This is a genomic window from Mesorhizobium sp. M1078 (assembly GCF_040318615.1).
In the GTDB taxonomy this organism is placed as follows: domain Bacteria; phylum Pseudomonadota; class Alphaproteobacteria; order Rhizobiales; family Rhizobiaceae; genus Mesorhizobium.
In genome coordinates this window covers 1-221,869 of the sequence record NZ_JAMYMP010000006.1, presented here as the reverse complement: position 1 = coordinate 221,869, position 221,869 = coordinate 1, and the positions used below count along the sequence as shown (strand labels likewise).

Genomic DNA, 221,869 nt, shown 5'->3' with positions numbered 1-221,869 from the left:
CTGTCGCAAATCGAGCGCGCCTTCGGCAAGGGCTCGATCATGCGGCTTGGCGCCAATGAGCAGGTCGTCGAGATCGAAACCGTGCCGACGGGATCGCTGGGCCTCGACATCGCGCTTGGCGTTGGCGGCCTGCCGCGCGGCCGCATTGTCGAGATCTACGGGCCGGAAAGCTCGGGCAAGACGACGCTGGCGCTGCATACGGTGGCGGAAGCCCAGAAGAAAGGCGGCATCTGCGCCTTCGTCGATGCCGAGCATGCGCTCGACCCGGTCTATGCCCGCAAGCTCGGCGTGGACCTCGAAAACCTGCTGATCTCGCAGCCCGACACCGGCGAGCAGGCGCTGGAAATCTGCGACACGCTGGTGCGTTCCGGCGCCATCGACGTTCTGGTGGTCGATTCGGTGGCGGCACTGACGCCGCGCGCTGAAATCGAGGGCGAGATGGGCGATTCTCTGCCCGGTCTTCAGGCGCGTCTGATGAGCCAGGCGCTGCGCAAGCTGACCGCCTCGATCTCGCGCTCCAACACCATGGTCATCTTCATCAACCAGATCCGCATGAAGATCGGCGTCATGTTCGGTTCGCCCGAAACCACGACCGGCGGCAACGCGCTGAAATTCTACGCTTCGGTGCGCCTCGACATCCGCCGCATCGGCTCGGTCAAGGACCGCGACGAGGTCGTCGGCAACCAGACCCGGGTCAAGGTGGTCAAGAACAAGCTGGCGCCGCCCTTCAAGGTGGTCGAGTTCGACATCATGTATGGCGAGGGCGTCTCCAAGACCGGCGAACTGGTCGATCTCGGCGTCAAGGCCGGCGTGGTCGAGAAGTCCGGCGCCTGGTTCTCCTACAATTCGCAGCGTCTCGGCCAAGGTCGCGAAAACGCCAAACTGTTCCTGCGCGACAATCCCGACACGGCGCGCGAGATCGAACTTGCGCTGCGGCAGAATGCCGGGCTGATCGCCGAGAAATTTCTTGAAAATGGCGGCCCCGAGCGCGGCGAAAGCGACGACGGCTTCGAGGAAGAATCCGGCGCCATGTAGGGCACGGCCATAAATCCGGTCTATTACCCGATGCTTAAGTAACCGAGTTCTTTAGTATTGCGTTTCAAACCGCCGGCCTTCGCGCCGGCGGTTTTCGTTTTTGGGCAGCGTGAAGCCGGCTTGGCAGTTGCCGGATTGGCCCAATTCCGTGTTTCTGGACAGGGTGGGGCGTGCCCGCTAAAAGGCCAAGTCGATCTTCTAAAAAGCAGAGACCAGTGTCCGCCGGCCGTGCCGGCGGTTTTCGCGAAAAGGCAGCAGTCATGAGTGGCGTGAACGAGATCCGGTCGACATTCCTCGACTATTTTCGCAAGGAGGGCCACGAGGTCGTGGCCTCGAGCCCGCTGGTGCCGCGCAACGACCCGACGCTGATGTTCACCAATGCCGGCATGGTGCAGTTCAAGAACGTCTTCACCGGCCTGGAGAAGCGGTCCTATTCGCGCGCCACCACCGCGCAGAAAAGCGTGCGGGCCGGCGGCAAGCACAACGACCTCGACAATGTCGGCTACACCGCGCGCCATCTGACCTTCTTCGAAATGCTCGGCAATTTCTCCTTCGGCGACTATTTCAAGGAGCGCGCCATCGAACTGGCCTGGAACCTGATCACCAAGGAGTTCGGGCTGAACAAGGACAAGCTGCTGGTCACTGTCTATCACACCGATGACGAGGCGGCCGGCTTCTGGAAGAAGATCGCCGGTTTCTCCGATGACCGCATCATCCGCATCCCGACCTCCGACAATTTCTGGGCTATGGGCGACACCGGACCGTGCGGGCCGTGCTCGGAAATCTTCATCGACCGTGGCGATCACATCTGGGGCGGCCCTCCCGGCAGCCCGGAGGAGGACGGCGACCGCTTCCTTGAATTCTGGAACCTGGTGTTCATGCAATATGAGCAGGTCACCAAGGATGAGCGCATCGACCTGCCGCGGCCGTCGATCGACACCGGCATGGGCCTGGAGCGCATGGCGTCCATCCTGCAAGGGGTGGAAAGCGTCTTCGAGACCGACCTGTTCCGCCACCTGATCGATGCGGCCTCGTCGGCGCTCGGGCAGGGACCCGACAAGGAGACGGTCGCCTCCTTCCGCGTCATTGCCGACCATCTGCGCTCGTCCTCTTTCCTGGTGGCCGATGGCGTGCTGCCGTCGAACGAAGGCCGCGGCTATGTGCTGCGCCGCATCATGCGCCGCGCCATGCGCCATGCGCAGTTGCTCGGCGCCAAGGAGCCGTTGATGTGGAAGCTGGTGCCGGCGCTGGTGCGTGAGATGGGCCAGGCCTATCCCGAACTGCCACGCGGCGAACAGCTGATCACCGAGACGCTGAAGCTCGAGGAGACCAGGTTCCGCAAGACGCTGGTGCGCGGCCTCGGCCTGCTCTCGGAGGCGACGGAGACGCTTCATGCCGGTGACATGCTGGACGGCGAGACTGCCTTCAAGCTCTATGACACGTACGGCTTCCCGCTCGATCTGACGCAGGATGCACTGCGCCAGCGCAGCATCTCGGTCGACCTTGCCGGCTTCACCCATGCGATGGAGCAGCAGAAGGCCGAAGCGCGCAAGCATTGGGCTGGCTCCGGCGACGCGGCCACCGAGACCATCTGGTTTTCTGTACGCGAGAAGGCCGGCGCCACCGAATTCCTCGGCTACGAGACCGAACAGGCGGAAGGCCTCATCCAGGCCCTGGTCAAGGACGGCAAGACAGTCGATAGCGCCGGCAAGGGCGACGTGGTGGCGGTGGTCGTCAACCAGACGCCGTTCTATGGCGAGTCGGGCGGCCAGATGGGCGACACCGGCATCATCTCCGGCGAAGGTTTCTCGATCGAGGTTTCCGACACGCAGAAAAAGGCCGACGGCCTGTTCGTGCATCTGGGCAAGGTGACGAACGGCACGGTCAAGCCAGGTGCAGCCGTCGAGCTGAAAGTTGACCATGCGCGCCGCACCCGGCTGCGTGCCAATCATTCGGCAACGCATCTGATCCATGAGGCGCTGCGCGAGGTGCTGGGCACCCATGTCGCGCAGAAAGGTTCGCTGGTCGCGCCCGAGCGCCTGCGCTTCGACATCTCGCACAACAAGCCGATCTCGGCCGAAGATCTCGAAGAGGTCGAGCGCATGGCCAACGAAATCGTCGTCCAGAACAGCCCGGTGACGACGCGGCTGATGTCGGTCGACGATGCCATCGCCGAAGGCGCCATGGCGCTGTTCGGCGAAAAATACGGCGACGAGGTGCGTGTCGTCTCGATGGGCACCGGCGTGCATGGCGCCAAGGCCAATAGACCCTATTCCGTCGAACTTTGTGGCGGCACCCATGTCCGGGCGACCGGCGATATTGGTCTGGTCCGTGTCGTCTCCGACAGCGCGGTCGCCGCCGGCGTGCGCCGCATCGAGGCGCTGACCGGCGAAGCCGCACGAAAATATCTCGACGAGCAGGACAGGCGCCTGAAGGCGACGGCGGCTGTGTTGAAGATTTCGCCGGCCGACGTGCCGGCGCGTGTCGAGGCGCTGCTCGAGGAACGCAAGAAGCTCGAGAAGGAACTGAGCGAAGCCCGCAAGAAACTCGCGCTGGGCGGTGGTGCCGCGGCCGATGCTCCGGCCACCACCGAAACCGTCGCCGGTATCGGCTTCCTCGGCAAAGCGGTTTCCGGCGTGTCGCCGAAGGATTTGAAGCCGCTGGCCGATGCCGGCAAGACTTCGCTCGGCTCAGGCGTCGTCGTCTTCGTCGGTGCGGGCGAAGACAACAAGGCAAGCGTCGTGGTCGCCGTGACGGACGATCTCGTCGGCCGCTTCAGCGCTGTCGATCTTGTGCGCGTTGCCTCGGCCGCATTGGGCGGGCAGGGCGGTGGCGGACGGCCCGACATGGCGCAAGCCGGCGGCCCGGACGCCTCGAAGGCCAATGATGCGATCGCCGCGGTGAGGGCGGCGCTGGAGGCAGCCTGAAAGCCACCCTATGTCGTATCTGGTTTGTGTGCGGCTTTCCGGCCTTCGCCGCCGTGCTTGCCATTCTGTGGCTGATAGTGGCAAGCCGGCAATCAGCTCTTAGACGGTCCGTCTAGCTAGTTCTTTTCGCCGCCTTCAGGGCGCGCGTCATTCTGCTGGAATCGCCCCAGGTGGACAGCCAGATCAGCACGTCCGTGGCGATCGAAATCAGCGACCGTAAAAAGTTCAGCGCCGGGCCGGGCGATTTCAGCTGCTCTTCGGCGTGATGGAGATGGGCGAGCTCTTCCTCGCGGATCGCCAGGATGATGCCGTGCAAGTCGTGGTCGCGATTGGCGAGGAAAAACAGCTGATCGTCCAGATGGCGATGCACCGCCGCTTCAACCGCCGCCGTGCAGGCCCAGATGCCTTGCGGACCGAGCAGGGCGGTGACAAAACCCAGCACCCAGCCACCCAGCTCCAGAACTGCATCACCCGGCACGGTCGCGACCGCCGCGCCGGCATGGCGGCGCGGAACGCAGCGCAATGCGTGCGCTCGTGCCCAAGCATCTCCGACAAGGATGGCACGCAATCCGGCCATAAGCGCCTGGCGACAAGAATCTGCGCCGAATAGATCCTGATCGCACCGAACTCACCGGCGTGGTTGACCCTGACAATTCTGGCGACGGTGAGCGCGTCCTGGCGAGATGGGTCAGCCATGGCCCGAACCCATATCAGCCCGCCGCCAGGCTCGGACGTTTTGCGATGCCCTCCCACCAGGCCTGGATGTCGGCGAACGCCGCAAGCAGCTTTTGCCCGTCGGCGACCTTGACGAAATAGGCGATGATGGATGCCGCATGCAGGTCGGCCAGCGTCAGCTGGTCCCCGAGCAGCCACGGCCCGGGAGGCTTGAGTGCGGTGAGCACCCGCAGCACCGTTTCCGCCTGGCGCAGCCCGTTGGCGACCAGTGCCTCGTCTGGCGCTTCCTTCTCAAGCCGCTCGACGGCGACGTCCCAGACCATCGATCTGTAGGCATAGGCGTCGAGCATGCCGATGATCTGGTTCATCGTTGCGCGGGTGCGGGCGTCTTTTGGCTGCAGTGCCGGGCCGTCGAACGCCTCGTCGACATAGCGGGCGATTGCGCTGGTTTCGAACAGGCGAAACCCGCCGTGCTCGAAGGCCGGAATGCGGCCGAAAGGGTGATGCTCGAAGTACCAGGCGGGAGTGCCCTCGGCGGCAAAGACATCGACCGGCACAAGGTCGTAGTCGATGCCTTTTTCCGCCAGCACGAGGCGGACGATGCGCACATAGACGCTGTAGTCCGCCCCGTAGACGACCGGCTTGGCCATGGCTGCCGGCTTACGCCATCGCCTTCTGCAAATTCTCGTCGATCTTGTCGAGGAAGCCGGTGGTCGACAGCCATGGTTGGTCGGGACCGATCAAGAGCGACAGGTCCTTGGTCATGAAGCCGCTCTCAACCGTCTGGATGCAGACCTTCTCCAGCGTGTCGGCAAATCGCTTCAACTCGGCATTATCGTCGAGCTTGGCGCGGTGGGCGAGGCCGCGCGTCCAGGCGAAGATCGAGGCGATCGAATTGGTCGAGGTTTCCTCGCCCTTCTGGTGCTGGCGATAGTGGCGCGTCACGGTGCCGTGCGCGGCCTCCGCTTCCACCGTCTTGCCGTCCGGCGTCATCAGCACGGAGGTCATCAGGCCAAGCGAGCCAAAACCTTGCGCCACCGTGTCGGACTGGACGTCGCCGTCATAATTCTTGCAGGCCCAGACGTAGCCGCCAGACCATTTCAGGGCGGAGGCCACCATGTCGTCGATCAGCCGGTGCTCGTACCACAGCTTCTTCGCCTTGAACTCGGCCTCGAATTCAGCCTCGTAGACCTCCTGGAAAATGTCCTTGAAGCGGCCATCATAGGCTTTGAGGATGGTGTTCTTGGTCGAGAGATAAACCGGATAGTTGCGCAGCAGGCCGTAATTCAGCGAGGCGCGGGCGAATTCCCGGATGGAGTCGTCGAGATTGTACATCGCCATGGCAACGCCGGCGCCGGGTGCGTCGTACACGTCATGCTCGATCACCTTGCCGTCCTCGCCGACGAACTTGATGGTCAGCTTGCCCTTGCCGGGGAAGCGGAAGTCGGTGGCGCGATACTGGTCGCCGAAGGCATGACGGCCGACGATGATGGGCTTGGTCCATCCCGGCACCAGACGCGGCACGTTCTTCATGATGATCGGTTCGCGGAAAATGGTGCCGCCGAGAATGTTACGGATGGTGCCGTTCGGCGACTTCCACATCTTCTTCAGCTTGAATTCCTCGACGCGCTGCTCGTCGGGCGTGATCGTCGCGCATTTCACACCGACGCCCCATTTCTTGATGGCATTGGCCGAATCGATGGTCACCTGGTCGTTGGTGGCGTCGCGGTGCTCGACGCCGAGGTCGTAATATTCGAGCTTCAGGTCGAGATAAGGGTGGATCAGCTTGTCCTTGATGAACTGCCAGATGATGCGGGTCATCTCGTCGCCGTCGAGCTCGACGACCGGGTTCGCCACCTTGATCTTCGCCATGAAAAGAATGCCTCGCTTTTGGGGAACAAAACGGCCTCGCCCGCATGGCTTCGGCCGGGAATGCGGAGCGTATATCAAAGCCTATTTGGCCGCGCAAACGACGATCCGTGCAGAATGGGTCGCCTGTGCCGCGACCGGTGTTTTGCAAAAGCTTCATTTTGCCAAGCGGATGTGGCAGGGGAACGCTGAAATGCCGCAAACAGCAGTTCATTGAGATCATGTCCGCCGTCGATCATCCTGAAAACGCATCCGCCGCCGGGCCGGCGATCATCCTGGTCGAGCCGCAGCTCGGCGAGAATATCGGCATGGTTGCGCGCGCCATGGCCAATTTCGGCCTTGCCGAACTGAGACTGGTCAACCCGCGTGACGGCTGGCCGAGCGAGAAGGCGCGCGCCGCCGCCAGCCGCGCCGACCATGTCATCGATGCCGTAACAGTGTTCGGCGATCTGGCGTCCGCCGTCGCCGACCTCAACTTCGTCTTCGCCACCACGGCGCGGGAGCGCGACGGCTTCAAACCCGTGCGTGGTCCGGTCGAGGCGGGCAGGGCGCTGAGGGCGCGTCAGATGGCCGGCCTGCGCACCGGCATCTTGTTCGGCCGCGAGCGTTTTGGGCTCTACAATGACGAGGTCGGGCTGGCCGACGAGATCGTCACCTTCCCGGTCGATCCCGGCTTTTCGTCGCTCAACATCGCCCAGGCCGTGCTGTTGATGTCCTATGAATGGATGAAATCCGGCCTGGAGGACGAGACGGCGACCAATTTCTCCAGTCCTGAAATGAAGCCGGCGAGCAAGGAAGAGTTGCACGGCCTGTTTGCCTATCTCGAAGGCGCGCTCGAAGCGCGCGGTTATTTCCGCCCGGCGCCCAAGAAACCCAAGATGGTCGACAATCTGCGCGCCGTCTTGACGCGCGCCGGTTTCGCCGAGCCGGAACTGAAAGTGCTGCGCGGCATCATCTCGTCGCTCGACCGGTTTTCGCCGGCCATGCCGCGCGGTGACGGCTCGCCGGGAGACGATCCAAGGCGTTTGCCGGCCGCTGCGCGAAAACCCCAGGCAGATAAAGAAGATTAGAAATCGCTAAGCTTCGAACGGCTGAAGTAACCGAATTTTATTTGCTTATCATCCATTGTTGTCAAAACGGTGGGGTGGCAGATGTTCACGTCCAAAATCGGCCGTATGCGCTTCTTCTTCTATTCCCTCGGCGTAGCCCTGCTCGAGGCCGTTCTTGCCGTGCTGTGCATCGTTGGCACGATCGGCTTTGAGGGGCTGGTCAACTCGGCGCCCGGTCCATCGCGGCAAGGGATGGCAGGCGCGGTTCTGATCGTTTCCCTCCTGGCTGTGGTCATGCGTGCCAACATCGCCTGGCGACGCAGCCGCGACGCCAACGGCAAAGCCTGGATCCTGTGGTCCTACATCGTGTTCTGCGCCATCTACGCCTTTCTGCAGGCAGGCACGCTGCTGGTCATCGATTTCAACAATCCGGAAAGCACGTCCAGCGGTTTGAACCTGCTTGCGCTGTCGATCTTTGGCCTTTGGTGCACGATTCTGGTGGCTAAGCCGGTGGCGGGCATCAATATCGACGAACTGACATCGGTTTTCGATTTCGATGGCGATACGCCCATGCCTGCGGCATCCAGCCGGATGGCCAGCAGCGCGGCACAGTCTTCTATGCGCAACGCCACACCGGCCACGCGCTCGGTGCCGTCCGCCCAGCCTCTGGGCCGTCCGCGGCCCGCCGGCTTCGGCAAGCGCGGGCTCTAGAGCAGCCGAGGCAAGGTCGTCTTCGCCGGCTTTGCGTGGAAGTTGCTAACATTCGCCACTTCAAGGCCATGATGGTTGCAGATAGAACGGCATTGGCCAATGACCGCCAAGCCTTCTGATCCAGCCTCTTTCATGGTCCGATATCAATGAGCCACCGTCCGATACTGATGTTCGATTCCGGCGTTGGCGGATTGACCGTGCTGCGCGAAGCGCGCGTGCTGATGCCCGACCGGCGCTTCGTCTACGTCGCCGATGACAAGGCCTTTCCCTACGGCGCCTGGGAAGAGCCGGCGCTGCAGGCCCATATAGTCGAGCTCTTCGCCAAGCTGCTCGACCGTTTTGATCCGGAAATTTCGGTCGTCGCCTGCAATACCGCTTCGACGCTGGTGATCGATGCGTTGCGGGAAAAATTCCCTGGCCATCCCTTTGTCGGCACGGTGCCGGCAATCAAGCCGGCTGCCGAGCGCACCCGGTCCGGGCTGGTCTCGGTGCTGGCGACGCCGGGCACGGTGAAGCGCCAGTACACGCGCGACCTGATCGGCAAATGGGCGCAGAAATGCCATGTCCGGCTGGTCGGCAGCAACAATCTGGCCGGACTGGCCGAGGCCTACATGCGCGAGGGCTTTGTCGACGAGGAGGCCGTGCGTGCCGAGATCGCACCGTGTTTCGTCCAGCATGACGATTTGCGCACGGACATCGTCGTGCTCGCCTGCACGCACTATCCGTTCCTGGCCAATCGCATGCGCAAGACCGCGCCCTGGCCGGTCGACTGGATCGACCCGGCCGAGGCGATTGCGCGGCGTGCTCTGTCGCTGCTTCCGGCTGTCGACGGGCCATTGCCGCAAAGCGAGCCCGACATCGCCGTCTTTACCTCGGGAAAGGCGGATTTCGCCATCAGCCGGCTGATGCAGGGTTTTGGATTGAGCGCGCGCTAATGCATGTCGCCCAAAAGTGCGCAGCGGTTTTGGGACAACGACATGCAAAAAACAAAAAAACCAAAGCGCGTCGCCGACGCGCTTTAGACAGGTTCGAAGACAATGACGCGCCGATCCGGATCGGCCGAAACAAGCCTTAGCGTCAGGCCATCGCCCTGCCTGAACCCTGAGGCCTTCACATTCGCAACGACAGGCATGTCCGAGAGCTGAACGCGCGCACGCTGATCACCGACGTCGGTGACGACGGCCTTGAATGTTTCACCCACGCGCCCCCTCAGCATCACCGCCTCGGCAAGGTCGATGGCCGCGTGGTTGATCTGCGAGGCGCGGGCGCCTGCGCGGCCCATCACCTTTGGCAGTCTGGAAAACGCCTCGGTAACGGCTTGCGGCACCGGCTGGCCGTTGACGATGGCCAGCACGCAGCGCACGACATAGCGATCGGCCAGCCGCCTCAGGGGTGCGGTGGCGTGGGCATAGGTCGCGGCCATCGCCTCGTGCCAGGGGACAACGCCTTCTTCATAGGGTTGGTAGGACGCACCGGAGCCGGCGCGGCGGATTTCCAGCATCAGCGCTGCCTGTTGCATGTTGGTCGGATCGAGGGTTCGCTGATAGTCGGACAGGCTGGTCGAAGGAGGCCAGGACAGGCCTAAGGCCCGTGCCGCGCTGCGCAGTCTTTGTACTTTGGAAGCATCGGGCGGCGCCATCACCCGGAACAACCCGGTCCGGTGTGCCAGCATGGCGTCGGCAATCGCCATGTTGGCGGCCAGCGAAAGTGCTGCGTTGTCTTGCTCGGATTGCAGCAGCGGTCTGAACGCAAGCTGGAATGTGCCATCGGCAAGCTGTTCCACCTCCTGCTCGGGCGGGTCGACGCGCGAAGCGCCGCGACGATCTTCGGCCGCCGCCATGCGCCGCGCGATTTCGGCGAAGCCGACTGGGACGTCGGCGGCCTGCACGCTGTCATAGGCGAGCTTGGCGCGGCTTTGAATGATTGCCCGCTCCGCGCCATCCAGCCTTACCGCTCCGTCGTCGGCGATCCGGACCGTGAAGATGACAGCCGGACGCGGACCGCCGGGCAGCAAGCTCGCGGCGCCCTCGGCAATGACCCGGGGATAGAGCCCGGCCTTCCCGTCCGGCAAATACAGGGTTTCGCCCCGCGCCCAGGCTTCGCGATCCACCGCGTCGCCGTCTGCGACGAACCAGGCTACGTCGGCAATGGCATAGTGCAACAGAAGGTCGCTACCGCTCGCTTCGATCGAAAACGCTTGGTCAAGATCGGTGGAAGCCGCGGGGTCGAGCGTCACGAAGGGCATCGCCGTGCGGTCGGCATGCTGGTCGGGCACGCGCCTGGCCGCCGTCTGTGCCATGGCCATTACATCAGGGGGAAATCCCTCCGGCACATGGAACTCGGTGCGGATTTTCGCGAGGCCGGTAGCGAGTGCCTGCGAGGGATCGTTCAACGATTTCATGGCGCCGTCCTACACCGGCGTTGCGGGCACGGGAAGGTGGTTTGCCGGCAGTGCCGGCCGACCATGGGCTGGCATGAGCGCGGAACGGAAGTTGACCGCCAGCGCTGGAACCGTAGCCGGAGCGCAACGTTTCTTCCCTTGGCAGCAAAGGAGGAGCCGATATGCCTGCAACCTCAAAAGCACAGCAAAAGGCCGCTGGCGCAGCCCTGTCGGCCAAGCGCGGCGAGACCAGGAAGAGCGAGCCTCAAGGCGCGTCGAAGTCGATGTACAATTCGATGAGCGAAAAACAGCTCGAGGAATTCGCAGAGACCAAGCGCAAAGGCCTGCCGGAGAAGAAATCGGCAGACTGAAATCTTGAACCGAGTTGATAAACAAAGCCCGTGGCCGAAACCACGGGCTTCTTCGATTCAGGCCAAGCCCGAAACTCCTGACGTCACCAGCAGCGCTTCACCTTGTAGCGGATGACCTTCTTGTGGCCATGCCGCCAGATGACCTTCTTCTTCACCACGACATGGCAGGTCTGACGATGCTTGTGGCCCTGCCAATGCTTGGCCATCGCTGGCTCGGGCACGGCGATCGACATCGTCCCGGCCAGGACGGCTGCACCGACCAACGAGAGGAAAAACTTCTTCATGCGACTTCGGGCTCCTTTGGCTCCAGTCCCTTCCTAAATGCCGTCGGCGCAACAACCTCCCGCCGCATCCGGCACGGCACTCAACGCCAAAGACGTGATATGGTTGCCGGGCCCAGCGCCAGCGACGCGCTTGACTCTGCTCAAATCTCCGTTTATCGAGCGCACCAACACCGGGCCGCAATGCCCGGTTGTTTCTTTTGCATGGCAAGCCCGGGAAAGCAGGTTTATCGTTTCCTGGGTTTTGTCTAGACTGACGTGTCCCGTGGGTTTTCCGCCGCGTTGCGTGGGAAAACCCTGTCAGGCCTCGAAAACGGAGGCCAGAGGAGGGCGCGTTTCCTTCACCCGGACCATGAGGTTCCGGGTGGTTTGTTTTGAAAGGGAATGCGATGAGCAAGCGCGAATCCGCGAAGTACAAGATCGACCGCCGTCTCGGCGAAAACATCTGGGGCCGCCCGAAGTCCCCGGTCAACAAGCGTGAATACGGCCCCGGCCAGCACGGCCAGCGCCGCAAGGGCAAGCTTTCCGATTTCGGCCTGCAGCTGCGCGCCAAGCAGAAGCTGAAGGGTCACTATGGTGATGTCTCCGAAAAGCAGTTCCGCAAAGTCTATGAAGAGGCTGATCGCCGCAAGGGCGACACCTCCGAGAACCTGATCGGCCTGCTCGAGTCGCGTCTCGACGCGGTCGTCTACCGCTCCAAGTTCGTGCCGACCATTTTCGCGGCTCGCCAGTTCGTCAACCACGGCCACGTCAACGTCAACGGCAAGCGCGTCAACATCGGCTCGTACCGTTGCAAGCCGGGCGACGTCGTCGAAGTGCGCGAAAAGTCGAAGCAGTTGGTCATCGTGCTGGAAGCGGTCGGCCTCGCCGAGCGCGACGTGCCGGACTATATCGAAGTCGATCACAACAAGATGGTCGCGACCTTCTCGCGCATCCCCGGCCTGGCCGACGTACCGTTCGCCGTGCAGATGGAGCCGAACCTGGTCGTCGAATTCTATTCGCGCTAAGCGATCGCTTTTCTGCGATACCGGAAAGGGCCGCCCGTCGAGGCGGCCTTTTCTTTGTCGGCCATGTCCGCTAATCCGGCACTCTCGGCTATGGAAAGCGACAAGCCATGAACATGCTGGCAGACATCGAAACAGTTGAACCGATTGCTGAAGGCGGCTTCCATCCGCTGTTTGCCGACGTGCCGTCTTCCGTCGAGTTCAACAAACTGCGTAAGCGGCTGTTGCGGTTGACCCGCCAGGCGGTCGAGGATTTCGCCATGACGAGGCCCGGCGACCGTTGGCTTGTCGCTTTGTCCGGCGGCAAGGATTCCTACGGCCTGCTGGCCGTGCTGCTCGATCTCAAATGGCGCGGGCTGCTGCCGGTCGAGCTGCTGGCCTGCAATCTCGACCAGGGCCAGCCGAATTTTCCGAAGCACATTTTGCCCGATTACCTCGATGCGCTTCGCATTCCCCATCGCATCGAGTATCAGGACACCTATTCGGTGGTCACCGACAAGCTGCCTCAGGGCAGCACCTATTGCTCGCTGTGCTCGCGGCTGCGGCGCGGCCATCTCTATCGCATCGCGCGCGAGGAGGGCTGTTCGGCGCTGGTCCTCGGCCACCACCGCGAGGACATTCTCGAAACCTTCTTCATGAATCTATTCCATGGCGGCCGCCTTGCCGCCATGCCGCCAAAGCTGCTCAATGACGACGGCGACGTCATGGTGCTGCGGCCGCTGAGCTACTGCGCCGAGGTCGATCTGGAGAAATTCGCCGCCGCGATGAAATTCCCGATCATTCCCTGCGATCTCTGCGGCAGCCAGGAAGGCCTGCAGCGCAACGCCATGAAGGCGATGCTGGACGATATGGAAAAGCGCATGCCGGGCCGCAAGGATACGATGCTGCGCGCGCTGTCCAACACCAGGCCCTCGCATCTGCTCGACAGAAAGCTGTTCGACTTTGCCGCCCTCAATGGCAGCCTCAGCACAGGACAAGACATTTCCGATGATATTTGACGACCAAGCGATCGACTGGCTGGCCGAGCTTCTCGCCGATGCAGCCAGGGCCGAAATCATGCCACGCTTTCGCCGGCTGGGCGAGGGCGACATCAGACAGAAGACCTCGGCTGCCGACCTGGTGACCGAGGCCGACATCAACGCCGAGCGGCTGATCACGGCCAGGCTGCGCGAGCGCTATCCCACGGCGATGATCGTCGGCGAGGAAGCCTGTTCCGACAATCCGGCCCTGCTCGAGGGGCTCGGGGATGCCGGCCTCGCCTTCGTCGTCGACCCGGTCGACGGCACCTTCAACTTCGCCTCCGGCGTGCCGCTCTTCGGCGTCATGCTGAGCGTCGTCGTCAAGGGCGAAACCGTCGCCGGTATCATCCATGACCCCGTAGGCCGGGACTGGCTAATCGGCGCCAAGGGCGCCGGCAGCCATATCCGCCATGCGCATGGCGCGCTGGAGACGGTGCATGTCGCCGATGCCGTGCCGATCTCGCAGATGACCGGCTCCGTCTCCTGGCAATATCTGGCGGAACCGCAACGCTCGCTCCTGGCGCGCAACCAGACCAAGACCCTGTCGCAGTTCGGCTATCGCTGCGCGGCACATGAATATCGTCTTCTGGCCAGCGGCCATGCCCATTTCGTCGTCTACAACAAACTGATGCCGTGGGACCATCTGGTCGGTGTGCTGATCCACGCCGAGGCCGGCGGCTACACCGCGCGGATCGACGGCAGCGCCTATCTGCCCTCGCATAGCGACGGCGGCATTCTTGTCGCCCCGGACAAGGAAAGCTGGCAGGAGTTGCGCAGGGAACTCTGGGCGCAATAATCGGTCCCCACTGCTGGTAGAGGCTTTCGTCAAGTATATTGGCTCTGTTATAGTGTCCAATCTCTCGCGAAGTCGGAAGCTGCGAAATGAAACATCGGTCCGCAATTGTTGCAACGGCGCTTGCACTTGCCTTGGCCGCCGCTGGCGCCACTGAGGCAAGATCGCAGGAACGCGCGTGCGGCAGTCGCGATCCCGTCGATACCATAGACGAGATGTCTTCCGCGATCTTTGCCTGTTGGCAGCCGCCGCCTGGAAGTGCTGGCATGACCCTGACGCTGAGTTTCTCAATTCGCAAAAACGGCACGCTGATGGGCAAACCGCGCGCCACTTTCTCCCATATGGGAGATGATGCCTCGCTCAACCGGGTCTTTGTGTCATCCGTGCTCGAAGCGCTCGACAGGGCTCTGCCGATGCCGCTGTCGGACAGCATGGGTGGCGCCATCGCAGGGCGCCCGCTGTTCCCTCGTTTCACGGCAGTGATTGGCGGCGCATCCTGAAACGCGTCGCATAAAGGTGGATGCGGTTTTGAGACCAACAATCTCAAGGCGCGTCGCTCAATGCAGGTCGGTGACGTGCCCTGAAATGGGTGGGTTGTGCGGCTGGAACATCTTGCCGCGCTCGGCGATCAGGATCATCAGGAGGGCCGCGACCGAGACGCTGCAGAAGCCGGCGGCAAGCGGCGTCACCGTGCCGTTGAAGGCCTGGCCGATCAGCGTGCCGAGGATGCCGCCGAGAAAAGTCTGCATGAAGCCCAGGATGGACGACGCGGTGCCCGCCAGTTGGCCGAGCGGCTCCATCGCGAGCGCGTTGAAATTGGCGCCGAGCGCGCCGAACGGGAGCATCGCGCTGGCGAAGAAGGTGATGAACAGCCAGAGTGGCATCTTCATTTGAAGCGAAACGGTGAGCCAGGCAAGGCTGATCACTAGGAACAACAGCAGTGCGCTCTGCGACAGGCGGCGCATGCCGATGCGGCCGACCAGGCGCGAGTTGAGGTAGTTCGAAAAAGCGAGAACGCCGGCGACACCCGCGAAGATGACAGGAAACAATTCGCCGACATGAAAAATGTCGACATAGATCTGCTGTGCGGAGGCGATGAAGCCGAACATGGCGGCGAAAATGAAGGTGCTGGCAAAGGCGTAGCAAAGCGCCATGCGGTTGGTGAGCACGATGCGGAAACCACCGACGACGGATGAGACTGTCAGCGGCCGGCGGTACTCCGGATGCAGCGTCTCCGGCAGCCGCAGCAGCGACCACGCCGACACGATCAGCGCTCCGACGGCCATGGTGACGAAGATCCAGTGCCATGTTGCGAACAGCATGATGAACTGGCCGATCCCAGGCGCGATCACCGGGATGGCCATGAACACCATGAAGATCAGAGACATCACCTCGGCCATGCGCCGACCGTCGAACGTGTCGCGCACGATCGAGACGGCGATGACGCGGGTCGCCGCCGCACCGATGCCTTGCACCAGCCGGCACAGCAGTAGGACGGCGAATGACGGGGCGATGGCGGCAGCTGCCGCCGCCACGACATAAATCGCCAGCCCGGCAACGAGCGGCGCGCGGCGCCCGAACCGGTCCGAGATCGGTCCGAAGAAAAGCTGTCCGCCACCGAAGCCCAATATATAGGCGGTGATCACATACTGGCGGTGGTTTTCATTCTCAACGCCAAGCGTGGCGCCGATTTGCTGCAGTGCCGGCAGCATGATGTCGATGGCCAGCGAGTTCAACGCCATCAGTGCCGCGCACAGCGCGATGAATTCCCAGCGCGGAATAGGCAATTTGCGTGCCTGTTGCGGCGCTTTTGCTGGCTGGTCCACGGTCCGATCTTCAAAACGAATATGCGCCGGCATGCCGGCATAACTTCGTCCTCACTCCGATAGGGGGAGGTAACATTTTGCCGGGGCGGGGCTGCCCCGTCTCAACTCAGAATCAGGCTGTCGCTTTGACGCTGACGCCCTTGTCGACGAGCAACGTCTGCAGCTCGCCCGCCTGGAACATTTCGCGGATGATGTCGCAGCCGCCGACGAATTCGCCCTTGACGTAAAGCTGCGGGATCGTCGGCCAGTTCGAATATTCCTTGATGCCTTGGCGCAGTTCGGCCGAGGTCAGCACGTCGACGCCCTTATAGTCGGCTCCGATGTAATCGAGGATCTGGACGACCTGGCCGGAAAAGCCGCACTGCGGAAAACCGGGCGTGCCCTTCATGAAAAGGACGACGTCGTTGCCCTTCACTTCGCTGTCGATGTAGTCGTTGATGCCGCTCATGAGATATCCTTTCACGCCTGTGGGAGTCAGGCTCGAAGCATAGCCATCAAATAAACCCATAGATGGGCCGAAACAAGATGTTTGCGCCGCCGTCGCGGAAATGGCGCAAAGGATCGCCTGTCTTGGGCCAAGCATCCGACCCGATTGCAGCCTTCGGAACATGATGAAAAGACGATATGGCGCCGCCCTTCCGATCGCCATCCTGCTGGCGGCGATTGCCGTTGTCTGGTGGCCGAGACGCCCGGAGCCGCCGCCGCTGGTCGTTGGCGGTGACCTGCCCGCGCCTTGCCGGAATGTCGCCTTCGAGGCGGTGACCTATGTCGTTTGCGAGATCGATCTTCGCGCCGACAGCATCGGTGTTTTCCACGCCGGCGCCGATGGCAAGCCTTTTGGTTCGCTCGAAGCCTTCGACAAGGCGGTTGCGGGCGAGGGGAGGCCGGTGCTGCTCGCCATGAATGGCGGCATGTATCACGAGGATTTGTCGCCGGTCGGCCTGCTGGTCGAGGACGGCAGCGAAAAGTCACGGCTCAATCTTGCCGACGGCGAAGGCAATTTCTTCCTGAAACCGAACGGCGTCTTTCTGGTGGGCAATGACGGCAAGGCGGCTGTCATGGAAAGCAACGCCTATGCGGTCACCAAACGCGATGTTGCCTTCGCCACGCAGTCCGGCCCGATGCTGGTGATCGATGGCAAGATTCACCCACTCTTCGAGCCGAACGGAACCTCGCGCTACATCCGCAACGGCGTCGGCGTGCGCGATGAAAACACCGTTTTGCTGGCGATCTCGCGGTCTGAGGTCAGTTTCGGCAGCTTTGCGCGGCTGTTTCGCGACGCGCTACAATGCCGCAACGCGCTGTTCCTCGACGGCGCGGTTTCCGCGCTGTCGGATGGGAAAAGAATGATCGTCGGCGGAAAATACCCGGCGGGCCCGATCATCTCAGTGTCGGCGAAGCCGATCACGTCAGTGTCGGCGAAGCAGCCGCAGAAACAGTAGGCCAGTCTGGCTTCAGTCCGGCACGCTGGTCTGCAGGGCCAGCGCGTGCAGCACGCCGCCCATATTGCCCTTCAGCGCATCATAGACCATCTGGTGCTGCTGGACGCGGCTCTTTCCGCGGAAGCTTTCGGCCACCACTTCGGCTGCATAGTGATCGCCGTCACCGGCGAGGTCGCGGATCGTCACCTTGGCGTCCGGAATGCCGTCCTTGATCAGTTTTTCGATGTCGTGGGCATTCATTGCCATGGCAAAATCCTGTTCTGGGCGGCTAGGCACGAGTGACTCGCACGGCAGCCTAAAGCCTTTCTGGTCCGGGTTGAAGCCGTTCTGTCGGCGACGCAGTGTCTAAGGGCCATCCTGCCGCGGGTGAACCACACCATCTTCGGTAATGTCGTCGCGGGTCGAGAACCCCCGGCCAAGGCTGAACACCAGGACATAGAGCGGGATGTTGAGCGCCAGGTTGATAATCGGGAGATAGCTGGTCATCTGCCACAAGGGCGAAAAGAATGGTTGGCCATAGCCGTCGCAGATCAGCGATGACCCGTATTCCCACAGCGCGCCGGTAATGACCGCAATGGCAAAGAGCTTGATGCAGGTGGCGACATGCCTTGCGCGCGCCGGGTTCGGCAAAAGGCGGCTCCACAGCACCAGGCAGACGATGGGGATCGCATAGATCAGACTTTGCAAGGCCAGCATCTGCAGTGTGCCATTGGCCGCCTCAATGAACTGGTCACGCCTTTCCAGCAGCGGACAGACCTCGCTCGAGGTCGTCGACAGCAGGAAAAAGACGAACGGCCCGAGGAACCAGAAGAAGAACAGCGACGGCCAGAAGACGACTGCGATCAGCGTCCGGGCTGCCAGGCTGGTCAAATGGACTTGTCCATGAAGTTCGGGAACCAGCCTTCGTGGGCGGCGGTCAATTCGCTGACCGGGATCGCCCTGGCATCGCCGAGCTTCAGTTCGTTTCCACCGGTCGAGCCGATCCATGGCGCAAAGATGCCGAGCTTGCTCTGTTCCTCGCGGATGGCGTCCCATTCCTTGCTCTGCGGATCGACGGACAGCGTCAGCAGGTAGCGGCCCTGGTCTTCGCCGAACCAGACCGGGATCGGGTCGGTGCCGGCGAGCCCCGGAATGGTGGCGCCGATGCCGGACGCCATCGCCATTTCGGCCAGGGCCACCGCAAGGCCGCCATCTGAAAGGTCATGCGCCGCGGTCACGACGCCCGACGCGATCAGCGCGCGCACATGGTCGCCGACGCGCTTTTCGTGCGCGAGGTCGACGGGTGGCGGCGGCCCGTCGGTCCGACCGTGAATGTCCCTGAAATAGGCGGACTGGCCGAGATGGCTGCCCCAGCTTGGGGGCGCGCCGACCAGCAGGATCATCTGGCCCTCGGCGGCAAAGCCGATACGGGTCATCTTCGACCAGTCGGCAATCAGCCCGACGCCGCCGATGGTCGGCGTCGGCAGGATGCCTTGGCCATTGGTTTCGTTGTAGAGCGAGACATTGCCCGACACGATTGGGAAGCCGAGCGCCCGGCAGGCATCGCCAATGCCTTTCACCGCGCCGACCAGTTGGCCCATGATCTCAGGCCGTTCCGGATTGCCGAAATTGAGGTTGTCGGTGGCCGCCAGCGGCAGCGCGCCGGTGGCGGTGAGGTTGCGCCAGCATTCGGCCACCGCCTGCTTGCCGCCTTCATACGGGTCGGCCTCGCAATAGCGCGGCGTTACGTCGGAGGAGAAGGCGAGCGCCTTGGTCGGATGGCCTTCGACGCGCACCACGCCGGCGTCGCCGCCCGGAAGCTGCAGCGAATTGCCCTGGATCAGCGTGTCGTATTGCTCCCATACCCATCGCCGCGACGACAGGTTCGGCCCGCCGAGCAGTTTCAACAGCGCATCGGCAACGTCGGCCTTCGGCGCATCGCCGGCTGCGAGCGCCGCCGGCTTCTTCGGCTCGACCCAGGGGCGGTCATATTCCGGCGCCTTGTCGCCAAGGTCCTTGATCGGCAGATTGGCGACCTCGTCGCCCTGATGGATGACGCGGAAACGCAGATCGTCGGTGGTCTTGCCGACGATAGCGAAGTCGAGGCCCCATTTGTGGAAGATCGCCTCGGCTTCCTTTTCCTTCTCGGGGCGCAGCACCATCAGCATGCGCTCCTGACTCTCCGACAGCATCATCTCATAGGCGCTCATGCGCTCTTCGCGCACCGGCACCTGGTCGAGGTGAAGCTCGATGCCGAGGTCGCCCTTGGCGCCCATCTCGACCGCCGAACAGGTGAGGCCGGCCGCCCCCATGTCCTGGATGGCGATAACGGCGCCAGACGCCATCAGCTCAAGACAGGCTTCGAGCAGGCATTTTTCGGTGAAGGGATCGCCGACCTGCACGGTCGGGCGCTTCTCGTCGATCTTGTCGTCGAACTCGGCCGAGGCCATCGTGGCGCCGCCGACGCCGTCGCGCCCGGTCTTGGCGCCGAGATAGACGACCGGCAGGCCGACGCCCTTGGCTTCCGACAGGAAGATCGCATCGGTCTTGGCGAGGCCCGCGGCAAAGGCGTTGACCAGGATGTTGCCATTGTAGCGGGCGTCGAAATTGACCTCGCCGCCGACCGTCGGCACGCCGAACGCATTGCCGTAGCCGCCGACGCCGGAAACCACGCCGCTGACAAGGTGCCTGGTCTTGGGATGGTCGGGTGCGCCGAAGCGCAGAGCGTTCATCGCCGCAATCGGCCGCGCGCCCATGGTGAAGACGTCGCGCAATATGCCGCCGACGCCGGTCGCCGCACCCTGGTAGGGCTCGATGTAGGAGGGATGGTTGTGGCTCTCCATCTTGAAGACGACGCAGTCGCCGTCGCGGATATCGACCACGCCGGCGTTCTCGCCCGGACCCTGGATGACCTGCGGCCCGGTGGTCGGCAGCGTGCGCAGCCATTTCTTCGAGGATTTGTAGGAGCAGTGCTCATTCCACATCGCCGAGAAGATGCCGAGTTCGGTAAAGCTCGGTTCGCGCCCGACCAGATCGAGGATGCGCTGGTATTCGTCGGGCTTCAGCCCATGCGCGGCTATGAGTTCCGGGGTGATCGGCACGGAATTGGAAATGGTCATGGGCGGCGATTGGTGTCCATGGGAGAGGGGAATTTGAGTCCCCTCATATCGCAAGCTTTGGCGTGATACACCCCATCGGATGACGAAAAACGCCGGAAAACACAAGGCGACGATGGTAGCGGGGCGCCGTTGGGGAACGCTATGGCATCCCGGCCGTTAGGCCTCAAACCAATCAGGAGATTTCGACATGGCCACCAAGCAAGGCAAGAAAGACAATCGCCTCTCCGAAAAGGAGGCCATGCATATTGCCGAGACCACCGACGTTTCGCCCAAGCAGGCCAAGGACCTGGCCGCGAAGCACGGCAAGGACAAGGGTGCAAAGGAAGCCAAAAACTTCAAGGCAGAGGGCTGAACCCGAAGATCGGGATACAGGAGGACCCAGTCAGGACGAACTGTCGTAGCCGGCGCGGCCTTCCTCCAGCAGCCGCCGGATCACCGCGACGCCGCCGGTGATGTCCTCGCGCCGCCTTGGTTGCGAGACGCCGAAACGCACGCCGTGAAAAACCTGCTCGGAACGCCCCGCCTTGAACTCGTCCTCGTCGTCGAGGAGCACGCCATTTTCGAGGCATGCGCTCCTGAACGTGCCGGACAGCCAGGGATCGGGCAGCGTCAGCCAGACGAAGGGCACGCTGCCGTGTGACTTGAAGGCGAAACCCGCCAGTGTCTCGCGCACGATGGCGATGCGGGCGGCAATTTCGGCAATGCTGCGTTTGCGGATATCGCCAGCCTGCCCAGACAGCACCAGCCGCGCATTCACCTCCGCCAGCAGGAACGGCATCCCGCCGGTCATCATCTTGTGGGCGACGCGGATGCGATGGCGATAGGCGGGCGGGCAGGAGAGCCAGCCGCCGCGAACACCTGCCGCGACCGATTTCGACAGACCGCCGGCGACAATGGTGCGCTCGGGTGCATATTCGGCGATGAGCGGCGTCGGATCTTCGGTCAGGCCGCCATAGAGATCGTCCTCGATGACGATGACATTGTACGCGCGCGCGACGCAAGCGATCGCCTCGCGGCGCGAAACCGACAGGATCGCCAGCGTCGGGTTCTGCACCGTCGGCATCAGGAAGATCATCTTCGGGTGCTTTTGCGCGCAGACGCGTTCGAAATCCTCGGGATCGAGACCTTCCTCGTCCGATGCGACAAGTGCAATGCGCCGCCCGATCAGCCCGGCGCTGCGGGCGATCTGCGAATAGGTGAGGTGCTCGAAGGCGACATAGTCGCCCGGTGTGGTCAGTGCCGCGATCGCCGCCATCACCGCGGCATGTGTGCCAAGCGTGGGAACGATGGTGTCGGCCGCCGGACGGAACGAATTGCGCGACAGCCAGCGGGCGCCGGCCTCGAACCAGCGCTCCGGAAAATCCCTGGTGTAGCTCGAAATCTCGTGCGGGTGATCCTGCACCGTGCGCGAGAGCATGTCAGCGACAATGGCGCCCTGGCCGATGTCGGGCGCGGCAGTGCTGTCGAAACGCAGCTTGCCGGGCGGTGCATCGACATAGCGCGTGCCTTGCACGGCCGGCTCGGCGAATTCGGGTGACGCCGCTTCCGATTGCTGCGCCAGCACATAGGTCCCGCGTCCGACTTCGCCGCTCACCAGCCCGCGTTCGCGCAGCAGCTGATAGGCCCGGCCGATCGTGCCGACCGTCGTGCCGATGTCATAGGCGAGATCGCGCTGCGGCGGCAATTTTGCCCCGGCATCGATAACGCCCTTGTCGATGTCCGACTCGATGCTGTCGGCAAGGCGCTGGTAAAGCGGGCCGGAACCGATGGTGAGGTCAGGGAGCCAATTTGTCATGGTGACAATTCTGTATATTGCACCAGATCGGGTGTCAATGCATATCAGAACCGTACCAAGATGGGTACAATTTGCAGGGTTGGCAGACAAACAATGGATACAATCGAGACAATCCGCTGCGCGGGCATTGAATTGGTCGGGCCGTCCAGCCGGCGAGGCTTTGTCGGCCGGATCGTGCATGTGGTCAGATCGCTGGCGCGATGGATCGAAGCGTTGATCGAGCGCCGTCGCGGCCGCCTGGCCTTGCTGGAAATGACCGACGAGCAGCTCAGGGATATCGGTGTTTCGCGTGGCGACGCCTACCGTGAAGGGATCCGACGGCTCTGGGACTGACCCGGAGCCGGTTCGTCAACGACGGGTGCGCGGAGCCCTGAGGCGTGAGACGCCCCTATCGGCAAGCACGGCGAGGATGCACAGCACCAGGAAAACACCGGTGACGGCCAGCGCCGCAAGGGCGACGTTGGCCGCGCCGTTTTTCGCAACGTCGAGGAACGGGTAGGGCACTTCGCCTGCGATCGGTGCGCGCGCCAGCGCATAGGCGAGATAGGCGATCGGATAGGCCATCCACCACGAAATGTCGCTCCAGCGTGTCCTGCCGTCAGCGCCTGCAACAAGCCACCACAGCACGAACAGCACCGGCGTCACATAGTGCAGCAGCACGTCACAGAGCAGGAACAGCCCCTGCGGCTGCCAGAGCTGCGCCAGAACTGTCGCGTAGACGATGAAGACCAGGGCGATGGAAGCCGCCACGCCCGCCCGCATCCGCGGCCCGGCAAAGGCCGGCAGCCAGGCGTAGCCCGAAGGCGACAGCAGCGAGACATGGACCAGCACTGCACCGATGTTGGTCAGGATGGTGAAGAAGCTGAACAGAAAGACGATGGAGCCGAGAAAACTGCGGCCGGCTTCCATCGATGCCGGGATGGTGATGCACGCTTGCAGGACAAGCCCGGCCAGACCGATGATCAATCCCGCAAACTGCAGGAAGCGGCCCATGGCGTCAGGCGGCCGCGTTGCAGGAGGGGTTACCCGTTTGCCAGCGCGCAATGTCGGATCCGATGCGCGCGCCGAGCGGATCGTCCATCAGCGGACCGAACACGTCGACGCGGCTGGAATTGCCTTGCGCCTGGACGACCAGCAGCGGCTTGCCGCCATAATGCTTGGCCGGCACCAGCAGGAAGCGGGGCGTGCCGCTGAACGAATTCAGCTCATTGGCCATCTGATAGGATTTGAAGGCGGGATCCTTGCTGGCGATCCAGCATTTGTGGGCCGATATCGCTACCTGTTCCATGGCCAGCAGCGAAGCGCTCTTGCCCGTGGGGACCGGCGCGCTCTTCGGGCTGGACTGGCAGGACGCCAACGCCAAGCCGGCAGCAGCCAGGGGACCTAGGCGAACAATCGTCAGTCTCATGGTCAACCGCCCCCGTGTTTTGAAAGGAATTCGAAGAGATATCAGGCGGCGATGCCGAGTGCGCCTTCGAACAGCGCCCGGCCGTCGCTGCCGCCATGCGCTGCCTCGATCAGGTTTTCGGGATGCGGCATCAGGCCGAGCACATTGCCCTTCTCGCTGACGATACCGGCAATGTCGTTCATCGAGCCATTGGGATTGCTGCCCTCGGCATAGCGAAACACCACCTGTCCTTCGCCTTCGAGGCGCGCAAGCGTGTCGGCATCGGCGAAATAATTGCCGTCATGATGCGCAACCGGCGTGCGGATGATTTGGCCCGGCTGATAGCGGCGGGTGAACATGGTGTTGGCGTTGGCGATTTCGAGCTTCACCTCTCGGCAGACGAATTTCAGCGAGGCATTGCGCATCAGCGCGCCAGGCAAAAGGCCGGCTTCCACCAGAATCTGGAACCCGTTGCAGACGCCGATGACCATGACGCCCTTGGCCGCCTTTTCCGCCACCGCCCGCATGACCGGCATGCGCGCGGCAATGGCGCCGCAACGCAGATAGTCGCCGAACGAGAAGCCGCCGGGAATGGCGATCAGGTCCACATCAGGGATTTCGGTGTCGGTCTGCCAGACGGTCGCCGGCGCCTGCCCGGAAATCTTGGTCAGCGCCGCAATCATGTCGCGGTCGCGGTTGAGGCCGGGGAGAAGAACGACAGCTGATTTCATATCAAGCGATCTCCACCGCGTAATTCTCGATCACTGTGTTCGCCAGCAGCTTGTCGCACATGGCTTTCAGATCGGCTTCGGCCTTGGCCTTGTCGGTCTCTGAGAGCTCGAGGTCGAAGACCTTGCCCTGCCGCACCTGGCCGACGCCGCCGAACCCCAGTCCGGACAGAGCGTGCTCTATGGCTTTTCCCTGCGGGTCGAGCACGCCGTTCTTGAGGGTGACGGTGATGCGGGCCTTGATCATGCTGGACAGGTTCCTGTTCGAAGACTTAGCAATTCCAGGAAAAGTCTGAAGCGGTTTTTCGTCCGGAATCGCGTCAAGAAATGAAGACTTAGTGCGGCTTGCCTTTGAGGCCATCGGTCGAGGCGACGAGCACCGGGCCGGTCGGGCGCGGCGGCTCGTTCTCGTTCATGATGCCGAGGCGGCGGGCAACTTCCTGATAGGCTTCGACGAGGCCGCCCATATCGCGGCGGAAACGGTCCTTGTCGAGCTTGTCCTGCGTTGCCACGTCCCACAGCCGGCACGAATCCGGCGAGATCTCGTCGGCAACGACGATGCGCATCATGTCGCCCTCGAACAGGCGGCCGCATTCGATCTTGAAATCGACGAGTTGGATGCCGACACCCATGAACAGGCCGGAGAGGAAGTCGTTGACGCGGATGGCCAGCGCCATGACGTCGTCGATCTCCTGCGGGCTTGCCCAGCCGAAAGCGGTGATGTGCTCTTCCGACACCATCGGATCGTCGAGCGCATCGGCCTTGTAATAGAATTCGATGATCGAGCGCGGCAGAACGGTGCCTTCCTCGATGCCGAGGCGCTTGGACAGCGAGCCGGCGGCGACATTGCGCACCACCACTTCGAGCGGAATGATCTCGACTTCCTTGATCAACTGCTCGCGCATGTTGAGCCGGCGGATGAAGTGGGTCGGAATGCCCATGCGGTTCAGATGGTTGAAGATGTACTCGGAAATGCGGTTGTTGAGCACACCCTTGCCGTCGATGACCTCATGCTTCTTCTTGTTGAATGCGGTCGCATCATCCTTGAAGAACTGGATAAGTGTGCCCGGTTCCGGTCCCTCATAGAGGATCTTGGCCTTGCCTTCATAAATGCGGCGGCGATTTTTCATCTGATTTTTCTCTGGATTTGCGGGCAGGCGGCAAGCGACCAGTTCCTGTCCGTCTGCCTAAATTGGTGCGGCGACGGGTGGGGTTCAATGCCGGGTCTATCCCAATCACAGCGTTTGCTCAATCGGCAAATCCTTTCCATCGACCGCTTTCAGGAATGAAATGCCGCAGCGCAGCAAGCGATGTAGCATATTGACCGGCCCGCGCCCTTTTGGTTTGTGCTGCGGCAGCACACATATCCATCACCAACGCGAATCGATTTCATCGGAGGGAAGCCATGAGCAGCATGAAAGACCGCGAAGAGGGTTTTGAGCGCAAATTCGCCTTCGACGAAGAACTTCGCTTCAAGGCTTCCGCACGCCGCAACAAGGCGCTCGGTCTATGGGCCGCCGAAAAGCTGGGCAAATCCGGCACTGACGCCGACGCCTATGCAAAGGAAGTTGTGGTTTCCGACATCGAGGAAGCCGGCGATCACGACGTATTCCGCAAGATCCGCAAGGATTTCGACGCCGCCGGCGTCGACCAGTCGGATCACCAGATCCGCCGCACCATGGACGAACTGATGGCGCAGGCGATCGAGCAGATCAAGAACACCTGATCGGACCGAAACAGGTTCCGCAAAAGCGTTCTGCGTTTGTGACAGAACCTGCGACAAACCTGGAATGACTGGACCAATCGACCGCACGGCTCAGCCGGGCGGTTTTTCTTTGCCCTTTCAGCCTTTTCCGGCTGAAACTGTGCGTAGGCCTGTTACAAGGCTCTACCCAACGAGGAAAGCACCCATGTCCCTGAAGTCACGCCTGGCGGCGGATGAAACGCTGTTCACCGCCTGGTCCGGCGTTCCGGACGCTTTGACGGTCGAAATCATCGCCAAGCAGGGTTTTGATGCCGTCACGCTCGACATGCAGCATGGCGGACACCACGAAGACTCGGTCTTGCGCGGCCTCGTACCGGTGCTCGCCGCCAACAAGCCGGCGCTGGTGCGCATTCCGGTCGGCCGCTTCGACATGGCCAGCCGCGCCCTCGATTTCGGTGCCGAGGCGGTGATTGCACCGATGGTGAATTCGGTGGCCGATGCAAAACTCTTTGCCGCGGCAATGAAATATCCGCCGATGGGCGAGCGCTCCTGGGGCCCGACCTATGCTTTTCCGCGCCATGGCAAAGGCGACCACGCCGAATGGCTGCGCGACACCAATCAACGCACGATGGCCTTTGCCATGGTCGAAACGCGCGCCGCACTCGATGCGCTGGACGGCATCCTCGACACGCCGGGCATTGACGGCATCTTTCTCGGCCCATCGGATTTCTCCATCGCCTGGTCGAATGGCGCCACCGTCAATTCGACGCTGGAAAGCATGATGGAAACCGTCGCCTCCATCGCCGAGCGGACGCGCAAGGCGGGCAAGCATGCGGCGATCTACGTCGTTGAGCCGGCGATTGCCGGCCGCGTCGTGGCGATGGGCTACCGGCTGCTGGCGATGGGCTCGGACCATGCGCTGATTTCGCTCGGCGCAAAGATACTCATCAAAAGCATGAACGATTCGATAAAGGGCTGAGGCGTGGTGCCTTGCCCGGTCAGGCCTTGAGGTCGGTCAGGAACTTGGCGAAGGTCATCGACCCTTCCGGCCACGGGCCGAAGCCGGCATCCTCATTGAGGTGACCGGTTTCGCCGGCATCGATGAACAGCGAACCCCAGGCAGCGGCAATGTCCTCGGCAACCTCGAAGGCGCAGAACGGATCGTTGCGGCTGGCGATGACGATGGACGGGAAGGGCAGCGGTTCGCGCGCATAGGGGCCAAAGGTCATCAGGTGACGCGGCCTTATCTCCGGGTTGGCGACGTCGGGCGGTGCGACAAAAAACGCGCCGGCGACCGGCTTCCTGAACTGCGGAATGGCCTGCACCGCAGCCGCCACACCGAGCGAATGGGCAACGATCACCACCGGACGCTCGGCCTCGTTGACAGCGTTCGCCACGCTCGCCGTCCAGTCCTCGCGCACCGGCTTCGACCACTCCGCCTGTTCGACCCGACGCGCTGTCGACAGTTTCGACTGCCAGCGTGTCTGCCAGTGTTCAGGGCCGGAATTGGTGTAGCCCGGCACGATCAGAATATCTGCGTCTTTGACTTTCATGGCGCTGAGATAGCGAGCGGCCGTGTCTCGTGCAACCCGCGCTGACGCATGCGGTGCATCACAATTGTGAACAACCTGTTCGGTTCTTTCCATCTTGTGTGAACGATCAGGATCGACGATTTGAGGCAGGAAGAGATGGACAACAGAATAGACTGGTGGCGCGGCCTGGGATAATGCGCTGAACGGAGAGTTTTATGAGCGAACTGCCTTTTGCCGCGACGACCCCCGTCAGCGTGTCACGCGTGGGCCTGAAGGCGCGCGACGCCGAAGGACTTGCCGATTACTACCGGGCTGTTGTCGGCCTGCAGGAATTGAGCCGCGCCGATGGCGCCATCACGCTGGGCGCTGCCGAGCGCCCGCTGCTGGTCATCGAGCCTGACGCAGCGGCCAAGCCCGACGATCCGCGCAGCGCCGGCCTTTTCCACACCGCTTTCCTTCTGCCCAGCCGCGCCGATCTCGGCCGTTGGATAAACCATGCCGCCGCCAACAAGATCCGCATCGAGGGCGCCTCCGACCATCTGGTCAGCGAGGCTTTGTACCTGACCGACCCCGAAGGCAACGGCATTGAAATCTATAGGGACCGTCTGCCGCAGGAGTGGAAGTGGAACGGCGACAAGATCGCCATGGCGACCGAGCGGCTGAATCTGGCCGCCGTGGTTGGCAGCGTGCCGGCCGGTGACGCCGGCTGGCAGGGCGCGCCGCAAAACAGCATTATCGGCCATGTCCATCTGCGCGTCGGCCGGCCGGAAGATGCCGAGGCCTGGTGGCACGACGAATTTGGCTTCGACACGGTCGCTAAGTATGGAGGGCAGGCGGTGTTCCTGTCGTCGGGAGGCTACCACCATCATATCGGTGGCAATTCGTGGCACAGCGCCGGCGCCGGGCGCCGCGATCCGTCCCGCTCAGGGCTGGCCTGGGTCGAGATGCGCTCGGACAGGACAACCGCTGAAACCACGCGGGAAGATCCGTGGGGCACGGTGATCCGCACCGTGCCGGGCGCCGCCGGCTGAGCGCCCGCTCGGTTCTTACAAGGAATTGGCGGCGTAGCCCGTCAGCAGCCCATGCGCCCAGCTGTCGAATCCGGTCGCTGTGGAACGGCCGGATGCTTCAGTCCAGTCATAATTGACCACGTGATGGCTGAACGACCATTGTCCGTCCTTGCGCGTCGCGATGGCGTAGCGGGCATGCGGACTGCCGGTCACGGTCAGGCCGGGGAATGCCTGGACGCCGACGCTGCCGGGATTGAGGATTGTCCGGTTGTCCGACAAGCGCACAAGGCGCGGCGTATGTGTATGGCCGCACAAGGTCAGCCCGGCGCCGGCGCTGCCCAGCTTGTGCCTGATCTGCTTTTCATTGGACGGGTGGAAGTGGCTGCCTCCATCTTCCTCGAGCAGGAACACGTTGTCGTCACTCGGGCTGCCGTGGCAAAGCAGGATGTCCGGGGCAGGCGACAGGGTGACCGGCAATGCCGAGAGCCAGGTCAATGACGCCTGGGACAGGCGTTGGTGGGTGAAAGCATCGACGTCTTCCAACCCGGAAGCAGGCGGCTCGATCAGCACACGGTCGTGATTGCCGCGCACGGTCGGCCAATTCTGCGCCATCAGATATTGCGCGGTTTCATCAGGCCATAGCGGCCCGGAGAGACAATCGCCCAGATTGACGATGAGGTCGGGAGAAGCGTCTTTGATCTGCGCATGAACCGCCTCAAGCGCGCGCAGATTCCCATGGATGTCGGAAAGGACGGCCAGCCGCATCGAAAAACCTATCCGAAAACCCGCTTGAAGATCGTGTCGACATGCTTGGTGTGATAGCCCAGGTCGAATTTCTCGCGGATCTCGGCTTCGGGCAGCGCTGCGGTGACTTCCTTGTCGGCCAACAGTTCTTCAAGAAAATCAGCGCCTTGTTCCCACACCTTCATGGCGTTGCGCTGCACCAGGCGGTAGGCGTCCTCGCGACTGACGCCGGCTTGGGTCAGCGCCAGCAACACGCGCTGCGAATGCACAAGGCCACGGAACTTGTTCATGTTCTTCAGCATGTTGTCGGGATAGACCAGCAATTTGTCGATGACGCCGGTCAACCGCGACAGCGCGAAATCGAGTGTTATCGTGGCGTCCGGGCCGATCATGCGCTCGACCGAGGAATGCGAAATGTCGCGCTCGTGCCAGAGCGCGACATTCTCCATCGCCGGCAAGGCCATGGAGCGCACCATGCGGGCAAGGCCGGTGAGGTTTTCGGTCAGCACCGGGTTGCGCTTGTGCGGCATTGCCGACGAGCCCTTCTGGCCCGGCGAAAAATACTCTTCCGCTTCCAGCACCTCGGTGCGCTGCAGATGGCGGATCTCGGTCGCCAGCCGCTCGACCGACGAGGCGATGACGCCGAGCGTGGCAAAGAACATGGCATGGCGGTCGCGAGGGATGACCTGCGTCGACACCGGCTCCGGCTTCAGCCCAAGCTTTTTCGCCACATGTTCTTCGACATAGGGATCGATGTTGGCGAAGGTGCCGATCGCGCCCGATATGGCGCAGGTGGCAATATCCTCTCGCGCGTGCACCAGCCGCTCGCGGCAGCGTGAGAACTCGGCATAGGCCTGCGCCAGCTTGACGCCGAACGTGGTCGGCTCGGCATGAATGCCGTGGCTGCGGCCGATGGTGACGGTGTCCTTGTGCTCGAAGGCCCGGCGCTTCAGCGCGGCGAGCAGGCCGTCGAGGTCGGCCAGCAGGATATCGCTGGCGCGGCCGAGCTGCACCGCAAGGCAGGTGTCGAGAACATCCGATGAGGTCATGCCCTGGTGGATGAAACGCGCATCCGGCCCGACGAATTCGGCGAGATGGGTGAGGAAGGCGATGACGTCGTGCTTGGTGACGGCCTCGATCTCGTCGATCTTGCCGACGTCGAATTGGGCGGCGCCGCCTTTTTCCCAGATGGTCTTGGCGGCTTCCCTGGGAATGACGCCGAGCTCGGCCAGCGCATCGCAGGCATGGGCCTCGATCTCGAACCAGATGCGGAAGCGGGTTTCCGGCGACCAGATGGCGACCATTTCCGGCCGGGAATAGCGAGGGATCATCCGTCAGTCCTGATATGTCGGTGGTTAAGTGCGCCTCCTATCAGAGGCGGACCGAATGCTCAACGCTGCTGGCGTGCAAACCACACGCTGGCGGCGGCAAGCGCGATGAATCCGAGCGGAAAATAGAGCCTGATACCCAGCACCACGAACTGGTAGAGCGCCGTCAGCGAGGTGAAGACCAGTTCGAACGCCCACCGGGCGGTGAAGGCCTCCGCGTGCCATTCGGCATAATAGGAGCGGTATTGCAGCGCAAACAACCCGCCGGTGAAGGCGAGCGTCGTCGCAAGCAGGCAGACGAAGGCGGCGGCGAACGCCACTTCCCAGTGCCGGTCGAGCGAGACCAGCCGCGCCGCGAACAACCCGACGGGAAAGGCCAATGCCGCGCCGGTCGCAAACAGCAGGGCGACGAAGCGGATCTTTTCCGGGGTCTCCCAATTGTCGAGCCAAAGACCGGTCAGCGCGCTGGCGCCCATGGCCATCGCCCACAGCAAGGCGCCGACAAGCGCCGCGCCCGTCGATGGTATGGCGCGGCTGACGTGATTTCCGGCGCGCTTGCGCCAGCTGGATTGATCGAGCGCTGTCACAGGCGTCCGGTCACGGCGATCCAGCGAAAATCCGGCCCTTCGAAGCCGTATTGGCGCACCGCGATCAGCACCGCATAGGCGCTGATGCTGTCCATCGAGAACGTCTGCACCGCGCCGATCCTGTAGCCGTTCGGGCAGCCACGGCTTTTCGGGATCGATTTATCCTCATGCAGCAGATGGGTCCGGCCGCCATCCCTGGCCTCGATCCGCAGCAAGCGAAAACCGTTGATCTCGCCCTGGCTCTGGCAGCTTTCGGTGTCATTCATGCCGATCTCGTCCAGCCGGAATTCCAGCGGCGGGTCGACCGGCGAAAAGATCGGCCGTGGGTTCACCACCATGCGGAACGGGTCGGCCGACAATTCGGTCACCGGGTTGAAGCCGGCGGTGATGCCGCGGTTTGCGGTGAGTTCGGCCTGCACAACGACGGCTTCGCCCTTCTGTCTGGTCTGCTGACGGGCCGTCTCGAGCGAGGCGGTCTCATCCTCTAGCCGGACCCGGATTGGCGTGCCCTTCAGGAACGTGTCGTCGGCGGTGTTGATGTAGTAGCGATTGGCATAGGGAAAGCCCGAACCGTCTGCCACACCATATTCCTCGAAGGCGAAGACGCTGCCATCCTTGCTGAAGCCGAGGATTTCAAGCTCGGCGACATCGCCCGCTCGGGCGGCCATGGCGGATGCCAGATGGACCAGCAGGCAAACGCCAATCAGGACGAGATTTCGCATCGGGGTTCCGCTCCGCCTGCCGTGGTTCGATCGTTCCCCATCACGAGACAGTCAAAACATCGTGCTATTCAAAAGGCGATGCATCCAATTTCGCATCTGTTTGTTATCGTCGATCGTTTTTCAAAAGGAGAACACCCCATGACTGAGGCCAGCAAGATTCGCGAGCATATGGAAGTGGTCGGCGCCGACGGCGTTCACATCGGCACCGTCGACAGGGTCGATGGCGAGCGGATCAAGTTGACCAAGGCCGACAGCGGCGAGGGCGCCCATCAGGGGCATCACCACTACATTCCCTTGAGCCTGCTTGCCGAGGTCGAGGGCCAGAAAGTCTGGCTGTCGGCGAATTCGGATGTCGCGGTCAGCTTCGAGGAAGAGGAGTCCGACCCGACCTGACTGAAAGTCAGCGCGACGACCACACCGGAAACAGATCGCCATCGGCCGGCGTCGCGGCATGGATGCCGCGGCTGATGGCGCGCGCCATGGTGGCGCCGGCAGCGGCAAAGAAATCGACGGCATCGTCGGCGCTGAGTTCTATGCCGCTCTTCCCCGTCGCCAGCGCGAACACCAGATCGCCGTCGGCCGGCGTGTGCACCGGCCAGATGGCGCGCACGAAGCCGTCATGCGCTGATATCGCCAGCCGCTTGGCTGCTGCCTTGGTCAGCACGGCGTCGGTGGCGATGACGGCGATGGTGGTGTTGCCACCGGCCTCGGCTTGTCCACCGACACGCTTGTCGCGGTATTTCAACAGGATCCGCCTGGCATCGCCCGGCATTGGCGAGGGATAGCCAAGCCCGCCGAACTCATCCCCGATCTCGAAGGGCGCCGCCCAGAAATAGCGGGTCCGCGCGATCGTTACCGAGCCGGTCGGGTTGGCGGCGGCGAGCGCGCCGATGGTGACGCCGCTGTCGAGCACAGTCGAGGCAGAGCCAAGGCCACCCTTCAGCCCGGAACTCAGCGCCCCGGTGCCGGCGCCGATTGTGCCGAGCGGAAAGTCGACTGTTGCCGCCTGGGCGGCTTCGTAGCCGAGGTCGCGGTAGGGAGGATAACGGCCCCAATCCTTGTCGCCGCCATTGCGCAGGTCGAACAGGATCGCCGCCGGCACGATCGGCACGCGAAAGCCGCCGACATCGACGCCAATGCCTTTTTCGCGCAGCGCTGCCTGAACGCCGGAGGCGGCGTCGAGGCCGAAGGCCGAGCCGCCCGACAGCACGACGGCATGAACCGCCTCGATGGAATTGTGCGGTTCGAGCAGGTCGGTTTCGCGCGTGCCCGGCGCGCCGCCGAGGATCTGCACGCCACCGACCGCCGGTTCATCGCACAGCACGGTCGTGACGCCCGATTTCAGCCTGGCATCCGACGCGTTGCCGACGCGCAAGCCGGCGACATCGGTGATCAGATTGCGCGGCCCGGTGCGAAACATCAATTCGTCTCCGCCGGCACGAAACGCGTCCCGTCGAAGCGGAAGGCGCGATAGAGGTTTTGGCTCAGATCGCCTTTGTCGTCGAACCGCAGCGGCCCGATCGCGGTGGTGAAATCATGCCCGGTTAGCGCGTCGGCCAGCCCCTTGCCCGAGGTCTCGGGCGCGGCCGAGGCCGCCTTGGCAATCTCCACCGCCGCATAGGCCGGCAAGGCATAGCCATCCGGCGCGATGTTTTTGGCCGTAAACGCCGCCAGCACCTTGGGATCGGCGACATCGGCCCATTCCGGCGGCGCGATCATCAGCGTGCCGACGGCGTAAGGCACATCGCCGGGTGGCGTGCGCAAATTCTCGCCGCCGGCAAAGACAATGCCGGCCTCGAGCTGGCCGGCGTCGCGGCCCATAATGGCGATGTCGTCGCCGTCGCCACCGGCAAAGACATGCGTCGCGCCCGCCTTCTTCAGCCGGCCGATCAGCCCGATCTGGTTGTCGAGCTGCGGCCGGAACGTGTCTGTGAAGACCGGCTTCAGCGCCGCCTGTTCGGCCGCTGCGCGCAGCGTCTCGGCGATTTCGCGGCCATAGATGGTCCCGTCATCGACGATGGCGAACAATTCGCTCTGCCACAGCCGGGTCAGGATGGCGGCCACCGCATTGCGCTCGTCATCGCCGCGCGGCCCCAGCCGATAGACCGGCCAGCCGGTTTTGGCGCGGCGATCGGTCAGGCTTTCGGTGCGCACGCCGACGGTGATGACCGGTATGTTGGCGTCCTTGAGGATCGGCAGCGCCGCCTGGATCGCCTCGGTGCAGAGGAAGCCGACGACGATATCGACCTTCGCAGCGGCGAATTCCGTGGCGGCGGCAGCCCCGCCATCGGCGGTGCAGGCATCGTCGACCGTCCTGATCTCGGCGCCGTTGGCTTCTGCTGCCAGGGCAGCGCCCGCCTCGATCTGCTTGCCCAGGATCGCCGACGGACCGGACAGGGGTGCGGCGACGCCGACAAGCAAAGTCTGCGCGCCGGCGCTTGCCGGCAGCAGCCAGAGCAGTGCCGCTATTACAGCTGTTGGGGGTCGCATTCTGACGACGAATTCCTCCGTGCCGGTCGCATGCTTCCAGCGTCTCTTCCGCCAAGACCTAAAGGCTGCCCGCCCCAGGCGCAACACGGGAATTTGCGGATTGGCGTCAACCACTTCGCTTGTGGCCTATTGTGTGCCGCCATATATAACGCTTGGATTCCCGCTTATGGAAAATCATCGGTGTTGAAGTTGAACGACATAGGGCCTCAGGCCTATCGCGACGCGATGGCGCATTTTGCCGGCCACGTCCATGTGGTGACCACCGACGGGCCCGCCGGCAAACGCGGCACGACGGTGATTGCGGCCTGTTCGGTGTCGGACACGCCGCCGACGGTTCTCGTCTGTCTCAACCGCGAGAATGCCAAGAACGAGCTCTTCGTGCAAAACGGCCGGTTTGCGCTGAACACGCTGGCTTCGCACCAGCAGCCCCTATCGGTGGCGTTTTCAGGCCTGACCGGGCTGTCTGCCGATGAGCGTTTCGCGCTTGGCGAGTGGGATGTCATATCGACGGGCGCGCCTAGCCTGAAGGGCGCTCTTGCGGTTTTTGACTGCGAATTGATGGACACCAAGGATCTCGCCACCCATCGTGTGCTTTTTGGCAAGGTGACAGGCCTGCGCATGGGCGATAATTTGCGGCCGCTGATCTACCACGCCCGCGACTACCACGTGCTGCAGAGCGGAGCAGAGGCGGCAACGGAGAAAGAATGACCGAGCTGAAACCGCGCCCCGCGCCGCGGACGATCGACGAAACGCTCGATCTCCTGACCGGCGCGGACTATGTCGCGGACCGCTCGCTCGCAACGGTGCTGTTCCTGTCCCTGCGCATGCAGCGGCCGCTGTTCCTTGAAGGGGAGGCCGGCGTCGGCAAGACCGAGATCGCCAAGGTGCTGGCGCAGGCGCTCGGCCGCCGGCTGATCCGCCTGCAATGCTATGAAGGGCTCGACGTCTCCTCCGCCGTCTACGAGTGGAACTACGCCGCGCAGATGATCGAGATCCGCATGGAGGAGGCGGCAGGCTCGGTCGACCGCTCCGCCATGGAGAGCAATGTCTTTTCCGAAAAATACCTGATCCGCCGGCCGGTGCTCGATGCGCTGACCGGCAAGGCGGGTGCGGCCCCGGTGTTCCTGATCGACGAGCTCGACCGCACCGACGAAGCCTTCGAGGCGTTCCTGCTCGAAATCCTGTCCGACTTCCAAGTGACGGTGCCCGAGCTTGGCACGATCAAGGCGGAGGAGCCGCCGATCGTCATCATCACCACCAACCGCACGCGGGAAATCCACGACGCGCTGAAGCGGCGCTGCCTCTATCACTGGGTCGACTATCCCAATGCCGAGCGCGAGCTGGAGATCGTGCGCCGCAAGGTGCCGCAGGCCAACAGCCGGCTTTCCGCGGAAGTGGTGTCGTTCATCCAGAAGCTGCGCCGGGTCGAGCTGTTCAAGGCGCCGGGCGTCGCCGAAACCATCGACTGGGCCGGCGCGCTGACCGAACTCGACAAGGTGGCGCTCGATCCCGAAACCGTCTCCGACACGATCGGCGTTTTGCTGAAATACCAGGACGACATTGCCCGCATCGGCGCGGGCGAGGGCCGGCGTATCCTCGACGAGGTCAAGGCCGAACTGGCGGCGGCGGAGTAGGGCAAGTGAAGGCGCCCGAACCCAGAGAGGCGACGGAAGACGGGCGCATCGCCGACAACATCGTCTATTTCGCCCGCACCTTGCGCAAATCCGGCATGCGGGTCGGGCCGGCTTCGGTCAAGGATGCGATCGAGGCGGTGCTGGCAGCCGGCATCGGTTCGCGCGACGATTTCTACTGGACGCTGCATGCCGTGCTGGTGTCGCGGCACGAGGATGACCCTGTTTTCGACGAAGCCTTCCGGCTGTTCTGGAAATCGCGCGAGCTGATCGAGAAACTTCTGGCGATGTTCTCGCCTGTGGCGCCCGACACCAAGGAGAAGCAAAAGCCGCGCGCGGCAGAAAACCGCGTCAGCCAGGCCATGTTCGAAGGCCACGAGAAGAATCGGCCGGTCAGGGAAATCCCGGAGATCGAAGTCGACGCCCGGCTAACCTTCTCCGGGAATGAAGTGCTGCGCGGCAAGGACTTTGCCCAGATGAATGCCGACGAGATGGCAGACGCCAAGAAGGCGATTGCCCGGCTGCGGCTGCCGTTCGACATGGTCCGTACCCGACGCTTCAAGGCAGACCTGCATGGCCGCCGTATCGATCCACGCGCCATGATGCGCTCGGCCGCGCGCACCGGCGGCGAACTGATCCTGCCGAAATTCCGCTCAGCCCGCGAAGTGCATCCGCCGCTGGTGGTTCTCGCCGATATCTCCGGTTCGATGAGCCAGTACACGCGCATCTTCCTGCACTTTCTGCATGCGCTGACCGAAAAACGGCGGCGCGTGCACACCTTCGTCTTCGGCACGCGACTGACCAATCTCACGCGGCAGATGCGCCATCGCGACCCCGATGCCGCCCTTGCCGACTGCTCGGCGGCGGTGAAGGACTGGTCGGGCGGCACCCGCATCGGCGATACGCTGGCGGAGTTCAACAAGCACTGGTCACGCCGCGTGCTCGGGCAGGGCGCGGTGGTGCTGCTGATCACCGACGGGCTGGAGCGCGACGATGTCGCCGGCCTGTCGGAGGAGATGGATCGCCTGCACAAATCCTGCCGGCGGCTGATCTGGCTCAACCCGCTTCTGCGCTTTGGCGGCTTCGAGGCGCGGGCCCGCGGCGTCAGAGCGATGCTGCCTCATGTCGACGAGTTCCGCTCGGTACACAATCTCGATGCGCTGGCCGACCTCTGCGCCTCGCTGGACAAGAAATCGGCCGCTTCGGTCGATCCGCGTCGCTGGCTGGACGCTGGTGTCAGGCGCGCCGCATAGCCATATTGGATTCCGAAAAACAGGCTCCCAGAGAAAACAGACTTTGAGGCAAGCGATCATGGACAACAGCATCTATCTCGATGAGGCCCGCGACCCCTTGATCATCGCGGAAGGCTGGATGAAGGACGGCAAGGATGTCGCCATCGCCACTGTGGTCGAGACCTGGGGTTCGGCGCCGAGGCCGGCCGGCAGTCATCTGGTCATTGACGCCGAAGGCAATTTTCACGGCTCGGTCTCGGGCGGCTGCGTTGAGGGTACCGTGGTGAGCGAGGCGATGGACGTCATCGACTCGGGGAAAGCGAAGATGCTGGAGTTCGGCGTTGCCGACGAAACCGCCTGGCAGGTCGGCCTGTCCTGCGGCGGCCGCATCAAGGTCTATGTGGAGCGGCTCGGTTAGGCATGGATCCCTACGCTCTCAAAGCCCTCAATGCCGAACGCCGTGCCCGCCGTGCGGCGATCCTGGTGACCGATCTCGGCGACGGCCGCGACCGTATCGTGCGTGAAGGCGATCCCGTCGCCGGCGATCTTGGAGCAGCGATCGCCAAGGCGTTTCGCACTGGCAATTCGGGTTCGGTCGAGGCGGAAGGGCGAACCTTCTTCCTCAACGCGCATTTGCCGCAACCGCGCCTGGTGGTGATCGGCGCCGTCCATATCAGTCAGGCGCTGGCGCCGATGGCCAGGATCGCCGGCTATCCCCTGGAGATCGTCGATCCGCGCACCGCCTTCGCCACCCCGGACCGTTTTCCCGATGTAGCACTCCATGCCGAATGGCCGGAGGATGTGCTGAAACGTCAGCCGCTCGACAGCTATACGGCGCTCGCCGCCGTAACCCATGATCCGAAGATCGACGATTTCGCACTGAAGGCCGCGCTCGACGCCAACTGTTTCTATGTCGGCGCACTCGGCAGCCGCAAAACACACGCCAGGCGCGTCGAGCGCCTGCTGGCGCTCGGCGCCAGCGCCGACCAGATCGCCCGCATCCACGCACCGATCGGTATCGACATTGGCGCGGCGAGCCCGGCCGAGATCGCCGTCGCCATCCTGGCGCAGACGATCCACGCCTTTCGCTCGCGCGGGCTGGAATCGAAAGGCGCTGCGGCGTGAGATTCGGTCCGGTTCCAATCGACAAGGCGCAAGGCGCGGTGCTGGCGCATGCCACGACGGCGGGCGAGCGGCGTTTCCGCAAGGCGCACAGGCTGAGCACGCAGGACGTGGCGGTGCTGAAGGCGGCCGGCATTACCGAGATCGTCGTGGCGGTGCTTGCCGCCGATGACCTCAGCGAGGATGCGGCGGCCGAAAAGATTGCTGCCAGCATGGCCCACCGCAACATAGAGGCAAAACCGGCCGCGACCGGCCGCGTCAACCTCCATGCCAAGGCCGCCGGTCTCTTCACCGTCGATGCCGCCATGATCGACGCCATCAATGCGGTCGACCCGACCATCACCATCGCCACGCTGGCGCAGCACGCGCCGGTTGAGCAGGGCCAGATGGTGGCGACGGTCAAGATCATCCCGTTCGCCGTTGCCTCGGCCCTTGTCGATGCGGTGACAAAGATCTGCGCCGGCGGCGAGATCTTCGCCGTCAACGCCTACCATCCGGTGCGCATCGGCGTGATCCAGACGGTGCTGCCCGGCATCAAGGCGAGCGTGCTCGACAAGACGCTACGCGTCACCGAAGCGCGGCTGGCACGCTCCGGCGGCCGGCTGACGACGGAGCGCCGCACGCCGCACGAAATTGCGCCCGTCGCCGATGCCGCCGCCGCGCTGGCGCGCGACAACGACATGGTGGTGATCTTCGGCGCCTCGGCGATGAGCGATTTCAACGATGTCGTTCCGGCGGCGATCGAGGCAGCAGGTGGCACGGTGATCCGCGCGGGCATGCCCGTCGATCCCGGCAATCTGCTGGTGCTGGGCACGCTCGACGGCAAGCGCGTCATCGGCGCGCCCGGTTGCGCCCGCAGCCCCAAGGAGAACGGTTTCGATTGGGTGCTCGACAGGCTGATCGCCGGTCTCGACGTCACCGCCAAGGACATCGCCGGCATGGGCGTTGGCGGCCTCTTGATGGAAATCCCGACCCGGCCGCAGCCGCGCGAGCCGCTGCCGGCGGGAGCCGGGCTGAAGGTCGAGATCGTGCTTCTGGCCGCCGGTCGCTCCAGCCGCATGGGCGGGCCGAACAAGCTTCTGGCGCTGTTCGACGGCAAACCGCTGGTGCGCCGGACAGTCGAGCGCGCACTGGCCTCGAAGGCAACCAGCACCGTTGTCGTCACCGGCCACCAGCGTGAGCGGGTGCACCAAGCCTTGACCGGCCTCGACGTGATCTTCGCCGACAATCCGGATTTTGCCGACGGCCTGTCCTCGTCTCTAAAAGCCGGCATTGCCCGCGTTGGAGCCGAGGCGGCCGGCGCCATGATCGTCCTCGGCGACATGCCGGGTATCTCATCGGCCGATCTCGACCGGTTGATCGAGGCCTTCCGTAGGGACGGCGGCCGCTCAGTGGTGCGTGCCGCCCATGACGGCCGCCGCGGCAATCCGGTGCTGCTGCCACGCGCGCTGTTTGGAGGCATCGCTCACCTCGAGGGCGACACCGGCGCTCGCCATCTGGTCGAGGCCGAGGGACTGGATGTCATCGACGTCGAGATCGGCGACGGCGCGTCGATCGATGTCGACACCCGCGAGGCGCTGGAAGACGCCGGCGGCGTGCTGCAGGATTGACAAAGCGAAGCCGAAAAACGCATGCCTTTAGCATGGCTCTCTCTTTACTTGCCTCAGCGCTTCTACCCCCCTCTGGCCTGCCGGCCATCTCCCCCTCAAGGGGGGAGATCAGCAGCCTCGATGGCGGCGTCTATCCTGCAGCTTTGAAGATTGGCGGAAGGCGGCGTGATATCCAATCTCCCCCCTTGAGGGGGAGATGGCCGGCAGGCCAGAGGGGGGCGGCCGCGCTCCATAGCCTTCTGATTTCGCTCTTTTTCCTGTTCTCTGCCGCCCACGCCGACGCGCTCGAACTAAAACCCTACAAGGATGACCTCTTCGCCTATCCGGCGACGCTCTCGTCCACGGACAAAGGCGCCTACACCGTCATCGACTATCGCGAGATGCGCGACATCAACGACCGCGACGAAGTGCCGGAAAAGCGCGTGCAGGCTAGGTATACCGACACCGGCGTGCGCAAGGTGCAGCGGGATTTGATGCTGAAAACCGATGCCGGCGATGTCAGGCATGTCGCCGTAGGCAAGACCGAAGGCGCCGGTATCATCGTGCTTTACCTGCACGGGCAGGGCGGCAGCCGCAAGCAGGGCGTCGACGACTTCACCTTCGGCGGCAACTTCAACCGAATCAAGAACCTGATGGCCGGCAATGGCGGCCTCTATCTCTCACCCGATTTCACCGATTTCGGCGACAAGGGCGCGGCCCAGGTCGCGGCGCTGATCGGCCACTATGCCGAGGCCTCGCCGGACGCGAAAATCTTCGTCGCCTGTGGCTCGATGGGCGGCGCGCTGTGCTGGAAGCTGGCCGGCCGCAGCGATACGGGACGGCGCATCAACGGGCTGCTGCTGCTCGGCTCGCTGTGGGATGACAGTTTCCTGTCGAGCCCGGCCTACAGGCGCCATGTGCCGGTGTTCTTCGGGCAGGGCAGCAAGGATCCGGTCTTTCCCGTGGAGAAGCAGGAAGCCTTCTTCCGCTCCATCACTGCGAACTCGAAAGCCTATCCGACCCGGTTCGTCCGGTTCGAGACCGGCACCCATGGCACGCCGATCCGCATGGTCGACTGGCGCCAAACGCTGAACTGGATGCTGTCGAAGGCGCCCTGAGGCATATCGCCCAGAGGTGCCCCTTGGTTTTGGCAATCATGGTTCGGCCGATATCCTCTTGGGTGTAGGCTGATATGATCCAACAGATCGGAAGCACAGCGATGGACGCCCACCCCTTCAAGATCCAAATTCCGAACGAACAACTTGAAGATCTCCAGCGCCGGCTTAGCGCAACACGATGGCCAATTCCGCTAAGCGAAGCGGGCTGGAGCGATGGGGCCGAGCTGCCGTTCATCAAGCGCCTTGCGGATTACTGGCGAGACCGCTTCGACTGGAGAGTGCAAGAGGCGCGGCTGAACCGGCTGCCGCAATATCTGACGAGGCTGAACAACCTAGATGTCCACTTTGTCCACCAGCCAGGCAACGGACCGGCGCCGCTGCCGCTGATCATAACGCATGGCTGGCCCGGCTCGTTCATCGAAATGGAACACGTCATTCCATTGCTGGCAGACCCAGCTGCCCATGGTGGTGACCCGGCCGACGCTTTCCACGTGGTAGTTCCCTCCTTGCCCGGATACGGCTTTTCCCAGGCGCCGACGGAACCAGGCTTCCATTCCGGCCGCATCGCGGAGTTATGGGTACAGTTGATGCGCGGGCTCGGCTACGACCGCTTCGCTTCCCAAGGAGGCGACATCGGCGCGGGCGTTTCCGCCTGGATGGCACGGCTCCATTCCGAAAGCGTGCTTGGCGTCCACGTCAATTACATTCCCGGGAGCTATCGGCCACCCTTGGGTGCAGGTCTGCCATCTGTCACCGTTGAGGAGCAGGCCTTTCTGGAAAAGGCCGCGGCCTGGACGGCAACGGAGGGCGCCTATGCCCATCTGCAGGGCACGAAGCCTCAGACGCTTGCTTATGCTCTGACAGACTCGCCGATCGGTCTCGCAGCCTGGATGATCGAGAAGTTCCGTAGCTGGAGCGATTGCGACGGTGACGTGGAGCGCACCTTCGGCATGGACACGCTCCTTACGGATGTTTCGCTCTATTGGTTCAGCAACGCGCTCACCTCGTCCTTGCGGCTCTACAAGGAGAATCGACTGTTCCCTCTTGCGTTCGAGACGCTGGAACGCGTTTCGCCGCCATTTGGGGTAGCGCTTTTCCCTCGCGAGTTGCCGATGCCGCCTCGATCCTGGGTGGCGCGGGTCTTTGACGTTCAGCGATGGACATCGATGCCGCGAGGGGGCCATTTCGCTGCGCTGGAGGAACCGAGTCTTCTGGTCGAGGACATTCGCGCCTTCTTCCGGCCGATGCGTTCCCGGCCTGAAACGAGAAGGCGAATGTGAAGGACTGCTTGAGCGCGGCGGTTCCTGATAAGATCCCTACGGCGCGGTGTTGTAGTCGACCACCGTCTGCGGGTTCTCCTCGCCATCGTAAGACGCGTCCACATCATATTGGACGAGGGAAAAATCGCCGTTACGGAACAGGTATATCCCCTTGTCCGAGGCGTCGCCGATGCCGCGCCATTTGTTGAACGTGGTCAGCGTCTTGGCGTCTTCGTCATATTCGGAATTGGCCGCCCAGCCGGATGTGCGGAAGCCGATGATATCCATGCCCAGCAGTTTGCCGTCGCTGTCATTGTTCTCGTAACGGATATCCATTTCGGGCTCGGTGAACTGCAACTGCCGCACGCCCGATACTTCGTCGGTCATGTAGTAGACCGAACTTGCGTTATAGGCTGCCGCTTGGCAGTAGAACTCGAAAAGCCGCGTTTCCTTGTCGGGATCGCTGGCAGCCGCGTCCTTTGCCTTGTATTTGATCGAAAAGATGTTCGGCTCCTCGCCGAGAAATTGCTTGTCACACTGATCGCCATAATCGGCGGCGAACAGTTTCTTCACCTGCTCGAGTGCGGTGTCCTTCTTCGGCGGCGGCGGCCCGTCACCACAGCTTGGCGGCAGCGCCTCCTCGAAATCGGCCTTGGACGGCTTCAGCGCGCCCTTGTCGATAAAGATCGGGCGGAATGGCGGGGCCTGGATCTGAGCGCTGACCTGGCGCAGCGTGTAACAGCCGGCGAAGACCGCCTCGTTGCCGTCCTTGCCGGTGGCGCGGATGGCGACCGGAACACTGTAGTAGATGCTGCCGGCCGCGCCCTCATCGGAAACGGCGCCGGTTTCGACATCGACCTTGTCGGTGCCGTCATAGCCCTTGACGAATGTGTCGAAATCCTTTGCCGGCTTTGTATCGCCGTAGTAAGCCCAGGCGCGGGCGAATTCGTGCCGGTTGATGGCGCTGTAGAGCGAGCGGATGACGGCTGCGGCATCCGACCTGTCATCGACGTAAGGGGCTTGGTCATCGGCTGCCGGTTCATCGTCGGCGAACACAACCTGGCCGGATGCGGCAAGGGAGCAAAAGGCGGCCGCTGCCAGAAAGACGCGTCTCATCGGAGAATCTCCACCACGGAAGGAGTCTATCATCGAGATTGCGGCGACGTGGTGACGCTTGAAAAATCCTCCGGGAAGGCGCTACGTCCCGCCGTCGGCGCTTCAGCCGCAATGGAGATTTGAACGTGACACTATCAATGTACGAGGCCTCGGTGCCGGTGTTTTCGGCCAGGCTGAAGGCGCTGTCCGGCGTGCTGTCGGCGGCCGAACAGAATGCAACTGAACGCAAGATCGATCCGCAAGTCTTTTTGACCGCAAGGTTGGCGCCCGACATGTACGCGCTGGTCCGGCAGGTGCAGGTCGCCACCGACCACGCCAAGGGCGCGCCGTCGCGGCTGGCCCGCCGCGAAGTGCCGAAATACGAAGACAATGAAGCCACCTTCGCCGACCTTCAGGCGCGCCTTGCCAAGACGCTCGAGCTTTTGGCGTCGTTCTCGGCCGCCGAATTCGATGGCTCGGATGACAGGGTGGTCGAACTGAAATTTGGCCAGCGCGAGGCTTCGATGCCCGGCATGCAGTATTTGCTGCATGTCGCCATGCCCAACTTCTATTTCCACGTGACCACGGCTTACGACATCCTGCGCCACAATGGCGTGCCGCTGACCAAGGGTGCCTATCTCGGGAATCGTTGACGAATTCGGCATTCCGAGGTTTCCCGGTCGCTGCCGGGAAACTTCGTTTGACGCTGGTTCGGCGCCAAGGCCTTGATCAACGCGGTGACATTTCGCGGGCTATGCGCGGGAAGTCGGCCGGCTTGATGCCGATGTCAGCACGGTCGGCATTGCTCATCGAGTGCAGCAAGGCCAGTGCCGAGCGGTAACGCTGATGCTCCTGCGGACGCGGACGAGCAAACATTTCAGTGAAGAACCCCATGATTCGGCCCCTTAGTTATCCTCCACAGCACCGAATATAGGGAAAATATGAAGATTGTGCAGTGCAGCATTTGCATGGCAGCCATGCCAGGCGATTTCTTTTCGGCACAATCAGCTCATTGGCTGAAACTTTTGGCTGATGCAGACCGTATGCATAGACGCTGGCACATGGCCGGCTTTTCCTCGCCACTCCTGGCGAATTTTCCGGGCTGCATGAAAATGCAGTCCGGCTTTTTGTTGAGCTTCCCCTACCATCAAGCGGCCCGCGCAAGGCTGGGGAACGCCTAAACTCGTTAAGATCGGTGGCATTCATTTTTAACGAGCCGGTTCTATGGTGCGAACGGCTCTATTCGCACGCTCATGGCTAAAACGAGGGGGAGGCTGACATCGGCGCCAAGCGGGATTTCGCTTCCTTGCTCGACGATCTGTTCGTCGGCTCCGACAAGGACGAGGGGGGCGACGTGAGTGGCGCGCGGCCGTCGATCCCGTTCGACTATCTGTCGGTGGCTGATGAACTTCATTCCGGCCGCATCAAGGTCTCCGGCGAAACCTTCGCCGCCGAATATCGCGAGGCGGGCGCCGATCTGGCCGCCGAATTCGCCGCCCTTCTCGATCATGCCAAGCTGGCGCTGGCGGGTGAGGAAACAAAGCCCGAAGAAAAGCTGCCGCCGATCGATCCTGACGCGATTGCCGTCGAACTCGGCCTCGATCATCCTGTCAAGAGCGGTGATCTCAGCCGCATGCGCCGCAGCTTCGCCTTCGCCAACCATCCCGACCGTGTCGCGCCGCATCTGCGCCAGCGCGCCATGATCCGCATGCAGGTGGCCAACATGCTGATCGACGAGGCCAAGCGGCGCGCTTTGGCTGGCGTCCGGCGCTGACTTTCCAGGGTTCACGCAAAAGTCGGTCCGCTGAGGGTTGGAGAGCGGCGCCGCTTTCCCTATAGATGCGGCTTCCTTCCCGCGTAGCCGCGCAATTCCCGCCGGAGAAAATTCGATGCATAAACGCCGTCTCGGTCGGACCGATCTTCTTGTGACCCAGATCTGCCTGGGGTCGATGACCTGGGGCGAGCAGAACACCGAGGCCGATGGCCATGCGCAGATGGATCTGGCTTTTGAGCGCGGCGTGAATTTCATCGACACCGCCGAGCTCTACCCGATCCCGCCCAAGGCCGAGACGCAGGGGCGGACGGAGAAGTTCATCGGCAGCTGGATGAAGGCCAAGGGCAACCGCGACAAGGTGATCCTGGCCTCGAAAGTGGTCGGCCGCACCGCCAACCGCTGGTTTCGTGGCGAGCGGCCGTCAAAACTGGTGCGCGCCGACATCTTTGACGCCATCGACAAATCGCTGGCCAAGCTCGGCACCGACTATCTCGACCTCTACCAGATCCACTGGCCGGAGCGCGACATCCCCTGGGGCGCCAACCCGACCCGCGTGGGTGCTGTGCCGCGCCGTGCCGATGCCGTTGGCGCGCCGCCCGGCGAGACGCCGATCGCCGAGACACTCGCAGTCTTCGAGGAGCTGGTGAAGGCGGGAAAGATCCGCCATCTCGGCCTGTCGAACGAAAGCTCCTGGGGCGTCATGCGCTTCATCGCCGAGGCCGACAAGGGCGTCGGCCCGCGCATCGTTTCGCTGCAGAACGCCTACAATCTGGTCAACCGTACGTTCGAGGTGAACCTGGCCGAAGTCTGCGGGCGCGAGGATGTCGGCTTTCTCGCCTATTCGCCGCTGGCGCAGGGCTATCTCACCGGCAAATACGACCATGGCGCACGGCCGCAGGGTTCGCGCTCGCAGCTGTTCAACCGCGGCCAGCGCTACGAGACGCCGAATGCGGCGGAGGCGCAGCTCGCATACAACGAACTGGCGCGTTCCTTCGGCCTTGAACCTGCGCTGTTTGCCAACGCCTATGTCGCCAGCCGGCCTTTCGTCACTTCCAGCATCATCGGCGCGACGACGATTGCCCAGCTTGAGATGGCGCTGTCGTCAGCCGACGTGACCTGGACCGACGAGATGCAGAAGGGCGTGGATGCGATCCACCAGCGCGTCGGCAATCCGTGCCCATAAGCAGACCGTTTGGCCGGGATTGCCGAGCAAAGACAAGGGGAAGGGGACAGCCATGGATTTTCCGATCGAGACCGTCAGGGGAAAATTTCCGGCGCTGGACCTGACCGACAAAGGCCGCCGGCGCATCTATCTCGACAATCCGGCCGGCACGCAGGTGCCGCAAGCGGTTGCCGACGCGGTGGCGCGCTGCCTCCTCACCACCAACGCCAATCTCGGCGGCTATTTCGAAACCACGCTTGCCGCGCAAAAGGTGTTCGACGACGCCCATGCGGCGATGGCCGATTTCCTGGGTGCGGCAAGCGCGGAGGAAATAATCATCGGCGCCAACATGACGACGCTGACCTATCACATGTCGCGCACGCTCGGCCGCGGCTTCAAGCCGGGCGACGAGATCATCGTCACCCGCATGGATCATGAGGGCAACGTCTCGCCCTGGCTGCAGCTGGCCGAAGATCTTGGCCTCGTCGTGCGCTTCCTGCCCTTCGACGAAAAGAGCTGGCAGGTCGAGGAGGCGGCGCTCAGCGCTCTGCTCACCGACAAGACTCGGCTCGTGGCGCTGAACTATGCCTCGAACCTCACCGGCTCGATCAACCGGGTCAAGGCGCTGACGCGAATTGCCAAACAGGCCGGGGCGCTGGTCTATGTCGATGCCGTCCAGTTCGCGCCGCACGGGCTGGTCGACGTGCAGGATCTCGGCTGCGACTTCCTGATCTGCTCGGCCTACAAATTCTTCGGCCCGCATATGGGCATATTGTGGGGACGCCGCGACATCATCGATGCGCTGCAACCCTACAAATGCCGTTGCTCTTCCAATGGCCTGCCGGAGCGCTTCGAACTCGGCACGCCGCAGATCGAACTGATGGCCGGGCTTACCGCGGCGGTCGATTACTTCGCCGAACTCGGTGCTGCGGCCGGCGAGGGCGGTTCGCGAAGGCAAAAGATCGCAAAGGCATACGAAGTGTCGATCGCCTACGAAAACCCGCTGGCGCTGAGGCTGATCGATGGGCTGTCCGCCATTGAGGGCCTGACCATCCGCGGCATCACCGATCAGAAGCGTGTCATTGAGCGCGTGCCGACCGTGTCCTTCACCGTCGACGGCATCGTGCCGGAGACGGTCGTGCGGCAGATGAATGCCGAGAACATTTTTCTATGGTCGGGTCACAACTACGCCTGGGAGATCGTCCACCATCTCGGCATTCCGGCGGAGCAGGGAGTCGTGCGCATCGGTATTGCGCACTACAACACGGCGGCAGAGATCGACGAGACGTTGGAAAGCGTGCACCGGGTGATCGCCATGCTGAGGCAGCAGCGCTAGTCAGCTATCGCTGTTTGCCGCCGAAACCGGTTAGGAACGCCGTGAGATTGTCGCCGAGCGCGTCGCAGAGATAGCCGCCTTCCTGGACGATAATCGTCGGCAGGCCAAGCTTGGCAATTGCCTCGCCGATCCGCGAGAAACCGGGCGTGGTCACCGAAAGCCCGCCGAACGGATCGCCCTCGAACGCATCGAGACCGAGCGCCACGACCAGCGCGTCCGGCGAAAAGGCGCGGATACGCTGGAACGCCACTTCGAGGGCCTCCAGAAACGCCGCGTCCGCTGATTTGCGCGGCAATGGCAGGTTGAAATTATAGCCGAGGCCCGGACCTTCGCCGCGCTCATCGGCATGGCCCCAGAAGAACGGATAGAAGCGCACCGGATCGGCGTGCAGCGACACCGTCAGGACGTCGGAACGCGTATAAAAGATGCCTTGCGTGCCGTTGCCGTGATGCAGGTCGACATCGAGGATCACCACCCGCGTTGCCTGCTTGCGCAACACCTGGGCCGCGACCGCTGAATTGTTGATGAAGCAGAAGCCGCCGGCGACATCGGCAAAGGCATGATGGCCGGGCGGCCGGCAGAGCGCATAAGCGGCAGGCGCGCCCGATATCACCGCTTCGGCTGCCTCGACTGCACTCCAGGCGCTCCACAGCGCGCTGTGCCAGGTTTCGGCCGAGATCGGGCAAGCGGTGTCGGCCATGTGGTAGCCGGCCTGGCCGACCGCCGAGGCCGGATAGGACCCTGTGCGGGCCAGTGGATGGATGTTGGGGATGACTTCCGCGGATGCGCCCTCGATGCGCTGCCAGCGCGCAAAAATGTGTTCGAGGAAGGCGAGATACTCCGGCGTATGCACGGCCGCCACCGGGCCTAGGTCATGTTCCCTGGGCCGCTCGATCATCAATCCGGCGGATTTTGCGCCGGCTAACAATGGCTCTACCCGCTCCGGCTGTTCGGGATTGGGCTGCGGCGCACCGCTGGACAGAAAGGCCTTCGGGTCGTGGCGTTTCTGCTCCTCGGCAAAGAAGGCTTTCATTCCGCGTCCCCGTCCTGCGCTGCATCGGCAAAGGCGAAAAAGGCATCACCGGCGATCTTCTGCGTCTGCTCGTAGCTCGACCAGGCGATACCCAGCCGCTCATAAAAAGCCTTGGCGCCGTCATTGTCGGTGTCGACGGACAGCCTGAGATAGGCGCCGCCATCCCGGCGGCAGTCGCGCGCGACCCGGCGCAGCAGTCTTTCGCCGATCTTGCGGCCGCGAAACCGGTCCTCGACATAGAGGTCCTGGATATAGACGCCGGGCCGCCCCATCCATGTCGAGAAGATCGGGAAATGCAGGCAGAGCCCCGCAAAATCGCCGCCGATCTCGGCGATCAGGGTGGAGAAGGCGGGTTTGTCGCCAAAGCCGTAGCGGCGGAGATCGTCGGCAGTGGACGTGATCTCCTGATGCGCGCCGATATGGGTGCCGAGCTTGAGCAGCGCGGCATGGATGGTGTCGACGTCGTCGATGGTGCCGGAGCGGAGGGTGACTGTACTCACGATAGGCAAGGCGCCCAGGCACCCCCCTCTGTCCTGCCGGACATCTCACCCTCAAGGGGGGAGATTGGCAGCTTTGGCGCTGCCATCCATTTTGCAACGATTGAGATTGGCGAAGGCCGCAGTGACATCCGATCTCCCCCCTTGAGGGGGAGATGGCCGGCAGGCCAGAGGGGGGTGTGCCGGAACGCCATCATCGCAGATCAATCATCTCAAAACGCCACCCTATCGCCACCCTTCAGCGCCAGCATATCGCGCGCCTCGGTCGGCGTTGCGACTTCCAGCGACAACCCGTCGAGAATGGCGCGTATCCTGCGCACCTGATCGGCATTGGATTTCGCCAATTGCCGTCCATCGTAGAGACTGTCCTCCAGCCCGACGCGGACATTGCCGCCCATCGCCGCCGCGATCGAGATCAGGGGCATCTGATGGCGGCCGGCGGCGAGCACCGAGAACTGGTAGCTGTCGCCGAACAGCTTGTCGGCGATGCGCTTCATATGGATGAGATTGTCGGGATCGGCGCCGATGCCGCCGAGAATGCCGAGCACGAACTGGATGAACAGCGGCCCCGACACCAGCCCGCGGTCGCGAAAATGCGCCAGCGAATAGAGATGGCCGACATCGTAGCATTCGAACTCAAAGCGCGTGCCGCAGCCCTTGCCGAGCTTTTCGAGCACGCCTTCCATATCGGCAAAGGTGTTCTTGAAGATGGTGTCGCGCGTGGCTTCGAGCAGCTTTGGTTCCCACTCGTGCTGCCACTCCCTTGGCTTGTCGAGCATCGGGAACAGCGCGAAATTCATCGAGCCCATGTTGAGCGAGCACATTTCCGGCTCGGCCCGCAGTGGTGCCGCCAGCCGCTGGTCGAGCGTCATCAGCGACGAACCGCCGGTGGTGATGTTGATCACCGCATCGGTCGCTTGCTTGATGCGCGGCAGGAACTGCATGAACACCTCAGGATCGGCGGTCGGCCGGCCGTCTTTGGGATCGCGGGCGTGGAGATGCAGGATTGAGGCGCCAGCCTCGGCCGCCGCGATGGCGTCGGTCGCGATCTGGTCCGGCGTCACCGGCAGATAGGGCGACATGGACGGGGTGTGCACCGAGCCAGTGACCGCGCAGGTGATGATGACTTTCCTCGGCGCCATTCTTTAGCCCTCAGCCTTCGACCGGCAGGTCGAGTTCGGCGGCCAGAACTTCCAGCGAATCGCCGATGATGGAAATGATCTCGCCGACCTCTTCAGCCGTGACGATCATCGGCGGCGCCACCATGAAATTGTCGCCGTCGACACCGCCCTTGACCCTGCGGCCGTAGATGATCAGCCCGCGCTCGTAGGCGAGGTCGAGCAGGCGCTGCGTGGCTTTCTTGCCCTGTTCGATCGGCCGTAGAGTTTCGGGATCGGCAACCATCTCGGCGCCGGTGAGCAGGCCTTTGCCTCGGACATCGGCGATGAACGGAAAACGCTTCGCCAGCCCTTTCAGCCCGTCCATCAGCACGTCGCCCATCGCGGCGGCATTGGCGATCAGGTCGAGGCGGTCCATCTCGCCGAGCACGGCGAGCCCGGCCGCGCAGGCGAGCGGATTGCCAGCATAGGTGTGGCCATGCTGGAAGCCGCCCGACGACAGCAGCGGCTCGACCAGCCGCATCGGGGCGGCCAGCGCGCCGAGCGGCGCATAGCCGGAGCCAAGCCCCTTCGACAGCGCGACGATGTCGGGCTTGCAGTTCCAATGGTCGCCGCCAAGGAATTTTCCGGTGCGGCCGGCGCCGCTCATCACTTCATCATGGATGAGCAGGATGCCGTAGCGGTCGCAGATCTCGCGTATACGCGGATAATAGCTGTCCGGTGCGACGAGGGCCGAAGTCGCCGCACCGCCGATCGGCTCCATGATGAAGGCGAGCACGCTGTCCGGGCCCTCGGCCTGGATCTTCTCCTCCAGCATGTCGGCATAGCGGACGCCGCGCTGCTCCATCGAAAGATTGTCGCGGTCGCGCCATGCCGTCGGCGCCGGCACGGTCGGCATCACCCGCATCATCGGTGTGAACGTTTCGGCCAGCGCATCGTCGCCGGTTATCGAAAGCGAACCCAGCGTGCCGCCATGATAGGAGGGAAAACGCGTGATAACCTTCCAGCGCTTCGGCTGGCCGGTCGCGACCGCCCATTGCCGCGCCAGCTTGATGCAGGATTCCGTCGCCTCCGAACCGCCGGAGACGAAGAAGATTCGGTCCATGCCCTCCGGCAGTTTGCCGGCGAGTTCCCGCGCCAGTTCTTCCGCCGGTTCGTTCTCGAAATGCAGCCGGTAGGCGAAGGTGGCGCGGTCCATCTGCCGCTTCATGGCGTCGAGCACGTTGCGGTTGGAATGGCCGATATTGGCGACCATCGGCCCGCTCGATCCGTCGATGAAGCGGCGGCCGTCCTGCGTCCACATATAAATGCCTTCGGCGCGGTCGATCAGCGGCCGCCGCAGGCTGGAGAGGTAGAACAGGTGCGATGGCGCGCGCACTTCTGAACCGGCGGAGGAGGGCTTCTGCATGTCAGGTCTTTCCGAGGTAGCGATCGATTACATTCCTGGTCACGCGCTCGACCATCGGATCCTGCCTGAGCAGGCCGGCCACCCATTCGCAGCTTCCGGCGTGGAAAACCTCGCCCTTGCCGCGCGCGAAATTGACGATCATGCCGTTGCCGCGTTTGACCTTTTCCAGATTGGCGTCGGTCGCTTCGCCAAACAGCGTTTCGGCCGTAAAGCGGCCATCCTCGTCGGTGAGAAACTGGTCCTCGATCGGGATGTCGGCGCTTTCCTCGACCTGGCTCGCCATGCCGACGGCCAGCACCTGCAGCCCGTCAGGCGCACCGCTGTCCGGTGTCGGATAGGGCAGGCCGCCGCGTATCTCGAAATCGAGCCCGTCGACCTCATAGCCATAGACATGGCTGTCGGCGCCGAGCAGGTCGCCATAATAGATGCCGGTGCCGGCAAAGGCCCAGTGCTCGGGTCGATAGACCGGAAAGCCGCGCACGCCGCGCGGTGCGCATCCGCCCCAGCCGGCATAGACGCCGCGCGTCGCGTTGAGGCCGAACGTCATTGCGCCGGGACGACCGATCTCAGGCGCTTCCCAGGAGTTGGTGGCGCGGGTGACGTCGCCGCCTCGGAAGTAGGCTGGGTCTTCGGCGCGCGCCCGGTATTTGTAGCAGACCTGCCGCCGGCCTTCGTCCTCGAGCCTTGTCTGCCACATGAAATTGCCGGCAAAGCGCGCCGCATGGCCGCCGCGCTCGACGTAGCTGTCGACGGCGTCCCGCATCTCCCAGGTCCAGTACTCGTCATGGCCGACGAAGACCACACAGTCATAACCATCGAGGATTTCGGGCGAGAAGTGCAAATCGTGCTGGCTGGCGAGATCGACGCCATAGCCGGCGCGCTCGGCAAAGCGGAAGAAGTGGCTGTCATAGCTCGCCCAGCCGGAGGAGGTGTATTTCTTCGAATGTCCCGTGGCGTACGCCCATTCCATGTGCGGATAGCGCGGCACTGTTTTCGGCGGCACGGCAACCTCCAGCGGCACGCGCGGCGCGTCCTTGGGCAACACCACGAAGCCACGGCACCAAGGCCGCTGCGTCGACACCATGCGCGCATACTGGTCGCGGCCCGCGCCGGTGATGCCCTGATAGGCGTTGGAGCCGCCCCATGTGTTGTAGGACAGCCAGGTGCCGGTCGCCGCCACCTGCAGCACGCGACCGGGTTTGCTGCCGGGCAGGAGCGCGACGATGATGAGGTGGTGGCAAAGGATAGCTTTGCCGTCGCGCCCGTCCGCCGTCAGCGTCAGCCGATAGGCGCCGGATGGCCAATCGTTGCCGATGCGAAATTCGAAAGACGCCTCCCAGCCGCAGCCTTCGACCGAGCACTGGTCGGGCGTATCCTGCCAGCGCGCCGAAAGCCCCGTTTGCTCGAAGACTTTTGTCTCGCTGCCGCCGTCGCGGACAATGACAATGCTGAAGCCCGGCACTGTCGAACTGACATGCAGCGTCACGGTCTCGCCGGCGCGGTAGGAAAAGCGGTTGGAATAACACCAGATCTCGCCGCGCTCGCCGTCCATTCCCGGCCATTCATAGTAATGGCCGCGCACTGCCTCGCGGCGCTGCTCGGGCGTCAGTCCGAAATCGGGAAATTCGGTCGGCAGTTGGGTCATGAACACCGGAAAAGTGACAGGCCGCCATTTCGGCCATCTGCCGGCCAAGCGTCAAATGGAAACGATCGGGCCAGCAATTGCATACGACACAATTGCTTGGCCGCTCTTGGCCGCACCCGGCAAACCGACTATCTCAGGCGAGGCGGCATTTTCCGCCTCGGGAGCCGGTATGCTGAGAGTGCAGAAGGTCAAGGTCGACGAAATCTACGTGCCGACGGCGCGCAAGAAGACGCTTCATCCCGAAACGGTCCGGCATCTGGCCGAAGACATACTGGAAAACGGCATGAAGACGCCGATCCAGGTTCGCCATGACGGCAAGCGCCACATCCTGGTCGAGGGCCTGCACCGGCTGGAAGCCGCCAAATGGCTCGGCGAGACCGAGATCGACGCCTATCTGGTGCAGGCCAAGCGCCACTGAGGCGCGCGACCCGATCGACAACAGCCAAACCGGTCATTCCTCGGCGGATTTTTTCGCAGGGCATGTCGGCACGCGGCGTGCTTGCTCGTCCTTAGGGCGGAACCCGAGGAGACCGACATGTCCAGACCAATCTATTTCGCCATTCTTGCCTCGGTCGCTGCCTTGTTCGTAGCGCCCGGCCCAGCCAATGCAGAGGAGACGAAGCCCGCCATGACCACCGAAGCAACAGCCATGCCGAAGCCGGAAAAGTCCGGCCTACTGCCGATCGACGGCCTGAATTACTATTATGCCGTCTACGGCAAGGGCGAACCGCTGCTTCTGCTGCATGGCGGCCTTGGCACGTCGGACATGTTCGCGCCGCTGCTGCCGAAGCTGGCGGAAAACCGCACCATCATTGCCGTTGACCTGCAGGGCCATGGCCGCACCGCGCTCGGCGAGCGACCCTTCAGCCTGGAGGGGATGGGCGACGACATGGCTGGTATCGTCAAGGCGCTCGGCTATGACAAGGTCGACGTGCTTGGCTATTCGCTGGGCGGCGGCGTCGCCTTCCGTATGGCCGTTCAGCATCCCGAGACGGTGCGCCGGCTGGTCCTGGTCTCGACCGGCTTCGCCGCCAATGGCTTCTATGACGAGATGCGCGGCCAGCAGGCGCAGGTGAGCGCGGCCGCCGCCGATTTCATGAAGGACACGCCGATGTACAAATCCTACGTCGCCGTCGCCCCACGTCCCGACGATTTCCCTAAACTGCTCGATGCGCTGGGCAATTTCATGCGCAAGGATTACGACTATTCCGCCGATGTGGCGAAGCTGAAGATGCCAGTTATGCTGGCCTATGGCGACAGCGACATGTACAAGCCCGAGCACGAGATCAAGTTCTACCAGATGCTCGGCGGCGGGCTGAAGGATGCCGGCTGGATGCGTGAGAACCTGTCGCAGAACCGGCTGGCCATCATTCCCAACCGCACCCACTACGACGTCTTCTTCGCACCGGAACTGACGGCCGCGGCACTGCCCTTCCTCAATGGCGAAACCAAGGTGAAGACCTGGGACGAAGTCCTCAGCGAAACGAAATAGCTTGCCTGAAATGCATGCCGGCCGTCTCGAAGAGGCGGCCGGCTTTTTTGGCCTGCGAAACCACGGAGCCTTGGCGCAGCGATTGGTCGTATCAGCGCAATCGATGGCGCCATCAGGGCTTTTCAATTGACCGAAAGGTACCTGTCGATATCTTTCAAGAGACCTTCAGTGCGATGGGTTCGAATGATGACGAAATACCAGGGCGGATGCCATTGCGGGGCAGTGCGCTACGGCACCGAGGCGGCGCCGCTCAACCAGCGCGTCTGCCATTGCCGGCGCTGCCAGAAGGTGATCGGCGCGGCCTTCAACGCCCGCCTTTTGTTTCGCATCGACGATGTCACCGTCGAGGGGCATGTGGCGACGGTCAACACCTCTCCGGACCTCAAGCGCGGCTTTTGCGCCGCTTGCGGCACCACGCTGTTTTCCCGACGCGACTCCGCCGGCATTGTCGGCATCACCACCGGCTCGCTCGACGATCCCTCGCTGTTCAAGCCGGAAATGCATATGTGGACCGCCTCGAAGCAGCCCTGGCTGCGGCTCGATGACGGTCTGCCGCACTATGAAGGCGCGCCGCCTCCGAACTGACGCTGCCCTACCGGAAATTAATCCCGAAACCACGACATAGCCGGCAAAGCGTCATTGGCGGGCCATGATTGGCTGCCTATCTATCGGCTGCGGGCCCGGTATTCGAGGAGACGACCGATGAGCGACAGAATCAACACCCTGGATGAGCTTTTGAGCGATCCGATGGTCCTCCTGGTGATGGAGCGTGACCGCGTGCGCCCCGAACAGGTTCGCCTGCTGCTCGAACGTGCCCGCCGCCCGGCCGCCGACGAACCGTCGGTGCCGCCGGCGCATGTGGTGGCCAAGACCTGTTTGCAGCAATGGCTGGGAAGGTAAGGCTATGATCCTTCGTCATCCTCGGGCTTGACCTGGCTTGACCCGAGGATCCACGCCGTGACGTCGGCCGAAGTATGTCGCGGTCGAGAATGGCTTCCTTGCTCGACCCGTTTCGCCCAAACTCAATCTTGAACCGTCTTCATGCCATGGATGTAACGGCATGGATTTCCAGGGTCTGCGCGACGTCGCTTCGCGACTGCTTCGCCCTAGAATGACGAAGGTAGGTTATGGCCGCCGAACATACCCCGGCCAATTCCTAACAACTTGATTCAAACTTTGTTGGTAATTTCTCGTTAGTAATCGAGGCCGGTTTGTCCGGCGGCGTCTGTTTGCCTTCGGTCTGTTGTGTTTTGCGTACAGGTCCAGATGCGGATTTCAGGCGTCGTCAGTTTCATGTTGGCATCGCTGTGGCTTGCCGGCTGTTCGTCCACAGCGGGCGTCGATGGCTTGCAGCCGTCGAACGAGACGACCAGTTCGGTCGTGCGTCCGAGCGCGCCGGTCACCGCGGCTCCGGCGGGGACCGCCGACCTCGCGCCGATGCGGTCCGACATGGTGGCCGACAACGCTGTGGCCGACAATGCGCCGCCCTTTTCCATGGTCGAGGAAGAAGAGGCCATCGTCGCGGGCACGCCGCAGGGGAGCACCAGACCACAGCTCGAGCCCGCCGCTCTGATGTCTGCGCCGAAGCGGTTGACGCGCGCGGCGCCGGCCATGCTGGCCTCGCCGGTCACCCGCTACGGTTTCCGCGACGCCAAGCCGATCAATTTCGGCAAGGCTTCGCCACGCTACCTTGCCGTCCACGGCGTCGACGTCTCGCGCTGGCAGGGCAATGTCAACTGGGGCAAGCTGCGTGCCCAGGGCGCCAACTTCGCCTATATCAAGGCGACCGATGGCGGCGACCATCTCGACCCGATGTTCATGAAGAACTGGCGCAATGCCGACGCCGCCGGGCTGAAGCGCGGCGCCTATCATTTCTTCTACTGGTGCCGCACCGCGGGCGAGCAGGCCGACTGGTTCATCCGCAATGTGCCGAGGGTCGAAGGCGCGCTGCCACCGGTAATCGATGTCGAGTGGAACGGCGAATCTTCCTGCAAGCGGCGGCCGTCGCGGGCCACCGTGCTGGAAAAGATGAAGGTGTTCATGGACAAGCTGGAGCGCCATTACGGCCAGCGGCCCATCATCTACACCGCACCGGATTTCTATCGCGACAATCTCAGGGGTGCGTTTCTCGATTATCCGTTCTGGCTGCGCGCCGTGGCGCGGCATCCCTCAAAAGTCTATCCCGGCCGCAAATGGCTGTTCTGGCAGTACTCCGGCTCCGGCCTGTCGCACGGCGTGACCGGCCGCATCGACCTCAACGTCTTCCATGGCGACGAGCGCGCCTGGCGGGCATGGGCAGGCGGGCAGACGACCGTCGCCGACGCCGACTGAACGTCAGGCCGGTGCCGGTGCGCCTGCGCTGCCTGCCGCTGCGCCTTGGGTTGAATTTTCAGCGTCTCGCTAACGATCCGCTCACTCTGTCCTTTAGCGGTATCGCAACAGCCTTCCGGTAACGTGCCCGTGATCGGGTTTCGGAGGGTCCATGCGCAACCCAGTTGTGGCTGTCGCTCTTGCCGCCGCCGTCGGCTACGGGTTTTTCAGCTCGCTCGGCCACATGCCGGGCGGAAGTGGCACTTCGCTGGCCGAGTCGAAGCAGAACGTCGTGTCCTATTCCACCGAGGACAAGGCGATGCAGGCCGCCAAGGACAGCGGCCGCTCGACCCTCAAGCGCTTCCACGAACTGATGGACGCCGGCACACCCGGCACCTACACGGTAAAATTCCCGCTGACCCAGAACGGCGCCACCGAGCATATCTGGCTGCAGCTGGTCGGCTACAGCGACGGCTCCTATATCGGCCTGCTCGCCGACGTCCCGGTCAATGGCAACAAGTACAAGATGGGCGACAGGATGACGGTGACCGAGGCCGACGTCGAGGACTGGATGATCAAGAACGGCAAGGTGATCTATGGCGGCTACACCACGCGCCAGGCGCTTGCGGATATGCCGAAGGAACAGGTTGCAAGATACGGGTTGACCTTCAAGGACTGAGGGTTGAGGCGGGGGCGAGTTTTATCGCGGTGCCTAGAGGGCTGTCGCGCTTTTCGCGTTCGCGTATCTCTGCCGTCTGCGCCAGCACCCAGTCGCGAAACACCTTGATTTTGGGCGCGTTGCGGCGGCTCTCCAGATGCACCAGCCAATAGCCGTCGCCGTCCGATCCAAGCACGCCGAATGGCTGTATCAACTGGCCCTTTTCCAACAGGGCGCTGTAAAGGTTTTTGGTCAGGATCGCGGCGCCCTTGTCGGTCAGCGCCGCCATCGCATCATAGGCCTGCGTACCCAGTTTCGGGCCAGCGATGACGCGATCGGGCTCGAACGGCACGCCGGCAGCCTTGAACCAGATTTCCCACCAGGGATCGTCGGCACAGCATAGCGGCAGTTGGTAGAGATCCTCGGGGCGGTGGATGCCGCCGACGCTTTCGGCGAGTCTCGGGCTGAGCATCGGCGTATAGTCCGCCTTGAACAGATAGTGAGCCGTCAGGCCCGGCCATTTTCCACTGCCGGTGCGAATGCCGACATCCATGTCGCCGCGCGTGAAATCGACCAGCCCGTGCGATGTATTCACCTTCACGGCAAGATCGGGATGCATCAGCTGGAATGTTCCAAGCCATACGGCCAGCCAGTTCGATGCGAAGGTTTCCATGGTCGTCACCGACAGCACGCCGGTCGCTCCACCCTTGGTGGCGACCCATGCGTCGGCCAGGGTCGAGAACGCGCCTGTTGCGTGCGGCGCCAGCTGCTGTCCGGCCTCGGTCAGCGCGATCTGCCTTGTTTTTCTTATGAAAAGCGGCGTTCCGGCACGTTCTTCCAGCACCTTTATCTGATAGCTGGCAGCTGATTGGGTCATGCCGAGTTCTTCGGCTGCCTTGGTGAAACTGCCCAGCCGGGCCGCGGCTTCAAAGACCCTGATGGCTCCTAATGGTGGTAGTTCCCAGCTCATGACGCATCAATCCTGCTGATGCATACTACGCGACGTTCGATTGGAAACCAAGCCCGGAAAACGGCATGCTGCATTCATCGGATCAAACCCTGAGGATACGGCAATGACCACCACCATCGCTCTCTACAACACGCTTCGCCGCCCGGTGCTCGACCTCTTCACCGCGCCGTTCAGGCCTCGCAAGCGCGGCCTGCTCGACCGCCGCTCGCTGTCGGATCATTTCCTCAGGGATATCGGTATGCTTGACGGACGCGTGCCTCCCGGCACCATTGGCTAAGCAAGCTCTTTGACCAGGGGAGGGAAAGATGACTGTGCCATCCGAGGATCTGGCGAAGAGCCGCCAAACGATCAACGCCTATGAGGACTATGCCGAACGCTACGACGCTCTGGTGCGGCACGTTCCGAACCAAAGAGAACAGAAATGGCTGAAGCGCCTGGTGAAGATCGCCGGCAAAGGTGGCCGGATTCTGGAAGTCGGTTCGGGGCCCGGATACGATGCGGACTTCGTCGAAGGGCTCGGTGTCCAGGTTCGGCGCACAGACGCAACGAAGCGGTTTCTCGAGTTGCAGGCCGCACGCGGCAAGCATGGTGAGTTTCTCGATCTCATCACCGACGATCTCGGCGGCCCCTACGACGCGGTGCTCGCATTGTGCGTCCTGATCCACGTGCCGCGCGAGCAGGCCGACCAGATGCTTGCCAAGATTGCCGGGTCGCTGCGGCCGGGCGGCGCCTTCCTCGTCTCGATGCGCATTGGCGATGGCGAGAAGAGCGGCGAATATCATACGGTCTACTGGCGCAGGGACGACTTCGCGGCCCGACTCGAAAACGCCGGGCTGGTTCTTGTCGGAGACGAATTCAACGTCGGCCGCGATCGCGAAGAGTGGACCACCTTTCTGGCTGTGAGGCCGTCATGACGCGCCGCGGACTGTTTTTGTTCGTGCTGCTCAGCCTCCTGTGGGGCATTCCCTATTTGTTGATCAAGCTGGCGGTTGCCGAGGTGTCGGTGCCCTTCCTGGTCTTTGCCCGAACAGCCGTCGGCGCCCTGGCGCTGCTACCCTTCGTCCTTGTCCAGCGCAGTTTCGGATGGCTGAAGACACATTGGCGGGCGGTCGCCGCATTCTGTCTGGTCGAGATGATCCTGCCATGGGGGCTGATCACCCATGGCGAAGTCAGCATCGACAGTTCCACCGCCGGACTGCTGATTGCCATGACGCCGGCCGTAACCGTCGCGCTCTCAAAGCTGATGGGCTCGGATGAGCGGCTGGGGATACGCCGCTGGACCGGCCTTTTCCTCGGTTTTGCCGGTGTTTTCGTGCTGGCGCTGCCGACCTTGGGTGGCGGATTTCTCGCGGTCGTCGAGATTCTCATGGCAGCGGCCTGCTATGCCTCGGGTTCGATCGTCGCGTCGCGCTGGCTGAACGATGTGCCGGCTACCTCGCTGACGGCAGTCTGTCTGGCAGGGGCCGCGCTGATCTACGCCGTGCCGGCGGCGTTGGCCTGGCCGGCGGCCATGCCGTCGACAACGGTGGTTGGCGCAATCCTCGGTCTTGGCGTGTTTTGCACGGCGATTGCCTTCGCCACCTACTTCTTGCTGGTGCGGGAGATCGGCCCCGAACGGGCGGTCGTCATCACCTATGTGGCGCCCGCCGTCTCCGTGGCAGCCGGCGTGCTCGTCCTTTCGGAGCCGCTCGATATCGGCATTGTCGCGGCCTTCGCGCTCATCCTGTGCGGATCATATCTCGGCACGTGGCGCGCTCCGCCAGAACCGTCCGCGTCCGCGACCTCGGCAAGTTGACCGGCGGCCGCCAGCCGCCGTCAGAAATAAGGTCGCAGGTTCTCGCGAATGCGGTCCAGCACCGTCTTTCCCGAGATATCGGCGGTGAAGGTCTTGCCGGTGATGGTCTCAAAGGCCTGCGTATAGACACGCGATGTCTGCTCGATGAGCTCGGCGGGGATTTTCGGAATACGATCCTTGTAGGGATCGCAGCGCGCGGTCACCCAGGCGCGAATAAAGTCCTTGTCGAAGCTTTGCGGCCGCTCGCCCGCCTTGAAGCGCTCTTCATAGCTTGCCGCAAGCCAGTAGCGGCTGCTATCGGGCGTATGGATTTCATCGGCAAGGACGATGGCGCCATCCTTGTCCGTGCCGAACTCGTATTTGGTGTCGACCAGGATCAGGCCGCGCTTGGCGGCCAACGCCTTGCCGCGCGCAAACAGCGCCAGCGCATAGCGCGAGACTGTGTCCCATTGCTCTTCCGACAGCAGGCCGCGCGTCAGGATCTCGTCGCGCGTCAAGGGCTCGTCATGGCCGCCATCGAGCGCCTTGCTGGTCGGCGTGATGATGGCCTGCGGCAGCTTCTCATTGTCGCGCAGTCCGTCCGGCAGGCGGATGCCGTACATATCGCGTTCGCCGTTCTTGTATTTCGTCAGCACCGAAGTGCTGGTGGTGCCGGCGAGATAGTCGCGAACGACGATTTCCACCGGCAGAATGTCGAGCCTGGTGCCGACGACGACATTGGGGTCGGGATAATCGAGCACATGGTTGGGGCAGATGTCCGCCGTTTCCTCGAACCAGTAGCGCGCCGTCTGCGTCAGCAGCTCTCCCTTGAGCGGTATTGCGGTCAGGATCACATCGAAGGCGCTCAGCCGGTCGGTGGCGATGATGATGCGGCGGCCATCCGGCAGATCGTAATTCTCGCGGACCTTGCCTTTGTAGTGGTTCGGGAGTTCCGGAATGAAGGCATCCGAGAGAACGCGCAGTGCTGTCATCCTGGTCTCATGGCTCCTAACAGTTTGGGCGACTCTTAACAAAGTTGAGGGGGCTTCGATACCCGAGGAAGGGCGGTTCGTCCTTTGCGAATAATCAAGACATTGCCTTCGCCGTGCTATCTATTTGCAGCTTCCGGCACTCCTGGGGGACGCGGTGGACGTAGAGCTCAAATTTCTGATTGTCGGATTTGCCTGCGCGATCGCGGGCGGTCTGTCGTTCATCACCTTCGTCAAATGGCGCGAGGTGCAGGCGATGAGCCACTGGCTGCCGGCGCCGGGCAAGATCATCTCGTCGCGCGTCGAGGCGCGCGAAGTCAGAAGGTCGGGCGTCGGCTCGGACAGCAGCGACACCACCGAGATGCGCAATTTTCCGGCGATCACCTTCGAATACAAGGTCGGTAAAAAGAAATTTCAAAGCTCGCGCTACAGCGTGAAGGAGAATCTGGGGAATTTCGAAGTCACCGAAACCCTGGCGCAGTTTCCCACCGGCGCTGAAGTGACCGTCTTCTACAATCCGGCCGATCCGGGCAAGGCCGTGATCGAACGCACCCTGCCGGACGGCGCCTTCAAGTTCATGGTCAAGCTCTCGGCCGGGCTGGTGATCGGCACGGTGGTGCTGGTGTTTTCGCTCGGTGGCGTGCTGGAGGCGATCCGGCCGCACCTGCCCAAGCCGCAGAACCTCGGCGCCGGAGCGCTGCTGCTGTTCATGGGCCTGATGATCCTGCGCATGGCCTTCGTCCAGAAGTCGCTTGCCGAGCAGGCGGCAAAATGGCGGGTCGCGCCCGGCCGCATCGATTCCTCGGGCCTGCAGACGCTGCGAAACTACAGCAGCCACCGACGCTGGAGCACCGTCTTCAAATCCCGCATCGTGTACAGCTACGGCGTCGCAGGCCAGCACTACACCTCAGACCGCGTCACCTTCGGCGCCACGGTCACCGCTTCAATGCCCGGCCTCGTCAGCGGCCAGGCGCGCAGCTATGCCGAGGGCAGCAAGGTCGACGTGCGTTACGACCCGGCCAACCCGGCCTCGGCAGTGCTCGAATGCAGGGTGCGCGGGCTTTGGCTGCTGTGGGTCTGTTCGGCCGCGTTTCTGGGCGGCGCGGCGTGGCTGGTCGGCTTTATCTGAGGCGCCCACTTTCATGACAAGACATCCAATGATCGTCCGCAGGCTGGCCGTCGTTTTCCTGGCTCTGCTCGGCGCCGTGCAGGCAGCGAGCGCAAAGGAATGTCTGCTCAGCCATGCCACCTACCGCGAGCCGCGTTCGGGCGCGGTGATGCAATTCCGGCCGCTGAACAATGAGCCGGCGGCACTGGCGGCCGAAGTGTTTTCGGTGACCGTGCCCAACACCGAGAAGGCCGCGCCGAAATCGGGCAGCAACAAATGGTTGATCGTGCGTCACGCTTCGGACAAGTTTGATCGCCTATGACCACTACAACAGACAATGAGATGTACCAATGGCGCTGCTGACGATTGGCTATGAAGGTTCTGAAATTGACGACTTCGTATCCGTACTGAAGGCGGCGAAGGTCGAATTGCTTGTCGACGTGAGAGATCTACCTTTGTCGAGAAAACCAGGCTTCTCCAAAAATTCGCTCAGGAACCATCTCGAAAACTCTTCGATCGACTATAGGCACACAAAAATCCTTGGTGACCCCAGAGAGGGGCGGTTGGCTGCTCGGAGCGGTGATCGTCCGCGGTTTGAACGCATCTTCAGAAACCATATCGCAAATGAGGCAGCCGGGAAAATTATCCGTGAATTAGCACTGCAGGCGGAGACAAAGAACATTTGTTTAATGTGTTTTGAAAGGGATCACAAAGACTGCCATCGATCGATTATTTGTGAAGAGATATTGAAAGTTAAGAAGAGTTCAATTAAAAATATTGGTGTTCCGAAGGGCTTTCGTCTAAAGGCTGCGTGATTGACATCTCTCTCTCGGCGTGACTCTGCAGTGATTTTGGTAAAGGCAGCGCCACGAGTTGGAGAAACTCACGGCGAGCTGGTCTGTTGTGCAGGGCTAGATTTCAGCGGTAACTGGATTCGGCTATATCCAGTAGCTTTCCGGACGCTAGAAGATGCTCAGAAGTTCGGTCGGTGGGATACCATTGAGTACGGCTGGAGCCTTCCTAAAGGCGACCAAAGAAGAGAGAGCCGAAGGCTAGAGCATAAATCTCTCGTAATAACAGGCAGTTTGTCCGAAAAATCACGGGCTCAATTCTTAGCGCGGCATGTCGTTCCTAGCCTCAACACTGAACTGGAGGAAGGTCGAAGTCTGGCGCTTGTTCGACCGAAGAATGCTGAATTCGTGATTGAAAAAAAAAGATCGCGCTACATTTGAGGACGAGAAAGCGCGATTTCGTATGTGGCATGACCAGGAGGCTAATAGCCTGTTTGGATTTCTGGATAAGAGCTTAGTTCCGTATGAGCCGGCTCCATTTCTTTTCAAATATAAATACGAAACGATGGACGGGTTGCGGGAAGGAACTTGTCAGGATTGGGAGATAGAAGCCACTTTTCTCAAGTGGCAACGGCTCTATGGCGAGACCGACACGCTTCAAAAGATGACCGAAAGATTTGGGGTTGAGTACTCGAGAAAAGGTTTTGTTCTCGCGATGGGTACTCACAAAGCCTATCCGCAATGGCTAATTAATGGCGTGATCCGGCTCGACCACGGAGTTGAGAACGAAATCCAACAATCGCTTTTTTAAAGGCCTATACGAAATCGGCCCGATCTTGCGACCGGGCCGATGATGTTGCGTTTTAGCGCTAGGACTTTCCTCAGCTGCACCCGCTCGTCGATCCACAAGTATCGCACTTCTCGCAGGTTCCGTTCCGCACCATGGTGAAGTTGTGGCATTCCGAGCATTCGTTGCCGGTGTAGCCTTGCATCAAGGATTGCTGACGCCGCGTAGAGGCAAGCGCCTTTGCCTCGGCCGCTTCTTTCGCTGCTTCGTCGGTGAACAACCCGGTGGGGTCGGCAGCCTCCTCGGAAACAATATCTTCGACCAATTCCTTGGCTCGCTCCTCATAGTCGCGCTTGTAGGCGATGGCTTCGTCGCTTGCTGGTTTAAGCGCCAACACGTTGGAGCCTGAGAACGCAGTTGGAGTGACCCGGGCAGGGGCCGCGGCAGGTGATCCAGCAAAGCCCTTGGGTTCGCCACCTAAGCCCGACACCAACTTCACTGGTGACGCGCCGCGGGTAAGGCCCTTCGAGAACGGCGTCGCCTTGCCTTCGTTGATGCCGCGTCCGAGCGCCGTCTTGTCGAAATCCGACTGGTCGACATGGGCGAGGTCGTGGCGGCCGAGGTAGGACACAGCGAGCTCGCGGAACACATAGTCGAGGATCGACGTCGCATTCTTGATGGCGTCATTGCCCTGCACCATGCCGGCCGGCTCGAACTTGGTGAAGGTGAAGGCCTCGACAAATTCCTCGAGCGGCACGCCATATTGCAAGCCGAGCGAAATGGCGATGGCGAAGTTGTTCATCATCGCCCGGAATGCAGCGCCTTCCTTGTGCATGTCTATGAAGATCTCGCCGATGCGGCCGTCATCGAATTCGCCCGTGCGCAGGTAGACCTTGTGGCCGCCGACGACCGCTTTCTGGGTGTATCCCTTGCGGCGGTTCGGCAGTTTTTCACGATCGCGATAGAGACGTTCGATGACGCGTTCGACGATCTTCTCGGTCACTTGCACGGCGCGCTGTGAAGCGGGCGCAGCGATCAGCTGCTCGACCGCGTCGTCCTCGTCATCCTCGCTGTCGGCGAGCAGCGACGAATTGAGCGGCTGCGACAGCTTTGAGCCGTCGCGATAGAGCGCGTTGGCCTTCAGCGCCAGCTTCCACGACAGCATGTAAGCGCCCTTGGCGTCTTCCACCGTCGCATCGTTGGGCATGTTGATGGTCTTGGAGATGGCGCCGGAGATGAAGGGCTGTGCCGCCGCCATCATCTGGATGTGGCTGTTGATGGACAGCGAGCGCTTGCCGATCTTGCCGCACGGGCTGGCGCAGTCGAACACCGCGAGATGCTCGGCCTTGAGGAAGGGCGCGCCTTCCAGCGTCATCGCACCGCAGACATGGATGTTGGCGGCCTCGATGTCCTTCCTGGAGAAGCCCAGCGCCGGCAGCATCTCGAACGAGAAGTCGTTGAGCTGCTCATCGGTGAAGCCGAACGTCTCCTTCACCCAGTCGGCGCCGAGCGTCCACTGGTTGAAGACGAACTTGATGTCGAAGGCCGACTTCAGTGCTGCGTTAAGCGCCGCGATCTTGTCGTCGGTGAAGCCCTTCGCCTTGAGCGAGCCGGGGTTGACCGCCGGCGCCTGGTTCATGTTGCCGTGACCGACCGCATAGGCCTCGATCTCGGCGATCTGGCTTTCTGAGTAACCCAGTGTGCGCAGCGCTTCCGGCACGGCGCGGTTGATGATCTTGAAATAGCCGCCGCCGGCGAGCTTCTTGAACTTCACCAGCGCGAAGTCGGGCTCGATGCCGGTGGTATCGCAATCCATGACCAGGCCGATCGTGCCGGTCGGCGCAATCACGGTCGCCTGCGCGTTGCGGTAGCCATGCTCCTCGCCGAGTTCGATGGCGCGGTCCCAGGCAGCCTTGGCGTGCGCGGCCAGTTCCTGCTGCTTCAGGTCGGACGCGACCAGCGGCACCGGATTGACGGCGAGCTTCTCGTAGCCCTGCTTTTCGCCATAGGCGGCACGGCGATGGTTGCGCATGACGCGCAGCATGTTCTGCGCATTGCGGTCGTAATCGGCGAAGGCGCCGAGCTCGCCGGCCATCTCGGCCGAGGTGGCATAGGCAGTGCCGGTCATGATGGCGGTGAGCGCTGCGCAGATGGCGCGGCCCTCGTCGGAGTCATAGGGGATGCCGGACGTCATCAGCAGGCCGCCAATGTTGGCATAGCCGAGGCCGAGCGTGCGGTATTCGTAGGACTGCTTGGCGATCTCCTTCGACGGGAACTGCGCCATCATCACCGAGATTTCGAGGACGACGGTCCACAGCCGCACCGTGTGCTCATAGGCGGCGATGTCGATCGTGCCGTCGGCATTGCGGTAAGGCAGCAGGTTGATCGAGGCCAGGTTGCAGGCCGTGTCGTCGAGGAACATGTATTCCGAGCACGGATTGGAGGCCCGGATCGCACCGGCCGAAGCGCAGGTGTGCCAGTCGTTCATCGTCGTGTTGAAATGCAGTCCCGGGTCAGCGGACGCCCAGGCGGCGTAGCCGATCTTTTCCCAGAGGTCGCGTGCCTTCAGCGTCTTCAGCACCTTGCCGTCCTTGCGGGCGGTCAGATGCCAGTCGGCATCGTTCTCGACGGCGCGCAGGAAATTGTCCTTCAGCGACACCGAATTGTTCGAGTTCTGGCCCGAGACCGTGAGGTAGGCATCGGAATCCCAGTCGGTGTCGTAGGTCTTGAACGACATCGAGGTGTAGCCCTGCTTGGCGAACTGGATGACGCGATAGATGTAGTTCTCCGGCACCGCCGACTTCTTGGCCGCCTTGATCTCGCGCTTCAGCGCGGTGTTGATCGACGGGTCGAAGCAATCGTCATCATGGCCTTCGCAATTGATGCAGGCCTTCATGATCGCTTCGAGATGTTTTTTCACGATCTTGGAGCCGGTGACCAGCGACGCCACCTTCTGCTCTTCATTGACCTTCCAGTCGATGAATTCCTCGATATCGGGATGGTCGGCGTCGACAATGACCATCTTGGCCGCACGACGCGTGGTGCCGCCCGACTTGATGGCGCCCGCCGCGCGGTCGCCGATCTTGAGGAAGCTCATCAGGCCGGACGAACGGCCGCCGCCCGACAGCTTTTCGCCTTCGCCGCGCAGCATCGAGAAATTGGAGCCGGTGCCCGAGCCATATTTGAACAGACGCGCTTCACGCACCCACAGGTCCATGATGCCGCCTTCGTTGACGAGATCGTCCTGCACGCCCTGGATGAAGCAGGCATGCGGCTGCGGATGCTCGTAGGAGGACTTCGACTTGGTCAGCTTGCCGGTGAACGGGTCGACATAATAGTGGCCCTGGCTCGGGCCATCGATGCCGTAGGCCCAGTGCAGGCCGGTATTGAACCATTGCGGCGAGTTCGGCGCAACGCGCTGGGTGGCGAGCATATAGGCGAGTTCGTCGCGGAAGGCGCTGGCGTCTTCTTCCGACTTGAAGTAGCCGCCCTTGTAGCCCCAATAGGTCCAGGTGCCGGCCAGCCGGTCGAAGACCTGGCGGGCGTCGATTTCGGAACCGTAGCGCTCGGCTTCCGGCAGCTTGGCAAGCTCGGCCTCGTCGGCGACGGAGCGCCACAGGAAGGAGGGGACGCCGTTCTCCTCGACCTTCTTCAGGCGCGCGGGCACGCCGGCCTTGCGGAAATACTTCTGCGCCAGGATGTCGGCGGCAACCTGCGAGAACTGCGCCGGCACATCGATATTGTCCAAGCGGAACACCACCGAGCCGTCCGGATTCTTGATCTCCGAAAGCGCCTTGCGGAATTCGATCTCCGCGTAAGCTGATTGGCCTGGCTTGGTGAAACGACGCTCGATGCGCATTGGTCCGGTCCCTTTTGTCTATATATAGCGCTTTTCCCCGGGGATTTCTGCCCCCAATGCGAAACGCGCATGTCCGCCGTCTGCCGGCGTTCGAAAACACCGGCTCTCCTTGTGGCAGTCTTCGTCGCCTTGCTGGTCGAGCTTCTTACGAAGCCGCTGTTCCAACTCTGCGCCGAACCCTGCGGGTCCCTCAAAACTGAATTTTTCCTCGATTCCCTCGACCGAGGGAAATTCACACTATCTAGCGTCGAACCTGCCTGCAAACACTAAATATAGTGTTAACAGACAATTTATTCCAGTCCGACAAATCTCCCTTTTCGCTCCCGAAGCCCCCACGATCCAACGCTTCCGCCAGCCTCGTAAACAGGCGGAAATCATGGCCAAAACGCACAAAGTCCGGGAAAAATGACCGGGCTCGAAACTCTCCGGTCGCGCCCTCAACAAGAGCACATGGCACATAAAAGGCGACTCGGTTTGCGTCGTCAAGGATTCGTTTGCGTAGCTTTTGTGACCCCAACATCTTGTGTGTCACATATGTGGATAACGGGGACAAAAAGCGGCTGAGGAAAGCCCGATTCTGCCGGCGTGGACCGCTGGTGAGCGGTTCACCCGAGACAGGCCCGGCCGGATTCTGGCTCACAGCCTTTTCATTTTAGCTGGCGTGCATTATGTCTTTGGCTCGCGCGGGGGCGCGTCTTGTCAATTCCAAGAGCATCCGTTACGCCCCGCCCATGACAGTTACCGTCCGTTTTGCCCCCTCACCAACCGGCCGCATTCATATCGGCAATGCCCGCACCGCCTTGTTCAACTGGCTGTTTGCCATGAACAACAAGGGCCGTTTCATCCAGCGCTTCGACGACACAGACATTGCCCGCTCGAGGCAGGAATTTTCCGACGCCATCCTCTACGACCTGCACTGGCTGGGGATTTTTCCCGACGCCACCGAATACCAGTCGCGGCGCTTCGAAACTTACGACGCGGCGGTGGAGCGGCTGCAGAGAGCCGGCGTTGTCTATCCCTGCTACGAGACCCCCGAAGAACTCGACCTGCGCCGCAAGGTGCGCCGCACGCGCGGCCTGCCGCCGGTCTATGGCCGCGAGGCGCTGGCGCTTTCGCAGCAGCAGATCGCCGAATACCTCTCCGATGGCCGCCGGCCGCACTGGCGCTTTCTGCTGCCGAATTTCACCAGCGATCCGCTGCAGCCCGAGCGCACCGAAGTGCACTGGAACGATCTGGTGCGCGGCGAGGAAACCGTCGATCTGGCCTCACTGTCCGATCCGGTGCTGCGGCGCGAGGACGGCACTTATCTCTACACGCTGCCTTCGGTCGTCGACGACATCGAGATGGGCGTCAGCCATGTCATCCGCGGCGACGACCACGTCACCAACACCGGCGTGCAGATCGCGTTGTTCAAGGCGCTAGGCGCCGAGCCGCCTGTCTTCGGCCACCACAATCTCTTGACCACGGCCTCGGGCGAGGGCCTGTCGAAGCGCAGCGGTGCGCTGTCGATCGAGAGCTTGCGCGAGGAGGGCATCGAGCCAATGGCGGTTGCCTCGCTGGCCGTCCTTGTCGGCACCTCGGAAAATGTCGCGGCGGTGCATGACATGCCGGCACTGGCCGCGCGCTTCGATCCCGCCGCCACGTCGAAATCGGCGGCCAAATTCGACCCGGACGAGCTGTTCGTGCTCAATCGTGCGCTCATGCACCACATGCCTTTTCCCGAGGCGCGGGACCGGCTGATCGTGCTCGGCATCTCCGGCGACAAGGCCGAGCCGTTCTGGCTGGCGGTGCGCGGCAATCTCGACCGGCTGAGCGACGCGGTCGGCTGGTGGCGTATCCTTGCCGACGGCCCGCAGCCGGCGCCGGAATTTTCCGACGAGGATCGCGACTTCCTGCAGCAGGCCTTCGACCTGCTGCCGGAAGAGCCGTGGACCGGCACGGTCTGGAAAGACTGGACGGCCAGGATCAGGGAAGCCAGCGGCCGCAAGGGCAAGGCGCTGTTCATGCCGCTCAGGTTGGCCCTTACCGGACTTGCTTCCGGGCCGGAGCTTGCAGATTTATTGCCGCTGCTGGGTCGGGAAGGAACGCTGGCCCGACGACCCTGACCTTGCGCTGGTCCGGCGGGATCAGCGACACCGGCGACACCACCGGCTTGACGGCAAGGCGCTTGATGGCGGCGCGGTCGAGCCCGCCTTGTACGTTCGCCAGCGTCTCCGGATCCGCGCCCGGATCGGGTTTGGCCGCCGGCACCGGAATGAATGGCGTTGTCTCGGTATCAGGCTGCGATTGCTCGGGCGGTGGCGGGTTGCCGCCGATGATCTCGAAATTTCCGGCCTGCGCATTGCAGCCACAAGCCAGCGGCCGCGACATGTTGGGCTGTTTGTAGAGATAGGCGGTCGGCAACTCGCTGTAGGGCCTGCCGGTCACCGACGACGTCATGTTGGCCGAATCGTCTTCCATGCCGCGCGAATAGAACACCTGCATTTCGGTGCCGGGGCAGCTCGATTCGCAATTCTTCTGGTCGCGCTCGAAATCGCCGAGCGAAGCCGAGTTCGACATCGGGAAGAAATAGCCGTCGCAGGTGCGCACGCAGCTCGTATGGAACTCGCCGCCAACCGTCGGGAAATCCGGCACGCCGGGCTGGTTGAGGACGCGGCGCACATTGTGCTCCTCGCCGGGATCATCGGGCTGATCGAGCGTGTCGATCTGCCGGTTGCCGCCGAAAAGCTGGTCGAACAGATTGCCGTCGTCGGGTTCGCGGCTGGCTTCCTGCAGCGGCTCCCGGCGCGGCGCGGGCTCGTCACGGCAGCCATTGGCGTCGAGCGCGGCCAGGATGCGGCCGCGGTCGCGCCGCGAGCCGCCGCCGGCAAGCTGCGCGCGCTTGGCTTGCAACGCATCGAGATTGGCGTTCATGCGATCGATGCTGCTGTTCAGCGCAGCACATTGGCTGACATTGCGCGAAAACAGCGAAAACCCGCAATTCGCATCGCTCGCACGACCGCGCACCTTTGATAGCTGTTCGAACTGGCGGGAGATGGCCTTGTCATACTTCCGCACCATGCTGGAATTGCCGCCGCCATTCGATGAAGAAGCAAGCTCGGCTTCCAGTTGACGGCAAACGCGGGAGGCGGCCTGCGGTTCAGTGGTGGCGACGGCCGAAAGCACAAGCGCTCCGAGCAGCGCAGCCAGGTGCTTCAGCCTCCATCGTCCGCCCGTCATTGCCCGAACCCCGCTTGCCTGCCTGTCTACCGGATTCGCCGTTAACCGTTCCCTCAATCTACAACCAAAGATGGTCTTAGCCCATAGACGCGTTGCAGGAGGCGTTTGGATAGGGCGGCAACTGTGCGATCTCACCGCTGCATGAAAAAGGCGCAATCGCCCCGGAATTATCCCACGATCCAGCAATGCCCCGGGGAGCTGGCATGATCGCGATTACCCGTCGAACCGCGCTGCAGTTCGGTCTGTTGTGCCTGGCGGCGCCCGCCGTCCGGGCGCAGGAAAATCCAGCCGCTCCGGACTGGCGCAGCAAATTGGTCGAAGCCGGGCGTGAGCAGATCGGCGTCACCACCTTCTACGACCCGGCCTATGTCCGCCTCGGCTATCCCGGCGGCGACGTCGCGCCGGATAGGGGCGTGTGCACGGATGTCATCGTGCGCGCCTATCGCCGCGCCTTCAATCTCGACCTGCAGAAATTGGTGCATGAGGATATGGCCGCCAATTTCGCCGCCTATCCCAAGACCTGGGGTCTGAAAGCGACCGACCGCAACATCGATCACCGACGGGTCGGCAACCTTGCCGCCTTTTTCGGGCGCAAGGGTGCTTCCTTGGCCGTAAGCGAGGATCCTGCCGACTTTCAGCCGGGCGATCTTGTCACCCAGATGCTGCCCGGCAACCTGCCGCACATCGTCATCGTCTCATCCGAACGCTCGGCGGACGTGCCGGGAAGGCCGCTGGTCATCCACAATATATCGGGTCGGGCGCCCGCGAGGAGGACACGCTGTTCGCCTTCAAGCAGACCGGGCATTACCGTTTCGTGCCTGCCTGACGGCGTCAGTTGAAATGAACCACCGCCTGTGCCTTGTGCGCCGCCTCGACCACCGCAAGCGCCGTCATGTTGACGACGCCGCGCGAGGTCACCGACGGCGTCAAAATATGCGCCGGCTTGTCGGTGCCAAGCAGGATCGGCCCGACATGCAGCGCGTCCATCATCGTGCGCAGCGCGGTCAGCGTGATGTTGGCGGAGTCGAGGTTGGGGAACACCAGGAGATTGGCTTCGCCCTTCAGCCGCGAATGCGGATAGACGCGCTGGCGCAGATGCTCCGACAGGGCTGAATCGGCATGCATCTCGCCGTCGCATTGCAGGTCGGGCGCAACGCGCGCCAGGATCGCCGCCGCCTGCCGCATCTTCAGCGCGCTGGGGGAATCGCGCGAGCCGAAATCCGAATGCGACAGCAGCGCTGCCTTCGGCTCGATGCCGAACCGCTGGATTTCCTCCGCCGCCAGAATGGTCATTTCGGCGATCTCCTCGGCCGTCGGGTCGACCGAGACATGGGTGTCGGTGAGGAAGATGATGCCGCGTTGCGAGATCAGCATCGACAGCGTCGACAGGTCGCGGTCCTTGACGCCTGCGCGTGGTCCGATGACCAGCGTCACATTGCGCAGATGCCGCTCGAAACGGCCCTCGAGGCCGCAGATCATGGCGTCGGCATCGCCGCGCTTCAGCGCCAGCGCGGCAATCACCGTATTGTCGGTGCGCACCATCGTGCGCGCGGCCTCCGTCGTCACGCCGCGCCGGCCGGCAAGCTCGATCAACAGGTCGACATAATGGCGGTAGCGCGGATCGTCTTCCGGGTTGATCAGGCCGAAATCGACGCCCGGCTTGATACGCAGGCCGTAGCGCTTCAGCCTGACCTCGATGACATGCGGGCGGCCGATCAGGATCGGCTCGGCAATGCCTTCCTCCAGCACCACCTGGGCTGCGCGCAGCACGCGCTCGTCCTCGCCGTCGGCATAGATGACGCGCTTGGCGGTCGACGCCTTGGCCGACGAAAACACCGGCTTCATCACCAGGCCGGAGCGGAAGACGAAGCGGTTGAGCTGGTCGATATAGGCGGCGAAGTCGGTGATCGGCCGGGTCGCGACGCCGGTGTCGCAGGCAGCCTTGGCCACCGCCGGCGCGATGCGCAGGATCAGGCGGGGATCGAAGGGCGAGGGGATAAGGAAGTCGGGTCCGAAGATCGGCGTCTCGCCGGAATAGGCGCGGGCGGCGACGTCGGATGGTTCTTCGCGGGCAAGCGCGGCGATCGCCCGGACCGCGGCCATCTTCATCTCCTCGTTGATGGCGCTGGCGCCGCAATCCAGCGCACCGCGGAAGATGTAAGGAAAACAAAGCACGTTGTTGACCTGATTGGGGAAATCGGAACGGCCGGTGCAGATCATCGCGTCGGGACGAGCGGCGCGCGCGACCTCCGGCATGATCTCGGGATTGGGGTTGGCCAGCGCCAGGATCAACGGCTTAGGCGCCATATGATCAAGCAATTCCGGCTTCAGCACGCCGGCGGCCGACAGGCCGAGAAAAACGTCGGCGCCAAGGATCACATCGGCCAGCGTGCGCGCCTCGGTGTCCTTCACATATGGGTCTTTCCAGCGATCCATCTCGTCGGTGCGGCCCTTGTAGGCGACGCCGAAGCGGTCGGTGACCCAGATATTCTCTACCTTGGCGCCAAGCGAGACCAACAGGTTGAGGCAGGCGAGCGCTGCCGCACCGGCGCCTGAGGTGACGATCTTGATGTCGGAAATGGTCTTGCCGGCGAATTCCAGCCCGTTGAGCACCGCGGCGGCGACGATGATGGCGGTGCCATGCTGGTCGTCATGGAAGACGGGAATGCCCATGCGGGCCTTCAACTGCGCCTCGACCTCGAAGCATTCGGGCGCCTTGATGTCCTCGAGATTGATGCCGCCGAATGTCGGTTCCAGCGCCGAGATCGTCTCGACCATGCGCTCTATGCCCGGCGCGTCGATCTCGATGTCGAAGACGTCGATGCCGGCGAATTTCTTGAACAGCACCGCCTTGCCTTCCATCACCGGCTTGGAGGCGAGCGGGCCGATATTGCCGAGGCCGAGAACGGCCGAGCCGTTGGAGACGACGCCGACCAGATTGGCGCGCGCCGTGTAGTCGGCGGCGGTCGCCGGATTGTCGCGGATTTCGAGGCAGGGGGCGGCAACACCAGGCGAATAGGCCAGCGCCAGATCGCGCTGGTTGCCGAGCGGCTTGGTCGCCTGGATCTCGAGCTTTCCCGGCCTTGGATGCTTATGGAAGTAGAGGGCGGCTTCGTCGAGGTCCGAACGTGCCGTTTTCTTGTTCTCGCCTTCCATGCGGCCGCTCCCTCAAACCTGCTTTGCAGCCTTTTAGCACGCAAAAATGGTTTTTCGCGACGCCAAATAACGCAAGGGCGGCTAAAACAACCGGGGCCGGAAATATCGAACTATTTCAAATAATTGCGCTGAAATCCTGCCGATTATCCATCGAGCCCTTTAGAACGCGCTGACATAGAGGCCGCCATCGACCGGGATGTTCTGACCGGTGAGATAGCCGGCATGGACCGAGCACAGAAAGGCGCAGATCTGGCCGAACTCTTCCGGCGTGCCGAGCCGCTTGGCCGGAACGTCGGCGCTGATGCGGGTCTTGCGCGCTGCGGCCGCTGCCGGGTCTTCCATCGTGCCGGCCTCATGCGGGCCGCGCAGCCGGTCGGTGTCGAGCTTGCCCGGCAGCAGGCTGTTGATGGTGACGTTGCGGTCGATCACCGTGCGCGCCACGCCGGCCAGGAACGAAGTCAGCCCGGCGCGCGCGCCGGACGACAGATCGAGGCCGGGGATCGGGACGTAGACCGACAGCGAGGTGATGTTGACGATGCGGCCGAAGCCGCGCTTGGCCATGCCGTCGATCACGGCCTGCACCAGTTCGATCGGCGTCACCATGTTCTGCGTCACGCCCTCGAGAATCTTTGCGCGGTCGAGCTCGCGGAAATCGCGCAAGGGCGGGCCGCCATTGTTGTTGACCAGGATATCCGGGTCGGGGCAGGCGGCAAGGAGCGCGTGCTGCACGTCGGGTTTCGAGACGTCGCCGACGATCTCGGTCACCTTCACGCCGTAGCGTTCGCGCAGTTCGGCTGCGGTTTTTGCCAGCAGCTCGGCATTGCGGCCGTTGACGACGAGATCGCAGCCGGCCTCGGCCAGCGCCATGGCGCAGCCGCGGCCCAGCCCTTTGCTCGATGCGCAGACGATGGCATTCTTGCCCTTGATGCCGAGATCCATGACGATTTTCTCCTGTGAATGGCGCGGCACGCTAGCCCTTTGGCTGGCCCAATCGCAACCGTCATACGGTTGTTGCATGAATCGGGGCATAGCCTGCGCGAAAGCAACGGTGACGATCTGATGTCCGGTACAGAAACCCGCACTTTCCGCAGCATGTTCATATCCGACCTGCATCTCGGATCGAAGGCGGCCAAGGCCGAGTTCCTGATCGATTTCCTGCGGTATCACGACGCCGATATCATCTACCTCGTCGGTGACATCGTCGACGGCTGGCGTCTGCGGCGCAGCTGGCACTGGCCGCAGAGCCACAATGACGTCGTCCAGAAACTGCTGCGCAAGGCGCGCAAGGGCACCTCGATCACCTATATCGCCGGTAATCACGACGAATTCGCGCGCCAGTTCCAAGGCGTGCATTTCGGCGGCATCGTCGTTGCCGACCGCGCCATCCACGAAACCGCCGATGGCAGGCGCCTGCTGGTCATCCATGGCGACCAATTCGACACCGTCGTCCACAATGCGCGCTGGCTGGCCTATCTCGGCGACTACGCCTATGACGCCGCGATGATGGTCAACCGTGTGGTGACGAAGCTCCGCCATTTGCTGGGTCTCCCTTACTGGTCGTTCTCGTCCTGGGCTAAGGTCAAGGTCAAGAAGGCGGTCAACTTCATCGGCTCGTTCCAGACCGTGCTGACCGAGGAGGCCCGCCGCTCGCATGTCGACGGCGTCATCTGCGGCCACATCCATCACGCCGCGATCGAGACTTATGAGAATGTGCAGTACATCAACACCGGCGACTGGGTGGAGAGCTGCACGGCGGTGGTCGAACATTTCGATGGCAAGATGGAGATCATCCACTGGGCGCTGGTGCTGCCCGAAGCACCGGACGAGCCGTTCATCCCCTTGCTGATCGAAGACAGGGTCGTCGAAGCGGCATAACCCTCCTGTTAATCGACTGGTCCAGGCAGTTTCGGACCGCTTTCGCGCATGTTAAGGGATCGATCTGCGTTGCAGCCCTTTGTGCAGCGTAATTGGATCGATTCATGTCGCTGCCGCCGCTCTCGCCCAAACAACTCGTCAAGCCGCGCCATTTCGAACTGCGCATGAGCCTGATCTTCGCGACATTATTCATGTCCCTGGGAACGCATGTGCCTTATTTCCCGCTGTGGCTGCATGCCCAGGGTTTCCACGCCGAGCAGATCGCCATCATCCTGGCGGCGCCGATGTTCCTGCGCGTGGTGACGACGCCGCTGCTGACCGCGCTGGCCGACCGGGCGAAGGACAGGGCCGATGTCTATATTGCGCTGGTGGCCGCGACGATGGTGCTTTCCGCCGGCTATTTCCTCACTCCCACCTATGCGGCGGTGCTTGCCGTATCGCTGGCGCTGACGGTGGTGTGGACGCCGCATTCGCCGATCGCCGATTCGCTCGCGCTGTCGGGTGTGCGCCGCTTTGGCTCGAACTACACCGCGATGCGCAAATGGGGCTCGATATCCTATCTCTGCGCCAATGTCGCAGGCGGCTTTATCCTGGCCTGGACGAGCCCGCAGGCCGTGCCGGTAATCATCTTTGCGGCATTGTCTGCCGCGCTCGTCGCCGGATTGCTGGCGCCGCGGCTTGGCCGCCCGCGCCGCGCTTCGCCGCTATCTGCCGCCGACATCCAGCATCAGGCGCCGAGCCTTCTCAATCCGTATTTCCTCTATTTCACCCTCGGCGTCGGCATCATCACCGCCAGCCATGCCTTCCTCTACGGCTTTGTCTCCATCTACTGGAAATCGGTCGGCATCAGCGATTCCGTCGTTGGCCTGCTGTGGGCCTGGGGCGTGGTGGCCGAGGTCTGCATGTTCGTGTTTTTCGACCGTATTTTTGCCTCCGTCTCAGTCGTCGGGGTGATGTTGATCGCCGGCGTCGGCTCCATCGTGCGCTGGATCGCCTTTCCGCTGATCTGGCCACTCGGGCTTGGCGTCGCCGGCTTCTTCGGCGTCCAGACCCTGCATTCGGTGTCGGTGGCGATGGTGTTGATCGGCCTGCAGAAGATGATCGGCGAAACGGTTTCGGAAGAACGCACGGGTGCGGCGCAAGGCATTGCCTATTTCTTCAACGGCTTCTTCATGGCGGCGGTGACGCTGGCGTCCGGCCCGCTTTATGAGCGCTACGGCGTCGACGGCTTCCTGGCGATGATCCCGATCGCCATCATCGGCCTGGCGCTGATCGGGCTCGCCGCGCGTTCAGCCCCACAGCATCCTGTCAGGCGGTGACACCAGCGACCCGTGGTACACGAGGCCGGGCTGGCGGTCGCGGGCAAGCAGCAGCGGACCGTCGAGGTCGACGAAGTCGGCGCCTTGCGCCAAAAGCACTGCCGGCGCCATCGCCAGCGACGTGCCGACCATGCAGCCGACCATCACGCCGAATCCCAGCTCCCGGGCGCGGTCGCGAAGGGTAAGGGCGGCGGTCAGGCCGCCGGATTTGTCGAGCTTGATGTTGACGGCGTCATAGAGGCCGACAAGCGCTTCGAGGTCCTTCGCCTCGTGGAGGCTTTCGTCTGCGCAGATCGGCACCGGATGCGCGATGTGGCGCAGGATGGCATCATGGCCAGCGGGAAGCGGCTGTTCGATCAGGGCTATCCCATGTTCGGCGGCGAAAGCGAGATTCTCGATGATGTTGGCATCGGTCCAGCCTTCATTGGCGTCGAGGATGATGCGGCTGTCGGGCGCCGCTTCGGTCACGGCGCGGATGCGGGCCAAGTCGTTGTCGCCGCCGATCTTGACCTTGAGCAGCGGCCGTCCGGCATTGGCGCGGGCTTGCGCCGCCATCGCCTCCGGCTCGCCCAGCGACAGCGTGTAGGCCGTCACCAGCGCCGACAAGGGCACAGCGTGGATGGCGTCTGCGACCGCAACGCCGCTGATCTTCGCCTCCAGGTCCCACAAGGCGCAATCGATGGCGTTGCGGGCAGCACCCGCCGGCATCGCATCGAGCAGGTCCTTGCGGCTGATGCCGCCTTCTATCTGCCGGCGCATGGCCTCGGTGGCGTCGCGCACCCCCTCCATGGTCTCGCCATAGCGCTTGTAGGGGACGCATTCGCCCCATCCGCGATTGTCCCCATCGCTGATCGTGCAGGTAATGACTTCGGCTTCGGTCTTCGACCCGCGCGAGATGGTGAAGGTGCCGGCAATGGGAAAACGCTCGGCCTCAACCGAAATGACACGCGCCATAATTTTCTGCTCCGGCTATGCGACAACGCGTCGTCGGCAAATCGACAGGTACGACCCGTCAGGCTAAACAGGACGCCATGTTGACCATCGGCAAACGCGACGCAAGCGGCAACGCCGCCAAGGAGGCCGACCACCAGCCCCGCGTTGCGGTCGGCGAGGAGGGCGGCGTCCTCGGCTGCGCTTTCTCCGGCATCTGGACGACGACGACAGTGGCGCTGATCGACGCCGAGATGCGCAAGATCGAGCAGCGCAAAGGCTACCAGACGCTCGCTTTGGATCTTTCCCACATCGAGAAGATGGACACCGCCGGCGCCTGGCTGATCGATCGCCTGGTCAGTGTCTTCGAAAAGAAGGGTGTCGAGATCAAGATGCAGGGGCAAAGCGATGTCGCCTCGATCCTGCTCGGCGCCGTTGGCGAAGCTGTCCGGCGCGAGCCCGAATCGCGCGGCGTCCGGCGCCCCAACATCATCCTCCGCGGGCTGGAGGCGGTCGGCCGCCGCATCTATGAGATGCGCGACGATTTCCTCGCCTCGATGAACATCCTCGGCGCCACCATCGGCGGCGCCCAGATGAAGCTCGGGCGCGGCCATGCCATCAATCCGGCGGCGATCTTCAACCAGATCGATCGCATGGGGGTCGGCGCCATCCCCGTGGTGGTGCTGATGTCGGCGATCGTCGGCGCCATCGTCGCCCAGCAGGGCGCCTACCAGCTCAATTATTTCGGCGCCAACATTTTCGTTGTCGATCTGGTCGGCGTGCTGATCCTGCGCGAACTCGGCGTGCTGATGACCGCCATCATGATCGCCGGCCGCTCCGGCAGCGCCATCACCGCCGAGATCGGCTCGATGAAGATGCGCGAGGAGGTCGACGCGCTGAAGGTCATCGGCCTCAACCCGATCGGCGTGCTGGTGTTTCCGCGCCTGGTGGCGCTGGTGATCGCGCTGCCCTGTCTCACCATCGTCGCCAATTTTGCCGCTCTTGGCGGCGGCATCCTAGCCGCCTGGCTTTATTCCGGTATTGCGCCGACGGCCTTCATCGACCGGCTGCGCGGCGCGATCGATATCAGCACCATCTTCGCCGGGCTGATCAAGGCGCCGTTCATGGCCATGATCATCGGCACCATTGCTTCCGTAGAAGGCATGAAGGTCGGCGGCAGCGCCGAATCGCTGGGTCTGCACGTCACCGCCTCGGTTGTGAAATCGATCTTCGTTGTCATCATCCTCGATGGCCTTTTTGCCATCTTCTACGCATCGATCGAGTTCTGACATGATGCGCAGAAACTCAAAGGCGACCAAGGCTATGCAGGGAACGGGCGAAAGCGATATCGTGCTGTCGGTGCGCGATATCACCGTTGCCCTGGACGACAAGCTGATCCTCGACAAACTGGCGCTCGACATCAAGCGCGGCGAAATCCTCGGTTTCGTCGGCGCCTCGGGCGCCGGCAAATCGGTGCTGCTGCGCACGATTCTCGGCCTGCTGCACAAGCAGTCCGGCACGATCAAGCTGTTTGGTCTCGACCTCGAAAAGGCCAGCGACATCGAGCGGTTGCGCATCGACATGCGCCTTGGCGTGCTTTTCCAGCACGGCGCCCTGTTTTCGGCGTTGACCGTGCAGGAAAACGTGCAGGTGCCGATGCGCGAATATCTCGATCTGCCGAAGAAACTGATGGACGAGCTGGCCTTGCTCAAGATCGAACTGGTCGGCCTGCCGCCGGACGCCGCGCAAAAATTTCCCTCGGAGCTTTCGGGCGGCATGATCAAGCGCGCCGCCCTGGCGCGGGCGCTGGCGCTCGACCCCGACATCGTCTTCCTCGACGAGCCGACGTCCGGCCTCGACCCGATCAGCGCGTCCGAATTCGACGAATTGGTGGTGAAGTTGCGCGATACGATGGATCTGACGGTCTATATGGTGACGCACGATCTCGACACGCTGTTTACCGCTTGCGACCGCGTAGCGGTGCTCGGCAACAAGAAAATCCTGGTCGAAGGCACGATCGACGACATGCTGAAAAGCGAAGAACCGTGGGTCAAATCCTATTTCCGCGGAAAACGCGCTCGGCAACTTGATCTTGCCGCGCGCGCATAGACATAAGTGGGGCAATGGAAACCAGAGCCAACTACGTAATTGTCGGCATTTTCACCCTGGCTGCGATCCTGGCGGCGTTCGGGTTCGTCTATTGGACCGCCCAGATCGGTGATCGCGGCGAGACGGCGGAGCTGCGCGTGCGCATTCAGGGTTCGGCCTCCGGCCTCGGCCCCGGCAGTCTGGTGCTGTTCAACGGCGTCAAGGTCGGGGTGGTCAAGCGCGTCTATTTCGACCGCAATGACCCCAATGCCGCCATTGCTACGACCGAGATCGACCAGACAACGCCGCTCACCAAATCGACGCAGGCCGATATCGGCATCGCCAGCCTTGCCGGCCAGGTCAACATCGAATTGAAGGGCGCCGATCCCAAGGAACCGAACCTGCTGGAAGAGGCGGCAAAGGAAGGCAGGACGGCCGAGATCATCGCCAATCCGTCAGCGGTCACCAACCTGCTGCAGACGGCGCAGAACATCTTCACCCGCGCCGACAAGGTGCTTTCCGACGTAGAAGGTTTCACCAGGGATGTGCGCGGGCCGCTGACCCAGACCGTCAAGAACGCCCAGACATTTTCCGATGCGCTGGCCAGGAATGCCGACGGCATCGACAAGTTCCTGACCGCCGTCAGCGCGCTGTCTGATGAGCTGAAGGGTGTTTCCGGCAAGCTCGACGGCACGCTGAAGGCTGCCGAAGGCCTGCTCAATGCCGTCGACAAGGACAAGATCAAGAGCATCGTCGCCAATGTGGACGCCGTCACCGCCAATCTGAAGGAGACCAGCGGACAGCTCGACGGAGTGATCAAGAACGTCGATACCGCGGTCGGCTCGGTCAACGATTTCGCCACGCGCACGCAAGGCACGCTGGCAAAGGTCGACAATGTGCTCGACGGCATCGATCCGGCGCAGGTGCGCGTGGCGCTCGCCAACATTCAGAAGGCCAGCGAAAATGCCAACAAGGCCGCCGCCGACATCGCCAAGGTGACCGACAAGTTCGCCGACCGGGCCGACGACATCGACGAGACGATCAAGGACGCCAAACAGCTTGCGTCGCGCCTCAACGATGCCTCGGTGCGCGTCGACGGCATCCTGAAAAGGGTCGATACGCTGCTCGGTTCGGGCCAAGCCGACGGCGTCATGGCCGATGCCAGGGACACGCTGAAGTCGTTCAAGCAGGTCGCCGACACGCTGAACGCCCGGCTTGGCACGATCACCGACAACATCGCGCGCTTCTCGGGCCAGGGCCTGTCGAATGTCGAGGCGCTGGTCCAGGACAGCCGGCGTTCGATCAGTCGCATCGAAGAGGCGGTGACCGATCTCAGCCGCAACCCGCAGCGCATCCTGTCGGGCGGCGACGGCGAGGTCCGGCAGTTCGATGGCAGGGCACGGCGTTGACTTCCGTGCCCGCCCGCAGCAATTACATGGACCGCGGATGCGGATTCATCATACGATCCGGGGACAGTGGGGATCACGCGTGACGTTCGGGTTGGGTGGGTATAAATCGGCGGCCGTTTTGCTTGGCCTGACGCTGGCTGGTTGCGCGGCATTGGGAGGCAAGCCGGCGCCACTCGATACGTTCGAGCTGTCCGCCCCGTCGATCGACGCCCATGGCCACAGCCGCCGCCAGATCCTGATCGCCCAGCCATCCGCGCTCAAGGCGCTGGACAGCCAGAACATCGTCATCAAGCCGTCAGATCGCTCGATCCAGTATCTCAAGGGCGCGCAATGGGCCGACCGGCTGCCGCTGATCGTGCAGGCGAGGCTCGCCGAATCCTTCCAGCGCTCCGGCAGCTTTGCCGGCGTCGGCAAGCCGGGCGAGGGGCTGGCGATCGACTACCAGGTGATCGTCGAGATCCGCTCCTTCGAAGTCCGCGTCAATGGCGGCGAGCATGCCGAGGTCAATCTCTTCGTACGCATCCTGAACGACCGCAACGGCGAGGTGCGCGCCTCCAAAAGCTTTACCGCATCCGCTCCCGTCTCCGGCAGCGGCAATCCGGCCTATGTCAACGCGCTCGACAGCGCCTTCGGCGAGGCGGCGAAGGATATCGTGGGCTGGACGGACTCGGTGATCTGAGCGAACCCGGCGAGGCGCTTGAGACCCAGGAACCTTAGCCGCCTGCCAGACGGTTGGTGACCAGTTCTGCCTTCATCCAGTGGGTTTCACTCTGGACATGTCCTGCCCGTACATATTTGCCCATGCGAATGGGCATGTCTGCCTCAGCAAATGCTTCGGCAACCCTAGCCACAAAGCCTTCTTGCTTGGCCTTATCCAGGGACGCAGCCAGATTATCGAAGAGGTTGGGGCTGAAAGGCCCACGATAGAGCGTGGGAACAGGAGTGATGCCCAGTTCCTCAAACCGGGCCAGGGTCAAATCCCACGGTTGAATCTCGGTCCCGATGATCCATGCAAAGCCAAGAAAAAATGACGGCAGCGCATCATACGCAACCGAATGTCGGGCATAGAGGTTCTCGCCGACAATCCGTTCATCGTCAGCAAGTTGCGGTTAAACATTTGCTGCAAATGCCTTCAGCCAGTCTCGGGATGGATGATAACGGCTATCGGGACTGCGCGCGTGAGAGCCATCGCGATGAAGGGTTGTGTTCTCTCCATCCATCTTCTCGGTGACCACAAGATCAGCCACCCTTAGTCCTTCAAGCGACGCCATGACCTTGTCGTCGCTGGTGGCTCCGACCGATATCGGCAGATGAAAGGTGCGACCGTATTTCCTCATGCTGGAGGCATAGCTTGCAGCCCATCGCGCCAGCAAGGGCGGCCTGAGTTCTTTGCGCTCGTCATCGTTCGATCCATGACAAACGAAAAAGGCGGGAAATTTCCCGCCTTTTTCATTTTGATGCAGCAATCGTAGCTAGTGCAACCGGCCGCTCGCATGGGCCAGCATGGTGTAGACCTTGCCGGTGTCCGACGTCAGGTAGGTCTGCGCCATGATGTTGTCGCGGTCGTTGCGCGAGACGTCCTTGAGCAGCTTCTCGAAATCGTCGCAGTAGCGGTCGACGGCGGCGCGGAACTCCGCCTCGGCCTGATATTTGCGGCGGATTTCGTCAAAGGTCTGCTGGCCCTTGAGCGTGTAGAGGCGGCGCGTGAACACGTCACGCTCGCCGCGCCGGTAGCGGTTCCACAGCTCGATCGAGGCGTCGTGGTCGATCGCCCGGGCAATATCGACCGAGAGCGAGTTGAGCGACTCCATGACATGCAGGGGCGAGCGCTGGGCGGGAGCCGCGCGCGGTGCTTCCGCGGGCGCTGCCGGCCTGGCGACTTCCTCCTCACGGGATGCCCCGGTCAGGAGATCGCGCACCCAGCCGCCTTGCGGCGTACGGGCGTTGGCGTCGCGCTGGCGCGGTGCTTCGGCAGGACGTTCGATATCGAGCGTGCCGCGCAGGCCGCCCAGCGGCGCCTGCGGAGCAGGGCGCTCCAGCTGTGGCGCCGGCGGCGGGCGGCGTACCGGCTCGGCCGGGCGCTGCACTGGCGCCTGCGGCGCCGGGCGCAGGGCGCGTGGTTCGGCATTGTCGCCGCCGCGTCCCGATTTCGCAACGATATCCGAAAGTTCCTTGAGCGCGTTGATCTGCTCGGCAACGGCACGGCGGATCGCCGAGGTCGATTCCTTGGCCTCTTCCGGCATCTCGATGACGCCCTTCTTGAGCTCGGCGCGGGTGAGGTCGAGCTCGCTCTTGATCGAGCTTGCGGTGCGCCGCATCTCCTCGGTCGCGTCGGCGAACCGGCTGGTTGCCGAATCGACCACTTCCGTTATGGCGATGCGGATCTTGTCGGCTGATGCCAGCGTCTTGCCTTCGGCATTCTGCATCGTCTGGCCGACAAGGTTTTCGAACGAACGCATGACCTTCTCGAGGTCTTCCGACTTCTTGACCAGGCCGACGGCTAGGTCTTCGAGCGACGACTGCCGCTCAAGCGTGTGTTCGAGATTGCTCTGCGCCGAGCTCAACAGATCCGAAGCCGAGGACAGCAAGCGGCTGTGCTCGTCGAACTTGGTGGCGATCGAGGCCACTTCGCGCAGGGTCGACGACGACAGTTCGGTAAGCCGCGTGGTGTTCGAATCGACCAGGCGTGCCGAGCTGGCGAAGGTCTGCGCCGCCTTTTCGGTGGTTGCCGCGAAGCTTTGCGTGCTGCCGCTCAGACGTTCGTCAACCTGGCCGAGGTTGATCGCCGCCTGTTCGATCAGCTCACCAAGCTGCGAGCTGGAGACGCTCATGCGGCCGATGAGGTCGGCGACGCTATCGGCGAGCGACGAGCGCGCGCCTTCGACGGCCGACAGCGTTTCGGCGGTGCGGCTGGCGAGCGCGTTGACGAGGGCGGCATTTTCGCTGCGCAGCTTCTCGGTCGCGCGTTCGGTGACCTCTTCCATGCTCTTTTGCAGTTCCGAGCCGCCCTGGGCGAAGCGCTCCACCAGCGGCCGCGCGGTTTCGTCCAGGATCTTCGCCATCTCGGCCGAACGCGCCGCCAGCATCGTATTGAGCTCGCGGGTATTGGTGCCGATGGTCTTGGCAGCGTCGTTGGTGCTCTGGCCGATGTGCTGGCCGACCGCGGTAAAAGTCTCCGCAATCGTGTTGGCGCGCGAGATCAGTTGAGCTTCTGCGCTGGAAACCTGCTCGTTGAGCTTCTGGCCCATTGTCTCCGTCGTATAAAGAAGGCGGTTCTCGACGCTGGCGACCTGTTCCTCGACGCGCGAAGCTGCGGACGCAACGCTCGCGGCCAGCCGCTCGTCGGCCCCGGCAAGAGCCAGCTCCATCTCGCGGGCGTGGACGGCAAGTTCCTGGCCGGTCTGGCGTGCACGTTCGGCAACACGCTGCTCGGTGCTGGCGAAGGCGCCAACGATGTTGTCGGCATGCTCGCCGATCGTCGAAGTGGAGTCGGCGATGCGCGACACCAGGCGGTGATCGGCCTCGTCGAAGATGCGGCTGATCTCGGTGGCGCGGGCTGACAGCGCGTCCGAACCCTCGGCGATGCGCGAGATCAGCTGTTGGTCGGCGGCGTCGAAGATGCGGCCAAGGTCCGAGGCGCGCGCGGCCAGCGCTTCGGCGGATTCGCCGATGCGCATGCTCAGCCGCTGGTCGGCGCCCTCGAAGTTACGCAGGATGTCGCCGGCGCGGTCGGCCAGCGACTGCGCCGTCTCGACCGCGCGGGCGACCAGCTTCTGGTCGGCGGCGTCGAACGTGCCGGCGATCTCGCCGGCGCGGGCAGCCAGCCGTCCGGCCGTTTCTTCGGCGCGGGCGAGCAGCGAGTTCGACGTCTCGTCATGCCGGGCAAGCAGCACGCTCGTTGTGTCTTCGGCGCGAGCAAGCAAGGCATTCGTCGTATCCTCGGCGCGAGCAATCAGGGCGCTCGATGTGTCCTCGGCACGGGCGTGCAGACGGCGATCCGCGTCCTCGAAGGTGCGGGCGATGTCCTCGGCCCGGGCCAAAAGGGCGGCCGAAGTCTGCTCGGCACGCTCGGCGATCTTGCGGTCGGCGTCACTGAAGGCAGCACCGGCCTGTTCGTGCAGCGCGCTGGTGACTTCCATCACCTTCTCGCGCAGCGCGCCGGCAACGAAGACGGCGCTCTTTTCGAGCACGCTGCGGACATTGTCGACACCCACCGACAACGCGCGCTCCATGGTTCCGGCGCGCTCTTCGATGATGCCGGTCTGCTTGCTGAAGGCCTGCTCGATCTTCTCGACATCGGCAGCGATTGCCGCCGAGATATCGGTGCTTCTGCCGGCAATCTGGTCGATATGGCCCGACAGCGAGCGGTCGACATCCTTACGTATGTCGGCGAGCTTTGCCAGATCGTCTTCCAGCGCCTGGGTCAACATGTTGCGGCCTTCGGCCAGCTTGCCGACATGGCCGGCGATGATGTCGTCAACCTCACCGCGGCTTGCCGACAGCTTCTGCAGGTCGGCTTCCAGCGCACGCTTCAAGATGTCTCGGCCCTCGGCCAGCTTCTCGACCTGGCCTGCGACCAGTCCGTCGATGCTCGACCGGCTCTCGGCCAGCTTGGCGAGGTCGTCCTCGAGAGCCTTCGACAGCGTCGCGCGATCCCGGACGAGCTTGTCGCTGTGACCCTCGATCAGGCTGTTGACATTTTCCAAATCCGCTTCCAGCACCCGCGCGAACTCGCCACGGTTTTCGCTCAGCTTCTGCGACTGGTCGGCAATGGCGCTCCTAATCGCATTGAGATCGGCTTCGAGCGCCCGTGTGAGGATGTCGCGGCCCTCGGCGAGCTTCTCGACCTGTCCGGCGACCAGCCCATCGATGTTGGAGCGGCTCTCCGCCAGCTTGGCGATGTCGTCTTCCAATGCCTTTGAGAGCGCCGAACGGTCCTGGACGAGCCTGTTTTGATGATCGGCCATGATGCCGCTGACATTGTGCAAATCGTCCTGAAGCGCCTGAGATAGCGTCGAACGATCCTGGACAAGCCGGCTCGAGTGGTCGGTGATCAGGCTGTTCACATTCTGAAGGTCATCCTTAAGCGCCTGGGATAGCGTCGAACGATCCTGAACAAGCCGGTTCGAGTGGTCGGCGATCAGGCTGTTCACATTCTGCAGATCGGCCTCCAGTGCCCTGGAAAGCTGACCGCGCTCTTCCGCCACCTTGTCGGAATGACCCGCGATGGCGCCCTTGATGGTGTTGAGGTCGGCTTCGAGCGCGCGCTTGAGGATATCGCGCCCCTCGGCCAGCTTTTCGACCTGGCCGGCGACCAGCCCGTCGATGCTCGACCGGCTCTCGGCGAGCTTGGCGAGGTCGGCCTCGAGCGTCTGTGACAACAGGCCACGATCGTCGGCAAGCCGGCTCGAATGGTCGGAGAGCAGGCCCCTGATGCCGGATAGGTCGTTCTCCAGCGCCTTGCTGAGTTCGGTGCGGTCCTCGGCCAGTTTCGCCGAGTGGTTCTCGATCACGCCCTTGATGCCGATAATGTCGTTTTCGAGCGCCTTGGTCAGGATGGCGCGGCCTTCGGCGATCTTTTCAACCTGGCCGGCGACCAGCCCGTCAATCGAGGCGCGGCTGTCGGCGAGCTTGCCGAGATCGGCTTCCAGGGCGCGCGACAGAATGTTGCGGCCTTCGGCCAGTTTACCGACATGTCCGGCGACCATTTCGTCAATGATCGTACGGGCTTGCACAAGTTTTCCGGAGTCTTCATGCAAAGCCTGGTTGAGCCGGTTGCGGCCTTCTTCAAGCCGCTCGAGATGGCTGCCCAGCGACGCGTCGATGGCGGCGCGCGACTCGTTGACCTTGCGCAGATCCTCTTCCAGGGCGCGCGAGATCAGGTTGCGGCCTTCGGCCAGCTTCTGCACCTGGTTGGTTACGGCCGCATCGATGCCGGCACGGCCCTCGGCGAACTTCGCCAGGTCCGCCTGCATGGCAGCCGCCATGCGTTCGCGGCTTTCGGACAGCTTGCGGCTGTGGTTTTCGACGGCGTCCTCGATGCCGACACGGGCATCGGCAAGACGCTGGATGTCGGTGTCGAAGGAGCGCGACACGACATGGCGGGCGGCTTCCATGCGGCCGGCGAAATCGCTGGCGCGGGCTTCGAGCATCGACGAGGTCGACGAGACGATGTCGGCCATGTCGGCGCCGATCTGGGTCTTGCCCTGATCGATCATCGCAGTCAAATGATCCTTGCTCTCGGCAAAGGTGTGGGCGATCTCGCGGGCGCGCTCGACCAGCGTTTCGTTGATCTGGCGGGCGCGCGCCTCGAGCGCGGCGTTGAGCTTCTGCGTGCCGGTATCGAGTGCTTCGGCGCGGGTCTGAAATTCGCTGATCAGCGCCTGGCCGCGCTCGGCCAGTGTCCGCTCGATGCCGTTCAGGCTGGACTCGAATTCCGAGCTCAGGGTGCGGGCGGCGCCGCCGAGCAGCGACACCATGCCTGTGGTGCGGTCGTCGAGCAGGTCGGTCAGCGACCGGGTCAGGCCGTCTGTGGTGTCCGTCAGCTTGGCGATGCGGGTGTCGAGCAGCGAAGCAAAGGCTTCGCCCGATGTCGACAGCCTGTCGGTGATTGAATCCAGCCGGGTTTCGACGGAATCGAAGATCGACATCGAGCTTTCATTGATGCGGTCGATCAGCGTGTCGCCGGAATTGGTGATCGTCATCGACAGCTTGGTCGACGCGTTGAGGATAGAGTCGCGAATAATGTCGGAGGCGGCGCCGATCTCGTCCTTCAGCGTTTCATGCGCGCCGGTGATCGAGGCGCGCACGCGCTCGGCATGAGTGACGACGGCTTCGCGCTCGCTGCCCAGCCCGTCGACCAGCGACCGGATGCGCGATTCATTCTCCGAATAGGAGCGTTCGATCTGGTTGACCTCGCTGTGGACCAGCGTTTCGAGCTCGACGGCGCGCGCCAGCGTGCGCTCGATGCCTTCGCCCATCGCCGCCACTTCACGGCGAACGGCCTGGCCGATCATCATCACGCGATCCTGGGCGAGGTTTTCCGGCTCCGCCAGACGGAAAGCCACTTCCGTCATCGACTGGGCGGCAATGCGCATTTCCTGCGCGCGGCGGATCATCGCCGCGAAGGCCCAAAACAGGACGACCGGTATGATTGCCGCGATCGCCAGGCCGATCAGTTCAGGGCGGGCCAGGATTTGATCGAAAGTACGAATTTTCCAGATGCTGGGGCCAAACAGCAGATTGGCGAGGCCGCCGGCGCCGGCGATCCAGGCCAGCGACACGAACGCCACGACCCAATAGATCGTGCTCGACGCGCGCCGGTTGAGGCTGTGCAGCAGCGTCTTGTAATCTTTTTGGCGGTCATCGTTTGCCGGCTTGAAGCCGGCTGGCTGGGCGCTGTTGCGCGATTCGACCGGGCGCAGCTCGGCGGGCTTGGCTGCCGGCTTCGCACTCTGGTTTTGTTGGACGGGCGCGTTTTGAGCGGGGGCGGGCTTCTGGGGGCGGCCTTCGCGCGCCAGTTCGTCCGCGGCCTGCGATATCTGCGCTTCCAGATCTTCCATCGACGCCGCGATATCGAGATCGCCGCTGCCGTCTCCGCTGAGATCGAGGTCTAGTGCCTTTTCGAGTTCCCTGGCTACGTCGCTGTCGAGAGTTCTGGTCGTCGTTGGTTTCTTCGCCATGCCTTCGCTACCCTGTACTAGCTGCCGAGGGACTTCTTATTTTTGCCTGATTCTGGCTCGTCTTATCCCACGCAGGAGGCTGAAAATGGACCTTCGTATCGTAATGACACACAGGGGTAAAGAAAACATGCATTCCGCGAGATACGTAAAACTTTAAATATAAGGTTAACGACAACGTGATCTAACCGCCTCAGCGGCAACAATTTTCCAGCCCATTCATTAACGCGTTGGCGACGGAAAACGCCTAGTTTTTTCGGCGATCGGCACAAGGAGTTTCAAATTGGTACGCGGTGAAAGCGGCATTGCCTTCTCAATGCCGGGCGGCGATGCGTCGGGACCGGCCCGTTCGCGCCCAGTGGATCTGGCCCATTTGGCCCGTCAGACAATGGGCGATCGCGCCCTCGAACAGGAGGTATTGGCACTGTTCGTACAGCAGGCGCTTTCCGTCCGCGACAGAATAGTCGATGCCGACATCAGGGAGCGACTGCTTCTGGCGCATGGGCTGAAAGGTTCGGCGCGCGGGGTCGGCGCCTTTGCCATCGCCGACTGCGCCACCTCGATCGAACAGCAGCCGGAAGATGCGCGCATCCTCAAGCGCCTCGGCACCCTGATCGAGGAAGTGCGCGATTTCATCGCCGCCATCAGCCGGTAATGGCTGCCGCTCGGCAGCGGCCACCGGGATGAATCGACGGGGCCAGGGCGTGCTTTGGCCAGCTTTCCGAAAAAACGTCACAAAGCGGCGCTTTCGCGCGGCAGTTGACTTGTCCGGCGGAGTGATTATCTCGGCTGGGACTCCCTTCAGGTGACAAATGACCAAGCTGACCTTCATTGCCCATGACGGCACTCCTTTCGATGTCGAGGCCGAAAACGGCTCGACCGTCATGGAGAATGCGATCCGTAGCGCGGTGCCGGGCATCGAGGCAGAATGCGGCGGCGCCTGCGCCTGCGCGACCTGCCATGTCTATGTCGACGAAGCCTGGACGGCCGAGGTCGGCGAGCCGGAGGCGATGGAAGAGGACATGCTGGACTTTGCCTATGACGTCCAGCCGAACTCGCGCCTGTCCTGCCAGATCAAGGTGCGCGACGCGCTTGACGGCCTCGTCGTGCGCGTGCCGGCTCGCCAGGGTTGATCTCCCGTAGCATCTGATTTTTCCCGCCGCCGCTTGGCAGCGGGCCAATGCTCATGCAGTCTCGCGCCAGTTTCGCCCCAGTTTGACAATGAGGCTCGCCTGGCATGACCGATATAATCAAGACGGACGCACTCATTGTCGGGGCGGGGCCGGTCGGCCTGTTCGCCGTGTTCGAACTCGGCCTCTTCGACATGAAGTGCCATCTGATCGATATCCTCGACCGGCCCGGCGGCCAATGCGCCGAACTCTATCCGGAAAAGCCGATCTACGACATTCCAGGCTGGCCCTCGATCTCGGCGCAAGGGCTGGTCGACAAACTGCTCGAGCAAATTCAACCGTTCAAGCCGGATTTTACCTTCAACCGCATGGTCTCCAGCCTGGAAAAGCTGGACGACGGCTCATTTCGGGTCACCACCGACGAGAACGAGGTGTTCGAAGCCAAGGTGGTGGTGATCGCCGCCGGTGGCGGCTCGTTCCAGCCCAAGCGGCCGCCCATTCCCGGCATCGAGGCCTATGAGGGCAGGAGCGTCTTCTATTCGGTGCGCCGTATGGAGGAATTCCGCGGCCACGACCTCGTCATCGTCGGTGGCGGCGATTCCGCACTCGACTGGACGCTGAACCTGCAGCCGGTGGCAAAAAGCGTGACACTGGTCCACCGGCGCGCGGAATTCAGGGCGGCGCCCGACAGCGTCAACAAGATGTATGCCATGCAGGAGATGAAGCAGCTGGAGTTCCGGGTCGGCCAGGTGAGCGGCCTGACCGGCGCCGACGGCGAGCTGGCCTCTGCTACCATCAAGGGCGGGCCTGACGGCGACATCGAGGTGCCGTGCACGCGCATGCTGCCGTTCTTCGGCCTGACCATGAAGCTCGGCCCGATCGCCGAATGGGGGCTCAACCTTCATGAGAACCTCATTCCGGTCGATACCGAGAAATTCCAGACTTCGGTGCCAGGCATCTTTGCCGTCGGCGACATCAACTGGTACCCAGGCAAGCTGAAGCTGATCCTGTCGGGTTTTCACGAGGTGGCGCTGATGGCGCAGGCCGCCAAGCGCATCATCAGCCCGGGCGAGCGCATCGTCTTCCAGTACACGACGTCGTCGACCAGCCTGCAGAAGAAGCTCGGCGTCGTGGAGTAGGCCCTACAGGGCTTTCCGGATCACTCCACCAGAACGACCGGCGCCTCGGCGTCGTCGCGGCCGCGCAGTGACTTCTCCGGCATCAGCGCCAGCGTGATCAGCGCCAGCACGAGCGTGACGGCCGCGGCAAGGAAGATCATCATGAAGGGCGTCGCCGAGACGATCTGTCCGGCAGCCGGCGCGCCTTCGCCGGCAAGCGGCAGGCCATAGCCGAGCGCGACGGCGCCGAGCATGGCGACGCCGAGCGCGCTGCCCAGCGAACGCAGGAAGGTCAGCACGCCGGTGGCAACGCCGAGATGCGCGCGGTCGACGGCGTTCTGCACCGATACGGTGGCGACCGGGAAGGTGGTGCCGCTTCCAAGGCCGATGCAGATGGTCAAGAGCTCGACCACCAGCAGCGAGGCGCGGCCGGCGACCAGGCTGAGCACGCCAAGACAGATAATGGCGAAGAGAACGCCGACCATGGCGATACGCTTGTAGTGGAAGAAGCGCGGTATCGTGCGGCCGCTGAACGTCGCGCCGGCGACCGTTCCGAGCAGCAGGCCGAGCATGGCAAGGCCCGACTGGCTGACCGACAGGCCGATGATCGACTGCAGATAGACCGGCAGATACACCGACAGGCCGATATTGGCGGCCTGCAGCAGGAACATCGACGCCGTGCCGGCAAGCACGATCGGATTGCTCAGCACTTCAAGCGAGATCAGCGGCTCGGCCGCACGCATCAGCCGCAAAGCGAACGCAGCCCAGAAGACCGCCGAACAGGCGAGCAGGCCGACGATCTCGCGCGAAGCCCATGGATAGGCGCTGCCGCCCCAGTTGAGGGCCAAAAGCAGCAATGCCGTCGCCACCACCAGAAGCAGCGCGCCCGGCGCGTCGATGCGATGCCGCTTTGCGGCGACCGGCAGTTTGCGCAGCGGCTTGTTGATGATGGCCATGGCCAAGATGCCGAGCGGGATGTTGATCCAGAAGATCAGCGACCAATGGAGATGTTCGGCAAATCCGCCGCCGAGCAAAGGCCCGGCGATGCTGGCGACAGCCCAGGTGCCCGAAATCCAGGCGGCATAGCGCGCGCGTTCGCGCGGCGGCACCAGGTCGCCGATGACGATCTGCGCCAGGGCGAACAGGCCGCCGCCGCCCGCACCCTGGATCGCCCGGCCGATGACCAGCACGAACATGTTGGGGGCCATGGCGCTGACCAGCGATCCCAGAAGGAAGATCAGGATCGCCGCATAGACGGTCGGCCGGCGGCCATAGACGTCGGAAATCTTGCCGTAGAGCGGCGCCATGGCCGTCGCCGTCAGGAGATATCCGGTCACGATCCACGGCAGGTAGTCGGCGTGGCCGAGCGAACGGCCGATGGTCGGCATGGCCGGCGCGACGATGGTCTGGTCGAGCGCCGCCAGCAGCATCGACAAAAGGATGCCGGCGATGATGACGTTCTTCTCGCTTTCCGTAAGCGGCGCGGCGGGCGCCACCCTAGCCGGCTTGTCGACAGCCTGGTCCATATCAGTGCATCCACAGTGTCTGCGAGCGATTGCGCGGCGCCAATGGCCGCTCCGCTATACGCCGCCTCGATTGGTCTTGATCTGGTGTTTCGAAGCTCGCGCCTTGCCACCTGACATATCTTGCGAGCCTGACATATGTCGTCCCGTATAGGCCGATTTCGACCTTTGCCCGAAAATTTTCTGGGGCTGGCCTCATGTTTCGGCAGAATTGGCTTGGTATCAGCCCTGTGGTTCAGCCGGGCGGAAGCTGGCCGTTCTGGACGCGCTGCATGCGGTAGCGCAGCAGCCGCAGGATGCGGCTTTCGAAATTCACGCCTTCGACGCGGTCGAAGCGCAACTGGTCCTGGTCATGCCTGGCGAGTTCGGCCGCGGTGATCTGCGCCGCCTTCGCCTTTGCCCCGGCGCAGGTCTTTTGCGCAAAGCTAGCGTTCAGCGCGTCTTCGAGCAGGCGGCCGTGGTTCTTGGCGATCTCGGCATGACGCTCCTCATGGCGCTTGATGTCTGCCGACAGCGTGTCCCAGAACAGCCTGACATCGGGATCGGCCTTGCGCGGCCGGCGCCACTCCGGAAGGATGACCTTGACCTTGACGGTGACGGCAGCCTTGGCGATGCGGCAGGTGTCAGCGGTTTGCGCGTAGCTGATGCGGGTGGTGAACGCCATCTGGGCGGCGCCTGGATGCCGCATCCCGGTGCTTTTCACCTCGGGTCCATGCTTCGACAATTGCGTCTCGATGTCATCGAGCGTGCTGCCGCCGATGGCAAAATAGCTGTAAGTCTTCACCAGATTGGCAGCATTCGCCGGCAGGACGGTCAAAGCCAGCATCAGGGCGCAGAGCAGGGGTCGTTTCATCATGTTGCCTCTTCACGCACCTTGCTTTACGGCCGTTGCCGGCGCAACGGAATTGATCTTCCACCGATCACGCATCGGTGATGGATTGCAAGCGCCCGATGAGCCACATGCCAATGAGCCACATGCCAATGAGACACATGGTTGAAGGACAATGACGACAAGGCGATGGCAACTGGCGCATGGGCGCCATCTCGAACTTGGCGAGAAAGCTATTGTGGTCGGCATTCTCAACGTCACGCCGGACAGTTTTTCGGATGGCGGACTGTTCATCACGCCCGATCAGGCGGTGGCTCAGGCGCGCCGTATGGCGCAAGAGGGCGCTGCCGTCATCGACATCGGCGGGGAATCCACACGCCCCGGCGCATCGCCCGTAACTGTTGAAGAAGAGCAGGGCCGCATCCTGCCGGTGATCGCAGCACTCGCCGGTTCAGGCGAAGCCCTGGTATCGGTCGACACCTATCGCGAGGAAACCGCGCGCCTCGCCGTCGCCGCCGGTGCGCATATCGTCAATGATGTCTGGGGCTTGCAGCGCGAACCGGGCATCGCCCGCGTCGCCGCCGAGACCGGCGCCGGACTGGTCATCATGCATACCGGGCGCGGGCGGCAAAAACTGCCCGACGTCATCGCCGACCAGTTTTTGTTCCTCAAGGCTTCGCTGGAAATCGCCAGGCGCAGCGGCGTTGCGGACGATCATATCGTACTCGATGCCGGCTTCGGCTTCGCCAAGGAGACGGCTGAGGAAAACCTCGACCTGATGGCGCGGTTTTCCGAGCTTAAGGAGCTCGGTTTTCCCTTGATGGCCGGCACCTCCAGAAAACGCTTCATCGGCACCGTCACCGGCCGCGAAGCCGGCGCGCGCGCCGCCGGGACGGCAGCCACCAGTGTCATTCTGAGGCTGAAGGGCGCCGATCTGTTTCGCGTCCACGATGTCGCAATCAACGTGGACGCACTGGCGGTCGCCGATGCTATGCTGGCGCGCGAAAAGCCAGGACGCTGAGCCCAGGACAGTAAGAAATGTACGTCATCCGCATGAAGAACTGCGCCTTCTTTGCCCGGCACGGCGTGCTGGATGAGGAAGAGGCGCTTGGCCAGCGTTTTTATGTCGATGCCGAGTTGACGGTCGAGCCCAGCCGCCCGCTGGAGGATGATTCCATCGAGGACACCGTCAATTACGGCATCGCCTTCACGGTGATTGAAAAGATCGTCACTGGACATCGCCGCTTCCTGATCGAGGCGCTGGCGCTCGAAGTGGCGAAGGCGCTGACTTCACGGTTCCCGCAGATCAGGAAGGCCGAGATCACCGTGCGCAAGCCCAACGCACCGGTGCCCGGCGTGCTCGATTATGTCGAGGTGACCGTTGTCTGGCCAGAGTAACAATAACACGGTCTATCTCAGCCTTGGCGGCAATCTCGGCGATCCCTCGGCCTCGATGGCGGCGGCGCTGCGCCTGCTCGACGCCGACGAGAGCACGCGCGTCGTCGCCGTCTCCTCACTTTACCGCACGCCGCCCTGGGGCAAGCTCGACCAGCCGGATTTCCTCAACGCCGCTGCCGAAATCTCGACCTCGCTGGCGCCAAGGGCGCTGCTCGACCTCTGCCTCGAGGCCGAGCGCAAGCTGAAGCGGGTGCGCGAGGAGCGCTGGGGTCCGCGCCTGATCGACATCGACATATTGGTGTTCGGCGACCGCACAATCCACGAAACCGGGCTGGAGGTGCCGCATCCCCGAATGGTGGAGCGCGCCTTCGTGCTGGCGCCCTTGGCAGAGATCGCGCCGGATCTGGCGGTGGGCGGCAGGAGCGTGACCGAGCGGCTCAGCGCCGTCGATACGTCAGGCATAGAGCGGCTGGCTTCCGGCCGCGATTGGTGGCTGGGTTAACCGGAGAAGCCGCCGCCATCGAGAAATGCCTGTTCGTCCGCCGTCGTCTCGCGGCCAAGCATCTTGTTCCTGTGCGGAAAGCGGCCGAAGCGCTGGATGATGTCGCGGTGCTCGATGGCGTATTTCACATACTCCGGCGCCCTGGCGGTGGTGAGCTCGACCGATCTGTCCTGGTCGGCGGGCAGTTCCGAATGTTCGTAGGGCAGGTACAGGAAGACGCGCAGGTTTTCTTCCAGCGAAAGGTCATGGCCGGCCGCAATCGCCTTGGCGGCAAAGTGCCGTGCCAGCGGATCGGTGGCGTACATAGGGCCTGAGCCGCGAAAGCAGTTGCGCGGAAACTGGTCGAGCAGGATCATCAGCGCCAGCGAACCCTCGGCATGCTCCGACCATGCGTCGCACTCGCGCCGCGCGGCGGCAAAGTGCAGGTCGAGAAACCTGCTGCGGAAATCCGCGTCGAAGACGTCGTTCTTCTCGAACCACGCGTCTTCGCCGGCCTCGCGCCAGAATTTGGTGACGGCGAGCGCGCGCTCATCCGATGCGGTCATCAGCTTTCCCCCTGATCGGCGGGCTCGGGCTTGTGCAGCACGCCGGCCGTCTCTTCGTTCAGCGCCTGGCCGGGCCGGCGCGGTTGCGTCAGCGGCGTCGGGATCGGCGTGCCGGTATTGCCCCTGAGGAAACGTTGCCCGGCGCGGACGCCTTCGGCCAGCTGCGTCTCCAGTCGGGCATTGTCGCGCCGTCGCACATCCTCGATGACATCGGCGACATCTTCCGGCTCGACGCCCAAAACCTCGAGCGCGGAACCGCCGAAGACGAGGGCCGATTCGAAGGTCTCGCGCAGCTGGAAGTCGACCCCGGCGCGGATGAGCGACAGGGCGGTGCCGCGGTCGAAGGCACGCGCCAGGACAGTCAGCAACGGGAACTCCGCCTTGATCAGTTCCGCCATGCGCACCGTGGCGTCCGGCTTGTCGACGCAGATCAGCACGGCGCGCGCGCGGCCTGCACCTGCGGCGCGCAGAATGTCGAGCCGCGTGCCGTCGCCATAGTAGACCTTGAAGCCGAAATCGGCGGCCGCCTGTATCATTTCGACATCATTGTCGATGATCGACACATCGATGCCGCGCAACAAAAGCGGCTGGCTCGCGATCTGGCCGAAACGGCCGAAGCCGATGACCAGCACGCTGCCGGTAAGGCCGTCGGCGATGTCGACGCCTTCAAGCGACTGCTCGTCGCGCGGCGTCAAATATTTGAGCGCAATGATGGCCAGCGGCGTCAGCACCATGGAGATGATGATGATAGCGGTCAGCGTTGCGTTGGCCCGGCTGTCGATGATGCCAACCGCCGCTGCGGCCGAATAGAGGACGAAGGCGAATTCGCCGCCTTGCGCCATGATCACGGCGCGTTCCAGCGCTTCACGATGACCGCTCTTCAGCATGCGGGCGACGAGATAGATGCCGAGCGCATTCATCGCCATGTAGGCGACGACATAGACGGCGATCAGCCGCCAGTTGTCGGCCACCACATGCAGGTCGAGCGACATGCCGACGGCGAGGAAGAACAGGCCAAGCAGGATGCCGCGGAATGGCTCGACGTCGGCCTCCAGCTGGTGGCGGAAGGTCGATTCCGACAACAGCACGCCGGCCAGGAAGGCGCCCATCGCCATCGAGAGGCCGGAAAGCTGCATAACCAGCGCCGACCCCAGCACGACCAGAAGTGCTGCCGCCGTCATGACTTCGCGCGCCTTGGCGTCGGCCAGGATGCGGAAGAACGGATTGAGCAGATAGCGGCCGGCCACCACCAGCCCGACGATGGCGCCAAGACCGATGCCGATTTCGGTCAGCCTCTGCTGCAGGGTCATCTCGCTGCCGCCCGGCGCCAGGAAGGCGACCAGCGCCAGAAGCGGCACGATTGCCAGATCCTCGAGCAGCAGGATGGACACGATGCGCTGGCCCTTGGGGCTGGCCATCTCGCCACGCTCTTCCAGAAGCTGCATGACGATCGCCGTCGAGGTCAGGACAAAGCCGGCGCCGGCAACGAAGGATTGCGCGATCGGAAAGCCGCCGGCGAGACCAACACCGGTGAGCAGCAATGCGCAGACGCCGACCTGCAGCGCGCCGAGGCCGAAAATCTCGCGGCGCAGGCCCCATAGCCGCGACGGCTGCATCTCCAGCCCGATGATGAACAGGAACATGACCACGCCGAGTTCGGCGACATGCAGGATGGCTTCCGATTCGGAAAAAATGCCAATACCGAACGGGCCGATGACCACGCCCGCGGCGAGATAGCCGAGGATCGAGCCCAGCCCCATGCGTTTGAAGATCGGAACGGCGACGACGCCTGCGGCAAGCAGCGCCACCACCTGAATGAGATCGCTGCCCGATGCTTCCGCTGCCATGCCTCTTGTCCCTGTGTCCGACAGCACTCCTTGCATGCACTGGGAGCGGGAGGCAAGGGCGGGAAGCCTGCCAGGATGGGTAGGGTGGCCGCGGCAGCGATTCCCCGGTGGAACAACAGTCTGCGCTTGCCTGTCGGACGGCCGGTATCTATATCTGACAAATGCCTGATTATTCGTCCCGGCCGTCGCCGCTGCCACATATCCCGATGGATGCGCTCAGCGAAGTTCTGCAAGACTTTCGCTTGAGTGGCGTCAACTATGGCCGCTGCGAACTCCGGCACCCATGGAGCATAGACTTTCCGCAACAACAACTGCTTCGTTTTCACTTTGTCGGCCAGGGTCCATGCTGGATTCACACCGAAGCGCAAGGCTGGCAGGAGTTGCGCGATGGCGATCTGGTGCTGCTGCCGCAAGGCATCGCCCATCGGCTGGCGAGTGCGCCGGACGTGGTGGGCGATTCGCTCGAGGGCTGCCAGGTGATCAAGTTGGGCGGCAACGTTTGCGAAGTGATACGGCAGGGAACGGGCGCGACAAGCACCCTTTTCTGCGGCTCCATGTCTCTCGGCTCCTATGCGCTCAATCCGTTGATCACGTTGATGCCGCCTCTCATCAAGGGTTGCGACGTGGCCGGCAATGACCCGATGGTCGGCCCTTTGCTGGCGGCCATGACGGTGGAGGCCGCGCAACCGCAGATGGGCAGCGCCACCATCCTGTCGCGTATGGCGGATTTGCTGACAGCCAGGCTCATACGCTGCTGGGTCAATTGCAACGGCGCCTCGACCATCGGTTGGCTTGCAGCCATCCGCGACCCCCATATAGGGCGCGCTCTGGCGGCCATGCATCGCGATCCCGGCCACAACTGGACGCTGGGAAGCCTGGCCGGCGTGGCAGGCCAATCGCGTTCGATTTTCGCCGAGCGCTTCAGCGCGGTATTGGGTGAGGGCGCCGCACATTATCTCGCCCGCCTGCGCATGCAGCTTGCCCGCGAATTGCTGGGCCAAAACGGCTTGTCTGTTGCCGAAGTCGCTACCCGTTTGGGCTATGATTCCGAGGCGTCCTTCGCCCGCGCGTTCAAGCGCATCACCAATGTCTCGCCAGGCGTTGTGCGCCGCACAATTCCCGGACGAATGGATATGAATTTCGGATTTTAAGGTACATAACATCCGGGCGGACTCGCCTATCTGAGATCTCCAAACTGTGGAGATCTTCCCGTGACTGACACAACATTACAGCTTGAAGACGCCGCCATTGGCCTTGATGCCGATGCACCAGCCGCGTGGAGCGCGGCCACCTGGTTCGCGGTCCTTTCATTGGCGGCCACCAGCTTTGCCCTGGTGTCTGCCGAATTCTTGCCGGCAGGTCTGTTGACGCCGATGGCGCGCGATCTCGGCATCAGCGAGGGAACGGCCGGACAGGTCGTCACCGCCACCGCTTCCGTTGGCGCCGTGACGGCCATGTTGAGCAATGTTCTCATCGGTCGATTGAACCGCAAGGCGGTGCTGGTTGGCCTCATGGCCCTGGCGGTCGGTTCCAATATTCTTGCGGCGCTGGCGCCCAATTTCTGGCTGCTGTTGCTGGGCCGGGCCGGGTTGGGGATCGCTCTTAGCGCTTTCTGGGCACTTTCCGTTGCCGTCGTGGCGCGGCTGGTTGGCGCCAATGCGACAGGTCGCGGCATGGCGATCGTGACCCTCGGCGTCTCACTCGCCACCATTGCCGCGCCGTCGATGGGTGCGTTGATCAGTGACTGGCTGGGATGGCGCAGCGCCATGGCCATGACGGCGGGGCTGGCCGCGCTTGCCATGCTGCTGCAGCTTCTCAGCCTGCCGACCTTGCCTGCGGCGGCAAGCAACAGCCTTGCAGACGTCTTTCGGCTGACACGGCGGCGTGGCATCCAACTCGGCATGCTTGCCATTGTTCTGCTGATGACCGGGCATTTTGCCGGCTCGGTCTATGTGCGCCCGTTCCTCGAACAGGTGACGCTCCTCACAACCGGGCCGATTGCCCTGGCGCTGCTCGGGTTCGGCATCGCCGCTGTGATCGGCAATATTGCCGGTGGTCGCCTGGCCGACACCAACATCCACATGGCCCTCGCAGTAACCGCCGCGTTGATGGCGTTTGCGGCACTCGCTTTGGTGCTTTGGGGCGCGCAAACCGGCGTTGCCTTCGGCTTTGTTACGCTGTGGGGCTTCGCCTTCGGCATGGCGCCGGTGGTGCTGCCGACCAATATGTCTCGCGCGGCACCTGATGCGCTGGAAGCAGCAGGCAGCCTGATGGTCACTTGCTTCCAGGTTGCCATCACCGTCGGTGCGGTTGTCGGCGGCTATGTCGTGGACACCTATGGCGCTACGGGACCTTTGACCCTAACCGCCGTCCTTGCCGCGGCGACGGCCGCACTGGCGCTGCTGCAGCCTCGTGGCTGAAACCTTGCTTCGTCTGACACGGGCGGCCTCAATCAGGCCGTCCGCGCCGTTGCAGCAGCGCTGCACAGGTTTATGCGCCGCACACGTTGCGTTTTGCCGCAATCGGCGGCTATGGGACGCCAGGCTTCGGCCGTTGGAAGGCAGCGACGATCAAGTTCTGCCTTCGTGAGGAGAATGACTGACATGAAGAAGTTTTTGCTCGTCGGCGTGGGTGTCGCCATGCTTGCCGCATCGGCCTGTTCGAAGGCGCCTGAATGCACGCAGGAAATCGCGGCCAAGAAGGCGCAGGAAATGACCGCCGCGCTGCAGGAAGCGATCACCAAGGATCCGACCAAGGCCGCCGACCTGACCGCCAAGGTGCAGGCTGTGACGACCAAATATCAGGGCGCCACCACGCCGGCCGACGCCTGCAAGGCCTATGACGAGCTGACGGCCGCCATCAAGGGCTGATTCTTCGTTCGGAAATTGAGGAAGGCGGTGGCTCAAGTAGCCGCCGCCTTTTTTGCTGGTGTTCTTAAAGGCATCGCGCTGACACGGAGGACCGCCGGCACGCACAGGACCATGACACGTTGGCCTTGCTGTGGCTTGGGCCATCGGAGACGCTGACATCATCGGTTGCGCGCCACATGTCCGGTCGCGACAGAAAGGTGCCGCCCCGAGCGGCCCGTGCTCGAGGAGCGCCAACCTGGCCGCAAGGTGGCGTGTCACTTCCCGACATCGAGCTGAGCGGAACAGCTCAGCTATCGCGCAGTGCAACCCCGTTCCGCGCTTTTTTCGGGGAACCGCTTGAGAGTCAGTTTTTGGCGATGGAGCCGACTTCGACGGCGTCGACGCGCTTGAGGCTCATGCCGATGACCGGCACCAGTTGCTGGTCGACGCGCACGGCGATAGTCACCGTCATCGAATTGTCGTCGGGAATGCGGGCCTGCATGACGCCGCGCAATTGGTTGCGGTTGATGGTGAAGACGACTTTGCGGGCATCGACCACGTTGCCGCCGATGATGTCCAGGCCCGACCCCGCGGCGCCGCCCATGAAATTGCCCTTGTAGTCGCGGCCCTTGCGCTCGACGGTCGCCGACATTTTCTGGGTGAAGACACCGACGCGGCAGTCGCCATCGAGCGTCATGCCGGTCTTGTTGTCCGGCGTCGAGCCGTCGAAGCTGCAGGTGAACTTCGTGCCCTTGTATTTGCCGGCGATGATTTCGCCCGGGCCGACCCATTTGCCTTCGACGGTGCGGAAGAACTGCTTGTCGGGCTCGGCTGCAAAGGCTTTCCCGGTCGGGCCCAGAGGTGCTGCAAGCGCGACCAGGGGCAGGACGCAGGACAAGATTACGCTTTTCATAGACGACACCCGGCAACAAGGAGGCTGTTGTTGGACGACCATGAACAAGATTGGTTAATGCTTGGTGACCGCGAGAGGGCGTTCACTTGCTTGAGGCGGGTGCTTCATTCTCTTTTTTGGCCGCAAACGAGGTCAGCGCCGACAGGAAATCGCCCATACCCGGCCGCCTGCCGGCAATGAAGGGCAGGGGCCGCGCCGTCTCCATGGCAGCAATGCCGATACGCGCCGTCATCATGCCGTTTACCACGCCTTCGCCGAGTTTCGCCGACAGCCGGGCGGCAAGGCCATGGCCGACGATCTGCTGGACGAAGCTGTCGCCGACGGCGATCGAGCCGGTCACCGCCAGATGGGCAAGAACGCTGCGCGCCAGCCGGAAAAAGCCCAGCGTGCCCGGCCTGCCGCCGTAGAGTTCGGACAAGCGGCGGATCAGGCGCCCGGCCTCGAACACGACATAGGCAACGTCTACGAGTGCGCGGGGGCTGACGGCGGTGACCAGCGACACGCGTTTGGCTGCTTCCAGGATCATCACCTTGGCTCTCGCATCGAGCGGCCCGAGAATCTCGGCTTCGGCCAGTCGCACCAGATTGCCGCCGTCGATGATCTCGCCGCGCAATTCGGCCAGGGAGCGCCTGCCGGCCGCGGTTTCGGGTTTCGCAGCGACAAAGGCCGAAAGCTCTTCGACGACGGCCCTTGCAGCCTTCGGATCGTCGCGCGCCACGGCATCGAGCGCCCGCTTTTGCAGTTTTTCGACCTCGGCCAGCCGGGCAATAGCCAGGAATTCCCGCACCAGCACGACCGCGAGCGCCAACACGGCAATTGCGGCCATTCCCGCTGCCAGCCACCCCAGCCACTCTGCGCGCTCGAACAGGTCGCGGATGAGTTGGTCGGTCCACAGGCCGACGGCGAGCGAAACCAGCACGCCGACCGCGCCGAAAAACAGGCTGGCAAACAGCGAGCGCCTGCGCGGCGCGGTCGCCGGCGGCGGTTCGGCGGCGACAATGTCGGGTTCGTTGAAGACATCGATCTCGGCCGGCAGGACGACGGCGCGCGACTTGCGTGCCGGCGGCTCGGCATGGGGGCGGCGCGTTTCCTGCTTCGGTTCGGCCTCCGGCTCGATGCGGAAAGCTGCCGGTCTGCGGGGCGCGGTCATGCCAGATGGTCTCCGATCAGGAACTGCAAGGCGCGGTCGAGCCTGATATGCGGCAGCGACAGCGTGACGCCTTCAGCGGTGCGTTCGAGCTTTGGCGGGCGAAAGCGCACGAAACGGATCGCCGGATCGTCGCTGCTCTGCCGGTGGTCGGCTTCGGAAACGTCGAAAACCGCGTCAATTTTCTCCGGCAAGTCCCCGGGAAATATGGCGGTTTCGGCTTTACCATCAAAGGTTTCGCCGTTGATCTTCTCGCCCTTCAGCGGCGTGCCGATGATCACCGGCAGGGTTTCGCGGCCTTGCTTGACCGTGCCTTCGCGCGTCGCGCGCACCGCCGCCATGGCGACCACGTCGACATCGGCGCCGGTGAAATTTGCCCGCGCCACGGCGCGGTCGGCAAGCCGCCGCACGATTGCCTGCAGCCGGTCATGGCTTTCGTGATGCAAATGGTCGGCCTTGGTCGCGGCAACCAGAATGCGGTCGATGCGGCGTGAAAACAGGTCGGTGAGGAAATTGCCTCGGCCAGGACGGAAACAGGAGAGGATTTCGGTCACCGCGCGTTCCAGGTCGGCCATCGCGCCGGGGCCGGCGTTCAGCGCCTGCATGGCGTCGATCACCACGATCTGGCGGTCGAGGCGGGTGATGTGTTCGCGGAAGAACGGTTTCACCACATGCGTCTTGTAGGCCTCGTAGCGGCGCTCCATCATCGCTTGCAGCGAGCCGGACCGCGGCCGTTTCTCACCCTTGAGCAGCAAGGGCGCGAAGGTCAGCGCCGGCGATCCCTCGAGGTCGCCAGGCATCAGGAAACGGCCGGGCGGCAGGGTCGAAAGCGCCCGCTCGTCGAGCTTGCAGGCCTTGAGGTAGGCGGCAAAACTCTCGGCGAGGCGCCGCGCCGTCCTCTCGTCGGCGTCGGCATTGGGTTCGATCCTCGCCGACAGCGCCCGCCAGTCCTGCGACAGGTCGGCCCGCACCGGCAGCATCGCCATCTCGAACGCCTCGCGCGAAAAATCTGCGAAGGATTTGCCGAGCAGCGGCAGGTCGAGCAGCCATTCGCCGGGGTAGTCGACGATGTCGACCGACAATCGGCCGCTGGAAAACATCCGGTTCCAACCGGAGGCAGAGTCATATTCGATGGTGAGCCTGAGTTCCGAAATGGCGCGCGTCGAGTCCGGCCAGGTGCGGTCGTTGACCAGGGCGGAGATATGGTCCTCGTACTGAAAACGCGGCACGGCATCGTCCGGCTGTTCCTCGAGGAAGGCGCGCGCGATCCGTCCCGACTTCTGCGCCTCGAACAGCGGCAGGCGCCCGCCATGGATGAGATTGTGGACGAGAGCCGAGATGAACACCGTCTTGCCGGCCCGGGACAGGCCGGTGACGCCCAGCCGAAGCGACGGCGAAAAAAGCCCGCTCGCACGCCCCGACAGCGTATCCAGGGCAATTCTCGCTTCGTCGGTGAAAGTGGTCAGCGATGATGCCAAAATCTGTTCTCTCAGGCGTGCTCTTGCGCCCGATATAGGCTTTGCGGTTCAAGTTTGAAATGGCGCCCGGCCTCGGCCGGCTCGGCTCAGAGATCGACGGGCGTCAGGAAGGCTTCGAGGTAGCCCGCGCCTTGCGCAGCCTCCGTGAGGGTGCCGTCGAAGCGCACGACCGCAAGGCCGGAGGTCGGGAAACCATGGTTCATGATGGCCCGAGCAGCCTCGTCGCCGTCGCCCGAGACCGCCATGGCAAGGTCTTCCGTCATCGGATTGTGGCCGATGACCAGCAGCGAGCCGGGGCCGCCATTGCTGCGGATGATGGCGAGGTAGCCGGCGGCATCCTCGCTGTAGAGCGTGTCGAAGAACAGCACCCGGCCGGTATCGGTGTGGCCGGCGATGCCTTCCAGCGTCTGGCGCGCCCGCTTGGCGTTGGAGCAGAGCGTGATATCGGGGATGTAGTTGCGGGTACGCATCGCCGTCCCCATCATTTCGGCATCGGCAATGCCGGATGCGTCGAGCGGGCGATCGAAGTCGCGCACGCCGGGCAGGGCCCAGCCAGCCTTCGCATGCCTCAACAGATACAGTCTGCTCACCGGACCCCCAATGGTGTGCTGCCCACCAATGACACAACTGGATTAGCCACGAGAAAGGCCTGAGGCACAATGGGCGGCGACGCCCAAGCGCAGCGAATCATGTGCGAATACGCCCGCGCCCTTCCTATGGAAGGCTTTGCTGAGGATCGCCCGCGCGGCATTAACAATTGCGTGAAACGCGCGCGGATTACGCTTGTGCAGCCTTCTCTGCGCGAATATATAGGCGCCAAATTTGGGGTTGTTGGGTGAGTCGAATGAACGATATCGTTACAGCCAATTACGTACCCTCCGAAGACGAGCCGTTCATGAACGAACGGCAGAAATCCTACTTTCGCTTGAAGCTCGTCACCTGGAAGACCGACATACTGCGCGAAGCGCGCGAAACCCTCGAAATCCTGCAGCAGGAAAACGCCAACCATCCCGATCTCGCCGATCGTGCTTCCTCGGAAACCGACCGGGCCATCGAGCTTCGCGCCCGCGACCGCCAGCGCAAGCTCATTTCAAAGATCGATTCGGCGCTGCAGCGCATCGATGAAGGCACTTACGGCTATTGCGAGGAAACCGGCGAGCCGATAGCGCTGAAGCGACTCGACGCGCGTCCGATCGCGACCTTGTCGATCGAAGCGCAGGAGCGCCACGAACGCCGCGAGAAGGTCTATCGCGACGATTGAGCCGCTGCCGTCAGGCAGGACTGTTTCATCGAAATGGCCGGGTTTCCCGGCCATTTGTGTTTTTAGCGAAGGGTTTAATCGCACGAAGTTAAAGCGCGTCGCGCTGAACGGATTTGTGCGACGCGCTTTAAGCGGCGTTCCGATCGGGAATCGGCAAGATGACGGTTCGCCGGGCTTTATCGTTTCTGGCTGGCGAGTTCGCCGAGCAGCTTGGTCATCTCGTCGTCGAGAGACTGCGGTGCCTTCGCAGCCGGCTTGCTTGCCGGTTTGGGGTGCGAATCGTCGAGCGAGACCTCGAGCTCCCGCATCAGGGTATCGTCGATGGACTCATGCTTCGGTGGCGGGGCCTGCCGGGCAGTATTGGCGGCGGAGCCATAGGCCGGCAGCGGTGTCACATTGCTCGCCTGGTAGATTTGAGCCGGTTTCGGCGCCGGTGCGGCCTGGCGCGGCGGAACGGCGGCTGGAGCAGCCCTTACCGGTTGCGGCGGTGGCGCCTGCCTTGCGGGCGCGGTGGGAGCGGGTTGTGCTGCGCGCGGCCGCGGCGCCTGTTGCTGCTGGCCAACACCGCCATCGCCGGTCAATGCCGGACGGCGTGGCGCTGCAAGTCTGATATCGCGCTCGACGACAACGTCGGTTGGGCCGCCGATCAAAAGCAGGTGTTCGATGTCGTCGCGACGGATGAGCACCAGCCGGCGGTGGCTGTCGACCGCCGTGGCGTCCATGACCGCCAGCCGTGTCTTGCGGTTCCTGCCGCCGGCAACGAAGGTGCCGAAGGTCAGGTTGCGGACCAGCCTGATGATGATGAGCACGATGACCAGCAGGACAAGGGCAGCAAACGTCCACAGCAGCGCTGCGGCATATCCGGGACCCGCCACATTATCCAGCCACTGCATCGGTGCCCCCAATCGGCTTTTGAAGTGGAGGGACACTAGACCGTTGCGGCCAGCCACCGCAAGTTGCCTTCACGCTTCGTGAACAGCTTGAAAACACCGACGCGTCATTTTTATCCGACATTTGCCGCCAGGGCCTTTTCCGGATTAGGAGAATGTGATTCAACCGGCCGGGGGCGGTGTCGGACAACTCACGAGCAGGGGGCATATGGCCAGGGAAACGCGCGGCGATTTCTATCCGGTACCGATCGTCGATCAGAACACGCGGCCAGGCGCGGTTACCCGGCTCATCGTGTTCATCATCGTCCTGACCGGGGCCGCGATCGTTTTCGGCATTTTCCGCGAGCGTCTTGGCGATCCGTTCCTGCTCGGCATGCTGGGCGTGCTTGCCATGATCGGCGTCGGCTTCCTGTTCGCCACGGCCATCGGCTTCGTGCAGATCGCGCCGCGTTCGACCGGGGACGAACTGTCGAAGGCCTTCGTCGATTCGATGTCGCAGGGCCTGATCGTCACCGACACCAAGGGCCGCGTCGTCTACGCCAACCGGGCCTATGCCGAGATGACCGGTGCTGCGTCGGCCGCCGATCTGAAGACGGTCGAAGGCCTGCTTTCCGATGTCCCCGAAGCTTCGGTGACCATATACCGGCTGGCCTCGGGCTTGCGCGATGGCCAGGCCGGCGACGGTGAGTTCCGGCTAGCACAGTCGATCCGGCCGGGCGCCGAGCCCGGCGCGCGCTGGTACCGGGCGCGGGCCCGGACCTTCAGCGTTCCCGGTCAGCGCCTGCCGATGCTTGCCTGGCAGCTTGCCGATATCTCGCAGGAACGGGCCGAGCAGGAGCGTTTCTTCCTCGACTTGCAGAAGGCCATCGACCATCTCGACCATGCGCCGGCCGGTTTCTTCTCAGCCGACCAGGAAGGCCGTGTCACCTACATCAACGCCACGCTTGCCGAATGGCTGGGCATCGATCTGGCGAGCTTCACCCCTGGCGCCGTGACACTCCCGGAAATCGTCGCCGGCGACGGCATGGCGCTGGTGCGCTCGGTCAAGGCCGATCCCGGCACCACCCGCAACGCCGTCATCGATCTCGATCTTACGACGACGACCGGCGAGGCGCTGCCGGTGCGCTTCATGCATCGGGTCTCGGCCAGCCGCGAGGGGACCAACGGTCCCACCCGCACCATCGTGCTCAACCGCACGCAGGGCGAGGATGCATCGGCCGATCTTCGGGCTTCGGAGGTACGCTTCACTCGCTTCTTCAATTCGACGCCGATGGCCATTGCCGCCGTCGACAATGGCGGCCGCATCCTGCGCACCAATGCGCCGTTCCTGTCGCTGTTTTCCTCCGTCGTCGACGGCGACGCGGTCGACCGCCGCGTGCGGCTGGACACCGTGATCCACGAGCGCGACCGGCCGGCCTTTGCCGCCGCGTTCGAAAAGGCGCGGCTGAGGCAGGCCGACATCGAGCCGATCGACACGCTGCTGCCCGGCAATGAGGAGCGTCACATCCGCTTCTACGTCAACGCCGTCGCCGACGGCACCGGCGAGGGCGCCGAGGAATCGGCCATCGTCTATGCCGTCGAGACCACCGAGCAGAAGGCGCTCGAGGGCCAGATGGCGCAGAGCCAGAAGATGCAGGCAGTCGGACAGCTCGCCGGCGGCATCGCCCACGACTTCAACAATGTGCTGACCGCCATCATCATGGCGTCGGATCTTTTGCTGACCAATCACCGGCCGTCGGACCCGTCCTTCCCCGACATCATGAACATCAAGCAGAATGCCAACCGGGCGGCCTCGCTGGTGCGGCAGTTGCTCGCCTTCTCGCGCAAGCAGACATTGCGGCCGGAAGTGCTGAACCTGACCGACGTGCTTGCCGATCTCCGGATGCTGCTTGCCCGCCTGGTTGGCAACGAGATCAAGCTGAAGGTCGACCACGGCCGCGATTTGTGGCCGGTCAAGGTCGATATCGGCCAGTTCGAGCAGGTGGTGGTCAACCTGGCCGTCAACGCGCGCGACGCCATGCCGGCCGGCGGCGACCTCACCGTGCGCACCCGCAACGTCACCGCCGAACAATGCAAGAGCTTCTCCTACCGCGAGCTCACGCCTACCGACTATGTCGTGGTCGAGGTCGAGGATAGCGGCTCGGGCATTGCCCCGGACGTGCTGAAGAAGATTTTTGAGCCGTTCTTCACCACCAAGGAGGTTGGCAAAGGCACCGGCCTTGGCCTGTCGATGGTCTATGGCATCATCAAGCAGACGGGCGGCTTCATCTTCTGCGATTCCGAAGTCGGCAAGGGCTCGACCTTCCGCATCTTCCTGCCGCGCCATATCGTGGAGGCGAAGAAGCCCGGCGACGTCAGCGAGGCGCCGGCTGCGCCGGTGAAAGCCGCCGACAGCGCCAAGGACCTGTCGGGCTCGGCCACTGTGCTCCTCGTCGAGGACGAAGACGCCGTGCGCATGGGCGGCTCGCGGGCGCTGACCTCGCGCGGCTATACCGTCCATGAGGCCTCCTCGGGCGTCGAGGCGTTGGAAGTCTTCGAAGCGCTCGGCGGCAAAGTCGATATCGTCGTGTCCGACGTGGTGATGCCGGAAATGGACGGACCGACGCTGCTCGGCGAACTGCGCAAGCGCCAGCCCGACATCAAGTTCGTCTTCGTGTCCGGCTATGCCGAAGACGCTTTCGCCAGAAACCTGCCGCCGGACGCGCAATTCGGCTTCCTGCCGAAGCCGTTCTCCCTCAAGCAACTGGCCACCGTGGTCAAGGATGTATTGGAGTCCTAGGGCGCCCTAATTCAAAGCTTGCGCAATGACGTGACACTGCCATTATTGCAGGCGAAACGGGCGGCGGGTTTTGGGGAGCATGTCGTGACGCCGCACAACGAGGCTGCCAGGGGCGACTATGCCGCAACGGTGCTGTTGCCGGGCGATCCGCAACGCGCCGAGTGGATGGCAAAGACATTTCTTGAGGCGCCGCGCTGCGTCAACCGCCGCCGGGGCGTACTCGGCTTCACCGGTCTCTATCGCGGCCGTCCCATCAGCATCCAGGCCACCGGCATCGGTGTCCCGTCCTTCCTGGTCTATGCGCATGAACTCCTGGATGTTCACGGCGTAAAAACGCTGATCCGCACAGGCACCTGCGGCGGCCTGACACCCCGCGTGCCGCTGCGCTCCTTGGTGATCTCGCAGTCGGTGCGCGCCGAAAGCGACCAAAGCGGCCAGGTCTTCGGCCTCTACGATGCTGCCGCCGGGCCCGATCCCGGCCTGTTCGCCCACGCTTTGGCCTGCGCCGCCCAGCTCGGCATCGACCACCAGGCCGGGCTGACCATCTGCAGCGATGTCTTCTACCACCCTGGAGGGCGCGACCGCTTTGCCGAAGCGCAGGCGCTTGGCGCTCTCGCTGTCGATATGGAAACCAGCGCACTCTACCGAATCGCGGCGCATTTCGGCGCCCGCGCGCTGTCGCTGCTGACCGTCGTCGACAACATCGTGACCGGCGAACAGACTGCCTATTCCGAACGTCAGGCGCTGTTCACCGATATGGCGCGGCTCGGGCTCGACGTTGCGGCGGAAGGCTAGCTTCCTCAGGCCGCTTCGCGCTTCGGCGTCAACTCATCCATGTCTGGCCGGTGACCGCGCAGATAGAGCGCGCAGGTGGTACGCAGCATTGACGCGAAGTTGGGAATGGCGCCGTTGATCTCGATCGCCTCGTCATAGAGTTTTGAGATGAACTTCGGCGTCGTCAGGCCCTGGCTGTCGGCAATTTCGTCAAGCAGCGCCCAGAACGTTCCTTCAAGCTGGATACTCGTAGAGTGACCGTCGATGCGGATCGACCGGTTGATCTGTCGATAGCCTTCCGGATCCTGCCCGGCAAAAACCCTGCACATCCTTACCTCCCGATATTGTTGGTTTTGGGCGCAGCGTGTCGCGCCTTCAAGTTGTGGTTGTCCCTGCATGTTCGGCCTTGTGGGCCGAATCGGCAATCGGACTTTCGTCTTTAGGCGCAGGCATAGCAGCGATTGCAAATTTAGCCGTGGTAACCGGCTGCCACCACCTTTCGCGCGTGCCGCCCATAATCGCCTCCAACATGCAGCGGCGGAGACTGATTTGGCGAAGGCAATCCATTCCATGATCCGGGTTCTCCAAGAGGCCAGATCCGTCGATTTCTACAGAAACGCTTTCGGGCTCGACGTCGCCGACAGGCTGGATTTCGAGACATTCACGCTGATTTACCTTGCCAACGCCGAAACGGGGTTCGAGCTCGAACTCACCGTGAACAAGGGCCGCACCGAGCCTTATGGGCTAGGCGACGGTTACGGCCATCTGGCGGTCTCGGTGTCCGATCTCGACAGCGAACACGACCGGATCGGCGCGCTCGGCCTCAACCCCAAGAAGATCGTCGAATTCAACCGCGACGGATCGCTGATCGCCCGCTTTTTCTTCATCGAGGACCCCGACGGCTACAAGATCGAGGTTCTGCAGCGTGGAGGGCGCTTCCAGTAGGGGATTATCAGCCGCATTCAGCCGCGCGGCGCCAGCAACGGCGCTGTTCAAGGGCGCAAACAGCAAGCAGGGAGGAACAAATGGTCACGATCTATGACGCGAGGCTCTCACGTCGTGAACTTCTCAAAGGCGGCGGCATCGGCGCGTTGCTCGTCATTTCCGGCAGCGCCGTCATCAGCCCTGAAAATGCCTGGGGGCTCGAGACATCGGCGCTCAAGCCCGAAACCATGGCAACGCTGATCCAGATGGCGCGCGACATCTATCCGCACGATCAGGTGCCCGACAAATACTACGCCATCGCCGTAAAAGGGCATGATGAGCAGGCCGGCAAGGACGCTGCCTACAAGACGATGATCGAAGACGGCATCGCCAACCTCGACAAGAAGTCGGGCGAGGGCGGCTATCGCGGCCTCGGCTGGGAGGAGCAGCGCGTTGCCGTGCTGCAGCAGATCGAGGCGACGCCGTTCTTCCAGTCCATCCGCGGCGGCCTCGTCGTCAGCCTCTACAACCAGCAGGAGGTGTGGCCGATTTTCGGCTACGAGGGCGAATCCTACTCCAAGGGTGGCTACATCGCGCGCGGTTTCGACGACATAGAGTGGCTCTGAGCCCTTCCGTCGTTCTGAAACCCCGCAAACAGGAATTCATGGGAGGAAACCATGGCAGCTTCATTTGATCTCAACAACGACGGCGTGGTCGTGATCATCGGCTCCGGCGCCGGCGGCGGCACGCTCGGCAACGAACTCGCCCAGAAAGGCGTCGATGTCGTCATCCTCGAGGCCGGCGCGCGCCACGAATACGAGGATTTCATCAACGACGAGTGGGGTTCCTTCAGCCAGCTCGCCTGGACGGACAAGCGCACAACCTCAGGCGACTGGCGGGTGTCGAAGGATTTCCCCAATTTGCCGGCCTGGATCGTCAAATCGGTCGGCGGCTCGACCACGCACTGGGCCGGCGCCTCGCTGCGCTTCCAGCAGCATGAGTTCAGGACGCTCTCGACCTACGGCAAGCTGGAAGGCGCCAACCTGCTGGACTGGCCGGTCACATTGGCCGAGATGGAGCCGTACTACGCCAAGGCGGAAGCCAAGATGGGCGTCACCGGCACCAATGGCTGGCCGCGGCTGCCCGGCAACAACAATTTCAAGGTACTCAAGGCCGGCGCCGACAAGCTCGGCTATAAGGAATGTCATACCGGCAACATGGCAATCAATTCGGTCGAGCGCGACGACCGCAACTCCTGCCAACAGACCGGCTTCTGCTTCCAGGGCTGCAAATGGGGCGCCAAATGGTCGACGCTCTACACCGAGATTCCCAAGGGTGAGGCGACCGGCCATCTCGAGGTCCGGCCAAACGCCATGGCGATCAAGATCAACCATGACGCTAGCGGAAAAGTGACCGGCGTCGTCTATGCCGACAAGGACGGCAAGCTGCAGGAGCAGAAGGCCCGCATCGTTGCCGTCGCCGGCAACTCGATTGAAAGCCCGCGCCTGCTGCTGAACTCCGAGTCAGCGAAGTTTCCGCAAGGGCTTGCCAATTCGTCGGGGCAGGTCGGCAAGAACTACATGCGCCACACCACCGGTTCGGTCTACGCCATTTTCGACCAACCGGTGCGAATGTATCGCGGCACCACCATGGCCGGCATTATCCGCGACGAGGCGCGGCACGATCCCTCACGCGGCTTTGTCGGCGGCTATGAATTCGAGACGCTGTCGCTCGGCTTGCCCTTCATGGCCGCCTTCCTCAATCCCGGCGGCTGGGGCCGTTCCTTCACCACCGCGCTCGACCACTATGATCACATGGCTGGCCTGTGGATCGTCGGCGAGGACATGCCGCGCGCGGAAAACCGCGTCACGCTGCACAAGGACGAGAAGGACGCGCACGGCATGCCGATCGCCGACGTGCATTTCGATGATCATCACAACGACACGGCGATGCGCAATCATGCCTACAAGCAGGCCACAGCGCTTTACGATGCGGTCGGCGCGACGCGCTCCTTCCCGACGCCGCCCTATCCCTCAACCCACAATCTCGGCACCAACCGGATGAGCGAAAAGGCGGAAGACGGCGTCGTCAACAAGCACGGCCAGGCGCACGACATCAAGAACCTGTTCGTGTCGGACGGCAGCCAGTTCACGACCGGTGCGGCTGAAAATCCGACGCTGACGATCGTGTCGCTGGCTATCCGCCAGGCCGAATACATCGCTTCGCAAATGTCGGCCAAGACGATCTGAGCCGTCCTCCCGGATCGCTACGCGGAACGCGCATGGCGCGTTCCGCCTTTTTCACTAGGACTCACTATGCGCCGACCGGCTGTCCGTCCCTGCGGCGGATGGCGACGACGGAAGGTCGCGGCAACTGGCCGTCTTTGAAATCGGGCCATAGCGTCTGCACCTTGTCGAGCGTCTCGGCATCTTCCGCAGGGTGCTGCACCGACAGGAACAAAGTCGTGCCGTCCGGCGTGAAGCACGGGCCGGTCGCTTCGGCGCCGTGCGGGCAGGTGAACAGCAGCTTCGGCAGGCCGCGCGCCGCACCTTCGGTGTCGACGCCATAGACGCCGTCCGGCAGGTCGAAATCATTGGCGCCGTCCGTCGCCACCCACAGCCGCCCCGCCGGGTCGAAGGTGATGTTGTCGGGGCAGACGAACCAGCCATTGTCCGACGTATCCGGATGAAAAGTAGCGCCGACCTTGGCATCTTTCGGGTTGCCGCAGAGCACGAACAGGTCCCAGGCATAGTTTTCGGCCGTGTGGTCGGCGTCCGCGCCGCGGCCGCCAGGCGGGATCAGTTCGACAATATGGCCCCAGAGATTTTCCGGCCGCGTGTTGGCCGGATTGACCTTCGACTGGTCGCGCTTCTTGTTCTTGGTCATCACCGCATAGACGCGGCCGGTCACCGGATTGGTCTCGATGTCCTCTGGCCGGTCCATCGGCGTGGCGCCGAGCGCATCTGCCGCAAACCGCGTCTTCAACAGCACCTCGGCCTGGTCGGCAAAACCGTTCTCGGCGGTAAGCTTGCCCTGGCCGTGCACCAGCGGCAGCCACGTCATCGAGCCATCGGCATCGAAGCGGGCGACCGACAGAACGCCATCGTCGAGCAGATCGGCGCCGGAGCCCGGGTTGGCCTTGTCATAGGCCTTGGCCGAGACGAAGCGGTACATGTATTCGAAATAGTCGTCGTCACCCATATAGACGACAACGCGGCCGTCCTTGTTGAGGACCACGGTCGAGGCCTCATGCGACATGCGGCCAAGTGCCGTGCGCTTCACCGGCCTGGACTTAGGATCGTAAGGGTCGATCTCGACCACCCAGTCGAAGCGGTTGGCCTCGTTCGGTTCCTTGTCGAGGTTGAAGCGGTCATGGAAGCGGCCGCGGCCATAGATATCGGAGCCGTCGAAGCCGTAACGGTCCAGAAGCTCGGCGGTCGGCGCCTTCTTCGGGTCGCCGCCGAAAATGTCGGACACGCCTTCCTCGCAGGTCAGCACCGTGCCCCACGGGGTAACACCGCCGCTGCAATTATAGCTGGTGCCGAGCACTTTCGTGCCAGTCGCGTCGGCCGAGGTTTTCATCAGCGCATGGCCGGCAACCGGTCCGGAAACGGTCATTTCGGTGTTGGCGGTGATGCGGCGGTTGAGCGGGCTGTCCGCCACGGTTTCCCACGTGCCGTCCTTTACCTGCACCTCGAGGATCGAATGGCCCATCGCGGCCATGCCGAGATCGACCTGTTCCCTGGTCATCGTCTTGCCGGCATCGCCCTCGGTCATCCCCGGAAACATCACATTGGGCGAGATGTATTCGTTGTTGACGCAGAGCAGGCCATGATCGGAATTCACCGTGCCCTTGGGCAGCGGCATGAAGGCGATGTAGTCGCAATTGTAGCCGAAGCGCTTTTCCTGTTCCTCCGCCGCGACCTTGTTGCCGTCGAATTCGGCGAGGCCGGCTGCAAGCGGGTCGCCCCAGCGCGCGACGATGGTCGTCTCATAGCCTTCGGCGGCGGCATGGGTCTTGCCGTAGACCCGTTTGAGCTCGGGAAAGCCGAGCGTCGACTGCGCTGCGGCGGCATGCGTTTCGCCGGCAAACAAGGAGCCGACAAAGCTGCCGCCGGCAATCAGCGCGCCGGAGGCGAGGCTGCCTTTCAAAAGAGACCGGCGCGAGACGCGCTCGGCAATGATTTCGCGGATGACGGGGGAGGATGAAGACGGTGTATTGGCCATGGTGTCTGCCTCTCAGGGTGGATGTTACGGCGCACCGTTGCCCTAGTCTGCTTAGGCAACATTCACATGACATAAGAGGAAGGTTTTGCCGCAACTGGGCGCGGCACTACGCATCGCTCAGCCCTTGGTGCAGGTCGAGGCGGTGAAGGCGCCGTCGGGCTGCTTCAGAATGATGTCGAATGACGGGGCGGTCTCGCCGTCCAGTGTTGCCTGTGTCATGGAGACGGAGTTGCCACCGGTGGTATAGCCGCCCAGCGGCCCGAGCCAGGTGATCTCGCCATTGGCATTCATCTGATAGTTGTAGCCTTGCGTCGCGGTGCCGAATGTCACCGGACCACTATAGACATTGCCCTTGATGGTGATGTCGCCGAGGTTGAGGAAGGCGCCGAGCAGGTAGACCTCGCAATGATAGGTGCCGTCCGGAAGCTTGCCCTCGCTGAAATCGGCGCGCGCGGCGCCGCTCGTTGCCATCAGCAGCAGGATGCCGGAAATGCATGAGGTGCGAGATGTCATGACGTCACTCTTTTGAAGGGCGAGCTTGCCCTATTTTTGCGCGGTACCGCAACATTGTTAGCCCGGAACACACGGCCGGAGATCAAAAACTAGGCATTTGTCTCAATTGGGCAAAAATTAGGCAAAAGCCATGTGCGCTGCGCAAATTTGCCTCAATCAATTTTCGCCGGCTACCACTGTTTTCTCGAGACTAATATACCAACCGGCTGATAACGCTCGGCTATTCCATCTTCGTGAGCGGCGCCTTTGCGTTTGGCACGGCAGTTGCATTGCGTTATCGCGGTGCAATCAAACAGCTTGGGAGTCTTCGGTATGAGGGGTAATTTCTCCACAATAACAAAAATGTTTTCGGCCGGCGTGGTCGCCGCCGGCCTGTCGATGTCGTCTCCGGCCCAGGCCGCCGAAGACACGATCAAGGTCGGCATTCTGCATTCGCTGTCGGGGACCATGGCGATTTCGGAGACGACGCTGAAAGACGCCATGCTGATGCTCATCGAAGAGCAGAACGCCAAGGGCGGCCTGCTCGGCAAGAAGCTTGAGGCGGTCGTTGTCGATCCGGCCTCCAACTGGCCGCTCTTCGCCGAGAAGGCGCGTGAGCTGATCTCCAAGGACAAGGTCGCCGCCGTGTTCGGCTGCTGGACTTCGGTGTCGCGCAAATCGGTGCTGCCGGTGTTCTCGGAACTCGACAACATCCTGTTCTACCCCGTCCAGTATGAGGGCGAGGAAAGCGAGCGCAACGTGTTCTACACCGGCGCCGCCCCGAACCAGCAGGCGATTCCCGCTGTCGATTATCTCATGAGCGAAGACGGTGGCTCGGTGAAGCGCTGGGTGTTGGAAGGCACCGACTACGTCTATCCCCGCACCACCAACAAAATCCTCGAGGCCTATCTGAAGGCCAAGGGCGTCGCCGCCGAAGACATCATGGTCAACTACACGCCGTTCGGCTTCTCCGACTGGCAGACCGAAGTCTCCGCAATCAAGAAATTCGGCTCGGCCGGCAAGAAGACCGCCGTCGTCTCGACCGTCAATGGCGACGCCAACGTTCCGTTCTACAAGGAACTCGGCAACCAGGGCATCAAGGCCGAGGACATCCCGGTCATGGCCTTTTCGGTCGGTGAGGAAGAACTGGCCGGTCTCGATACCGCGCCGCTGGTCGGCCATCTCGCTGCCTGGAACTATTTCGAGAGCGTCGACACACCCGAAAACAAGAAGTTCATCGCCGACTGGCACAAGTTCATCAAGAATGACAAGCGCACCACCAACGACCCGATGGAAGCTCACTATATCGGCTTCAACATGTGGGTGAAGGCGGTCGAAAAGGCTGGCACCACCGATCCCGACAAGGTCATCGACGCCATGGTCGGCGTGTCCGTGCCGAACCTCACCGGCGGCTATTCGACCATGATGCCGAACCATCACATCACCAAGCCGGTGCTGATCGGCGAGATCCAGGCCGACGGCCAGTTCGAGACCGTGTCGCAGACGCCCGGCCTCGTGATGGGCGACGAATGGTCCGACTATCTGCCCGATTCCAAGGACCTGATTTCGGATTGGCGCGCGCCTCTGTCCTGCGGCAACTTCAACGTTGCCACCGGCAAATGCGGCGGCAAGGGCACGAACTGATCCCTCCCGGGACTGACCGATCGTGGACGCGTCCACGATCGGTACCGCCAAGCGTCCGGGCGCTTCAGCCCGCCCGGACGCGGAATTTCCCCACAGAAGAGTATCTGAACGGATGATCCTGTTGCGCACTCTCGGCCTCATGCTGGTGTTCCTGGTGGCAAGCCTATTGCCGTCGAACGCAGCCGAAGCCGATCTGCGCGCCATCGTCGCCAAATTCGCCACGGGCACGGGCTTTGCCACCACTGAGGCTGTTGTGCGCGAACTTGCCGCCACCGGCGATCCGCTGGTTGAACGGCCGCTTGCAGCCCTCGCCGAAGGCAATCTCTACATTCGTAAAGCCGATTCAGCCGTCTTCGTCGGCAGTGAGGCCGCCGACAGCGTCACGCTGCTCGACCCGCTGAGCGGCGAGAAAGCCGGCGACGCCGCCAAGGCCGACATCACCAAAATCAAGGTCAACAACACGCTGCGCCGTGTCATCCGAGATGCGCTGGGAACGCTGACGTTGCGCGCGAAAGATCCTTCTGTCCGCATCGCCGCCGCCGACACCATGTTCAAGACCCCCGATGCCGCCAATATCGAGCCGCTTGATGCAGCCATCGCCGCCGAGACCGACGCCAAGGTCAAGGCATTGTTCGAACAGGCGCGCGCGGCATCGGTGCTGGTCTCCGATAAGCCGGAGGCCGACAAGCTTGCCGCCATTGCCCTGATCGGCGCGCGCGGCGACCGCGACGCGGTCTCGCTGCTCACCGCGGTCGAGGCCAATGCGCAAGGCGCGGTCAAGGATGCCGCGACGGCGGCAATCGCCAGCATCAATTCGAGCCTGGCGCTGTGGGATGCCGGCCAGAACATATGGTACGGCATCTCGCTTGGCTCGGTGCTGCTGCTGGCCGCCATCGGCCTCGCCATCACCTTCGGCGTCATGGGCGTCATCAACATGGCGCATGGCGAGATGGTGATGCTCGGCGCCTACACCACCTTCGTCGTCCAGCAGGTGATCCGAACCTCATTCCCCGGCCTGTTCGACTGGTCGCTGGTGATCGCGCTGCCGCTCGCCTTCCTGGTTGCCGCTTCCGTCGGCCTGATCATCGAGCGCGGCGTCATCCGTTTCCTCTACGGCCGGCCGCTGGAAACGCTGCTCGCAACCTGGGGCGTCTCGCTTGTCCTGCAGCAGGCGGTGCGCTCGATCTTCGGACCGACCAACCAGGAGGTCGGCAACCCCTCCTGGATGTCGGGATCGTTCGATGTCGGCCAACTCGCCGTCACCTGGAACCGCCTCTGGATCCTGGTCTTCGCGCTCACCGTCTTCGGCGTGCTGCTCTTTGTTATGAAGCGCACGCCCTGGGGCCTGCAGATGCGCGCCGTCACCGCCAACCGCCGTATGGCCGCCTCGATGGGCATCAGGACGCCTTGGATCGATGCGCTGACCTTTGCGCTCGGCTCCGGCATTGCCGGCATTGCCGGCGTCGCGCTCAGCCAGATCGACAATGTCTCGCCCAATCTCGGCCGCGGCTACATCATCGACAGCTTCATGGTCGTGGTCTTCGGCGGCGTCGGCAATCTCTGGGGCACGCTGGTCGGCGCCTTCTCGCTCGGCATCGTCAACAAGGTTCTCGAACCCTATGCTGGCGCGGTGCTCGGCAAGATCGTCGTGCTGGTGCTGATCATCCTGTTCATCCAGAAGCGCCCGCGCGGCCTGTTCGCGCTCAAGGGCAGGGCGGTGGAAACATGATCACGGGACGCTTCTTCGCCGCGGGTGCCGACCGTCGCATCGCCATCACTATTTTCATCCTGCTGACGGCCGCCATTATCGTGCCGCTGCTCAACCTCGCAGTGTCGCCGCAAAGCGCGTTCTATATTCCGTCCTACATCGTCGCGTTGACGGGCAAGTACCTCTGCTATGCATTGCTTGCCTTGGCGCTCGATCTCGTCTGGGGCTATTGCGGCATCCTCTCGCTCGGCCATGGCGCCTTCTTCGCCCTCGGCGGCTATGCGATGGGCATGTACCTCATGCGCCAGATCGGCTCGCGCGGCGTTTACGGCAATCCGATCCTGCCCGATTTCATGGTGTTCCTGAACTACAAGGAATTGCCCTGGTTCTGGACCGGTTTCGACCACTTCTGGTTCGCCGCCATCATGGTGCTGGCGGTGCCCGGCCTGCTCGCCTTCGTCTTCGGCTGGTTCGCCTTCCGCAGCCGCGTCACCGGCGTCTATCTCTCCATCATCACCCAGGCGATGACCTACGCGCTGCTGCTCGCCTTCTTCCGCAACGACATGGGTTTCGGCGGTAACAACGGCTTGACCGATTTCAAGGATATTCTGGGCTTCAACGTGCAGGCCGACGCCACCCGCTCGGCCCTGTTTGCCGCCAGCGCCATCATACTCGCGCTCGCCGTCTTCATCACCTGGGCGATCGTCGGCTCCAAATACGGCAAGCTGCTGATGGCGGTGCGCGACGCCGAGAGCCGCACCCGCTTCCTCGGCTGGCGGGCGGAGAACGTGAAGCTGTTTGCCTTCACCGTCTCGGCTGTCATGGCCGGCATCGCCGGCGCGCTCTATGTGCCGCAGGTCGGTATCATCAATCCCGGCGAATTCGAGCCGTCCAATTCCATCGAAGTCGTGATCTGGGCAGCCGTCGGTGGGCGCGGCACCATTGTCGGCCCGATCGTCGGCGCGCTGCTGGTCAACGCCGGCAAATCCTGGTTCACCGGCCTGCTGCCGGAGTTCTGGCTGTTTGCGCTCGGCGGCCTGTTCGTCGCCGTAACCCTGTTCCTGCCCAAGGGCATCGTCGGCATGTGGGATTCCTGGCGCGGTAACGCTCGGGCGATGCGGGCTGCAGCGATTGCAGAGGAAGCGGGCACAGACCCTGATGCCGCGCCGCCATTGAAGATCGTGCGCAGCGCAGCAACAACGCCCGGTGCCTGGTCCGCGTCCGGGCCTGAACCGCAGCCGGCGGAATAGAGCGATGTCGAAGTCCAACACCATCCTCTATCTCGACGGCGTCTCGGTCTCCTTCGACGGTTTCCGCGCCATCAACAATCTGTCGCTGGTGCTCGACAAGGGCGAGATGCGCGCCATCATCGGTCCCAACGGCGCCGGCAAGACGACGATGATGGACATCGTCACCGGCAAGACCCGGCCCGACGAGGGCGAAGTGTTCTTCGACGGCCAGGTCGATCTGACCCGGCACGACGAGGCGGAGATCGCCATGATGGGCATCGGCCGCAAATTCCAGAAGCCGACCGTCTTCGAAAGCCACAGCGTCGAAGACAATCTGATGCTGGCGCTGAAGGGCCCGCGCTCGATCTTTCCGGCGCTGTTCCATCGCCGCTCGGCCGCCGAAGCCAGACAGATCGACGACATCCTCGGCATCATCCGGCTGGGCGACAAGCGCCACGATCTGGCAGCCAATCTCAGCCATGGCCAGAAACAGTGGCTGGAGATCGGCATGCTGCTGGCGCAGGACCCGAAGCTGCTTTTGGTTGACGAGCCGGTCGCAGGGATGACCGATGCCGAGACCGAGGAAACCGCGCGGCTGCTCAAGGACATAGCGCGCGACCATTCGGTCATCGTCGTCGAGCACGACATGCATTTCGTGCGCGAACTCGGCGTCAAGGTCACCTGCCTGCATGAGGGCTCGGTGCTGTCGGAAGGCTCGCTCGATTTCGTCTCGGCCGACGAGCGGGTCGTCGAAGTTTATCTCGGGAGATGAGCATGGTCTGGCGGGTGCAATTCCATCGCTTCGACTTTTCGTTCCTCCGCTTCTGGAGAAGGCGCTGACATGCTCGAAGTTTCCAACGCCACGCTCCATTACGGCGCTGCTCAGGCGTTGCGCGGTGTGTCGCTGACGGCGGGTGCCGGCAAGATCACCTGCGTGCTCGGCCGCAACGGCGTCGGCAAGACCAGTTTGATGAGATCGATCGTCGGCCACCACCGGCTGACGAGCGGAAGCGTTGCCTTCGAGGGGAAGGCGCTCGACCGGAGCGCGGCGTATGATCGCGCCCGGTCGGGCATCGCATTCGTACCGCAGGGCAGGGAGATCTTTCCGCTGCTGACGGTGCGCGAAAACCTGGAGTCCGGCTTTGCGCCGTTGAAGCGCGCCGACCGCAACGTGCCGGCGCATGTCTTCGAACTGTTTCCGGTGCTGAAGCAGATGCTGGGGCGGCGCGGCGGCGATCTCTCAGGCGGCCAGCAGCAGCAGCTCGCCATCGGCCGGGCGCTCGTCATGCGGCCGAAACTGCTGGTGCTCGACGAGCCGACCGAAGGCATCCAGCCCTCGATCATCAAGGACATCGGCCGCGCCATCCACTATTTGCGCGATCAGGCCGGCATTGCGGTGCTTCTGGTCGAGCAATATCTCGATTTCTGCCGCGAGCTCGCCGACGAGGTCAACATCATGGACCGCGGCCAGATCGTCCACACCGGCCCGGCCGAAGATCTCGACCGGGCGGACGTCAGGAAGTTTCTGACGGTTTAACGCAGGTCGACGGCTGCACGGATCGTACACGTCGAAGATTGGCTGAAATGCCCACAATCACTTCGTCATTCTAGGGCGGAGCCAAGGAGCGGAGCGACGCGCGCAGACCCTAGAATCCATGCCGCGACATCAGCCAAAGAGTGCCGCGATGCAGAACAAGATCGCTTCTGCGGCACATTGGCATTCCACATTCTGCACCGTTAATGACGCTTCTTCATCCCGGCATGGATCCCTGGGTCTTCGCTCCGCTTCGCGTCGCTACGCCCAAGGATGATGAAGTCGCGAAGGTCCGCACCCGTTGCGTCGGACTTTCGTCCGAGGCCGCCACACTCTGGCACGCCGAATACTGCATGCTAGTCTTTCCTAGGCCTCGGTGAGTCGGCCGCTTCCGTATCAGTCTGGTTCTGTAGCAGATCGAGGGAATATGCTGGCTCAGCCTGCAAGTTCCACGCAAGCAAGCCACCCTAGCTTCCCTCGCAGTTCCGATTGTCGGTCAATGCGTTCAGATAATCTTGCCAGGAGAATAGGGCTATGGAACGGTTCGTCGAGGACCACCAGAAACGACGGCTGACAGAGCGTGTCGACATCATTACCGCCATCAACATTCTGCGCTCGCAAGGCTACCAGCAGGATGAGCTGATCGGCGAAATCACCAAGGTTTTCTACGTCGACCTCGACACTTACAACGAGATCGTCATAGCGGCCTAAAAACGCCTCGCGCCTGAACGGCCTCATGCGACGCGCTTTAGGTTGTTGTTTTACGTGTGGTGAGGTTCAGGCCCGCTGAATATCAGCCAGCCTACCCGGCGCGCCGGAAGGCGAGCACGCGATTGCGGCCGCCGCGCTTGGCGCCGTAAAGCGCCCTGTCGGCGGCGCTGAGCACCTTGTCGAATTTGGTGCCGCCCTCGCTGCCGAAGGCGTAGCCGGCGCTGACCGTGCAGGAGAGCAGGCGGGTCTCGGTATCGATCCGGCGCATGGCAAAACTGGCCCGGATGCGCTCGGCTATGAATTCCACCTTTTCAGGCAAGGTGCGATCGAGCACCAATGCAAATTCCTCTCCGCCCATGCGCGCGGCGACATCGCCTGGCTGGAGATTGGCGGTCAAATCCTTGGCGAATAGTTTCAGCACCTCGTCGCCGGTGGCATGGCCGAACTCGTCATTTATGGCCTTGAAGCCGTCGAGATCGAACACGATCACGGCGGTGAAGGACCGGACCGGTGTTTTGCCGTGCAGGTCGAACAAAGCGCGCCGGTTGAGCAGTCCGGTCAGCGGATCGGTCAGCGCTTCGCGGCGATGATGCTGCGCCAGGCGTCCCTGGTTAAGCGCCAGCGAGAGCGCGCCGATGCCGGTCATGCAGGCGATGACGACGATGAGGCTGAAATCCTCGGCCCAGTTGCTCGGCGCATGGCCAAGCACCAGCCTGCCATCCCAGACAAGTGCACCGGAGCACAGCACGAAGGAAATTGCGGTGGCGGTGTAGAGCCCTGCAATGCCGAGGATCGGGGCCGGGAATTCCGTACGACCCTTCCAGTATTCATAGGCCGTCGCAAACAAAAGCAGCGCGGCGAAGGCATTCTCCAGCATGAAGCCCAGCCCGTCATAGCCAAGCGCCATCGGCGGCAAGGCGACTGCCAGCGAGACGCCGGCGCCGACAGCGATGCGCGGCAATGGCGAGCGGCCGGTCGTGAACTGATGGGCCGCGCCCAGCATGGTCGCGAAGCCGAGCAGCAGGAACGTGAAGCTGGCGAGGCCGAGCAGGCGTCCGGGCGCGTCGATATAGGCCTGGTAGGCGAAGACGTCGGCGACGATCAGAAGCACGCTGACCGCCCAGGTCAGCAGGAATTTTTCCGAGCGCGCGGTAAGCCAAATGCCGAACAGCGTCAGGCCGAGGCAAGCGGCGGAAAACCCGACAGCCAACAGAAGGGAACTGTAGTCGAGCGACATGCCCTCGTCCTTGCGCGCGGCGGCCGGCCTCTAGAAAGGACCCGCACCGGATTTATGCAGGATGGAGGTATCGATAAGGTTACGATGCGCATAAGCTATCACGCTTCGGTTCATCGTAGCAATTCTGGGTTGAAACCCTTTTCAAGGGAAAGCGCTGACCGCTTTCCCGGGAAAACCGTTCCACACTTTCCTGGAATTGCTCCTAATGCATGTCGCCCAGAAGTGTGCCGCGGTTCTGGGACAACGGCATGCATCAAGACAACGACTTAAATCGCGTCGTATGAATCCGTTTCAGCGCGACGCGCTTTAACCGATCAGCTCACCCGCTTCATCAGCGCCATGGCGCCGAACGGCGCGCGCACCTTGCCCTCGGTGATGAAGTAGACGAACACATCGCGCGGTTTCACCGGCGCGTCGAAAGTCGGATCGGCGCGCCGCAGATCGGCCGGCTGCTTGCCTTGCGCCCAGGTCTTCACCCGCGCTGCCCATTCGTCCAGGCCATTCGGCGTATAGCAATCCGGATTGTCGTCGCTGCCGGTCTGCAGCCGCGCATAGATAAAATCGCCGGTGATGTCGGCGAAACCAGGATATTTGGCATGGTCGGCATAGACGATTGCCGCCTTGTATTTGCGCGCCAGGCCCACAAATTCCGGCACGCTGAAACTGTCGTTGCGCACTTCCAGCGCATGGCGCAGCGCCACGCCATCCTGCTTTTCCGGCAGCAGCTTCAGGAAGGCCTCGAAATCGTCGGCGTCGAACTTTTTCGTCGGCGCGAACTGCCACAGGATCGGGCCCAGCTTGTCGCCCAGCGCGGCAATGCCGGAGCCGAGGAAGCGCGTCATGGACTCGCCGGCTTCGCCAAGCACGCGGCGGTTGGTGACGAAGCGATTGCCCTTCAGCGAATAGACGAAACCGTCCGGCGCCTCGCCCGCCCATTTGACGAAGGTCGGCTCCTTGAAGGAGGAATAGTAGGTGCCGTTGACCTCGATGCTCGGTACCTGGCGGGTGGCGTAACTCAGCTGTTTGGCCTTGGAAAGCTTGTCCGGGTAGAAGGACGTATCCCAGGGTTCGAAAGTCCAGCCGCCCATCCCGGCGCGGATTGTTCCTTGGCTGATCATCGTCTTCCTCCCAGTTCTAAAAATGCGGTCAGGCTATTTTTCCAACCGGTTTGATCATGTCGACCACGGTCCATCCGGGACGGTGGGGATTGGCTCGGCGGCCCGTTTCGTGGAAGCCATAGGCCGTATAGATCTCGATGTTCCGCTCCATGCGCGAATTGGTGTAGAGCCGCACCTCCGGCACACCCCATAGCCGCGCCTGTTCCTGGGCGAAGTCGAGCAGCGCGGTGCCGAGTTTCCTGCCCTGGAAAGCGGGGGAGACCGCGACGCTGAAGATCATCGCATGATCGGGATGGCGCTCAATAACGATCAGCCCGGCGAGTTCCGCGCCGCTCGCCAAGAGCCAGACCTCGCCACGCTCGATGCGTGGCGCATAGTCCTCGGTGACTGGGAGCGGCGGCGCGCCTAACAGGGGCGTGTAGTGCTCATAGGCGGTCTGCGTCAGCGAGACGACTGCGTCGAGATCACCGGCAAGCGCCTGTCGGACTGTCATTCAAAGCTCTCCAGGCGCCCGACCGGTCTGTCAGTTACTCCGCCGCTTCGCGCTTGCCTCCGGGCCGCCGCTCCAAAAGCTCCTTCAGGAACTGGCCGGTGTAGCTGCGCTTTTCGCGCACGATGGCTTCCGGTGTGCCCTGTGCCACCAGTTCGCCACCGCCATCGCCGCCTTCGGGGCCGAGGTCGAGCACCCAGTCGGCGGTCTTGATGACTTCGAGATTGTGCTCGATGACCACCACCGTGTTGCCCTGGTCGACCAGTTCGTGCAGCACTTCCAGCAACTTGGCGACGTCGTGGAAGTGCAGGCCGGTGGTCGGCTCGTCGAGGATGTAGAGCGTCTTGCCGGTCGCCTTGCGCGACAATTCCTTGGCGAGCTTGATGCGCTGCGCCTCGCCGCCCGACAGCGTCGTCGCCTGCTGGCCGATATGGATGTAGCCGAGGCCGACCTGCTTCAGCGTATCAAGCTTGTCGCGCACCCCGGGCACGGCGGCAAAGAAATCGACGCCTTCCTCGACCGTCATGTCCAGGACGTCGGCGATCGACTTGCCCTTGAACAGGACGTCGAGCGTCTCGCGGTTGTAGCGCTTGCCGTGGCAGACGTCGCACGTGACGTAGACGTCGGGCAGGAAGTGCATCTCGATCTTGATGACGCCGTCGCCCTGGCAGGCCTCGCAGCGGCCGCCCTTCACGTTGAAGGAGAAGCGGCCCGGCTGATAGCCGCGGGCCTTGGCCTCGGGCAACCCGGCAAACCAGTCGCGGATCGGTGTGAAGGCGCCGGTGTAGGTGGCCGGGTTCGAACGCGGTGTGCGGCCGATCGGCGACTGGTCGATGTCGATGACCTTGTCGAGGAATTCGAGGCCCTCGATGCGGTCGTGATCGGCCGGATGCTCGCGCGAGCCCATGATGCGGCGCGACGCCGCCTTGAACAGCGTCTCGATCAGGAAGGTCGATTTGCCGCCGCCAGACACGCCGGTGATGGCGGTGAAGGTGCCGAGCGGGATTTCGGCAGTGACGTTCTTGAGGTTGTTGCCGCGCGCGCCGACGATCTTCAGCCGGCGGTTTTTCTTGGCCTCGCGCCTGACACCGGGCGTGGCGACTTCGAGCGCGCCCGACAGATATTTGCCGGTGATCGAATTAGGATTGGCCATCACCTGCTGCGGCGTGCCCTGGGCGATGATCTCGCCGCCATGGATGCCGGCGGCCGGGCCCATGTCGACGACATAGTCGGCATGCAGGATGGCGTCCTCGTCATGTTCGACAACGATCACCGTGTTGCCGATGTCGCGCAAATGCTTCAGCGTGTCGAGCAGGCGCGCATTGTCGCGTTGGTGCAGGCCGATCGACGGCTCGTCCAGCACATAGAGCACGCCGGTGAGGCCGGAGCCGATCTGCGACGCCAGACGAATGCGCTGGCTCTCGCCGCCCGACAGCGTGCCGGAATTGCGCGACAGCGTCAGATAGTCGAGGCCGACATCGTTGAGGAAGCGTAGCCGGTCGCGGATCTCCTTGAGCACCCTGACAGCAATCTCGTTCTGCTTGTCATTGAGCTGCGCCGGCAGATCGGTGAACCATTTGTCGGCGTTGCGGATCGACTGCTCGGTGACCTCGCCAATGTGTTTTCCGGCGATTTTGACCGCCAGCGCTTCCGGCTTCAGCCGGTAACCCTTGCAGACCGGGCAGGGCGTCGCCGACATGAAGCGCTCGATCTCCTCGCGCATCCAGGCGGATTCGGTTTCCTTCCAGCGCCGTTCGAGATTGGGAATGACGCCCTCGAACGTCTTGGTCGTCTTGTAGGAGCGCAGGCCGTCATCATACTGGAAGGTGACCTCGCGCTCACCGGTGCCGCGCAGGACGGCATCCTTTGCCTCTTCGGTCAGGTCTTTGAACTTGTCGCCGAGCTTGAAGCCGTATGCCTTGCCCAGCGCTTCCAGCGTCTGCGCATAATACGGCGAGGTCGATTTCGCCCACGGGCTGACGGCGCCGTCGCGCAGCGAGACGTTTTCGTCCGGCACGATCAGGCTGGCGTCGATGGCGCGCTGATTGCCGAGGCCGTCGCAGGTCGGGCAGGCGCCGAACGGGTTGTTGAACGAGAACAGCCTGGGCTCGATCTCCGGAATGGTGAAGCCGGAAACCGGGCAGGCGAATTTTTCCGAGAACAGGATGCGCTCATGCGTCTCGTTCTTCGATTTGTTGACCGAGTCCTCGCCGGTCTGGCTGGCGTCGAGCGGCCGGTCGGCGAACTCGGCCACCGCCAGCCCTTCGGCGAGCTTCAGCGCCGTTTCGATGGAATCGGCAAGCCGTGTCGCCAGGTCGCCGCGCACGACGATGCGGTCGACGACGACGTCAATGTCGTGCTTGTACTTCTTGTCCAGCGCCGGCACATCGGCGATCTCATAGAAGACGCCGTCGACCTTGACGCGCTGAAAGCCCTTCTTCTGCAGCTCCAGCAGTTCCTTGCGATATTCGCCCTTGCGGCCGCGCACGATCGGCGCCAGCAGGAAAAGGCGCGTGCCTTCCTCGACCGCCAGCACCCGGTCGACCATCTGGCTGACCGTCTGGCTTTCGATCGGCAGGCCGGTCGCCGGCGAATAGGGGATGCCGACGCGCGCGAACAGCAAGCGCATGTAGTCGTAGATCTCGGTGACGGTGCCGACCGTCGAACGCGGGTTCTTCGACGTGGTCTTCTGCTCGATCGAGATGGCCGGCGACAGGCCGTCGATCTGGTCGACATCCGGCTTCTGCATCATTTCGAGGAACTGGCGCGCATAAGCCGACAGGCTCTCGACGTAACGGCGCTGGCCCTCGGCATAGATGGTGTCGAAAGCAAGCGACGATTTGCCGGAGCCCGACAGGCCGGTCATGACGATCAGGCTGTCACGCGGCAGGTCGAGATCGACATTCTTTAGGTTGTGTTCGCGTGCCCCGCGAATGGAAAGGTATTTATGGTCGGCCATCGCCGGTCGCCGCCTCAGGTCTGGTGTCAGTGGGATCGGCGGGTTTTCCCGGCCATTCCCTATGTAGGTATTTTTGCCGCCACGTCGAGAGACGCCACACTTCTCGACCAAAGCCGTTTAACCGTCTTTCGCGCGAACGGGCAAGCGGAAAGAACAAAGACCGAACACGCTCCTGACAAAGCTGTGCAGAAACTGACAAGGGTGTTTCAGAAACTGACCCTGACGTAAGCTCCCGGCGATCACATTTTCCGTAACCGGCTATTCAAGGTTGACGCCGTCGAATCAGGGGCGCACTCTGCCGGAGTCAACGGAGCCGGCCGTCTTTGATGGCCTCGCCGCCCATAGCGGCCTGCGAGACGCCGCTGGTTTTTGCGATTTGTGCTTCGGATTGACACCAGTCGCAACGGACATAGGAGCGGAGCATGACGCCACCGGATAGTCCCTTGAGGCTCCACCTGCTAGTGGAGCCGCGGCGGGCATAAGTGCCAGGTAGTTTCAAGGCATTGGAGTGTATGCGTCCAAACGAACGCATCGCGTCAGTCCAACAAACCACCAGACAAACCGTGACCTGCCGAATCCCACAAAAATCAGAGACGGCTAGTCGGATCGTCGGTTGAATGCCGCGAAGCATCCGAAATCAAAGTCGGTATAACACTACCGGCAGTTTGGATTTGGAATCCAAAAAAAGCCCCGACCGTTAGCGGACGCAACGGCGGGGCTGTTCTTTTGCGAGGAAGTCGTCGGCGCAGGCTTTCTCTCCCGTATAGTAGCTGGGAAAAGGGGCTACCGGCGCGGCGGCTTGATCCCACCCGTGCCGACATCGACAGTGATGCTGCCGGAAATCCTGACATCGGTGTCGCCGATCTTGAACGTGCCGTTCTCGCCGGCAGACAGCGCGTCGTCCGGCTCCGGCTGCGGCGCGGGCTTGGCGATGCGGTAGTCGCCGGTCACGCCGGGCAGGGCGCCTTTCCGCGACGTGCTGGTGCTGCCCCCGGCAAAGGCCATGCTCGATGTCGCCGCCGTGATGGCAATGGCTATGGTCAGTCTGTTCAGGTGGTAGCGCATGGCAAGACTATAGTGCCGCGCTCAAGGCGAGGCCAGACCAGCGGCGTTGAAATTGAGGGAACACCGGCCTGCATTCAATCCGCCGATCAGGCCGCTGCCTGCTTGCGGGTGTCGAAGACGTGGTCGACGAGGCCCCAGTCCTTGGCCTCCTTCGCGGTCATGAAGAAATCGCGGTCGAGCGTGCGTTCGACCTCTTCGTGGGTGCGGCCGCAATGGTGAGCGTAGAGGTCGGCCATGTGCCGCTTGGTGCGCAAAATGCCTTCGGCGTGACGCTGGATGTCGGAGGCCTGGCCCTGGAAGCCGCCCAAAGGCTGATGCAGCACGATGCTGGCATTGGGCAGCGCGATGCGCCGCCCCGGCGTTCCCGCCATCAGCAGGAAGGAGGCCATCGACGCGGCAAAGCCCATGCACACGGTCGACACCGGGCAGCTGACATATTGCATCGTGTCGTAGATGGCGAAACCGCTGGTCACCACGCCGCCCGGCGAGTTGATGTAGAGCGAGATCTCCTTGTCGGGATTGTCCGATTCCAGCGACAGGAGCTGGGCGCAGACCAGCGCCGACATGCCGTCATTGATCTCGCCATTGACGAAGATGATGCGCTCGCGCAGCAGCCGCGAGAAAATGTCGAAGGCGCGTTCGCCGCGGCTCGATTGCTCGATCACCATCGGCACCAGATTGGCAAAGCCGCTCATCTCATTGTCTCCGTTTTGATTTTTCCGGTTTAGGCGGCGCGCAGCAACAGGCGTGGCGCGTTGGCGGCGACAGGCCGCTTGGGCTTGTATGCGCGCAGCCAGAGCCGGCAGCCGGCGCCGGCCATCGCGACCGCAGGCGTCAGGACAAACCCGTCATGGACGATGCGCAGATGCGTGCCGCCGGAAACGGTGCGGGCGAGTGTGAAGGTGACGATGCTCCCCAGCTCCTCGCGGTCGGCGTCGCCGGAACGCTCGCGCCAGGAATAGCGCAGCAGGCGCCCCGGTTCGGCATCGAGCACTTCGCACTCGATCGGCTTCTCAGGCCCGGCAAAGGCAAAGCGGCTGCCGGTTTCCGGATTGATGTCGTTCGGCATCATCCATTCCGCCAAGAGGTCCGGCACGGTCAGTGCCCGCCACACTTTTTCCGGTGCGTCCGGCAGATCGCATTCGAAGGCGAGGGCATCTTTGGCGGTCTGCGTCTGCTTTTCGTCGGTCATTGGTCCATGTCCTTCAAAACGACCTTCAGTCTTTCGATGCGCTCCGGCCAGAATGCGCGGTAGCGTTCGATCCAGCCGAGCAGCGGCTCGAGCCCTTGCGGATCGGCGCGATAGTAGGCGTTGCGGCCGGCGCGTCTTTCGCTGACCAGGCCTGCGCCGCGCAGCACGGCAAGGTGCTGCGACACCGCCGGCTGCGACACGCTCATGCCGGTGCGCAACTCCGACACGCTCATCTCGCCGGAAGTCAGCCGCTCGTAGACGGCGCGTCGCGTCGGGTCGGCCAGGGCGCGAAAAATCTCTGCTTCGATCATGGCAAAGCATAAGTCGATACTTATCGATTTGGCAAGGGGTGTTTTGAATGCTGCGTATTGATTGGATCCTGCCGGGCCTCTAAGCCGTGGGGAACAAGATGGGCCGATCATCGCGAGGCAGGAGTAGTATTTATGAATTCCAACGTCGATCTTTCGTCCGCCGAGAACCTCAACGAGGCTCTGAGGCTCTATCGCCGCCTCGTACTCGGTATAGGAGCGATCACCGTCATCGGTTTCGTGGCCGTGATCTTGTTGGCCAAGCTGGGTACGGCGCTATCGCCGCCATACGGGATTTACATCTTCGGCGAAGGATTGGGGACCTGGGGCCTGATCGCGGTGGTAGCGGCGCTCGTCGCTCAGGTGTGGTGGCACGGGCGCGCGATCGGGAAATTGCTGAATGACCCGGCTCTGAAATCTGAACCTGCAGTCGGGCTGATGTCGGCGCCAACCGTGATCGCACAGCGCGCCCATGGCATGGGCATGGAGTGGAGCGGCTTTTTCGGTCCGTTGCGGCCAGCTAAAAAACGGCGCTGACGACACCGCTTCTCGCCCCTGCGTGTCAGCTAAATCCACGCGCCCGCGTCGGCGATTGCTGCCATTCCTTGACAATCCGTGGTTAACAGTATAGGAACGAAAAGGGAACAAAAACCTTGTGGGAAAAGCCAGCCGCGGCAAGCCAGGATTGTGCGCGGCCTGTAAGGTGAACGACTTGAAATTTGTTTCGGATGAGCACGGAGAAGTGTCATGGCGGGTAGCGTCAACAAGGTCATTCTGGTCGGTAACCTCGGCGCGGACCCTGAAATCCGCCGCCTGAATTCCGGTGATCCGGTCGTCAACATCCGCATCGCCACGTCGGAAAGCTGGCGCGACAAGAACTCCGGCGAGCGCAAGGAAAAGACCGAATGGCACAACGTGGTCATTTTCAATGACCAGATCGCCAAGGTCGCCGAGCAGTACCTGAAGAAGGGCATGAAGGTTTACGTCGAAGGCCAGCTGCAGACACGCAAATGGCAAGACCAGACCGGCGCCGACAAGTACACGACCGAAGTCGTGCTGCAGAAATTCCGCGGCGAGCTGCAGATGCTCGATTCTCGCGGCGAGGGCGGCGGTCAGGTCGGCAACTATGCCGGCGGCGGCGGCGCGAGCCGTGGCTCGGATTTCGGCCAGTCTGGCCCCAATGAGAGCTTCAACCGCGGCGGCAATAGCGGTGGCGGCGGTTCCAAGGGCGGCGGTGGCGGCGGCTCGTCGCGCGAACTGGACGACGAAATCCCGTTCTGAGCTGACGATAGTCAGCGATATCTGAGGAGAGGGTGCGATGTCGCTCGGACCGCTTCTATCGGCGCGCCCTCCCATTCCATGGCACGCCTTCGCGGCCCTTGCCGCGCTGGCCGTTGGAGCTACGCAACTGGCGCTGCCGAAAGGCACGACGCGTCATCGTGTCGTCGGCTATGCCTGGGCGGCGCTGATGATGGTCGTCGCCATCTCCAGTTTCTGGATCCAGCAGATACGCCTCGTCGGTCCGTTCAGCCCGATCCATCTCTTGTCGATTTTAGTGTTGATCGCCGTGCCGCTTGCGGTCTGGCACGCGCATATGCATCGGGTCGCCACACATCGCAGGGTCATGATATCGCTGTATGTTTTCGCCCTGATCGGCGCCGGCGTGTTCACGCTGCTGCCGGGGCGGATCATGCACACGGTCGTCTTCGGCCAGTGACGCTTTCTGAAGGAAGATTGCCGTGAAAGCACGGATCAAATGGGTCGAGGAGCGCACCTTCGTCGGCGAGTCCGGCAGCGGCCACAAGGTTGTGCTGGGAACCGCCTCCGGGCCGGAAGGCAAGACGCCGGGTCCGAGCCCGATGGAACTGGTGCTGATCGACACCGGCGGCTGCTCGGCCTATGATGTCGTCCACATCCTCGAAAAAGGCCGCGAGGCGATCGAGGACTGTGTTGTCGAACTCGACGCCGACCGAGCCGAAACCGACCCGAAAGTCTTCACCCGCATCCACATGCATTTCATCGTCACGGGCCACGCGCTGTCGCTCGACAAGGTCCAGCGCGCCATCAACCTGTCGATCGAGAAATACTGCTCGGCCTCGGCCATGCTGGCCAAGACGGCTGTCATCACCCACGATTTCGAGGTCGTCGATACGGCGGTGGAGCAGGGAGCAGGGAGCAGGGAGCAGGGAGCAGGGAGCAGGGAGCAGGGAGCAGGGGCTGCCGTTCACCCCGCCATAAGCGCCTTGATGCCATCCGCGACGAACTGAACCGCAAGCGCGGCCAGAATGACGCCGAGCAGGCGGGTGAGGATCGAGCGGCCGGTCTGGCCGAGGATGCGGTCGATGCGCTCCGACAGCACGAACACCAGATAGGTGATGGCAAGGCAGACGAAGATGATGCCGACCAGCGCCGCTTGTGCTGCAAAACCCTGAAAAGAGCCCGACAGTAGCACAGTCGCCGAAATCGCACCGGGGCCGGCGATCAGCGGGATCGCCAGCGGGAAGGCCGCGATGTTGTGGATCATGTCCTTGGTGATGGCGACGTCGCCGATCTTCTCCTTGCGATCTTGGCGGCGCTCGAACACCATTTCGAAAGCGATGAAGAACAGCAAAAACCCGCCGGCGACGCGGAAAGCCGGCAGCGTGATGCCGAACACCGACAGGATGGACGCCCCCGCCACCGCAAACAGCGCCATCACCAGGAAGCCGATGATCGAGGCGCGCACCGAAACCTGCTGACGTTCCTCGCGGTTCATGCCGCGTGTCACCGCGAGGAAGAGCGGCGCGAGACCTGGCGGGTCGATGGTCACCAGAATGGTGACGAAGGCGTTGAACAGGCTGTCGAAACTCGGCATCGCTGACCCCTCCCGCCGGGCCGGACCCCTGCGCCACCATAGTGGTAGAGCAAAGCCCGACCGGTGGGAACCGTCTGACATGGCGATACCGGAGACGGCGTCAGTGTTAGGCGGCAGCGTTGCAATAGGCCTCCAGGCGATAGCCGTCGGCATCGACGACGAAGGCAGCGTAATAGTTCTCGCCATATTCGGCGCGCAGGCCCGGCGCGCCATTGTCGCTGCCGCCTGCACGCAAGGCGGCGGCATGGAAGGCAACGACACTCTGCCTAGTCGGCGCGGTAAAGCAGAAATGCAGACCGGACTTCTCGTCCGATGACACTGGCCGCTCCGCGTCGTTCACCCACAGCGCCACGGTTTGCGCACCATAACCCAGTGACCCTGGCGACTGGCTGAGGCAGGAATAACCGAGCGGCTTTAGCGCGGCATCGTAGAAGGGCTTCGAAAAATTGGTGTCGCGGACGTCGATCGAGACATGGTCAAGCATGTTTTTTCACCTTTTTTGCAATATGTTGCGTCATCAGTTCCTGGGCGACGCGGCGCGCCAGGAACTCGACTTCGAGACGCCATGTCTTGCCATCGTCGTGCGAACGCTCGCCGAGCCAGCGGAAGCTGTCCTTGGTGATGCGCGAAAAGCTCCAGCGGACCGAGGAACCAGTGCCGTCGGCGCCGACCTGCACAATTGTGTCGCCTTCGGCGCGACCAAGCTGGCGGCTGTAGTATTGGTTTCGCGGGTCGCTCCAGAAGATGTGCCAGGCATCCGAGCCGGGATCATAGGCCCGCAGCGTTGTGCCATAGAAAGTCCATTTGCCGAGCGAGGGCGAGGGGCCGGCATCCCGCGCGGGCAGGATCCATACATCCTGGATCGCCCTGCCTTCCAGGACCCAGCCGAAATGCACCTCGCCGCGTCCGGTGAGAACCGTGCCGTCCTCGAGATGGCGCGTGGCATCGAATGTCCAGGCGCCGACGAAGCGGCCGTAGAGATCCAGCTTTTCAGCCAGGCCGGGATTGGGGCCGTCGCTGTGGAGCGCTTCGGCAAAGGAGGATGTACCGATCATACTTGCTGCCTTCGTTATGTCAGGAGGCTGCAAGCGATAGGCCCCGACCGGCTGTCGCGCTTGGGAAAAATTGCTATCTTTCAAGCCATGACGACGAGCGAACAAAACCTGGCATCGGGGCAGGGTTGGTATGTCTGTGACGTGCTGTGCACGGCCGGCGCCGGCGACCGCCCGTTCGAGGAGGCGCACGACACCTTCTGCGTTGCCGCTGTCACCAGCGGCACCTTCCGCTACCGCACCAGGCAAGGCGCCGCCATGCTGGCGCCGGGCGCGATCCTGCTCGGCAATGTCGGCGCCTGCTATGAATGCGGGCATGAGCATGGCGCCGGCGACCGTTGCCTGTCCTTCCACTTCGCTCCGGCCTATCTCGACCGCATCGCCAGCGACGTGCCCGGCGCGAGCAAGCTCGCCTTCGGCGTGCCGCATATGCCGCCTTTGCCGGCGCTGGCATCGCTGCTGGCAGAGGCGGAAGCGGCGCGCGAGATGGTCGACATCGACGCCTTTGAAGAGCTTGGCCTGCGAATTGCCGGCGCAGCACTAGCAGTTGCCGGCGCAGCACTGCCCGTCGCCAGCGATGCGGTGCCTGGCGTTCGACCGCCGAGCCGCCGCGACCAGAAACGGGTTGCCGAGGCGGTGCGGCAGATCGAGCTCAATGCCGACAGGCCGGTCTCGCTTTCCGAGCTTGCCTGCGCGACGGCGACCAGCCCGTATCATTTCCTGCGCACTTTCCGGCAGGTCGCCGGCATGACGCCCTATCAGTTTCTGCTGAGAACCCGGCTGCACCGCGCGGCGGTGCGGCTACGCATGTCAGGCGATGCCATCTCGGCAATCGCCTTCGAGGCCGGTTTCAACGATTTGTCGACGTTCAACCGCCGTTTCCGGCGCGTCATGGGTGAGACGCCTGGCCACTATCGCGCCCGGCGGGTGGCTACCCGCTGACGCGTCTGTCTGCCTCCAGATAAGCTCTTGGCTTGGAAAACTGTCCTTCGCAGGCTTTTGCCCCTGCCGGCGGCGAATGCGTATGGCCAAATCGTCGCAATCAGAGGTATCCATTTGAATTTGCCACTGAAATCCTCATTGGAAAAGCACCACGAATATTGGAGTTTCGGCCGTGCTTCCTATATAAGCGGTCAGTGATTCCTGATTAGATTGTGATCCGATTTGACCGACCAAAAACCCCCGCGCGGCGCCGACGGCGGCCCCACCGGCATCGAGCCCATCTCCATCATCGAGGAGATGCAGAGCTCGTACCTCTCTTACGCCATGAGCGTCATCGTCAGCCGTGCGCTGCCCGATGTGCGCGACGGCCTGAAGCCGGTGCACCGCCGCATTCTCTATGCGGCGCATGAGAGCGGCTATCACTGGAACCGCAAATATGTGAAGTCGGCCCGCCCGGTCGCCGACGTGATGGGTAAATACCATCCGCATGGCGACGCCTCGATCTACGACGCCTTGGTGCGCATGGCGCAGGACTGGTCGCTGCGCGTTCCGCTGATCGACGGGCAGGGTAATTTCGGCTCCATCGACGGCGATCCGCCGGCGGCGATGCGCTACACCGAATCGCGGCTGACCAAGGTCGCGCATGAACTCTTGGAGGACATCGACAAGGAAACCGTCGATTTCCAGGAGACTTATGACGCATCCGACACCGAACCGAAGGTGCTGCCGGCCCGCTTCCCCAATCTTCTGGTCAACGGTTCCGGCGGCATCGCCGTCGGCATGGCCACCAACATCCCGCCGCACAATCTGGCCGAGATCTGCAACGGCGCCATCGCCATCATCGACAATCCGGCGATCGATTTGCCGGCGCTGATGGAGATCATTCCGGGTCCCGATTTCCCGACCGGCGGCATCGTGCTCGGCCGTTCCGGCATCTACAGCGCCTATGCGACTGGCCGTGGCTCCATCGTCATGCGCGGCAAGGTCAATGTCGAACAGCGCGGAAACGACCGTGAATCGATCATCATCACGGAAGTCCCGTACCAGGTGAACAAGGCCTCGATGATCGAGAAAATGGCCGAGCTGGTGCGCGACAAGCGCATCGAAGGCATTTCCGACATTCGCGACGAAAGCGACCGCCAGGGCTACCGCGTCGTCATCGAGCTGAAGCGCGACGCTGTCGCCGACGTCATTCTCAACCAGCTTTACCGCTTCACGCCGCTGCAGACCTCCTTCGGCGCCAATATGGTGGCGCTGAACGGCGGCAAGCCGGAAGTGATGAACCTGACCGACATGCTGAAGGCGTTTGTCAGCTTCCGCGAAGAGGTGATTAGCCGGCGCACGAAATTCCTGCTGCGCAAGGCGCGCGACCGCGCCCACGTGCTGGTCGGCCTCGCCATCGCCGTCGCCAACATCGACGAAGTGATCAAGCTGATCCGCACCGCGCCCGATCCGCAGACGGCGCGCGAGCAGTTGATGGAGCGACGCTGGCCCTCCGGGGACGTGGAGTCATTGATTCTGCTTATCGACGATCCGCGCCATCGCATCAATGAGGATGGCACCTACAACCTCTCCGAGGAACAGGCGCGCGCAATCCTCGAACTGCGCCTGCAGCGCCTGACCGCGCTCGGCCGTGACGAAATCGCCGACGAGCTGAACACCATCGGCGACGAGATCAAGGATTACCTCGACATTCTGTCGTCCCGCGCCCGCATCCAACAGATCGTCAAGGACGAGCTTGCCGCCGTGCGCGACGAGTTCGGCACGCCGCGCCGCACCGAGCTCACCGACGGCGGCGCCGACATGGAAGACGAGGACCTGATCCAGCGCGAGGACATGGTCGTCACCGTCAGCCATTCCGGCTACATCAAGCGCGTGCCGCTGTCGCTCTACCGGGCGCAACGCCGCGGCGGCAAGGGCCGCTCCGGTATGTCGACCAAGGAAGAGGATTTCGTCACCCGGCTGTTTGTGGCCAACACGCATACGCCGGTGCTGTTCTTCTCCTCGCGCGGCATCGTCTACAAGGAAAAGGTCTGGCGGCTGCCAATCGGCAATCCGCAGTCGCGCGGCAAGGCGCTGATCAACATGCTGCCGCTGGAGCAGGGCGAGCGCATCACCACCATCATGCCGCTGCCCGAGGACGAGACCAGCTGGGGCGAACTCGACGTCATGTTCGCCACCACGCGCGGCACCGTGCGCCGCAACAAGCTGTCCGAATTCGTCCAGGTCAACCGCAACGGCAAGATCGCCATGAAGCTGGAGGAGGAGGGCGACGAGATCCTCGGCGTCGAGACCTGCACAGACAATGACGATGTGCTTTTGACCGCCAGCTCCGGCCAGTGCATCCGCTTCCGCGTTGGCGATGTGCGCGTCTTCCAGAGCCGCAATTCGGTCGGCGTGCGCGGCATAAGCATGGCCGAGACCGACCGCATCATCTCCATGTCGGTGATCGAGCATGTCGATGCTTCACCGGCGGAACGCTCCGCCTACCTCAAGCGGGCAGCACTGGAGCGGCGGCTTGCCGCCGAGGTGACCGGCGAGGAAGAAGAGATTGCACTCACCAATGAGGAGATTGGCGAGGAGACCGAGCTTTCCGACAGCCGTTACGAAGAGCTCAAGGCGCATGAGCAGTATGTGCTGACGGTGACCGAATATGGCTACGGCAAGCGCTCGTCATCCTACGATTTCCGCCTGACCGGACGCGGCGGCAAAGGCATCCGCGCCACCGACGTGTCGAAGGTGGCCGAGATCGGCCAGCTGGTGGCGACTTTCCCGGTCGGCAATGACGACCAGATCATGCTGGTTTCGGATGGCGGCACGGTCATCCGGGTGCCGGTCAACGGTATCCGTTTCGCCAGCCGCGCCACCAAGGGCGTGACCATCTTCAACACCGCCGAAGGCGAGAAGGTGGTTTCGGTCGAACGGATTTCGGAGCCGCAGGCCGACGAGGATGTCGAAGAGGGTGTCATTGAGGCCGGCGCCGGAGATGCCGTACCGGACGGCACCGAATAGGTTTGAGCAACAACGCCGGCCCGATGGGCCGGCGCAAACAAGAAACTAGCAATAAATCAGGGGCGACGGTGGGGCCAGCGAGCGCCGAAACCTTCGAACCGCTTTGTGCGGACACGGACGCGCTCTGCCTCGCTATGCAATCCGAATGCGGTGGCGATCAGCATGGCGACGGTCATTGCGGTGGCGAGCATGTAGATCAGCATGTGCGTGTTCTCCTGCGCCTATCCAACGGTTAGATCGGGTTTTGGTTTCATCTTCCGAAGTGCAAACTAGCGAACGCGGCGTGAAGTCCGCGTGATCAAGGCATTCATCTGTCGTTCATGTCTGCGAAAAGGTTCACGCAGATGTTCCCAATCGCATTTGCCTTCCGCCCAATGCCCCGCTAGAAGCACCTCCCATGACCGATCGCATCGCCCTTTATGCCGGCTCCTTCGACCCGCTGACCAACGGCCATCTCGATGTGCTGAAGGCATCGCTGGCTGTCGCCGACACGGTATATGCGGCGATCGGCACCCATCCCGGCAAGACGCCGCTGTTTTCCTTCGACGAACGGGTGAAGCTGATCGAGGCCGCGACGAACGCCGAATTCGGCCGCGACGGAGCCCGGATCAAGGTCGTCGCCTTTGACGGGCTGGTCATCGACGCGGCCCGCAAGCATGGCGCCTCGATCATGATCCGCGGCCTGCGCGACGGCACCGATCTCGATTACGAGATGCAGATGGCCGGCATGAACGAGACCATGGCGCCGGAACTGCAGACGGTTTTTCTGCCCGCCAGTCCATCGGTACGCACCATTACCGCCACACTTGTGCGCCAGATAGCCTCGATGGGCGGAGACATCCGTCCCTTCGTACCGGCCGCCGTTGCCGGCGCGCTCACCGCCAAATTCGCGAAATAGTGCATGTCGCCCAAAAGTGGATGCCGGTTTTGGGGCAACGACATGCACCCTAACAAAGACCTTCGGAGATCCCTTATGCAGCTGAAAAAGCTCGCCTCGTTCCTCGTCGTGCTTGCCGGTCTCGTGACCGCATCCGTTTCGGCCTTCGCCGCCGAACCGGAAAACACCATGGTCATCACCTTGAAGAACGGCGACGTCACCGTCGCGCTACGCCCCGACCTGGCACCCAAGCATGTCGCCCAGATCAAGAAGCTGGTGCGCGAAGGCGCTTATAACGATGTCGCATTCCACCGCGTCATCAACGGCTTTATGGCGCAGACCGGCGACGTCAAGTTCGGCAACATGAAGAAGGGGTTCAGCCCCGAGGCCGTCGGCACCGGCGGTTCAGACCTGCCCGACCTGCCGGCGGAATTCTCGCAGAGCGAACATTTTAAGCGCGGCACGCTCGGTATGGCCCGTTCGCAGGACCCGAACTCCGCCAATTCGCAGTTCTTCATCATGTTCGCGCCGGCGCCGAACCTCGATGGCCAGTACACCATCGTCGGCAATGTCGTCAGCGGCATAGAGCTGGTGGACAAGATCAAGAAGGGCAACGAGGCGGACAATGGCACGGTCAGTGAGCCCGACCGCATGATCAAGGTACGCATCGCCGCCGACAAGTAAACCTATCAAATCATTCTGTTTTCTGAGATAAAGGATATCCGACATGGCTGAGATCAAGGACCGCGAAAACGCGCTCATCCTGGAAACGACCAAGGGCAAGGTCGTCATTGAACTGTTCCCCGACCTGGCCCCGGGCCACGTCGCCCGGATCAAGGAACTGGCCCGCGAAGGCGCCTATGACGGCGTGGTTTTCCACCGCGTCATCGAAGGCTTCATGGCGCAGACCGGTGACGTCAAGTTCGGCAATTCGACCAAGCCCACTTTTGCCCCCTCCCGCGCGGGCATGGGCGGCTCGGAAAAGCCGGACCTGAAGGCTGAGTTCTCCAACGCCAACCATGGTCGCGGCACCTGCTCGATGGCCCGTTCGCAGAACCCGAACTCGGCCAATTCGCAGTTCTTCATCTGCTTCGACGATGCCGCTTTCCTCAACCGCCAGTACACGGTCTGGGGCCAGGTCATCGAAGGCATGGACAATGTCGACAAGATCAAGCGCGGCGAGCCGGTGGTCGATCCCGACAAGATCGTGTCGCTGAAGGTCGCGGCCGACGTCAAGTAAGGACAAACGACGATGATGGGCGTGGTCTGGTCGCTGCTCGGCATCCTGTCCGGCGCCTTCATCGCCATTCAGGCACCGATCAACTCGCAGCTGGCGCGCGGCCTGGGGCTCCCGGTCGCGGCGGCGGCGTTTTCGTTCCTGTCGGGTGCGGTTGTGCTCGGCATCATCTCCGTCGCCGTTGTGCGGCTGCAGGACATCTCGCTCGACTGGAAGGCGCCGGCGCCCTGGCTGTTCATCGCCGGCGGCATGCTCGGCGGTTTCTATGTCACGCTCTCGACCATTCTTACGCCGCGCATTGGTGCAGCCGCGCTGATGGCGTTCCTGGTTGCCGGCCAGTTGCTGGCCGGCATGCTGATCGACCGCGTCGGCTTCCTCGGCGTGGCGGTGCGCGAGATTTCGCTCGGCCGCATCGCCGGCGCGGTGCTGCTCTTGGCCGGAGCGCTGCTCGTTCGGCTCTACTGATGCGCGTCGACCTCTTCGACTTCGACTTGCCGGAGGAGCGTATCGCGCTTCGCCCGGCCGAGCCGCGCGACAGTGCTAGAATGCTGGTGGTCAGGTCGGGCGAGGCGCTTTCGGACCGCACGGTTGGCGACCTGCCGTCCTTGCTCAATGCCGGCGACGTGCTGGTCTTCAACGACACCAAGGTCATTCCTGCCCAGTTGAGAGGCATCAGGCGGCGCGGCGAAGCGCAGGCGCAGGTCCACGCCACGCTGCATATGCGCATGGCGCCTGACCGCTGGCTGGCCTTCATGCGGCCGGGCAAGCGCGTCGCCGCCGGCGACCGCATCCATTTCGGCCATGACGGCAATTCCTGTTTTCTCGGCCAACTCGACGCCACGGTGATCGAGAAGGGCGACGCCGGCGAGGCGTTGCTCGGCTTCGACCTCTCCGGCCCATTTCTCGACGAAGCGCTGCGCGCCGTCGGCCACATCCCGCTGCCCCCCTATATCGCCTCCAAGCGCGACGACGACGCACGCGACCTGACGGATTACCAGACAATCTATGCCAAGGAGGAGGGCGCAGTCGCTGCCCCCACCGCAGGCCTGCATTTTACGCCGGAGCTGTTTGCCGCGCTGGATGCAAAAGGCATCGAACGCCGCTTCGTGACCTTGCATGTCGGCGCCGGCACCTTCCTGCCGGTCAAGGCGGACGACACCGCTGACCACAAGATGCATGCCGAGACCGGCTCGGTCAGCGAAGCAACAGCCGACGCTCTGAATGGCGCCAAGGCGCGGGGCGGGCGCATCATCGCTGTCGGCACGACCTCGCTGCGCCTGCTGGAGAGCGCGGCACGGCCTGATAGCTCGCTGACCGCCTGGTCCGGCCCGACCGACATCTTCATCACGCCGGGCTATCGGTTCAAGACCGCCGACCTGCTGATGACCAATTTCCATCTGCCGCGTTCGACGCTGTTCATGCTGGTTTCGGCCTTCAGCGGCCTAGATACGATGCGTGCGGCCTATGCTCATGCCATCGGGAACGATTACAGGTTCTATTCCTACGGAGATGCAAGCCTGCTTTATCGAGCGGAGATGAGCGATGGACGATGACCTGCAGGCCTTTGATCGCGAAAGCCTGATCGCCGAAGTGAAGAAATTGCGTGCCGGCATTCGCCAGCATCGAGATTCTACCGGCCATGATTTATGCTGGCATCATCCCAACCTGTGGGACCTGCTGCCGGAAAAGACCGATCCATCGATTGCCGTGCCGCCATGGCCGAAATTCATGCGCGGCTGCATCCAATACCGCCAGTCGCTCGACAGGCAGGCGCCAGGCGCGCCTGTCCATGACAAGGAATTCAATGGCTGAGACATTCACCTTCAAGATCCTCGCCACCGACGGCAAGGCGCGGCGCGGTTCCATCACCATGCCGCGCGGCGAAATCCGCACGCCGGCCTTCATGCCGGTCGGCACCGGCGGCACGGTCAAGGCCATGTATATGGACCAGGTGCGCGGCGTCGGCGCCGACATCATCCTGGGCAATACCTATCATCTGATGCTGCGCCCTGGCGCCGAGCGCGTGGCGCGGCTTGGTGGGTTGCATGAATTCGCCCGCTGGCCGCAGCCGATCCTGACCGACAGTGGCGGTTTTCAGGTCATGTCGCTGTCGAAGCTCAGAAAATTGACCGAGAAGGGCGTCACCTTTCGCTCGCACATTGACGGCGCTGCCTACGAGATGTCGCCGGAGCGCTCGATCGAGATCCAGGGCCTGCTCGATTCCGACATCCAGATGCAGCTCGACGAATGCACAGCGCTGCCGGCCGACCTCAAGCAGATCGAGCGCGCGATGGAGCTGTCGCTGCGCTGGGCCGAGCGCTGCAAGACAGCGTTCGGCGATCAGCCCGGCAAGGCGATGTTCGGCATCGTCCAGGGTGGCGACAACGCAGCTCTCAGGGTGCGTTCGGCGCAGGCGCTGAGCGCGATGGAGCTGAAGGGCTATGCGGTCGGCGGCCTGGCCGTCGGCGAACCGCAAGCGGTGATGCTGGATATGCTGGAGATCACCTGTCCGGAATTGCCTGACGACAAGCCTCGATATCTCATGGGCGTCGGCACGCCGGACGACATCGTGAAATCGGTGGCGCGCGGCATCGACATGTTCGACTGCGTCATGCCGACCCGCGCCGGCCGCCATGGCCTGGCCTATACCAGGCGCGGCAAGGTCAATCTCAGGAATGCCCGCCACGCGGACGATCCGCGGCCGCTGGATGAGGAGAGCGACTGCCCGGCCGCACGCGACTATTCACGCGCCTATCTGCACCATCTCGTGCGCTCGCAGGAGGCGCTGGGGGCGATGCTTCTGACCTGGAACAACCTGTCCTACTATCAGAAGCTGATGCAGGACATTCGCGCCGCGATCGAGGCCCGGGCCTTTGAGGCGCGCACGGCTGAGATTTCCGAGGCATGGGCGAGGGGTGATATTCCGGTGCTGTAGCCGGGCCTCAGGTACTGAGCGAATTCGCTGCGCGCAAGCTGCAGCTGGTGATCTGAAAGCTGCCGTCGGGCTGCTGTTCCAGCGTGTAGACCGCCTCATAGTCCTTGCCGTCGGGTCCGACGATCAGCACTTGCTGGATTATCGAAGTTGGCCCCATCTGCTCGACCTTGCCGAAGGAATAGCTCTGCGGCTGGCGCACCGGCGGATAGCCGTTGGTCACCATGTTCATGAAGGTGTCGACGGTCGGAAAGATCCGCTTCACATTTGGAGCGGCGAAACTGTACGCCTTGGCGCCATCATTGGCGATGAGCGCCTTCAACTGACCATCGATGACGGCCTGGCCGGCCTTGACTTCGGCGTCGCCGGCAAGGGCTGCCGACACGAACAACGCGAACAGCAATGAAACGACTGCGAATGCGATGCGGCGCATGGCCTGTCTCCATTGTCCTCAACAAAACCTGTCCCAGGACGCATCATACCATACGCTTGGCGGAGCCTCACGGTTTCAGCAACCGCAATATTTGCCACGCAAGTGCCACAAGATCATGCTTAAGCCTCCTTTAACGCGGGGCGCGCATCGTAGGGACGGGTGGGGACCCGTTCGCGCAACCAGGGACGACCATGTTCAAGCAGCCGATCGACCGGCGCCTTTTGCTGAAGGGCGCGGCAAGCCTCGCAGTTTTGGCTCCCTTGCCCGCCTGGGCAAGCACTGGGCCGACCGTCACGGAAGTCGCCTTCGACCCCGCCATTCCAGCGCTCGGCAACCCCGATGGCGATGTCACCATCGCCGAATTCGTCGACTATCAGTGCCCGATCTGCAAGCTCGTTTTCGTCGAGCTGAAGAAGCTGATGGAAGAGGACAGCGGCATTCGGCTTGTGATGAAGGACTGGCCGATCTTCGGCGACGTGTCGCGCGACGCGGCGCGGGTGACGCTGCTGAGCGGCGAACAATATGCCGCGGCGGTCGATGCGCTGATGACCAACCAGCGCGGCCTTTCGGAACGCCGCACCAACGACATCCTTTCTTCCGTCGGTGTCGATGTGGCGATGGTGCGTGCCGACCTCGCCATCCGTGAACCCGACATCGACGCTGCCCTTGTCCGCACCGAAGCCCAGGCGACGGCTTTCAAGCTGCGCGGCACGCCAGCCCTGGTCATCGGCGGCAACTTGTATCGGCGCGGCATGCCGGTGTCCGAACTGAGACAAGCCGTCGCCAAGGCGCGCTCGGCCTGATGCTTGAAAGCCGGGCGGCAGTCTGCCACAAGGGCCGCTTGTGTGCTGAAGCTTGATCGGGACCGGCAATGAAGACGTTTTTCATGCAGATAAAGTGCGATCTGGGCAAGTCCTATGAGGTCGCCAGCGCGCTCGCCGATGCCGAAATCGCCTCGGAAATCTACTCGACCGCCGGCAATTACGACCTGCTTGCCAAATTCTACGTCGACGACGAGGAAGATGTCGGCCACTTCGTCAACGAGAAGGTGCAGATTATTCCCGGAATCAAGGACACCTTCACGGTCGTCACTTTCCGCGCTTTCTAAAGCAATTCCAGGAAAAAAATGTGAAGCGGTTTTCCGTCCGGAATTGCGTCAAAGCAAAAAGCCATGGCAGGTCGCCGTTTCCATGAAACGGTGAACTGCTAGAGCGCATCAGGCACTTGCCCGGCGACAAGGCAGAGCCTGATTAAGGTCCTGTTCCGACTGCCCGAATTTTGGGCAGTCGGAACATACTGATCGCCGATATCCTCCAAATCACCGATTGCGCTTGATTTTCTCCCGCGACGCCAGTGAAATGGCGTCACAGGGGAGTATGCGATTGGCAGCGTTCGATGAAATGCTTCCGGAAGTTTCCGGGCTTAGACAACCGTATACGGCTTACGACCGCTGGCTGAAGGAGCAGGACCCGGCCAGGCTTACCGAAAAGATGCAGGACGCCGAGCGCGTCTTCCGCAAGACCGGCATTACCTTCGCCGTCTATGGCGAGCAGGAAGCCTCCGAGCGGCTGATCCCCTTCGACATCGTGCCGCGCATCATCTCCGGCAATGAATGGCGAAGGCTGACGCAAGGCATCGAGCAGCGCGTGCAGGCGCTGAACGCTTTCCTCGACGACATTTACCACCGCCAGGAAATCCTGCGCGCCGGCCGCGTGCCGAGGGAGCTGATCGCCAGGAACGAGGCGTTCCTGCCGGAAATGATCGGAGTGCGGCCACCGGCCGGCGTCTACACCCACATTATCGGCGTCGATATCGTCCGCATCTCGGAGAACGAGTTCTACGTGCTGGAGGACAATGCGCGCACGCCGTCGGGGGTCTCCTACATGCTGGAGAACCGCGAGACGATGATGCAGCTCTTTCCCGAACTGTTCCAGCAGATCAAGGTGCGGCCGGTGGAGAATTATCCGCAATTGCTGCGCCAGTCGCTGGCGGCAGTGCGGCCGCAAAGCACCAAGGGCGCACCGACCATTGCCGTGCTGACGCCGGGCAGCTTCAACTCCGCCTATTTCGAACATGCCTTCCTCGCCGACCAGATGGGCGTGCAACTGGTCGAAGGCCAGGATCTGCGCGTTGTAGACGGCCACGTCGCTATGCGCACGACCGAAGGCTACAAGCAGATCGACGTGCTTTACCGGCGCGTCGACGATTCCTTCCTCGATCCGCTGACCTTCCGGCCGGACTCGGCCCTTGGCGTGCCCGGCATCATGGACGTCTACCGCGCCGGCAACATCACCATCGCCAACGCGCCGGGAACCGGCATCGCCGACGACAAGGCGATTTATTCCTACATGCCCGACATCGTCGAGTTCTACACCGGCCGCAAAGCCATCCTCGGCAACATCCCGACCTGGCGCTGCTCGGAGCCCGACAGTCTGAAATACGTGCTCGAACACATCCATGAGCTGGTCATCAAGGAAGTGCACGGCTCCGGCGGCTACGGCATGCTGGTGGGGCCGGCTGCGACCAAGAAGGAATGCCAGGATTTCGCCAAGAAGCTGCAGGCGAAGCCTTCCAACTACATCGCCCAGCCGACGCTGGCGCTGTCGACCTGCCCGATCCTGACAGAAAAAGGCCTGTCGCCGCGCCATGTCGACTTGCGACCCTATGTTCTGGTCTCCGACCGAATCCAGATCGTGCCCGGCGGCTTGACGCGGGTGGCGCTGAAGGAGGGGTCGTTGGTCGTGAATTCCTCGCAAGGCGGCGGGACGAAGGATACGTGGGTGTTGGACGATTAGGTAGGCAGTAGGCAGTAGGCAGTAGGCAGTAGGCAGTAGGCAGTAGGCAGTAGGCAGTAGAGGGACAAGAAATGCCATATTCCACAGAGATTCAAATGCTTACTAATCCCTACTCACTATTCCCTACTCACTAGCCCGAAGGGTCTTGCCATGCTTCTCGGCCGCACCGCCAACGGGCTCTACTGGATGAACCGTTATATCGAGCGGGCGGAAAACATGGCGCGTCTGGTCGATGCCGGCCTTCGCATGGCGCTGACCCGCACCCAGAGCGCGTCGGAAGAGTGGAATTCGGTGCTGCTCAGCGCCGGCTCCGACGTCACCTTCACGCAGAAATACAAGGACTACACCGCCGCCAATGTCGCCGACTTCCTGCTGCGCGACACCTCGAACCCGTCGAGCACGATGTCGGCGATCGAGACCGCTCGCAACAATGCCCGCATGGTGCGCACCGCGCTGACGCGCGAGACCTGGGAGAGCATCAACGAAGCCTGGATGGCCCTGAAGCGCATGCTGGCAAAGCCGATCGACGAGCGCGACCTGCCGAGTGTGCTCGACGCCATCAAACGCGAGACGGCGCTGATCCGCGGCTCGTTCTACGGCACGATGCTGCGCAACGAGATCTTCGACTTCTCACAACTCGGCACCTATGTCGAGCGGGCCGACAACACGGCACGCATCCTCGACGTGAAATACTACGTGCTGCTGCCGTCGATCTCCTGGGTCGGCTCGAGCCTCGACAACTACCAATGGGAGTCGATCCTGCGCTCGGTGTCGGCGCACCGTTCCTATCGCTGGGTCTATGAGGCCGACTACAAACCCACCAACATTGCCGACTATCTGATCCTCAATGTGCGCATGCCGCGTTCGCTGACCTTCTGTTATCGTTTTCTTGCCGAGCATCTGAAGTTCCTCGGCGACGACTATGGCGACCGTCATGCCTGCCACGCCACCGTCGACAGGACACAGGCGATGCTGCAGGCAGGGTCGATCAAGGACATATTCGACGCCGGCCTGCACGAATTCCTGGCCAGGTTCATTCAAGACAACACCAAGCTTGGCGAAGACATCGCACAAGATTACCGGTTCAATTGAGCATGATCGCGAACCGGAGGGCCGGGCTAGCGACAAGTGGGACCCGGTTTTCGGATAAGATCATGCTTACAAACGGAAAATAGGCATGCGGCTCAAGATCACCCACCGTACCGAATACCGCTACGACGCGCCGGTGCACTATCTGTTGCAGCGGCTACGCCTGTTACCGGTCAGTGGCCCGACGCAGACCGTGCTGTCCTGGGCGCTGAAGATCGAGGGCGCGCGCGAGGAAGTCCGCTTTAACGACCATTTCGGCAACGATAACAGGCTGTTGAGCGTCGAGGGCGAGCGCGACTTCATCACCGTCGAGGCCTCCGGCGAGGTTGTCACGCGCGACACAGCGGGCGTCTCGGGTCCGCATCACGGCTTTGCGCCGCTGTGGCTGTTCAGCCAGGAGACAGCTTTGACCATCCCCGGCGAGGGCATAAGCGAGCTTGCCGCGGCGGTCGGCAAAGGTACCGACATCGAAAGGCTGCATCGGCTGATGGCGCTGATCGTCGAGCGCGTCGCCTACACGCCGGGCACCACCAGCGTGACGACCCCGGCGGAAGAGGCATTGGCGCTGAAGACCGGCGTTTGCCAGGATCACAGCCACATCTTTGTCACCGCAGCCCGCGTCATGGGTTTTCCGGCCCGCTATGTCAGTGGCTATCTGATGATGGATGCGGCCATCGAGCAGGCGGCAAGCCATGCCTGGGCCGAAGCCCATGTTCAGGGTCTCGGCTGGGTCGCCTTCGACGCCGCCAACGGCATTTCCCCCGATGAACGCTATGTCAGGGTAGCCACCGGCCGTGATTATCGCGACGCCTCGCCGGTGTCGGGAATTCGACTGGGACAGGCGGAGGAACAGCTTGCAGTCACCGTCACGGTAGAGCAGTAGTCTCCGGCAAGATTGCTGCCTGAAGAGATTCCATGACTTATTGCGTCGGCCTCAAGATCGATCGTGGGCTCGTGTTCATGTCGGACACGCGCACCAATGCAGGGATGGATTCGATCTCCACTTTCAAGAAGATGCATGTCTGGGAAGAGCCAGGCGAGCGCGTCATCGTACTGATGTCGGCCGGCAATCTGGCTACGACGCAGGCCGTGGTCAGCCTGCTCGACGAGCGCACCAAGGCGGTGGCGGAACGCCACGCGACGCTGCTCGAGACCCCATCCATGTACCAGACGGTGCGGCTGGTCGGCGACACCGTCAAGGAAGTCATCGCCAGCTCGTCGCCTGCCGGCGAAAAGGCGGATTCCTATTTCAACGCCTCCTTCATCCTCGGCGGCCAGATCAAGGGCAGCCCGCCACGGCTGTTCATGATCTATCCCGAGGGCAATTTCATCGAATCGACCGACGACACGCCGTTCTTCCAGATCGGCGAGACCAAATACGGCAAGCCGATCATCATCCGTGCCTATGAAAGGACGATGAGCCTGGCTGAAACGGTCAAGCTCTTGCTGGTATCGTTCGATTCGACGCTGAAATCGAACCTGTCCGTCGGCCTGCCTCTCGACCTGCTGTTCCTGGAGGAGGACACGTTCACGGTGGGTTTGAAAAAGCGCATCGGCCAGGACGATCGATATTATCGTGCTATTTCCGAAGGCTGGTCGAACGCGTTGAAGACGGCCTTTGCCAGCCTGCCGGATTTTCCGGGGTAGCGCGGGAACCTTCGTGGCGGTTGCCTGTCTCTATTTAACATGTTAATCAAATTCAAACGGCTGGCTGATCGGCGCGTCGGGAGGATCCATGGACAACGAGCAATTCCGCGACTGGTCGAGGCGCGCCGCCGACTGGGGCGCTGATTACCGCGCCGGCCTTCGCGATCGGCCCGTGCGACCTGCCATAGCGCCGGGCGAGATCTTCAGGAGCATCGAAGCTTCTCCGCCGGAGGCCGCGGAATCGATGGAGACGATCTTCGCCGATTTCGAAGCCAAGATCGTGCCCGGCATGACGCATTGGCAGCATCCGCGTTTCTTTGCTTATTTCCCGGCCAATGCAGCACCCGTCTCGGTGGTGGCCGAATATCTGGTCTCTGCGATGGCCGCGCAGTGCATGCTGTGGCAGACTTCGCCGGCGGCGACAGAGCTTGAGACGCGCATCGTCGACTGGATGCGCCAGGCGCTCGGCCTGCCCGAAGGCTTTTCCGGCGTGATCCAGGACTCCGCATCATCGGCGACGCTGGCCGCCGTGTTGACCATGCGCGAGCGCACGCTCGACTGGCAGGGCAACAAGAAGGGTCTTTCAGGGCAGGGCAGGCTGCGCGTCTATTCCTCCGACCAGGTGCACACCTCGATCGACCGCGCCATCTGGGTCGCCGGCATTGGCGAGGAAAACCTCGTCCGCATTCCCGTCGCCGGCACCTACCGCGCCATGGATACCGCGGCTTTGGAAGCGGCGATTGTTGCCGACCGCGCGGCCGGCCTATTGCCGGCCGGCATCATCGCGTGCGTCGGCGGCACCAGCACCGGCGGCACCGACGACATCGCTGAAGTGGCCGCGGTGGCCAAACGCCAGGGGCTCTATCTGCATATCGACGCCGCCTGGGCCGGATCGGCGATGATCTGTCCGGAATACCGGCATTTCTGGACCGGTGTCGAGGGCGCGGACTCGATCGTCTTCAACCCGCACAAATGGCTGGGCGCGCAATTCGACTGCTCGATCCAGTTCGTCCGCCAGCCGGAGGATCTCGTGCGCACGCTGGCGATCAAGCCGGACTATCTGAAAACTCGCGGCCATGACGGCATCATCAACTACTCCGAATGGTCGGTGCCTCTCGGCCGTCGCTTCCGGGCGCTGAAGCTGTGGTTCCTGCTGCGCGCCCATGGCCTCGAGGCGCTGCGCACCATGATCCGCAATCACGTCGCCTGGAGCGAAGGCATAGCAGCGCGCCTGGCCGAGGAGGAGGATTTCGAGCTCGCCAGCCAGCCGATGCTGTCGCTGTTCTCGTTCCGGCATCGCGCCGCATCCGGCGCTGACTGCGACGAGCACAATCTGCGTCTGGTCGACGCCATCAACAATGACGGCCGTATCTACCTGACGCAGACGCGTGTCGATGGGCGGGTCGCCATCCGCTTCCAGGCAGGCCAGTTCGAGACAACCGCGGCCGATGTCGATACCGCCTTCACTGTCATCTGCGAGTGTGCAAGATCCCCGAAGGACTGACAGGGATTGCCCGGGTGGTTGCCGCCGCCGGGGCAAGCCAGCAAGGACCTGCGAGCAAGCATATGACCGGAAGGGCTGAAGGGGTTAGCCAGAATCTGACGGGCGTCTGGAGCGGGCGCTATTTCTATCCGCGCGAACTGCCGCCGGTTTCCTTCGTTGCAACGCTGATCGAGACGGCAACCAGCTTGACGGGCATGACCCACGAACCGGCGGCGACCAGCACGGCAAGATACGCAAGCCTGCAGGGGCAGCGAGAGGGCAACGCCGTCTCCTTTACCAAGACATACGACAAGGCCCAATTGAAGGCGCACCCGATTCACTACAGCGGCATCATCAACGGTGATGCAACCGAGATCAAAGGCACTTGGCGAATCCCGGGATACTGGTCCGGCAATTTCCTGATGATCCGCTCGCCAGGTAAAGTCGCGGCTGTCACCCGCAAGGTGGCGGAGCGGGTCTGAGCCGTATCTGCCCGGTTCGCCTTTGCAATCATCGATATTTCATTAGCCGGCGTCTCCCTTTTCATTGCTTTCGTTTTCAGCTACAAACAAGAAAAACGAAAACGGGAGGTTCTCAGTGTATTTGTCGCCGCGCCATGCCGAAATCATCCAGATGGCGAAGGACCATGGCCGTGTGCTGGTCGATGACCTCGCCACGCATTTCAACGTGACGCCACAGACCATCCGCAAGGACCTCAACGATCTCTGCGACCAGCGGCTGCTGACGCGCATCCATGGCGGGGCCCTGTTCCCGTCCGGCATCGAGAACATGGAGTATGAGGCGCGCCGCAAGATTGCCGCCGACGAGAAGGAGGCGATCGGCCGCGCGGCGGCCAGGCTGATACCCGACAACGCCTCCCTGTTCATCAACATCGGCACCACGACCGAGTCGGTCAGCAAGGCGCTGCTCGACCATACCGGGCTGATGGTCATCACCAATAATATCAATGTTGCCAACAGGATGCGCATCTATCCTTCGATCGAGGTGGTAATCGCCGGCGGCGTCGTGCGTGGCTCCGACGGCGGCGTTGTCGGCGAGGCCGCGGTCGATTTCATCAGGCAGTTCAAGGTCGACTATGCGGTGATCGGCGCCTCGGCCATCGACCATGACGGCGCGTTGCTCGATTTCGACTTTCGCGAAGTGAAAGTGGCGCAAGCCATTATCGCCAATGCCAGGCATGTCATCCTGGTCTCCGACCAGACCAAGTTCGAACGCACCGCGCCGGTTCGCATCGGCCATCTCTCGCAAGTCAACACCTTCATCACCGACCGTTGCGACATCCCGTCGGTGCGTAAGATCTGCGAGGAAGCGGAGGTTCAATTGATCGAAACGTCGCTCGGCTAGGCTATCGATCACGGTCCCGTTACATTTCGTTTGACATTCGTTCTTATTTCGAAATAATCCCGATACGGTTTCGTAACAACTCAAAAATGCTGCAATGCGAAATCGCGGGAGGGATTTGTGGACGCAGTCCGTGACATCTTCGTCATCGGTGGCGGCATCAATGGCTGCGGCATCGCCCGCGACGCCGTTGGGCGGGGCTTTTCGGTATTTCTCGCCGAGATGAACGACCTCGCCAGCGGAACCTCCTCCGGTTCGACCAAGCTGATCCATGGTGGCCTGCGCTACCTCGAATTCTACGAGTTCCGGCTTGTGCGCGAGGCGCTGATGGAGCGCGAGGTTCTGTGGAAGAACGCGCCGCACATCATCTGGCCGATGCGCTTCGTGCTGCCCTATGCCAAGGGCCTGCGCCCGGCCTGGCTGATCCGGCTCGGCCTGTTCCTCTACGATCATATTGGTGGCCGCAAATTGCTGCCGGCTACCCGGACACTGGACATGTCCAAGGATCCGGCCGGCAAGCCTCTGAAGCCGCTATTTCACAAGGCCTTCGAGTACTCGGACGGCTGGGTCAACGATGCCCGGCTGGTGATGTTGAACGCGCGTGACGCCGCCGACCGCGGCGCCACCATCCGCACCCGCACGAAAGTCGTCGGGGCGCGGCGCGAAGGCGATCTGTGGGCGATCCGCGTGGAAGACGTGCAGACGGGAGAGGCCGAGGAGGTCAAGGCCCGGCTGCTGGTCAATGCCGCCGGTCCATGGGTCGACCACGTCCTGTCGACCACCGTGGGCCAGAACGACGTGCACAATGTGCGCCTGGTGCAGGGCAGTCATATCGTCATCAAAAAGAAGTTCGATGATCCGCGCGCCTACTTCTTCCAGAACAAGGACGGGCGCATCATTTTCGCCATCCCTTACGAGGAAGAATTTACGCTGATCGGCACCACCGATCGCGACTATCCCGGCGATCCGCATGACGTGAAGATCAGCGACACCGAGATCGACTATCTCTGCGCGGCGGCGAGCGAATATTTTGCTGAAGCCGTGACGCGTCCCGACATCGTCTGGACCTATTCGGCCGTGCGCCCGCTCTATGACGACGGCGCTTCGAAGGCGCAGGAAGCGACCCGCGACTATGTGCTGAAAGCCGATGGCGGCGGGGGCAAGGCGCCGATCGTCAACGCTTTCGGCGGCAAGATCACCACCTACCGCCGGTTGTCGGAATCGATGCTGGAAAAGGTCGAAGGTTTTCTCGGCAAGCGCGGCAAGCCGTGGACGGCGAACGCGCCCTTGCCGGGCGGCGATTTCCCGGCCACCGGTTTCGACGTCCAGGTGGCGAAGCTGAAGAGCGCCTATCCTTTCCTCGACCAGCTCCTGGCGCGTCGGTTGACCAGGCTTTACGGCACGCGCGCGCAAGTGCTGCTCGGCCTTGCCAAGTCGAACGCCGATCTCGGCCGCAATTTCGGCGCTGATCTCTATGAGGCCGAGGTACGCTACCTCAGCGAAAATGAATGGGCGCTGACCGCCGAAGATGTATTGTGGCGTCGCACCAAGCGGGGTCTGCATCTCAGCCGCGAACAGGCCTCGGCGCTTGACGAATTCATGCGCGGCATCAGCCGGCGCCATGTCGCGGCAGCGGAATAGGGAAGGCGATTGATGCACAAAGCCTGGGAGGAGGCATCATGCTGGAACTGAGAAACGTGACGAAGATGGTCGGCGCGGTGGAGCATATCCGCGACGTGTCGCTGACGCTTCAGCACGGCTCGCTCAACGTTTTGCTCGGGCCGACACTGTCGGGCAAGACCAGTCTGATGCGGCTGATGGCCGGACTCGACGTGCCGACCACCGGTTCAGTCTGGTTCGACGGCCAGAATGTCACCGGCATGCCGGTGCAGCAGCGCAAGATCGCCATGGTCTATCAGCAGTTCATCAACTACCCCGCGATGACCGTCTACGAGAACATCGCCTCGCCGTTGCGCGTCGCCGGCACCGACCAGGCCAAGATCGACAAGGAAGTCCGCAACGCGGCAGGGCTTTTGAAGCTCACACCCTATCTCGACCGCACGCCGCTCAGCCTGTCCGGCGGCCAGCAGCAGCGTACGGCGCTGGCCCGCGCCATCGTCAAGAATGCCAGTCTGGTGCTGCTCGACGAGCCGCTCGCCAATCTGGATTACAAGCTGCGCGAGGAGTTGCGCGCCGAGCTGCCCAGGATATTTGCCGCCGCCGGCACCATTTTCGTCTACGCCACGACCGAGCCGCATGAAGCCTTGCTGCTCGGCGGCAATACGGCGACGCTGTCCGAGGGGCGGATCACCCAATTCGGGCCGACCATCGACGTCTTCCGCAAGCCGATCGACCTGGTGACGGCGAAAACCTTTGCCGATCCGCCGCTCAACACCATCGTGCTGGCCAAGAAAGGTCCCGATTTCCTTCTCGAGGGCGGCGTCAAGCTGCCGGTACCGGCCGAACTCGCCGGCATTTCCGACGCCAACTACACGATCGGCTTCCAGCCGCATCATCTGTCGCTCGAGCGGCCCAACGCTGCCGCGGTGCCTGTGCGCGCCAAGGTGACGATCACCGAGATCACCGGCTCGGAAAGCTTCATCCATCTCGATTTTGCCGATGCGCGCTGGGTCATGCTGACCCACGGCATCCGCGATTTCGAGCCCGACGCCGAGATCGAGGTGTTTATCGATCCGCGTCACATCATGGTCTTCGACAGCAACGGCAGCGCCGTCACCGCGCCGAAGCTTGCGGCCTGAGGGGGGAGAGATGGCGCGCATCGACGTCAACCATGTCAGGCACTCCTACCTGCCCAATCCGCAGAAGGATGCCGATTTTGCGCTGCGGGAAGTGCACCACACATTCGAGGATGGCGGCGCCTACGCGCTGCTTGGGCCTTCGGGTTGCGGCAAGACCACGCTGCTCAACATCATTTCGGGACTTTTGCACCCCTCGCACGGTGAGTTGCTGTTCAACGGCAAGGACGTCACCAATCTGTCGACGCAGGAGCGCAACATCGCGCAGGTGTTCCAGTTCCCGGTCATCTACGACACCATGACCGTTTACGACAATCTTGCCTTCCCGCTGCGCAACCGCGGCGTGCCGGAGGCCGATGTCGACCGCAAGGTGCGCGAGACGCTGGAGATGATCGACCTGGCGTCGTGGGCGAAGAAGAAGGCGAGGGGCCTGACCGCCGACCAGAAGCAGAAGATCTCGCTCGGCCGCGGCCTGGTGCGCTCGGATGTCAATGCTATCCTGTTCGACGAACCGCTGACGGTTATCGATCCGCACATGAAGTGGGTGCTGCGCTCGCAGTTGAAGCAACTGCACCGCCGCTTCGGCTACACCATGGTCTATGTCACCCATGACCAGACCGAGGCGCTGACCTTCGCCGACCAGGTCGTCGTCATGTATGATGGCGGCATCGTCCAGATCGGCACGCCGGCCGAATTGTTCGAGCGCCCGCGCCACACATTCGTCGGTTACTTCATCGGCTCGCCCGGCATGAACGTCATGCCGGTGGCGATCGACGGCAAGACCGCGACGATCGGCAGCCAGCGCATCGAGCTGCCCGGCGCGCCAAAGACCGCCGCTGGGAGCTCCGGCGCCATCGAACTCGGCATCCGCCCCGAATATGTCAGGCTCGGCCGTGACGGCATGGCGGTTAAAATCAGCAAGGTCGAGGATCTCGGCCGCCACAAGGTGGTGCGCGCCAGCCTCGAAGGCCGCGAGATCGCTGCCGTCATCGGCGAGGACGAGAGCGTGCCGGCCGACCCAAAGGTTCGCTTCGATCCGGCCGGCATCAACATCTATGCCGATTCCTGGCTGGTTGAGATGGGGCGTGTCGAGATGGGGGCATAGATGGAAAAGACCTGGAACAACAAGGCCTGGTTCCTGGTGCTGCCGGTGCTGGTGCTGGTGGCGTTCTCGGCCGTCATTCCGCTGATGACGGTCGTCAACTATTCGGTGCAGGACACCTTCGGCAACAACGTCTTCTTCTGGGCAGGCACCCAGTGGTTCGAGGAACTGCTGTCGTCCAGCCGCTTCTGGGAAGCCATGGTGCGCAACCTGATCTTCTCCTTCATCATCCTGGCCATCGAAGTGCCGCTCGGCATCTTCATCGCGCTCAACATGCCGAAGAAGGGTTGGGGCGTGCCGGTCTGCCTGGTGCTTATGTCGTTGCCGCTGCTCATTCCGTGGAACGTCGTCGGCACCATCTGGCAGGTCTTCGGCCGCAACGACATCGGCCTGCTCGGCTACTACGTCAACGCGCTCGGCATCGACTACAATTACGTGCAGGATCCGTTCGACGCCTGGGTCACCATCATCATCATGGACGTCTGGCACTGGACCAGCCTTGTCGTGCTGCTCTGCTATGCCGGCCTGGTTTCGATCCCGGATGCCTTCTACCAGGCGGCCAAGATCGACGGCGCCTCGCGCTGGGCGGTGTTCCGTTATATCCAGCTGCCGAAGATGCAGCGTGTGCTTTTGATCGCCGTGCTGTTGCGCTTCATGGATAGCTTCATGATCTACACCGAGCCCTTCGTCGTCACCGGCGGCGGCCCCGGCAACTCGACCACCTTCCTGTCGATCGACCTCGTCAAGACCGCGCTCGGCCAGTTCGACCTCGGTCCGGCGGCCGCCATGTCGCTGGTCTACTTCCTGATCATCCTGTTGTTGTCGTGGGTGTTCTACACCGTGATGACCAACTACGACGCGGAGCGCTGAGATGAGCGGCGCCAACGAAAGAGCCGACAGAGTGAGCGAAACCACCGCTTCGGGAAAATTGGCGAGCACGCCTTCGCAGGATCAGGTCGCCCGGCTGATGCGCAAGCGCGGCGAGGAATCGCGCTGGTGGTGGATCGTGCCGACGATCTACATCATCGTGCTTCTGCTGCCGATCTACTGGCTCATCAACATGAGCTTCAAGACCAATGCCGAGATCGTCTCCTCGCTGACGCTCTATCCGCATCAGCCTACGATCGCCAACTACGTCACCATCTTTACCGACGCCTCCTGGTATTCGGGCTACATCAATTCGATCACCTATGTGGTGATGAACATGGTGATCTCGGTGGCCGCAGCGCTGCCGGCGGCCTACGCCTTTTCGCGCTACCGCTTCCTCGGCGACAAGCATCTGTTCTTCTGGCTGCTGACCAACCGCATGGCGCCGCCGGCGGTGTTCGCGCTGCCGTTCTTCCAGCTCTATTCGGCCTTCGGCCTGATCGACACCCACATCGCGGTGGCTCTGGCGCACTGCCTGTTCAACGTGCCGCTGGCGGTGTGGATCCTCGAAGGCTTCATGTCGGGCGTGCCCAAAGAGATCGACGAAACAGCCTATATCGACGGCTACTCCTTCCCGCGCTTCTTCGTCAGGATATTCATGCCGCTGATCGCCAGTGGCATCGGTGTCGCCTGCTTCTTCTGCTTCATGTTCTCATGGGTCGAACTTTTGATCGCCCGCACGCTGACCACCACTGACGCCAAGCCCATCGCCGCCACCATGACCCGCACCGTTTCGGCCGCCGGCATGGATTGGGGCCTGCTCGCCGCCGCCGGCGTGCTGACGCTGATCCCCGGCGCGCTCGTCATCTGGTTTGTCCGCAACTACATCGCCAAGGGCTTCGCCCTGGGGAGGGTGTGATGAAACAAAAGCACGGGTTCATCCTCACCACCACCGCCAAGGGCTTTGCCCTGGGGAGGGTGTCACCATGAATCTCGACCTCACCTGGATGGCGTGGACGTGGCCGACGGCGGCGTTCTTCGGCACCATTCTTCTGCTGCTGTGCGGCATGGCGTTTTGGGAATTTGCCTCGCCGGGCGGCAATCCGCGCGTCGGCATCCTGCGCTTCGAGACGACGCGCGGCGACCGTCTTTTTCTGTCGCTGCTTGGCAGCGCCTTTATCCATCTCGCTTGGCTGGGTCTTGTCGGATCCAACCTGTGGTGGGCTCTCGCTCTCTCCGTGGTCTACGCCGTCGGCGTGTTCCGCTACGTATAGAGGGGGAAACTGTTGGATCGACCGCGTGCCGGCGGCCGTTCCAGATCGCACTTGAAACCTAAATGTGGAGGAAACCTATGCGACGGCAATTTTTAACATCAACAACTGCCCTTGTCCTGTTGCTCGGGGTAGGCAACGCCTACGCCGGAATGGATGAGGCCAAGGCGTTTCTGGACAAGGAAATCGGCCCGCTGTCGACGCTCGACCGCGCCGGCCAGGAAGCAGAAATGCAGTGGTTCATCGATGCCGCGAAGCCTTTCGCCGGCATGGACATCAAGGTCGTGTCCGAAACCATCGCCACCCACCAGTATGAATCGCAGGTGCTGGCGCCCGCCTTTACCGCCATCACCGGCATCAAGATCACGCATGACGTCATCCAGGAAGGCGACGTCGTCGAGAAGATCCAGACCCAGATGCAGACCGGCCAGAACCTCTATGACGGCTGGGTCAACGATTCCGACCTGATCGGCACCCACTGGCGCTACCAGCAGGTCCGCAACCTGACCGACTGGATGGCGGGCGAGGGCAAGGACGTTACCAATCCGAACCTCGACCTGAAGGATTTTATCGGCACCTCCTTCACCACCGCGCCGGACAAGAAGCTCTATCAGCTGCCCGACCAGCAGTTCGCCAACCTCTACTGGTTCCGTTACGACTGGTTCAACGACGAGAAGAACAAGGCCGACTTCAAGGCGAAATACGGCTACGACCTCGGCGTTCCCGTCAACTGGTCGGCCTATGAGGACATCGCCGAGTTCTTCACCGGCCGCGAGATCGACGGCAAGAAGGTCTATGGCCACATGGACTACGGCAAGAAGGACCCGTCGCTCGGCTGGCGGTTCACTGATGCCTGGCTGTCGATGGCCGGCAACGGCGACAAGGGCCTGCCGAACGGCCTGCCGGTCGACGAATGGGGCATCAAGGTCAACGAGAAATCACAGCCGGTCGGCTCCTGCACGGCGCGCGGCGGCGACACCAACGGCCCGGCTGCCGTCTACTCGATCCAGAAATACCTCGACTGGCTGAAGGCCTACGCTCCGGCCGAAGCCCAGGGCATGACCTTCTCCGAATCCGGCCCGGTGCCGGCACAGGGTGCGGTCGCGCAGCAGATATTCTGGTACACCGCCTTCACCGCTTCGATGGTCGACGCCGGCGCCAAGGCGGTGCTGAACGACGACGGTACGCCGAAGTGGCGCATGGCCCCGTCGCCGCATGGCGTCTACTGGAAGGACGGCATGAAGCTCGGCTATCAGGACGTGGGTTCCTGGACGCTGATGAAGTCGACGCCGACCGACCGCGCCAAGGCCGCCTGGCTCTACGCGCAGTTCGTGACCTCGAAGACGGTCGACGTGAAGAAGAGCCATGTCGGCTTGACCTTCATCCGCGAAAGCACGATCCACGACAAGAGCTTCACCGAACGTGCGCCGAAGCTCGGTGGTCTGATCGAGTTCTACCGCTCGCCGGCCCGCGTTCAGTGGTCGCCGACCGGCACCAACGTGCCCGATTATCCGAAGCTGGCACAGCTCTGGTGGCAGGCGATCGGCGACGCCTCGTCCGGCGCCAAGACGGCGCAGGAAGCCATGGACTCGCTCTGCGCCGAGCAGGAAAAAGTCATGACCCGCATCGAGAAGTCGGGCGTCCAGGGCGATATCGGCCCGAAGATGGCCGAAGAGCATGACCTCGCCTACTGGAACGCCGACGCGGTCAAGAATGGCAATCTCGCTCCTCAGCTGAAGATCGAGAACGAGAAGGAAAAGCCGATCACCATCAACTACGACGAACTGGTGAAGAGCTGGCAGAAGTAATCTTGGCGTACCCGCCAGGATCATAGTGAACGGGGAGGCGGCATCTTGCCGTCTCCCCTGTTTGTATAGGCAGCTACCGGGAGGACTAATGACCGGATACATCCTTGCAATCGACCAGGGTACGACATCGACCAGGGCGATCCTGTTCGACAGCGCGATGAAGGTCGCCGGCAGCAAGCAGCAGGAATTCACGCAGCATTATCCTGCCTCCGGCTGGGTCGAGCATGATCCGGAAGAGATCTGGGCAAGCGTCGTCGCCACCGTCAAAGGCGCGCTGAAGGCCGCCGGCTGCGACGCCTCCGACGTGGCGGCGATCGGCATCACCAACCAGCGCGAAACCGTCGTCATCTGGGACAAGGCGACCGGCAAGCCGATCCACAATGCCATCGTCTGGCAGGACCGCCGCACCGCGCCGCTGTGCCAGAAGCTGAAGAAACACGGCCTGGAGAAAAAGTTCACCAAAAAGACCGGCCTGCTGCTCGATCCCTATTTCTCCGGCACCAAGATCGCCTGGATGCTGGACAAGGTGAACGGTGCGAGAAAGCGCGCCGAAAAGGGCGAACTGCTCGCCGGCACCATCGACAGTTTTTTGATCTGGCGGCTGACCGGCGGCAAGGTGCATGCGACGGATGCCACCAACGCCTCGCGCACGCTGGTCTACAACATCGAGAAAAATGTCTGGGACGACGAGCTGCTCTCCATCCTGCGCGTCCCGGTGGCGATGCTGCCTGAGGTCAAGGATTGCGCCGACGACTACGGCGTGACGGAAAAAAGCCTGTTTAGCGCCGAAATCAAAATCCTTGGCGTGGCCGGCGATCAGCACGCAGCGACCATCGGCCAGGCCTGTTTCGAGCCAGGCATGATGAAATCGACCTATGGCACCGGCTGCTTTGCGCTGCTCAACACCGGCGCCGATCTGGTGCGCTCGAAGAACCGGCTGTTGACCACCATCGCCTATCGGCTGAACGGCAAGACCACCTATGCCTTGGAAGGCTCGATCTTCATCGCCGGTGCCGCCGTGCAATGGCTGCGCGACGGCATCAAGGTGATCGGCAAGGCCGAGCATAGCGGCGTTTTGGCTGCAACCGCCGACCCAACGCAGAACGTCTATCTGGTGCCGGCTTTCGTCGGTCTCGGCGCGCCGCATTGGGACGCCGAGGCGCGTGGCGCGATCTTCGGGCTGACCCGCAACTCTGGCCCGGCGGAGTTCGCCCGCGCGGCGCTGGAATCCGTCGCCTACCAGACGCGCGATCTCCTCGACGCAATGCGCAAGGACTGGAAGGGGGCGTCGGCCAAAACCGTGCTTCGCGTCGACGGCGGCATGGTGGCCTCCGACTGGACCATGCAGCGGCTGGCCGATATCCTCGATGCGCCGGTCGATCGCCCGACCATTCTGGAGACGACGGCGCTGGGTGCGGCGTGGCTTGCCGGCTCGAAAGCAGGCGTGTGGCCGAAGGCGAAGGATTTTGCCAAGAGCTGGGCGCTCGAGCGCCGCTTCAAGCCGGACATGGATGCCGACACCCGCTCGGCAAAACTGGCGGGTTGGCGCGACGCGGTGCGCCGGACATTGAGCGCGTCCTGATTTCGCACTTAAGACCAAGTCCGCGAAAAGACGAAGCCCGCGCCCATTGCCGGCGCAGGCTCCGTCCTACCCTAACTTCGCCCTAAACACATCAATAGGGCGAATTACACTGCCGCCGAGGGCCGTAGTTGGGCTGGAATGTGTTGTCCGAGGCGCGGTAGGAGCGATAGCGGTCGTAGCACCACTGCACATGCGCATCGCCGCCGTAGACGCGGTTGTTCTCGCTGTTGACGATCGCACCGGTGATCAAGGCGCCGGTGGCGAAGGCAGCCAGCGGGAACCAGTAGTCGCCGTGACGGCGATAGCCGCGGTGATATTCGCGATAGCCGCGATGGCCATTCCAATAGCTGCCGCTATCATTGTTGCGCGAGAACTGGCGGCCTACGCGGAAATCGCGATTGCCGGAATTGCGGTTGCCGTGGCGCATCCACCGCCAGTTGTCATGACGAGAATCGCCCACATTCACGATGTCGGACGAAGTTGCTGATGACTGGGGCACGAACATCTGGGCGGCATTGGCCGGCATAGCGGCGGCCGCGGCAAACGAAATTGACAGGGTGGTCGCCAGTAGACCCGTTGCGATCTTGTTCATGATCTTCTCCTTGAAGGGTGGTTGACGTCCCTTGTGAGACGAAAACGGCCCGCTCGTGCGATGGTTCCCACCAAAACAGTAAGTTGCTGATTTGTAATGTTTCTCGAACTCGGCGCGTGAGAAAAGGCGCGTCTCGCGCGCCAACAGATCGAAGCGGCGACCACGTTGCGGGAGCGGCTCACCGGGCTGGTGACGACGCAATTTGCGGCGCGTCTGGCGATGGCTGAAACCCCGGTCGAAGGGCCATCTTTTTCCGGTTGACCGGTCGCGGCACTCTCCCTATGTTCCGCGCAATTTCGAGGGCGGCCTTTAGAGCCCGCGGGAGCGCGTAGCTCAGCCGGTAGAGCAACTGACTTTTAATCAGTAGGTCTCGGGTTCGAACCCCGACGCGCTCACCAAAAACTGAAGAAAATCAAGGATTTGCGGGAGGTGAGGGCGGCCTTTTGTGTCCGCTGAAATCCATGTCCGCACTATGTCCGGAAAACTGGCCATTGTTTCGTCTGTGACAGTGCCACACTCGCCTTGGTTGATGCGACATCACGAGGCGATCATGGGTGTGATTGAGGACGTTCGAATAGTCGACTGGCCGGCGATCCCCTCAATTCACGTCGACGGACTCAACGGCGGCAACTTAGCCGACAGGTGTGGCTTACTAGCTACATACAAGGTTGCAGGTTTATGGCACTAAGTTCCTGACATTGTGCTGGGGATTCCGATGAAAGCCTTTCTTTTCGCTTCACTTATCGCGCTTTCGGTGACCGCGCCGGCGATCGCCGCCGACACCATTACTGCTCCTGTGGACACCCCTGAATGGACCTGGCAAGGACCTTACGCTGGTATCTTCGGCGCGGGGACGCTGGAACACTACAAGATACATGAGCCGAACATTGGTGCCGGTGCTACCCACAGCCCAGGCTCGGCAACAATCGGCGGCTTTGCGGGCTATAACTTCCAGTCCGGCACGATTGTCTACGGCCTCGAAGGCGAGCTTGGGTATCGCTTCAAAAAGAACACCTTCAACGACATTCCAGGACCAGGCGTCCTCGACGCATCCACCGGGTTGTTCGGCTCTGTAAAGGGTCGAGTCGGCATGGACATGGGCGCGTACATGCCGTTCGTCACTGCGGGTGTAACCGCGGCGAAGTTGAAGACGTTCTATCCAGGTGGCGACGCGGAGCGCGATGCCACCTTGGTAGGCGGCATCGTTGGAGCAGGTTTAGACGTCGCACTCACCCACAACGTGTTTTTGCGCGGAGAGTATGATTTCTCCTTCTTTGGCAAGAAATCGCTAGAATATTGCGGTGGCGGGTGCACACTCGAACACACGGTTCAGACGCACGACTTCCGCGTCGGCGTCGCGATGAAATTCTAGCAGTAGAGAGATCGCCCGCCAGCGTGAGCCGGCGGGCTTTCGGGAGGCACTCTCTGGCCACAAGAAACCCGCCGCTGTGAGGGGGCCCAAGGCGGCGGGTTCTGCACCTTGAATAGAGCGGCCGTATTCCTGAGAAAGCCGCTGCACGACATAAACCCGCAGAGGCGGCTCTTGTTCCAGACAATTTTAAGAACCGGCCAGCACTTCCTGCGATTTCAGATCCTCGCCCCACATGACGGTTTCGCCATAGGTGTCCGGGCATCGCTCGTCGTCTGCGGTTTCCACGTCGTCGCAAAAGTCGGCTTCCATCAAATCCAATGCCGTCACCAGCGACAGCGCCCGGTCCAGGAGATCGTTAAGCCGCTTCTCGATCGACTGGCGCCAGACGCGCGGGTCTGTTCAGGCGCTCCGAGACCAAGGGGTCAACCGGCTACCCTCAGAAGCAGTGCGACACCGATCGCATAGGGGATCAGCACTGCCGCCAAGGCGACCCACATGCCCGGATCGGCGAATACCTGCATCTGGCTGCGAAGCTGTTCCATTGCACCAAACGGCAAAAGGCCCGCTGTGTTTCCAAAAGCGCAAAAAAGCCGGCCACCTTTCGGCAGCCGGCCAGTTCCAACAGAAGGGAACGTTGCACTGATGGGGCAGTGCAACGCCCGAAGTGTTTCGAGGCTACAATGTTCCGAGGGGATTCACATCGAACCCGGTTCGATCTAGAATCTGGTCATGGAAGCGACCTTCGACTGTATCTCCAACGTCCACACAGAGCCCCGCCAGACGCATGACGTAGCGTCAAGAATCAGATATCGCTTGTGTTGCGGCGGACCTGATTACCGTCCGGCCGGCGCTGATCAGGCAATCTCCCACTGCGGCGCCGGCCATTTTCGTTGCACCCCGCGCGGGAGCCGCCTTGGCTGACGTCCATTAGCTCCCGCTCATCTTGACCCCGGGCGCAATGTATTGTCCGTATGAACTCGACGAGTGAGGGCACTGCATCGCCATGTAGGCGGTCGGCCCCCGCGGCCGTCGAGCGATGTTTGAGGGAGCAGCGCATTGTTCGTCGATTACTACGAACTCTTGGAGATCAGCCCAAACGCCAACTCGGAGACACTTGAGCGAATATTCCGCTACTTTGCGATGCGCTATCATCCCGACAATCAGCAAACTGGTAACGAAGCCCGCTTCAGCGAAATAGTAGAAGCACACAACGTCTTGAGGGATCCCGTTAAGCGCGCCCAGTACGATATCTCCTATCGAGAGCATGCCGGTGAGCGGCTTAAATTGGTCGAGGAGGCAAGCGACCCCAAAGGGGTCGAGAAGGATGCTTTGGTCCAGGCCAAACTGCTTTCGCTGCTCTATGTGAAGCGCCGCCAGGATGTCGGCAATCCGGGCATTGGCGACGTCGAAATCGAACGGTTGTTAGGCTGTCCACCAGAGCATCTGGAGTTTCATCTCTGGTACATGAAGGCAAAGGGATGGATTGCAAGAATTGAGAACGGGACAATCGCGATCACGGTTGAAGGCGTCGATCGCGCCGATTCCGAACTGCGTCGCGATACCACCATTCGGCTCCTGAGTAGAGACTAGAGAGGGTATCTGCCCAAGATTTCGCAAGGCTTCAAGGGAGCCTCGCGCGTCATGTGCCTCCGGTTCCCGATTGCCGCGCTGCCCGGGCTCTGGACCTAACACATAGCGGTAGAGCTGTGCCTCGTTGCGGAATGCTTTGTCGACAAGGCTGTTGTTGGCAAACCCACCATCGACGTCGACGATCTCCAGGCTGATTGGTTTTTCACCAGCCGAAAGGTCGTCGGGGTCTTTGACCATCGCCGGCCAGAAGGCGCAGTTCATCAAATGGGACGGGACAGGACCGGCACAGCCGCGGGAGAAGCCTCCAGGCTAGTTCTCCTCGCGGAAGTCCTGCAGTGAGGCGTGGCGGAGGTCCTCCTAGCCGCGCAGGTGCTTCACAGCTCAAGCTCATACGGGCACTCGGGAAGGGACCGAGTTTAAATCGGGTTATGGTTGCAGCGCGGATTAGACCATCAGGCTTAATTGCTGCGCTGTCATTCTGCGGGTAGGATCGGGGTGTGGTTAATGCCACTCTCCAGTGTGGTCGGCACCGTCACGTCACCCAACTGTAACGTTGCCCCCGACAGCGCCGACCACGCTCAATGTCGGCCGATTAGGCCGGGGCCCCCCGTGTACGAAACCGTACCTTTGAACCTCCTTTGCTAAAAAGAGAGTAAACAAATCCCTTCGCCGGAAGGGAGGCCGCGATGGATACAAAGAATTTAGAAATCGCACGTGCGGTGATGGAAACCAGCTTTCAGTTGCAGAGCCGGTCGATGACCGGAACAGCTGCGTTCCGCAGCCAAATGGACCACACCCGGCAAGCCATCCAAGACTCGCGCGAACTGCTCAAGCGCCTTCGCCAACGCTACCGCGAAGATATGGCCCAGGTGCTCGAAGCCGAGGACGATCTCGCGCCGATGCGCGTATCGGGGTTCGATGCCGACGTTCTCCGCTCCGCATTTCAAAACCTAGTCAGGGATGCAGACGTGCCCGAGTGTCAGTGGCGCGTTGTCGCTGAATGCTTGGTACGCGAATATGTCGGGTGTGAGCAGATCGAAGCCGGCTTGCTGGATTGGATCACGAAGAAGTAGTGCCCGTTTTTGTTGCGAGAAACCCGCCGCGCTGGCCTGGCACGACGGGCTCGATTTGCGGCTACATCCTTTCGGCATCGACCGCAGTGTCTCAACTTAGGACACCAGAAATTGTTCCGCCGGCCGTTCAGCAACCTTCCGTAGTCTTTTTTACCTGCCCAGGGGCTGCGGAACTGGCGCTTGTGTCCTGCTGGCCAGGCGCGGCCTGCTTGGCGCTACCTGTCTGTTGTCCTGGCGCGCAGTCCTTGGCCGAGTTCGAATTCGTTCCACTCGTAGTTGTCGAATCCGTTCCGGTCGTCGCTCCCTGGTCAGTGCTCGGCATCGTCGTAGTTGTTGAGGATCCGCCTGTAGTTGTCGAGGACCCGCCTGTGGTGGTGCTGGTCGATTGGGCAAAGGCGAACCCAGTTGATAATGCCGCAATGGCTGCAGCGCAGAGAAGCCGTTTCATAGTGAGCTCCGTTTTCCGCAAACGTCCCTTCAGTGACGAAACATCTCAGGGAAACGACGGTTCCAAAATCGGGGCAAGAAACCACCGGGGATTCACATATTCGCGATTTGGATCTAGAATCTCGGGATGGAAGCGATCTTCGATGATATCGCCAGCGCCCTCAGGGAGCCCCGCCAGGACGTGTGGCGCCCTGTCCGCGCCTTTGCCCTCGACATGGCCGGCAAGCTGTTCCTCGTTATTGGCTTAGGTGTTGGCTTCGGAATGGCGCTGGCTGGTTAGCGTAGATCTGCCCCGGCGATGCGCCGCGTGAATGCCCGCTCGACTCCAGCAACAGCCTCATCCTTCGTTTGGACTGTTCCGCGCGCGCCGCCGTCATGGCAGGTCCAGAACCAAGTGCCTGCGGCTGGACCGTGCATCGTCTTCATGATGCGGCCGACCTTTTCCTGCTGGAACGCTGCGGCGAAATCGAAGGGCGACGTCTGCCCTCCTATGACGGTCCGCGACCATGCCAGCCAAACGCGAGCACCTCGGCCGAGCACGAACTTGAACGCCTCATCCTGCTTTTCGAACGTCTGAAGAATTGCGCTTCCGTCGAGGACCTGAAAGCCGCGTTGATAGGCGAAGCGGACGGTGAGGCGATCTGCTGGCATGGCTCCGATATAGCGTTCAATCTTCCTCGTGGAAATCCTGGAAAGAGGCATGGCGCAGGTCCTCCTCGCCGCGCAAGTGCTTCACACGGCCGATAAGGCCCGGCTTGACCCATTGCGTGGCCGGCCGCTTCATTCCCTTCGGCGCCGGCCCAGCGTGTTCCTGGACGCGCTTCCATAGCCGTTCGCGAATTGCTCGGCTGGAGTTGATGAACGCCGAGCCGACATATTCCCCGGTCTTCCGATCGGCCATCAGCGCAAAGGCCGGCTTGCCCGGCTCTCGCTCCACGCCGAGCAAGTCGTATTCCTCCACCATGTAGCTTTTGATCTTCAGCCATGCGTTCGACCGGCCGCTGCGGTATTTGCTGTCACGGCGCTTCGATACCATGCCCTCAAGTCCTGCCTGATCGATCAGATGATAGATCGCCTTTGCGTCGGTGCCGGGCAGCGCTTGGCTGAATTGGATGCGAATATTGGTGGGGATCATGCTTTCGAGGATTTCACGCCGTTCCTCCAGAACCATGTCGCGCAGGTCGTGGCCGTTGAGGTGCAGGAGATCGAACGCAACGAAATAGAGGTCGTGCTGCCGGCGTGTGATCGCCTTGCGCAGCTCGGCGAAGTCTGACAGGCCGGCATCGTTCAACACGACGATCTCACCGTCGATGATGGCGCTCTCGGCGCCAAGCCTTTTAGCCGCGCCGGTCAGGTCCCGGTATTTAGCCGTCCAGTTGGCCGTTGCGGGTGAAGATGCGGACGTCGTGGTCGATGATGATCTGCGACCGGTATCCGTCGAACTTGACCTCGTGAATCCATTCGCCGCCTTCAGGAGGCTTCTCGACGAGGGTCGGCAACAGAGGCTCGACAAACTGCAAACGCATGATCGCACTCACACCCGGCGACTCAATAAGCTTAAGCTAAAATGGTTCCAAAACCTCAAACTGACTGTGCCCCGAACAGCAGCAAAGGACGCTGTGGGGAGGGTCGGTGTTGCGACGCTAGTTGGAGGGAGCGCATCCGAGGGGCAGGCTACTGCGATCGATCCAACGAGGCTTATTACCTTGGGCGCCCCCACCAGAACAAAACACCCGACGGTCTAAGCCCGCGGGCGGTGAGTCTTCGCAGTTTGTCTCCGTCGTGGAATCGTGCATTATTTGATTCGGGGAGGCGGAAAGAATGACGGCAGAAATCTGCATTATGAACAGGCTGGCCGTTGTGCTTGCTGCAGACAGCGCCACAACCGTCACATACTGGGGCGACAATGGCCGAGAGGAGCGCTACTTCAAGGGCGCTAATAAAATATTCCAGCTTTCAAATTCGCATCCAGTTGGAATAATGATCTTTGACTCAGCAGACCTTCTGAAGGTTCCCTGGGAGGTGGTCATCAAAGATTTTCGGCGGACAATTGGGGATCGATCGTTCAACGATATACCCGGCTACGCTGCCGAATTCTTTGCCTATATCGATGGCAACAAAACGATGTTTCCCGATACGGTCCAGCAAGGAGCGTTCTTGGAAACAGTTCGCAGTGGACTGTTTTCCCTATTAGTATCGCCGGCAAGAGAGCTACAAGGAAGCGAGGCGCAAAAGAAGGCTGTGATCGAGGCGCATATTGCTGCAGAGATCCACCGTGTAGCCGAACTCGACGTACCTGCCTGCGTCGCGGCGCAAGCACTAGCTAGCGCAGTCGAGGCCAACCGCGCAGACATGGGCCAGTGGGCGGCTGGGCTAATGCAAGCATTCGATCTGCCTCAGATTGACGATATTGATGGTGCCGTGGAACTCGCCATTGCGAGAATTTTCAAACAGCCGGACCAGCATATGAGTACAGGGGGCTTGGTCTTCGCGGGTTTTGGAGAGCACGATATCTTTCCGTCGATGGCCCACTTCACCTCGTGCGGGCTACTCGCAGGTAAGCACGTCCACTTGCCAGGCGAGGCGATGAAGATTGACCACGAGACTCCGGCATGGATGGCGCCTTTTGCACAACGCAACATGGCAGACACTTTTTCAGCCGGAGTGAGTTTCGACATTTATTCGTCGACTCTGGAGTCGGTGACTGAGGGCTTGGCCCCTTTTGTCCAACGATTAGGAGAAGCCGCCCAATTCGATCCGGCAGCTATCGTAAATCTCGGCGATCTGATTGCCCAAGCTCGCGCGGAGATCGGAGACGCTATTTTGGAAAAGGCGAAAAAGGAACATGCAATACCTATGCGCCGTATTTTGGGCGCCCTGCCAGTTGACGAACTCGCCGAGTTAGCCGAAACGCTCATAAATCTTCAATCTCTTAAGGAGAAAGTTACCAAGCCATCCGCTTCGGTTGGAGGCCCGGTAGACGTTGCAGCGATAACACGATCAGAGGGGCTGGTCTGGATCAAGCGAAAGCACTATTTTGATTCTGCCATCAACTCGCGCTACATGGCGCGAATGAACGCCACCTGATAGCCCTTGGAGGACGGAATCCCACAATGGATAATCAGCAGAAGAATGAAAAGCGAATGACAACCACCAACACAGAGGCCACCAAGCGCATTCTTGATAAGGTCGCAGTTGATCGTTTGGACCGCGATGCGGAACGCAGCTATCGAGACTTCGTCAACAGCATCAACAAAGCGAAAGACAGCGAAATCGAGCGGACGCTGTTCCTGCGCTGAACGCATGCACCGAGTAGGCGGCCTGCTCTTACCGCAACACGCGTCACGCTGTCCCAAAGAGCTCAGGCCCGGCGGCCGATCCGCCGCATGAAATCGGTATCGCCCGCAATTGGCTTGAGTTCGCGCACGTTCATATGCTGGCGGTGCAATGCCGTCTTTTCCAGCCCGAGTGCATGGGTCTGGATCGCTGTCAGGGCCTTCTCTGCGACGTCTTTCAGAGGGTCGGATTGTTCGTACGCAGAGAACGAAAGGGCGTGCTCATTCGCGACCCTGAGCAGATAGGCATCGTCGGTCTCGCCCTTGCGGTCGACCTGCAGACGTTTTGCCAGAGCGTCGCGCAGCCGCAGGCGGTGATCGGCGGCGCTTTCGCCGTCGGCGCGCCGCGAATGTAGGGTGACAGCGGCCGCGGCCCATTGGCGAGCCCTGTAGGCCTTGTCATCCTCGTTCGCGAGCCGTTGGATGTGCATCGCCCGGCAATCTACCAGGATCGCCGGGCTAACGGTCTTGTTGCTTTTGCTGCCAGGGTCCTTCTGTGCGTTCGCTGCGACTATGGACCAAAGCCGGGCTTCGAACGCTTCGTCGGTTTCACCGATGCGGACAGGGAGCACAACATCGGCGCGCATCGTTCCGATTGTGTCCACGACCCCCCGTCGGATCGCCTTCACGTCAGCGACAAGGTCCGCTCGGCCGGCCGCCAGCGCCGCGATGTTGGTGCCTTCAATGGCTAGCATGTGCTCGTCGATCACCTTAGCGGTGTGACAGACGCCGGCCAGAAGCTCGAACATGGTCTCGTAGGCGTCGGCGAGCGGTGCATAGTGCTCGGTCTTGGCAGCGACGGCCTGCCTTCCGACCGTGGCGTTGCGCGAGGCTGTCTTGGCTTTAGCTAGCATGGCCTTCGTCGGCTCGACGGCGGCCGTGAGTGACTTGACCATCTGCTCGGCGTCGCGGAGATCGTTGTGCAGCTTTTCGATGTTGCCGCCGTTCAACACGACGTCGGCGCGGCTTTCATCGAGCTCGGCATACCGGGCCAGATATCGCGCGATGTCGGTTTCAAGGCGGTCTACGACACTCTGCAGCCTGGCCACCTCGGCTTCGAGCGCGGCGGCGTCTTCGGCAGCCGGCGCTTCGGGCTGGGCGCTCAGGAGTTCATCGAGCGGTGTCACTTCGCCCGGCCCGTAGGTCTTGATCTCGGGGCTGGAGCGTTCGGTAAGCCGCGCGAGGTCGAGCTCGCTCAATTCGCCGGCACGGCGGTGGGCTGGCATTCCGGCGCTCAGGGCCTCATCGACCTCATCGACCTCATCGATCTCGCCGAGCTCGTCGGATCCAGCTTGTCGGTCGTTAAGCAGCCGGTCGGACATTGCTTGTTCGTCCGCGTTCGCGGCCCACTCTCGGGTGATGCTGGTCATGGTCTTGGTCCTTGTGTTGGTGGAAGCGGCGGGAATGGCGAGATCTTCGGCACGCCGCTGCCCGGTCGGTCTCGATCTCGCAGGAACGCCACGATCCGCGCGAAGTCCCCGATGAGGCGCTGTGCAAAGGGCACGGCCGGTACTGGGGTAGCGGCGCCGTCGTAGGGTGCGCGATACTGCCCGAGCGGACTGCTAGTCACCGGCGGAATGCGTTTTGTAATGGCTGCCATGATCAGGTTCTTTCGAGGTAACCGGCGATCGTGCCGGCAAGCCGCTTGGACGCCGCCGGCGGCGGCGCGCGACGAGATTTTCCCAGACCGAGATCAGCGAGTACCCGACGAAGTGTGTTGGTGGAGGTGCTGTAGGCGGCAGCGTTGATCGGCTTCCCGCCGGCCATGTCGCTTTCGGCCTGCTCGCAAATCACCGATAGGGTGGCAGCGCGGCGCAACAGTAGGGCTTGAGCGTCGGATGGCGCGCCGCCGATGGCGTCACTGAGCAGTGCCAGCACATCCCGATAGCGCCTAGCCACAGTCGAGCGACCGTCGACGCGATCGAGGAAAAGCTGTCCGCCAGTGGTCAGACGGCTTTGGGCTTCGACCTTGGCCGCTCTTACAGGCTTGTGCAGGGCTGCTACGTCGCTAGCTGTAGGCATGGTTTACGCTCTGATCGCGGACATCGTGCGGACACGAGGCAGTCATCGACCCATAAAGTCAAGCAAAATCAATATACTTGTCCATAATTGTCTACTGATAAAACATCAGTGTCATGCCTTGTCCTAGCGCTCGGGGAGCTGGATGTCGCAGGCAAAAAGTCACCAATCGGCGCGGGGGTCTCCCATTGGTAAGGCTTCTCCATCGCCACCTGTCTCTTCCTGCCACCCTAGCGGCTCTTCGTGCTCCGCTGGCGGCCGACCACGGGCGGCGCGGCGTTCGGCGAAGCGGCTGCGGGCGTCGGCGGGTGCCGCGGCAGTGACAGTGGCAGGCAGCAGCACGACGTCCTTCATCATCTCCTTGAGGGCTGCAGCGCCTTCAGCTATCCGGGCCTCGCGAGCGACCCGCTCTGCCCGGTCGCGTTCGAGTGCGGCAGCGCGCTCTGCCTCTGCAACGGCGTTGCGGTGCAAGCTACGGGCGTCCTGTCCGATCGCTCGCTTGGCGCGACCGCGATCAAGCGCGTTTGCAAAGTCTGGGTAGCTCAGCCGCCAGCGTGAGAGGGTGCGGATCGTGAGTTTCAGCTCGGCTGATAGCTCATCGAGTGTTGCGCCTTGCTGGGCTAGCTGGAGCGCGACGGCACGATGGCGGGGGTACGATGAGGGCCGTCCGTCCCAGTTGCCCCAGGCGCCCGGCGGCCGCGCATCAGGCGGCTGTGAGAGGGCGTTCAAGGCCTTTTCCGAGGGCTCTTTTTTAGGGTGTAACACCATTTGTATAGACATATGCGATGGCCGTCAGGCTTTGCGGTCGTTAGGAGCCTGTTTTACCTCTTCGAGCCACGCTCTGATTTTTTGGTCTCTCTGTTGTTTTGCCAGCTCTCGCGCTCGGCGTTCGGTGGCTGTCTCGGCTAACGGCGGGGGTTCGCTCAACGCCTTCCGAAGCAGCTCGTCGAGTGCGTGTCGCAGGTCGTCGTGGTTGTCTTCCACGGCAGTTTCCTTCCAAGCTGCATCGTCGGGCTCTGCCGGCGGCTTAAGAGCGACGGTCATGACCTTCCTAACGGCTGTATGCCGCCCGCATGTTTTCGATGTCGATGTAATTCCGACTTTGGCGACGATGGCGAGTTCTGGTTTTTTCTTTGCAGTCCGAAGTGCAGTGCAGGGTGCGGTGGTGCTATGCGTTGTGCCGTTGGGTTTGGGGTCCGCTGCAGTCGGTGCAGCTTAGCTTTGAACTCTTCTCTTTTTACCTTGTTCATATTGTCTCTCTTATAGCGAATTAGTGTCAAAGACCCCGAACCACCCCGAACCAGGCTTTGGAAAATAAGGGTTTTATATGTTTTTTGACCCCGAACCGGCCCCGAACCAACCCACACCCAAACACCGCGACCCCGAACCGCATCACGAACCTCGAGGCGACCGAGGCCGCCCCTTAAACGACCAAGACGTTGGCGGTTCGACCCCGAACCGAGTTTGGGGTCGGTTCGGGGTCGGAGTTTGGGGTACCGCCTCCAAACCGCGAGCCCACGCACGGTCGGCGTCGCTGCTGTAGACACTGTCGCGCATCTTGATCCCTTTGAAACAGTACTCCCGCGAACCGGCCTCGCGCGTGTTAATGGTGCTGATCTCACCAGGCCGTATCGCGTACAGGTTGCGAGCGAACACTGAAGCATCGACGGACCTGTAGCCCCGGTCCTGCCGCCACCGCTCGTAGAGCTGGTAAAGAATGTGCTTACCGACGCGGAAACCGGCACCCATCTCGCACATCTCCGAGATGAACGCGTCTTCCACCGACGACAAGGCGGCGATGTTCCTGACACCTTCCAGCGCGGTCGCGGATTGTGTGAAACGACCTTCCTTCTCGAGATCGGCCAAACCGTCGAGTGCGGCGTTCAGGATGCCGGGCAGCTCAGGGCTCAGCTTGTTCTTGAGCTCCCGATCCTCGCGACCCTTAAACGACACCGAGAACATCATCAGGATGAAGCGGCCTGCTACCGCCGTCGAGGCATCGCCCAGATACGGGATCTCGTTCGACAGCCACATGATGCGCGTGCTCAGGCGCCCGGTCCACGCCTTCTTGTTCTTGCGGGCCACAGCGATGCCATCCTCGCCGCTGATGCTCAGTAGTCGTTCCACCACTGTCTGTGTGTTCTTGCCGGCCGTACGTGTGTCCGCGATGATCGCCAGCGACTTGCCTATCAGGTGCTCCGTTCCGAACGTCTGGCCGAGATCGGCTTGCGACAGCGGCGTGGCGCTTGCGCCGAGAAGCTGAGCAGCCAGCCACGAGATGGTGCCTTTACCGCCGCGCGGGGCGCCGATGAGGCCGAAGACGCTCTGTAGATCGGTGCGACCTGAAACCAGATAGCCGAGCATCTGCCGCACCGTCCGCGACGTTCCGTCGTCCGTCGGCCACAAGGAGCGCTCGAAGTTCGCAAACAACGGACATGTGGCCGACGGATCGTACACGATGGGTGTGTGCACCACATTGAAGTAGAGCGGCGAGTGAGGCATCAATTCTCGTGTCCGGACGTCGAGCAAGCCGTTGGCGCAAGCGACCAGCGTGCCGGTCGTGCGGCCGTCCGCCCAACTAGGCGTCTCCACCTCATCCCCGATAAGCAGTACCGCTTGCAGCGCGTGCTTGAGATTGGCGAGCTTGTGACGATCCGGCATCCACAACGCCGGGCCTTTCGAGGTGTCGTACGTTGCGTCGATGGTGAACTCGTACAGGCGCTTGTCTAGGGTCTCTTCGCTGACTTCGGCCCAATGCGACCCCAGCCAACCCCACCACGACCCGCGCCACCGACGCAAAGTCAGTTGAGCGGCATCGCCCTGGTAAGTGCAATGGGCGCCCACATACTGCTGCGCGACTTTGATCGGCTCGGCGGGCGAGCACAGCTCCGCCCGGAGCTCCCGGTCGTCCTGCTCGCCCGCATGGTCATTCATCCGCGACAGACAAAGCGCGACGCCATCTTTGAGTGCCTTCCTCTCGTTTCCGAGACCTAAAGCCCGAGCGGCCTGTTTCTCGCGCTGCACCAGCTCGACAGGTCCTACGTCGGACAAGGCCAAGATGCGGGTGATGACGTCGCTGCGCTCGCCAGCCGCGTCGATCGCGCGCGTCGCGGTCTCGTTGTCGTGCTTCAACTGATAGACCTTCGAACCGTGCGCAAAGCTATGGATAACCGGCTTCAGCCCGTCGTTCAGGAATATCCTGCCGACGGGGCGCCCGCCGTCGTAGTCCGGCTCGATAGGGTCGAAGCAGACCCGTCCGTCGTATGTCCTGCCTTCGCCGCTCAGCAGCGTCTCGACAGAAACGACCGTGCCGTCGTCCAGCACGACATCGTCCGAACCGATCAACACGCCCGCCTCGAACCGTTTGACCGAGGCGCGTTCTGCCGCTTCCCTCGGGATGCCCTTGGCCATCAAGACGCCAGTGTGCTCGCGAATGCGCCCCGCGATGAGCTTCTCTTTCTGCGGCGTGAGAGCCTGCCGCGCCTTGTCCGTATTCGTACGAGCGAGCTCGCGATCCTCGTCGCTGATAAGGACCGACGCGGCGGCCAAGTAAGGTCCGTCGTCATCATACACGACATCCGCATCGCTTGCCCTCTCCAGACCTGGGCCGAGGTCGGCGCGCGGATAGTCCGGCTGCGTGGGGCGCGCCATGGCCTGGTCGGCGATGCTCCTGAAGAGCACAGAACCGCCGGCCGACAGGAAGGCAAAGCGGAAAACGCCTTGAGCCCAGCAACGTAGATGCAAGACATCGAGAAGCCGCGGTATTTCGCGAGCGTCGTCGACCGGGATGTAGGCCCGCCAGCCGCCGGGCCCCTTCACCAATTCGCCGCTCTCGTCGACGATCATGCTGGAAGCGCTGGCGCGAACCAGGACCGGACACTCGTTCGCCTCAGGCAGGATTTTAGCAATCGCTGCAGAAACCTCGTCGTGCGTTTCCAGACGGAACGGTTCTGCGTCCGGGTAGACCGCCGCGAGTTCCGCCTGCGACTTGTGGTCTACGTCGATACGCAGCACGCCAGGCCCTTCACGAAAAGCGAGATAGTCCGTCGTCGCGGCCACGACCGGCGTCTCGGGACCGTAGTAGGCTCTTGCAGCAGGCCCCGCCTTTCGGGGGAGAAGCCTCGCGCCTTCCACGCCAGGCGCGTACGTGCCTGAGAAGAACATCGTGTGTGCGTCGGCCGTACAGATATGGTCGAACATCTCGGCGGCGGTCGCGAACTCTTCGGTGATCGTCTCGGCCGCGTTGGCGCGCTCGTCGAGCAACGCCGTCTTCACGATCGATCCATTCGGCGCGCGCTCGAGCCGCTTGCCCACGGGCTTGGTGTAAACGCAGCCGCTAACGCGGATCGGCTTTTGGTTGGCGAGGTTCTTCATGGTCATGCACTCTCTGTTATCCGCAGGCCGGGCCACTTCAGGCGCTTCGCCCAGGCCTCGCCGATTTCGATATTGCTGAGGCGTCCGGCGCATGCTTTGCAGACACCGGTGCCGATGGCGACCGGCCCCATCTTCACAGGCACCGCGACGAGGACGGCTTCAGGCGGGGCGCCGATGCCGAAAGTTTCTTCGCAAGCGAGGCAGAGCCGAGAGCTAGGATCGTTGGCCTCGACCGCATTGCACTGCCGCAGATAGGCTTCAACGGCGTCGCATACGGCTCGGGAGCTGGCATCACCTTCGTGCGCGTCTACGATAAGGAAAGGCAACACCTCTCGGCGCACCACATGCAACGTCGCCTGGAAAGGGCCGCCGGGGAACCAGCGGCCGTTGTTTTCAAACTCTTTGACGCCCCGGCGGGAAGCCGCCGCTTCTCGGCGCCGCTCAGTACGGTTGGAGCGCCCGGTAGGCGCGTTCATCGGGACACCGCTAGGATCGCGGCGAGCAAGATCATGTTCGAGATTTTGAGGGCAACACAGATGCTCAGCCAGCCGGCGATCGCGAGTGCAAAGCTGCTAGCGGTTATGTTGGTGATTTTGGGTGTGGTCATGGGGGCGGGTCCTTTGCTGGACCGGCCGCGCAGAGCTTGACAAAGGCGAGGTAGGATTTTATTTCCTATGAACACTGTTCAGGTGTTCTTTTTGGTCCTTACCCCGCCGGTCGCTTCAAGCGGCCGGCTTTTCTTTGTCATGCTGCTCTGCGGGGGTTCGGCTTACGCTCGCGGCGCTCTAGCCACTCGCGAACGGCAGCTAGCCGGTACAGTTTACGCCCACCTACGATAAGACTGGGGATGCCATCTGGCTGATTTTCGTATCTGGCAACCGTGCGCTCCGAACAGTGCAACGCGCCCGCCAGCGAAGCCCGGTCGGTATACCCGTCTAGAAGTGCATCCATCTCGCTTCTCCAATGTCTGCCCGTGCAGGGCAATTGACGTTGGACGACAAGATCGGACAATCAGCGTGTCGTAATGGCGTAAAAGCGCGTTTGTCTTTTTATTTTGGGCTTCGGCGCCTGTATAGCCTGACGTGTGTTTTGTAGTGGGGGATTTTCCACCAATTAGTCACCGTTGCCTTGGCGGCCTCCAATGATGAGCTACCGAGCAGCGGCTTGCCATCTTTCTTCTTCCCTTCGAACAGATGCTTAGCGACTGCGTACACCGACGCTTGGTCAGCCTTGAGGTCTGCCTCGAACAAAATTGCAGCCCAGTAGGCTTCATCTTTGGCGGCCTGCACAGGCGAGACGGTATCGACGTTCTCGACGTCGGATTTACCCGGGTCGCTCTTTTTCAGCTTGCCCGTGAGGACCGCACGGACCAACCGTCCAAGCTCGTAGGGTATCGGTAGCTCGGCGCTGACGTACTGCTCCACCAACTGCACGATGGCCGCCTTGACGGTCGTTTTCGAATACCCCTGCTTCGGCGCGCCCGCAGCCAGCGCCTGCCAGCGCTCCCACAAGGCGCGCGCTTGCCCAGCCAGAACGGCCGGATCATCCTCGTCTACTGCGCATCCTCTGAACACGCTGGGCAGGCTGTCAGACATCGGCTTTCCCCCAACCCCGGTATAGATCGACGCCCGCCACGTAGTGCCAAAGCCACCGCCATTCTTGCACCATGGCCTCTGCTGCCTCTTGGGAGACGCTTCCGATCGGAAGTACTCCCTCGTTGAGGAGATGCTTGGCGACCGACTGCTGCGTCGGTGGAGCAGCTTGCGGATGCCTTGCCTCGAAAAGGACCGCAGCGTCGTAGGCCTTTTCCCAACCGGCTCGGATCGGTGCCGCGCTAAGAAGTTGTACGGCCATCACTGCAAGCCCTTGCGCGCGGCGACGTCGGGCGACATGGCCTCGGCGTCCCGCGGCTTTTGCGAGGCGCGCCTCGGCAGCGCGTCGAGCAATGCCCGATCTTTAAGCCGGGCGAGATCTGCTTCGTCCTGCATCGCTTCCATAAGTTCGTCCGCCGCCTGTTGTAGCGTCTTCATGGTCAAGCTCCTTGCCTGATAGGAACGATCTCCGCCGACGCCGCGCCGCTCACGCTCTCGTCTGTGTTCGCTGGCGCCAGTATAGCGGCGACGCGCTCCGTGGCCTGTCGCAACGGGTCATCCATCAAGTGCGCATAGCGGGCCGTGGTGGCCGGCTGCGTGTGCCCGAGCAGGGCGCCGATGATCGGCAGCGACAGGCCGGCCGACGCCAGGACTGAGGCGTAGGTGTGCCGCAGGTCGTGTAGGCGCGCGGTCGGGGTAAGGGTGATCCGCTCTCTGCCTCTGCTGTCCGTTGTAACGGCCGCCTGAACGATCCCTGCAGCGAGGCACAGCTCACGCCATGCCTTCTTGATCTCGATCCGGTGTGGGCTGCCGCGCCCCGGAAACACGTAAGGCGACATGTCCGCGCCACGCTTCGCGGCTATCTTCTCTGCGGCGGTATGGATGCCTACGAGTAGCTGCCGGGCAGGGGCGGAGAGGGGGACGCGGTGCAGCGTCTTCTGCTTCGTGGTCGAGCCAGGTTTCGTCCACACGCCATCCTTGATGTCGAACTGATCCCACTTTGCGGCCTGGACCTCGCCACGGCGCGCGCCGGTCAGCAGCAGCAGCCGCACAATGTTCGCGGCTTGTTGGTCCTCGTGCTCGGCAAGCGCTTTCGTCAGGCTGGCCAGCTCGGCGACAGACAAATAACGATGGCGCTTCTGCTCATCATTGCGCTCGATGCCCTTGGCCGGATTGTCTGCTCGCCACCTCCACTTGATGGCGAGCCCAAACATCTTCGACAGAACGGCCACCGTCCTGTTTGCTAGATACGGCGCGCCTTTCGAAATCTTCCGGTGCAGTTCATCGATGTCGGAGAACTCGACGTCAGCAACCTTCTTGTTTTTCAGAGCGGGCATGACGTGGTTCTTGATCAAAGCCTTGTAGTCGCGAGAGGTTGAAGCTCGCTTCTTGGTCAGATGCTCTTCTTCGAAACGGTCGCATAGGTCGGCCACGGTCTTTGCGTCGCGCGTCGCGGCAACGTCACCCATTGGGTCAGCGCCCACATCAATCTGCTGCTTGAGGCGTTTCGCCTCCTCGCGTGCAGGACCGCTTTTCCAGTCCGGGAAAGAGCCGATCGTATATCGACGCTCCAGGCCGGAGCGAGTGCGATAGTTGAGGATGAACGATCGCGCGCCGGCCTTGGTGACGCGAACGCCGAAGCCCTTCACATCGTCATCATAGGTGATCTTGTTTCCGGTGGCCGGGGTCGGCAGTCTTTTGATTTCGGCGTCAGAGAGCTTCACGGGTTCAAAGTCCTGTGTCCGCACTGTGTCCGTCCGAATGACGGTTATCAGAGTGACAGCATTGTCCTAGCTTGTCCGACGGATGTCAAATAATGTCCTTTTCAATCAAAGTCTTATCGGTTGTTTTCCGAATTTCACAACAAAAGCAACGGCTTGCCGGAAGGGACAAAAAGGAACTTTTAATCAGTAGGTCTCGGGTTCGAACCCCGACGCGCTCACCAGAAATATTTCGTGCGGAAGTTGCCCTGTCAGCAGCCCCCATCGCCCCCTACAATCGCCGCCCGGTCTTGACGTCGAACAGATGAGCGCAGGCGCGGTCGATCTCGATGCGCATCTGCTCGCCCTGTTTCAGTGCCAGCCGCTCGCGGAAAAGGCAGGAGATTTCTTCTCCGGCGCAGTTGACCCTGGCAAAGATTTCCGAACCCGTTGCTTCCAGAAGCACGATCGTGCCGGGGATTCCTTTGGCGGTCGTCGCTCGGATGTGTTCGGGGCGGATGCCGTAGATGAGGTCGCCGCCGGGTATGTTTGCCAGGTCGATGCCTTCCGGCAGCGGCAAGATCAGTCCACCGGCGCTGCGGAAAACACCTTCCTCGACATGGCCCCGAATGAAATTCATCGCCGGCGAGCCGATGAACCCGGCAACGAAGAGGTTGGCCGGGCGATCGTAGAGATCGAGCGGCGCGCCGATCTGCTCGACAAGGCCGTCATGCAGCACGACGATCTTGTCGGCCATGGTCATGGCCTCGATCTGGTCGTGGGTAACGTAGATGGTGGTGGTTCCCAGCCGCTGGTGCAGCGCCTTGATCTCGCCGCGCATCTGCACGCGCAATTTGGCGTCGAGATTGGACAGCGGCTCGTCGAACAGGAACACCTGCGGGTCGCGCACGATGGCGCGGCCCATGGCGACGCGCTGGCGCTGGCCGCCGGAAAGCTGACGCGGATAGCGGTCGAGCAGCTTGTCCAGGCCGAGAATGCTGGCGGCCCTGCCGACGCGGCCGGCGGTGTCGGCCGGATCGGCTTTCTTGATCTTCAGGGCAAAGCCCATATTGTCGGCCACCGTCATATGCGGATAGAGCGCGTAGTTCTGGAACACCATGGCGATGTTTCGGTCGCGCGCCCTGAGATTGTTGACGAGGCGATCGCCAATGGCGATCCTGCCGCCCGAGATCGTTTCCAGTCCGGCAATCATGCGCAGCAGCGTCGACTTTCCGCAGCCCGACGGCCCGACCAGGATGACGAATTCGCCATCGGCGATGTCGACGCTGACATCGTGGATGATCTTGGCGGCTCCGAAAGCCTTCTGAACGTTGTTGATTGTTACCGATGCCATTGGATTTCTCCCGGAAATGAGTGATGTCGGGGCCGTGCCTCAGCCGCCCTTGACGGCGCCTGCGGTCAGCCCGGCGACGATCTGCCTTTGCGCGAACAGGGTCAGCACCAGCACCGGCAGCGTCACCACAAGTGCTGCGGCGGCGAGCGGACCCCACCTCACCTGCTCGTAGGAAAGCATGTTGTAGACGGCGACCGGCAGCGTGCGAGTCTCGCGGCTGGCGAGCACAATGCCGAAGACGAAATTGTTCCATGAGAAGATGATCGACAGGATGAAGGCGACGACAATGCCCGGCTTGGCGATGGGCAAGGCGACCAGCCGGAACACCTGCCAGGAACTGGCGCCATCGATGTTGGCCGCTTCTTCCAGCTCCATCGGCGTGGTCTCGAAATAGCCGATCATCACCCAGACCACGATCGGCACCGTCACCACCAGATGGATGATGATCTGCGGCCACAGCGTGCCGAGAATGCCGACCCACTGGAACAGCAGGAACAGCGGAATGAGATAGGAAAGCCCCGGCGTCATGCGGGCGATCATGATGACCACCGCCGAGCGTTCGGCCTTGAGCCGCGCGATGCCATAGCCCGCCGGCACGCCGATCAGCAGCGCCAGCAACGTTGCCGTGCCCGTCACCAGAACCGAATTCCAGAAATAGAGCAGGAAATTGTTCTCCTCGAATACCTTCACATAGTTCGACCAGGCGAGATGTTCCGGGATCAGGATCGGCGGGTAGGCACCGTTGTCGATCTCGAACTTCAGCGACAGTGAGATCATCCAGAGGAAGAACAGGATCGCCGGCGAGACGAAGACCAGAGCCGCGAAAAACAGCCCGATCCGGTTGAGCAGCCGTGAACTCATCTATTTGCCCTCCACCCCGATCCATTGGGAGCGCTGGCGGAGCATCAGCAGGATGAAGGACAGCGCGACGATGACGATGAAGAACACCACGGCCATGGCCGAGCCATAGCCGATGTCGTAGTAGGAGAAGGCGGTGTTGTAGAGATAGATGTTGATGGTTTCCGAGGCCGTGCCCGGTCCGCCCTGGGTCATCGCGTAGATGATGTCAAAACTCTTCAGCGCATCGATGGTGCGGATGATCATGGCGATCATCAGGAACGGCGCGATCATCGGCAAGGTGAGATAGCGGAACTGCTGCCAGGCGTTGGCGCCGTCGATCTCGGCGCTCTCGAAGGGCTCGCGCGGCACGGAGGCCAAGCCGCCCAGCACGATCAGCATCACCAGCGGCGTCCACTGCCAGGTCTCGACCGCAACCAGGGACGGGATGACCGTCCTGGCGTTAAAGATCCATTCCTGCGCCGGAATGCCGACCAGCGACAACAGATAGTTGAGCACGCCAAGCTGGGGATGGAACATCATCGTCCAGACCAGCGCCACGGCGACTGGCGTTGCCATCATCGGCATGACGAAGACGCCGCGCAACAGGCCGCGCAGCGGAAATTTGGCGTCGAAGATCAGCGCCGCGACAGTGCCAAGGAACATCGGCGCCGCGACCGAAAGCGCCGTGTAGGTCAGCGTATGGAAAAGCGATTCCCAGAAGCGTTGGTCGACTGCCAGCCGCAGGTAATTTTCCATCCCGGCAAAGCTTCGCGCCTGTCCGAGGGTCCAGCGGTTGACGCTCATCCACAGCGTGAAGGCCCAGGGAAAGACGATCACGGCGCCGACGACGACGAGCGCCGGGACGACGAAAGGCCAGTAGTTGGGAGCCAGACGGATGGTCTGGCCCCCTTCGATGGCTTGCGTCGTCACCCCGGTGCGTTCTGGGGTGATGGCGGACATCAGCCTTGCTCGCTCCGGTCGAGCACCGGCTGGAACTGCTCGGTGGCCTTCTTCAGTTCCTCTGCCGGATCGGCGCCGGCGATCAGATTGGTCAGCGCCACGCCATAGATGTCGCGGAACTCGGTGACCGGAATGATGACCGGCAGCGACAGCCGGCTGACATTGCCCGAGCCGACCACGGCATCGAGCCAACTCGCCGGCATGGTGACGCCTTCGCGCACCTTGGGGTCTTCCAGCACCGACTTGCGGAACGGCACGCCGGCGCCAGCCTGCAGCAGGCGCGCACCCATCGCAGGCGAAATCGCCCACTGGCAGAACAGATAGGCAGCTTCCTTCTTCTCGCTGGTGGCCGTCACGCCGAGGCCGTCACCAAAGGTGCCCGCGGCATGCGCCTTGGGGCCCTTGGGCATGACGCCGTAGCCGACCTTGCCGACCACACGCGACTTTTCCGGATTTTCCATCGGCGGGGCAAAGCCGACGCCATCGAACCACATGCCGATCTTGCCTTGCAGGAAGGCGGACTGGGCTTCGGCCCAGTTGAATCCGGTGACGCCTGGAGGTGCCGACTTGGTCATCAGCCGCTGGTAGAGGCTGGCGGCCTCGATCGCCTCGGGCGAGGTCGTGCGCAGCTTGCCCTTGTCATCGAGCGGCGTCATGTCGTAGCCGAGCATCAGCGACGTCCATACCGGCGTGTTGGCGTTTTTCAGGCCGCGGGCGACAAAGCCGTAGGTGTTGGTCGACGGGTCGGTCAGCGCTTCGGCGGCCGCCACCAGTTGCTCGAAGGTTTCAGGGTATTTGAGGCCCTTGGCCTCGAACAATTCCTTGTTCCAGTAGACGATCCAGTAATCCACCGAGAACGGCAGCGAGCGCAGCACGCCCTGGCCGTCCTTGGCAAACAGCATGCCGGCATCGGCGAAATCGGTTTCCACCAGCGCAGGATCGGTCAGGGTCGGGTCAGCGAGATAACCTGATATGTCGGCCAGCCAGTCGCCCTTTTCGAACTGGCGCTTCTGCACGTGGTAGCTCAGATGCACGACGTCGAAGCTCGGTTTGCCGGAGCTCAGTTCGATCACCGTCTTCTGGCGCTGCTGCTGTTCCGGCGTCGCTTCGGCATTGACCTTGATCCCGGTCAGTTCCTCGAACTCGGCGATGTATTTTATCAGCGTGTCGCTGCGCGGGCTTTTCACCAGATTGACGTCAAGCGTCGTTCCCGCAAAGCGCTTCCAGTCGACGCCGGCGGCAAAGCTTGGGCGAACGCCCGCAAAGCCGGCGGCGGCAAGCGCCGCGGTTCCCTGAAGCAGTTGCCTCCTGGTTGGGTTGAACAGATTGCACGACATTTCTTCCTCCCGGTTGTTGTCGTTATCGATTGCATCGCGGACCGCGGTGCGGCTCAGGTTTCCTCAGATCTGCAGCGCCAGCCGGCGCGCCTTGTCGATATGCAGACTGATCGCCTCGACCGCCTTCCCTGGATCGCGGCTCTCCATGGCTTCGATCACCGCCAGGTGCTCGCGCATCACCGGCACGACGCGCCCGTCGATACGGAACCGCTCCTGGTGGATCAGGCGGATCTTCACCGAATTGACCAGATAGGCCTTGGCGATGATCTCGTTGCCCAGCGCATCGATGAACGTGTCGTGCATGGCCCAGTCGATGGTCTGCGCCTTGGCCTCCATCTCCGGCGTCGGGGTCTGCGCAAGCGCCTGGGCATGCATGTCCTCATGCTCGCGCCGCAAGCGGGCAAGCTCGGCATCGGAGGCGCTGACCGTAAACAGCGCCACCGCTTCACGCTCCATGAACAGGCGGAACTGAAAGGCCTCGCGGATCAGGCTGATATCTATATGGGCGATCTGCATGCCGCGCTGCGGAATGGTCGTCAACAGTCCTTCCGCCTCGAGACGCGGCACGATCTCGCGAATGGCGCCGAGCGGCAGTCCGGTGAAGGCAACCAGCTCACGTTGCGACACGAACTGGCCCGGCTTGAAGTCGCGCGCCAGCAAATGCCGCGTGAAGCTGGCATAGGCCTTCTCCCTGAGGGTGGTCGGTTCGTTGCCGTCTTCCATTTCGGCGCGCTTCCCTTTGCCGGTCAGGCCGGTTCCCTGGCAAACAGGCTGTCATAGGCTGCGGCAAGCTGCTGCTGCCCTTGCAACGCAATCGGCTCCAGCGGCGGACGGACCGCCAGCCAGCGCTCGTCGCCGGTCTTGCGCGCCACCATGACCTTTACCGCGGGGGTGACCGGATATTTCAGCAATTCGAGCACAAAACTTTCGACGCGAGGATCGTCGCGCCCGTCCTCGGCCATGGCGCGGATTTCGCCCGGGACGAAATTGGCCATGCCCGAGATTGCACCTTGAGCACCCAGTCGCACCGCACGCGCCAGATGCCTTTCATCGCCGATCAGGATCACCAGATCGCCATAGGCGGCAAGCAGCGCCTCGCTGTAGCTCCAGTTTCCACCGGAATCCTTCACCCCGGCGACCACGTCGGGAAAAGCAGTGCGCAATCGGCCGATCAGGCCAAGCGAAAGCTGCACCATGGTAACCGAAGGGATGTTGTAGAGCAGCACGTCACGGGCGAGGGGGCCAAGCGCGGCAAAGACGGCGGAGAACCAGCCGAAAAGGCCCTCCTCGCCGACATTCTTGAAGTAGCTCGGCGGGGCCAGCAGAATGTTTCGGGCGCCTCGCTGCAAGGCATGCTGTGCCTGTTCGGCGGCGTCTTCGGCGGCGTCGACCAGCACGCCGGCAACGAGTTGATGCGGCAAGATTCCAGCAGCCAGCATGGCTTCGTTCACCGACCGCCGCTCCGTCGTGCCCACCGATGCGCCTTCCCCTGTGGTGCCGAAAAGCGTCACGCTGCCGCAACCCTGCGCCAGGCAACTTTTGGCCTGAGCGATCATGAGGGCGGTGGCGATCTGCCCTCGGGCATCGAAAGGTGTGGCGAGAGCGGCCGAAAGGCCAAAGCGTGATGTCACCGGAAGGTCTCCGAAGTAGGTGTGTATGCCGTGTTAGCACACTAACATGTTAGTCGTAAATTGGGGTGGTGCGCTTTTTTAACAGCGGAGGGCCTTATCGAGCGGTTCACGGGTTCGAAGCTCATGGCGGATCGAGACCATTGGCGAAACAGCAGGATGGCCCAGTGTTCGGGCGCGGAGCGGCAGCTCCAACCTTGTCCCCATCCCAGTCGATGGCTAAACTCAGCCTTTCCTAGGGGAGGGTTCTGACATGACACTTCAGCTTTCGGCGGATGCTGTCGCTCCTAAGGCGGCGGCGCCTCAAAAGTACCTCTTCGGCCCGGTCGCCGATTTCCTCATGCTGGGCGGCAGCGCCTTTCTCATCCTGCCGGTGCTGTTTCTCGTTCCGCTCGAATATGAAGGTCCGGTGGCCGCAACGATGGTCTTCGTAGCCTATCTCGTGAACTATCCCCACTTCGCCCACTCCTACCAGCTCTTCTACCGCAATTTCGGGCGCAAGGTGACGGGCGACGGCTACGACAGGAGCCTGCAGCTCCGCTACATTTTCGCGGGCGTTGTCGTGCCCCTGGTCATGGCCGGGTTCTTTGCCTATGGCGCCGCGGCGGCGAACACGCGCCTGCTCGGCTATGCCACCAACGCCATGTTCTTTTTTGTCGGTTGGCACTACGTCAAGCAGGGCTACGGCATGCTGATGGTGGATGCGGTGCTGAAGCGCAAATTCTTCGACGACCGCGACAAGAAGGTGCTGCTGGTCAACTCCTATGCCGTGTGGATCCTGGCATGGCTGCAGACGAATACGGCGGTCACCCAGGGCAAATATTATGGCCTGGACTATTACACATTCGCGGCCCCTTCCTGGATCACCGACATTGCCATGCTGGCGGCCGTTGCGTCGACGGCGGCCACGCTCTTGATGCTGGTCAATCGCTGGCGGAAGAACGGTGGCGGCCTGCCCTATAACGGTTTGGTGGCCTATGTCGCGTCGCTCTATCTCTGGATCCTGATTGCGCGCGTAAACCCGCTTTGGCTGCTGATCGTTCCCGCGCTCCACTCGCTGCAGTATCTCGCCGTGGTCTGGCGCTACCAGACGAACGTCGAGCGAGACAGTTCCGATGCCGAAGGCGATCCGCAGCCGAAAATCCTGTCCTTTCTTGGCCCCCTCTACAGGTTTCGGCTCCTCGGCTTCATCGTCGGCGGCACGGCCCTTGGCTATCTCGGCTTCTGGCTGATCCCATCCGCGCTGACGGCTTTGATTCCCTATGACAGGCAAGTGCTGGGGTCATCGCTGTTCTTCTTCATCGTGCTCATCTTCATCAATGTGCACCATTATTTTCTCGACAATGTGATGTGGCGCCGTGGCAATCCGGAGGTATCGAAGTATCTGTTCCGCTGACTGATGCGCAGACTGTCGAGCCCGGTTTTCGTCAGCTGTCGAGTATGCCATTGCGAGCGTGATCGTCAGTGCAACGGAGAGCCCTGGAATGGCGGAGTGCTTTTCCGGGAGCCGCCTGGAAAATACCCTGCGGTGGCATCTGTACCGGCGTTGGCGACTATACCGAGGTTGGCGCCGCCGGCGTGACCCTCGACGCGTGAGTTGCGGCCGACGTGCGGCGGGATCGGCTGGAACGTCACGAAACCAGTGAGACATTGCCGCCGGCATGGCGCTCGATGCGGCCGGCAAGGTCGAGTTCCAGCAGCACCATGGAGACTTGCGCGGCGTTGAGGCCGGTGTGGCGGATGATCTCGTCCACGCCCACCGGCGTTGGGCCCAGCGCCTCGAGCACGCCGCTGCGTTCGTCCTCACCGGGCGGGGGTGTTGCCGAAAAATCGGGTGCCTTTTCTGGCGGCGCAATGCTTCGCGTTCGCGTGCCCGCCAAGGGTGCGATCGCACCGGAAACGTCGGCCGCCTCGGTGACCAGGGTGGCGCCATCCTTGAGCAGCCCGTTGGAGCCGGCGCAGCGCGGATCGAGCGGCGAACCCGGTACGGCAAAGACCAGCCGGCCCATCTCGCCGGCCAGGCGCGCGCTGATCAGCGAGCCGGAGCGTTGCGCAGCTTCGATCACCACCAGTCCGAGGGCGGCGCCCGCGACAAGCCGGTTGCGGCGCGGAAAATCCTGCGCCCGCGGCTGCCAGCCGAACGGCATTTCCGAAATAACGGCGCCGCCACGCTCGGCAATGTCTTCGCACAAGCCGATATTTTCGGGCGGGTAGGGGACATCGAGCCCACCGGCCAGCACACCCACTGTACCAGTCGAGAGACTGCCCTGGTGTGCTGCCGTGTCGATGCCGCGCGCCAGGCCGGAAACGATGACGTAGCCGTCGCGGCCAAGATCCGCCGCCAGCATGCGCGCCATCTTGATGCCGGCGAGCGACGCGTTGCGGGCGCCGACGATGGCCACCGCCGGCAGGCGAAAGACGGCTGCCTCGCCCTTCACGGCAATCAGTGGCGGCGGATTGTCCATGTTTTTCAGCATCGGCGGGTAGTCGGCCTCGCCGATGCCGACGAAGCGGGCGCCGTTTTCACTGGCTGCGTCGAGTTCCGCTTCGGCTTCCTCCACGGAAGGAATGCGCATGATCCTTTTGGCTCCGCCCGAAATCATCAGCTCGGGCAGCATCTCCAACGCCGCCTCCGCCGAACCAAAGCGGTTGATCAATTCGCGAAACGAGGTCGGGCCGACATTTTGGGTGCGGATCAGCCGCAGCCAGCTCAGCCGCTGCCGGTCGCTGAGGCGCGGCCCGGCGGCGGGCTTGCTCAACCCTTGGCTCCGATCTTGCCTTCGGTGCCGGCAAGAAGGCGCGAAATGTTGGCGCGATGTTTGAAGATGACGATCAGGCTCATCACCAGGAACAGCCCGGCGGTCTCAGGTGTGCTCCAGAAATAAAGCGGGATCGGCACGATGACCGCCGCCGTCAGCGCTGCCAGTGAGGAATAGCGAAACAGAAAAGCCATCGCCAGCCAGACGACGATAAAGATCAGCGCCACATGCCAGCCGAGCGCGATCAGCACGCCGAGATAGGTCGCCACGCCCTTGCCGCCCTTGAAACCGAGCCAGACCGGATACAGATGGCCAAGGAAGGCGCCAAGGCCTGCCCAGAGCCCAAGGCCGGCCCACAGTCCGTAGTCGTGTCCAAAATGGCGCGCGATCATCACCGCCGCCGTACCCTTCAACGCGTCGAGCACCAGCGTCGCGGCGGCGAGGCCCTTGTTGCCGGTGCGAAGAACGTTGGTGGCGCCGATATTGCCGGAGCCGATTTTGCGCACATCGCCGAGGCCGGCCGCGCGGGTGATCAAGAGGCCGAAGGGAATCGAGCCGAGGAGATAGCCGAACAGCAATGCCAGGATAACGTTATAACTCATTGTTTGCCCCCGCATTTCCCCAGCAACATATCGGTCTGCGACGTGGCGCGATCGCTCTAGCTCGAAAACACTGTGCGGCCCGCCACCAGCGTTTGCAAGACCATGCCTTGCAGCCGCGCACCTTCGAAGCAGGTGTTTTTCGAGCGCGAGCGGATGCCGCTTTCACTCACGATCCAGGGTTCTTCGAGGTCGATCAGCGCAAGATCGGCCGGCGCTCCCGGCTTCAGCGTGCCGCCCGGCAGGCCGAACAGCCTTGCTGGTGCGGTGGACAGTGTTTCGACCAGCCGAAGTAGCGGCACGTCACCATTGTGGTAGAGCCGAAGCGCTGCTCCAAGCAGCGTCTCCAACCCGATCGCGCCGGCAGCTGCATCGGCGAAGGGAAGGCGCTTGGTGTCGACATCCTGCGGGTCGTGCGAGGAGACGATGATGTCGATCGTGCCGTCCTTGACCGCCTCGATCATGGCCAGCCGGTCTTCCTCCGCGCGCAAAGGCGGCGTCAGCCGGAAGAAGGTGCGGTATTCCCCCACATCGTTCTCGTTCAGCGACAGATTTTGGATCGCCACGCCCGCCGTGACATTGGCCTGGTCGGCTTTCGCCCGCGTCATCGCTTGCGCTGCCATCGCCGTCGAGATCTTGGCCGCGTGGTAGGCGCCGCGCGTCAGCCGTGCCAGCGCCAGGTCGCGCTCCAGCGGGATGGACTCGGCCTCGCGCGGAATGCCGGCAAGGCCGAGCCAGCTGGCATACAGGCCTTCATTCATCACGCCTGCCGAAGCGAGGTCGCCATCCTGTGTCTCATGTGCGATGACGCCACCGAAATCGCGGGCATAGGTGAGAGCCCGGCGCATCACCAGTGCGCTGGATATTGTGTGCCGCCCATCGGTGAAGGCGACCGCACCGGCCTCGCGCAACAGGCCGAATTCGGTCATCTCGCGACCGGCGAGGCCTTTGGTGATCGCCGCCGCCGGAAAGATGTTGACGCTTGCCGTGTCCCGGGCGGTGCGCAGCACGAATTCGACCAGCGCGACATTGTCGATCACCGGGTCCGTGTCGGGCATCATAACGACGGAGGTAACGCCGCCGGCCGCCGCCGCAACGCTGGCCGAAGCGATGGTCTCGCGATGTTCGCCGCCCGGTTCGCCGATGAAGACGCGCGCGTCGATCAGGCCGGGAATGATTGCCTTGCCGGCGCAGTCGACCACGGTGGCTCCCGCCGGCAGGCCCTGGTTCAGGGCAGCCTTGCCGGCGGCAACGATCTTTTTCCCCTCGACGATCACGGTGCCGACCTCGTCGAAGCCGCGTGACGGGTCGACGATGCGGGCGCGCTCAAAGACCGTCGTGCTCATGCGCTCCGGCCCTCGTTGCGGCGCGGGTCGAGCAGCGCTTCCATCACCGCCATGCGCACGGCGACACCCATCTCGACCTGTTCCTGGATGACGCTTTGCGGACCGTCGGCGATTTCGGACGCAATCTCGACGCCGCGGTTCATCGGACCGGGATGCATCACCAGCGCGCCGTCCTTGGCGGCCTTCAGCTTTTCGGCATCGAGGCCGAAATAGCGGAAATATTCGCGTACCGAAGGCACGAAGGCGCCTTCCATCCGCTCGCGCTGCAGGCGCAGCATCATCACCACGTCCGCGCCCTTGAGGCCCTCTGCCATCGAGCGCGAGACGATGACGCCCATTTTCTCGATGCCGGACGGCAGCAGGGTCGACGGCGCCACCACACGCACCTGCGCACCAAGCGCGTTCAACAGCATGATGTTGGAACGCGCCACGCGAGAATGCAGGATGTCGCCGCAGATCGCTACGATCAGTTTCGACAGCGGCCCCTTGGCGCGGCGGATGGTCAGCGCGTCGAGCAGCGCCTGCGTTGGGTGTTCATGCGCGCCGTCGCCGGCATTGACCACCGAGCAGCCGACCTTCTGCGCCAAAAGGGCGGCGGCGCCCGCAGACTGGTGGCGGATGATCAGGATGTCGGGGCGCATGGCGTTCAGCGTCATCGCCGTGTCGATCAGCGTCTCGCCCTTCTTCACCGAAGAGCTCGCCACCGACATGTTCATGACGTCGGCGCCGAGCCGTTTCCCGGCCAGTTCGAACGACGACTGCGTGCGCGTCGAGGCTTCGTAGAAGAGGTTGATCTGGGTGCGGCCGCGCAGCGTCGAGGTCTTCTTTTCGGACTGCCGCGAAATGGCGACGGCGCGATCGGCCCGGTCGAGCAGAAGCTCGATGTCACCGGGGGAAAGATCGCGGATGCCCAGAAGATGGCGGTGAGGATAAAGCGGCAGGGACGAAGCGTCGGTCATCTCAAGGCGCTGCTATAGGGGGGAGAATTCCTTGCCGCAAGCGTCAGCTTGGCATTGCGGCCTTTCTCCCCGGTATTTTCGTCGCGCGCGCCGCCTGCCTTGGGCTATATCTAGCCGATTGCTTCGGATTCGAAGCCTTGTGATGATAAGTGCCTTTCTAGCGTTAGAAGGCCCTTCTACTTTCAGAAGGATTGGGCGTGACCGACGACGTGACCAACCAGCCGCCGCCGCTGACGGGCGGCAACGCCTGGCGGGGCGATCCGTTGCTGATCCAGCTTGCCGAGCGTTTTTCCGATCCGGTGCGCAAGGACCTCGACGGGCTTGGCCGGTTCGTCCTGACGCAGGAGGCGCAGGAACTGGCTCGCCTCGCCAATGTCGAGACGCCGAAGCTCCGCACGCATGACCGTCAGGGCCGGCGCATCGACCTCGTCGAATTCCATCCGGCCTATCATGCGCTGATGCGCCGCTCGGTTGCCGGCGGCCTGCATTCCTCGATCTGGGAAAACGGCGATAGCGAGATCGGCCGTCGCCATCAGGTGCGCGCCGCGCGTTTCTACCTGACCGCCGAACTCGAGACCGGGCATCTCTGCCCCATCACCATGACCAGCGCTTCGCTGGCCGCCCTGATGGCCAGCCCAAAGCTGTTTCGCGAATGGGCGCCGCGCGTGACGACGCGCAAATACGACCAGAGTCAGAAGCCGCCGGTCGACAAGACCGGGCTGACGCTCGGCATGGGCATGACCGAAAAGCAGGGCGGCACCGACGTGCGCGCCAACACCACACGGGCCGAACGCGCCGGCAGCGGCTTTTATCGCCTCACCGGCCACAAATGGTTCATGTCGGCGCCGATGTCGGACGCTTTTCTCGTGCTTGGACAGGCGCCGGAAGGGCTTTCCTGTTTTCTCGTCCCGCGCATCCTCGGCGACGGTTCCGGCAACGGCTTCCGCTTTCAGCGGCTGAAGGACAAGCTCGGCAACCGCTCCAACGCCTCATCGGAGGTAGAGTTCGTCAACGCCATCGGCGAGATGGTCGGCGAGCCCGGCGCCGGCATAAAGACGATCATGGACATGGTCACGCTGACCCGGCTCGACTGCGCCGTCGCCTCGTCGGCAATCATGCGAGCGGGGCTGGCTGAGGCCGTGCATCACGCCCGTCACCGCCAGGTGGCCGGCTCGACGCTGATCGAACAGCCGCTGATGCAGCGCGTGCTGGCGGACATGGCGCTCGATGTCGCCGCCGCCACGGCACTCTCGTTCCGACTGGCGCGCTCCTTCGACGAGGCTGCCGGCGACCGCGGCGAGGCTGCTTTTGCCCGCGCCATGACCCCGGTGGTCAAATACTGGGTCTGCAAGATCGCGCCGCCACTGCTCTATGAGGCGATGGAGTGCCTCGGCGGCAATGGCTATGTCGAGGAAGCGCCGCTCGCCCGCTACTACCGCGAAGCCCCGGTCAATGCGATCTGGGAGGGCTCAGGCAATGTCATGGCGCTCGACGTGCTGCGCGTGCTCGGCCGCGCGCCCGGCCTGTTCGAGGAGGTGCTGGCCGGCATCGACCGCGATCTCGGCGCCGGCGGACGCGGAACCATTGGCGTGCTCAAGGCGGCCATGCAGGTCGCCGGCACCGATGAGGGGTCGGCCCGCCTGCTGACCGAACAGCTGGCGCTGTCGGCGGCAGCTGCGGAATTGCGCCGGCTGGGGGCAGGGCGGATTGCGGACGCCTTCGTCGAGACGCGGCTCGCCGGCCAGTGGCGCAACACCTATGGCATGCTCGATTCGCGCCACGATGCGCGCATGATCGTCGACACGCTCTATCCGCCGGTGAATTGAGGGCCTTCCGCCAGTCCGTGAACGAATTTGCCTGCCTGTGGACAGCCGTTAACCTTAACGAATGGTTTCCGTTGCAGCCGCAGGCCGCAGACCCCACTGTCTTTGTCACCAAAGCAGGAATGCCATGCGGCACATTTTGACGTCCTTTCTGGCCTTGCACTGGGCGCTGGTTTTCGCCCTGCTGGCGTTCATCTGTGTCGATGGAAACCGCGGCGTTGCGGGCGCTCTGGGCGTGCTCGGCGTCGTCGTGGAAAACACTCGTCTGGCCGATCTCGACAATGCTGCCGTCGTGGCGCCGCTGGCCATCGCCTTGCTGGTCGTGGCGGTGCTGTTTTGCTGGGTCTTCGTCGAGAGCCTGGTTAACGCCGCAGCGAGCCCGGACGGAGCCGACAGTGTGGCGCGGACCGCCTTCATTTCGGCATCCGCGGTGTTGTCGCTCATCCTGGTCGGCGGCGCGGCGCGAGGCATCAACGGCCTGTTTTTGGTTGTCGCCGTGCAATTGGCGGCACTTCTGGCCTCCTATGTCGCCATGCTGGCCGAGCGGAGGTCGGTCTTCGCCGTCATGGTTTCGCGGGAGGCAGAGAGTCGCGCCACCGCACATGCCATGGCCAAGGGTGCCGCGCACGGCTCCTTGCTGTCGCGCATTTCCGGCCGTCCGGACATTGGTCCCAGCGGTCCCAGAGGCGGCTCCAGCCGCAGGGACGGTCACTGATGCGCACGCTGTTCGCATTGTGGGCCGCGCCACTCGCTCTGTTCTGGGGCTGGTTCTTCCTGTCGCTCAACGACATCAATTTCGGCTACGTCATGCTCAGCCGGCAGCTGCATGATTTCGTGTTCCAGCTCTACGGGCAGATGCTGGGCATCGATCCGGCGATCATTCCGGGCATGGTGGCAAGGGCCTGCGTCTTTGACGGCTTCCTGCTGATGGCATTGTGGGCGTTTCGCCGCCGCCGCAACATCATGGCCTGGGTCAGGCGGCAGGCGGGGAATCCGGTTGCGTCCGATCGCGTGGGTCAAGCGACTGGAGCCGGTCCAGAACTCCCTGCAGAATAAAGGCCGCAGCCGCCGAATCGATCTTGCCGGCGCGCTTTCGGCGCGAGAAATCCATCTCGATCAGCGTCCGCTCCGCCGCCACCGTCGACAGCCGCTCGTCCCACAGCACGAAGGGCAGTTCGGTTATGCCTGCCATGCTGCGCACGAAGGCGCGCGACTTCTGGGCGCGGGAACCTTCCGAACCGTCCATGTTGATGGGAAGACCGAGTACAAACGCACCGACATTGTCCTTCTGCAGCTGCGCGAGCAGCGCTGCCGCATCCAGCGAAAACTTTTTGCGCAGGATGACCGGGCGCGGATGGGCGAAGGACAAGCCGCGGTCGGAAACGGCGACACCGATCGTCTTGTCGCCGAGGTCGAGCCCGGCCAGCGTCCTGCCGCCTTCCAGCCGTGCCGGCAGATCCTCGATTGCTATGATGCCCAACGGCTTTCCCCACCAGCGTTACCGTGACCCAGTCTATCGCGACCCAGACTTGCCGTCACAAAGAGCGCGACACGTTCTTTTGAACCGCGAGCACACTATGTCACTTTAATTTTGCTGCCGGCGTTCTATCTTCCGGCGCAACCAAAATCGAGGAACACGATCGATGAAATTGACCTGGTACGGACATTCCGCCTTCCGCGTCGAGACATCAGGCGCGACCATCCTGATCGACCCCTATCTCGTCGGCAACCCATCATGGACGAGCGGCTGGGAGGGGCCGGCGGAAGGCGTCACCCATGTGCTTCTGACCCACGGCCACAGTGACCATGTCAGCGGCGCGGTGGAGGTGCTGAAGAAGAGCGGCGCCCAGCTGGTCGCCAATTACGAGATCTGCATGTACCTGGTCGGCAAGGGCGTCGACGGCAAGAAGATCAATCCCGGCAATCATGGCGGCACCGTCGATTGCGGTGCCTTCACCACCACATTCGTGCAGGCACTGCATTCCTCGTCGTTTGGGCTCGATGGCGGCCAGAACGTCTACCTCGGCAATCCCAACGGGCTGGTCCTGCATTTCCCGGAGGACAAGACGCTCTACCATATGGGCGACACCGACATCTTCTCCGATATGGCGCTGATCGAGGAATTGCATGAGCCGAAGATCGGCCTCGTGCCGGTCGGCGACCGCTTCACCATGGGCGGCGCGGTGGCGGCCCTGGCCTGCCGGCGCTTCTTCCACTTCGACACGGTCGTTCCCTGCCATTTCGGCACCTTCCCGATCATCGACGCGACGGCGGAGAAGTTCGTGGCCGGCCTCGAAGGGTCAGGTGTCGACGTAGCCTTGCCAGCGATCGGCCAAACGATCACACTATAGAGCGATCGTTGAAACGATCCCTTGTCGCAAAGGGGAATTAAACCATGGGTTTGAGAGAGACTCTTTGCGTTTCGATGCTGGTCGCTGCGTCGCCCGCATCCGCCGCCGAGGACTTCATCAAGGGCGTTTACCTCCAGACCCAGGAGCTTTGCGCGCAAGCCAAAAAGGACACGCTGCAGACGCTGATTGACACCGGCAATGTCATCTTGTCGGCGGACGGCCTGCAAAGCGTCGAGTATAATTGCGAGTTCGTCCAGGTCACCAAGGCGACGCGCTCGCCGAGCTGGGCGGTCACTGCCATCTGCCAGGAGCCGGGCTTTCTCTTTCCCGATATACTGTCGATCACGCAGATGAACGCGACCCAAATCGACATCGTCTCGGTGCGCCCGACCGCCGACGAAGGCGAGCAGGCCGGCAATGGCGGCAGCTATTATCTGTGCGAGGGTGTATCGCTGCCCTAGGTTGAAATGCCGCCCTGGCATGAACGGGCTCTATCCCCAAGCACGATCGATGTTGCGCGGCACGCGCCACGCCGCTATAGCGCCATCTGGTTTTCCCAAAGGCTAAAGACATGTCCGTTGATCTGCAAACCGTGAAGCGCGTCGCGCGTCTCGCCCGCATTGCGGTGAGCGAGGAGGATGCCGAGCGCATGACCGGCGAGCTGAACGCCATTCTGGGCTTTGTCGAGCAGCTGAACGAGGTCGATGTCTCCGGCGTCGAACCGATGACATCGGTGACGCCGATGGAGATGAAGAAGCGCCAAGACATCGTCACCGACGGCAACAAGGCTGCCGATATCGTCGCCAACGCGCCGGCCACTGACGAGAATTTCTTCCTCGTGCCGAAGGTCGTGGAGTAGGCGGCCGATGGCAATCGAGATCGCCATCGAAACGCCGCTGCAGGACGATGTCCGCGCTTTGGTCGAGGAGCTCAACGCGACGCTGCTCGAACTGACGCCGCCGGAGCATTGCTACCATCTGACGGTCGAGCAGATGGCTGGCGACGACACCACCGTCTTTATCGCCCGCGACGACGGGCAAGCCATCGGTTGCGGCGCGCTGAAGCGCCATGACGCCCGCGTCGGTGAGGTCAAGCGCATGTACACGCGGCCCTCGCATCGCGGCAGGAAGATCGGCGCCAAGATCGTCGAGCATGTCGAAACGCTGGCGCGCAGCGAAGGGCTGAAGCGCCTGGTGCTTGAAACCGGCGACCGCCATCCCGCCGCCTGGACCGTCTACGAACGCGCCGGCTTCTCGCGCTGCGGGCCGGTGCTGGATTATCCCGATTCCGAGTGGTCGGTGTTTTACGAAAAGAGCCTTTGATGAGCGAACTGACCCATCTGACGATTTCGCAGGCGCGCGCCAAGCTGCGCGCCAAGGAGATTTCGGCCGTCGAAATCACCGAGGCCTATCTCGGTGCCATCGAGCGCGCCAATCCGGTGCTCAATGCCTACATCGTCGTCACCGGCGACAAGGCGCGCGATATGGCCAAAGCTTCCGACGCCAGGCTCGCCAAGGGCCATGGCGGTGCGCTGGAAGGCATCCCGCTCGGCATCAAGGACCTGTTCGGCACCGAAGGTATCCACACCCAGGCCTGCAGCCATGTGCTCGACGGCTTCAAGCCGCGCTACGAATCGACCGTCACCGCCAATCTGTGGGCAGACGGCGCCGTCATGCTGGGCAAGCTTAACATGGACGAGTTCGCCATGGGCTCGTCCAACGAGACCTCCTATTACGGCCCTGTCGTCAATCCATGGCGGCGTTCGCGCCTCGACACGGTGGTGATGCCGACCACGCATCAGGGCGATGGCGGTTTCGTTTCGGCCGGCGGCACCAAGACCGCGCGCACGCTGGACAATGCCCAACTGGTGCCGGGGGGCTCGTCGGGGGGCTCGGCTTCCGCCGTCTCGGCTTTCCTGTGCGCCGGCGCCACCGCCACCGACACCGGCGGCTCGATCCGCCAGCCAGCCGCCTTCACCGGCACCGTCGGCATCAAGCCGACCTATGGCCGCTGCTCGCGCTGGGGCATCGTCGCCTTCGCTTCGTCGCTCGATCAGGCGGGCCCGATCGCCCGGGACGTGCGCGATGCCGCGATCATGCTGAAGTCCATGGCCTCGGTCGACGCCAAGGACACCACTTCCGTCGACCGGCCGGTGCCGGATTACGAGGCGGCGATCGGCAAACCGATCAGGGGCATGAAGGTCGGCATTCCCCGGGAATACCGCGTCGACGGCATGCCGGAAGAGATCGAGGCGCTGTGGCAGAAGGGCATTGCCTGGCTCAGGGATGCCGGCGCCGAGATCGTCGACATTTCGCTGCCGCACACCAAATATGCTTTGCCGGCTTATTATATCGTAGCGCCTGCCGAAGCGTCATCCAATCTGGCGCGCTATGACGGCGTCCGCTATGGCTTGCGCGTGCCGGGCCAGGACATTGTCGACATGTACGAAAAGACCCGGGCCGCCGGGTTCGGTCAAGAGGTCAAGCGTCGCATCATGATCGGCACCTATGTGCTGTCGGCAGGCTATTACGATGCCTACTATCTGCAGGCGCAGAAGGTGCGCAATTTGATCAAGCGCGACTTCGAGACGGTTTTTGCCGACGGCGTCGACGTCATCCTGACGCCGGCGACGCCGTCGGCCGCCTTCGGCATCGCTGACGAGGACATGGCCGCCGATCCGGTCAAAATGTACCTCAACGACATTTTCACGGTGACCGTGAACATGGCCGGACTGCCGGGCATTGCCGTGCCTGCCGGCCTCGATGCCAAGGGCCTGCCGCTCGGCCTGCAGCTGATTGGCCGTCCCTTCGACGAGGAAACCCTGTTCCAGACAGCCGCCGTCATCGAGCAGGCGGCGGGAACCTTCCAGCCGGAGAAGTGGTGGTAGCATGCCGCCTCCGTCTCGCATTTCCATCGTCGAGACGGGAAACGAACTGCTGATCACGAACCCGCCACGCACCTCGGATTTCAGGACAGTCTTTGTCCTGATCGGGGCCGCGATCGTCGCCTACACCGGCTACATGGGATTGACGGATATGTCGTCCGCAACGCTCACCAGCGGCACGCTCGGTCTGCTGTCCTTCGTGGCGGTCATTGCCCTCTTCACCTATTTCCTGGGCAAGGATTTCATCTGGCGGGTGTTCGGCAGGGAAACCCTGCGGCTGACCGACACTGCAGCCGTGCGCTCGGTGAGGGGTTCCTTGCGAAATCGGTGGTCACTGCCTTTGAAAGGGCATCTTAGGGTCGAAATCCTCGACCATACCTATCCCACGGACGAAGTGGGACTGTCGGAAGTCATCAGCTTGACCAACGCGAACGGCGTCCTTGTTTTCGGCAGGGAGTTAAGCCGCCTCGAAGCGGAAGCGGTAGCGAGTGCGGTCGAGCACTTCACCGGCCGTCACAATTTGAGCTGGAGATAGGCAGGCAATGTTCTTCTATCTCTCCAAGGTATTCTGGTTCTTCGTCCAACCACTCAACCTGGCGATCTTCCTGCTGCTTGCCGGCTTGCTCGCGGCGCTGATCGGCCGCCGGCGATTGGCGGCGACGGGCAGTGTGTTCGCCTTCCTGATTCTGGCGCTGTCGGCCTGGACGTCGCTTGGCGCCATGATGCTCAATCCGCTCGAAGAGCGCTTCCCAAAGCCGCCGCTGCCGCGGAAGGTCGACGGCATTGTCGTGCTCGGCGGCGGCTTCGAGGGCGCCATCAACTTGGCGCGCGGCGGCTATGAGCTGAATTCCGGCGGCGACCGCATGGTCGAGGCGGCGATCCTTGCCCGGCGCTTTCCCGAGGCGAAAGTGGTTATCTCGGGCGGCACCGGTGAACTGTTCATCGATGGCGAGGGGGATGCGGCCACCGCGCCGCGGCTGCTCGGTGCGCTTGGCGTCGACGCCGATCGCCTGATGCTCGAGAGCAAATCCCGCAACACCTATGAGAATGCCGTCTTCACCAAGGAACTGGTAACGCCGAAATCGGGCGAAACCTGGCTGCTGGTGACCTCCGCCTTCCACATGCCGCGCGCCAAGGCGCTGTTCGACAAGGCCGGCTTTCACACGGTCCCGTGGCCGGTCGACTATCGCACCTCGGGCAAGGAAGGCTTTGGCCTGTTTCGCGACAACGCACCCGATTCGCTGCAGACCACGACCATGGCGATCCGCGAGTGGATCGGGCTCGCCGCCTATTGGCTGTCGGGCCGGATCGACCAGCTTTTCCCCGGCCCGGGCGGCTGACCGATCACGGCTTGCCTTGCGGCGGAAAAGAACTGACGCCGCACCAGCACTGCCAGTAGCAGCAGCGTCGACAGCACGAACACGATCGGGTCGACGAACCAGCCGAGATAGCCGATCGAGAAGAACACCGCGCGCAGGCCTGAATTGAAATGCTTGCCGGCCAGCATGTTCATGCGCGCCGCGCGCCACACCGCCGTTTCGCTGACCGGGTTGCGTGACGCCTCGCCATAGGGGATCGGCACCGCGCCGATCAGGATCGTGCAGTAGTTGAAGAGACGGTAGGCCCAGCCGAACTTGAAGAAGGCGAAGGCCAGGATCAGGACCAGACCAAAGACCTTGATCTGAAAGGCGGAGCGCGATGAGGTCGCGTTCAACGGCAGGTCGTTCAGCACGGCAAGGACCTGATCCGAGGCGCCAAGCAGCGCGAAACAGCCACCGAGCGCAATCAGCGAACTGGAGGCGAAAAAGGCGGTGCCTTGCTGCAGGCCGCTCATGATGGCGGTGTCGACGATGCGGATTTCGCGCTCGGCCATGGTGCGCATCCAGGCCTCGCGCTGCACGTTCATGGCCATCGTCAACGACACCCGGCTGACCAGTCTGCCGTCGGACGCCAGCGTATGCAGCAACCATGCGAGCAGGAAAAAAGCCAGCGCCGCCAGATCAGCCGTCGACAGATGGAAAGAATCGCCCATGCCCCCTTTTACCACAGGCAAAGCGGTCAGTTCGATGCTCCAAAGCATGTCGCCCAGAAGTGAGCTGCGGTTCTGGGACAACCACATGTATTAAAACAGGAACTTAAAGCGCGTCGCATGAATCCGTTTCAGCGCGACGCGCTTTCAGCCGGGGATGTCGCGGCCGGAGCAAACAAGGTCGGCAGGTGCAGCGCCGCAATCCGCAAAACAGCACAAACATCATGGAAAGTCCTATATGTAGGTCTTGATCCCATTCCCGGAGACGGCGCAGCGTGTTTCTTTCGGTTTTCGACTTGTTCAAGATCGGCATCGGACCGTCGAGTTCGCACACGATGGGACCGATGACGGCGGCGCGGCGGTTTCTCGACGAGATCGCCGGCGATGACTGGCCGCGCCCGGCCGGCGTCAAGGTCGATCGCATTGGCGCCAGCCTGCACGGCTCGCTCGCCTATACCGGTATCGGCCATGGCTCGGATCGCGCCGTTGTCCTCGGACTTGCTGGCCTGACACCGCAGACGGTCGATCCCGATCAGGCCGAGGGAATCGCCACGCGCATCGCCGCCGAGAAGCGGATATCGCCACGCGGCCATCCCTCCTATCGCTTCGACCCGGCGACGGATCTGGTGCTCGACCGCAAGACGCCGCTCACCGGCCACGCCAACGGCATGGCCTTCTACGCTTACGATGCCGGCGACCGGCTGCTGCTCAAGCGCATCTATTATTCCATCGGCGGCGGCTTCGTGGTGTCCGAGGAAGAGCTGCAGCGGATGAAGGTCAAGGGCTCGGTGACCACAGAAGGCAAGAAGGTGCCCTATCCCTTCAAGAACGCCGTCGAGATGCTGAAGATGGCAGGCAAAAGCGGCCTGTCTATCGCCGACATGAAGCGCGTCAATGAAGAGACGCATATGTCGCGCGAGGAGCTCGACAGCGGCCTTGATGCGATCTGGGGCGCCATGAAGGGCTGCATCGACCGCGGCCTGTCGCAGGACGGCATCATGCCGGGCGGGCTGAAAGTGCGCCGTCGTGCCCGCATGCTGCACGACAAGCTGCAGGAGCAATGGCAGCAGAACAAGCCCAACCCTTTGCTGGCCAATGACTGGCTGTCGATCTACGCCATGGCGGTGAACGAAGAGAACGCCGCCGGTGGACGCGTCGTCACCGCGCCGACCAATGGCGCGGCCGGCACATTGCCGGCGGTGCTGCGTTACTGGCTGCATTTCCACCCCGAGGCTGACCAGCCGAGCATCCGCGACTTCCTGCTCACGGCGGCCGCCGTCGGCGGCATCATCAAGACCAATGCCTCGATCTCCGGCGCCGAGGTCGGCTGCCAGGGCGAGGTCGGCTCGGCCTCGGCGATGGCTGCCGCGGGTCTCTGCGCCGTCATGGGCGGCACGCCCGAGCAGGTCGAGAACGCCGCCGAAATCGCGCTCGAACATCATCTCGGCATGACTTGCGATCCGGTCGGCGGTCTGGTCCAGGTGCCTTGCATCGAGCGCAATGCGCTCGGCGCCGTCAAGGCGGTCACCGCCGCCTCTCTGGCGATCAAAGGCGACGGCGTCCATTTCGTGCCGCTCGACGCCGCGATCGAAACAATGCGCCAGACGGGCCTCGACATGAACGAGAAGTACAAGGAAACCAGCCTTGGTGGGCTCGCCGTCAATGTCGTGGAATGCTGACCGCGCAACGCCACTGGCACTGTGGAGAAGTCGGGCAGGGCCGTTGACGCAATCGCGCGCCGGACTAAACCTTAAGCGATGGCACTCAATCTCCTAAAACTGTGCGTCGGTTGCGACAGCGTCGAGGACCTCGAAGAATGGATCGCCTTTCGCGTCGATGAGCGCCGCCGCGCCGGCGAACCCGCCGAGCACTGGCACACCACCCGCATGGTGCCGGCGCGCGGCGCCGAGGTCACCGATGGCGGTTCGCTTTATTGGGTGATCAAGGGCAGCGTGCAATGCCGCCAGCTGATCACTGATATCAGGCCCTTCACCGACGACGAAGGCATCGGCCGTTGCCGCCTGATGCTCGACCTCGACGTCGTGCGCACCGACTGGCAGCCGCGCCGCGCCTTCCAGGGCTGGCGTTATCTCAAACCGTCGGATGCGCCCGCAGATTTCGGCAAGGGCAAGGCCGGAATGGTCGAGATGCCGCCGAAACTGAAGCGCGAGCTCGCCGATCTGGGCTTGCTGTAGAGCCAAGGGCGCGGCCGCTTCTCCCAGAGCGTCGAGCGCTGGCCCTTCATCTTGTCCAAGGCTGGACTTGCAAGGGGCTCGACAACGCCACATCTTGCTTCTTATGAGCGACAAGAAGCAGCGCGTGCCCGCAAGGGCCAGTCCTGCGCCGGTCAAGCCTCAATCCAATGCCGGCGAGATCGACGCCTTCATCCGTCAGGCCCGGACGCTTGCCGCGTCCGCGACCGGCTCCGGGCGGCTGATCCTTGCGCTCGACGCCACGATGAGCCGCCAGCCGACCTGGGATCTCGCCACCAAGCTGCAGGGCGAAATGTTTGGCGCCGTCGGCAAGGCCGGAACTCTCAGCGTCCAACTGGCCTATTTTCGCGGGTTGGGCGAGTGCCGCTCGTCGGCTTTTGTCGCCGACACCAATGCCCTGAAGCAGCTGATGACGCGGATCGACTGCCGTGCCGGCCACACCCAGATCGGCAAGGTGCTGGCGCATGCGCTGAAGGAAACGGCGGCGGCCAAGGTCAATGCTCTGGTCTATATCGGGGACGCCATGGAAGAGGATATCGACGACCTGGCGCAGAAGGCCGGCAGCCTCGGTCTGCACGGCGCTCCCGTCTTCGTCTTCCAGGAAGGCCATGATCCCGGCGCAGAAAAGGCGTTCAAGGAGATTGCGCGGCTGTCCAAAGGGGCTTGGTTCCGATTTGATCGGCGGGCCGCCGCGACCTTGGCCGGGCTGCTTTCGGCGGTCGCCGTCTATGCGACGGGTGGATTGAAGGCGCTCGAGGCAAGGGACAGGCCGGGAGACCGGCTGCTGATCGAGCATCTCAGGGGCGGCGGGAATTGATGGGCGCTATCATTGCACTTGTTGCACTGTTTCTGGTGCTGCTCGGCGCGGCGACGATCTTTGTCCGCGCCGATGCGCAAAAACTGGCAAGCGGCATGCGCACGCTCGGGCCGGTGCTTCTGGCGCTGGTCGGGCTCGCCGTGCTGGTGGTCGGGCGCGAAGGCATTGCCGGCCTCATTCTGGCCGCGGCCCTTGCCTGGTACGGTTCGATGCGAATGAAGCGGCCGTCGGTCGGGCCGGCGCCCGGCAAGCGCTCGACGGTGCGGACCGCCGCACTGGAAATGGAGCTTGATCACGATACGGGCGGGCTTGAAGGCCTGGTTCTGGCCGGCCGCCATGAAGGCAAGATGCTGGGCGCGATGGGCCTGGCCGAGCTGCAGCAGCTTTACCGCGAACTCCCCGGCGACCCGGAGAGCCGCCAGCTCCTAGAGACGTATCTTGACGGCCGTTTTCCCGTCTGGCGCAAAGACGCTGAGGCGAACGGTGGCGAAGGGCTGGGTGTTGCGCCAGGTGCGGGCGCCATGACTAAGGAGGAGGCCTACAAGATCCTTGGTCTTGAAGCGGGGGCCGCCGCGGCGGATGTCCGCAAGGCGCACCGCCGCCTGATGCAGCGCCTGCACCCCGACATCGGCGGCACGTCTTTCCTGGCGGCGCGGATCAACGAAGCCAAGGACGTCTTGCTCTCCAATCACAACTAGTCTCCTTCGACGCAGTAAATTTCCGGGAGATGGTTCCGACGCCGCCCTACTGTTGGACGGCGTAGCAGGCGATTTTCTTTTTCTTCAGGGCATTGCAGGCATTCCAGGCCGCGTCCTTCGAGCGGAAGCCGCCGAACCGGGCGCGGTAATAGGTCTCGCCATCCTTTTCGAAGGCGACGGTGAAACCGGAAGCAGCCCCAAGAACTTTGGGCGCCAGCTTGGCGGTCTTGTCGAGGAAAGCCTGGGCTTCGGACTGCTTGGGCGACGACGCCACCTGCACCGCCCAACCAGCCGGCACCGAGGCCGTGTTGACCGGGTCGACCGCCTGTGGGGATACAGGCGTGGGTTCGGCATAGGCAGCCACAATCTGCGCAGTTTCGACCTTCGGCGCCGTCACGATGACGGTCTTGACCTTCCTGGTCTTGACGACGGGGGCGGGCTCTTCGACCGCGGCCACCGTCTGTTCGTCGGCAGACTGGCCTTCAGCAGACTGCTCGTCAGCGGATGTCGGATCGTCATTGGACGCTACGGCATCGTCTTCAACGATCGGCTTGCCATCCGGCGTCGTCGGCGCGTCATGCTTGGGCAGGAAGACCTTGGCCAGCGCCTTGGCCGGATTGTCGCCGCCGGCCTTGGCGACCAGGGCGCCGCCGCCGCGGGTCGATGCGCGCGGCATGTAGGCGTTGATCAGGCCGGCCATCTGGTTGTCGCGGCTGCGCCCCGAAGTGCCGCCCATGACGACGGCGACGAGGCGGCGGTTGCCATCCGAAACCGACGAGACGAGGTTGAAGCCGGAGGCGCGGGTATAGCCGGTCTTGATGCCGTCGACGCCCTTGATGCGGCCGAGCAGACGGTTGTGGCCATTGATGCGCTGGCGGCCGTAAAGGAAGGAGCGCTGCGAGAAATAGCCGTAATACTGCGGATAATGTTCCCTGAGCGCTATGCCGAGCATCGCCATGTCGTGGGCGGTTGTGAACTGGCCGGGATCGGGCAGGCCGTTGGCATTGCGAAACACGGTGCCGTCCATGCCGAGCGCGCGCGCCTTGGCGGTCATCATGCGGGCGAAATTGCTTTCGCTGCCGCCGAGCAGTTCGCCGAGCGCGGTCGCCGAATCATTGGCCGACTTGGTCACCATCGACAGGATGGCGGTCTCGACCGAAACCGCTCCGCCCGCCTTGACGCCGAGCTTGGTCGGCGGTTCGGCCGCCGCTTTGGCCGAGAACGGCACGGGCGTGTTCCTGCTGATCCGGCCCTTCGCCATGGCCTCGAAGGTCAGATAGAGCGTCATCATCTTGGTCAGCGACGCCGGGTAGCGCCGGCCGTTGGCATCGGACGAATAAAGCACCTTGCCGGTCTTGGCGTCGACGACGATCGCCGAAGACCTGGCGGCCATCGAGGACGCGGCATCCGCAACGACAAATGACATCGCCAAAGCGAGGATCATGATTGTTTTGAGGGAAGATGCGGATTTTGAACCGAAGACCGACAACGCCTGACGCACTGATAGTTCCTTTGAAACTCATTGCCCTGGAGGCGGCAAAGGGATCCGACCTCACTTGTCGTCAAACTATCGCGGCCAGCGTTACCAATCCGTTTATGGTAACCGGCGCGTTCACCATTTTCCTCGGGCTTGAGCCTTTCTTTATTCGAATTTTAGCTGTTGCCGGCGCAGCGCGGCCTGATGCCGCTGAAATCTTGACTTTTGTGCAGCGCACAATATATTCTCGTGCATTGCACAACCGCGCTCAGGCAAGGGCGCTTCAAAACGGCAAGGGAAACGTCAAATGACCCAGACCTACGAGGACTTCTCGAAATACGGCAAGGAGTTTGCCGATACCGGATTGAAGAGCTTCACCTCGCTCTCTAAGGGCGCGCAGGCGATCGCCACCGAAGCTGGCGAATACACCAAGAAGAGCTTCGAGGCCGGCAGCGCCGCGGTCGAAAAGCTGTTCTCCGCCAAGTCGCTGGAAAAGGCGGTCGAGATCCAGTCCGACTTCGCCAAGCAGAGCTATGAGAGCTTCGTCGCCGAGGCGACCAAGTTCGGCGATCTCTATGCCGATCTCGCCAAGGAGGCTTACAAGCCCTTCGAATCGATTGTCGCCAAGGCGAAGTAATTTCGCTCGAGAATACCAGGCACGGCCTTTCGGGCTTGCAAAACAGACCCGGTCGCAGATGCGCGGCCGGGTTTTTTCATGCCGGTTTCAATTCCGGGGCTTTGGCGGTTCACGATTTTGAAAATCGCCTCGGTTTGCCCACCTAGCCATATTGTCAGCTAACAAGAAGGGCTTAAAATCGTCCATCGAACACCTACATATCGAACTCGCCATGGGGATTCGAAAGAGGCAGGATTACGTGACTTCAGGTTTGACTGCCACGACAAGCGTGGTGCGGATGCAAAGTGACGGCGACGGCAATGAGGCCGGTCGCGGCACAGCCGTCATTACGCGCACCAAGACCAAGACCAAGAAGCCCAGCCTTTACAGGGTCCTCATCCTCAACGACGACTATACGCCCATGGAGTTCGTGGTTCACGTCCTGGAGCGTTTTTTTCAAAAGGACCGCGAAGCCGCCACACGCATTATGCTTCATGTTCACAATCATGGGGTGGGCGAGTGCGGGGTCTATACATTCGAGGTGGCCGAGACCAAAGTGTCTCAGGTCATGGATTTCGCCCGACAGAATCAGCATCCGCTGCAATGCGTGATGGAGAAGAAGTGAGGTAACATGCCGGCTTTCTCCCAAGGCCTGGAAAAGGCGCTTCACCAGGCGCTGACGCTCGCCAATGAGCGGCACCATGAATATGCAACCCTAGAACATCTGCTGCTCGCCCTTATCGACGACACCGAGGCGGCCGCCGTCATGCGCGCCTGCAACGTCGATCTCGACGAGCTGAAGCACACCGTTCTGACCTATATCGACACCGAACTCGACAATCTGGTCACCGGTTACGATGAGGATTCCAAGCCGACCGCCGGCTTCCAGCGCGTCATCCAGCGCGCCGTGATCCATGTGCAGTCATCCGGCCGCGAGGAAGTGTCCGGCGCCAACGTGCTCGTCGCCATCTTTGCCGAGCGCGAGAGCCATGCCGCTTATTTCCTGCAGGAACAGCAGATGACCCGCTACGACGCGGTCAACTACATCTCGCACGGCATCGCCAAGCGCCCCGGCGCATCGGAGACGCGCTCGCCGCGCGGCGCCGATGACGAGCAGGGCGGCCAGAACGGCGCCGAGCCGCAGGAGGAAGGCGGCAAGAAGAAGCAGCAGCAGGATGCGCTGACTGCCTATTGCGTCAACCTCAACAACAAGGCCAAGGCCGGCAAGATCGATCCGCTGATCGGCCGCGAGAGCGAAATCAACCGCACCATCCAGGTGCTGTGCCGCCGCTCCAAGAACAACCCGCTCTATGTCGGCGATCCCGGCGTCGGCAAGACGGCGATTGCCGAAGGCCTGGCCAAGCGCATCGTTGAAGGCGATGTGCCCGAAGTGCTGCAGGACGCCACCATCTTCGCGCTCGACATGGGCACGCTGTTGGCCGGCACGCGCTATCGCGGCGATTTCGAAGAGCGGCTGAAGCAGGTCGTCAAGGAGCTCGAGGATTATCCGGGCGCCGTGCTGTTCATCGACGAGATCCACACCGTGATCGGGGCCGGCGCCACCTCAGGCGGCGCCATGGATGCGTCGAACCTGTTGAAGCCGGCGCTGTCTTCGGGTGCCATCCGCTGCATCGGCTCGACCACTTACAAGGAGTTCCGCCAGTTCTTCGAGAAGGACCGCGCTCTGGTGCGGCGCTTCCAGAAGATCGACGTCAACGAGCCGACCATCGAGGACGCCATCGAGATCATGAAGGGCCTCAAGCCCTATTATGAGGAATTCCACAAGGTGAAGTTCACCAACGAGGCGATCAAGGCTTCGGTGGAACTGTCGGCCCGCTACATCAATGACCGCAAGCTGCCGGACAAGGCGATCGACGTGATCGACGAGACCGGCGCCTCGCAGATGCTGGTGCCGGAAGCCAAGCGCAAGAAGACGATCGGCATCAAGGAGATCGAAGCCACGATCGCCACGATGGCCCGCATCCCGCCGAAGACGGTTTCGGCAGACGACGAGAAGGTGCTGCAAGGCCTCGACATCGAGCTGAAGCGCGTCGTCTATGGCCAAGACACCGCCATCACCGCGCTGACCTCGGCGATCAAGCTGGCGCGTGCCGGCCTGCGCGAACCGGAAAAGCCGATCGGCTCCTACCTGTTCTCAGGCCCGACCGGCGTCGGCAAGACCGAAGTCGCCAAGCAGTTGGCTGCCTCGCTCGGCGTCGAGCTGATCCGCTTCGACATGTCGGAATATATGGAACGCCACACCGTCTCGCGGTTGATCGGCGCGCCTCCCGGCTATGTCGGCTTCGACCAGGGCGGTCTGCTTACCGACGGGGTCGACCAGCATCCGCACTGCGTGCTCTTGCTGGATGAAGTCGAGAAGGCGCATCCGGACCTGTTCAACATCCTGTTGCAGGTCATGGACCACGGCAAGCTGACCGACCACAACGGCAAGCAGATCGACTTCCGCAATGTCATCCTTATCATGACCACCAATGCGGGCGCATCCGATGCGCAGCGCGCGGCGATCGGTTTCGGATCGACCAAGCGCGAAGGCGACGATGTCGAGGCCATCAACCGGTTGTTCACGCCGGAGTTCCGCAACCGTCTCGATGCGATCATCCCGTTCGGCTCGCTGCCGGTGCCGGTCATCCATCAGGTGGTGCAGAAGTTCGTCATGCAGCTCGAGGCCCAGCTCTCCGAGCGGGGCGTCACCTTCGACCTGTCGTCCGACGCGATCGCCTGGCTGGCCGACAAGGGCTATGATGAGCGCATGGGTGCGCGGCCGCTCGGCCGGGTCATCCAGGAGCACATCAAGAAGCCGTTGGCCGACGAGGTGCTGTTCGGCAAGCTCAAGAAGGGCGGCACGGTGCGCGTCACCGTCGAGAAGAAGGAAACCGGCGAAACCGGCCTGAAGCTCGAATCACTGGCCGACGAAGCCCCGGTGCAGCCGAAGCAGGAGCCGGAAGAGGCGCCGAAAGCCCGCAAGGCGGTGGCCAAGAAGCCCGTCGCCAAGAAGGCGGTGGCGCAGAAGCCTCAGCCCAAGGGCAAGGACGAGCCTGAGCCCAAGGGCAAGGATGGCGGCAAGCGCAGCCTGGTGCCGCAACTGCCGCGCAAGAGCTAAAAAGTTCACCTATGAAAAAAGGGCCCGGTGACGGGCCCTTTTTTCATTGGCTGGCCGGTTTGCCCACACAGCGCCCCTGCTTTTCAGGTCAGATGTTGTTAGGTCAGGCGGCGACGCCCTCGGGTGCAAACTTGCCCAGGAAGTACCCGCACGCCTTCCAGATGGCGATCGAAATCAGAACGCTCGCATAGCCATCCACGGCATAATGCCAGCCAAGGACGACCGAGCCGACCATGATGATTGCGGCGAATGCCCACATCAAAAGGCCGGCCAACCGTGAGCGGCGTGTTGCATAAAGCGCGAAAAGCACCGCCATCGCCACATGCATGGACGGGAAGGCGGATATGCCGAGACTGCCTGGCGTCGCCCCTATATAGCCGCTCCACACAATGTCCTGCGTGCTGAGCGCCCAGATCGGATAGATGCGATCGGCGGCGGCGAGTGCTTGCATCAGGGAATGATAGTCGCTGCCCAGCCCCAGTCGCTCGTAAAAGCACGGCCCTGCCGAAGACAGGCCCATCGCCAGGAAAAAACCCGCCAGTATCCACACGAGCATGAAGCTCATCAGGAACTGGTGACGCAGCTTCGTGTCCCTGCGCGTGATGCAAGCGATGAAGACCGAGGCGATAAGGACGACGAACCAGGAATTGTAAGCCAGGTTGAACGATCTTACGGCGAGCGGCGACTGGACGATAAACCATAGCCATTCATGGGGCGCTCGGCCGAAATGCAGCACCCGGTCGGCCTGCGCCAATGCGTGATCCCATGCGAATGGCGAAAGGATCGCGACCGCCCCTTTCAACACGCCGAAAGCGGATATGAGCGCAATGCTCGCCGCCAGACCATTCAGGCTGTTGGCGTTGCGCTCGGCGTCGCCGAAGACGCCGCCGATCGATCGCAGAAAAGTGCCGAGCGGTTCAGGATCCCGCTTGATGAGCGCAAGGTGAAAAAAGCTGCCGAGTGCGAAGGCGCAGCCACCGATCCAGAAAGCGAAAAGAAGGTATTGGGCATAGTCTTCCAGCACGCCGAAATCCGGCATGTTTCCGGTGCGCAGGCCGACCGCGGCTGCCAAAAGCACGGCAGCGATGGCCATCGCGTGCAGCAGGCGGTGTCGCCGGTACGCGTCCGCCAAGGTGCGCAGAAAGGCCCGCCCGGCAGCTGCTTTTACCAACGGCTCTGATGTCGCAACCGAATGTTCCACGATTTTTAAAACCCAAACGCATCCTGGTACGGCACTTTATCACGGGGTGGTTTGATATTTTCCTAACCGACGTGGTGGATTGTGGCTGAGCGCATCGCCCTGAGGCGCGCGCCACCTCAACCGTTCAGCGCTGCTCGGATCTTCGCCGCGTTCTCCGTCAGCACTTCGGGCTTCTCCATCTGCCCCGTATGCGGCTTGAGCGCGATGCCTTCGAACCGCGGGACGACATGGACATGTAGGTGGTAGACGGTCTGGCCGGACGCCGGTTCGTTGAACTGCAGGATGGTGACCCCGTCAGCGCCGAAAGCCTTTTTGACCGCCAGCGCGACCGTCTGGACCGTGGTGAACAGCCGGCCGAGCGTCGCCGGATCGGCATCGAGCAGATTGCGCGACGGTGCTTTGGGCACCACCAGCGTGTGACCGGGGCCTTGCGGCATCACATCCATGAAGGCGACCACGGCATCATCCTCGTAGACGCGGTGCGACGGGATTTCGCCGCGCAGGATCTTCGCGAAGATATTGCTGGGGTCGTAAGCCTCGGTCATGGCGGCGCTCCGGGAGTATGCTCCCGGTGTAGCGAAGCTGTCCCGGACCGGCAAGATGGTCCGGCGATATCGACAGGCGAGGGCAGGGCGGATCGCTATTCCTCAAGATCCTTGCGGAACGGCGTATGCTCTTCCAGAATTTCGCCCATCCGCTCGACCTCGCGCCGCTCACGCCGGAGATAATCGGCCACAGCATTGCGCAGGCCGGGATGTGCGATGTAGTGCGCCGAATGCATGGTCACGGGACGATAGCCGCGCGCCAGCTTGTGCTCACCCTGCGCGCCGGCCTCGACCACCTTCAGCTTACGCTCGATGGCGAAGTCGATGGCCTGATGGTAGCAAACTTCGAAATGCAGGAACGGGTGGTCCTCGATGCAGCCCCAATTGCGGCCGTAGAGCGCATCGGAGCCGATGAAGTTGATGGCGCCGGCGACATAGCGGCCATTGCGCTTGGCCATTACCAACAGGATATCCTGGGACATGCGCTCGCCGATCAGCGAGAAGAACTTGCGGTTGAGATAAGGCCGGCCCCATTTGCGGCTGCCGGTGTCCATATAGAAGGCGAAGAAATCGTCCCAGGCCCTTTCGGTCAGGTCCTTGCCGGTCAGCCGGTCGATCGAGATATCGTTGGCGAGCGCCTCGCGCCGCTCCTTCTTCATCGCCTTGCGCTTGCGCGATGCCAGCGTAGCGAGGAAATCGTCATAGGTCGAAAAGCCTTCGTTGAAGAAGTGGAACTGCTGGTCGGTGCGGTGCAGGAAGCCGGCTGCTTCCAGCGTTGCAACGTCGCTTTCACTGGCGAAGGTGACATGCGCGGAGGACACGCCGAGCTTTTCCGTCACCGCCTTCAGGCCCGCTGCGAGACCGGCCTTCACAATGGCGCTGTCCTCGCCCTTGCTGACCAGCAGGCGAGGGCCGGTGACCGGAGAGAACGGCACGGCGCATTGCAGTTTCGGATAGTAGTTGCCGCCGGCGCGTTCGAACGCATCGGACCAGCCGTGGTCGAAGACATATTCGCCCTGGCTGTGCGATTTGAGATAGCAGGGCACGGCGCCCAGCAATCTGCCTTGGGCATTTTCCAGTCTGAGATGATGACCTTGCCAGCCGGTACGCCGCACGGCGCAGCCGGAATCTTCAAGCGCGCTCAGAAAAGCATATGAAACGAGAGGTTTATAGCCATTTTCTGTGTCGCTGCGGGTTGTGCCGGTAAAGCCGTTCCACTCGTCGCAGGTGAAGGCATTGATGCCGGCGGCGACGCGGATGGAAAACTCCGCATTCGCCGTTTGCCCGTCGCCTTCATCACCCTGATCCATGGGGCTTATTTAAGCTCTGTCGGGGCCGCTACAAGTCACGTTTCAGGCACTTCCATCAGGCGACACTGACAGATCGGGTTCGAACCCTTCGAACGTCATCTGGTCGGCGTATTTGAAAGTGAGATCCACCGCCGGCTGGTCATGCACCGTCCAGGTGATGACAGGCATTTTAAGCCTTTCGCGCACGAAGCTGACGAACGGGTTCGGCAGATCGCCCGCGGCATAGGAGGTGAAGGCGAGGTCATGTGCCAGCATGGCAAAATGCGCCTCGATCAACTGATTGTCCCTGCCGTAGGCGGTCAGCCCACCCGGAATGCCAGGCGCATCCCTAGGGAAGTCGCGGACCAGCCAGTGGTCGAACGACATGATCGCCGCCTTGCCCTTGTAGCGCTCCAGCATCTTGCCGACGCTTGCCACCAAGCCCTCGTCGTAACCGGGCACACCCTTCAGTTCGACAATCATCGGCACACGGCCGTCGACCAGGTCGAGCGCTTCTTGCAGTGTCGGCACATGGTCCTTGGTGCCGCCGATCCTGAGCGCCGCCAGTTCCGCTGCCGTGCGCTGCCAGACAAAGCCGTCCTGGCCGGTCAGCCGCTTGAGGTCGCCGTCATGGATGATGACGGGAACGCGGTCGGATGAGAGGTGCACGTCGCATTCGATCGCATAGCCGCGCTCGGCGGCAGCAGCGAAGGCCGACAGCGTGTTTTCCCAGCGCGTCCTGTTCATGTCGTGAAAGCCGCGATGCGCCACCGGCCGGGCGGTCAGCCAGGAAAGGTCGGTCATTGTCTTGGTCCTGCTCATGCGACCTCGAAGACGGCTTCGATTTCCACTGCGGCATTAAGCGGCAGACAGGCGGTGCCGACGGCGGAGCGGGCATGCTTGCCGCGCTCGCCAAGGGCCGCGACCAGGAAATCGGAGGCGCCATTGGCGACCAGATGCTGCTCGACGAAATCCGGCACTGATGCAACAAAGACGGTGATCTTGACCAGCCGCTGGATTTTTTCGAGATCGCCAAGTGCTGCTTTTGCCTGCGCCAAGATGTTGATTGCACAGTACTTTGCGCCTTCCTTGCCGGTTGCCGTGTCGACGTCGCGGCCGAGCAGGCCGCTTGCCTGCAGCTTGCCGTCCTTGAGCGGCAACTGCCCGGCGGTGAACAAAAGATTGCCGGACCTGCAATAGGGCACATAGTTCGCGGCGGGCGCTGCGGCGGCAGGTATCGTCACGCCGAGATCGCTTAGCCGCTTTTCGATTGTTTCACTCATGGTATTTCCCTATTGCTTGGAGACGCCGCGCTGGCCGGGCCGAAATTGCTATTTTTGCCTCGCTTCCGCCACGACTTTTTTTAAGCTGGACCATCTTTACCTGCGGCCTGCCATCAGCTGCGACGATCGGAGCCCCTTATGCGCGCAACGCGCCTTGCCTTCCACGCCGTTCTCGTTCCGGTGCTGTTCTCGATGGCTCCGGCCTTTGCCGTGCCGGCGCTGCAGGCGCATCGCGCCGTCTACGATCTTACCCTCGACAACGCGTCGGACCGCTCGGGCATCACCGGCATTTCCGGCCGCATGGTCTATGAGTTCAACGGCTCGCCCTGCGAGGGCTATACGGTAAAATTCCGTTTCGTCACCCAGATCGCCACCGGCGACAACACCAGGCTGACCGACCAGCAGACGACCACGTTCGAGGACGCCGAAGGCAAGACCTTCTCGTTCGTGACCAAATCCTTCGTCGACCAGAACCTCGACAAGGAGGTCAAGGGCACCGCCACGAAAGAGACCAAGGGCCTCAAGGTCGACATCGACAAGCCCGAGAAGAACAGCCTGGAACTCGCCGCCACTCAGTTCCCGACCCAGCATCTGGTCGAACTGATCGGCAAGGCCGAGAAGGGCGAGAATTTCTACGAAACCAGCCTGTTCGACGGTTCGGAGGATGCCAACAAGGTGATGACCACCACCGTCATCGTCGGCAAGAAGGCCGAGGGCGACAAGGCCGACCCCGAAGCGCCGGCGCTGGCCAGGCTTGCCGGCGACAAATACTGGCCGGTCGACATCGCCTATTTCGACGAGACCGACAAATCGGGCGAAGAGGTGCCGGAATACCGCATCAGCTTCAAGCTGCACGAGAACGGCATCACCCGCGACCTCACAATGGACTATGGCGAGTTCTCGATGACCGGAAAGCTGGTCAACCTGTCGCTGTTCGATCAGACCAAGCCTTGCCCGGTCTCGAAATAGCAACAATGCGGCGCTGGCCACGGCAGGCTTGATGGCAGTTCCCGATGGCGGTCTATGTCGATGCGGCGATCTGGAAATGGGCCGGCCATCGCTGGTGCCACCTGATGGCCGACGATACGGACGAACTGCATCGTTTCGCCGCCGAGCTTGGCGTCAAGCGTTCGTCCTACCAGGGGCCGCCCAGGACATCGGCGCCGCACTATGACATAACCGGCTTCGAGCGCGACCGGGCGGTGCGGCTCGGCGCCATCGAATGCAGCCGCGAGGAGATCGTTGCGATCTTCAGGCGCGTACGGGTACCCAACGGAAAGGGCCGATCGTGACGCTAACGGCATTCCTGGCTTATTGCCTTGCCATCACACTTGCCGCCGCCACGCCGGGACCGGCGATGTTCACGGTGATCACCAACGGCGTGGCACGCGGCTTCCTGCGTGCGTTCGTCGCCGGAATGGGCATTGCCGCCGGTGATGCCGTGCTGGTCACCCTGGCACTGCTCGGGCTGGTGGCGCTGGCCCAGACCTTCGAATGGGTGTTTCTCCTGTTGAAATACGCCGGTGCGGCCTACCTGATTTTCCTCGGCATCAAGATGTGGCGGGCCGCGGCCGCGCAATCGGCCGCGCAAGGAATCCCCCAAACCGGATTGTCGCGGTCGTTCCTGCTTGGCGCCTCCGTGGCGCTCGGCAACCCGAAGGCGATCCTGTTCCACGCCTCGATCATGCCGCTGATCCTCAACCTCGACACCATGACGTTTGCCGACGGCCTGCTGGTGGTGGCAGTCGTCGTCGGCGCCAATATTCTCACCATGGGCATCTACGCCGCGCTGGCGGGCAGGGCATCCGGCTGGCTCAGGACGCCCGAACGCATGCGGCTGATTAACCGGTTCGCCGGCAGCGCCATGATCGGCACCGGAGCGCTGATTGCCGCACGCTGAGCGATGAAGCACCTCACCGCTTGCGTTTGCAGCGCTTCCCCTCTATATGCGCGCTCATTCCACACACGGACTTTGGTGTCTGCCCGGGAGAAATCCGGCTGAAACCTCCGGTGGCGTTCGAGGACAAAGTCCAAAAATGCCTGTGTCCGTGGAGGCTAACCGGAAAAGGAACTAAGAATGGCACTGCCTGATTTCAGCATGCGCCAGCTTTTGGAAGCTGGCATTCACTTCGGCCACCAGACCCACCGCTGGAACCCGAAGATGGCGCCTTACATCTACGGCGCCCGCAACAACATCCACATCATCGACCTGTCGCAGACGGTGCCTTTGCTGCACCAGGCTCTGAAGCAGGTTTCCGACACCGTTGCCAAGGGCGGTCGCGTGCTGTTCGTCGGCACCAAGCGCCAGGCTTCGGATATCGTCGCCGACGCGGCGCAGCGTTCGGCCCAGTATTATGTCAATTCGCGTTGGCTCGGCGGCATGCTGACCAACTGGAAGACGATCTCGAATTCGATCCAGCGCCTGCGCAAGCTCGACGAGATGCTGGCCGGTGAGGCCCAGGGCCTGACCAAGAAGGAACGCCTGAACCTCGACCGCGAGCGCGAGAAGCTCGACAAGGCGCTCGGCGGTATCAAGGACATGGGCTCGACGCCCGACCTGATGTTCGTCATCGACACCAACAAGGAAGCGATCGCCATTCTCGAGGCCAAGCGCCTCGGCATTCCGGTCGTTGCCATCATCGATTCGAACTGCGATCCGGACAAGATCGACTTCCCGATCCCCGGTAATGACGACGCGGCGCGCGCCATCCAGCTCTATTGCGACCTGATCGCCAAGGCTGCCATCGACGGCATCGCCCGCCAGCAGGGCGCGCTCGGCGTCGACATCGGCGCCTCGGTCGAAGCTCCGGTCGAACCGGCGCTTGATCCGGCTCCGGCCCCGGCTGCGGACGCTCCGGAAGCTTGACAATCGAAGGCCGGTTGCGGCCTTCATCATTCTCATATTTGGCACGCTAGACGGACGCATCACCGAGTACCGGTGGTGCGTCGGTGCATTTAAAACAAAGAGGCGACAATGAGCATTTCGGCTGCACAGGTCAAAGAACTCCGCGACTTGACCGGCGCGGGCATGATGGACTGCAAGGCGGCGTTGACCGAGACCAACGGCAACATCGAAGAGGCCGTCGACTGGCTGCGCAAGAAGGGCATTTCCAAGGCCGACAAGAAGGCTGGCCGTACTGCCGCCGAAGGCCTGATCGGCGTCGACTCCGGCGTCCGCGAGGCCGCCATCGTCGAGGTTAACTCCGAGACCGATTTCGTGGCCCGCAACGAGCAGTTCCAGGAGATCGTTCGCAATGTCGCCAAGGTCGCGCTTGCTTATGGCACGACGGAGGCTGTCTCTGCCGCAAAGTATCCGGGTTCGGACAAGTCGGTCACTGACACCATCAAGGACGCCGTTGGCACCATTGGCGAGAACATGAGCTTCCGCCGTTCGGCCAAGCTCACCGTCCCGCACGGTGCTGTCGCAACCTACGTCCACAATGCGGTTGCCGATGGTCTTGGCAAGCTCGGCGTTCTGGTCGCGATCGAGACGACGGGCAATGAGCATGCCGCCAACGCCTTTAGCCGCCAGGTCGCCATGCATGTCGCCGCCACCAACCCGCTGGCGTTGACCGCCGAGCAGATCGATCCGGCAGCGGTCGAGCGCGAGAAGGCGATCTTCGCCGACCAGGCGCGCCAGTCCGGCAAGCCGGAAGCGATCATCGAAAAGATGGTCGAAGGCCGCCTGCGCAAGTTCTACGAGGAAGTCGTGCTCCTCAAGCAGGCCTTCGTGCTCAATCCCGACATCACTGTCGAGCAGGCGCTGAAGGATGCCGAGAAGGACATCGGCGCTCCGGCCAAGATCTCCGCCTATCTGCGCTTTGCGCTGGGCGAAGGCATCGAAAAGGAAGAGACCGATTTCGCGGCGGAAGTCGCGGCGGCGGTGAAGAAGTAGTTTTAAAAATAGCCCCGAAAAGGGCTTCTCAGCTCAGGCAACTCGGCCGGGTGTCCGCAAGGATGCTCGGCCGATTTCTTGTGCGGTGTCGATGAAGGCCCTGAGCTTTGGCGCCGTCGACGCCCTGCGCGGGAAGTAAAGGAAGAGGCCGGGCTCCTCGATCGCCGTTTGCGGCAGGATCTGAACGAGGCGGCCGGCGGCCAATTCCGCGCGCACCAGCGGCTCGAACACATAGGTCAGCCCGACGCCGGCAAGCGCAAGGTCGATCGCGGCCAGCGAATCGGTGACGATGACCGTACCCTTCGTCTCGGCCACCACATCCTTGCCGTCCTCGGTCAGGTCCCAGCGATAGAGTGCGCCGGAGCGCACAAGCCGGTAGCCGATGCAATTGTGGTCCGAAAGATCCGCCACACCGCGCGGACGGCCATGCCGGCCGACATAGGCGGGGGAGGCGACGATCACGGCGTTGAATGGCGGCGTCAGCCGGACCGTGACCATGTCCTGTGCGATCATCTCGCCCAGCCGGATGCCGGCATCAAAACCCTCGCCGACAATGTCCACCAGCCCCTGGTCGGTGAGCAATTCGATGGTCACATCAGGATAGCGTTCAGCCATCGCGGCGGCCACGGGAGTGACGGCAAGTGGAACGGCGATGTTGGGAACGTTCAACCTGAGCAAGCCGGAGGGCCGGCCCTTGATGGCTCGGATGCGGTCCATCCGGTCGGCGATATCCTGGAGGGCAGGGGCTGCCGTGTCCACCAGCGCCTTGCCGGCTTCCGTCAGCGAGACGCTGCGCGTGGTGCGCGCAAACAGCGGCTGGCCGATCCGCTCCTCCACGAAGCGCACCGCATGGCTGACGGCGGATGGGGACATGCCCAGTTCGGCCGCGGCAAGCGCAAAGCCGCCGCGTCGGGCAACGGCGACGATGACAGGCAAATGACTGAGCAGATCCCGGTCCATTCATGCATGATATCGCATAGTCCTTGCGAACACTTCAATCTTCTCGATGCCGACAGGCTGACCCATATTGCGATCACCGATGCACAAAGGAGAAGAAAGATGGATGCCTTGAAACACGCTACCTTCGCCGCAGGCCTTGCCCTAGCGCCGGTCGATGCCGGCGGCGCCGAGCCGTCCGGTTGGCGCGCGCTCGCCGACGAACGCGCCGTCATCCGCATCGCCGACGCGATCGACCGTGCCGTCGATGCGCAGGACTGGAAGCTTGCCCGCTCCTATTTCGCCGACCGTGTCACCGTCGACTTCAGCAGCCTGTCAGGACAGCCTGCCGCCACCATCCCCTCCGACAATCTGATCGGTACCTGGGCCGGCAACCTCAGGGGCAGCAAGACCAGCCTGCATCTGCGCACCAATCACCAGGTGATCTTTGAGGCGGACGCGGCGACCGTCTCTTCGAACGGCTATGCCTGGAACCGGATGGAAGGCAATGGCGACCCGCTGTGGGAAGTCTGGGGCACCTACCAGCACCATCTGGTTCGCTCCGGGACCGGCTGGAAAGTCGACGGCTTCGTTTTCCGCGCCACGCATGAGCGCGGCAATCCCTGGGTCAAGATGACGCCTGGCCAGTGAGCCGGCGTCAAGAAATCAGGATAGGAAAAACACCATGACCATGAGCTATTACACACTGGGCAACAGCGGCCTGCGCGTCAGCCGGCTGGCACTGGGCACCATGACCTTTGGCACCGAATGGGGCTGGGGCGCGGACAGGGAAACCGCGCGCGCCCCGACGCCTATGTCGAGGCCGGCGGCAATTTCTTCGACACCGCCGACCTCTACACCGGCGGCACAGCCGAAACCTGGCTCGGCGAATTCATCGCCGAGCGAGGCTTGCGCGACAGAGCGGTGATCGCCACGAAATTCACCTTCAACGCGGAGCCCGGCAATCCGAACGCCGGTGGCAATGGCCGCAAGAACATCTTGCGCGCCGTGGACGCCTCGCTGAAGCGGTTGGGCACTGACTATATCGACCTCTACCTCCTCCATGTCTGGGACGGGCTGACGCCGGCCGAGGAGGTCATGCGCACGATGGATGATCTCGTGCGTGCGGGCAAGATTCGCCATGTCGGCCTGTCCGATGTGCCGGCCTGGTATGCTGCCCGCGCGCAGACGATCGCCGAGTGGCGCGGCTACGAGCCGGTGTCGGCCCTGCAGCTTGAATATTCGCTGGCGGAGCGTTCGATCGAAAATGAGTTCGTGCCCTTCGGCACCCGCCATGGCGCAGGAATCATGGTGTGGAGCCCGCTGGCCAGCGGGCTGCTCAGCGGCAAGTACCGGCCGACGCAGGAAGGCCATGCCGGCCGGCTCGACGGCTTTCGCAACACCACTCATCCGGGGTTCCAGAAGTTCACCGAGCGCAACTGGGCGATCGTGGCGGAGCTCGAAAAAGTTGCCGCCGAACTCGGACGCAGCATGGCGCAGGTCGCGCTCAACTGGGTGGCAACGCAACCGGGCATCGCCACCGTGATTCTTGGCGCCACCAAGCTGGCGCAGTTGCAGGACAATCTGGCGGCGTTGGATTTCACTTTACCCGCCGAGCTTCGCGCGCGGCTGGATACGGTCAGCAAGACACCGCCGCCATTCCCGTACGCCTATTTCGGTTCCGACATACAAGCCCGGGTTACCGGCGGCGCCGTGACCGGCGACAAGCCGTTGGGTTATGCGCCGCCGCTGCTGGTCGAGGGCGACGCCGTCAGCATCACCAGCAACTGACGGGCCGCGACCGCAAGGCGGAATTGGGCGAGGGGCGCCGCGGGGCATAGCGGCGCCCGTGGGGTTTAGGGACTCCGCCTCGCGCCCGCGGCCGCCCCCGCGCGAGGGCGGGCTGCCCCCGCTGCCCCACCCCACAAATACGAGGGGCCGCTGGCGGCAAAG

229 protein-coding genes, 1 tRNA gene and 4 pseudogenes (1 of these 234 cut by a window edge) are annotated in these 221,869 nt (G+C 62.6%); 136 read left to right on the top strand and 98 right to left on the bottom strand.

All coding sequences use genetic code 11. The features are described from left to right. On the top strand, positions 1–1,035 hold the 3' portion of the coding sequence (recA, locus tag NKH38_RS11595; protein ID WP_023669117.1) for a recombinase RecA. 69 nt of this gene lie to the left of the window's left edge; the window shows 1,035 of its 1,104 coding nt (coding positions 70–1,104); the start codon falls outside the window, past its left edge; the stop codon is at positions 1,033–1,035. Positions 1,036–1,295: 260 nt separating this feature from the next. Then, complete coding sequence (alaS, locus tag NKH38_RS11590; RefSeq protein WP_352760185.1) at positions 1,296–3,962, top strand: alanine--tRNA ligase; 2,667 nt, start codon at positions 1,296–1,298, stop codon at positions 3,960–3,962. 112 nt (positions 3,963–4,074) lie between these two features. Here the strand turns inward: alaS and NKH38_RS11585 are convergent. From NKH38_RS11585 to NKH38_RS11575, 3 genes and pseudogenes are all read right to left on the bottom strand, one after another. Next, positions 4,075–4,658: pseudogene (locus tag NKH38_RS11585) on the bottom strand (demethoxyubiquinone hydroxylase family protein). Between the two features lie 14 nt (positions 4,659–4,672). Beyond that, positions 4,673–5,287 carry a glutathione S-transferase family protein gene (locus tag NKH38_RS11580; RefSeq protein WP_023669115.1) on the bottom strand — a complete coding sequence of 205 codons (615 nt, stop codon included), beginning with the start codon at positions 5,285–5,287 and terminating at the stop codon, positions 4,673–4,675. Positions 5,288–5,297: 10 nt separating this feature from the next. Then, positions 5,298–6,509, bottom strand: a complete 1,212-nt coding sequence (locus tag NKH38_RS11575; protein WP_023669114.1) for an NADP-dependent isocitrate dehydrogenase — start codon at positions 6,507–6,509, stop codon at positions 5,298–5,300. On the opposite strand from NKH38_RS11575, the gene NKH38_RS11570 reads away from it, so the two are divergent. From NKH38_RS11570 to murI, 4 genes are all read left to right on the top strand, one after another. Further along, on the top strand, positions 6,508–6,723 hold the full coding sequence (locus NKH38_RS11570) for a hypothetical protein (RefSeq protein ID WP_352760181.1): 216 nt from the start codon (positions 6,508–6,510) through the stop codon (positions 6,721–6,723). The two genes, NKH38_RS11575 and NKH38_RS11570, sit on opposite strands and share 2 nt — an antisense overlap. Before the next feature lie 4 nt (positions 6,724–6,727). Next, positions 6,728–7,576 carry an RNA methyltransferase gene (locus NKH38_RS11565; RefSeq protein WP_023694123.1) on the top strand — a complete coding sequence of 283 codons (849 nt, stop codon included), beginning with the start codon at positions 6,728–6,730 and terminating at the stop codon, positions 7,574–7,576. Positions 7,577–7,657: 81 nt separating this feature from the next. Further along, complete coding sequence (locus NKH38_RS11560; RefSeq protein ID WP_023731156.1) at positions 7,658–8,266, top strand: DUF805 domain-containing protein; 609 nt, start codon at positions 7,658–7,660, stop codon at positions 8,264–8,266. Between the two features lie 146 nt (positions 8,267–8,412). Beyond that, entirely contained in the window at positions 8,413–9,201 is a 789-nt protein-coding gene (gene murI / locus NKH38_RS11555; RefSeq protein ID WP_023684874.1) for a glutamate racemase, read from the top strand. Between the two features lie 83 nt (positions 9,202–9,284). Here the strand turns inward: murI and NKH38_RS11550 are convergent, their stop codons facing one another. Further along, the gene (locus NKH38_RS11550; RefSeq protein WP_023734528.1) at positions 9,285–10,667 is read right to left on the bottom strand and encodes an RNB domain-containing ribonuclease; all 1,383 of its coding nucleotides are present in this window, start codon (positions 10,665–10,667) and stop codon (positions 9,285–9,287) included. Positions 10,668–10,828: 161 nt separating this feature from the next. Here NKH38_RS11550 and NKH38_RS11545 point away from each other — a divergent pair, with 161 nt between their 5' ends. Further along, on the top strand, positions 10,829–11,017 hold the full coding sequence (locus NKH38_RS11545) for a DUF3008 family protein (protein WP_352760175.1): 189 nt from the start codon (positions 10,829–10,831) through the stop codon (positions 11,015–11,017). A gap of 83 nt (positions 11,018–11,100) precedes the next feature. On the opposite strand, the gene NKH38_RS11540 is transcribed toward NKH38_RS11545, so the two are convergent. Then, complete coding sequence (locus NKH38_RS11540) at positions 11,101–11,301, bottom strand: hypothetical protein (RefSeq protein ID WP_023690200.1); 201 nt, start codon at positions 11,299–11,301, stop codon at positions 11,101–11,103. 386 nt (positions 11,302–11,687) lie between these two features. Between NKH38_RS11540 and rpsD the strand changes: the two genes are divergently transcribed. The 4 genes from rpsD to NKH38_RS33325 all read left to right on the top strand — a co-directional run bounded on the left by rpsD (position 11,688) and on the right by NKH38_RS33325 (position 14,614). Further along, a complete protein-coding gene (rpsD, locus tag NKH38_RS11535) occupies positions 11,688–12,305 on the top strand; it encodes a 30S ribosomal protein S4 (protein WP_023669107.1) in 618 nt (205 codons plus the stop codon). A 107-nt stretch (positions 12,306–12,412) separates the two neighbouring features. Further along, entirely contained in the window at positions 12,413–13,300 is an 888-nt protein-coding gene (ttcA, locus tag NKH38_RS11530) for a tRNA 2-thiocytidine(32) synthetase TtcA (RefSeq protein WP_352760170.1), read from the top strand. Continuing rightward, a complete protein-coding gene (locus tag NKH38_RS11525) occupies positions 13,290–14,117 on the top strand; it encodes an inositol monophosphatase family protein (RefSeq protein WP_352760167.1) in 828 nt (275 codons plus the stop codon). Before ttcA ends, NKH38_RS11525 begins: the two co-directional genes overlap by 11 nt. 86 nt (positions 14,118–14,203) lie before the next feature. Beyond that, positions 14,204–14,614, top strand: coding sequence for a UCP034077 family protein (locus NKH38_RS33325; protein WP_502896587.1), 411 nt, complete (start codon positions 14,204–14,206; stop codon positions 14,612–14,614). 57 nt (positions 14,615–14,671) lie between these two features. On the opposite strand, the gene NKH38_RS11515 is transcribed toward NKH38_RS33325, so the two are convergent. Next, a complete protein-coding gene (locus NKH38_RS11515; RefSeq protein WP_023684881.1) occupies positions 14,672–15,940 on the bottom strand; it encodes a multidrug effflux MFS transporter in 1,269 nt (422 codons plus the stop codon). Positions 15,941–16,052: 112 nt separating this feature from the next. Further along, positions 16,053–16,388: a Grx4 family monothiol glutaredoxin gene (grxD, locus tag NKH38_RS11510; protein ID WP_023669102.1), complete on the bottom strand. Its 336-nt coding sequence runs from the start codon at positions 16,386–16,388 to the stop codon at positions 16,053–16,055. 160 nt (positions 16,389–16,548) lie between these two features. On the opposite strand from grxD, the gene NKH38_RS11505 reads away from it, so the two are divergent. After that, positions 16,549–17,382 (top strand): phosphodiester glycosidase family protein, encoded by an 834-nt coding sequence (locus NKH38_RS11505; protein ID WP_352760159.1) that lies wholly within the window; start codon positions 16,549–16,551, stop codon positions 17,380–17,382. Positions 17,383–17,394: 12 nt separating this feature from the next. Here the strand turns inward: NKH38_RS11505 and NKH38_RS11500 are convergent, their stop codons facing one another. The 3 genes from NKH38_RS11500 to purL all read right to left on the bottom strand — a co-directional run bounded on the left by NKH38_RS11500 (position 17,395) and on the right by purL (position 20,480). Then, the gene (locus NKH38_RS11500) at positions 17,395–17,628 is read right to left on the bottom strand and encodes a BolA/IbaG family iron-sulfur metabolism protein (protein WP_352760156.1); all 234 of its coding nucleotides are present in this window, start codon (positions 17,626–17,628) and stop codon (positions 17,395–17,397) included. Between the two features lie 99 nt (positions 17,629–17,727). Continuing rightward, positions 17,728–18,252: a hypothetical protein gene (locus NKH38_RS11495; protein WP_023669100.1), complete on the bottom strand. Its 525-nt coding sequence runs from the start codon at positions 18,250–18,252 to the stop codon at positions 17,728–17,730. Beyond that, positions 18,249–20,480: a phosphoribosylformylglycinamidine synthase subunit PurL gene (purL, locus tag NKH38_RS11490; protein ID WP_352760153.1), complete on the bottom strand. Its 2,232-nt coding sequence runs from the start codon at positions 20,478–20,480 to the stop codon at positions 18,249–18,251. The genes NKH38_RS11495 and purL overlap by 4 nt, the downstream gene beginning before the upstream one ends. Positions 20,481–20,667: 187 nt before the next feature. Here purL and NKH38_RS11485 point away from each other — a divergent pair, with 187 nt between their 5' ends. Further along, entirely contained in the window at positions 20,668–20,832 is a 165-nt protein-coding gene (locus NKH38_RS11485) for a hypothetical protein (RefSeq protein ID WP_352760151.1), read from the top strand. A 30-nt stretch (positions 20,833–20,862) separates the two neighbouring features. Here the strand turns inward: NKH38_RS11485 and NKH38_RS11480 are convergent, their stop codons facing one another. Next, on the bottom strand, positions 20,863–22,275 hold the full coding sequence (locus NKH38_RS11480) for an aminotransferase-like domain-containing protein (protein WP_352760148.1): 1,413 nt from the start codon (positions 22,273–22,275) through the stop codon (positions 20,863–20,865). Positions 22,276–22,368: 93 nt separating this feature from the next. Here NKH38_RS11480 and NKH38_RS11475 point away from each other — a divergent pair, with 93 nt between their 5' ends. Beyond that, the gene (locus NKH38_RS11475; RefSeq protein ID WP_023706460.1) at positions 22,369–22,608 is read left to right on the top strand and encodes a DUF1127 domain-containing protein; all 240 of its coding nucleotides are present in this window, start codon (positions 22,369–22,371) and stop codon (positions 22,606–22,608) included. A gap of 15 nt (positions 22,609–22,623) precedes the next feature. Here NKH38_RS11475 and NKH38_RS11470 read toward each other — a convergent pair whose 3' ends face one another. The 5 genes from NKH38_RS11470 to purC all read right to left on the bottom strand — a co-directional run bounded on the left by NKH38_RS11470 (position 22,624) and on the right by purC (position 25,520). Next, on the bottom strand, positions 22,624–23,268 hold the full coding sequence (locus NKH38_RS11470) for a Pr6Pr family membrane protein (RefSeq protein ID WP_352760251.1): 645 nt from the start codon (positions 23,266–23,268) through the stop codon (positions 22,624–22,626). Positions 23,269–23,272: 4 nt separating this feature from the next. Continuing rightward, positions 23,273–23,683 carry a hypothetical protein gene (locus tag NKH38_RS11465; protein ID WP_023669094.1) on the bottom strand — a complete coding sequence of 137 codons (411 nt, stop codon included), beginning with the start codon at positions 23,681–23,683 and terminating at the stop codon, positions 23,273–23,275. Positions 23,684–23,724: 41 nt separating this feature from the next. After that, positions 23,725–24,393: a phosphoribosylformylglycinamidine synthase subunit PurQ gene (purQ, locus tag NKH38_RS11460; protein ID WP_023711489.1), complete on the bottom strand. Its 669-nt coding sequence runs from the start codon at positions 24,391–24,393 to the stop codon at positions 23,725–23,727. Position 24,394: 1 nt separating this feature from the next. Next, a complete protein-coding gene (gene purS, locus NKH38_RS11455) occupies positions 24,395–24,637 on the bottom strand; it encodes a phosphoribosylformylglycinamidine synthase subunit PurS (protein ID WP_023669092.1) in 243 nt (80 codons plus the stop codon). Between the two features lie 88 nt (positions 24,638–24,725). After that, positions 24,726–25,520: a phosphoribosylaminoimidazolesuccinocarboxamide synthase gene (purC, locus tag NKH38_RS11450; RefSeq protein ID WP_013532127.1), complete on the bottom strand. Its 795-nt coding sequence runs from the start codon at positions 25,518–25,520 to the stop codon at positions 24,726–24,728. A gap of 275 nt (positions 25,521–25,795) precedes the next feature. On the opposite strand from purC, the gene NKH38_RS11445 reads away from it, so the two are divergent. Together NKH38_RS11445 and NKH38_RS11440 are read left to right on the top strand one after the other, a co-directional pair. After that, entirely contained in the window at positions 25,796–26,116 is a 321-nt protein-coding gene (locus NKH38_RS11445) for a DUF1476 domain-containing protein (protein WP_023669091.1), read from the top strand. A 184-nt stretch (positions 26,117–26,300) separates the two neighbouring features. Continuing rightward, a complete protein-coding gene (locus NKH38_RS11440) occupies positions 26,301–27,074 on the top strand; it encodes an HpcH/HpaI aldolase family protein (protein ID WP_023669090.1) in 774 nt (257 codons plus the stop codon). A 19-nt stretch (positions 27,075–27,093) separates the two neighbouring features. On the opposite strand, the gene NKH38_RS11435 is transcribed toward NKH38_RS11440, so the two are convergent. Further along, complete coding sequence (locus NKH38_RS11435) at positions 27,094–27,648, bottom strand: RBBP9/YdeN family alpha/beta hydrolase (RefSeq protein ID WP_023708637.1); 555 nt, start codon at positions 27,646–27,648, stop codon at positions 27,094–27,096. Positions 27,649–27,842: 194 nt separating this feature from the next. Here NKH38_RS11435 and NKH38_RS11430 point away from each other — a divergent pair, with 194 nt between their 5' ends. After that, complete coding sequence (locus tag NKH38_RS11430) at positions 27,843–28,658, top strand: VOC family protein (protein ID WP_352760141.1); 816 nt, start codon at positions 27,843–27,845, stop codon at positions 28,656–28,658. A gap of 15 nt (positions 28,659–28,673) precedes the next feature. On the opposite strand, the gene NKH38_RS11425 is transcribed toward NKH38_RS11430, so the two are convergent. The 4 genes from NKH38_RS11425 to NKH38_RS11410 are packed head-to-tail and all read right to left on the bottom strand — an operon-like array spanning position 28,674 to position 32,018. Beyond that, positions 28,674–29,402, bottom strand: a complete 729-nt coding sequence (locus tag NKH38_RS11425; protein WP_352760138.1) for a metallophosphoesterase family protein — start codon at positions 29,400–29,402, stop codon at positions 28,674–28,676. A gap of 8 nt (positions 29,403–29,410) precedes the next feature. Next, positions 29,411–30,712, bottom strand: a complete 1,302-nt coding sequence (gene purB, locus NKH38_RS11420; protein ID WP_352760135.1) for an adenylosuccinate lyase — start codon at positions 30,710–30,712, stop codon at positions 29,411–29,413. Between the two features lie 59 nt (positions 30,713–30,771). Next, entirely contained in the window at positions 30,772–31,236 is a 465-nt protein-coding gene (locus tag NKH38_RS11415; protein WP_023726917.1) for a hypothetical protein, read from the bottom strand. Positions 31,237–31,292: 56 nt separating this feature from the next. After that, a complete protein-coding gene (locus NKH38_RS11410; protein WP_352760132.1) occupies positions 31,293–32,018 on the bottom strand; it encodes a DUF2259 domain-containing protein in 726 nt (241 codons plus the stop codon). Between the two features lie 138 nt (positions 32,019–32,156). Between NKH38_RS11410 and NKH38_RS11405 the strand changes: the two genes are divergently transcribed. Next, positions 32,157–32,411: a DUF2171 domain-containing protein gene (locus NKH38_RS11405; protein ID WP_023669083.1), complete on the top strand. Its 255-nt coding sequence runs from the start codon at positions 32,157–32,159 to the stop codon at positions 32,409–32,411. A 7-nt stretch (positions 32,412–32,418) separates the two neighbouring features. Here NKH38_RS11405 and NKH38_RS11400 read toward each other — a convergent pair whose 3' ends face one another. Both NKH38_RS11400 and NKH38_RS11395 read right to left on the bottom strand, forming a co-directional pair. Further along, positions 32,419–33,438 carry a P1 family peptidase gene (locus tag NKH38_RS11400; RefSeq protein ID WP_352760129.1) on the bottom strand — a complete coding sequence of 340 codons (1,020 nt, stop codon included), beginning with the start codon at positions 33,436–33,438 and terminating at the stop codon, positions 32,419–32,421. Next, on the bottom strand, positions 33,438–34,508 hold the full coding sequence (locus NKH38_RS11395) for a branched-chain amino acid ABC transporter substrate-binding protein (protein ID WP_352760126.1): 1,071 nt from the start codon (positions 34,506–34,508) through the stop codon (positions 33,438–33,440). Before NKH38_RS11395 ends, NKH38_RS11400 begins: the two co-directional genes overlap by 1 nt. A gap of 180 nt (positions 34,509–34,688) precedes the next feature. On the opposite strand from NKH38_RS11395, the gene NKH38_RS11390 reads away from it, so the two are divergent. The 8 genes from NKH38_RS11390 (at position 34,689) to NKH38_RS11355 (ending at position 42,480) form a co-directional block, all read left to right on the top strand. Continuing rightward, a complete protein-coding gene (locus tag NKH38_RS11390) occupies positions 34,689–35,216 on the top strand; it encodes a flavin reductase (RefSeq protein WP_352760123.1) in 528 nt (175 codons plus the stop codon). Continuing rightward, positions 35,213–36,142: an AAA family ATPase gene (locus tag NKH38_RS11385; RefSeq protein ID WP_023739379.1), complete on the top strand. Its 930-nt coding sequence runs from the start codon at positions 35,213–35,215 to the stop codon at positions 36,140–36,142. Before NKH38_RS11390 ends, NKH38_RS11385 begins: the two co-directional genes overlap by 4 nt. 5 nt (positions 36,143–36,147) lie before the next feature. Further along, positions 36,148–37,392, top strand: coding sequence for a vWA domain-containing protein (locus NKH38_RS11380; protein WP_352760122.1), 1,245 nt, complete (start codon positions 36,148–36,150; stop codon positions 37,390–37,392). 58 nt (positions 37,393–37,450) lie between these two features. Next, a complete protein-coding gene (locus tag NKH38_RS11375) occupies positions 37,451–37,789 on the top strand; it encodes an XdhC family protein (protein WP_023669077.1) in 339 nt (112 codons plus the stop codon). 2 nt (positions 37,790–37,791) lie between these two features. Next, positions 37,792–38,496, top strand: a complete 705-nt coding sequence (locus NKH38_RS11370) for an XdhC family protein (RefSeq protein ID WP_352462368.1) — start codon at positions 37,792–37,794, stop codon at positions 38,494–38,496. Then, positions 38,493–40,103: an NTP transferase domain-containing protein gene (locus tag NKH38_RS11365; protein ID WP_352760119.1), complete on the top strand. Its 1,611-nt coding sequence runs from the start codon at positions 38,493–38,495 to the stop codon at positions 40,101–40,103. Before NKH38_RS11370 ends, NKH38_RS11365 begins: the two co-directional genes overlap by 4 nt. A 185-nt stretch (positions 40,104–40,288) precedes the next feature. Beyond that, entirely contained in the window at positions 40,289–41,200 is a 912-nt protein-coding gene (locus tag NKH38_RS11360) for an alpha/beta hydrolase family protein (RefSeq protein ID WP_352760117.1), read from the top strand. Positions 41,201–41,274: 74 nt separating this feature from the next. Then, the gene (locus NKH38_RS11355; RefSeq protein WP_352904340.1) at positions 41,275–42,480 is read left to right on the top strand and encodes an epoxide hydrolase family protein; all 1,206 of its coding nucleotides are present in this window, start codon (positions 41,275–41,277) and stop codon (positions 42,478–42,480) included. Positions 42,481–42,516: 36 nt separating this feature from the next. Here the strand turns inward: NKH38_RS11355 and NKH38_RS11350 are convergent, their stop codons facing one another. Beyond that, positions 42,517–43,575: a DUF1176 domain-containing protein gene (locus NKH38_RS11350; protein WP_352760111.1), complete on the bottom strand. Its 1,059-nt coding sequence runs from the start codon at positions 43,573–43,575 to the stop codon at positions 42,517–42,519. A 125-nt stretch (positions 43,576–43,700) separates the two neighbouring features. Between NKH38_RS11350 and NKH38_RS11345 the strand changes: the two genes are divergently transcribed. Further along, complete coding sequence (locus NKH38_RS11345; protein ID WP_023709324.1) at positions 43,701–44,207, top strand: DUF1993 domain-containing protein; 507 nt, start codon at positions 43,701–43,703, stop codon at positions 44,205–44,207. A 76-nt stretch (positions 44,208–44,283) separates the two neighbouring features. Here NKH38_RS11345 and NKH38_RS11340 read toward each other — a convergent pair whose 3' ends face one another. Continuing rightward, positions 44,284–44,448, bottom strand: coding sequence for a hypothetical protein (locus NKH38_RS11340; protein WP_352760108.1), 165 nt, complete (start codon positions 44,446–44,448; stop codon positions 44,284–44,286). Positions 44,449–44,860: 412 nt separating this feature from the next. Here NKH38_RS11340 and NKH38_RS11335 point away from each other — a divergent pair, with 412 nt between their 5' ends. From NKH38_RS11335 to NKH38_RS11325, 3 genes are all read left to right on the top strand, one after another. Beyond that, on the top strand, positions 44,861–45,328 hold the full coding sequence (locus NKH38_RS11335; protein ID WP_352760105.1) for a hypothetical protein: 468 nt from the start codon (positions 44,861–44,863) through the stop codon (positions 45,326–45,328). 115 nt (positions 45,329–45,443) lie between these two features. Next, positions 45,444–46,511: an aldo/keto reductase gene (locus NKH38_RS11330; protein WP_352637563.1), complete on the top strand. Its 1,068-nt coding sequence runs from the start codon at positions 45,444–45,446 to the stop codon at positions 46,509–46,511. A 52-nt stretch (positions 46,512–46,563) separates the two neighbouring features. Beyond that, positions 46,564–47,826 carry a cysteine desulfurase-like protein gene (locus NKH38_RS11325; RefSeq protein WP_352760102.1) on the top strand — a complete coding sequence of 421 codons (1,263 nt, stop codon included), beginning with the start codon at positions 46,564–46,566 and terminating at the stop codon, positions 47,824–47,826. Positions 47,827–47,830: 4 nt separating this feature from the next. Here NKH38_RS11325 and NKH38_RS11320 read toward each other — a convergent pair whose 3' ends face one another. From NKH38_RS11320 to NKH38_RS11300, 5 genes are all read right to left on the bottom strand, one after another. Then, the gene (locus tag NKH38_RS11320; protein ID WP_352760099.1) at positions 47,831–48,859 is read right to left on the bottom strand and encodes a histone deacetylase family protein; all 1,029 of its coding nucleotides are present in this window, start codon (positions 48,857–48,859) and stop codon (positions 47,831–47,833) included. Next, complete coding sequence (locus NKH38_RS11315; RefSeq protein ID WP_352760097.1) at positions 48,856–49,359, bottom strand: GNAT family N-acetyltransferase; 504 nt, start codon at positions 49,357–49,359, stop codon at positions 48,856–48,858. The genes NKH38_RS11320 and NKH38_RS11315 overlap by 4 nt, the downstream gene beginning before the upstream one ends. A gap of 209 nt (positions 49,360–49,568) precedes the next feature. After that, positions 49,569–50,498: a 3,5-dioxohexanoate:acetyl-CoA acetone transferase gene (gene kce, locus NKH38_RS11310; RefSeq protein WP_352760094.1), complete on the bottom strand. Its 930-nt coding sequence runs from the start codon at positions 50,496–50,498 to the stop codon at positions 49,569–49,571. 10 nt (positions 50,499–50,508) lie between these two features. After that, the gene (locus NKH38_RS11305) at positions 50,509–51,882 is read right to left on the bottom strand and encodes an aminotransferase family protein (RefSeq protein ID WP_352760090.1); all 1,374 of its coding nucleotides are present in this window, start codon (positions 51,880–51,882) and stop codon (positions 50,509–50,511) included. A gap of 1 nt (position 51,883) precedes the next feature. Further along, positions 51,884–53,527 carry a N,N-dimethylformamidase beta subunit family domain-containing protein gene (locus NKH38_RS11300; RefSeq protein ID WP_352760087.1) on the bottom strand — a complete coding sequence of 548 codons (1,644 nt, stop codon included), beginning with the start codon at positions 53,525–53,527 and terminating at the stop codon, positions 51,884–51,886. A gap of 169 nt (positions 53,528–53,696) precedes the next feature. Here NKH38_RS11300 and NKH38_RS11295 point away from each other — a divergent pair, with 169 nt between their 5' ends. The 6 genes from NKH38_RS11295 (at position 53,697) to NKH38_RS11270 (ending at position 58,008) form a co-directional block, all read left to right on the top strand. After that, positions 53,697–53,945 (top strand): ParB N-terminal domain-containing protein, encoded by a 249-nt coding sequence (locus tag NKH38_RS11295; RefSeq protein WP_023669061.1) that lies wholly within the window; start codon positions 53,697–53,699, stop codon positions 53,943–53,945. A 117-nt stretch (positions 53,946–54,062) separates the two neighbouring features. Continuing rightward, positions 54,063–55,019 (top strand): alpha/beta fold hydrolase, encoded by a 957-nt coding sequence (locus NKH38_RS11290; RefSeq protein ID WP_023739364.1) that lies wholly within the window; start codon positions 54,063–54,065, stop codon positions 55,017–55,019. Positions 55,020–55,205: 186 nt separating this feature from the next. After that, positions 55,206–55,604, top strand: a complete 399-nt coding sequence (locus NKH38_RS11285) for a GFA family protein (protein WP_352760248.1) — start codon at positions 55,206–55,208, stop codon at positions 55,602–55,604. 117 nt (positions 55,605–55,721) lie between these two features. Continuing rightward, positions 55,722–55,919, top strand: coding sequence for a hypothetical protein (locus NKH38_RS11280; protein WP_023684919.1), 198 nt, complete (start codon positions 55,722–55,724; stop codon positions 55,917–55,919). A 366-nt stretch (positions 55,920–56,285) separates the two neighbouring features. Beyond that, positions 56,286–57,350, top strand: coding sequence for a glycoside hydrolase family 25 protein (locus NKH38_RS11275; RefSeq protein ID WP_352760082.1), 1,065 nt, complete (start codon positions 56,286–56,288; stop codon positions 57,348–57,350). Between the two features lie 151 nt (positions 57,351–57,501). Continuing rightward, a complete protein-coding gene (locus NKH38_RS11270) occupies positions 57,502–58,008 on the top strand; it encodes a DUF2314 domain-containing protein (RefSeq protein ID WP_023669056.1) in 507 nt (168 codons plus the stop codon). Here NKH38_RS11270 and NKH38_RS11265 read toward each other — a convergent pair. After that, positions 57,998–58,957, bottom strand: a complete 960-nt coding sequence (locus tag NKH38_RS11265) for a LysR family transcriptional regulator (RefSeq protein WP_023711463.1) — start codon at positions 58,955–58,957, stop codon at positions 57,998–58,000. The genes NKH38_RS11270 and NKH38_RS11265 overlap by 11 nt on opposite strands. Positions 58,958–59,060: 103 nt before the next feature. Here NKH38_RS11265 and NKH38_RS11260 point away from each other — a divergent pair, with 103 nt between their 5' ends. The 3 genes from NKH38_RS11260 to NKH38_RS11250 are packed head-to-tail and all read left to right on the top strand — an operon-like array spanning position 59,061 to position 60,752. Continuing rightward, positions 59,061–59,234 (top strand): hypothetical protein, encoded by a 174-nt coding sequence (locus NKH38_RS11260; RefSeq protein WP_023669054.1) that lies wholly within the window; start codon positions 59,061–59,063, stop codon positions 59,232–59,234. A 28-nt stretch (positions 59,235–59,262) separates the two neighbouring features. Then, positions 59,263–59,871, top strand: a complete 609-nt coding sequence (locus NKH38_RS11255; protein ID WP_352760077.1) for a class I SAM-dependent DNA methyltransferase — start codon at positions 59,263–59,265, stop codon at positions 59,869–59,871. After that, positions 59,868–60,752, top strand: a complete 885-nt coding sequence (locus NKH38_RS11250; protein ID WP_352760074.1) for a DMT family transporter — start codon at positions 59,868–59,870, stop codon at positions 60,750–60,752. The genes NKH38_RS11255 and NKH38_RS11250 overlap by 4 nt, the downstream gene beginning before the upstream one ends. A gap of 20 nt (positions 60,753–60,772) precedes the next feature. Here NKH38_RS11250 and NKH38_RS11245 read toward each other — a convergent pair whose 3' ends face one another. Further along, positions 60,773–61,714, bottom strand: coding sequence for a phosphoribosylaminoimidazolesuccinocarboxamide synthase (locus NKH38_RS11245; protein ID WP_352518881.1), 942 nt, complete (start codon positions 61,712–61,714; stop codon positions 60,773–60,775). 163 nt (positions 61,715–61,877) lie between these two features. Between NKH38_RS11245 and NKH38_RS11240 the strand changes: the two genes are divergently transcribed. Genes NKH38_RS11240 through NKH38_RS11225 form a run of 5 tightly spaced genes read left to right on the top strand, consistent with a single transcriptional unit; the run spans position 61,878 to position 64,430 of the window. Then, on the top strand, positions 61,878–62,849 hold the full coding sequence (locus NKH38_RS11240) for a DUF3592 domain-containing protein (RefSeq protein WP_352760072.1): 972 nt from the start codon (positions 61,878–61,880) through the stop codon (positions 62,847–62,849). Between the two features lie 13 nt (positions 62,850–62,862). Then, positions 62,863–63,150, top strand: coding sequence for a hypothetical protein (locus NKH38_RS11235; protein ID WP_352760069.1), 288 nt, complete (start codon positions 62,863–62,865; stop codon positions 63,148–63,150). 28 nt (positions 63,151–63,178) lie between these two features. Continuing rightward, positions 63,179–63,643 carry a DUF488 domain-containing protein gene (locus tag NKH38_RS11230; protein ID WP_352711981.1) on the top strand — a complete coding sequence of 155 codons (465 nt, stop codon included), beginning with the start codon at positions 63,179–63,181 and terminating at the stop codon, positions 63,641–63,643. A 30-nt stretch (positions 63,644–63,673) separates the two neighbouring features. Further along, entirely contained in the window at positions 63,674–64,060 is a 387-nt protein-coding gene (locus NKH38_RS33320; RefSeq protein ID WP_502896586.1) for a DUF8758 domain-containing protein, read from the top strand. Continuing rightward, the gene (locus NKH38_RS11225) at positions 64,032–64,430 is read left to right on the top strand and encodes a DUF8757 domain-containing protein (RefSeq protein ID WP_352760067.1); all 399 of its coding nucleotides are present in this window, start codon (positions 64,032–64,034) and stop codon (positions 64,428–64,430) included. The genes NKH38_RS33320 and NKH38_RS11225 overlap by 29 nt, the downstream gene beginning before the upstream one ends. Positions 64,431–64,500: 70 nt before the next feature. Here the strand turns inward: NKH38_RS11225 and NKH38_RS11220 are convergent, their stop codons facing one another. Then, positions 64,501–68,265, bottom strand: coding sequence for a vitamin B12-dependent ribonucleotide reductase (locus NKH38_RS11220; protein ID WP_352760064.1), 3,765 nt, complete (start codon positions 68,263–68,265; stop codon positions 64,501–64,503). A gap of 731 nt (positions 68,266–68,996) precedes the next feature. Here NKH38_RS11220 and gltX point away from each other — a divergent pair. After that, entirely contained in the window at positions 68,997–70,370 is a 1,374-nt protein-coding gene (gene gltX, locus NKH38_RS11215; protein WP_352760061.1) for a glutamate--tRNA ligase, read from the top strand. Here gltX and NKH38_RS11210 read toward each other — a convergent pair. Then, the gene (locus NKH38_RS11210; protein ID WP_352760058.1) at positions 70,288–71,484 is read right to left on the bottom strand and encodes a DUF2865 domain-containing protein; all 1,197 of its coding nucleotides are present in this window, start codon (positions 71,482–71,484) and stop codon (positions 70,288–70,290) included. The genes gltX and NKH38_RS11210 overlap by 83 nt on opposite strands. 203 nt (positions 71,485–71,687) lie before the next feature. Here NKH38_RS11210 and NKH38_RS11205 point away from each other — a divergent pair, with 203 nt between their 5' ends. After that, entirely contained in the window at positions 71,688–72,323 is a 636-nt protein-coding gene (locus tag NKH38_RS11205) for a DUF1287 domain-containing protein (RefSeq protein WP_352760055.1), read from the top strand. On the opposite strand, the gene NKH38_RS11200 is transcribed toward NKH38_RS11205, so the two are convergent. Together NKH38_RS11200 and NKH38_RS11195 are read right to left on the bottom strand one after the other, a co-directional pair. After that, the gene (locus NKH38_RS11200; RefSeq protein WP_023731202.1) at positions 72,316–74,640 is read right to left on the bottom strand and encodes an NADP-dependent malic enzyme; all 2,325 of its coding nucleotides are present in this window, start codon (positions 74,638–74,640) and stop codon (positions 72,316–72,318) included. The genes NKH38_RS11205 and NKH38_RS11200 overlap by 8 nt on opposite strands. Before the next feature lie 159 nt (positions 74,641–74,799). Beyond that, positions 74,800–75,579 carry an SDR family oxidoreductase gene (locus tag NKH38_RS11195; protein WP_352760052.1) on the bottom strand — a complete coding sequence of 260 codons (780 nt, stop codon included), beginning with the start codon at positions 75,577–75,579 and terminating at the stop codon, positions 74,800–74,802. Between the two features lie 120 nt (positions 75,580–75,699). Here NKH38_RS11195 and NKH38_RS11190 point away from each other — a divergent pair, with 120 nt between their 5' ends. Both NKH38_RS11190 and NKH38_RS11185 read left to right on the top strand, forming a co-directional pair. Beyond that, on the top strand, positions 75,700–76,515 hold the full coding sequence (locus tag NKH38_RS11190) for a UDP-2,3-diacylglucosamine diphosphatase (protein WP_023829929.1): 816 nt from the start codon (positions 75,700–75,702) through the stop codon (positions 76,513–76,515). Positions 76,516–76,619: 104 nt separating this feature from the next. Continuing rightward, positions 76,620–77,834 carry an MFS transporter gene (locus tag NKH38_RS11185; protein ID WP_352760049.1) on the top strand — a complete coding sequence of 405 codons (1,215 nt, stop codon included), beginning with the start codon at positions 76,620–76,622 and terminating at the stop codon, positions 77,832–77,834. On the opposite strand, the gene dgcA is transcribed toward NKH38_RS11185, so the two are convergent. Next, on the bottom strand, positions 77,805–78,788 hold the full coding sequence (dgcA, locus tag NKH38_RS11180) for an N-acetyl-D-Glu racemase DgcA (protein ID WP_352760046.1): 984 nt from the start codon (positions 78,786–78,788) through the stop codon (positions 77,805–77,807). The two genes, NKH38_RS11185 and dgcA, sit on opposite strands and share 30 nt — an antisense overlap. A gap of 77 nt (positions 78,789–78,865) precedes the next feature. On the opposite strand from dgcA, the gene NKH38_RS11175 reads away from it, so the two are divergent. From NKH38_RS11175 to NKH38_RS11160, 4 genes are read left to right on the top strand one after another with little or no spacing between them, the layout of a single operon-like run. Next, positions 78,866–80,053: an MlaE family ABC transporter permease gene (locus tag NKH38_RS11175; protein WP_023694174.1), complete on the top strand. Its 1,188-nt coding sequence runs from the start codon at positions 78,866–78,868 to the stop codon at positions 80,051–80,053. Between the two features lies 1 nt (position 80,054). Further along, entirely contained in the window at positions 80,055–80,873 is an 819-nt protein-coding gene (locus NKH38_RS11170; protein ID WP_023694175.1) for an ABC transporter ATP-binding protein, read from the top strand. Positions 80,874–80,887: 14 nt separating this feature from the next. Continuing rightward, complete coding sequence (locus NKH38_RS11165) at positions 80,888–82,261, top strand: MlaD family protein (protein ID WP_352760043.1); 1,374 nt, start codon at positions 80,888–80,890, stop codon at positions 82,259–82,261. A 37-nt stretch (positions 82,262–82,298) separates the two neighbouring features. Further along, positions 82,299–82,940, top strand: coding sequence for an ABC-type transport auxiliary lipoprotein family protein (locus tag NKH38_RS11160; RefSeq protein WP_502896585.1), 642 nt, complete (start codon positions 82,299–82,301; stop codon positions 82,938–82,940). 34 nt (positions 82,941–82,974) lie between these two features. Here NKH38_RS11160 and NKH38_RS11155 read toward each other — a convergent pair whose 3' ends face one another. Genes NKH38_RS11155 through NKH38_RS11145 form a run of 3 tightly spaced genes read right to left on the bottom strand, consistent with a single transcriptional unit; the run spans position 82,975 to position 89,943 of the window. Beyond that, entirely contained in the window at positions 82,975–83,346 is a 372-nt protein-coding gene (locus tag NKH38_RS11155) for an RNA ligase family protein (protein WP_352760243.1), read from the bottom strand. Between the two features lie 24 nt (positions 83,347–83,370). Next, positions 83,371–83,727, bottom strand: coding sequence for a hypothetical protein (locus NKH38_RS11150; protein WP_352760037.1), 357 nt, complete (start codon positions 83,725–83,727; stop codon positions 83,371–83,373). A 6-nt stretch (positions 83,728–83,733) separates the two neighbouring features. Next, positions 83,734–89,943 (bottom strand): kinesin, encoded by a 6,210-nt coding sequence (locus NKH38_RS11145; RefSeq protein WP_352760035.1) that lies wholly within the window; start codon positions 89,941–89,943, stop codon positions 83,734–83,736. Between the two features lie 313 nt (positions 89,944–90,256). Here NKH38_RS11145 and NKH38_RS11140 point away from each other — a divergent pair, with 313 nt between their 5' ends. The 3 genes from NKH38_RS11140 (at position 90,257) to NKH38_RS11130 (ending at position 92,209) form a co-directional block, all read left to right on the top strand. After that, a complete protein-coding gene (locus tag NKH38_RS11140) occupies positions 90,257–90,595 on the top strand; it encodes an Hpt domain-containing protein (RefSeq protein ID WP_023700815.1) in 339 nt (112 codons plus the stop codon). A 157-nt stretch (positions 90,596–90,752) separates the two neighbouring features. Further along, on the top strand, positions 90,753–91,073 hold the full coding sequence (locus tag NKH38_RS11135) for a 2Fe-2S iron-sulfur cluster-binding protein (RefSeq protein ID WP_023673507.1): 321 nt from the start codon (positions 90,753–90,755) through the stop codon (positions 91,071–91,073). 104 nt (positions 91,074–91,177) lie between these two features. Next, positions 91,178–92,209, top strand: coding sequence for an NAD(P)/FAD-dependent oxidoreductase (locus tag NKH38_RS11130; RefSeq protein ID WP_023748746.1), 1,032 nt, complete (start codon positions 91,178–91,180; stop codon positions 92,207–92,209). Positions 92,210–92,229: 20 nt separating this feature from the next. Here the strand turns inward: NKH38_RS11130 and NKH38_RS11125 are convergent, their stop codons facing one another. Together NKH38_RS11125 and NKH38_RS11120 are read right to left on the bottom strand one after the other, a co-directional pair. Next, positions 92,230–93,714 (bottom strand): MDR family MFS transporter, encoded by a 1,485-nt coding sequence (locus tag NKH38_RS11125; RefSeq protein ID WP_352760031.1) that lies wholly within the window; start codon positions 93,712–93,714, stop codon positions 92,230–92,232. Between the two features lie 232 nt (positions 93,715–93,946). Continuing rightward, complete coding sequence (locus tag NKH38_RS11120) at positions 93,947–94,567, bottom strand: DUF922 domain-containing Zn-dependent protease (RefSeq protein WP_352760028.1); 621 nt, start codon at positions 94,565–94,567, stop codon at positions 93,947–93,949. A 148-nt stretch (positions 94,568–94,715) separates the two neighbouring features. Here NKH38_RS11120 and folP point away from each other — a divergent pair, with 148 nt between their 5' ends. The 3 genes from folP to folK are packed head-to-tail and all read left to right on the top strand — an operon-like array spanning position 94,716 to position 96,440. After that, a complete protein-coding gene (gene folP / locus NKH38_RS11115) occupies positions 94,716–95,561 on the top strand; it encodes a dihydropteroate synthase (RefSeq protein ID WP_352760025.1) in 846 nt (281 codons plus the stop codon). A gap of 17 nt (positions 95,562–95,578) precedes the next feature. Next, positions 95,579–95,938: a dihydroneopterin aldolase gene (gene folB / locus NKH38_RS11110; RefSeq protein WP_023673502.1), complete on the top strand. Its 360-nt coding sequence runs from the start codon at positions 95,579–95,581 to the stop codon at positions 95,936–95,938. After that, positions 95,922–96,440 carry a 2-amino-4-hydroxy-6-hydroxymethyldihydropteridine diphosphokinase gene (gene folK / locus NKH38_RS11105; RefSeq protein WP_023685987.1) on the top strand — a complete coding sequence of 173 codons (519 nt, stop codon included), beginning with the start codon at positions 95,922–95,924 and terminating at the stop codon, positions 96,438–96,440. Before folB ends, folK begins: the two co-directional genes overlap by 17 nt. On the opposite strand, the gene NKH38_RS11100 is transcribed toward folK, so the two are convergent. Together NKH38_RS11100 and NKH38_RS11095 are read right to left on the bottom strand one after the other, a co-directional pair. Continuing rightward, on the bottom strand, positions 96,437–96,985 hold the full coding sequence (locus NKH38_RS11100; RefSeq protein WP_352760021.1) for a DUF924 family protein: 549 nt from the start codon (positions 96,983–96,985) through the stop codon (positions 96,437–96,439). The genes folK and NKH38_RS11100 overlap by 4 nt on opposite strands. Continuing rightward, entirely contained in the window at positions 96,985–98,832 is a 1,848-nt protein-coding gene (locus NKH38_RS11095; RefSeq protein ID WP_023742508.1) for a monovalent cation:proton antiporter-2 (CPA2) family protein, read from the bottom strand. Before NKH38_RS11095 ends, NKH38_RS11100 begins: the two co-directional genes overlap by 1 nt. A gap of 161 nt (positions 98,833–98,993) precedes the next feature. Here NKH38_RS11095 and NKH38_RS11090 point away from each other — a divergent pair, with 161 nt between their 5' ends. The 3 genes from NKH38_RS11090 (at position 98,994) to NKH38_RS11080 (ending at position 101,702) form a co-directional block, all read left to right on the top strand. Continuing rightward, complete coding sequence (locus NKH38_RS11090) at positions 98,994–99,983, top strand: AraC family transcriptional regulator (protein ID WP_023706171.1); 990 nt, start codon at positions 98,994–98,996, stop codon at positions 99,981–99,983. Between the two features lie 60 nt (positions 99,984–100,043). Then, the gene (locus NKH38_RS11085; protein WP_352760017.1) at positions 100,044–101,252 is read left to right on the top strand and encodes an MFS transporter; all 1,209 of its coding nucleotides are present in this window, start codon (positions 100,044–100,046) and stop codon (positions 101,250–101,252) included. Positions 101,253–101,435: 183 nt separating this feature from the next. Beyond that, the gene (locus tag NKH38_RS11080; RefSeq protein WP_023673496.1) at positions 101,436–101,702 is read left to right on the top strand and encodes a hypothetical protein; all 267 of its coding nucleotides are present in this window, start codon (positions 101,436–101,438) and stop codon (positions 101,700–101,702) included. Positions 101,703–102,045: 343 nt separating this feature from the next. On the opposite strand, the gene NKH38_RS11075 is transcribed toward NKH38_RS11080, so the two are convergent. The 4 genes from NKH38_RS11075 to NKH38_RS11060 all read right to left on the bottom strand — a co-directional run bounded on the left by NKH38_RS11075 (position 102,046) and on the right by NKH38_RS11060 (position 105,809). Then, complete coding sequence (locus NKH38_RS11075) at positions 102,046–102,594, bottom strand: hypothetical protein (RefSeq protein WP_023673495.1); 549 nt, start codon at positions 102,592–102,594, stop codon at positions 102,046–102,048. Between the two features lie 82 nt (positions 102,595–102,676). Further along, complete coding sequence (locus NKH38_RS11070; RefSeq protein WP_352760013.1) at positions 102,677–103,744, bottom strand: YcjF family protein; 1,068 nt, start codon at positions 103,742–103,744, stop codon at positions 102,677–102,679. Further along, positions 103,741–105,219, bottom strand: a complete 1,479-nt coding sequence (locus NKH38_RS11065) for a YcjX family GTP-binding protein (RefSeq protein ID WP_352760010.1) — start codon at positions 105,217–105,219, stop codon at positions 103,741–103,743. The genes NKH38_RS11070 and NKH38_RS11065 overlap by 4 nt, the downstream gene beginning before the upstream one ends. An 86-nt stretch (positions 105,220–105,305) precedes the next feature. Then, positions 105,306–105,809: a SixA phosphatase family protein gene (locus NKH38_RS11060; protein WP_352760007.1), complete on the bottom strand. Its 504-nt coding sequence runs from the start codon at positions 105,807–105,809 to the stop codon at positions 105,306–105,308. Between the two features lie 254 nt (positions 105,810–106,063). Here NKH38_RS11060 and dksA point away from each other — a divergent pair, with 254 nt between their 5' ends. Next, a complete protein-coding gene (gene dksA / locus NKH38_RS11055) occupies positions 106,064–106,480 on the top strand; it encodes an RNA polymerase-binding protein DksA (RefSeq protein WP_023673491.1) in 417 nt (138 codons plus the stop codon). Positions 106,481–106,656: 176 nt separating this feature from the next. Here the strand turns inward: dksA and NKH38_RS11050 are convergent, their stop codons facing one another. After that, a complete protein-coding gene (locus NKH38_RS11050) occupies positions 106,657–107,373 on the bottom strand; it encodes a flagellar biosynthetic protein FliO (protein ID WP_023693371.1) in 717 nt (238 codons plus the stop codon). Between the two features lie 205 nt (positions 107,374–107,578). Here NKH38_RS11050 and cckA point away from each other — a divergent pair, with 205 nt between their 5' ends. Both cckA and NKH38_RS11040 read left to right on the top strand, forming a co-directional pair. After that, complete coding sequence (cckA, locus tag NKH38_RS11045; protein WP_023696496.1) at positions 107,579–110,149, top strand: cell cycle histidine kinase CckA; 2,571 nt, start codon at positions 107,579–107,581, stop codon at positions 110,147–110,149. 84 nt (positions 110,150–110,233) lie between these two features. Continuing rightward, positions 110,234–110,944: a purine-nucleoside phosphorylase gene (locus NKH38_RS11040; protein WP_352760002.1), complete on the top strand. Its 711-nt coding sequence runs from the start codon at positions 110,234–110,236 to the stop codon at positions 110,942–110,944. Between the two features lie 5 nt (positions 110,945–110,949). On the opposite strand, the gene NKH38_RS11035 is transcribed toward NKH38_RS11040, so the two are convergent. Further along, positions 110,950–111,252: a ribbon-helix-helix domain-containing protein gene (locus tag NKH38_RS11035; RefSeq protein ID WP_023670924.1), complete on the bottom strand. Its 303-nt coding sequence runs from the start codon at positions 111,250–111,252 to the stop codon at positions 110,950–110,952. 220 nt (positions 111,253–111,472) lie between these two features. Between NKH38_RS11035 and NKH38_RS11030 the strand changes: the two genes are divergently transcribed. The 3 genes from NKH38_RS11030 (at position 111,473) to NKH38_RS11020 (ending at position 114,096) form a co-directional block, all read left to right on the top strand. Further along, positions 111,473–111,868, top strand: a complete 396-nt coding sequence (locus NKH38_RS11030) for a VOC family protein (protein ID WP_023684616.1) — start codon at positions 111,473–111,475, stop codon at positions 111,866–111,868. Positions 111,869–111,948: 80 nt separating this feature from the next. Beyond that, the gene (locus tag NKH38_RS11025) at positions 111,949–112,473 is read left to right on the top strand and encodes a gluconate 2-dehydrogenase subunit 3 family protein (RefSeq protein ID WP_352759997.1); all 525 of its coding nucleotides are present in this window, start codon (positions 111,949–111,951) and stop codon (positions 112,471–112,473) included. 51 nt (positions 112,474–112,524) lie between these two features. After that, positions 112,525–114,096 (top strand): GMC family oxidoreductase, encoded by a 1,572-nt coding sequence (locus NKH38_RS11020; RefSeq protein ID WP_352759994.1) that lies wholly within the window; start codon positions 112,525–112,527, stop codon positions 114,094–114,096. A gap of 64 nt (positions 114,097–114,160) precedes the next feature. Here the strand turns inward: NKH38_RS11020 and NKH38_RS11015 are convergent, their stop codons facing one another. Together NKH38_RS11015 and NKH38_RS11010 are read right to left on the bottom strand one after the other, a co-directional pair. After that, positions 114,161–116,074 carry a PhoX family protein gene (locus tag NKH38_RS11015; RefSeq protein ID WP_352759991.1) on the bottom strand — a complete coding sequence of 638 codons (1,914 nt, stop codon included), beginning with the start codon at positions 116,072–116,074 and terminating at the stop codon, positions 114,161–114,163. A 117-nt stretch (positions 116,075–116,191) separates the two neighbouring features. Then, the gene (locus NKH38_RS11010) at positions 116,192–116,587 is read right to left on the bottom strand and encodes a hypothetical protein (RefSeq protein ID WP_023688644.1); all 396 of its coding nucleotides are present in this window, start codon (positions 116,585–116,587) and stop codon (positions 116,192–116,194) included. A gap of 312 nt (positions 116,588–116,899) precedes the next feature. Between NKH38_RS11010 and urtA the strand changes: the two genes are divergently transcribed. The 6 genes from urtA (at position 116,900) to NKH38_RS10980 (ending at position 123,392) form a co-directional block, all read left to right on the top strand. After that, positions 116,900–118,210 carry an urea ABC transporter substrate-binding protein gene (gene urtA / locus NKH38_RS11005; protein ID WP_023688643.1) on the top strand — a complete coding sequence of 437 codons (1,311 nt, stop codon included), beginning with the start codon at positions 116,900–116,902 and terminating at the stop codon, positions 118,208–118,210. A gap of 112 nt (positions 118,211–118,322) precedes the next feature. Continuing rightward, positions 118,323–119,939, top strand: a complete 1,617-nt coding sequence (urtB, locus tag NKH38_RS11000; RefSeq protein ID WP_023712392.1) for an urea ABC transporter permease subunit UrtB — start codon at positions 118,323–118,325, stop codon at positions 119,937–119,939. Next, on the top strand, positions 119,936–121,168 hold the full coding sequence (gene urtC / locus NKH38_RS10995) for an urea ABC transporter permease subunit UrtC (protein ID WP_023688641.1): 1,233 nt from the start codon (positions 119,936–119,938) through the stop codon (positions 121,166–121,168). Before urtB ends, urtC begins: the two co-directional genes overlap by 4 nt. A gap of 4 nt (positions 121,169–121,172) precedes the next feature. After that, complete coding sequence (urtD, locus tag NKH38_RS10990; protein ID WP_023696501.1) at positions 121,173–121,919, top strand: urea ABC transporter ATP-binding protein UrtD; 747 nt, start codon at positions 121,173–121,175, stop codon at positions 121,917–121,919. 69 nt (positions 121,920–121,988) lie between these two features. Beyond that, positions 121,989–122,684, top strand: coding sequence for an urea ABC transporter ATP-binding subunit UrtE (gene urtE / locus NKH38_RS10985; RefSeq protein ID WP_023706182.1), 696 nt, complete (start codon positions 121,989–121,991; stop codon positions 122,682–122,684). Between the two features lie 531 nt (positions 122,685–123,215). Next, positions 123,216–123,392, top strand: coding sequence for a hypothetical protein (locus NKH38_RS10980; protein ID WP_023670936.1), 177 nt, complete (start codon positions 123,216–123,218; stop codon positions 123,390–123,392). Positions 123,393–123,483: 91 nt separating this feature from the next. Here the strand turns inward: NKH38_RS10980 and NKH38_RS10975 are convergent, their stop codons facing one another. From NKH38_RS10975 to NKH38_RS10940, 8 genes are all read right to left on the bottom strand, one after another. Further along, positions 123,484–124,629 carry a GGDEF domain-containing protein gene (locus NKH38_RS10975; protein ID WP_352637600.1) on the bottom strand — a complete coding sequence of 382 codons (1,146 nt, stop codon included), beginning with the start codon at positions 124,627–124,629 and terminating at the stop codon, positions 123,484–123,486. Between the two features lie 314 nt (positions 124,630–124,943). Next, positions 124,944–125,747 (bottom strand): DUF72 domain-containing protein, encoded by an 804-nt coding sequence (locus NKH38_RS10970; protein WP_352637602.1) that lies wholly within the window; start codon positions 125,745–125,747, stop codon positions 124,944–124,946. Between the two features lie 28 nt (positions 125,748–125,775). Beyond that, on the bottom strand, positions 125,776–126,240 hold the full coding sequence (locus NKH38_RS10965) for a GNAT family N-acetyltransferase (RefSeq protein WP_352759981.1): 465 nt from the start codon (positions 126,238–126,240) through the stop codon (positions 125,776–125,778). 34 nt (positions 126,241–126,274) lie between these two features. Continuing rightward, the gene (uvrA, locus tag NKH38_RS10960) at positions 126,275–129,196 is read right to left on the bottom strand and encodes an excinuclease ABC subunit UvrA (RefSeq protein WP_352759978.1); all 2,922 of its coding nucleotides are present in this window, start codon (positions 129,194–129,196) and stop codon (positions 126,275–126,277) included. A gap of 783 nt (positions 129,197–129,979) precedes the next feature. Next, positions 129,980–130,201: a hypothetical protein gene (locus tag NKH38_RS10955; RefSeq protein ID WP_155923853.1), complete on the bottom strand. Its 222-nt coding sequence runs from the start codon at positions 130,199–130,201 to the stop codon at positions 129,980–129,982. A 146-nt stretch (positions 130,202–130,347) separates the two neighbouring features. Further along, positions 130,348–130,956 carry an ATP-dependent Clp protease proteolytic subunit gene (locus NKH38_RS10950; RefSeq protein ID WP_023684630.1) on the bottom strand — a complete coding sequence of 203 codons (609 nt, stop codon included), beginning with the start codon at positions 130,954–130,956 and terminating at the stop codon, positions 130,348–130,350. Positions 130,957–130,985: 29 nt separating this feature from the next. Then, on the bottom strand, positions 130,986–131,453 hold the full coding sequence (locus NKH38_RS10945) for an SRPBCC family protein (protein WP_023819863.1): 468 nt from the start codon (positions 131,451–131,453) through the stop codon (positions 130,986–130,988). Further along, complete coding sequence (locus NKH38_RS10940; RefSeq protein WP_023706188.1) at positions 131,450–131,764, bottom strand: ArsR/SmtB family transcription factor; 315 nt, start codon at positions 131,762–131,764, stop codon at positions 131,450–131,452. Before NKH38_RS10940 ends, NKH38_RS10945 begins: the two co-directional genes overlap by 4 nt. Before the next feature lie 132 nt (positions 131,765–131,896). Between NKH38_RS10940 and NKH38_RS10935 the strand changes: the two genes are divergently transcribed. From NKH38_RS10935 to NKH38_RS10920, 4 genes and pseudogenes are all read left to right on the top strand, one after another. Further along, positions 131,897–132,298, top strand: a complete 402-nt coding sequence (locus NKH38_RS10935) for an ABC transporter ATP-binding protein (protein WP_352759973.1) — start codon at positions 131,897–131,899, stop codon at positions 132,296–132,298. 210 nt (positions 132,299–132,508) lie between these two features. Next, positions 132,509–133,042, top strand: a complete 534-nt coding sequence (gene ssb / locus NKH38_RS10930; protein ID WP_023670946.1) for a single-stranded DNA-binding protein — start codon at positions 132,509–132,511, stop codon at positions 133,040–133,042. A gap of 37 nt (positions 133,043–133,079) precedes the next feature. Continuing rightward, positions 133,080–133,478, top strand: coding sequence for a DUF2306 domain-containing protein (locus NKH38_RS10925; RefSeq protein ID WP_352759969.1), 399 nt, complete (start codon positions 133,080–133,082; stop codon positions 133,476–133,478). A gap of 22 nt (positions 133,479–133,500) precedes the next feature. Beyond that, positions 133,501–133,923 (top strand): annotated as a pseudogene (locus tag NKH38_RS10920) (OsmC family protein); the annotation flags it as partial. Between the two features lie 62 nt (positions 133,924–133,985). Here the strand turns inward: NKH38_RS10920 and NKH38_RS10915 are convergent. The 3 genes from NKH38_RS10915 to NKH38_RS10905 all read right to left on the bottom strand — a co-directional run bounded on the left by NKH38_RS10915 (position 133,986) and on the right by NKH38_RS10905 (position 135,670). Next, the gene (locus NKH38_RS10915; RefSeq protein ID WP_023670949.1) at positions 133,986–134,615 is read right to left on the bottom strand and encodes a MarC family protein; all 630 of its coding nucleotides are present in this window, start codon (positions 134,613–134,615) and stop codon (positions 133,986–133,988) included. A gap of 106 nt (positions 134,616–134,721) precedes the next feature. Continuing rightward, the gene (locus NKH38_RS10910; protein ID WP_023730160.1) at positions 134,722–135,099 is read right to left on the bottom strand and encodes a VOC family protein; all 378 of its coding nucleotides are present in this window, start codon (positions 135,097–135,099) and stop codon (positions 134,722–134,724) included. Beyond that, on the bottom strand, positions 135,092–135,670 hold the full coding sequence (locus NKH38_RS10905) for a hypothetical protein (protein WP_023730159.1): 579 nt from the start codon (positions 135,668–135,670) through the stop codon (positions 135,092–135,094). Before NKH38_RS10905 ends, NKH38_RS10910 begins: the two co-directional genes overlap by 8 nt. 87 nt (positions 135,671–135,757) lie before the next feature. Between NKH38_RS10905 and NKH38_RS10900 the strand changes: the two genes are divergently transcribed. Both NKH38_RS10900 and gyrA read left to right on the top strand, forming a co-directional pair. Then, complete coding sequence (locus NKH38_RS10900; protein ID WP_023750732.1) at positions 135,758–136,609, top strand: helix-turn-helix transcriptional regulator; 852 nt, start codon at positions 135,758–135,760, stop codon at positions 136,607–136,609. A gap of 222 nt (positions 136,610–136,831) precedes the next feature. Further along, the gene (gene gyrA / locus NKH38_RS10895; protein WP_352759963.1) at positions 136,832–139,621 is read left to right on the top strand and encodes a DNA gyrase subunit A; all 2,790 of its coding nucleotides are present in this window, start codon (positions 136,832–136,834) and stop codon (positions 139,619–139,621) included. A gap of 56 nt (positions 139,622–139,677) precedes the next feature. On the opposite strand, the gene NKH38_RS10890 is transcribed toward gyrA, so the two are convergent. Then, positions 139,678–139,824, bottom strand: coding sequence for a hypothetical protein (locus NKH38_RS10890; RefSeq protein WP_023670953.1), 147 nt, complete (start codon positions 139,822–139,824; stop codon positions 139,678–139,680). A gap of 194 nt (positions 139,825–140,018) precedes the next feature. Here NKH38_RS10890 and coaD point away from each other — a divergent pair, with 194 nt between their 5' ends. The 7 genes from coaD (at position 140,019) to tgt (ending at position 144,670) form a co-directional block, all read left to right on the top strand. Then, positions 140,019–140,519: a pantetheine-phosphate adenylyltransferase gene (gene coaD, locus NKH38_RS10885; protein ID WP_023696507.1), complete on the top strand. Its 501-nt coding sequence runs from the start codon at positions 140,019–140,021 to the stop codon at positions 140,517–140,519. A gap of 168 nt (positions 140,520–140,687) precedes the next feature. Then, on the top strand, positions 140,688–141,182 hold the full coding sequence (locus tag NKH38_RS10880) for a peptidylprolyl isomerase (protein WP_245259922.1): 495 nt from the start codon (positions 140,688–140,690) through the stop codon (positions 141,180–141,182). Positions 141,183–141,225: 43 nt separating this feature from the next. Continuing rightward, positions 141,226–141,738, top strand: a complete 513-nt coding sequence (locus tag NKH38_RS10875) for a peptidylprolyl isomerase (RefSeq protein ID WP_023730156.1) — start codon at positions 141,226–141,228, stop codon at positions 141,736–141,738. A 12-nt stretch (positions 141,739–141,750) separates the two neighbouring features. Next, positions 141,751–142,200, top strand: coding sequence for a DMT family transporter (locus NKH38_RS10870; protein WP_023730155.1), 450 nt, complete (start codon positions 141,751–141,753; stop codon positions 142,198–142,200). Beyond that, a complete protein-coding gene (gene queA / locus NKH38_RS10865) occupies positions 142,200–143,288 on the top strand; it encodes a tRNA preQ1(34) S-adenosylmethionine ribosyltransferase-isomerase QueA (RefSeq protein ID WP_352759957.1) in 1,089 nt (362 codons plus the stop codon). Before NKH38_RS10870 ends, queA begins: the two co-directional genes overlap by 1 nt. Beyond that, complete coding sequence (locus NKH38_RS10860) at positions 143,278–143,547, top strand: hypothetical protein (RefSeq protein WP_023684641.1); 270 nt, start codon at positions 143,278–143,280, stop codon at positions 143,545–143,547. Before queA ends, NKH38_RS10860 begins: the two co-directional genes overlap by 11 nt. Next, positions 143,540–144,670 carry a tRNA guanosine(34) transglycosylase Tgt gene (tgt, locus tag NKH38_RS10855; protein WP_023726678.1) on the top strand — a complete coding sequence of 377 codons (1,131 nt, stop codon included), beginning with the start codon at positions 143,540–143,542 and terminating at the stop codon, positions 144,668–144,670. The genes NKH38_RS10860 and tgt overlap by 8 nt, the downstream gene beginning before the upstream one ends. Before the next feature lie 7 nt (positions 144,671–144,677). On the opposite strand, the gene NKH38_RS10850 is transcribed toward tgt, so the two are convergent. Then, entirely contained in the window at positions 144,678–145,100 is a 423-nt protein-coding gene (locus tag NKH38_RS10850; protein WP_352759952.1) for a DUF4864 domain-containing protein, read from the bottom strand. A 191-nt stretch (positions 145,101–145,291) separates the two neighbouring features. Here NKH38_RS10850 and NKH38_RS10845 point away from each other — a divergent pair, with 191 nt between their 5' ends. The 17 genes from NKH38_RS10845 (at position 145,292) to glpK (ending at position 162,862) form a co-directional block, all read left to right on the top strand. After that, positions 145,292–145,903: a DsbA family protein gene (locus NKH38_RS10845; protein WP_023730150.1), complete on the top strand. Its 612-nt coding sequence runs from the start codon at positions 145,292–145,294 to the stop codon at positions 145,901–145,903. Between the two features lie 68 nt (positions 145,904–145,971). Continuing rightward, a complete protein-coding gene (locus NKH38_RS10840) occupies positions 145,972–146,208 on the top strand; it encodes an Lrp/AsnC family transcriptional regulator (RefSeq protein ID WP_023670963.1) in 237 nt (78 codons plus the stop codon). Between the two features lie 274 nt (positions 146,209–146,482). Continuing rightward, the gene (locus NKH38_RS10835) at positions 146,483–147,895 is read left to right on the top strand and encodes a circularly permuted type 2 ATP-grasp protein (protein ID WP_023670964.1); all 1,413 of its coding nucleotides are present in this window, start codon (positions 146,483–146,485) and stop codon (positions 147,893–147,895) included. Positions 147,896–148,045: 150 nt separating this feature from the next. Continuing rightward, positions 148,046–148,987, top strand: a complete 942-nt coding sequence (locus tag NKH38_RS10830) for an alpha-E domain-containing protein (RefSeq protein WP_352759947.1) — start codon at positions 148,046–148,048, stop codon at positions 148,985–148,987. A gap of 85 nt (positions 148,988–149,072) precedes the next feature. Continuing rightward, complete coding sequence (locus tag NKH38_RS10825; RefSeq protein ID WP_023670966.1) at positions 149,073–149,867, top strand: transglutaminase family protein; 795 nt, start codon at positions 149,073–149,075, stop codon at positions 149,865–149,867. A 32-nt stretch (positions 149,868–149,899) separates the two neighbouring features. Further along, entirely contained in the window at positions 149,900–150,631 is a 732-nt protein-coding gene (locus NKH38_RS10820) for a proteasome-type protease (RefSeq protein ID WP_023684646.1), read from the top strand. An 88-nt stretch (positions 150,632–150,719) separates the two neighbouring features. After that, the gene (locus NKH38_RS10815; protein WP_023688617.1) at positions 150,720–152,135 is read left to right on the top strand and encodes a pyridoxal phosphate-dependent decarboxylase family protein; all 1,416 of its coding nucleotides are present in this window, start codon (positions 150,720–150,722) and stop codon (positions 152,133–152,135) included. A 14-nt stretch (positions 152,136–152,149) separates the two neighbouring features. After that, a complete protein-coding gene (locus NKH38_RS10810) occupies positions 152,150–152,596 on the top strand; it encodes a hypothetical protein (protein WP_352759944.1) in 447 nt (148 codons plus the stop codon). A gap of 115 nt (positions 152,597–152,711) precedes the next feature. Beyond that, the gene (locus NKH38_RS10805; protein WP_023670971.1) at positions 152,712–153,479 is read left to right on the top strand and encodes a DeoR/GlpR family DNA-binding transcription regulator; all 768 of its coding nucleotides are present in this window, start codon (positions 152,712–152,714) and stop codon (positions 153,477–153,479) included. Positions 153,480–153,596: 117 nt separating this feature from the next. Next, positions 153,597–155,117: a glycerol-3-phosphate dehydrogenase gene (gene glpD / locus NKH38_RS10800; RefSeq protein ID WP_352543561.1), complete on the top strand. Its 1,521-nt coding sequence runs from the start codon at positions 153,597–153,599 to the stop codon at positions 155,115–155,117. Positions 155,118–155,155: 38 nt separating this feature from the next. After that, positions 155,156–156,235, top strand: a complete 1,080-nt coding sequence (locus tag NKH38_RS10795; RefSeq protein ID WP_352759939.1) for an ABC transporter ATP-binding protein — start codon at positions 155,156–155,158, stop codon at positions 156,233–156,235. Between the two features lie 10 nt (positions 156,236–156,245). After that, the gene (locus NKH38_RS10790; RefSeq protein WP_023730147.1) at positions 156,246–157,337 is read left to right on the top strand and encodes an ABC transporter ATP-binding protein; all 1,092 of its coding nucleotides are present in this window, start codon (positions 156,246–156,248) and stop codon (positions 157,335–157,337) included. After that, complete coding sequence (locus tag NKH38_RS10785) at positions 157,338–158,204, top strand: carbohydrate ABC transporter permease (RefSeq protein WP_023670975.1); 867 nt, start codon at positions 157,338–157,340, stop codon at positions 158,202–158,204. A 1-nt stretch (position 158,205) separates the two neighbouring features. Continuing rightward, a complete protein-coding gene (locus tag NKH38_RS10780; protein WP_023730146.1) occupies positions 158,206–159,120 on the top strand; it encodes a carbohydrate ABC transporter permease in 915 nt (304 codons plus the stop codon). 67 nt (positions 159,121–159,187) lie between these two features. Beyond that, the gene (locus tag NKH38_RS10775; RefSeq protein ID WP_023670977.1) at positions 159,188–159,475 is read left to right on the top strand and encodes a DUF2160 domain-containing protein; all 288 of its coding nucleotides are present in this window, start codon (positions 159,188–159,190) and stop codon (positions 159,473–159,475) included. 77 nt (positions 159,476–159,552) lie between these two features. After that, positions 159,553–161,280 carry an ABC transporter substrate-binding protein gene (locus NKH38_RS10770; RefSeq protein ID WP_023670978.1) on the top strand — a complete coding sequence of 576 codons (1,728 nt, stop codon included), beginning with the start codon at positions 159,553–159,555 and terminating at the stop codon, positions 161,278–161,280. 88 nt (positions 161,281–161,368) lie between these two features. Continuing rightward, positions 161,369–162,862: a glycerol kinase GlpK gene (glpK, locus tag NKH38_RS10765; protein WP_023822225.1), complete on the top strand. Its 1,494-nt coding sequence runs from the start codon at positions 161,369–161,371 to the stop codon at positions 162,860–162,862. A 91-nt stretch (positions 162,863–162,953) separates the two neighbouring features. On the opposite strand, the gene NKH38_RS10760 is transcribed toward glpK, so the two are convergent. Beyond that, the gene (locus tag NKH38_RS10760) at positions 162,954–163,454 is read right to left on the bottom strand and encodes a BA14K family protein (protein WP_352758293.1); all 501 of its coding nucleotides are present in this window, start codon (positions 163,452–163,454) and stop codon (positions 162,954–162,956) included. Positions 163,455–163,776: 322 nt separating this feature from the next. Here NKH38_RS10760 and NKH38_RS10755 point away from each other — a divergent pair. Together NKH38_RS10755 and NKH38_RS10750 are read left to right on the top strand one after the other, a co-directional pair. Then, a tRNA-Lys gene (locus NKH38_RS10755) sits at positions 163,777–163,852 on the top strand. A 317-nt stretch (positions 163,853–164,169) separates the two neighbouring features. Next, positions 164,170–164,826: an outer membrane protein gene (locus tag NKH38_RS10750; RefSeq protein WP_023700773.1), complete on the top strand. Its 657-nt coding sequence runs from the start codon at positions 164,170–164,172 to the stop codon at positions 164,824–164,826. A gap of 186 nt (positions 164,827–165,012) precedes the next feature. On the opposite strand, the gene NKH38_RS10745 is transcribed toward NKH38_RS10750, so the two are convergent. Next, positions 165,013–165,153 carry a hypothetical protein gene (locus tag NKH38_RS10745; protein ID WP_352759929.1) on the bottom strand — a complete coding sequence of 47 codons (141 nt, stop codon included), beginning with the start codon at positions 165,151–165,153 and terminating at the stop codon, positions 165,013–165,015. Between the two features lie 729 nt (positions 165,154–165,882). On the opposite strand from NKH38_RS10745, the gene NKH38_RS10740 reads away from it, so the two are divergent. The 3 genes from NKH38_RS10740 to NKH38_RS10730 all read left to right on the top strand — a co-directional run bounded on the left by NKH38_RS10740 (position 165,883) and on the right by NKH38_RS10730 (position 168,216). Further along, positions 165,883–166,416 carry a J domain-containing protein gene (locus tag NKH38_RS10740; RefSeq protein WP_352447244.1) on the top strand — a complete coding sequence of 178 codons (534 nt, stop codon included), beginning with the start codon at positions 165,883–165,885 and terminating at the stop codon, positions 166,414–166,416. Positions 166,417–167,102: 686 nt separating this feature from the next. Beyond that, entirely contained in the window at positions 167,103–167,489 is a 387-nt protein-coding gene (locus tag NKH38_RS10735) for a hypothetical protein (protein ID WP_352447243.1), read from the top strand. 574 nt (positions 167,490–168,063) lie between these two features. After that, positions 168,064–168,216: a hypothetical protein gene (locus NKH38_RS10730; RefSeq protein ID WP_352759924.1), complete on the top strand. Its 153-nt coding sequence runs from the start codon at positions 168,064–168,066 to the stop codon at positions 168,214–168,216. Here NKH38_RS10730 and NKH38_RS10725 read toward each other — a convergent pair. Next, positions 168,213–168,638 (bottom strand): hypothetical protein, encoded by a 426-nt coding sequence (locus tag NKH38_RS10725; RefSeq protein ID WP_352759921.1) that lies wholly within the window; start codon positions 168,636–168,638, stop codon positions 168,213–168,215. The genes NKH38_RS10730 and NKH38_RS10725 overlap by 4 nt on opposite strands. Continuing rightward, positions 168,604–169,462 (bottom strand): annotated as a pseudogene (locus NKH38_RS10720) (ATP-dependent DNA ligase). Before NKH38_RS10720 ends, NKH38_RS10725 begins: the two are co-directional and overlap by 35 nt. Before the next feature lie 295 nt (positions 169,463–169,757). Here NKH38_RS10720 and NKH38_RS10715 point away from each other — a divergent pair. Beyond that, entirely contained in the window at positions 169,758–171,023 is a 1,266-nt protein-coding gene (locus tag NKH38_RS10715) for a hypothetical protein (RefSeq protein WP_352759918.1), read from the top strand. Positions 171,024–171,049: 26 nt separating this feature from the next. Continuing rightward, entirely contained in the window at positions 171,050–171,235 is a 186-nt protein-coding gene (locus tag NKH38_RS10710; protein ID WP_352759915.1) for a hypothetical protein, read from the top strand. Positions 171,236–171,297: 62 nt separating this feature from the next. Here the strand turns inward: NKH38_RS10710 and NKH38_RS10705 are convergent, their stop codons facing one another. The 16 genes from NKH38_RS10705 to NKH38_RS10630 all read right to left on the bottom strand — a co-directional run bounded on the left by NKH38_RS10705 (position 171,298) and on the right by NKH38_RS10630 (position 187,078). Beyond that, a complete protein-coding gene (locus NKH38_RS10705) occupies positions 171,298–172,641 on the bottom strand; it encodes a hypothetical protein (RefSeq protein WP_352759912.1) in 1,344 nt (447 codons plus the stop codon). A gap of 232 nt (positions 172,642–172,873) precedes the next feature. Further along, positions 172,874–173,293 (bottom strand): hypothetical protein, encoded by a 420-nt coding sequence (locus NKH38_RS10700; RefSeq protein ID WP_352759909.1) that lies wholly within the window; start codon positions 173,291–173,293, stop codon positions 172,874–172,876. Between the two features lie 159 nt (positions 173,294–173,452). Beyond that, entirely contained in the window at positions 173,453–174,019 is a 567-nt protein-coding gene (locus NKH38_RS10695; protein ID WP_352759906.1) for a hypothetical protein, read from the bottom strand. Positions 174,020–174,082: 63 nt separating this feature from the next. Then, positions 174,083–174,334, bottom strand: coding sequence for a hypothetical protein (locus NKH38_RS10690; RefSeq protein WP_352759903.1), 252 nt, complete (start codon positions 174,332–174,334; stop codon positions 174,083–174,085). A gap of 348 nt (positions 174,335–174,682) precedes the next feature. Beyond that, the gene (locus tag NKH38_RS10685; protein ID WP_352759900.1) at positions 174,683–177,670 is read right to left on the bottom strand and encodes a DNA primase family protein; all 2,988 of its coding nucleotides are present in this window, start codon (positions 177,668–177,670) and stop codon (positions 174,683–174,685) included. After that, on the bottom strand, positions 177,667–178,140 hold the full coding sequence (locus NKH38_RS10680) for a hypothetical protein (protein WP_352759898.1): 474 nt from the start codon (positions 178,138–178,140) through the stop codon (positions 177,667–177,669). The genes NKH38_RS10685 and NKH38_RS10680 overlap by 4 nt, the downstream gene beginning before the upstream one ends. After that, on the bottom strand, positions 178,137–178,271 hold the full coding sequence (locus NKH38_RS10675) for a hypothetical protein (RefSeq protein WP_352759895.1): 135 nt from the start codon (positions 178,269–178,271) through the stop codon (positions 178,137–178,139). Before NKH38_RS10675 ends, NKH38_RS10680 begins: the two co-directional genes overlap by 4 nt. 442 nt (positions 178,272–178,713) lie before the next feature. Continuing rightward, positions 178,714–179,259 carry a hypothetical protein gene (locus NKH38_RS10670; RefSeq protein ID WP_352759893.1) on the bottom strand — a complete coding sequence of 182 codons (546 nt, stop codon included), beginning with the start codon at positions 179,257–179,259 and terminating at the stop codon, positions 178,714–178,716. 258 nt (positions 179,260–179,517) lie between these two features. Continuing rightward, a complete protein-coding gene (locus NKH38_RS10665; protein ID WP_352759890.1) occupies positions 179,518–179,700 on the bottom strand; it encodes a hypothetical protein in 183 nt (60 codons plus the stop codon). Next, positions 179,697–180,980 (bottom strand): tyrosine-type recombinase/integrase, encoded by a 1,284-nt coding sequence (locus NKH38_RS10660; protein WP_352759887.1) that lies wholly within the window; start codon positions 180,978–180,980, stop codon positions 179,697–179,699. Before NKH38_RS10660 ends, NKH38_RS10665 begins: the two co-directional genes overlap by 4 nt. A gap of 268 nt (positions 180,981–181,248) precedes the next feature. Further along, positions 181,249–182,310: an ABC transporter ATP-binding protein gene (locus tag NKH38_RS10655; protein ID WP_352596382.1), complete on the bottom strand. Its 1,062-nt coding sequence runs from the start codon at positions 182,308–182,310 to the stop codon at positions 181,249–181,251. A 39-nt stretch (positions 182,311–182,349) separates the two neighbouring features. Continuing rightward, entirely contained in the window at positions 182,350–183,171 is an 822-nt protein-coding gene (locus NKH38_RS10650; RefSeq protein ID WP_352759884.1) for a carbohydrate ABC transporter permease, read from the bottom strand. Next, positions 183,172–184,110 (bottom strand): carbohydrate ABC transporter permease, encoded by a 939-nt coding sequence (locus NKH38_RS10645; RefSeq protein WP_023670984.1) that lies wholly within the window; start codon positions 184,108–184,110, stop codon positions 183,172–183,174. It lies immediately after the preceding gene. Beyond that, positions 184,110–185,447: an ABC transporter substrate-binding protein gene (locus NKH38_RS10640; protein WP_023745127.1), complete on the bottom strand. Its 1,338-nt coding sequence runs from the start codon at positions 185,445–185,447 to the stop codon at positions 184,110–184,112. Before NKH38_RS10640 ends, NKH38_RS10645 begins: the two co-directional genes overlap by 1 nt. A 63-nt stretch (positions 185,448–185,510) precedes the next feature. Beyond that, positions 185,511–186,170 carry a GntR family transcriptional regulator gene (locus tag NKH38_RS10635; RefSeq protein WP_023706209.1) on the bottom strand — a complete coding sequence of 220 codons (660 nt, stop codon included), beginning with the start codon at positions 186,168–186,170 and terminating at the stop codon, positions 185,511–185,513. 23 nt (positions 186,171–186,193) lie between these two features. After that, positions 186,194–187,078, bottom strand: coding sequence for a dihydrodipicolinate synthase family protein (locus NKH38_RS10630; protein WP_027049467.1), 885 nt, complete (start codon positions 187,076–187,078; stop codon positions 186,194–186,196). 250 nt (positions 187,079–187,328) lie between these two features. On the opposite strand from NKH38_RS10630, the gene NKH38_RS10625 reads away from it, so the two are divergent. Next, entirely contained in the window at positions 187,329–188,471 is a 1,143-nt protein-coding gene (locus NKH38_RS10625; RefSeq protein WP_352759878.1) for a hypothetical protein, read from the top strand. 235 nt (positions 188,472–188,706) lie between these two features. Here NKH38_RS10625 and dprA read toward each other — a convergent pair whose 3' ends face one another. Genes dprA through NKH38_RS10605 form a run of 4 tightly spaced genes read right to left on the bottom strand, consistent with a single transcriptional unit; the run spans position 188,707 to position 192,738 of the window. Beyond that, the gene (gene dprA, locus NKH38_RS10620) at positions 188,707–189,834 is read right to left on the bottom strand and encodes a DNA-processing protein DprA (RefSeq protein WP_352518802.1); all 1,128 of its coding nucleotides are present in this window, start codon (positions 189,832–189,834) and stop codon (positions 188,707–188,709) included. Then, positions 189,831–190,436, bottom strand: a complete 606-nt coding sequence (gene plsY, locus NKH38_RS10615; protein WP_352518801.1) for a glycerol-3-phosphate 1-O-acyltransferase PlsY — start codon at positions 190,434–190,436, stop codon at positions 189,831–189,833. Before plsY ends, dprA begins: the two co-directional genes overlap by 4 nt. 56 nt (positions 190,437–190,492) lie before the next feature. Further along, a complete protein-coding gene (locus NKH38_RS10610) occupies positions 190,493–191,779 on the bottom strand; it encodes a dihydroorotase (RefSeq protein ID WP_352518800.1) in 1,287 nt (428 codons plus the stop codon). Then, the gene (locus NKH38_RS10605; RefSeq protein WP_023688599.1) at positions 191,776–192,738 is read right to left on the bottom strand and encodes an aspartate carbamoyltransferase catalytic subunit; all 963 of its coding nucleotides are present in this window, start codon (positions 192,736–192,738) and stop codon (positions 191,776–191,778) included. The genes NKH38_RS10610 and NKH38_RS10605 overlap by 4 nt, the downstream gene beginning before the upstream one ends. A 197-nt stretch (positions 192,739–192,935) precedes the next feature. Here NKH38_RS10605 and NKH38_RS10600 point away from each other — a divergent pair, with 197 nt between their 5' ends. The 3 genes from NKH38_RS10600 (at position 192,936) to NKH38_RS10590 (ending at position 195,617) form a co-directional block, all read left to right on the top strand. Next, positions 192,936–194,564 (top strand): DNA alkylation response protein, encoded by a 1,629-nt coding sequence (locus NKH38_RS10600; RefSeq protein WP_023688598.1) that lies wholly within the window; start codon positions 192,936–192,938, stop codon positions 194,562–194,564. 124 nt (positions 194,565–194,688) lie between these two features. Continuing rightward, the gene (locus tag NKH38_RS10595; RefSeq protein ID WP_023724363.1) at positions 194,689–195,276 is read left to right on the top strand and encodes a hypothetical protein; all 588 of its coding nucleotides are present in this window, start codon (positions 194,689–194,691) and stop codon (positions 195,274–195,276) included. Further along, a complete protein-coding gene (locus tag NKH38_RS10590) occupies positions 195,276–195,617 on the top strand; it encodes a DUF6105 family protein (protein ID WP_023806088.1) in 342 nt (113 codons plus the stop codon). Before NKH38_RS10595 ends, NKH38_RS10590 begins: the two co-directional genes overlap by 1 nt. Here NKH38_RS10590 and ruvX read toward each other — a convergent pair. Then, positions 195,535–196,041, bottom strand: a complete 507-nt coding sequence (gene ruvX / locus NKH38_RS10585) for a Holliday junction resolvase RuvX (protein ID WP_352759871.1) — start codon at positions 196,039–196,041, stop codon at positions 195,535–195,537. The genes NKH38_RS10590 and ruvX overlap by 83 nt on opposite strands. 163 nt (positions 196,042–196,204) lie before the next feature. Between ruvX and NKH38_RS10580 the strand changes: the two genes are divergently transcribed. From NKH38_RS10580 to NKH38_RS10550, 7 genes are all read left to right on the top strand, one after another. Continuing rightward, positions 196,205–196,912: a metal-dependent hydrolase gene (locus NKH38_RS10580; RefSeq protein ID WP_023684673.1), complete on the top strand. Its 708-nt coding sequence runs from the start codon at positions 196,205–196,207 to the stop codon at positions 196,910–196,912. A 44-nt stretch (positions 196,913–196,956) separates the two neighbouring features. Continuing rightward, positions 196,957–197,373, top strand: a complete 417-nt coding sequence (locus NKH38_RS10575; RefSeq protein WP_023670998.1) for a hypothetical protein — start codon at positions 196,957–196,959, stop codon at positions 197,371–197,373. A 110-nt stretch (positions 197,374–197,483) separates the two neighbouring features. After that, the gene (gene gatC, locus NKH38_RS10570) at positions 197,484–197,771 is read left to right on the top strand and encodes an Asp-tRNA(Asn)/Glu-tRNA(Gln) amidotransferase subunit GatC (protein ID WP_023670999.1); all 288 of its coding nucleotides are present in this window, start codon (positions 197,484–197,486) and stop codon (positions 197,769–197,771) included. 7 nt (positions 197,772–197,778) lie between these two features. Continuing rightward, entirely contained in the window at positions 197,779–198,234 is a 456-nt protein-coding gene (locus tag NKH38_RS10565; RefSeq protein WP_023706217.1) for a GNAT family N-acetyltransferase, read from the top strand. Further along, on the top strand, positions 198,234–199,799 hold the full coding sequence (locus NKH38_RS10560; protein WP_023724367.1) for an amidase: 1,566 nt from the start codon (positions 198,234–198,236) through the stop codon (positions 199,797–199,799). The genes NKH38_RS10565 and NKH38_RS10560 overlap by 1 nt, the downstream gene beginning before the upstream one ends. Position 199,800: 1 nt before the next feature. Next, positions 199,801–200,331, top strand: a complete 531-nt coding sequence (locus NKH38_RS10555; RefSeq protein WP_023671002.1) for a hypothetical protein — start codon at positions 199,801–199,803, stop codon at positions 200,329–200,331. Positions 200,332–200,338: 7 nt separating this feature from the next. Continuing rightward, positions 200,339–201,136, top strand: a complete 798-nt coding sequence (locus tag NKH38_RS10550; protein WP_023693431.1) for a YdcF family protein — start codon at positions 200,339–200,341, stop codon at positions 201,134–201,136. Here the strand turns inward: NKH38_RS10550 and NKH38_RS10545 are convergent. Next, positions 201,085–201,828 carry a DUF599 domain-containing protein gene (locus NKH38_RS10545; protein WP_023671004.1) on the bottom strand — a complete coding sequence of 248 codons (744 nt, stop codon included), beginning with the start codon at positions 201,826–201,828 and terminating at the stop codon, positions 201,085–201,087. The genes NKH38_RS10550 and NKH38_RS10545 overlap by 52 nt on opposite strands. A 272-nt stretch (positions 201,829–202,100) precedes the next feature. Between NKH38_RS10545 and NKH38_RS10540 the strand changes: the two genes are divergently transcribed. From NKH38_RS10540 to NKH38_RS10525, 4 genes are all read left to right on the top strand, one after another. Continuing rightward, positions 202,101–203,504, top strand: coding sequence for an L-serine ammonia-lyase (locus NKH38_RS10540; RefSeq protein WP_352759858.1), 1,404 nt, complete (start codon positions 202,101–202,103; stop codon positions 203,502–203,504). 78 nt (positions 203,505–203,582) lie between these two features. Next, complete coding sequence (locus tag NKH38_RS10535) at positions 203,583–204,020, top strand: DUF1489 family protein (RefSeq protein WP_023688589.1); 438 nt, start codon at positions 203,583–203,585, stop codon at positions 204,018–204,020. Positions 204,021–204,123: 103 nt separating this feature from the next. Then, positions 204,124–204,855: a VWA domain-containing protein gene (locus NKH38_RS10530; protein WP_352760238.1), complete on the top strand. Its 732-nt coding sequence runs from the start codon at positions 204,124–204,126 to the stop codon at positions 204,853–204,855. Further along, a complete protein-coding gene (locus NKH38_RS10525) occupies positions 204,855–205,553 on the top strand; it encodes a DnaJ domain-containing protein (RefSeq protein ID WP_023700739.1) in 699 nt (232 codons plus the stop codon). The genes NKH38_RS10530 and NKH38_RS10525 overlap by 1 nt, the downstream gene beginning before the upstream one ends. A 46-nt stretch (positions 205,554–205,599) precedes the next feature. Here NKH38_RS10525 and NKH38_RS10520 read toward each other — a convergent pair whose 3' ends face one another. Continuing rightward, positions 205,600–206,997, bottom strand: coding sequence for an SPOR domain-containing protein (locus NKH38_RS10520; RefSeq protein ID WP_502896584.1), 1,398 nt, complete (start codon positions 206,995–206,997; stop codon positions 205,600–205,602). A 68-nt stretch (positions 206,998–207,065) separates the two neighbouring features. On the opposite strand from NKH38_RS10520, the gene NKH38_RS10515 reads away from it, so the two are divergent. The 4 genes from NKH38_RS10515 to clpA all read left to right on the top strand — a co-directional run bounded on the left by NKH38_RS10515 (position 207,066) and on the right by clpA (position 210,767). Beyond that, complete coding sequence (locus NKH38_RS10515) at positions 207,066–207,341, top strand: hypothetical protein (protein WP_352759851.1); 276 nt, start codon at positions 207,066–207,068, stop codon at positions 207,339–207,341. Beyond that, positions 207,338–207,667, top strand: a complete 330-nt coding sequence (locus NKH38_RS10510; protein ID WP_023671011.1) for a phasin family protein — start codon at positions 207,338–207,340, stop codon at positions 207,665–207,667. Before NKH38_RS10515 ends, NKH38_RS10510 begins: the two co-directional genes overlap by 4 nt. Positions 207,668–207,944: 277 nt before the next feature. Further along, positions 207,945–208,271 carry an ATP-dependent Clp protease adapter ClpS gene (clpS, locus tag NKH38_RS10505; RefSeq protein ID WP_023671012.1) on the top strand — a complete coding sequence of 109 codons (327 nt, stop codon included), beginning with the start codon at positions 207,945–207,947 and terminating at the stop codon, positions 208,269–208,271. Positions 208,272–208,277: 6 nt separating this feature from the next. Next, the gene (gene clpA / locus NKH38_RS10500; protein WP_023671013.1) at positions 208,278–210,767 is read left to right on the top strand and encodes an ATP-dependent Clp protease ATP-binding subunit ClpA; all 2,490 of its coding nucleotides are present in this window, start codon (positions 208,278–208,280) and stop codon (positions 210,765–210,767) included. A 103-nt stretch (positions 210,768–210,870) separates the two neighbouring features. Here clpA and NKH38_RS10495 read toward each other — a convergent pair whose 3' ends face one another. The 5 genes from NKH38_RS10495 to NKH38_RS10475 all read right to left on the bottom strand — a co-directional run bounded on the left by NKH38_RS10495 (position 210,871) and on the right by NKH38_RS10475 (position 215,085). Beyond that, entirely contained in the window at positions 210,871–211,860 is a 990-nt protein-coding gene (locus tag NKH38_RS10495; protein WP_352759849.1) for a phosphatase PAP2 family protein, read from the bottom strand. Between the two features lie 224 nt (positions 211,861–212,084). Beyond that, the gene (locus NKH38_RS10490; RefSeq protein WP_023730124.1) at positions 212,085–212,513 is read right to left on the bottom strand and encodes an HIT family protein; all 429 of its coding nucleotides are present in this window, start codon (positions 212,511–212,513) and stop codon (positions 212,085–212,087) included. A 95-nt stretch (positions 212,514–212,608) separates the two neighbouring features. Beyond that, positions 212,609–213,823, bottom strand: coding sequence for a GNAT family N-acetyltransferase (locus NKH38_RS10485; RefSeq protein WP_352759846.1), 1,215 nt, complete (start codon positions 213,821–213,823; stop codon positions 212,609–212,611). Between the two features lie 42 nt (positions 213,824–213,865). After that, entirely contained in the window at positions 213,866–214,606 is a 741-nt protein-coding gene (locus NKH38_RS10480; RefSeq protein WP_352759844.1) for a glycerophosphodiester phosphodiesterase, read from the bottom strand. A 14-nt stretch (positions 214,607–214,620) separates the two neighbouring features. Beyond that, on the bottom strand, positions 214,621–215,085 hold the full coding sequence (locus NKH38_RS10475; RefSeq protein ID WP_023693441.1) for a RidA family protein: 465 nt from the start codon (positions 215,083–215,085) through the stop codon (positions 214,621–214,623). 138 nt (positions 215,086–215,223) lie between these two features. Here NKH38_RS10475 and NKH38_RS10470 point away from each other — a divergent pair, with 138 nt between their 5' ends. The 5 genes from NKH38_RS10470 to tsf all read left to right on the top strand — a co-directional run bounded on the left by NKH38_RS10470 (position 215,224) and on the right by tsf (position 218,980). Then, positions 215,224–216,054: a cell envelope integrity EipB family protein gene (locus tag NKH38_RS10470; protein WP_352759840.1), complete on the top strand. Its 831-nt coding sequence runs from the start codon at positions 215,224–215,226 to the stop codon at positions 216,052–216,054. Between the two features lie 44 nt (positions 216,055–216,098). Further along, positions 216,099–216,377 (top strand): DUF4031 domain-containing protein, encoded by a 279-nt coding sequence (locus NKH38_RS10465; protein ID WP_023671020.1) that lies wholly within the window; start codon positions 216,099–216,101, stop codon positions 216,375–216,377. Next, positions 216,374–216,985, top strand: a complete 612-nt coding sequence (locus NKH38_RS10460; protein WP_023730120.1) for a LysE family translocator — start codon at positions 216,374–216,376, stop codon at positions 216,983–216,985. The genes NKH38_RS10465 and NKH38_RS10460 overlap by 4 nt, the downstream gene beginning before the upstream one ends. 177 nt (positions 216,986–217,162) lie before the next feature. After that, positions 217,163–217,951 (top strand): 30S ribosomal protein S2, encoded by a 789-nt coding sequence (gene rpsB / locus NKH38_RS10455; protein ID WP_023671022.1) that lies wholly within the window; start codon positions 217,163–217,165, stop codon positions 217,949–217,951. Between the two features lie 108 nt (positions 217,952–218,059). Further along, positions 218,060–218,980 (top strand): translation elongation factor Ts, encoded by a 921-nt coding sequence (gene tsf / locus NKH38_RS10450; protein WP_352759836.1) that lies wholly within the window; start codon positions 218,060–218,062, stop codon positions 218,978–218,980. A 33-nt stretch (positions 218,981–219,013) separates the two neighbouring features. Here tsf and NKH38_RS10445 read toward each other — a convergent pair whose 3' ends face one another. Then, the gene (locus NKH38_RS10445; RefSeq protein WP_352759833.1) at positions 219,014–219,940 is read right to left on the bottom strand and encodes a LysR family transcriptional regulator; all 927 of its coding nucleotides are present in this window, start codon (positions 219,938–219,940) and stop codon (positions 219,014–219,016) included. Between the two features lie 99 nt (positions 219,941–220,039). Here NKH38_RS10445 and NKH38_RS10440 point away from each other — a divergent pair, with 99 nt between their 5' ends. Both NKH38_RS10440 and NKH38_RS10435 read left to right on the top strand, forming a co-directional pair. Further along, positions 220,040–220,567, top strand: coding sequence for a nuclear transport factor 2 family protein (locus tag NKH38_RS10440; protein WP_352759830.1), 528 nt, complete (start codon positions 220,040–220,042; stop codon positions 220,565–220,567). Between the two features lie 34 nt (positions 220,568–220,601). After that, positions 220,602–221,707, top strand: a pseudogene (locus NKH38_RS10435) (aldo/keto reductase). Positions 221,708–221,869: the final 162 nt, after the last annotated feature.

What these genes read in the sequence shown, in the direction of transcription:
- NKH38_RS10770 (WP_023670978.1), top strand. Translation starts at nt 159,553, where the DNA reads ATGCGACGGCAATTTTTAACATCAACAACTGCCCTTGTCCTGTTGCTC.
- cckA (WP_023696496.1), top strand. Translation starts at nt 107,579, where the DNA reads ATGGCCAGGGAAACGCGCGGCGATTTCTATCCGGTACCGATCGTCGAT.
- NKH38_RS11320 (WP_352760099.1), bottom strand. Translation starts at nt 48,859, where the DNA reads ATGAAAGCCTTCTTTGCCGAGGAGCAGAAACGCCACGACCCGAAGGCC.
- NKH38_RS10465 (WP_023671020.1), top strand. Translation starts at nt 216,099, where the DNA reads ATGGCGGTCTATGTCGATGCGGCGATCTGGAAATGGGCCGGCCATCGC.
- NKH38_RS11250 (WP_352760074.1), top strand. Translation starts at nt 59,868, where the DNA reads ATGACGCGCCGCGGACTGTTTTTGTTCGTGCTGCTCAGCCTCCTGTGG.
- NKH38_RS10955 (WP_155923853.1), bottom strand. Translation starts at nt 130,201, where the DNA reads ATGGCCTTTGCCGGGGGCAGCACCAGCACGTCGCGGAAAGGCGCCCTG.
- NKH38_RS11565 (WP_023694123.1), top strand. Translation starts at nt 6,728, where the DNA reads ATGTCCGCCGTCGATCATCCTGAAAACGCATCCGCCGCCGGGCCGGCG.
- folP (WP_352760025.1), top strand. Translation starts at nt 94,716, where the DNA reads ATGACGACAAGGCGATGGCAACTGGCGCATGGGCGCCATCTCGAACTT.
- NKH38_RS10915 (WP_023670949.1), bottom strand. Translation starts at nt 134,615, where the DNA reads ATGCCGAGTTTCGACAGCCTGTTCAACGCCTTCGTCACCATTCTGGTG.
- NKH38_RS11270 (WP_023669056.1), top strand. Translation starts at nt 57,502, where the DNA reads ATGCGCAACCCAGTTGTGGCTGTCGCTCTTGCCGCCGCCGTCGGCTAC.
- NKH38_RS11290 (WP_023739364.1), top strand. Translation starts at nt 54,063, where the DNA reads ATGTCCAGACCAATCTATTTCGCCATTCTTGCCTCGGTCGCTGCCTTG.
- NKH38_RS11470 (WP_352760251.1), bottom strand. Translation starts at nt 23,268, where the DNA reads ATGGGCCGCTTCCTGCAGTTTGCGGGATTGATCATCGGTCTGGCCGGG.
- gatC (WP_023670999.1), top strand. Translation starts at nt 197,484, where the DNA reads ATGTCCGTTGATCTGCAAACCGTGAAGCGCGTCGCGCGTCTCGCCCGC.
- NKH38_RS10965 (WP_352759981.1), bottom strand. Translation starts at nt 126,240, where the DNA reads ATGACAGTCCGACAGGCGCTTGCCGGTGATCTCGACGCAGTCGTCTCG.
- urtD (WP_023696501.1), top strand. Translation starts at nt 121,173, where the DNA reads ATGTCGAAGTCCAACACCATCCTCTATCTCGACGGCGTCTCGGTCTCC.
- ssb (WP_023670946.1), top strand. Translation starts at nt 132,509, where the DNA reads ATGGCGGGTAGCGTCAACAAGGTCATTCTGGTCGGTAACCTCGGCGCG.
- NKH38_RS11025 (WP_352759997.1), top strand. Translation starts at nt 111,949, where the DNA reads ATGGTCACGATCTATGACGCGAGGCTCTCACGTCGTGAACTTCTCAAA.
- NKH38_RS10875 (WP_023730156.1), top strand. Translation starts at nt 141,226, where the DNA reads ATGGCTGAGATCAAGGACCGCGAAAACGCGCTCATCCTGGAAACGACC.
- NKH38_RS10780 (WP_023730146.1), top strand. Translation starts at nt 158,206, where the DNA reads ATGAGCGGCGCCAACGAAAGAGCCGACAGAGTGAGCGAAACCACCGCT.
- NKH38_RS11100 (WP_352760021.1), bottom strand. Translation starts at nt 96,985, where the DNA reads ATGACCGCATCGGATGAGCGCGCGCTCGCCGTCACCAAATTCTGGCGC.
- NKH38_RS11385 (WP_023739379.1), top strand. Translation starts at nt 35,213, where the DNA reads ATGACCGAGCTGAAACCGCGCCCCGCGCCGCGGACGATCGACGAAACG.
- NKH38_RS10545 (WP_023671004.1), bottom strand. Translation starts at nt 201,828, where the DNA reads ATGGGCGATTCTTTCCATCTGTCGACGGCTGATCTGGCGGCGCTGGCT.
- NKH38_RS11550 (WP_023734528.1), bottom strand. Translation starts at nt 10,667, where the DNA reads ATGAAATCGTTGAACGATCCCTCGCAGGCACTCGCTACCGGCCTCGCG.
- NKH38_RS10550 (WP_023693431.1), top strand. Translation starts at nt 200,339, where the DNA reads ATGTTCTTCTATCTCTCCAAGGTATTCTGGTTCTTCGTCCAACCACTC.
- NKH38_RS10980 (WP_023670936.1), top strand. Translation starts at nt 123,216, where the DNA reads ATGGAACGGTTCGTCGAGGACCACCAGAAACGACGGCTGACAGAGCGT.
- NKH38_RS11010 (WP_023688644.1), bottom strand. Translation starts at nt 116,587, where the DNA reads ATGACATCTCGCACCTCATGCATTTCCGGCATCCTGCTGCTGATGGCA.
- NKH38_RS11200 (WP_023731202.1), bottom strand. Translation starts at nt 74,640, where the DNA reads ATGGAAGGCGAGAACAAGAAAACGGCACGTTCGGACCTCGACGAAGCC.
- NKH38_RS11285 (WP_352760248.1), top strand. Translation starts at nt 55,206, where the DNA reads ATGACGAAATACCAGGGCGGATGCCATTGCGGGGCAGTGCGCTACGGC.
- NKH38_RS10525 (WP_023700739.1), top strand. Translation starts at nt 204,855, where the DNA reads ATGGGCGCTATCATTGCACTTGTTGCACTGTTTCTGGTGCTGCTCGGC.
- NKH38_RS11035 (WP_023670924.1), bottom strand. Translation starts at nt 111,252, where the DNA reads ATGTGCAGGGTTTTTGCCGGGCAGGATCCGGAAGGCTATCGACAGATC.
- NKH38_RS10890 (WP_023670953.1), bottom strand. Translation starts at nt 139,824, where the DNA reads ATGCTGATCTACATGCTCGCCACCGCAATGACCGTCGCCATGCTGATC.
- NKH38_RS11190 (WP_023829929.1), top strand. Translation starts at nt 75,700, where the DNA reads ATGTCCGGTACAGAAACCCGCACTTTCCGCAGCATGTTCATATCCGAC.
- NKH38_RS10705 (WP_352759912.1), bottom strand. Translation starts at nt 172,641, where the DNA reads ATGACCAGCATCACCCGAGAGTGGGCCGCGAACGCGGACGAACAAGCA.
- NKH38_RS11195 (WP_352760052.1), bottom strand. Translation starts at nt 75,579, where the DNA reads ATGGATCTCGGCATCAAGGGCAAGAATGCCATCGTCTGCGCATCGAGC.
- NKH38_RS11305 (WP_352760090.1), bottom strand. Translation starts at nt 51,882, where the DNA reads ATGCAGAAGCCCTCCTCCGCCGGTTCAGAAGTGCGCGCGCCATCGCAC.
- NKH38_RS10775 (WP_023670977.1), top strand. Translation starts at nt 159,188, where the DNA reads ATGAATCTCGACCTCACCTGGATGGCGTGGACGTGGCCGACGGCGGCG.
- NKH38_RS11440 (WP_023669090.1), top strand. Translation starts at nt 26,301, where the DNA reads ATGTCCCTGAAGTCACGCCTGGCGGCGGATGAAACGCTGTTCACCGCC.
- NKH38_RS10590 (WP_023806088.1), top strand. Translation starts at nt 195,276, where the DNA reads ATGCGCACGCTGTTCGCATTGTGGGCCGCGCCACTCGCTCTGTTCTGG.
- NKH38_RS11355 (WP_352904340.1), top strand. Translation starts at nt 41,275, where the DNA reads ATGATCCAACAGATCGGAAGCACAGCGATGGACGCCCACCCCTTCAAG.
- NKH38_RS10795 (WP_352759939.1), top strand. Translation starts at nt 155,156, where the DNA reads ATGCTGGAACTGAGAAACGTGACGAAGATGGTCGGCGCGGTGGAGCAT.
- NKH38_RS10495 (WP_352759849.1), bottom strand. Translation starts at nt 211,860, where the DNA reads ATGGCCATCGCTGCCGTGCTTTTGGCAGCCGCGGTCGGCCTGCGCACC.
- NKH38_RS10485 (WP_352759846.1), bottom strand. Translation starts at nt 213,823, where the DNA reads ATGGATCAGGGTGATGAAGGCGACGGGCAAACGGCGAATGCGGAGTTT.
- NKH38_RS11080 (WP_023673496.1), top strand. Translation starts at nt 101,436, where the DNA reads ATGAAGAAGTTTTTGCTCGTCGGCGTGGGTGTCGCCATGCTTGCCGCA.
- dgcA (WP_352760046.1), bottom strand. Translation starts at nt 78,788, where the DNA reads ATGGCGCGTGTCATTTCGGTTGAGGCCGAGCGTTTTCCCATTGCCGGC.
- NKH38_RS10565 (WP_023706217.1), top strand. Translation starts at nt 197,779, where the DNA reads ATGGCAATCGAGATCGCCATCGAAACGCCGCTGCAGGACGATGTCCGC.
- NKH38_RS10655 (WP_352596382.1), bottom strand. Translation starts at nt 182,310, where the DNA reads ATGGCATCGGTAACAATCAACAACGTTCAGAAGGCTTTCGGAGCCGCC.
- NKH38_RS11435 (WP_023708637.1), bottom strand. Translation starts at nt 27,648, where the DNA reads ATGAAAGTCAAAGACGCAGATATTCTGATCGTGCCGGGCTACACCAAT.
- NKH38_RS11230 (WP_352711981.1), top strand. Translation starts at nt 63,179, where the DNA reads ATGGCGCTGCTGACGATTGGCTATGAAGGTTCTGAAATTGACGACTTC.
- uvrA (WP_352759978.1), bottom strand. Translation starts at nt 129,196, where the DNA reads ATGGCCGACCATAAATACCTTTCCATTCGCGGGGCACGCGAACACAAC.
- NKH38_RS10820 (WP_023684646.1), top strand. Translation starts at nt 149,900, where the DNA reads ATGACTTATTGCGTCGGCCTCAAGATCGATCGTGGGCTCGTGTTCATG.
- NKH38_RS10870 (WP_023730155.1), top strand. Translation starts at nt 141,751, where the DNA reads ATGATGGGCGTGGTCTGGTCGCTGCTCGGCATCCTGTCCGGCGCCTTC.
- NKH38_RS11160 (WP_502896585.1), top strand. Translation starts at nt 82,299, where the DNA reads ATGCGGATTCATCATACGATCCGGGGACAGTGGGGATCACGCGTGACG.
- NKH38_RS10750 (WP_023700773.1), top strand. Translation starts at nt 164,170, where the DNA reads ATGAAAGCCTTTCTTTTCGCTTCACTTATCGCGCTTTCGGTGACCGCG.
- NKH38_RS10470 (WP_352759840.1), top strand. Translation starts at nt 215,224, where the DNA reads ATGCGCGCAACGCGCCTTGCCTTCCACGCCGTTCTCGTTCCGGTGCTG.
- purB (WP_352760135.1), bottom strand. Translation starts at nt 30,712, where the DNA reads ATGATCCCTCGCTATTCCCGGCCGGAAATGGTCGCCATCTGGTCGCCG.
- NKH38_RS10580 (WP_023684673.1), top strand. Translation starts at nt 196,205, where the DNA reads ATGAAATTGACCTGGTACGGACATTCCGCCTTCCGCGTCGAGACATCA.
- murI (WP_023684874.1), top strand. Translation starts at nt 8,413, where the DNA reads ATGAGCCACCGTCCGATACTGATGTTCGATTCCGGCGTTGGCGGATTG.
- NKH38_RS10945 (WP_023819863.1), bottom strand. Translation starts at nt 131,453, where the DNA reads ATGACCGACGAAAAGCAGACGCAGACCGCCAAAGATGCCCTCGCCTTC.
- purL (WP_352760153.1), bottom strand. Translation starts at nt 20,480, where the DNA reads ATGACCATTTCCAATTCCGTGCCGATCACCCCGGAACTCATAGCCGCG.
- urtC (WP_023688641.1), top strand. Translation starts at nt 119,936, where the DNA reads ATGATCACGGGACGCTTCTTCGCCGCGGGTGCCGACCGTCGCATCGCC.
- NKH38_RS11170 (WP_023694175.1), top strand. Translation starts at nt 80,055, where the DNA reads ATGATGCGCAGAAACTCAAAGGCGACCAAGGCTATGCAGGGAACGGGC.
- NKH38_RS11070 (WP_352760013.1), bottom strand. Translation starts at nt 103,744, where the DNA reads ATGACCGCGCCCCGCAGACCGGCAGCTTTCCGCATCGAGCCGGAGGCC.
- urtE (WP_023706182.1), top strand. Translation starts at nt 121,989, where the DNA reads ATGCTCGAAGTTTCCAACGCCACGCTCCATTACGGCGCTGCTCAGGCG.
- NKH38_RS11375 (WP_023669077.1), top strand. Translation starts at nt 37,451, where the DNA reads ATGGACAACAGCATCTATCTCGATGAGGCCCGCGACCCCTTGATCATC.
- NKH38_RS10670 (WP_352759893.1), bottom strand. Translation starts at nt 179,259, where the DNA reads ATGTCTGACAGCCTGCCCAGCGTGTTCAGAGGATGCGCAGTAGACGAG.
- NKH38_RS11175 (WP_023694174.1), top strand. Translation starts at nt 78,866, where the DNA reads ATGTTGACCATCGGCAAACGCGACGCAAGCGGCAACGCCGCCAAGGAG.
- alaS (WP_352760185.1), top strand. Translation starts at nt 1,296, where the DNA reads ATGAGTGGCGTGAACGAGATCCGGTCGACATTCCTCGACTATTTTCGC.
- tsf (WP_352759836.1), top strand. Translation starts at nt 218,060, where the DNA reads ATGAGCATTTCGGCTGCACAGGTCAAAGAACTCCGCGACTTGACCGGC.
- NKH38_RS11575 (WP_023669114.1), bottom strand. Translation starts at nt 6,509, where the DNA reads ATGGCGAAGATCAAGGTGGCGAACCCGGTCGTCGAGCTCGACGGCGAC.
- ttcA (WP_352760170.1), top strand. Translation starts at nt 12,413, where the DNA reads ATGAACATGCTGGCAGACATCGAAACAGTTGAACCGATTGCTGAAGGC.
- NKH38_RS10635 (WP_023706209.1), bottom strand. Translation starts at nt 186,170, where the DNA reads ATGGAAGACGGCAACGAACCGACCACCCTCAGGGAGAAGGCCTATGCC.
- NKH38_RS10905 (WP_023730159.1), bottom strand. Translation starts at nt 135,670, where the DNA reads ATGATCGGTACATCCTCCTTTGCCGAAGCGCTCCACAGCGACGGCCCC.
- NKH38_RS11545 (WP_352760175.1), top strand. Translation starts at nt 10,829, where the DNA reads ATGCCTGCAACCTCAAAAGCACAGCAAAAGGCCGCTGGCGCAGCCCTG.
- NKH38_RS11015 (WP_352759991.1), bottom strand. Translation starts at nt 116,074, where the DNA reads ATGGCCAATACACCGTCTTCATCCTCCCCCGTCATCCGCGAAATCATT.
- NKH38_RS11430 (WP_352760141.1), top strand. Translation starts at nt 27,843, where the DNA reads ATGAGCGAACTGCCTTTTGCCGCGACGACCCCCGTCAGCGTGTCACGC.
- NKH38_RS11325 (WP_352760102.1), top strand. Translation starts at nt 46,564, where the DNA reads ATGGATTTTCCGATCGAGACCGTCAGGGGAAAATTTCCGGCGCTGGAC.
- NKH38_RS11410 (WP_352760132.1), bottom strand. Translation starts at nt 32,018, where the DNA reads ATGCGAAATCTCGTCCTGATTGGCGTTTGCCTGCTGGTCCATCTGGCA.
- NKH38_RS11130 (WP_023748746.1), top strand. Translation starts at nt 91,178, where the DNA reads ATGACCGATATAATCAAGACGGACGCACTCATTGTCGGGGCGGGGCCG.
- NKH38_RS11300 (WP_352760087.1), bottom strand. Translation starts at nt 53,527, where the DNA reads ATGACCCAACTGCCGACCGAATTTCCCGATTTCGGACTGACGCCCGAG.
- clpS (WP_023671012.1), top strand. Translation starts at nt 207,945, where the DNA reads ATGCAAAGTGACGGCGACGGCAATGAGGCCGGTCGCGGCACAGCCGTC.
- NKH38_RS11480 (WP_352760148.1), bottom strand. Translation starts at nt 22,275, where the DNA reads ATGACAAATTGGCTCCCTGACCTCACCATCGGTTCCGGCCCGCTTTAC.
- rpsB (WP_023671022.1), top strand. Translation starts at nt 217,163, where the DNA reads ATGGCACTGCCTGATTTCAGCATGCGCCAGCTTTTGGAAGCTGGCATT.
- NKH38_RS11090 (WP_023706171.1), top strand. Translation starts at nt 98,994, where the DNA reads ATGCCTGATTATTCGTCCCGGCCGTCGCCGCTGCCACATATCCCGATG.
- NKH38_RS10735 (WP_352447243.1), top strand. Translation starts at nt 167,103, where the DNA reads ATGGATACAAAGAATTTAGAAATCGCACGTGCGGTGATGGAAACCAGC.
- NKH38_RS11260 (WP_023669054.1), top strand. Translation starts at nt 59,061, where the DNA reads ATGACCACCACCATCGCTCTCTACAACACGCTTCGCCGCCCGGTGCTC.
- clpA (WP_023671013.1), top strand. Translation starts at nt 208,278, where the DNA reads ATGCCGGCTTTCTCCCAAGGCCTGGAAAAGGCGCTTCACCAGGCGCTG.
- NKH38_RS11395 (WP_352760126.1), bottom strand. Translation starts at nt 34,508, where the DNA reads ATGCGACCCCCAACAGCTGTAATAGCGGCACTGCTCTGGCTGCTGCCG.
- NKH38_RS10715 (WP_352759918.1), top strand. Translation starts at nt 169,758, where the DNA reads ATGACGGCAGAAATCTGCATTATGAACAGGCTGGCCGTTGTGCTTGCT.
- NKH38_RS10640 (WP_023745127.1), bottom strand. Translation starts at nt 185,447, where the DNA reads ATGTCGTGCAATCTGTTCAACCCAACCAGGAGGCAACTGCTTCAGGGA.
- NKH38_RS10610 (WP_352518800.1), bottom strand. Translation starts at nt 191,779, where the DNA reads ATGAGCACGACGGTCTTTGAGCGCGCCCGCATCGTCGACCCGTCACGC.
- NKH38_RS11485 (WP_352760151.1), top strand. Translation starts at nt 20,668, where the DNA reads ATGGCCACCAAGCAAGGCAAGAAAGACAATCGCCTCTCCGAAAAGGAG.
- NKH38_RS10950 (WP_023684630.1), bottom strand. Translation starts at nt 130,956, where the DNA reads ATGAGCGGCTTTGCCAATCTGGTGCCGATGGTGATCGAGCAATCGAGC.
- NKH38_RS10910 (WP_023730160.1), bottom strand. Translation starts at nt 135,099, where the DNA reads ATGCTTGACCATGTCTCGATCGACGTCCGCGACACCAATTTTTCGAAG.
- NKH38_RS11145 (WP_352760035.1), bottom strand. Translation starts at nt 89,943, where the DNA reads ATGGCGAAGAAACCAACGACGACCAGAACTCTCGACAGCGACGTAGCC.
- NKH38_RS11135 (WP_023673507.1), top strand. Translation starts at nt 90,753, where the DNA reads ATGACCAAGCTGACCTTCATTGCCCATGACGGCACTCCTTTCGATGTC.
- NKH38_RS10845 (WP_023730150.1), top strand. Translation starts at nt 145,292, where the DNA reads ATGTTCAAGCAGCCGATCGACCGGCGCCTTTTGCTGAAGGGCGCGGCA.
- NKH38_RS10725 (WP_352759921.1), bottom strand. Translation starts at nt 168,638, where the DNA reads ATGCCTCTTTCCAGGATTTCCACGAGGAAGATTGAACGCTATATCGGA.
- NKH38_RS10650 (WP_352759884.1), bottom strand. Translation starts at nt 183,171, where the DNA reads ATGAGTTCACGGCTGCTCAACCGGATCGGGCTGTTTTTCGCGGCTCTG.
- NKH38_RS10440 (WP_352759830.1), top strand. Translation starts at nt 220,040, where the DNA reads ATGGATGCCTTGAAACACGCTACCTTCGCCGCAGGCCTTGCCCTAGCG.
- NKH38_RS10790 (WP_023730147.1), top strand. Translation starts at nt 156,246, where the DNA reads ATGGCGCGCATCGACGTCAACCATGTCAGGCACTCCTACCTGCCCAAT.
- NKH38_RS10935 (WP_352759973.1), top strand. Translation starts at nt 131,897, where the DNA reads ATGAATTCCAACGTCGATCTTTCGTCCGCCGAGAACCTCAACGAGGCT.
- NKH38_RS11280 (WP_023684919.1), top strand. Translation starts at nt 55,722, where the DNA reads ATGAGCGACAGAATCAACACCCTGGATGAGCTTTTGAGCGATCCGATG.
- NKH38_RS11500 (WP_352760156.1), bottom strand. Translation starts at nt 17,628, where the DNA reads ATGGCAATGAATGCCCACGACATCGAAAAACTGATCAAGGACGGCATT.
- NKH38_RS11205 (WP_352760055.1), top strand. Translation starts at nt 71,688, where the DNA reads ATGATCGCGATTACCCGTCGAACCGCGCTGCAGTTCGGTCTGTTGTGC.
- NKH38_RS10700 (WP_352759909.1), bottom strand. Translation starts at nt 173,293, where the DNA reads ATGCCTACAGCTAGCGACGTAGCAGCCCTGCACAAGCCTGTAAGAGCG.
- NKH38_RS11140 (WP_023700815.1), top strand. Translation starts at nt 90,257, where the DNA reads ATGCCGGGCGGCGATGCGTCGGGACCGGCCCGTTCGCGCCCAGTGGAT.
- NKH38_RS10815 (WP_023688617.1), top strand. Translation starts at nt 150,720, where the DNA reads ATGGACAACGAGCAATTCCGCGACTGGTCGAGGCGCGCCGCCGACTGG.
- NKH38_RS10940 (WP_023706188.1), bottom strand. Translation starts at nt 131,764, where the DNA reads ATGATCGAAGCAGAGATTTTTCGCGCCCTGGCCGACCCGACGCGACGC.
- NKH38_RS11370 (WP_352462368.1), top strand. Translation starts at nt 37,792, where the DNA reads ATGGATCCCTACGCTCTCAAAGCCCTCAATGCCGAACGCCGTGCCCGC.
- purQ (WP_023711489.1), bottom strand. Translation starts at nt 24,393, where the DNA reads ATGAAATCAGCTGTCGTTCTTCTCCCCGGCCTCAACCGCGACCGCGAC.
- NKH38_RS10510 (WP_023671011.1), top strand. Translation starts at nt 207,338, where the DNA reads ATGACCCAGACCTACGAGGACTTCTCGAAATACGGCAAGGAGTTTGCC.
- NKH38_RS10530 (WP_352760238.1), top strand. Translation starts at nt 204,124, where the DNA reads ATGAGCGACAAGAAGCAGCGCGTGCCCGCAAGGGCCAGTCCTGCGCCG.
- folB (WP_023673502.1), top strand. Translation starts at nt 95,579, where the DNA reads ATGTACGTCATCCGCATGAAGAACTGCGCCTTCTTTGCCCGGCACGGC.
- glpK (WP_023822225.1), top strand. Translation starts at nt 161,369, where the DNA reads ATGACCGGATACATCCTTGCAATCGACCAGGGTACGACATCGACCAGG.
- NKH38_RS10970 (WP_352637602.1), bottom strand. Translation starts at nt 125,747, where the DNA reads ATGATCAGCCAAGGAACAATCCGCGCCGGGATGGGCGGCTGGACTTTC.
- NKH38_RS10830 (WP_352759947.1), top strand. Translation starts at nt 148,046, where the DNA reads ATGCTTCTCGGCCGCACCGCCAACGGGCTCTACTGGATGAACCGTTAT.
- coaD (WP_023696507.1), top strand. Translation starts at nt 140,019, where the DNA reads ATGACCGATCGCATCGCCCTTTATGCCGGCTCCTTCGACCCGCTGACC.
- NKH38_RS11405 (WP_023669083.1), top strand. Translation starts at nt 32,157, where the DNA reads ATGACTGAGGCCAGCAAGATTCGCGAGCATATGGAAGTGGTCGGCGCC.
- NKH38_RS10825 (WP_023670966.1), top strand. Translation starts at nt 149,073, where the DNA reads ATGCGGCTCAAGATCACCCACCGTACCGAATACCGCTACGACGCGCCG.
- NKH38_RS10685 (WP_352759900.1), bottom strand. Translation starts at nt 177,670, where the DNA reads ATGACCATGAAGAACCTCGCCAACCAAAAGCCGATCCGCGTTAGCGGC.
- NKH38_RS11210 (WP_352760058.1), bottom strand. Translation starts at nt 71,484, where the DNA reads ATGACGGGCGGACGATGGAGGCTGAAGCACCTGGCTGCGCTGCTCGGA.
- NKH38_RS11570 (WP_352760181.1), top strand. Translation starts at nt 6,508, where the DNA reads ATGAAAAGAATGCCTCGCTTTTGGGGAACAAAACGGCCTCGCCCGCAT.
- kce (WP_352760094.1), bottom strand. Translation starts at nt 50,498, where the DNA reads ATGGCGCCGAGGAAAGTCATCATCACCTGCGCGGTCACTGGCTCGGTG.
- NKH38_RS10860 (WP_023684641.1), top strand. Translation starts at nt 143,278, where the DNA reads ATGGACGATGACCTGCAGGCCTTTGATCGCGAAAGCCTGATCGCCGAA.
- grxD (WP_023669102.1), bottom strand. Translation starts at nt 16,388, where the DNA reads ATGAGCGGCATCAACGACTACATCGACAGCGAAGTGAAGGGCAACGAC.
- NKH38_RS11020 (WP_352759994.1), top strand. Translation starts at nt 112,525, where the DNA reads ATGGCAGCTTCATTTGATCTCAACAACGACGGCGTGGTCGTGATCATC.
- NKH38_RS10475 (WP_023693441.1), bottom strand. Translation starts at nt 215,085, where the DNA reads ATGAGTGAAACAATCGAAAAGCGGCTAAGCGATCTCGGCGTGACGATA.
- purC (WP_013532127.1), bottom strand. Translation starts at nt 25,520, where the DNA reads ATGAAAAATCGCCGCCGCATTTATGAAGGCAAGGCCAAGATCCTCTAT.
- NKH38_RS10690 (WP_352759903.1), bottom strand. Translation starts at nt 174,334, where the DNA reads ATGACCGTCGCTCTTAAGCCGCCGGCAGAGCCCGACGATGCAGCTTGG.
- NKH38_RS11265 (WP_023711463.1), bottom strand. Translation starts at nt 58,957, where the DNA reads ATGAGCTGGGAACTACCACCATTAGGAGCCATCAGGGTCTTTGAAGCC.
- NKH38_RS10535 (WP_023688589.1), top strand. Translation starts at nt 203,583, where the DNA reads ATGGCACTCAATCTCCTAAAACTGTGCGTCGGTTGCGACAGCGTCGAG.
- NKH38_RS10555 (WP_023671002.1), top strand. Translation starts at nt 199,801, where the DNA reads ATGCCGCCTCCGTCTCGCATTTCCATCGTCGAGACGGGAAACGAACTG.
- NKH38_RS10625 (WP_352759878.1), top strand. Translation starts at nt 187,329, where the DNA reads ATGACACTTCAGCTTTCGGCGGATGCTGTCGCTCCTAAGGCGGCGGCG.
- NKH38_RS10595 (WP_023724363.1), top strand. Translation starts at nt 194,689, where the DNA reads ATGCGGCACATTTTGACGTCCTTTCTGGCCTTGCACTGGGCGCTGGTT.
- NKH38_RS11350 (WP_352760111.1), bottom strand. Translation starts at nt 43,575, where the DNA reads ATGAGACGCGTCTTTCTGGCAGCGGCCGCCTTTTGCTCCCTTGCCGCA.
- NKH38_RS10880 (WP_245259922.1), top strand. Translation starts at nt 140,688, where the DNA reads ATGGTCATCACCTTGAAGAACGGCGACGTCACCGTCGCGCTACGCCCC.
- dksA (WP_023673491.1), top strand. Translation starts at nt 106,064, where the DNA reads ATGAACGATATCGTTACAGCCAATTACGTACCCTCCGAAGACGAGCCG.
- NKH38_RS11125 (WP_352760031.1), bottom strand. Translation starts at nt 93,714, where the DNA reads ATGGACCAGGCTGTCGACAAGCCGGCTAGGGTGGCGCCCGCCGCGCCG.
- plsY (WP_352518801.1), bottom strand. Translation starts at nt 190,436, where the DNA reads ATGAGTTATAACGTTATCCTGGCATTGCTGTTCGGCTATCTCCTCGGC.
- NKH38_RS10925 (WP_352759969.1), top strand. Translation starts at nt 133,080, where the DNA reads ATGTCGCTCGGACCGCTTCTATCGGCGCGCCCTCCCATTCCATGGCAC.
- NKH38_RS10645 (WP_023670984.1), bottom strand. Translation starts at nt 184,110, where the DNA reads ATGTCCGCCATCACCCCAGAACGCACCGGGGTGACGACGCAAGCCATC.
- NKH38_RS10575 (WP_023670998.1), top strand. Translation starts at nt 196,957, where the DNA reads ATGGGTTTGAGAGAGACTCTTTGCGTTTCGATGCTGGTCGCTGCGTCG.
- NKH38_RS11275 (WP_352760082.1), top strand. Translation starts at nt 56,286, where the DNA reads ATGCGGATTTCAGGCGTCGTCAGTTTCATGTTGGCATCGCTGTGGCTT.
- queA (WP_352759957.1), top strand. Translation starts at nt 142,200, where the DNA reads ATGCGCGTCGACCTCTTCGACTTCGACTTGCCGGAGGAGCGTATCGCG.
- NKH38_RS10480 (WP_352759844.1), bottom strand. Translation starts at nt 214,606, where the DNA reads ATGACCGACCTTTCCTGGCTGACCGCCCGGCCGGTGGCGCATCGCGGC.
- urtA (WP_023688643.1), top strand. Translation starts at nt 116,900, where the DNA reads ATGAGGGGTAATTTCTCCACAATAACAAAAATGTTTTCGGCCGGCGTG.
- NKH38_RS11525 (WP_352760167.1), top strand. Translation starts at nt 13,290, where the DNA reads ATGATATTTGACGACCAAGCGATCGACTGGCTGGCCGAGCTTCTCGCC.
- NKH38_RS11255 (WP_352760077.1), top strand. Translation starts at nt 59,263, where the DNA reads ATGACTGTGCCATCCGAGGATCTGGCGAAGAGCCGCCAAACGATCAAC.
- gltX (WP_352760061.1), top strand. Translation starts at nt 68,997, where the DNA reads ATGACAGTTACCGTCCGTTTTGCCCCCTCACCAACCGGCCGCATTCAT.
- NKH38_RS11095 (WP_023742508.1), bottom strand. Translation starts at nt 98,832, where the DNA reads ATGGCAGCGGAAGCATCGGGCAGCGATCTCATTCAGGTGGTGGCGCTG.
- NKH38_RS10850 (WP_352759952.1), bottom strand. Translation starts at nt 145,100, where the DNA reads ATGCGCCGCATCGCATTCGCAGTCGTTTCATTGCTGTTCGCGTTGTTC.
- urtB (WP_023712392.1), top strand. Translation starts at nt 118,323, where the DNA reads ATGATCCTGTTGCGCACTCTCGGCCTCATGCTGGTGTTCCTGGTGGCA.
- NKH38_RS11540 (WP_023690200.1), bottom strand. Translation starts at nt 11,301, where the DNA reads ATGAAGAAGTTTTTCCTCTCGTTGGTCGGTGCAGCCGTCCTGGCCGGG.
- NKH38_RS11465 (WP_023669094.1), bottom strand. Translation starts at nt 23,683, where the DNA reads ATGAGACTGACGATTGTTCGCCTAGGTCCCCTGGCTGCTGCCGGCTTG.
- NKH38_RS11580 (WP_023669115.1), bottom strand. Translation starts at nt 5,287, where the DNA reads ATGGCCAAGCCGGTCGTCTACGGGGCGGACTACAGCGTCTATGTGCGC.
- NKH38_RS10675 (WP_352759895.1), bottom strand. Translation starts at nt 178,271, where the DNA reads ATGACCACACCCAAAATCACCAACATAACCGCTAGCAGCTTTGCACTC.
- rpsD (WP_023669107.1), top strand. Translation starts at nt 11,688, where the DNA reads ATGAGCAAGCGCGAATCCGCGAAGTACAAGATCGACCGCCGTCTCGGC.
- NKH38_RS10605 (WP_023688599.1), bottom strand. Translation starts at nt 192,738, where the DNA reads ATGACCGACGCTTCGTCCCTGCCGCTTTATCCTCACCGCCATCTTCTG.
- NKH38_RS11400 (WP_352760129.1), bottom strand. Translation starts at nt 33,438, where the DNA reads ATGTTTCGCACCGGGCCGCGCAATCTGATCACCGATGTCGCCGGCTTG.
- NKH38_RS10520 (WP_502896584.1), bottom strand. Translation starts at nt 206,997, where the DNA reads ATGATCCTCGCTTTGGCGATGTCATTTGTCGTTGCGGATGCCGCGTCC.
- NKH38_RS10975 (WP_352637600.1), bottom strand. Translation starts at nt 124,629, where the DNA reads ATGTCGCTCGACTACAGTTCCCTTCTGTTGGCTGTCGGGTTTTCCGCC.
- NKH38_RS11185 (WP_352760049.1), top strand. Translation starts at nt 76,620, where the DNA reads ATGTCGCTGCCGCCGCTCTCGCCCAAACAACTCGTCAAGCCGCGCCAT.
- NKH38_RS11475 (WP_023706460.1), top strand. Translation starts at nt 22,369, where the DNA reads ATGGATACAATCGAGACAATCCGCTGCGCGGGCATTGAATTGGTCGGG.
- NKH38_RS10560 (WP_023724367.1), top strand. Translation starts at nt 198,234, where the DNA reads ATGAGCGAACTGACCCATCTGACGATTTCGCAGGCGCGCGCCAAGCTG.
- NKH38_RS11330 (WP_352637563.1), top strand. Translation starts at nt 45,444, where the DNA reads ATGCATAAACGCCGTCTCGGTCGGACCGATCTTCTTGTGACCCAGATC.
- NKH38_RS33325 (WP_502896587.1), top strand. Translation starts at nt 14,204, where the DNA reads ATGAAACATCGGTCCGCAATTGTTGCAACGGCGCTTGCACTTGCCTTG.
- NKH38_RS11120 (WP_352760028.1), bottom strand. Translation starts at nt 94,567, where the DNA reads ATGATGAAACGACCCCTGCTCTGCGCCCTGATGCTGGCTTTGACCGTC.
- NKH38_RS11425 (WP_352760138.1), bottom strand. Translation starts at nt 29,402, where the DNA reads ATGCGGCTGGCCGTCCTTTCCGACATCCATGGGAATCTGCGCGCGCTT.
- NKH38_RS10730 (WP_352759924.1), top strand. Translation starts at nt 168,064, where the DNA reads ATGGAAGCGATCTTCGATGATATCGCCAGCGCCCTCAGGGAGCCCCGC.
- NKH38_RS11295 (WP_023669061.1), top strand. Translation starts at nt 53,697, where the DNA reads ATGCTGAGAGTGCAGAAGGTCAAGGTCGACGAAATCTACGTGCCGACG.
- NKH38_RS11075 (WP_023673495.1), bottom strand. Translation starts at nt 102,594, where the DNA reads ATGAAAAGCGTAATCTTGTCCTGCGTCCTGCCCCTGGTCGCGCTTGCA.
- NKH38_RS10680 (WP_352759898.1), bottom strand. Translation starts at nt 178,140, where the DNA reads ATGAACGCGCCTACCGGGCGCTCCAACCGTACTGAGCGGCGCCGAGAA.
- NKH38_RS10710 (WP_352759915.1), top strand. Translation starts at nt 171,050, where the DNA reads ATGGATAATCAGCAGAAGAATGAAAAGCGAATGACAACCACCAACACA.
- NKH38_RS10900 (WP_023750732.1), top strand. Translation starts at nt 135,758, where the DNA reads ATGACGACGAGCGAACAAAACCTGGCATCGGGGCAGGGTTGGTATGTC.
- NKH38_RS11340 (WP_352760108.1), bottom strand. Translation starts at nt 44,448, where the DNA reads ATGGGGTTCTTCACTGAAATGTTTGCTCGTCCGCGTCCGCAGGAGCAT.
- purS (WP_023669092.1), bottom strand. Translation starts at nt 24,637, where the DNA reads ATGATCAAGGCCCGCATCACCGTCACCCTCAAGAACGGCGTGCTCGAC.
- NKH38_RS11560 (WP_023731156.1), top strand. Translation starts at nt 7,658, where the DNA reads ATGTTCACGTCCAAAATCGGCCGTATGCGCTTCTTCTTCTATTCCCTC.
- NKH38_RS11235 (WP_352760069.1), top strand. Translation starts at nt 62,863, where the DNA reads ATGACAAGACATCCAATGATCGTCCGCAGGCTGGCCGTCGTTTTCCTG.
- NKH38_RS10760 (WP_352758293.1), bottom strand. Translation starts at nt 163,454, where the DNA reads ATGAACAAGATCGCAACGGGTCTACTGGCGACCACCCTGTCAATTTCG.
- NKH38_RS11505 (WP_352760159.1), top strand. Translation starts at nt 16,549, where the DNA reads ATGATGAAAAGACGATATGGCGCCGCCCTTCCGATCGCCATCCTGCTG.
- NKH38_RS10445 (WP_352759833.1), bottom strand. Translation starts at nt 219,940, where the DNA reads ATGGACCGGGATCTGCTCAGTCATTTGCCTGTCATCGTCGCCGTTGCC.
- NKH38_RS10490 (WP_023730124.1), bottom strand. Translation starts at nt 212,513, where the DNA reads ATGACCGAGGCTTACGACCCCAGCAATATCTTCGCGAAGATCCTGCGC.
- NKH38_RS11165 (WP_352760043.1), top strand. Translation starts at nt 80,888, where the DNA reads ATGGAAACCAGAGCCAACTACGTAATTGTCGGCATTTTCACCCTGGCT.
- NKH38_RS11220 (WP_352760064.1), bottom strand. Translation starts at nt 68,265, where the DNA reads ATGCGCATCGAGCGTCGTTTCACCAAGCCAGGCCAATCAGCTTACGCG.
- tgt (WP_023726678.1), top strand. Translation starts at nt 143,540, where the DNA reads ATGGCTGAGACATTCACCTTCAAGATCCTCGCCACCGACGGCAAGGCG.
- NKH38_RS10785 (WP_023670975.1), top strand. Translation starts at nt 157,338, where the DNA reads ATGGAAAAGACCTGGAACAACAAGGCCTGGTTCCTGGTGCTGCCGGTG.
- NKH38_RS10840 (WP_023670963.1), top strand. Translation starts at nt 145,972, where the DNA reads ATGAAGACGTTTTTCATGCAGATAAAGTGCGATCTGGGCAAGTCCTAT.
- NKH38_RS11445 (WP_023669091.1), top strand. Translation starts at nt 25,796, where the DNA reads ATGAGCAGCATGAAAGACCGCGAAGAGGGTTTTGAGCGCAAATTCGCC.
- NKH38_RS11050 (WP_023693371.1), bottom strand. Translation starts at nt 107,373, where the DNA reads ATGCAGTGGCTGGATAATGTGGCGGGTCCCGGATATGCCGCAGCGCTG.